Source organism: Niastella caeni, from assembly GCF_004834005.1.
Taxonomy (GTDB): Bacteria; Bacteroidota; Bacteroidia; order Chitinophagales; family Chitinophagaceae; genus Niastella; species Niastella caeni.
The window spans coordinates 1-230,686 of record NZ_STFF01000002.1 but is presented as its reverse complement, the minus strand read 5'-3'; the positions used below and the strand labels follow the sequence as shown (position 1 = coordinate 230,686).

197 protein-coding genes and 1 tRNA gene (1 of these 198 cut by a window edge) are annotated in these 230,686 nt (G+C 43.6%); 63 read left to right on the top strand and 135 right to left on the bottom strand.

What is annotated here, in order from left to right; genetic code table 11:
• On the bottom strand, nucleotides 1–2,884 hold the 5' portion of the coding sequence (locus tag FAM09_RS08790) for a PKD domain-containing protein (RefSeq protein WP_136576732.1). It extends 1,913 nt beyond the left edge of the window; only the first 2,884 of its 4,797 coding nucleotides appear in the window; its start codon is at nucleotides 2,882–2,884; its stop codon lies beyond the left edge, outside the window.
• Between the two features lie 288 nt (nucleotides 2,885–3,172).
• Nucleotides 3,173–5,398, bottom strand: coding sequence for an aconitate hydratase (locus FAM09_RS08785; RefSeq protein ID WP_262711649.1), 2,226 nt, complete (start codon nucleotides 5,396–5,398; stop codon nucleotides 3,173–3,175).
• Between the two features lie 158 nt (nucleotides 5,399–5,556).
• Here FAM09_RS08785 and FAM09_RS08780 point away from each other — a divergent pair, with 158 nt between their 5' ends.
• From FAM09_RS08780 to FAM09_RS08770, 3 genes are all read left to right on the top strand, one after another.
• Nucleotides 5,557–5,778 carry a PspC domain-containing protein gene (locus FAM09_RS08780; RefSeq protein WP_136576730.1) on the top strand — a complete coding sequence of 74 codons (222 nt, stop codon included), beginning with the start codon at nucleotides 5,557–5,559 and terminating at the stop codon, nucleotides 5,776–5,778.
• Between the two features lie 90 nt (nucleotides 5,779–5,868).
• On the top strand, nucleotides 5,869–6,873 hold the full coding sequence (locus tag FAM09_RS08775; RefSeq protein ID WP_136576729.1) for a helix-turn-helix domain-containing protein: 1,005 nt from the start codon (nucleotides 5,869–5,871) through the stop codon (nucleotides 6,871–6,873).
• A 351-nt stretch (nucleotides 6,874–7,224) separates the two neighbouring features.
• Complete coding sequence (locus tag FAM09_RS08770; protein WP_136576728.1) at nucleotides 7,225–8,013, top strand: DUF4382 domain-containing protein; 789 nt, start codon at nucleotides 7,225–7,227, stop codon at nucleotides 8,011–8,013.
• Between the two features lie 240 nt (nucleotides 8,014–8,253).
• On the opposite strand, the gene kdsA is transcribed toward FAM09_RS08770, so the two are convergent.
• Nucleotides 8,254–9,075 (bottom strand): 3-deoxy-8-phosphooctulonate synthase, encoded by an 822-nt coding sequence (gene kdsA / locus FAM09_RS08765; RefSeq protein WP_208025516.1) that lies wholly within the window; start codon nucleotides 9,073–9,075, stop codon nucleotides 8,254–8,256.
• A gap of 346 nt (nucleotides 9,076–9,421) precedes the next feature.
• Between kdsA and FAM09_RS08760 the strand changes: the two genes are divergently transcribed.
• Nucleotides 9,422–10,369, top strand: coding sequence for an NAD-dependent epimerase/dehydratase family protein (locus FAM09_RS08760; RefSeq protein ID WP_136576727.1), 948 nt, complete (start codon nucleotides 9,422–9,424; stop codon nucleotides 10,367–10,369).
• A gap of 287 nt (nucleotides 10,370–10,656) precedes the next feature.
• Nucleotides 10,657–11,895: a peroxiredoxin family protein gene (locus FAM09_RS08755; protein WP_136576726.1), complete on the top strand. Its 1,239-nt coding sequence runs from the start codon at nucleotides 10,657–10,659 to the stop codon at nucleotides 11,893–11,895.
• 100 nt (nucleotides 11,896–11,995) lie between these two features.
• Here FAM09_RS08755 and FAM09_RS08750 read toward each other — a convergent pair whose 3' ends face one another.
• Together FAM09_RS08750 and FAM09_RS08745 are read right to left on the bottom strand one after the other, a co-directional pair.
• Complete coding sequence (locus FAM09_RS08750) at nucleotides 11,996–12,745, bottom strand: 3-keto-disaccharide hydrolase (RefSeq protein ID WP_136576725.1); 750 nt, start codon at nucleotides 12,743–12,745, stop codon at nucleotides 11,996–11,998.
• A gap of 260 nt (nucleotides 12,746–13,005) precedes the next feature.
• On the bottom strand, nucleotides 13,006–13,281 hold the full coding sequence (locus tag FAM09_RS08745; RefSeq protein WP_136576724.1) for an acylphosphatase: 276 nt from the start codon (nucleotides 13,279–13,281) through the stop codon (nucleotides 13,006–13,008).
• A gap of 200 nt (nucleotides 13,282–13,481) precedes the next feature.
• Here FAM09_RS08745 and FAM09_RS08740 point away from each other — a divergent pair, with 200 nt between their 5' ends.
• Nucleotides 13,482–14,129, top strand: coding sequence for a hypothetical protein (locus tag FAM09_RS08740; RefSeq protein ID WP_136576723.1), 648 nt, complete (start codon nucleotides 13,482–13,484; stop codon nucleotides 14,127–14,129).
• A 148-nt stretch (nucleotides 14,130–14,277) separates the two neighbouring features.
• Here FAM09_RS08740 and FAM09_RS08735 read toward each other — a convergent pair whose 3' ends face one another.
• A complete protein-coding gene (locus tag FAM09_RS08735; RefSeq protein WP_136576722.1) occupies nucleotides 14,278–14,754 on the bottom strand; it encodes an OsmC family protein in 477 nt (158 codons plus the stop codon).
• Nucleotides 14,755–15,236: 482 nt separating this feature from the next.
• Here FAM09_RS08735 and hisG point away from each other — a divergent pair, with 482 nt between their 5' ends.
• The 6 genes from hisG (at nucleotide 15,237) to hisB (ending at nucleotide 21,847) form a co-directional block, all read left to right on the top strand.
• Nucleotides 15,237–16,091, top strand: coding sequence for an ATP phosphoribosyltransferase (gene hisG / locus FAM09_RS08730; RefSeq protein ID WP_136576721.1), 855 nt, complete (start codon nucleotides 15,237–15,239; stop codon nucleotides 16,089–16,091).
• Between the two features lie 93 nt (nucleotides 16,092–16,184).
• Nucleotides 16,185–17,462, top strand: coding sequence for a histidinol dehydrogenase (hisD, locus tag FAM09_RS08725; RefSeq protein ID WP_136576720.1), 1,278 nt, complete (start codon nucleotides 16,185–16,187; stop codon nucleotides 17,460–17,462).
• 170 nt (nucleotides 17,463–17,632) lie between these two features.
• Nucleotides 17,633–18,685, top strand: coding sequence for a histidinol-phosphate transaminase (gene hisC, locus FAM09_RS08720; protein ID WP_136576719.1), 1,053 nt, complete (start codon nucleotides 17,633–17,635; stop codon nucleotides 18,683–18,685).
• 144 nt (nucleotides 18,686–18,829) lie between these two features.
• The gene (locus tag FAM09_RS08715) at nucleotides 18,830–20,119 is read left to right on the top strand and encodes a PQQ-dependent sugar dehydrogenase (RefSeq protein WP_243751630.1); all 1,290 of its coding nucleotides are present in this window, start codon (nucleotides 18,830–18,832) and stop codon (nucleotides 20,117–20,119) included.
• Nucleotides 20,120–20,266: 147 nt separating this feature from the next.
• Entirely contained in the window at nucleotides 20,267–20,683 is a 417-nt protein-coding gene (locus FAM09_RS08710) for a c-type cytochrome (protein ID WP_136576718.1), read from the top strand.
• 24 nt (nucleotides 20,684–20,707) lie between these two features.
• The gene (gene hisB / locus FAM09_RS08705; RefSeq protein ID WP_136576717.1) at nucleotides 20,708–21,847 is read left to right on the top strand and encodes a bifunctional histidinol-phosphatase/imidazoleglycerol-phosphate dehydratase HisB; all 1,140 of its coding nucleotides are present in this window, start codon (nucleotides 20,708–20,710) and stop codon (nucleotides 21,845–21,847) included.
• Between the two features lie 100 nt (nucleotides 21,848–21,947).
• On the opposite strand, the gene FAM09_RS08700 is transcribed toward hisB, so the two are convergent.
• From FAM09_RS08700 to FAM09_RS08690, 3 genes are all read right to left on the bottom strand, one after another.
• A complete protein-coding gene (locus FAM09_RS08700; RefSeq protein WP_136576716.1) occupies nucleotides 21,948–22,565 on the bottom strand; it encodes a hypothetical protein in 618 nt (205 codons plus the stop codon).
• Between the two features lie 66 nt (nucleotides 22,566–22,631).
• On the bottom strand, nucleotides 22,632–23,069 hold the full coding sequence (locus FAM09_RS08695) for a septal ring lytic transglycosylase RlpA family protein (protein WP_136576715.1): 438 nt from the start codon (nucleotides 23,067–23,069) through the stop codon (nucleotides 22,632–22,634).
• 13 nt (nucleotides 23,070–23,082) lie between these two features.
• Nucleotides 23,083–24,780, bottom strand: a complete 1,698-nt coding sequence (locus FAM09_RS08690) for a L,D-transpeptidase family protein (RefSeq protein WP_136576714.1) — start codon at nucleotides 24,778–24,780, stop codon at nucleotides 23,083–23,085.
• A gap of 74 nt (nucleotides 24,781–24,854) precedes the next feature.
• Here FAM09_RS08690 and FAM09_RS08685 point away from each other — a divergent pair, with 74 nt between their 5' ends.
• Complete coding sequence (locus tag FAM09_RS08685) at nucleotides 24,855–25,577, top strand: M15 family metallopeptidase (protein ID WP_136576713.1); 723 nt, start codon at nucleotides 24,855–24,857, stop codon at nucleotides 25,575–25,577.
• Nucleotides 25,578–25,646: 69 nt separating this feature from the next.
• Here the strand turns inward: FAM09_RS08685 and FAM09_RS08680 are convergent, their stop codons facing one another.
• The 14 genes from FAM09_RS08680 to FAM09_RS08615 form a co-directional block, all read right to left on the bottom strand.
• The gene (locus FAM09_RS08680) at nucleotides 25,647–25,949 is read right to left on the bottom strand and encodes a thiamine-binding protein (protein WP_136576712.1); all 303 of its coding nucleotides are present in this window, start codon (nucleotides 25,947–25,949) and stop codon (nucleotides 25,647–25,649) included.
• Nucleotides 25,950–26,058: 109 nt separating this feature from the next.
• A complete protein-coding gene (locus FAM09_RS08675; protein ID WP_136576711.1) occupies nucleotides 26,059–27,051 on the bottom strand; it encodes a chorismate synthase in 993 nt (330 codons plus the stop codon).
• An 84-nt stretch (nucleotides 27,052–27,135) separates the two neighbouring features.
• Nucleotides 27,136–28,425, bottom strand: coding sequence for a 3-phosphoshikimate 1-carboxyvinyltransferase (gene aroA, locus FAM09_RS08670; protein WP_136576710.1), 1,290 nt, complete (start codon nucleotides 28,423–28,425; stop codon nucleotides 27,136–27,138).
• Nucleotides 28,426–28,522: 97 nt separating this feature from the next.
• The gene (aroB, locus tag FAM09_RS08665) at nucleotides 28,523–29,542 is read right to left on the bottom strand and encodes a 3-dehydroquinate synthase (protein WP_136576709.1); all 1,020 of its coding nucleotides are present in this window, start codon (nucleotides 29,540–29,542) and stop codon (nucleotides 28,523–28,525) included.
• Nucleotides 29,543–29,551: 9 nt separating this feature from the next.
• On the bottom strand, nucleotides 29,552–29,980 hold the full coding sequence (gene tnpA, locus FAM09_RS08660; RefSeq protein ID WP_136576708.1) for an IS200/IS605 family transposase: 429 nt from the start codon (nucleotides 29,978–29,980) through the stop codon (nucleotides 29,552–29,554).
• 127 nt (nucleotides 29,981–30,107) lie between these two features.
• Entirely contained in the window at nucleotides 30,108–31,196 is a 1,089-nt protein-coding gene (locus FAM09_RS08655) for a chorismate mutase (RefSeq protein ID WP_243751629.1), read from the bottom strand.
• Between the two features lie 101 nt (nucleotides 31,197–31,297).
• A complete protein-coding gene (locus tag FAM09_RS08650) occupies nucleotides 31,298–32,980 on the bottom strand; it encodes a DEAD/DEAH box helicase (protein ID WP_136576707.1) in 1,683 nt (560 codons plus the stop codon).
• 220 nt (nucleotides 32,981–33,200) lie between these two features.
• Nucleotides 33,201–34,049 (bottom strand): prephenate dehydrogenase, encoded by an 849-nt coding sequence (locus FAM09_RS08645; RefSeq protein WP_136576706.1) that lies wholly within the window; start codon nucleotides 34,047–34,049, stop codon nucleotides 33,201–33,203.
• A gap of 3 nt (nucleotides 34,050–34,052) precedes the next feature.
• Nucleotides 34,053–35,276: a pyridoxal phosphate-dependent aminotransferase gene (locus FAM09_RS08640; protein ID WP_136576705.1), complete on the bottom strand. Its 1,224-nt coding sequence runs from the start codon at nucleotides 35,274–35,276 to the stop codon at nucleotides 34,053–34,055.
• 101 nt (nucleotides 35,277–35,377) lie between these two features.
• Nucleotides 35,378–36,277, bottom strand: coding sequence for a prephenate dehydratase (locus tag FAM09_RS08635; protein WP_136576704.1), 900 nt, complete (start codon nucleotides 36,275–36,277; stop codon nucleotides 35,378–35,380).
• Between the two features lie 366 nt (nucleotides 36,278–36,643).
• Nucleotides 36,644–37,207, bottom strand: a complete 564-nt coding sequence (locus FAM09_RS08630; RefSeq protein WP_136576703.1) for a hypothetical protein — start codon at nucleotides 37,205–37,207, stop codon at nucleotides 36,644–36,646.
• A 211-nt stretch (nucleotides 37,208–37,418) separates the two neighbouring features.
• The gene (locus tag FAM09_RS08625) at nucleotides 37,419–38,657 is read right to left on the bottom strand and encodes a T9SS type A sorting domain-containing protein (protein WP_136576702.1); all 1,239 of its coding nucleotides are present in this window, start codon (nucleotides 38,655–38,657) and stop codon (nucleotides 37,419–37,421) included.
• Nucleotides 38,658–38,916: 259 nt separating this feature from the next.
• Nucleotides 38,917–39,735 (bottom strand): N-acetylmuramic acid 6-phosphate etherase, encoded by an 819-nt coding sequence (murQ, locus tag FAM09_RS08620; RefSeq protein ID WP_136576701.1) that lies wholly within the window; start codon nucleotides 39,733–39,735, stop codon nucleotides 38,917–38,919.
• Nucleotides 39,736–39,785: 50 nt separating this feature from the next.
• A complete protein-coding gene (locus FAM09_RS08615; RefSeq protein WP_136576700.1) occupies nucleotides 39,786–40,628 on the bottom strand; it encodes an N-acetylglucosamine kinase in 843 nt (280 codons plus the stop codon).
• A 466-nt stretch (nucleotides 40,629–41,094) separates the two neighbouring features.
• Here FAM09_RS08615 and FAM09_RS08610 point away from each other — a divergent pair, with 466 nt between their 5' ends.
• Nucleotides 41,095–42,681, top strand: a complete 1,587-nt coding sequence (locus FAM09_RS08610; protein ID WP_136576699.1) for a S41 family peptidase — start codon at nucleotides 41,095–41,097, stop codon at nucleotides 42,679–42,681.
• Nucleotides 42,682–42,795: 114 nt separating this feature from the next.
• Here FAM09_RS08610 and FAM09_RS08605 read toward each other — a convergent pair whose 3' ends face one another.
• On the bottom strand, nucleotides 42,796–43,158 hold the full coding sequence (locus FAM09_RS08605) for a DUF6249 domain-containing protein (RefSeq protein ID WP_136576698.1): 363 nt from the start codon (nucleotides 43,156–43,158) through the stop codon (nucleotides 42,796–42,798).
• A gap of 418 nt (nucleotides 43,159–43,576) precedes the next feature.
• On the opposite strand from FAM09_RS08605, the gene FAM09_RS08600 reads away from it, so the two are divergent.
• Entirely contained in the window at nucleotides 43,577–44,161 is a 585-nt protein-coding gene (locus FAM09_RS08600; protein ID WP_136576697.1) for an RNA polymerase sigma factor, read from the top strand.
• Between the two features lie 32 nt (nucleotides 44,162–44,193).
• Nucleotides 44,194–44,721, top strand: coding sequence for an anti-sigma factor family protein (locus tag FAM09_RS08595; protein WP_136576696.1), 528 nt, complete (start codon nucleotides 44,194–44,196; stop codon nucleotides 44,719–44,721).
• Nucleotides 44,722–44,887: 166 nt separating this feature from the next.
• Here FAM09_RS08595 and FAM09_RS08590 read toward each other — a convergent pair whose 3' ends face one another.
• The 3 genes from FAM09_RS08590 to FAM09_RS08585 form a co-directional block, all read right to left on the bottom strand.
• Nucleotides 44,888–47,167, bottom strand: coding sequence for a Tex family protein (locus tag FAM09_RS08590; protein ID WP_136576695.1), 2,280 nt, complete (start codon nucleotides 47,165–47,167; stop codon nucleotides 44,888–44,890).
• A gap of 471 nt (nucleotides 47,168–47,638) precedes the next feature.
• Nucleotides 47,639–47,806 (bottom strand): hypothetical protein, encoded by a 168-nt coding sequence (locus FAM09_RS30655; RefSeq protein WP_153825445.1) that lies wholly within the window; start codon nucleotides 47,804–47,806, stop codon nucleotides 47,639–47,641.
• Between the two features lie 119 nt (nucleotides 47,807–47,925).
• The gene (locus FAM09_RS08585; RefSeq protein ID WP_136576694.1) at nucleotides 47,926–48,585 is read right to left on the bottom strand and encodes an alpha/beta fold hydrolase; all 660 of its coding nucleotides are present in this window, start codon (nucleotides 48,583–48,585) and stop codon (nucleotides 47,926–47,928) included.
• A 196-nt stretch (nucleotides 48,586–48,781) separates the two neighbouring features.
• Between FAM09_RS08585 and FAM09_RS08580 the strand changes: the two genes are divergently transcribed.
• From FAM09_RS08580 to FAM09_RS08560, 5 genes are all read left to right on the top strand, one after another.
• Nucleotides 48,782–50,161, top strand: a complete 1,380-nt coding sequence (locus tag FAM09_RS08580; RefSeq protein WP_136576693.1) for a pyridoxal-phosphate dependent enzyme — start codon at nucleotides 48,782–48,784, stop codon at nucleotides 50,159–50,161.
• Between the two features lie 1,271 nt (nucleotides 50,162–51,432).
• A complete protein-coding gene (locus FAM09_RS08575; protein WP_136576692.1) occupies nucleotides 51,433–52,224 on the top strand; it encodes a helical backbone metal receptor in 792 nt (263 codons plus the stop codon).
• 121 nt (nucleotides 52,225–52,345) lie between these two features.
• Nucleotides 52,346–53,437: a hypothetical protein gene (locus FAM09_RS08570; RefSeq protein ID WP_136576691.1), complete on the top strand. Its 1,092-nt coding sequence runs from the start codon at nucleotides 52,346–52,348 to the stop codon at nucleotides 53,435–53,437.
• A 271-nt stretch (nucleotides 53,438–53,708) separates the two neighbouring features.
• On the top strand, nucleotides 53,709–54,776 hold the full coding sequence (fbaA, locus tag FAM09_RS08565; protein WP_136576690.1) for a class II fructose-bisphosphate aldolase: 1,068 nt from the start codon (nucleotides 53,709–53,711) through the stop codon (nucleotides 54,774–54,776).
• Between the two features lie 250 nt (nucleotides 54,777–55,026).
• Complete coding sequence (locus FAM09_RS08560; RefSeq protein WP_136576689.1) at nucleotides 55,027–56,085, top strand: class I fructose-bisphosphate aldolase; 1,059 nt, start codon at nucleotides 55,027–55,029, stop codon at nucleotides 56,083–56,085.
• A gap of 143 nt (nucleotides 56,086–56,228) precedes the next feature.
• On the opposite strand, the gene FAM09_RS08555 is transcribed toward FAM09_RS08560, so the two are convergent.
• From FAM09_RS08555 to pafA, 4 genes are all read right to left on the bottom strand, one after another.
• Nucleotides 56,229–56,717, bottom strand: a complete 489-nt coding sequence (locus tag FAM09_RS08555; RefSeq protein ID WP_136576688.1) for a hypothetical protein — start codon at nucleotides 56,715–56,717, stop codon at nucleotides 56,229–56,231.
• Nucleotides 56,718–56,919: 202 nt separating this feature from the next.
• Nucleotides 56,920–57,435: a hypothetical protein gene (locus tag FAM09_RS08550; protein ID WP_208025515.1), complete on the bottom strand. Its 516-nt coding sequence runs from the start codon at nucleotides 57,433–57,435 to the stop codon at nucleotides 56,920–56,922.
• Nucleotides 57,436–58,342: 907 nt separating this feature from the next.
• Entirely contained in the window at nucleotides 58,343–61,204 is a 2,862-nt protein-coding gene (locus FAM09_RS08545; protein ID WP_136576687.1) for a M16 family metallopeptidase, read from the bottom strand.
• Nucleotides 61,205–61,446: 242 nt separating this feature from the next.
• Nucleotides 61,447–63,099, bottom strand: coding sequence for an alkaline phosphatase PafA (pafA, locus tag FAM09_RS08540; protein WP_166437070.1), 1,653 nt, complete (start codon nucleotides 63,097–63,099; stop codon nucleotides 61,447–61,449).
• A 309-nt stretch (nucleotides 63,100–63,408) separates the two neighbouring features.
• Between pafA and FAM09_RS08535 the strand changes: the two genes are divergently transcribed.
• Together FAM09_RS08535 and FAM09_RS08530 are read left to right on the top strand one after the other, a co-directional pair.
• Nucleotides 63,409–64,665: an aminotransferase class I/II-fold pyridoxal phosphate-dependent enzyme gene (locus tag FAM09_RS08535; protein ID WP_136576686.1), complete on the top strand. Its 1,257-nt coding sequence runs from the start codon at nucleotides 63,409–63,411 to the stop codon at nucleotides 64,663–64,665.
• A gap of 244 nt (nucleotides 64,666–64,909) precedes the next feature.
• Complete coding sequence (locus FAM09_RS08530; RefSeq protein WP_136576685.1) at nucleotides 64,910–65,356, top strand: hypothetical protein; 447 nt, start codon at nucleotides 64,910–64,912, stop codon at nucleotides 65,354–65,356.
• 697 nt (nucleotides 65,357–66,053) lie between these two features.
• Here the strand turns inward: FAM09_RS08530 and FAM09_RS08525 are convergent.
• The gene (locus FAM09_RS08525; RefSeq protein WP_136576684.1) at nucleotides 66,054–66,620 is read right to left on the bottom strand and encodes a thioredoxin family protein; all 567 of its coding nucleotides are present in this window, start codon (nucleotides 66,618–66,620) and stop codon (nucleotides 66,054–66,056) included.
• A 39-nt stretch (nucleotides 66,621–66,659) separates the two neighbouring features.
• On the opposite strand from FAM09_RS08525, the gene FAM09_RS08520 reads away from it, so the two are divergent.
• Nucleotides 66,660–67,241 carry a UbiX family flavin prenyltransferase gene (locus FAM09_RS08520; RefSeq protein ID WP_136576683.1) on the top strand — a complete coding sequence of 194 codons (582 nt, stop codon included), beginning with the start codon at nucleotides 66,660–66,662 and terminating at the stop codon, nucleotides 67,239–67,241.
• A gap of 135 nt (nucleotides 67,242–67,376) precedes the next feature.
• On the opposite strand, the gene FAM09_RS08515 is transcribed toward FAM09_RS08520, so the two are convergent.
• A complete protein-coding gene (locus FAM09_RS08515; protein WP_136576682.1) occupies nucleotides 67,377–68,030 on the bottom strand; it encodes a LolA family protein in 654 nt (217 codons plus the stop codon).
• A 119-nt stretch (nucleotides 68,031–68,149) separates the two neighbouring features.
• A complete protein-coding gene (locus tag FAM09_RS08510) occupies nucleotides 68,150–70,714 on the bottom strand; it encodes an FtsK/SpoIIIE family DNA translocase (RefSeq protein WP_136576681.1) in 2,565 nt (854 codons plus the stop codon).
• 362 nt (nucleotides 70,715–71,076) lie between these two features.
• On the opposite strand from FAM09_RS08510, the gene FAM09_RS08505 reads away from it, so the two are divergent.
• Entirely contained in the window at nucleotides 71,077–72,921 is a 1,845-nt protein-coding gene (locus FAM09_RS08505) for a sensor histidine kinase (RefSeq protein ID WP_166437069.1), read from the top strand.
• 143 nt (nucleotides 72,922–73,064) lie between these two features.
• On the opposite strand, the gene FAM09_RS08500 is transcribed toward FAM09_RS08505, so the two are convergent.
• The 3 genes from FAM09_RS08500 to FAM09_RS08490 form a co-directional block, all read right to left on the bottom strand.
• The gene (locus FAM09_RS08500; RefSeq protein ID WP_136576679.1) at nucleotides 73,065–73,460 is read right to left on the bottom strand and encodes a DUF423 domain-containing protein; all 396 of its coding nucleotides are present in this window, start codon (nucleotides 73,458–73,460) and stop codon (nucleotides 73,065–73,067) included.
• Nucleotides 73,453–73,962, bottom strand: coding sequence for a shikimate kinase (locus tag FAM09_RS08495; protein ID WP_136576678.1), 510 nt, complete (start codon nucleotides 73,960–73,962; stop codon nucleotides 73,453–73,455). The genes FAM09_RS08500 and FAM09_RS08495 overlap by 8 nt, the downstream gene beginning before the upstream one ends.
• A 138-nt stretch (nucleotides 73,963–74,100) precedes the next feature.
• Nucleotides 74,101–75,285 (bottom strand): acyl-CoA dehydrogenase family protein, encoded by a 1,185-nt coding sequence (locus FAM09_RS08490; RefSeq protein WP_136576677.1) that lies wholly within the window; start codon nucleotides 75,283–75,285, stop codon nucleotides 74,101–74,103.
• A 262-nt stretch (nucleotides 75,286–75,547) separates the two neighbouring features.
• Between FAM09_RS08490 and FAM09_RS08485 the strand changes: the two genes are divergently transcribed.
• From FAM09_RS08485 to FAM09_RS31000, 3 genes are read left to right on the top strand one after another with little or no spacing between them, the layout of a single operon-like run.
• Nucleotides 75,548–76,099 carry an RNA polymerase sigma factor gene (locus tag FAM09_RS08485; RefSeq protein ID WP_136576676.1) on the top strand — a complete coding sequence of 184 codons (552 nt, stop codon included), beginning with the start codon at nucleotides 75,548–75,550 and terminating at the stop codon, nucleotides 76,097–76,099.
• Between the two features lie 2 nt (nucleotides 76,100–76,101).
• The gene (locus FAM09_RS08480; RefSeq protein ID WP_136576675.1) at nucleotides 76,102–76,731 is read left to right on the top strand and encodes a hypothetical protein; all 630 of its coding nucleotides are present in this window, start codon (nucleotides 76,102–76,104) and stop codon (nucleotides 76,729–76,731) included.
• Entirely contained in the window at nucleotides 76,706–77,749 is a 1,044-nt protein-coding gene (locus tag FAM09_RS31000; RefSeq protein ID WP_208025514.1) for a hypothetical protein, read from the top strand. Before FAM09_RS08480 ends, FAM09_RS31000 begins: the two co-directional genes overlap by 26 nt.
• Nucleotides 77,750–78,099: 350 nt before the next feature.
• Here the strand turns inward: FAM09_RS31000 and FAM09_RS08470 are convergent, their stop codons facing one another.
• The 14 genes from FAM09_RS08470 to FAM09_RS08405 form a co-directional block, all read right to left on the bottom strand.
• Entirely contained in the window at nucleotides 78,100–79,413 is a 1,314-nt protein-coding gene (locus FAM09_RS08470; RefSeq protein WP_136576674.1) for a DUF4302 domain-containing protein, read from the bottom strand.
• 23 nt (nucleotides 79,414–79,436) lie between these two features.
• Nucleotides 79,437–80,312: a zinc-binding metallopeptidase gene (locus FAM09_RS08465; RefSeq protein WP_136576673.1), complete on the bottom strand. Its 876-nt coding sequence runs from the start codon at nucleotides 80,310–80,312 to the stop codon at nucleotides 79,437–79,439.
• Between the two features lie 160 nt (nucleotides 80,313–80,472).
• Nucleotides 80,473–81,936, bottom strand: a complete 1,464-nt coding sequence (locus tag FAM09_RS08460; RefSeq protein ID WP_136576672.1) for a RagB/SusD family nutrient uptake outer membrane protein — start codon at nucleotides 81,934–81,936, stop codon at nucleotides 80,473–80,475.
• Between the two features lie 87 nt (nucleotides 81,937–82,023).
• The gene (locus FAM09_RS08455; protein ID WP_136576671.1) at nucleotides 82,024–85,431 is read right to left on the bottom strand and encodes a SusC/RagA family TonB-linked outer membrane protein; all 3,408 of its coding nucleotides are present in this window, start codon (nucleotides 85,429–85,431) and stop codon (nucleotides 82,024–82,026) included.
• Nucleotides 85,432–85,659: 228 nt separating this feature from the next.
• Nucleotides 85,660–86,199 carry a hypothetical protein gene (locus tag FAM09_RS08450; protein ID WP_136576670.1) on the bottom strand — a complete coding sequence of 180 codons (540 nt, stop codon included), beginning with the start codon at nucleotides 86,197–86,199 and terminating at the stop codon, nucleotides 85,660–85,662.
• Between the two features lie 444 nt (nucleotides 86,200–86,643).
• Entirely contained in the window at nucleotides 86,644–88,602 is a 1,959-nt protein-coding gene (locus FAM09_RS08445; RefSeq protein ID WP_136576669.1) for an OmpA family protein, read from the bottom strand.
• 90 nt (nucleotides 88,603–88,692) lie between these two features.
• The gene (locus tag FAM09_RS08440; RefSeq protein ID WP_136576668.1) at nucleotides 88,693–89,688 is read right to left on the bottom strand and encodes a PorP/SprF family type IX secretion system membrane protein; all 996 of its coding nucleotides are present in this window, start codon (nucleotides 89,686–89,688) and stop codon (nucleotides 88,693–88,695) included.
• Between the two features lie 21 nt (nucleotides 89,689–89,709).
• Nucleotides 89,710–93,480: a T9SS type B sorting domain-containing protein gene (locus FAM09_RS08435; protein ID WP_136576667.1), complete on the bottom strand. Its 3,771-nt coding sequence runs from the start codon at nucleotides 93,478–93,480 to the stop codon at nucleotides 89,710–89,712.
• Nucleotides 93,481–94,034: 554 nt separating this feature from the next.
• On the bottom strand, nucleotides 94,035–94,562 hold the full coding sequence (locus FAM09_RS08430; RefSeq protein WP_136576666.1) for a CAP domain-containing protein: 528 nt from the start codon (nucleotides 94,560–94,562) through the stop codon (nucleotides 94,035–94,037).
• Between the two features lie 42 nt (nucleotides 94,563–94,604).
• Nucleotides 94,605–95,405 carry an orotidine-5'-phosphate decarboxylase gene (gene pyrF / locus FAM09_RS08425; RefSeq protein WP_136576665.1) on the bottom strand — a complete coding sequence of 267 codons (801 nt, stop codon included), beginning with the start codon at nucleotides 95,403–95,405 and terminating at the stop codon, nucleotides 94,605–94,607.
• Complete coding sequence (gene kynU / locus FAM09_RS08420; RefSeq protein ID WP_136576664.1) at nucleotides 95,402–96,688, bottom strand: kynureninase; 1,287 nt, start codon at nucleotides 96,686–96,688, stop codon at nucleotides 95,402–95,404. Before kynU ends, pyrF begins: the two co-directional genes overlap by 4 nt.
• Before the next feature lie 211 nt (nucleotides 96,689–96,899).
• Complete coding sequence (locus FAM09_RS08415) at nucleotides 96,900–97,685, bottom strand: SDR family oxidoreductase (RefSeq protein WP_136576663.1); 786 nt, start codon at nucleotides 97,683–97,685, stop codon at nucleotides 96,900–96,902.
• Between the two features lie 115 nt (nucleotides 97,686–97,800).
• Nucleotides 97,801–98,709, bottom strand: a complete 909-nt coding sequence (locus tag FAM09_RS08410; protein WP_136576662.1) for a glycerophosphodiester phosphodiesterase — start codon at nucleotides 98,707–98,709, stop codon at nucleotides 97,801–97,803.
• 155 nt (nucleotides 98,710–98,864) lie between these two features.
• Nucleotides 98,865–99,965 carry an Mrp/NBP35 family ATP-binding protein gene (locus FAM09_RS08405; protein WP_136576661.1) on the bottom strand — a complete coding sequence of 367 codons (1,101 nt, stop codon included), beginning with the start codon at nucleotides 99,963–99,965 and terminating at the stop codon, nucleotides 98,865–98,867.
• Nucleotides 99,966–100,069: 104 nt separating this feature from the next.
• On the opposite strand from FAM09_RS08405, the gene FAM09_RS08400 reads away from it, so the two are divergent.
• Both FAM09_RS08400 and FAM09_RS08395 read left to right on the top strand, forming a co-directional pair.
• Nucleotides 100,070–100,711 (top strand): carboxypeptidase-like regulatory domain-containing protein, encoded by a 642-nt coding sequence (locus FAM09_RS08400; protein WP_166437068.1) that lies wholly within the window; start codon nucleotides 100,070–100,072, stop codon nucleotides 100,709–100,711.
• 255 nt (nucleotides 100,712–100,966) lie between these two features.
• On the top strand, nucleotides 100,967–101,851 hold the full coding sequence (locus FAM09_RS08395; protein ID WP_208025513.1) for a 3-hydroxyacyl-CoA dehydrogenase family protein: 885 nt from the start codon (nucleotides 100,967–100,969) through the stop codon (nucleotides 101,849–101,851).
• Nucleotides 101,852–101,967: 116 nt separating this feature from the next.
• Here FAM09_RS08395 and FAM09_RS08390 read toward each other — a convergent pair whose 3' ends face one another.
• The 4 genes from FAM09_RS08390 to ribD form a co-directional block, all read right to left on the bottom strand.
• Nucleotides 101,968–102,798: an XAC2610-related protein gene (locus FAM09_RS08390; protein WP_136576659.1), complete on the bottom strand. Its 831-nt coding sequence runs from the start codon at nucleotides 102,796–102,798 to the stop codon at nucleotides 101,968–101,970.
• Between the two features lie 30 nt (nucleotides 102,799–102,828).
• A complete protein-coding gene (locus tag FAM09_RS08385; protein WP_136576658.1) occupies nucleotides 102,829–103,440 on the bottom strand; it encodes an IMPACT family protein in 612 nt (203 codons plus the stop codon).
• 127 nt (nucleotides 103,441–103,567) lie between these two features.
• Entirely contained in the window at nucleotides 103,568–104,452 is an 885-nt protein-coding gene (locus FAM09_RS08380) for a DMT family transporter (protein WP_136576657.1), read from the bottom strand.
• A complete protein-coding gene (ribD, locus tag FAM09_RS08375; RefSeq protein ID WP_166437067.1) occupies nucleotides 104,449–105,507 on the bottom strand; it encodes a bifunctional diaminohydroxyphosphoribosylaminopyrimidine deaminase/5-amino-6-(5-phosphoribosylamino)uracil reductase RibD in 1,059 nt (352 codons plus the stop codon). The genes FAM09_RS08380 and ribD overlap by 4 nt, the downstream gene beginning before the upstream one ends.
• 197 nt (nucleotides 105,508–105,704) lie before the next feature.
• Between ribD and prmC the strand changes: the two genes are divergently transcribed.
• Nucleotides 105,705–106,634 (top strand): peptide chain release factor N(5)-glutamine methyltransferase, encoded by a 930-nt coding sequence (gene prmC, locus FAM09_RS08370; protein WP_136576655.1) that lies wholly within the window; start codon nucleotides 105,705–105,707, stop codon nucleotides 106,632–106,634.
• A 131-nt stretch (nucleotides 106,635–106,765) separates the two neighbouring features.
• Here the strand turns inward: prmC and FAM09_RS08365 are convergent, their stop codons facing one another.
• The 3 genes from FAM09_RS08365 to FAM09_RS08355 all read right to left on the bottom strand — a co-directional run bounded on the left by FAM09_RS08365 (nucleotide 106,766) and on the right by FAM09_RS08355 (nucleotide 109,119).
• Nucleotides 106,766–107,167: an ExbD/TolR family protein gene (locus FAM09_RS08365; protein ID WP_136576654.1), complete on the bottom strand. Its 402-nt coding sequence runs from the start codon at nucleotides 107,165–107,167 to the stop codon at nucleotides 106,766–106,768.
• A gap of 72 nt (nucleotides 107,168–107,239) precedes the next feature.
• Nucleotides 107,240–107,953: a MotA/TolQ/ExbB proton channel family protein gene (locus FAM09_RS08360; protein ID WP_136576653.1), complete on the bottom strand. Its 714-nt coding sequence runs from the start codon at nucleotides 107,951–107,953 to the stop codon at nucleotides 107,240–107,242.
• A 224-nt stretch (nucleotides 107,954–108,177) separates the two neighbouring features.
• The gene (locus FAM09_RS08355; RefSeq protein WP_136576652.1) at nucleotides 108,178–109,119 is read right to left on the bottom strand and encodes an SPFH domain-containing protein; all 942 of its coding nucleotides are present in this window, start codon (nucleotides 109,117–109,119) and stop codon (nucleotides 108,178–108,180) included.
• Between the two features lie 254 nt (nucleotides 109,120–109,373).
• Between FAM09_RS08355 and FAM09_RS08350 the strand changes: the two genes are divergently transcribed.
• On the top strand, nucleotides 109,374–110,357 hold the full coding sequence (locus FAM09_RS08350) for a YpdA family putative bacillithiol disulfide reductase (protein ID WP_136576651.1): 984 nt from the start codon (nucleotides 109,374–109,376) through the stop codon (nucleotides 110,355–110,357).
• A 101-nt stretch (nucleotides 110,358–110,458) separates the two neighbouring features.
• On the opposite strand, the gene FAM09_RS08345 is transcribed toward FAM09_RS08350, so the two are convergent.
• Complete coding sequence (locus FAM09_RS08345) at nucleotides 110,459–111,598, bottom strand: OmpA family protein (protein ID WP_136576650.1); 1,140 nt, start codon at nucleotides 111,596–111,598, stop codon at nucleotides 110,459–110,461.
• Between the two features lie 469 nt (nucleotides 111,599–112,067).
• Here FAM09_RS08345 and FAM09_RS08340 point away from each other — a divergent pair, with 469 nt between their 5' ends.
• A complete protein-coding gene (locus FAM09_RS08340; protein WP_136576649.1) occupies nucleotides 112,068–113,393 on the top strand; it encodes a T9SS type A sorting domain-containing protein in 1,326 nt (441 codons plus the stop codon).
• 587 nt (nucleotides 113,394–113,980) lie between these two features.
• Here the strand turns inward: FAM09_RS08340 and FAM09_RS08335 are convergent.
• Complete coding sequence (locus FAM09_RS08335) at nucleotides 113,981–115,120, bottom strand: OmpA family protein (RefSeq protein WP_166437066.1); 1,140 nt, start codon at nucleotides 115,118–115,120, stop codon at nucleotides 113,981–113,983.
• Nucleotides 115,121–115,281: 161 nt separating this feature from the next.
• On the bottom strand, nucleotides 115,282–116,529 hold the full coding sequence (pepT, locus tag FAM09_RS08330) for a peptidase T (protein WP_136576647.1): 1,248 nt from the start codon (nucleotides 116,527–116,529) through the stop codon (nucleotides 115,282–115,284).
• A 52-nt stretch (nucleotides 116,530–116,581) separates the two neighbouring features.
• Between pepT and FAM09_RS08325 the strand changes: the two genes are divergently transcribed.
• Nucleotides 116,582–117,469, top strand: a complete 888-nt coding sequence (locus tag FAM09_RS08325) for a CPBP family intramembrane glutamic endopeptidase (RefSeq protein WP_136576646.1) — start codon at nucleotides 116,582–116,584, stop codon at nucleotides 117,467–117,469.
• Between the two features lie 58 nt (nucleotides 117,470–117,527).
• Entirely contained in the window at nucleotides 117,528–118,079 is a 552-nt protein-coding gene (locus FAM09_RS08320) for a hypothetical protein (protein ID WP_136576645.1), read from the top strand.
• Between the two features lie 179 nt (nucleotides 118,080–118,258).
• Here the strand turns inward: FAM09_RS08320 and FAM09_RS08315 are convergent, their stop codons facing one another.
• Complete coding sequence (locus FAM09_RS08315; RefSeq protein WP_136576644.1) at nucleotides 118,259–118,906, bottom strand: hypothetical protein; 648 nt, start codon at nucleotides 118,904–118,906, stop codon at nucleotides 118,259–118,261.
• Nucleotides 118,907–119,201: 295 nt separating this feature from the next.
• Nucleotides 119,202–119,657, bottom strand: coding sequence for an FKBP-type peptidyl-prolyl cis-trans isomerase (locus tag FAM09_RS08310; protein WP_136576643.1), 456 nt, complete (start codon nucleotides 119,655–119,657; stop codon nucleotides 119,202–119,204).
• A 271-nt stretch (nucleotides 119,658–119,928) separates the two neighbouring features.
• Here FAM09_RS08310 and fmt point away from each other — a divergent pair, with 271 nt between their 5' ends.
• Entirely contained in the window at nucleotides 119,929–120,951 is a 1,023-nt protein-coding gene (fmt, locus tag FAM09_RS08305) for a methionyl-tRNA formyltransferase (protein WP_243751628.1), read from the top strand.
• 119 nt (nucleotides 120,952–121,070) lie between these two features.
• Here the strand turns inward: fmt and FAM09_RS08300 are convergent, their stop codons facing one another.
• The 11 genes from FAM09_RS08300 to FAM09_RS08250 all read right to left on the bottom strand — a co-directional run bounded on the left by FAM09_RS08300 (nucleotide 121,071) and on the right by FAM09_RS08250 (nucleotide 132,747).
• Nucleotides 121,071–122,165, bottom strand: a complete 1,095-nt coding sequence (locus FAM09_RS08300) for a LysM peptidoglycan-binding domain-containing protein (RefSeq protein ID WP_136576642.1) — start codon at nucleotides 122,163–122,165, stop codon at nucleotides 121,071–121,073.
• Nucleotides 122,166–122,249: 84 nt separating this feature from the next.
• Complete coding sequence (locus FAM09_RS08295; protein ID WP_136576641.1) at nucleotides 122,250–123,686, bottom strand: methyltransferase RsmF C-terminal domain-like protein; 1,437 nt, start codon at nucleotides 123,684–123,686, stop codon at nucleotides 122,250–122,252.
• A 161-nt stretch (nucleotides 123,687–123,847) separates the two neighbouring features.
• Nucleotides 123,848–124,459 carry a toxin-antitoxin system YwqK family antitoxin gene (locus FAM09_RS08290; RefSeq protein WP_136576640.1) on the bottom strand — a complete coding sequence of 204 codons (612 nt, stop codon included), beginning with the start codon at nucleotides 124,457–124,459 and terminating at the stop codon, nucleotides 123,848–123,850.
• 177 nt (nucleotides 124,460–124,636) lie between these two features.
• Nucleotides 124,637–126,064 (bottom strand): NAD(P)(+) transhydrogenase (Re/Si-specific) subunit beta, encoded by a 1,428-nt coding sequence (locus FAM09_RS08285; protein WP_136576639.1) that lies wholly within the window; start codon nucleotides 126,062–126,064, stop codon nucleotides 124,637–124,639.
• A 232-nt stretch (nucleotides 126,065–126,296) separates the two neighbouring features.
• Nucleotides 126,297–126,641 carry an NAD(P) transhydrogenase subunit alpha gene (locus FAM09_RS08280; RefSeq protein WP_136576638.1) on the bottom strand — a complete coding sequence of 115 codons (345 nt, stop codon included), beginning with the start codon at nucleotides 126,639–126,641 and terminating at the stop codon, nucleotides 126,297–126,299.
• Between the two features lie 159 nt (nucleotides 126,642–126,800).
• Nucleotides 126,801–127,904 (bottom strand): Re/Si-specific NAD(P)(+) transhydrogenase subunit alpha, encoded by a 1,104-nt coding sequence (locus FAM09_RS08275; RefSeq protein WP_136576637.1) that lies wholly within the window; start codon nucleotides 127,902–127,904, stop codon nucleotides 126,801–126,803.
• Nucleotides 127,905–128,082: 178 nt separating this feature from the next.
• On the bottom strand, nucleotides 128,083–128,880 hold the full coding sequence (locus FAM09_RS08270) for an O-methyltransferase (RefSeq protein WP_136576636.1): 798 nt from the start codon (nucleotides 128,878–128,880) through the stop codon (nucleotides 128,083–128,085).
• Nucleotides 128,881–128,976: 96 nt separating this feature from the next.
• A complete protein-coding gene (locus FAM09_RS08265) occupies nucleotides 128,977–129,471 on the bottom strand; it encodes a dihydrofolate reductase (RefSeq protein WP_136576635.1) in 495 nt (164 codons plus the stop codon).
• A gap of 43 nt (nucleotides 129,472–129,514) precedes the next feature.
• Complete coding sequence (locus FAM09_RS08260) at nucleotides 129,515–129,892, bottom strand: four helix bundle protein (RefSeq protein WP_136576634.1); 378 nt, start codon at nucleotides 129,890–129,892, stop codon at nucleotides 129,515–129,517.
• Nucleotides 129,893–130,018: 126 nt separating this feature from the next.
• Nucleotides 130,019–130,843 carry a thymidylate synthase gene (locus FAM09_RS08255; RefSeq protein WP_136576633.1) on the bottom strand — a complete coding sequence of 275 codons (825 nt, stop codon included), beginning with the start codon at nucleotides 130,841–130,843 and terminating at the stop codon, nucleotides 130,019–130,021.
• Between the two features lie 326 nt (nucleotides 130,844–131,169).
• Complete coding sequence (locus FAM09_RS08250) at nucleotides 131,170–132,747, bottom strand: coiled-coil domain-containing protein (RefSeq protein ID WP_136576632.1); 1,578 nt, start codon at nucleotides 132,745–132,747, stop codon at nucleotides 131,170–131,172.
• Nucleotides 132,748–133,171: 424 nt separating this feature from the next.
• Here FAM09_RS08250 and FAM09_RS08245 point away from each other — a divergent pair, with 424 nt between their 5' ends.
• From FAM09_RS08245 to FAM09_RS08215, 7 genes are all read left to right on the top strand, one after another.
• Entirely contained in the window at nucleotides 133,172–133,792 is a 621-nt protein-coding gene (locus FAM09_RS08245; RefSeq protein WP_208025512.1) for an RNA polymerase sigma-70 factor, read from the top strand.
• Between the two features lie 184 nt (nucleotides 133,793–133,976).
• Complete coding sequence (locus tag FAM09_RS08240) at nucleotides 133,977–134,969, top strand: FecR domain-containing protein (protein WP_136576631.1); 993 nt, start codon at nucleotides 133,977–133,979, stop codon at nucleotides 134,967–134,969.
• Nucleotides 134,970–134,991: 22 nt separating this feature from the next.
• Nucleotides 134,992–136,950 (top strand): hypothetical protein, encoded by a 1,959-nt coding sequence (locus FAM09_RS08235; protein WP_136576630.1) that lies wholly within the window; start codon nucleotides 134,992–134,994, stop codon nucleotides 136,948–136,950.
• A 73-nt stretch (nucleotides 136,951–137,023) separates the two neighbouring features.
• On the top strand, nucleotides 137,024–138,148 hold the full coding sequence (locus FAM09_RS08230) for a hypothetical protein (RefSeq protein WP_136576629.1): 1,125 nt from the start codon (nucleotides 137,024–137,026) through the stop codon (nucleotides 138,146–138,148).
• Between the two features lie 216 nt (nucleotides 138,149–138,364).
• Nucleotides 138,365–140,698 carry a TonB-dependent receptor gene (locus tag FAM09_RS08225; protein ID WP_208025511.1) on the top strand — a complete coding sequence of 778 codons (2,334 nt, stop codon included), beginning with the start codon at nucleotides 138,365–138,367 and terminating at the stop codon, nucleotides 140,696–140,698.
• A 48-nt stretch (nucleotides 140,699–140,746) separates the two neighbouring features.
• Complete coding sequence (locus FAM09_RS08220) at nucleotides 140,747–141,463, top strand: head GIN domain-containing protein (protein ID WP_136576628.1); 717 nt, start codon at nucleotides 140,747–140,749, stop codon at nucleotides 141,461–141,463.
• A 252-nt stretch (nucleotides 141,464–141,715) separates the two neighbouring features.
• A complete protein-coding gene (locus tag FAM09_RS08215; RefSeq protein ID WP_136576627.1) occupies nucleotides 141,716–142,213 on the top strand; it encodes a hypothetical protein in 498 nt (165 codons plus the stop codon).
• A gap of 67 nt (nucleotides 142,214–142,280) precedes the next feature.
• Here the strand turns inward: FAM09_RS08215 and FAM09_RS08210 are convergent, their stop codons facing one another.
• A complete protein-coding gene (locus FAM09_RS08210; RefSeq protein ID WP_136576626.1) occupies nucleotides 142,281–144,725 on the bottom strand; it encodes an InlB B-repeat-containing protein in 2,445 nt (814 codons plus the stop codon).
• An 889-nt stretch (nucleotides 144,726–145,614) separates the two neighbouring features.
• On the opposite strand from FAM09_RS08210, the gene FAM09_RS08205 reads away from it, so the two are divergent.
• Nucleotides 145,615–146,070, top strand: coding sequence for a glycine zipper domain-containing protein (locus tag FAM09_RS08205; protein ID WP_136576625.1), 456 nt, complete (start codon nucleotides 145,615–145,617; stop codon nucleotides 146,068–146,070).
• A gap of 198 nt (nucleotides 146,071–146,268) precedes the next feature.
• Here FAM09_RS08205 and FAM09_RS08200 read toward each other — a convergent pair whose 3' ends face one another.
• The 4 genes from FAM09_RS08200 to FAM09_RS08185 form a co-directional block, all read right to left on the bottom strand.
• Nucleotides 146,269–146,661, bottom strand: coding sequence for a response regulator (locus tag FAM09_RS08200; protein ID WP_136576624.1), 393 nt, complete (start codon nucleotides 146,659–146,661; stop codon nucleotides 146,269–146,271).
• A 219-nt stretch (nucleotides 146,662–146,880) separates the two neighbouring features.
• On the bottom strand, nucleotides 146,881–148,041 hold the full coding sequence (gene dinB, locus FAM09_RS08195) for a DNA polymerase IV (RefSeq protein WP_136576623.1): 1,161 nt from the start codon (nucleotides 148,039–148,041) through the stop codon (nucleotides 146,881–146,883).
• A 10-nt stretch (nucleotides 148,042–148,051) separates the two neighbouring features.
• Nucleotides 148,052–151,003, bottom strand: a complete 2,952-nt coding sequence (locus tag FAM09_RS08190) for a DNA polymerase III subunit alpha (RefSeq protein WP_136576622.1) — start codon at nucleotides 151,001–151,003, stop codon at nucleotides 148,052–148,054.
• Nucleotides 151,004–151,444: 441 nt separating this feature from the next.
• Complete coding sequence (locus tag FAM09_RS08185) at nucleotides 151,445–151,870, bottom strand: SRPBCC family protein (RefSeq protein ID WP_136576621.1); 426 nt, start codon at nucleotides 151,868–151,870, stop codon at nucleotides 151,445–151,447.
• A 215-nt stretch (nucleotides 151,871–152,085) separates the two neighbouring features.
• On the opposite strand from FAM09_RS08185, the gene FAM09_RS08180 reads away from it, so the two are divergent.
• A complete protein-coding gene (locus tag FAM09_RS08180; protein ID WP_136576620.1) occupies nucleotides 152,086–153,900 on the top strand; it encodes a bifunctional metallophosphatase/5'-nucleotidase in 1,815 nt (604 codons plus the stop codon).
• 78 nt (nucleotides 153,901–153,978) lie between these two features.
• Here FAM09_RS08180 and FAM09_RS08175 read toward each other — a convergent pair whose 3' ends face one another.
• From FAM09_RS08175 to FAM09_RS08150, 6 genes are all read right to left on the bottom strand, one after another.
• The gene (locus FAM09_RS08175) at nucleotides 153,979–154,755 is read right to left on the bottom strand and encodes a PI-PLC domain-containing protein (RefSeq protein ID WP_136576619.1); all 777 of its coding nucleotides are present in this window, start codon (nucleotides 154,753–154,755) and stop codon (nucleotides 153,979–153,981) included.
• Nucleotides 154,756–155,209: 454 nt separating this feature from the next.
• Nucleotides 155,210–156,475 (bottom strand): TlpA family protein disulfide reductase, encoded by a 1,266-nt coding sequence (locus FAM09_RS08170; protein ID WP_166437065.1) that lies wholly within the window; start codon nucleotides 156,473–156,475, stop codon nucleotides 155,210–155,212.
• Nucleotides 156,476–156,523: 48 nt separating this feature from the next.
• Entirely contained in the window at nucleotides 156,524–157,996 is a 1,473-nt protein-coding gene (locus FAM09_RS08165) for a RagB/SusD family nutrient uptake outer membrane protein (RefSeq protein ID WP_208025510.1), read from the bottom strand.
• A 24-nt stretch (nucleotides 157,997–158,020) separates the two neighbouring features.
• The gene (locus tag FAM09_RS08160) at nucleotides 158,021–161,716 is read right to left on the bottom strand and encodes a SusC/RagA family TonB-linked outer membrane protein (protein ID WP_136576616.1); all 3,696 of its coding nucleotides are present in this window, start codon (nucleotides 161,714–161,716) and stop codon (nucleotides 158,021–158,023) included.
• Nucleotides 161,717–161,860: 144 nt separating this feature from the next.
• The gene (locus FAM09_RS08155) at nucleotides 161,861–163,096 is read right to left on the bottom strand and encodes a FecR family protein (protein ID WP_136576615.1); all 1,236 of its coding nucleotides are present in this window, start codon (nucleotides 163,094–163,096) and stop codon (nucleotides 161,861–161,863) included.
• A gap of 69 nt (nucleotides 163,097–163,165) precedes the next feature.
• Nucleotides 163,166–163,768, bottom strand: a complete 603-nt coding sequence (locus FAM09_RS08150) for an RNA polymerase sigma factor (RefSeq protein ID WP_136576614.1) — start codon at nucleotides 163,766–163,768, stop codon at nucleotides 163,166–163,168.
• A gap of 169 nt (nucleotides 163,769–163,937) precedes the next feature.
• Between FAM09_RS08150 and FAM09_RS08145 the strand changes: the two genes are divergently transcribed.
• Nucleotides 163,938–164,615, top strand: a complete 678-nt coding sequence (locus FAM09_RS08145; protein WP_136576613.1) for a 3-keto-disaccharide hydrolase — start codon at nucleotides 163,938–163,940, stop codon at nucleotides 164,613–164,615.
• Between the two features lie 409 nt (nucleotides 164,616–165,024).
• Here the strand turns inward: FAM09_RS08145 and FAM09_RS08140 are convergent, their stop codons facing one another.
• Complete coding sequence (locus FAM09_RS08140) at nucleotides 165,025–165,864, bottom strand: hypothetical protein (protein ID WP_136576612.1); 840 nt, start codon at nucleotides 165,862–165,864, stop codon at nucleotides 165,025–165,027.
• Nucleotides 165,865–165,908: 44 nt separating this feature from the next.
• Nucleotides 165,909–166,709: an alpha/beta hydrolase gene (locus tag FAM09_RS08135; RefSeq protein ID WP_136576611.1), complete on the bottom strand. Its 801-nt coding sequence runs from the start codon at nucleotides 166,707–166,709 to the stop codon at nucleotides 165,909–165,911.
• A gap of 321 nt (nucleotides 166,710–167,030) precedes the next feature.
• Between FAM09_RS08135 and FAM09_RS08130 the strand changes: the two genes are divergently transcribed.
• Nucleotides 167,031–168,170, top strand: a complete 1,140-nt coding sequence (locus tag FAM09_RS08130; protein WP_208025509.1) for a hypothetical protein — start codon at nucleotides 167,031–167,033, stop codon at nucleotides 168,168–168,170.
• 592 nt (nucleotides 168,171–168,762) lie between these two features.
• On the top strand, nucleotides 168,763–170,487 hold the full coding sequence (locus tag FAM09_RS08125; protein ID WP_166437063.1) for a T9SS type A sorting domain-containing protein: 1,725 nt from the start codon (nucleotides 168,763–168,765) through the stop codon (nucleotides 170,485–170,487).
• 190 nt (nucleotides 170,488–170,677) lie between these two features.
• Here the strand turns inward: FAM09_RS08125 and FAM09_RS08120 are convergent, their stop codons facing one another.
• Nucleotides 170,678–171,244 carry a dihydrofolate reductase family protein gene (locus tag FAM09_RS08120; RefSeq protein WP_136576608.1) on the bottom strand — a complete coding sequence of 189 codons (567 nt, stop codon included), beginning with the start codon at nucleotides 171,242–171,244 and terminating at the stop codon, nucleotides 170,678–170,680.
• 318 nt (nucleotides 171,245–171,562) lie between these two features.
• Between FAM09_RS08120 and adhP the strand changes: the two genes are divergently transcribed.
• Entirely contained in the window at nucleotides 171,563–172,597 is a 1,035-nt protein-coding gene (gene adhP, locus FAM09_RS08115; protein WP_136576607.1) for an alcohol dehydrogenase AdhP, read from the top strand.
• A 211-nt stretch (nucleotides 172,598–172,808) separates the two neighbouring features.
• Here adhP and FAM09_RS08110 read toward each other — a convergent pair whose 3' ends face one another.
• From FAM09_RS08110 to FAM09_RS08100, 3 genes are all read right to left on the bottom strand, one after another.
• Nucleotides 172,809–173,738: an extracellular catalytic domain type 1 short-chain-length polyhydroxyalkanoate depolymerase gene (locus tag FAM09_RS08110; protein ID WP_136576606.1), complete on the bottom strand. Its 930-nt coding sequence runs from the start codon at nucleotides 173,736–173,738 to the stop codon at nucleotides 172,809–172,811.
• Between the two features lie 184 nt (nucleotides 173,739–173,922).
• The gene (locus FAM09_RS08105) at nucleotides 173,923–174,690 is read right to left on the bottom strand and encodes a LytR/AlgR family response regulator transcription factor (protein WP_136576605.1); all 768 of its coding nucleotides are present in this window, start codon (nucleotides 174,688–174,690) and stop codon (nucleotides 173,923–173,925) included.
• A 60-nt stretch (nucleotides 174,691–174,750) separates the two neighbouring features.
• A complete protein-coding gene (locus tag FAM09_RS08100; RefSeq protein ID WP_166437062.1) occupies nucleotides 174,751–175,560 on the bottom strand; it encodes a sensor histidine kinase in 810 nt (269 codons plus the stop codon).
• 1,235 nt (nucleotides 175,561–176,795) lie between these two features.
• Here FAM09_RS08100 and FAM09_RS08095 point away from each other — a divergent pair.
• From FAM09_RS08095 to FAM09_RS08085, 3 genes are all read left to right on the top strand, one after another.
• Nucleotides 176,796–178,004, top strand: coding sequence for an alginate lyase family protein (locus FAM09_RS08095; protein WP_136576603.1), 1,209 nt, complete (start codon nucleotides 176,796–176,798; stop codon nucleotides 178,002–178,004).
• A gap of 145 nt (nucleotides 178,005–178,149) precedes the next feature.
• Nucleotides 178,150–178,758, top strand: a complete 609-nt coding sequence (locus FAM09_RS08090; RefSeq protein ID WP_136576602.1) for a class I SAM-dependent methyltransferase — start codon at nucleotides 178,150–178,152, stop codon at nucleotides 178,756–178,758.
• A gap of 19 nt (nucleotides 178,759–178,777) precedes the next feature.
• Nucleotides 178,778–179,311 (top strand): class I SAM-dependent methyltransferase, encoded by a 534-nt coding sequence (locus FAM09_RS08085; protein ID WP_136576601.1) that lies wholly within the window; start codon nucleotides 178,778–178,780, stop codon nucleotides 179,309–179,311.
• Between the two features lie 96 nt (nucleotides 179,312–179,407).
• Here the strand turns inward: FAM09_RS08085 and FAM09_RS08080 are convergent, their stop codons facing one another.
• Both FAM09_RS08080 and FAM09_RS08075 read right to left on the bottom strand, forming a co-directional pair.
• Complete coding sequence (locus tag FAM09_RS08080; RefSeq protein WP_136576600.1) at nucleotides 179,408–179,674, bottom strand: hypothetical protein; 267 nt, start codon at nucleotides 179,672–179,674, stop codon at nucleotides 179,408–179,410.
• Between the two features lie 493 nt (nucleotides 179,675–180,167).
• Nucleotides 180,168–180,242: transfer RNA gene (locus FAM09_RS08075), tRNA-Val, on the bottom strand.
• 180 nt (nucleotides 180,243–180,422) lie between these two features.
• On the opposite strand from FAM09_RS08075, the gene FAM09_RS08070 reads away from it, so the two are divergent.
• The gene (locus FAM09_RS08070; RefSeq protein ID WP_136576599.1) at nucleotides 180,423–181,280 is read left to right on the top strand and encodes a dienelactone hydrolase family protein; all 858 of its coding nucleotides are present in this window, start codon (nucleotides 180,423–180,425) and stop codon (nucleotides 181,278–181,280) included.
• A 23-nt stretch (nucleotides 181,281–181,303) separates the two neighbouring features.
• Here FAM09_RS08070 and FAM09_RS08065 read toward each other — a convergent pair whose 3' ends face one another.
• Both FAM09_RS08065 and FAM09_RS08060 read right to left on the bottom strand, forming a co-directional pair.
• Complete coding sequence (locus FAM09_RS08065; RefSeq protein WP_136576598.1) at nucleotides 181,304–182,308, bottom strand: hypothetical protein; 1,005 nt, start codon at nucleotides 182,306–182,308, stop codon at nucleotides 181,304–181,306.
• A 142-nt stretch (nucleotides 182,309–182,450) separates the two neighbouring features.
• A complete protein-coding gene (locus FAM09_RS08060) occupies nucleotides 182,451–183,674 on the bottom strand; it encodes a proline dehydrogenase family protein (protein ID WP_136576597.1) in 1,224 nt (407 codons plus the stop codon).
• Between the two features lie 228 nt (nucleotides 183,675–183,902).
• On the opposite strand from FAM09_RS08060, the gene FAM09_RS08055 reads away from it, so the two are divergent.
• Together FAM09_RS08055 and FAM09_RS08050 are read left to right on the top strand one after the other, a co-directional pair.
• A complete protein-coding gene (locus FAM09_RS08055; protein WP_136576596.1) occupies nucleotides 183,903–185,000 on the top strand; it encodes a mandelate racemase/muconate lactonizing enzyme family protein in 1,098 nt (365 codons plus the stop codon).
• A gap of 156 nt (nucleotides 185,001–185,156) precedes the next feature.
• Entirely contained in the window at nucleotides 185,157–185,675 is a 519-nt protein-coding gene (locus FAM09_RS08050; RefSeq protein WP_136576595.1) for an acyl-CoA thioesterase, read from the top strand.
• A gap of 96 nt (nucleotides 185,676–185,771) precedes the next feature.
• On the opposite strand, the gene FAM09_RS08045 is transcribed toward FAM09_RS08050, so the two are convergent.
• Nucleotides 185,772–186,536: a lysophospholipid acyltransferase family protein gene (locus FAM09_RS08045; protein WP_136576594.1), complete on the bottom strand. Its 765-nt coding sequence runs from the start codon at nucleotides 186,534–186,536 to the stop codon at nucleotides 185,772–185,774.
• Between the two features lie 168 nt (nucleotides 186,537–186,704).
• Here FAM09_RS08045 and hxpB point away from each other — a divergent pair, with 168 nt between their 5' ends.
• Nucleotides 186,705–187,361, top strand: a complete 657-nt coding sequence (gene hxpB, locus FAM09_RS08040) for a hexitol phosphatase HxpB (protein WP_136576593.1) — start codon at nucleotides 186,705–186,707, stop codon at nucleotides 187,359–187,361.
• Nucleotides 187,362–187,540: 179 nt separating this feature from the next.
• Here the strand turns inward: hxpB and FAM09_RS08035 are convergent, their stop codons facing one another.
• Both FAM09_RS08035 and rpsA read right to left on the bottom strand, forming a co-directional pair.
• Nucleotides 187,541–189,463: a T9SS type A sorting domain-containing protein gene (locus FAM09_RS08035; protein WP_136576592.1), complete on the bottom strand. Its 1,923-nt coding sequence runs from the start codon at nucleotides 189,461–189,463 to the stop codon at nucleotides 187,541–187,543.
• A 376-nt stretch (nucleotides 189,464–189,839) separates the two neighbouring features.
• A complete protein-coding gene (rpsA, locus tag FAM09_RS08030; RefSeq protein WP_136576591.1) occupies nucleotides 189,840–191,768 on the bottom strand; it encodes a 30S ribosomal protein S1 in 1,929 nt (642 codons plus the stop codon).
• 404 nt (nucleotides 191,769–192,172) lie between these two features.
• On the opposite strand from rpsA, the gene FAM09_RS08025 reads away from it, so the two are divergent.
• Nucleotides 192,173–192,649, top strand: a complete 477-nt coding sequence (locus FAM09_RS08025; RefSeq protein ID WP_136576590.1) for a DinB family protein — start codon at nucleotides 192,173–192,175, stop codon at nucleotides 192,647–192,649.
• A 117-nt stretch (nucleotides 192,650–192,766) separates the two neighbouring features.
• Here the strand turns inward: FAM09_RS08025 and FAM09_RS08020 are convergent, their stop codons facing one another.
• The 34 genes from FAM09_RS08020 to FAM09_RS07855 form a co-directional block, all read right to left on the bottom strand.
• Nucleotides 192,767–194,062: a BaiN/RdsA family NAD(P)/FAD-dependent oxidoreductase gene (locus FAM09_RS08020; protein WP_136576589.1), complete on the bottom strand. Its 1,296-nt coding sequence runs from the start codon at nucleotides 194,060–194,062 to the stop codon at nucleotides 192,767–192,769.
• A 20-nt stretch (nucleotides 194,063–194,082) separates the two neighbouring features.
• Complete coding sequence (map, locus tag FAM09_RS08015; RefSeq protein WP_136576588.1) at nucleotides 194,083–194,883, bottom strand: type I methionyl aminopeptidase; 801 nt, start codon at nucleotides 194,881–194,883, stop codon at nucleotides 194,083–194,085.
• A gap of 78 nt (nucleotides 194,884–194,961) precedes the next feature.
• Nucleotides 194,962–196,290, bottom strand: a complete 1,329-nt coding sequence (gene secY / locus FAM09_RS08010; protein ID WP_136576587.1) for a preprotein translocase subunit SecY — start codon at nucleotides 196,288–196,290, stop codon at nucleotides 194,962–194,964.
• Nucleotides 196,291–196,367: 77 nt separating this feature from the next.
• Nucleotides 196,368–196,817: a 50S ribosomal protein L15 gene (gene rplO / locus FAM09_RS08005; protein ID WP_136576586.1), complete on the bottom strand. Its 450-nt coding sequence runs from the start codon at nucleotides 196,815–196,817 to the stop codon at nucleotides 196,368–196,370.
• A gap of 163 nt (nucleotides 196,818–196,980) precedes the next feature.
• On the bottom strand, nucleotides 196,981–197,163 hold the full coding sequence (rpmD, locus tag FAM09_RS08000) for a 50S ribosomal protein L30 (RefSeq protein WP_081146055.1): 183 nt from the start codon (nucleotides 197,161–197,163) through the stop codon (nucleotides 196,981–196,983).
• A 49-nt stretch (nucleotides 197,164–197,212) separates the two neighbouring features.
• Nucleotides 197,213–197,731, bottom strand: a complete 519-nt coding sequence (gene rpsE, locus FAM09_RS07995) for a 30S ribosomal protein S5 (RefSeq protein WP_136576585.1) — start codon at nucleotides 197,729–197,731, stop codon at nucleotides 197,213–197,215.
• A gap of 42 nt (nucleotides 197,732–197,773) precedes the next feature.
• Nucleotides 197,774–198,127 (bottom strand): 50S ribosomal protein L18, encoded by a 354-nt coding sequence (rplR, locus tag FAM09_RS07990; RefSeq protein ID WP_136576584.1) that lies wholly within the window; start codon nucleotides 198,125–198,127, stop codon nucleotides 197,774–197,776.
• Nucleotides 198,128–198,247: 120 nt separating this feature from the next.
• Nucleotides 198,248–198,802: a 50S ribosomal protein L6 gene (rplF, locus tag FAM09_RS07985; protein ID WP_136576583.1), complete on the bottom strand. Its 555-nt coding sequence runs from the start codon at nucleotides 198,800–198,802 to the stop codon at nucleotides 198,248–198,250.
• 204 nt (nucleotides 198,803–199,006) lie between these two features.
• A complete protein-coding gene (rpsH, locus tag FAM09_RS07980) occupies nucleotides 199,007–199,405 on the bottom strand; it encodes a 30S ribosomal protein S8 (protein ID WP_081146058.1) in 399 nt (132 codons plus the stop codon).
• Nucleotides 199,406–199,505: 100 nt separating this feature from the next.
• Complete coding sequence (rpsN, locus tag FAM09_RS07975; RefSeq protein WP_136576582.1) at nucleotides 199,506–199,775, bottom strand: 30S ribosomal protein S14; 270 nt, start codon at nucleotides 199,773–199,775, stop codon at nucleotides 199,506–199,508.
• 60 nt (nucleotides 199,776–199,835) lie between these two features.
• A complete protein-coding gene (gene rplE, locus FAM09_RS07970; RefSeq protein WP_136576581.1) occupies nucleotides 199,836–200,405 on the bottom strand; it encodes a 50S ribosomal protein L5 in 570 nt (189 codons plus the stop codon).
• 132 nt (nucleotides 200,406–200,537) lie between these two features.
• Nucleotides 200,538–200,876 carry a 50S ribosomal protein L24 gene (gene rplX / locus FAM09_RS07965; RefSeq protein WP_136576580.1) on the bottom strand — a complete coding sequence of 113 codons (339 nt, stop codon included), beginning with the start codon at nucleotides 200,874–200,876 and terminating at the stop codon, nucleotides 200,538–200,540.
• Between the two features lie 114 nt (nucleotides 200,877–200,990).
• A complete protein-coding gene (gene rplN / locus FAM09_RS07960; RefSeq protein ID WP_014220841.1) occupies nucleotides 200,991–201,359 on the bottom strand; it encodes a 50S ribosomal protein L14 in 369 nt (122 codons plus the stop codon).
• Nucleotides 201,360–201,495: 136 nt separating this feature from the next.
• Complete coding sequence (gene rpsQ, locus FAM09_RS07955; protein ID WP_136576579.1) at nucleotides 201,496–201,753, bottom strand: 30S ribosomal protein S17; 258 nt, start codon at nucleotides 201,751–201,753, stop codon at nucleotides 201,496–201,498.
• 82 nt (nucleotides 201,754–201,835) lie between these two features.
• Entirely contained in the window at nucleotides 201,836–202,042 is a 207-nt protein-coding gene (gene rpmC / locus FAM09_RS07950; RefSeq protein ID WP_136576578.1) for a 50S ribosomal protein L29, read from the bottom strand.
• Between the two features lie 97 nt (nucleotides 202,043–202,139).
• Nucleotides 202,140–202,559: a 50S ribosomal protein L16 gene (rplP, locus tag FAM09_RS07945; protein WP_136576577.1), complete on the bottom strand. Its 420-nt coding sequence runs from the start codon at nucleotides 202,557–202,559 to the stop codon at nucleotides 202,140–202,142.
• Nucleotides 202,560–202,631: 72 nt separating this feature from the next.
• Entirely contained in the window at nucleotides 202,632–203,447 is an 816-nt protein-coding gene (gene rpsC, locus FAM09_RS07940) for a 30S ribosomal protein S3 (protein WP_136576576.1), read from the bottom strand.
• A 25-nt stretch (nucleotides 203,448–203,472) separates the two neighbouring features.
• Nucleotides 203,473–203,814 carry a 50S ribosomal protein L22 gene (gene rplV / locus FAM09_RS07935; protein ID WP_136576575.1) on the bottom strand — a complete coding sequence of 114 codons (342 nt, stop codon included), beginning with the start codon at nucleotides 203,812–203,814 and terminating at the stop codon, nucleotides 203,473–203,475.
• Between the two features lie 57 nt (nucleotides 203,815–203,871).
• On the bottom strand, nucleotides 203,872–204,144 hold the full coding sequence (gene rpsS / locus FAM09_RS07930; RefSeq protein ID WP_136576574.1) for a 30S ribosomal protein S19: 273 nt from the start codon (nucleotides 204,142–204,144) through the stop codon (nucleotides 203,872–203,874).
• A 106-nt stretch (nucleotides 204,145–204,250) separates the two neighbouring features.
• Complete coding sequence (gene rplB, locus FAM09_RS07925) at nucleotides 204,251–205,090, bottom strand: 50S ribosomal protein L2 (RefSeq protein ID WP_136576573.1); 840 nt, start codon at nucleotides 205,088–205,090, stop codon at nucleotides 204,251–204,253.
• 79 nt (nucleotides 205,091–205,169) lie between these two features.
• Entirely contained in the window at nucleotides 205,170–205,469 is a 300-nt protein-coding gene (rplW, locus tag FAM09_RS07920) for a 50S ribosomal protein L23 (protein WP_136576572.1), read from the bottom strand.
• 108 nt (nucleotides 205,470–205,577) lie between these two features.
• The gene (gene rplD / locus FAM09_RS07915; RefSeq protein WP_136576571.1) at nucleotides 205,578–206,210 is read right to left on the bottom strand and encodes a 50S ribosomal protein L4; all 633 of its coding nucleotides are present in this window, start codon (nucleotides 206,208–206,210) and stop codon (nucleotides 205,578–205,580) included.
• Nucleotides 206,211–206,270: 60 nt separating this feature from the next.
• A complete protein-coding gene (gene rplC, locus FAM09_RS07910; RefSeq protein WP_136576570.1) occupies nucleotides 206,271–206,888 on the bottom strand; it encodes a 50S ribosomal protein L3 in 618 nt (205 codons plus the stop codon).
• Nucleotides 206,889–207,369: 481 nt separating this feature from the next.
• Nucleotides 207,370–207,675 (bottom strand): 30S ribosomal protein S10, encoded by a 306-nt coding sequence (rpsJ, locus tag FAM09_RS07905; protein WP_014220852.1) that lies wholly within the window; start codon nucleotides 207,673–207,675, stop codon nucleotides 207,370–207,372.
• 280 nt (nucleotides 207,676–207,955) lie between these two features.
• The gene (locus FAM09_RS07900) at nucleotides 207,956–208,786 is read right to left on the bottom strand and encodes a hypothetical protein (RefSeq protein WP_208025508.1); all 831 of its coding nucleotides are present in this window, start codon (nucleotides 208,784–208,786) and stop codon (nucleotides 207,956–207,958) included.
• Between the two features lie 119 nt (nucleotides 208,787–208,905).
• On the bottom strand, nucleotides 208,906–210,309 hold the full coding sequence (locus FAM09_RS07895; RefSeq protein WP_136576569.1) for a sulfatase-like hydrolase/transferase: 1,404 nt from the start codon (nucleotides 210,307–210,309) through the stop codon (nucleotides 208,906–208,908).
• 12 nt (nucleotides 210,310–210,321) lie between these two features.
• Complete coding sequence (locus FAM09_RS07890) at nucleotides 210,322–210,762, bottom strand: phosphatidylglycerophosphatase A family protein (protein WP_136576568.1); 441 nt, start codon at nucleotides 210,760–210,762, stop codon at nucleotides 210,322–210,324.
• Nucleotides 210,753–211,322 carry a CDP-alcohol phosphatidyltransferase family protein gene (locus FAM09_RS07885; protein WP_136576567.1) on the bottom strand — a complete coding sequence of 190 codons (570 nt, stop codon included), beginning with the start codon at nucleotides 211,320–211,322 and terminating at the stop codon, nucleotides 210,753–210,755. Before FAM09_RS07885 ends, FAM09_RS07890 begins: the two co-directional genes overlap by 10 nt.
• 18 nt (nucleotides 211,323–211,340) lie before the next feature.
• Nucleotides 211,341–213,539: a S9 family peptidase gene (locus FAM09_RS07880; protein ID WP_136576566.1), complete on the bottom strand. Its 2,199-nt coding sequence runs from the start codon at nucleotides 213,537–213,539 to the stop codon at nucleotides 211,341–211,343.
• 138 nt (nucleotides 213,540–213,677) lie between these two features.
• The gene (locus FAM09_RS07875) at nucleotides 213,678–213,974 is read right to left on the bottom strand and encodes a YXWGXW repeat-containing protein (RefSeq protein ID WP_166437061.1); all 297 of its coding nucleotides are present in this window, start codon (nucleotides 213,972–213,974) and stop codon (nucleotides 213,678–213,680) included.
• Nucleotides 213,975–214,160: 186 nt separating this feature from the next.
• Nucleotides 214,161–217,070: a T9SS type A sorting domain-containing protein gene (locus FAM09_RS07870; RefSeq protein WP_136576564.1), complete on the bottom strand. Its 2,910-nt coding sequence runs from the start codon at nucleotides 217,068–217,070 to the stop codon at nucleotides 214,161–214,163.
• A 258-nt stretch (nucleotides 217,071–217,328) separates the two neighbouring features.
• Nucleotides 217,329–219,476: an elongation factor G gene (gene fusA, locus FAM09_RS07865; protein WP_136576563.1), complete on the bottom strand. Its 2,148-nt coding sequence runs from the start codon at nucleotides 219,474–219,476 to the stop codon at nucleotides 217,329–217,331.
• A gap of 191 nt (nucleotides 219,477–219,667) precedes the next feature.
• A complete protein-coding gene (locus FAM09_RS07860; RefSeq protein ID WP_136576562.1) occupies nucleotides 219,668–220,465 on the bottom strand; it encodes a M57 family metalloprotease in 798 nt (265 codons plus the stop codon).
• A 382-nt stretch (nucleotides 220,466–220,847) separates the two neighbouring features.
• Nucleotides 220,848–221,645 (bottom strand): M57 family metalloprotease, encoded by a 798-nt coding sequence (locus FAM09_RS07855; RefSeq protein WP_136576561.1) that lies wholly within the window; start codon nucleotides 221,643–221,645, stop codon nucleotides 220,848–220,850.
• Nucleotides 221,646–221,898: 253 nt separating this feature from the next.
• Between FAM09_RS07855 and FAM09_RS07850 the strand changes: the two genes are divergently transcribed.
• Nucleotides 221,899–224,520: a S8 family peptidase gene (locus FAM09_RS07850; protein ID WP_166437060.1), complete on the top strand. Its 2,622-nt coding sequence runs from the start codon at nucleotides 221,899–221,901 to the stop codon at nucleotides 224,518–224,520.
• Nucleotides 224,521–224,721: 201 nt separating this feature from the next.
• Here the strand turns inward: FAM09_RS07850 and rpsG are convergent, their stop codons facing one another.
• From rpsG to FAM09_RS07835, 3 genes are all read right to left on the bottom strand, one after another.
• Entirely contained in the window at nucleotides 224,722–225,189 is a 468-nt protein-coding gene (gene rpsG, locus FAM09_RS07845; RefSeq protein WP_136576559.1) for a 30S ribosomal protein S7, read from the bottom strand.
• 30 nt (nucleotides 225,190–225,219) lie between these two features.
• A complete protein-coding gene (rpsL, locus tag FAM09_RS07840; protein ID WP_014220863.1) occupies nucleotides 225,220–225,600 on the bottom strand; it encodes a 30S ribosomal protein S12 in 381 nt (126 codons plus the stop codon).
• Nucleotides 225,601–225,828: 228 nt separating this feature from the next.
• The gene (locus FAM09_RS07835; protein WP_136576558.1) at nucleotides 225,829–226,893 is read right to left on the bottom strand and encodes a branched-chain amino acid aminotransferase; all 1,065 of its coding nucleotides are present in this window, start codon (nucleotides 226,891–226,893) and stop codon (nucleotides 225,829–225,831) included.
• A 131-nt stretch (nucleotides 226,894–227,024) separates the two neighbouring features.
• Between FAM09_RS07835 and FAM09_RS07830 the strand changes: the two genes are divergently transcribed.
• From FAM09_RS07830 to FAM09_RS07810, 5 genes are all read left to right on the top strand, one after another.
• Complete coding sequence (locus tag FAM09_RS07830; RefSeq protein WP_136576557.1) at nucleotides 227,025–227,630, top strand: hypothetical protein; 606 nt, start codon at nucleotides 227,025–227,027, stop codon at nucleotides 227,628–227,630.
• Between the two features lie 249 nt (nucleotides 227,631–227,879).
• Nucleotides 227,880–228,470, top strand: coding sequence for an RdgB/HAM1 family non-canonical purine NTP pyrophosphatase (gene rdgB / locus FAM09_RS07825; RefSeq protein WP_136576556.1), 591 nt, complete (start codon nucleotides 227,880–227,882; stop codon nucleotides 228,468–228,470).
• Between the two features lie 29 nt (nucleotides 228,471–228,499).
• A complete protein-coding gene (locus tag FAM09_RS07820) occupies nucleotides 228,500–229,078 on the top strand; it encodes an RNA polymerase sigma factor (protein ID WP_136576555.1) in 579 nt (192 codons plus the stop codon).
• Nucleotide 229,079: 1 nt separating this feature from the next.
• Nucleotides 229,080–230,027 carry a hypothetical protein gene (locus FAM09_RS07815; protein ID WP_136576554.1) on the top strand — a complete coding sequence of 316 codons (948 nt, stop codon included), beginning with the start codon at nucleotides 229,080–229,082 and terminating at the stop codon, nucleotides 230,025–230,027.
• Nucleotides 230,028–230,113: 86 nt separating this feature from the next.
• Nucleotides 230,114–230,554, top strand: coding sequence for an acyl-CoA thioesterase (locus tag FAM09_RS07810; protein WP_136576553.1), 441 nt, complete (start codon nucleotides 230,114–230,116; stop codon nucleotides 230,552–230,554).
• The last annotated feature ends 132 nt before the right edge of the window (nucleotides 230,555–230,686 follow it).

Genomic DNA, 230,686 nt, shown 5'->3' with positions numbered 1-230,686 from the left:
CTTCACTGGTAAATTTCACCTGCAGGGGCGGGCAGCTTCCAATGGAATCTGACATAGTGAACCCGGCTACCGGCGTAACTATCTTAATATAATCAGTGCGTTTAACCGTATCGCGGCAACCAATGGGATCACTGATGAACAGGTTTACAGTATACAAACCATCGTATTGATAATGGTGTACCGGCGCCACTTGTGTAGCCGTATTACCATCACCAAATTCCCATTTGTACTGCAGGTTTTCTCCGGTAGAACCGTTGGAGAAATTAACCGGTTTACCGGGGCAGGAACTGGTATCTACAGTGGAAAACGCTGCCCTGGGGTTTGAAATACTGATAGCAGCCGCACGCGAGTAATTGTCGGTGCAACCTCTGCTGTCTGTAACCCGTAGGGAAACCGTATAGGACCCGCCATTATCGTATTGGTGTGTAAAGGGCGGAGCAGTTAAAGTGTCTTCTTTTCCATCGCCATATACCCACACCCATTTAACAATAGGATGCATACCATCGGCAACAGACAGATCCCTGAATGTTGCCAACTTATCAATACATATCTTTTGTTGAACCGCTTCAAAAGCCGCAGCCGGACCATTTACCCGAATGTATTGCCGCTTTAAGGTTGAGCCAATGCAACCATTAACATCGGTGTATACGAGCGTAACATCGTACCAGCCAGATCGTTTGTAGCTATGGGTAACATTACCGGGAACAACACTGAGGGAGTCATCCCCGAAATACCATAGTATGCTGCTGATATAGGCCGGGTCATACTTTTGTATAGTAAAAGCTATTTCCTCTTCTTTACACACATCTTTCTTATCTGCGTCGAAATCAGGATGCTCATCGGCAATGATAATGTACCGCATCATGCTGTCTACACAACCACCGTTGGTAACAATGAGCCGTACCCGGTATGATCCCCTTGCCGCATACCGGTGCGAAGGTGACTGGCTGATGCTGGTGGTGCCATCGCCAAAATCCCATAGCCAGCTTTGCGCGGCGATAGAATTGTCAACGAAAGTTCGCGCGTATTTATCAGCACAGGTCATCATTGGGGTAAAACGGGCAACCGGTGGATTGATCTTAACAAAATTGTTTTTGGTTATAGTATCGGAGCAACCTTTATTTGTGGCAATCAGGGTCACGCTGAAGTATCCGGTATCACTATATTGATAAACCGGGTTCTCCCGGCCAGACAAGCCGCCATCACCAAAAATCCAAACCCATTGTTCACCGGCAGGCGCACTTTGATTGGTAAACTGAATAGCCTGACTACGGCATACTTCACGTGGGTTAGCCGTAAATTCAGCAACGGGCGGCGGCGCCGCTTCAACGCCATACGGTATTACCATTGAATCGGTACAACCGCCGGCGGTAGTGATCACCAGCTTAACAGTATAGCTTCCTTCGGTAGTATATGTTTTTGTAGGTGCAGCCTGCGTTGAACCGGTACCATCGCCAAAATCCCAACGATAGGTTACTACATTATCCTGTACGGTAATTCTGGCTGAAAAAGGAACTGTAAAGGGCAGGCAACCTTTCAGCGGCAGGTTATTGATCTGTACCTGCGGGCGGTTTACACGTATAAGGTCCTGTTTAATAATTGTATCTGTACAACCATTGCTGCCCGTTACAATCAGTTTAACGGTATAGTTTCCAAAAGCACTATAAACATGCTTTGGATTGGCGTCGGTGCTGGTGTTGCCATCGCCAAAATCCCAATGGTAGCCAACAACGCCTATAGTTGTATTGGTAAACTGAATAGCCGCAGGAACGCTGCAGGAATAGGTACGGTCGGTTGTAAAAGAAGCCGATGGCCTGGGTAGTACTGTAATGGTTTTGCTCACTGAATCAGGACAGGCAGCAAAATGATTTACCAGTTTAATAGTATACGTTGCGGCAGTGGCATAGCTTTTTTGCGGGCTGGCTGCTGTTGACTGACTGCCATCACCAAAATCCCAACGTACTGAACCTGGTACGGGAGTAGAAGTGTTGATGGGAAAAAATGATTGCCCGGCACAAACGCTGCCAGGTATTGTAAACTGGGTAAGGGTATTTCCCAATACTATTAAATTCGTTTTACGCAGCGTATCGCGGCACCCTGAACTGGTTATGGCAATAAGCGTAACCGTGAATGCGCCATTGGCTACATACCTGTGCCGGGGACTTTTATCAGTAGATGTTTGTCCATCGCCAAAATTCCATAAGTAAGAAACTGTACCAGATTCTACAGACTTGTTATTAAAGTCAATATCGAGTGGTGCATTACAACTGTTTTGTACAGGCGTATAATCAAAATTGGCCAGTGCGCCGGAAGTTATTTGTATATACTGCGATTTACTAAAACCTTTGCTGCATCCTTTATCGGTGGTAGCCTTTAATGTTACCGTATAATTTCCTGTACCGGTATATGTATGGGAGGGATGTTGTGCGGTTGAAGTATTACCGTCGCCAAAATCCCATTGCCAGCTATTGATAACACTGTTGCTAACCGAACTTTTATCAGTGAACGTTACGGGAAATGGAAAGCAGCCAATGGAATCAGATGCGGAGAAATTAACTTCGGGATTATCGTTTACAGTAATGTATTGTTGCCTGACAACGGAATCGGCGCCACCTGCATTCTTTACCACCAGCTTTACCGCATAGGTGCCCGGTGCAAAATAAACGGTTGAAGGGTTTTGGAATAAGGAAATGGTGCCATTACCAAGGTCCCAACGCCAACTGGCAGGGTTACCGGTTGACGCATCCTGGAATTGTACTACCAGGGGAGAACATCCTTCCACCGTATTAGCCGAAAAAGCAGCTTTCACCTGCCCTACAGATTGGGTAGATGACATACAAAAGCAGCCCAGGGCAATCAGGTATACTACAAACTGATCTTTCATTGGATTGTTGATTAATGGCTATTAAAGCACACTGTAAAAATCGTGGTTCCGTATAAGATTGGATATCGGAGGCAGGCAGGTAATCAGAACATTAGTCGTTAACTCTTACGCTGTAAAGTTAGTTTTCCATAACCTTTACCCGGCATGTTGATACATGGTTGTTGCAAAAACTACTAAAATGAGGGATATATAACATGAACGCAGAATTGGGCAGGGCATAAAAGAAAAAGGGATAAAAGAGAACGTTACCTCTCTTCTATCCCTTTTAAGTATATAGCTTAGAAGCTGTTAGCTTTTCGCAAACTGTGAACGGATAACGTTCAGTGCGCCACCTGCTTTGAACCACTCGATCTGTTGTTTATTGTAGGTGTGGTTAAGCGTTATTTGATCTTTGCTGCCATCTTTATGGTTTAACACCATAGTCAATGGTTTACCAGGCTCAAATGATCCCAGTCCAACAATATCAATGCTATCGTCTTCCTGTACTTTATCATAATCTTCTTTGTTGGCAAAGGTCAATGCCAGCATACCCTGTTTTTTCAGGTTGGTTTCGTGAATTCGGGCAAAGCTTCTTACCACAATAGCGCGAACGCCTAAGTGACGAGGCTCCATGGCTGCGTGCTCACGGCTCGATCCTTCACCATAGTTTTCATCACCAACAACCACTGAACCAATTCCTTTGGCTTTGTATGCCCGTTGTACGGCAGGTACAGCACCGTATTCGCCGGTCAGTTGGTTCTTTACTTTATCAGTTTCTTCGTTAAAGAAGTTTACGGCGCCGATAAGCATGTTGTTACTGATATTATCGAGGTGGCCACGGAATTTTAACCAGGGACCCGCCATTGAGATATGGTCAGTAGTACATTTACCTTTTGCTTTTATGAGCAATTTCAAACCTTTAATGTCGGTTCCTTCCCATGCAGGAAATGGTTCCAGTAATTGTAAACGTTGTGAATCAGGAGCAACTTTTACCTGTACGCCGCTGCCATCTGCTGCAGGCGCCTGGTAACCGGCATCTTCTACAGAAAAACCTTTAGGAGGTAATTCCATACCGGTAGGTTCATCCAACATTACTTCTTTACCGTCTTCATTCTTCAATTTATCTTTTAACGGGTTGAAGGTTAAATCACCCGCAATAGCGAACGCTGTTACGATCTCAGGAGATGCCACAAACGCGTGGGTAGAAGCCAATCCGTCATTACGTTTCGCAAAGTTGCGGTTGAATGAAGTGATGATCGAGTTCTTGCGTTTAGGATCATCGATGTGGCGTGCCCATTGACCAATGCAAGGTCCGCAGGCATTTGCCAGCACCACGCCACCGATTTGGTAGAACGTATCGAGGAAGCCATCTTTTTCAATGGTATAACGAACCACTTCTGAACCCGGTGTGATAGTGAATTCTGCTTTGGCTTTTAATTTTTTATCAATGGCCTGTTTTGCCAGTGAAGCAGAACGGCTGATATCTTCGTATGAAGAGTTGGTGCAGGAACCGATGAGGGCTACTTCCAGTTTCGCTGGCCATTCGTTCGATTTAACGGCTTCAGCGAATTTAGAAATAGGCCATGCCAGGTCGGGCGTAAACGGACCGTTTACATAAGGCTCCAGTTCATCGAGGTTTATTTCAATTAACTGATCGTAGTATTTGACAGGATCAGCATATACTTCTTCATCAGGCCGAAGATGTTCTTTGATTTGAGTAGCCAGGTAAGCAACTTCTTCACGTCCGGTAGCGCTCAGGTAACCAGCCATTTTCTCATCGTAAGCGAACAGCGAGCAGGTAGCTCCAATTTCCGCCCCCATGTTACAGATGGTAGCTTTACCGGTAGCGCTTAAGCTATCGGCGCCTTCGCCAAAATATTCTACAATTGCACCGGTACCACCTTTTACGGTTAAAATACCGGCCACTTTCAGAATTACGTCTTTAGCAGCAGTCCAGCCGCTCATTTTACCGGTTAATTTCACCCCGATCAATTTGGGCATTTTCAGTTCCCAGGGTAAACCGGCCATTACGTCAACGGCATCAGCACCCCCTACTCCAATGGCAATCATGCCTAAACCACCGGCATTGGGTGTATGGGAGTCGGTACCGATCATCATACCACCGGGGAAAGCGTAATTTTCGAGCACAACCTGGTGAATGATACCAGCGCCGGGTTTCCAGAAACCGATACCATATTTATTGGAAATGGAGGCCAGGAATTCGTATACTTCTTTATTTACTTCATTCGCGGTTTTCAGGTCTTCCAGAGCACCGGACTTGGCCTGAATCAGGTGATCACAATGCACGGTTGAAGGAACGGCTACTTTTGCACGTCCGCAGGTCATAAACTGCAATAATGCCATTTGCGCTGTAGCGTCCTGCATCGCAACGCGGTCGGGAGTAAAATCTACGTAGTCAACGCCGCGACCGTATGCTTTTTCTGCCGGAACGAACAAGTGGGTATATAATATTTTTTCTGCTAATGTCAGTGGACGGCCAACCAGTTTACGCGCCTCGACAACTTTTTCAGGCATTGCTGCATAAACCTTTTTAATTAAGTCCAGATCAAAAACCATGATTTTTCGTTTAAGGAGTGATCAACGTATAAAAAAGCTGTGCCAAAGTTACCTAAAAATGGGTAGGGCGAAATTGAATGCTTGCAGATTTTTGTTGAATGTTTTAATTTAGAGGCATGAACCGGTTCAGACATTTTATAGAATGGCAGGCTTTTGGCGTATGTTCCGCTATTGGCGAGCGATTGGGCATTGCTACATCCCGTATTCGCACCTGGTTTATTTACGTATCCTTTCTTACCATGGGTTCTCCGCTTATTATTTATTTCATTCTGGCGTTTTGGATGAATATTAAACGGTACATTTTGTCACTTCGCCGTAACCCCCTGAAATATCAATAAAAACCTTTGATCCCCGGATCTGTTACCGGAACCAATACTGGTTTTGGGAGCGCATTACCTGATTGAAGAGCGTGTTTTAAACAAGGCTCTGTGTTTGAATTTGATTATACAGATACCAATTATGAACAATTGGTGCATGAAATGTCTTCTGCATTGAAGGTACCGGTGCACAACGATCAATTGTTATTTCCCGAAGCTATCGGAGCGGGCAGCTTTCGTCATATTCATGTGCCTAACGGATTGCATGCCTATATCATCGATTGCACCATGCACCAGGACTGGCATATACATATAAAGAAATCTGCAGAAGAATACTATACCCTGCGTTTTGATGAGTTGACCATTCCCCATTTATTGACCATTGCCATTGGCGAAGAAAAAGTACGGGAGAAAAACCCGAATAAAGCATTGGCATACCTTACCAGTTCATTGTACAACTGGTCGTACGAGGGAACCGAAGGCTGTACCTACAAAGGCGTGAACATAGTATTCAGCAAACAATGGCTCACACAGTATTTTGATGCGGAGCGGGTTGAAGAGGTACTTTCATCCTACATATCACTGAAAGCAGAAAGCATTAACATAGTGCCGTTGGATGCACGGTATCGTCGCTGGATGAAAACCATTTGCCATGTAGAAGAAAGCAACCCGTTGCGAATAACCGTTCTCCAAAATCGCATGATGTTATTGATAGAACGGTTCTTTTCGAGCCTGTTTGAAAAAATGAGCAATCCTGCTTACCGGTTACCGCTTACCCATGAAGACATTGCCCGGGTTATGCATATTGAGCGTTTGTTAACAAGAAATGTTTTGCAAACACCTCCATCTATACAACAACTGGCCAAAATTGCCGCAGTGAGTGAATCGAAGCTGAAAAAAGATTTCAAAACCATGTACAGCTTTCCCATTTATGAATATTTTCAGAAAGCACGAATGCATGCCGCCCAGGATAAATTATTAACCGGCAAATATTCGGTAAAAGAAGTAGCCATGGAACTGGGCTACTCAAACCTTAGCAACTTCACCATCGCCTTCAAGAAAGAGTTTGGCATTTTGCCGAGTCAGTTACTTTCACCCAGGAAGCTATCTGATTAAAGTGTATGTTTTACATTTTTTTCCGCGTTTTGTGTAATGTGTTTATAAAATGTTAAATTCACTATAGAAATAATCAGTATACTTTTTGCGGCTATTGTAATGACTATATTAGATAAAGGATAGTAAATTTCCGGTACGGTTTTACGTATATCTATCACCATATAAATTACTCACCTCCCCGTTTTTTAATCCAATATTAGATGTTGAAAAATGTTTATAAATATTTTTTAGCATAGCAATGCTTTTGAAAAACAATGTATTGCAGCTCCCCATGGGAGCTTTTTTCATATTATAATTTTATGTATGGTATGCTTTTGGCTCTTTAGCGGATATATTAAATCATAACACGCTATGAAGTCCAATTTTCTTTCGTCCCTTTTCGTGTTTTTACTGTTTACCTCTACTACCCTTATTTCCTGTTCAGAGAAAGATTCCAATGAAAAAGCAAAACTGGAGGTCCGTTTGACGGATGACCCTGCAGCTTTCGATGCAGTTTACATTGACCTGAAAGACGTACAGATCAATGTAACCGGCAATGATGACAAAGGCTGGCAATCATTACCGGGGGTTCATGCAGGTATTTACAACTTGCTCGACCTGGTAAACGACAAAGACACCTTACTGGTGAATGCCGATATTCCTTCCGGCAAACTGCACCAGATCCGCCTGGTACTGGGTTCAAACAACTCCATCGTTGCAAATGGTGTTACCATCCCACTTGAAACACCCAGCGCTCAACAAAGCGGTTTAAAGCTGAATGTTCAGCAGACTGTTAATGGCGGCATCCTGTATACGATGGTGCTTGATTTCGATGCCGGCAGATCAGTTGTGCAAACCGGTAATGGCAAATTCATTCTGAAACCCGTTATCCGCACAGTATTAAATGCTGTTGGCGGCAGTATCAAAGGCGCTGTAACACCAGGCACTGTTCTTACCGGTGTGTATGCGATCAATGGTACTGATACCATGAGCACTTTCACTGATCAGAATGGAGCTTACATCATTAAAGGTGTACCGGCCGCTACTTACACCATGCGCTACTGGCCTACAGATACCGCGTATAAATCGCAGGTTAAAACCGGCATAATTGTAACAACCGGTAATGTTACCGTAGTTGATACAGTACGTTTGACAAAATAGCGAGTAGTAAGTGGTGAGTAGCGAGTAGGGCTTTAAAGCAAACCTCACTACTAACCTCTCACCTCACGAATTTTAAATAAAATGCCCTTATAGCGAGAATTTAATCTTCACTATAAGGGCATTTCTATTGCGTAAACGCGAGGCTCAACTTAATTATGAATTTCGAAAATCAAGTCCCACTAGCCACTAGCTTCTTACCACTAGCCTTTCCCCCACTAGCCACTAGCTACTCACCACTGCCTACACCACCGCCTTACGGATCTTCACTAACTTCTGCAACAATCCTTCCAGCAGATCTAACCGAAGCATATTTGCGCCATCGCTTTTTGCTACAGCCGGGTTGGGATGTGTTTCAATGAACAATCCATCGGCGCCTGAGGCAATAGCCGCGCTGGCAATGGTGCCAATCAGTTGCGGATTACCGCCGGTAACACCCGTTGTTTGATTGGGTTGTTGCAAACTGTGCGTGCAATCCATTACAACCGGCACGCCATGTTCTTTCATCCAGGGAATGTTGCGATAATCCACTACCAGGTCCTGGTAACCAAAAGTGTTACCCCGCTCGGTCAATATCACATTCTCATTTCCGGCCCTGACAATCTTTTCTACGGCAAACTTCATTGAAGGACCGCTTACAAACTGACCTTTTTTTACATTCACAATTTTACCGGTTTCCGCAGCAGCAATAAGCAGATCGGTTTGCCTGCACAGGAAAGCGGGTATCTGTAAAATATCAGCAAACTGGGCAGCTACGGCTGCTTCATCGTGGCCGTGAATATCAGTAGTAACCGGTACTTTGAAAGCTGCGCCGGTTTTTTGTAACAATTGTAAACCGGTTTCATCGCCCAGGCCGGTAAACGAAGATGCACTGGTTCGATTGGCTTTACGGTAAGACGCCTTAAATATATAAGGTATGCCCAGGTTACGGCAAATAGTGGATACTTTATCTCCTACTTCCATCAGCAATTCTTCACTTTCCACTACACAGGGACCAGCAATCAAAAAGAAGTTTGTTGAATCGTATTGCTGTCCGGCAAAAAGATCAGTAAGCATTTTTTTCATGCGGCAAAGGTCGGGGTAATTAGCAAATTAGCAAATGCGAAAATTAACAAATGGGGAACCGAAAGTAGGGTTAATTAGCAAGTTAGCAAATCGAAAATCAGCAAATGAGATACCGGGGTTCGAGCTTGTTCATACCGGGCAACTATCTAATAATCAAACTATTCAACCACCAACCTCTTCCTGGGTGGTATCGCATTTTAAGATTTCTTCTTCATTTGCACTTTGGCCAATTTGCACATTTGCGCATTGATATTTGCCCATTTTCCAATTTGCACATTTGCACATTGGTATTTGCCCTTTTTTTCCTTCTTTTGCGACTATTACAAAAACTAACTACCGTTTATTCATGATTAGGGAAAAAATACTTGTAATTGGTGCTTCGGGCCAAATTGGTGTAGAATTAACACTGGCCCTGCGTAAGATCTATGGCAATAATAATGTCGTTGCGTCCGACTTACGGGAAGAGAACGAGTTGCTGAAAGGCACCGGTCCTTATGTTAGTCTGGATGTAATGAATAAGGAAATGCTGCACGTACAGGTGATCAGGCAGAACATTACCCAGATCTACCTACTTGCCGCCATTCTTTCGGCAACCGGTGAAAAAAATCCCAACCTCGCCTGGCATTTGAACATGCAGGGGTTGCTGAACGTACTTGATATTGCCCGGGAAGAAAAAATATACAAAGTATACTGGCCCAGCAGCATTGCCGTGTTTGGCCCTACTTCACCCAAGCAGAATTGCCCCCAACAAACCATCATTGAGCCCATTACAGTTTATGGCATCAGTAAGTACGCCGGTGAGTTCTGGTGCAATTATTATCACCAGCGTTACCAGGTTGATGTGCGCAGCCTCCGTTACCCTGGTTTGATCTCATATAAATCGGCGCCAGGTGGCGGCACTACCGATTACGCAATCGAGATATTCCATGAAGCGTTGGAAGAAAAAAAATACACCTGCTTTTTAAAAGAGGATACCTACCTGCCCATGATGTACATGCCCGATGCCATTAAGGCAACCATTGAACTCATGGAATCGCCGGCTTCAAAGATCTCTGTCCGCACATCGTATAACATATCGGGTATGAGTTTCTCACCAAAAGAAATTTCGGCTGCTATAAAAAATTACATTCCTGAATTCAGCGTCAGTTACGAACCCGACTACCGGCAAACTATCGCCGATAGCTGGCCGCAAAGCATTGATGATTCTGTAGCCCGTAATGACTGGGGCTGGAAGCAGGAATATGATCTGACGAAAATGACAAAGGATATGCTGGAAAACCTTCGTAACAAATAAAACTCTTGCGCGTATGTACGTGTATGCGTACTAGTTGTAAAGTTTATTTGGTATTAAAGGAATAGTAGCTTATATTCAACGACTCATTTACAACCTGATAAGGCTGTAACCAGCAGACATTTCAGATCCTTTTGTTAAAAAGGTGCAAAATAATTCACTATTTTTCTTTGAGCATTAGTGCTATGTGTTGTCACCGGGGCTGTTTCACGAAAATGAAGCAGCCTCAATTCTTTGTACGGTACTAATGCACTAAACTTGCAGTAGTTAAATTTGTTTTGATTAGTAGTATGAAAAAAATTACCTGGATTTTTGTTTTATTGACCTGCCTTTTTATTACTGCCTTCGCCAATCCGCAGTTACCCACCGGGTGGTGGCGTGCTTCCATCATGCGTATGGACGGTCACACAATTGATTTTAATGTTTCAGTACAATACAAAAAAGGAAAGCCGGTTTGGTTTATACGCAATGCAACAGAAAAAATTGAAGTAACCGCTATTGAGCAAAAGCAGGATTCCATTATAGTGCAAATGCCGTTGTTTGAATCAGAATTCAGGTTACAGGCCGTTAACAATAACTCCTTACGCGGCGTATGGATCAAAGGTACCTCCACTTCTATCCAGATCTTACCTGTTGTTTTCACCTATAATCAATCACAACGATATCCGCAGGCGAAAAGTACCAGGCGTAAGGTCACAGGCCGTTGGGGCGCTACTTTTATTGATAATAGCAACACACCCATGCAGGCTGTGGTAGAGTTCAAACAAAACGGCACCGCATTAACAGGTACGGTATTAACACCAACAGGCGATTATCGGTACCTGGAAGGCGCTGTTAACAACGATACGTTGCAACTAAGTACTTTCGATGGCAGCCATGCATATTATTTCAGAGGCACCATTCACAATGATTCCATTATTACCGATGGGTTGTTTTTTTCCGGCGCTACATACAAGGAAAACTGGACTGCCCAAAAAGATGAAAAAGCAAGCATTCCCGATACCCTGGCAGCAGCATACATTAAACCGGGGGAAGAAAGATTGAATTTCCGCTTTCCCGACCTCGACAGTAACCTGGTATCTATTAACGATGATCGTTTTCGCAATAAAGTAGTCATCATTCAGGTAATGGGTTCCTGGTGCCCGAATTGTATGGACGAGACTGCTTTTTTAAGTGAGTATTACAAAGCTAATAAACAACGCGGCGTTGAAATGATTGCATTGGCGTATGAGTATAGCACCGATTTTCAACGGTCGAAAAAAAGCCTGCGCAAGTTTCAACAGCATTTCAATATTACATACCCCATGCTCATTACGGGTGTGCGGGTTGCAGATACCCTGCGTACAGAAAAAACGTTACCTCAAATAACGCGGATAAAAATGTTTCCCACCACTCTGTTCATTGGTCGTGATGGGAAACTAAAAAAGATCCACACCGGCTTTTATGGCCCTGGCGCGGGGGCTCATTATGAAGCGTATAAGAAAGAGTTTTACGCCACGGTGGATGAACTGCTGAAAGGCAGTTTATAGTTTATGGTTTATAGTTTATTGTTCTTTTATGCGAGAAGCTTGTCTTTCTCGCGCTACCCGAATATTACAACCATAAACCAAAAACAATAAACCATAAACATTAAAGTGGTCTTATCCAGATATTCCTGAAACTGGTAGGGTTGTCATGATCCTGTAACACCAGCGGTTCTTTATCTCCATGCTTTTCATACGTAGCAATACCAATGTATTGGGTACTGCCCCACAGGGTGGCATTATTCTGTACCAATACACCGTTATGCAAAACGGTTATACGTGCAGGCGACTTAACAGTTCCATCTTCATTAAAACGCGGAGCGATAAAGACAACGTCATAGGTCTGCCATTCACCAGGACCGCGGCTGACATTCACCAGGGGTGGCAATTGTTTATAAATACTACCGGCTTGTCCATTGCTATAGGTCCTGTTCTTATATGAATCCAATACCTGTAGTTCATAACGCCCCATAAAGAAAATACCGCTGTTTCCTCTACCCTGCCCATCACCTTTTACTTCGGCCGGCGTTCGCCATTCAATATGCAACTGGCAATCGCCAAAACCTTGTTTGGTATGAATTTCACCGGTACGGGGCGTAACAGTTAATATGCCATTCTCTACTTTCCATTTAACTGCTCCATTATCCTTAGCGGCCCATGCATCTGCATTTTGGCCACCAAATAATATGATGGCATCAGAGGAAGGATCGGCACTTGTTTTTCCGGGCGTGATCACTTTTGGTTCGGGCTCCCATACTTCGGTTAGTTTGGGATCGCCTTGCCGCAATGGTTGTTGTGCCTGCAAGGTATATACGCAAAAAAGCAGGACACCTGTAATCAGAAATCGTTGAGTCATCTGATGGGTTTTAAAAATTGAGGCAGTAAGTTAAGGAAAAAGGCAACAAGGCATAGAGGCACAGAGGCAACGAGGTTAGAAAAATGTGAACCGAGTCGTGAATCGGCAGTCGGCAATGGTGAATGGTCAATGGTGAATCGGCAATTCGCCTACGCCAAGGCTACGGCGGACACAGTCGGCAGTTTTAAAATTTCCAAATTTAAAAATCCGTATTCTGTCTTCTACTTCTCATTTCTCTGTTTTTCATTCTTCATTTCTCATTACCCCCGTTGAATAGCAAACCCCATAAACACCTGTTTAGTTGTTTCTTCCACATTTACAGCAGTTACTTTCGCATGGGGGGGGCCTTGTTTGCACCATTGCACCAGTTGTTCCAGTTGATCGGCCGTACCGGTGGCAACAATCTGCACATCCCCATCCGGCAAATTTTTAACAATGCCTGAAACACCCAGTTCCAGCGCTTTTTCTTTGGTGCTTTGCCTGTAGTAAACGCCCTGTACCACACCGCTTACGGTAATTGAAATAGTTTGCTCCATACCGGGAAAGTTAACAAGAAAATGAAAAATACAGCTTACCGGCTGCAATAAATAAGCCACATATTACGATGTATCCTTGTATGAACAAATCTGGTTATCAGCCAGGAAGAATGCCCGGATAGTACAAACCTATAAGAGGGCCTCACAATATTAGAGACACTGATAAATTTTATTATTTTTATAAGGTAATATGGATCCTTATGACCCTCCGTAATGTGATAAAATCCATTACCCTGATTGTGGTTATTTCGTTTATAATGGCCTGGTTGGGACAATACATTCTGTATCACTATAATATAGCTGAAGCAGTTTGTCTTACCAACGACTGCCCCGAAACGACGAAAAATACCATCATAGGATCTTTATTCTTAATGCTTCTCTTCAACTCGGTATACCTGGTATTTATCAATCCCGACCTCGCCAATAGTCCCGGCATGGAGGTAAGCATTTTGCTAAGCTGCCTTATCCTGAATTTTATTTATTTCAATAATACCAATGCTTTCCTTTGCCTGGTCCCTTATAATATTTTAAGCGTCTATTTCTATTACAAGACTAAGAAACAGCTCGGCAAACCGTTTATGCTGTATCCGTTCCTAATGCAGGAACTCTTTTTGTTGTTGCTGCTGGTTTGCACCTATGTATACCTCGATGAGTTGTTTGTAACAAAAGGATTGCCGCGGGATACGGTCATGAACACAGGAGCAGAAAAAATGATGAGCCGCATCTTTGATTTCCTGGTGTGGACGATATTTTCTTTACATGTGTTGTTTATCTTCTTCAAGCTGTTCTTAAAGAAAACCATCTTACGATTCATTTCTTACAATTACCACAAAGGGCCGCTGCCATAATACAGCTTCAAGCTGCACGCTACAAGCTGCAAGCAAATACAGGCTCCTGCCTTTTCCTCGTTGCCTTTATGCCTTGTTGCCTTATTTCCTTGTTGCCTTTATGCCTCGCTACCTTGTTGCCTCGTTGCCTTAATACAGCTAGCGGTTTTCAAACATGTTCGGCAATCTTATAAATAGGTTTATGATGAACCGGGAAATTACAGGAACGGGCAATAAAACATAATTCGTTGGCTTTTTCATGCTGTGCATCTGCCCTGGCAATCATTTCTTCGCTGGCAACGGTAATAACAGGAAATAAAGTTACTTCGGTAAAATGCCCACCGCCATCAGCGGTTTCTTCCATGGTGCCGGCGGCATCATCAAAATATTCCACCACAATTATGCCTGCAGCAGAACATAAATGCAAAAACCACAACATATGGCATGATGATAAGGAAGCTACCAGCAATTCTTCGGGATTGTACCTGGTGGCATCTCCACGGAAAGAAGGATCGGAAGAACCCGGAATAACCGGTTTATTGTTTGTTGAAATAGTGTGGTTTCTATCGTATGCAGTGTAGGAAGCAGTGCCGTTTCCCCGGTTACCCGTCCAGGTAATATTCACTTTATAATGATGTTCTTTCATAGAATAAAATTACGGCTCAATGCCGGTGTTTTATGGCTGGTGGCCCCAATTCCTTTTCTACTACAGTTGAAGGCTTGCACCTGATGAACCAGGCCATAAAAAGCAGCAAAAGCAAAATAACAAATCGTTGGGCGCGCGATCGGTTTGGCATTTTGGAAGGTTTAAATGGGTTCCCTTCCTTCTAAGTTACACATTATTAAACGGATGCGCGCAAAATAAATTAACAGATTGTGAATAATGGCCGCCCCTGCAAAAAAAATTTTGCCGAAAGACGGTAAGTAGTATTTTTGCGGCTCATTTATGACAATATTCACACACATCCATCATCATCATACTTACCCCAGCAGGTAGGCCGATGGTGCTTTGTGTAGTGCCAGATATTTACAAGGGCTTACCGCAAGGTAAGCCCTTATCATTTAAAAAATGGCCTGTAAATACGGAATAACCGCCGCAGCGGGCTTTAAAAAAACAACGACATTCCAATGAAACTTCGGATTGCAATTCAGAAATCGGGTCGCCTGTATGAAGATTCCGTTCAATTATTAAAAGAATGCGGTATCGACCTGCGCAATGTGAAAGACCGCTTGAAAACAGAATCGGATAACTTCCCCCTGGAGGTATTCTTCCTGCGCGACGATGATATTCCGCAATATGTTGAAGATGGCGTTGCCGATATTGGCATTGTTGGTGAAAATGTGTTGTACGAAAAAAATAAGAAAGCTACCATTGTTGAAAAACTGGGCTTTGGCAAATGCCGCCTCTCTGTAGCCATTCCGCGTATTCAACAATACGAAGGCGTACAATCTTTGCAAGGCAAACGCATCGCCACCAGTTATCCTTTCCTCGTTAATGAATTCCTTGCTAAAAATAATATCCAGGCCGAGATCCATGAGATCAGCGGTTCTGTAGAAATTGCGCCCGGCATTGGATTGGCCGATGTAGTGGCCGACCTCGTAAGCAGCGGTTCTACCCTTTTGATGAACGGGTTAAAAGAAGTGGAAGTGTTGTTGCAATCGCAAGCCGTGTTGATCCGCAATAACAGCCTGAATGCAGAACAGCAAAAACTGGTTGAGAAACTGGTGTTCCGTATCAGGGCAGTGAAAAAAGCCAAACACAACAAGTACATTTTGTTGAACGCCCCCAATGATAAAGTGAAAGAGATCATTGCCCTGTTGCCGGGGATGAAAAGCCCGACCGTATTGCCGTTGGCCGAAGAAGGCTGGAGCAGTGTACACAGCGTATTGAGTGAAGATACTTTCTGGGATATCATTGAACAGCTTAAAGCTGCCGGCGCCCAGGGAATATTAGTAGTGCCGATTGAAAAAATGATCATGTAGATACAAGGCATAAAGGCAACGAGGCAACAAGGCACAAAATACAAGCGTATTGCTCCGGCTTTCAGGCCGGATAATCAATAATAATAACACATCATGCAAGTTTATCAATATCCAAAACGGGATGAATGGAAGGCTTTGTTACAACGGCCGGCAATGAATGTACAGGCGTTGGAAGGTTCTGTAAAAGCTATTTTACAGGAAGTAAAACAACAGGGCGACGCTGCTGTAAAGAAATTCACGCAGCAATTTGATAAAGCCACCATCAACAATTTAATGGTAGCTGTTGATGAGTTTACGATTGCCCAGCAAACGCTCGATGCAAAGCTGAAAGCCGCAATCCTTTCTGCCAAAGTAAATATTGAAACTTTTCACAAATCGCAGCTTACAGCACCCGAGGTTATAGAAACAATGCCCGGCGTACAATGCTGGCGTAAAAACGTTGCAATTGAAAAGGTGGGATTATATATTCCTGGTGGCACGGCGCCGCTTTTTTCTACCATTCTCATGTTAGGCATTCCGGCAAAGCTCGCCGGATGCAAAGAGATCATTCTGTGTTCGCCTCCCGATGCGAATGGGCAACTGCATCCTGCCATTTTATTCGCCGCCAAAGCGGTGGGTATTACCAAAGTGTTTAAAGTAGGTGGCGTACAGGCTATCGGGGCGATGGCCTACGGCACAGAAACCATTCCTGCAGTCTCAAAAATATTCGGACCAGGCAATCAATATGTAACCTGCGCCAAACAACTGGTGCAACAGGATGGCCTCGCTATCGATATGCCTGCCGGCCCCAGCGAAGTGGCCGTGTATGCCGATGCATCAGCCAATGCCGCTTTTGTTGCCGCCGATCTGCTGAGCCAGGCTGAACATGGCAGCGATAGCCAGGTGGTACTGGTAAGCTGTGAACAAAGGGTAGTGAACAGCATTGAACAGGAGATCAATAAACAGGTGGAAGAATTACCAAGAAAGGATATTGCCTTAAAAGCATTAACCAACAGCAAGCTCATTCTGGTAAACAACGAAGCAGAGGCCATTGAGCTGCTGAACGAATACGCGCCCGAACATTTGATTGTAAGTTGCAACAACCCTGAGCAGATAGCCGATCAGATCATCAATGCCGGTTCGGTATTCCTTGGTCATTATTCGCCCGAAAGCGTAGGCGATTATGCCAGTGGCACCAACCACACCCTGCCGACAAACGGTTATGCCAAAGCCTACAGCGGGGTAAGCGTTGATAGTTTTGTAAAAAAGATCACCTTCCAACAGCTAAGCCAGGAAGGTTTAAAAAATATCAGCAAAACAGTTATTACCATGGCAGAAGCTGAAGGATTACAGGCGCATGCCAATGCGGTAAAAGTTCGTTTGAGTTCTTAGTTCCCGGGTTATTAAGTTATTAAGTTCTTTAGTTCTGAGTTTGTTGTTTGTAGTATTTGGCTGCAGTTCGTCTAAAAATCATTTGCAACAGTGGCAAATTGCTTAAAGTTGCGGTCTTCGGGAATCGTTTTTGCCGTTTCACGTTTGCCGTTTGCCGATAAAAAAACATTATGACTTTCGATTTAAATAGTTTACTGAGGGAAAATATAAAAAAGCTGGTACCTTATTCATCTGCACGGGATGAGTTCAAAGGCGAGGCCAACACCTTCCTCGATGCCAATGAAAACAGTTTTGGATCACCGCTTACCAGGTGGTACAACCGGTATCCCGATCCTTTGCAGTTGAAAGTAAAAGAAAAATTAACCTCCATTAAAGGAGTTCCGGTTGAAAATATCTTTCTGGGCAATGGAAGCGATGAATGCATCGATGTGCTGATGCGTGCATTTTGCGAACCCGGAAAAGATAATATCCTGATCTGCCCGCCTACGTATGGCATGTATGAAGTAAGCGCGCATATCAATGACGTAGCCATAAAAAAAGTACAACTCACGCCTGCATTCCAGTTAAACATGCCGGCTATTGAAGATGCCATCGACGATCAAACCAAAATAATATTCTTATGCTCGCCCAATAACCCTACCGGCAATTCATTAAACCGGGAAGACATTGAGATGATCCTGAACAATTACAGCGGTATTGTGGTGATCGATGAAGCATACATCAACTTCTCCCGTTTCCGCTCATTTACGCAGGAACTGAACGATTATCCCAACCTTGTTATTTTGCAAACCCTGTCGAAAGCCTGGGGCCTCGCGGCTTTGCGCGTGGGTATGGCATTTGCATCACAGGAGATTATTCATGTCATGAATAAAATCAAACCGCCTTATAACATTAACCAGGCTTCGCAGGAATTGACCCTGCAGGCATTGGAAGAAGTAGGACAGGTAAATGATATGATCCGTGAAATAGTAGCCCAGCGCGATGTGTTGGCAAAGGAACTGTTGTCGATGCCGATTGTTAAAAAGATCTATCCTTCCGATGCTAACTTTTTACTGGTGCAGGTAACCGAGCCTAAAGCATTATACAAGTATTTGCTGGAAAAAGGCATTGTGGTGCGCGACCGGAGCAGTGTAGAGTTATGCGCCGGCTGCTTACGTATCACGGTTGGTACGCCTGCAGAAAATGCCTCCGTAGTTAATGCTATGAAAAACTGGAACGCGTGAATGGTGAATGGTGAGTGGCTCGCGATCTTTGAGATTTTTATACGAACCTTGCGCCGCCAAAAATCGATTGCCGATTGCCGATTGCCGTGCTAAAACAGTACCTTTAAAACCTTCTTTATGAAATTGCATTTTAAAAATTGCCTCATGATGAAAAAAATATTGATCCTTGCATATACGGTGGCTATTGCAGCTACTGCATTTGCCAGTGACACCACCCGGGTGAAATCCTCTTCTACCGGGGTTGCCACAAGAGACGAAGCGCCCATTACCTTGCCGCAGGGTTTTAAATCGGTAGTTGTTACCAGTGGTTTGGGAAAAGCCCGGCATATAGTTGTTGCGGCCAATGGCGATGTGTTTGTTAAGCTGGAAAAACTGAAAGAGGGAAAAGGCATTATGCGTTTACATGATGCCAATGGCGATGGCAAAGCGGATGAAATAACCGGCTTCGGCAACTATGTAGGCACTGGTATTACCATTAAGAATGGATACCTGTATGCTTCCTCCAATGACGATGTGTACCGTTATAAGATCAATGAAAAAACCGGCACCGTAGACATTGCCTCCGAAGAAAAGATCGTCACCGGACTGGTTAACAAAAACCAGCACAACTCAAAATCACTTGCATTGGATAACGAAGGAAACATTTATGTGAACATCGGCGCCCCATCCAACTGTTGCCAGGTGCAGGATCGCGTTAAGGGTTCACCCGGACAAGACCCCTGCCCTATTCTTGAGCAGGCTGGTGGCATCTGGCAATTCAAAGCCGATAAAACCAATCAATCATATGCAGAAGGTGTTCGGTATGCAACAGGTTTGCGTAATGTAGTGGGGCTCGACTGGAACACAGAAGTGAATCAACTGTACGCAATGCAACATGGCCGCGATATGTTATTCCAATTCTATCCTGAACTGTTCAATCAAAAAGAAGGAGCAGAAAACCCTGCGGAAGAATTGTTCCGCTTACCAAAAGGAGCAGATTGCGGCTGGCCGTATTGCTATTACGATAATGACAAGAAACAACAACTGCTAAACCCTGAATATGGCGGCGACCGGCAGAAAGTAGACCGTTGTGCAGACAAAGTAAAATCAATTGCACAGTTCCCTGGTCACCTGGCGCCCAATGCGCTGTTGTTCTATACAGGAAATCAATTCCCTGCCAAATACAAAAATGGCGCATTTATCGCTTTTCATGGTTCATGGAACCGCGCTCCTGAACCACAGGCTGGATTCTTTGTGGTATTCGTTCCATTTAAAGATGGTATGCCCTCTGGCAAATGGGAAGTTTTTGCTGATGGATTTTCAGGATTCACCAGCAGCGCTTCAACCGGAAAAGCAAAATACCGTCCTTGCGGACTTGCCCAGGGCCCCGATGGTTCCCTGTATATTTCTGATGATAATAATGGAACGATCTGGAAAGTGAGCTATAGCAAATAAAGTCAGTTACCAGTTACCCGTACCCGGTTACCAGGTACGAAATTCGGAGATCCCGGCTACAAAGAGAGTGATCCACATTCAAGGCCGGAAACCGGTAACCGCAACTGGTACCAGTAAACTACATCACCCAACACAGTTAAAATTCATATGAAAAAAGTAATTCCAGCTACAATCATCTTCATCATCGCCTCCGCTTTTGCCATGCAACAACCAGCCGGTTTAAAGGCTGCCATTGCAAGAGGTAAAACCGTATATGAAGCAACCTGTTTAGCCTGTCATCAGCCCGATGGCAGCGGTGTACCCAACATGAACCCGCCACTGGTAAAAACCAAATGGGTGCTGGGTGATAAAAAGGCCCTGACAAAAATTATTTTGAAAGGATTACAGGGAGGCGAAATTGAAATTGACGGTGATAAATTCCATAATCCCATGCCACCAATGGAATCTACTTTAACCGACCAGGAAATTGCCGATGTTTTAACCTACGTTCGCAATAGCTTTGGCAATAAAGCCAGCATGGTTACAGTAGCCGAAGTAAAAGCCCTGCGGGCTAAACTGAAATAAAAATTGAACTCTTAAAATAACATTTTGAAACGCATTCTATTCATCGATCGCGACGGAACGTTAATTAACGAAGCCCCTCCCACTTATCAGTTAGATTCTTTTGACAAGCTGACTTTTTATCCGAACATGTTCGAATACATGGGCCGGATCGCCCGCGAGCTCGATTATGAACTTGTAATGGTTACCAACCAGGATGGGCTGGGCACAGCCGCGTTCCCTGAAGATACCTTCTGGCCGCTGCAGAATTTAGTGATGAAGAGCCTCGAAGGCGAAGGCATTCATTTCAGTGCTGTACACATCGACAGAACATTTCCCAAAGACAATGCCCCCACCCGTAAACCCGGCACAGGCATGCTTACGCAATACCTGAACAACCCGGCTTACGACATCGCGAACAGTTATGTAATTGGCGATCGCATCACCGATGTACAGTTGGCCAAAAATTTAGGATGTAAAGCCATCTGGTTAAACAATGATCCTGACCTGGGCGCCGGCGAAATAAAAGATAAAGTAGCAGAGCTGCGTCCCATTATTGCACTGGAAACTACTTTATGGAGTATTATTTATGAATACCTGAAGCTGGGATTGCGCAAAGTGGTTCACGAACGTAATACCAACGAAACGCAAATAAAGATAGAGCTGAATGTAGATGGCAGCGGCAAAGGCGCCATCTATACTGGTCTTGGTTTTTTTGATCATATGCTCGATCAAATTGCGCGGCATGGTAAAATGGACCTGACTGTTCGCGCCAATGGCGATCTGCACATCGATGAACACCACACTATTGAGGATACGGGTATTGCATTGGGAGAAGCGTTTGCGAAAGCGCTTGCTGATAAGCGTGGTATGGAGCGGTACGGTTTTGCCTTACCCATGGACGAAGCAGATGCCAAAGTGCTGATCGATTTCGGCGGCCGTAACTGGATCGTATGGAATGCGGAATTCAAAAGAGAACGTATAGGCGAAATGCCAACTGAAATGTTCTTTCACTTCTTTAAATCGTTTTCAGATGCCGCTCGCTGTAACCTGAACATCGAGTGCCATGGCGATAATGAGCATCATAAAATAGAAGCCATCTTTAAAGCATTTGCAAAAGCTATTCGAATGGCGGTGAAACGCGATCCCTTATCAAATTACTTACCTAGTACTAAAGGAGTTCTTTAAAATTTTGAATAACGAATATCGAATGTTGAAGTGAGCAGCACTTACAGCATTCGATATTTCTTCACTTCTACATTCTACATTCAATATTCGACATTCTTATTTATTCCTGCGGCAACACAGATCGATTACTTTCTTTCTTCCGCCCAATATTCCCTGCAATGCCAATGCTGTATAAGAAGTGATTACTGACTGTACTGGTAACAGCAATACGATACTGTGCATTAAAAATAAAGAAGGCTTCATTGAACAGGTTTACCTGGAAGCCCGTACCTGCAGGAATAAACGCTCCCCAATATTGCCTGAATTTTGAAATGCCGGTCCCAATCTGGAAGAATGGACTTACCCAATACCGGTTCGAGAACAGTTTCCCCTTTAATGACACATCTCCTTCCAGCAACAGATTGTCCTGTCCCAGAAATTCGCCATCCTGATCTATATAATCTAAAAAACTACCGGTTAAAGTACTGGTGAAATCAAAATGCCTGCTCAACCCGTTCATGTAATTCAAGGCCAGCCCGGGCGACATTTCTTTCAGCTTGCCAAATTGTGAAGTGCGTAAAACTTCCTGCAGGGAAGTAGCGCGAATATTCGCAGCGGTTTTAAAATCATTAAAAAAGAAATAGATCCCCAACGTAGGTCGCTGTATATGATCGTCCTGGCTAAAAGCAGGCGCCAAGAATGGCAGGACGGCCAGTAGAAATCCTACATTTTTTTTCATAACCGGTTAGGTTTGGGAACCCGTAACCAGCAAAAATAACCGGTGTCTATAAACTGGAGAAATTAATTATTTCAGGTTGCCGGCTATCATTTGTTCCTCCGGTTTCTTTTTGCCCAGGTATTCAATTTTCACCTTCGTTAAACCATGACCGGTATACCCAAGGGCTACAGCGGCGGATTTGCTCATATCAATAAGCCGTGGATTCGACGGGTGCATCCGGTCGTTGATCCTTACATACACCGATTTATTGTTCCGGAGATTGGTAACTTTTATCCAGCAATTGAGCGGGAGCGTATTACAAGCGGCGGTTAATTTCTTCTGGGTGAATATTTCGTCGGTACAGGTAGGCCGGCCTTCAAATTTATCGGCGTAAAAACTAGCCACACCAAATTGAGTTACAGGCACATTCCTTTTTTTGTTCAATGCTACACTGTCCATTTTTTTCTGCGCCACAGACGCAAAAAAAGCACCTATCAGGACTGATAAAACCAACAACTTTTTCATAGTATAGAATTTATTATAGGGTCTTGTTATCAAAGTACCGTTGACTTAACACCCGGTCTTCCCCGTATACATCATTATAAATCTTAATACTTCCGTTCTTTGCCTCACAGGTAAAATACCGAATGAAAATGGGCACTTTCGGAAACCCCGACACCACATGCTTTTCCCTTCTTGAGATCCAACTCCGCAGGGTATCGGGCGGAAAGCGCAGGGTGTCATTACGCACCAAAAAATCGGCCAATTTCATAAAATCCTTCACCCGAACGCAGCCATGGCTTAATGCCCGGTTCTCCTTTGAAAACAGCCACCGGGCGTTCGTGTCGTGCAAATAAACGCTGTATCTGTTCGCGAAATTGAATTTCAATACCCCCAGCGAATTGTCATCCCCTTGCCTCTGCTTGATCAGGTAGGGGAAATTATCTTTGTTAAATTTTTTCCATTTCAGGCTATCCGGGTTCATTACGCTATCATTCTTGTCTACCACCATCAGGTTCTGCTTCTTCAGATAATCCCTGCTAACTAAAATCTTAGGCATCATTTCACTAAAAATGATACTAAATGGCACCGTCCATTGCGGATACGTAATGAAATTCGACACATTCGATGTCAGCAACGGGGTCCTCGTTTTAGGTTGCCCTACAATAACGTTCGATTCCATGACCACAGTACCTGAATCAACTATCCGCATATTAAAAGCCGGGATGTTAACCCAGATATAAGTAGCTGGCATTGAATCTGGTAAGAGCTTGTAGCGATCAAGCGTAATGGCAATACGTTTGAATTTCTCCCAACCCGTATTGTTCAAACTGTTCACCGTGGTGGCGTTCAGTTTCCCCGTTTCCGGTAGTCCCTTTGTTCTCTGGTACCTGCCGATGGCTAGCTTCATTGCGGTGGTATCCAGGTAATCGAAAGGCGAATTGAGCAGCCCTTCTTCAAACAGCCTTCGCTTCACATTGTTATAGTACTCTGCTGAATTATAGGCAGGATAAGGAATATATGTGTAAGACTTAAGTGGTTCCATTGATTTCAGCAGGGTTTTCAACCCGCTTTTTAACGAGTCATAGGCCGGATGCTTTGGTTCAAGCGCATGCATTAAACCAGCCACATCCCCAGCCTGCTGTAAGGTGTCGAAAAGGTTCAAAAACGAGCGCGTGGTCATGGTGTCTTTCCGCAACGTAACACTATCGTACGGCAGCCGGCCTCTGCGCAGGTCATAGCACATTCTGAAAAAAGCGTCGGTCAGCAACAGTTCCCCACGCGACCATAATGCTGCATCCTTCTGCCCCAGGGTATCTTCCGTTTGGGTGCGGATGTTTTTTAGTATACGATAATGATAATCAGCCGGAAACAGGCCGTATTCCTTGGCATGTCCGAGAAACTCGAACAGGGAATCGCTCAGCGGCAACCATTTTTCCTGGCTGCACCATACCGGTTGATAATCCCTTTTTTTATAGATGTCATTAACGAGGGAGTCTTTGGCCAGATCGATGGAATCGTTCAAAACGCCACCGCTGGCCAGAATAAATTCGAGCGCCGATTGAAGATTTCGCCCGATGCGTACATTCAGCGCCTCCGGCTGTTCTACAATATCTTTTTCTTTAGGTTTCTCAGGTGGCTTAACTGACGGTTTACTGCGTCCGTGGCAGGCGAGACAACTTATTGCTACTATTAGCAGGCTCCAAAAAAGGCCCGAATTAATACATTTTTTCATGTTGATTGCTCCTGGTTATCCGGAATAAAAGTTTGTATCTTTTCACTTACTAACCTGCCTTTAAACCGGTTACAATGTTATACAAAATAGTGCTTCACCGTTGTATTTCCGTAATGGCTATTGTGTTTTTTTTCCACGATAACATGGCTACGGCCCAGGAAACGGTCGTTAGCAAATATGGGGTGCCAGTAATTAACAAATCAGCTGAATATCAGGTATCTATACGCAATGATTCTGCCAAAAAAATGGTAGAATTGCTAAAATTGATACCGGGCCTTGTGTACGATTTGCGATATGGTACAACTAACAATTTTACCCACTCACAAATGTATGTTCCGGCTACCCGCCATACCTTTTTGCGCCTGCCAGCTGCCCGGGCATTGGCCGCCGTTCAAAAAGATCTGAACAACCAGGGATATGGATTAAAGATATTTGATGCGTATCGTCCTTATAGTGTTACCGTAAGCTTTTGGGAACTGATCAAAGATGAAAAATATGTGGCCAATCCTGGTAAAGGATCGGGGCATAATCGCGGATTGGCAGTGGATGTAACTCTAATTGAATTGAAAAACAATCGCGAGCTGGATATGGGAACGGGGTTCGACAATTTCAGCGATACGGCCCATCATGGTTTTACCAATTTACCGCCGGCTGTATTGAAGAACAGGAAACTGTTATTAGAAACAATGGAGAAACATGGTTTTAATAAGTTGGAAACTGAGTGGTGGCATTTTTATTGGACCAATGATAGAAACTATGAAGTATTGGATCTTTCGTTTAAAGAACTAAACCTGTAATTGGCAATTGGCAAATGTTGCCGATTAATGAAACGACCGAACTTATAGACCTTGCTTATTGTATATTGCCTATTGCCTATTGAACTTCTCCGTTTTCACGCTGGCGGTGATGTGGCCCGCACTTCTGATCTGGATCTGACAATTCGTTACCCATTCGGCGCACCCCTTTTCGTATAAAAACTCATTCACCTGGTGAATTACCTGCATCACCTCATTATATGTTCCTTCCAGCACGGTAGCAAACGGACCGACCTCATACTTAACACCCGATTGTTGGATGATGGCAATAGCCTCATCCACCCATTGGTACGGATGTTTATCCAATACGATAGGAATTATTTGGATGGAAGCGTTGATGAGAAATTGATGCATGTATCAGAAGGTTTGATGGCTGACTGGTTTGATGGCCGGGCCCTTGACTCTTCGAACTGATCGATTATTTGTTGAATGTCTTAACATCGGGTATAAAACAATCAAACCATCAAGCAATGCGCTTAATGCGTTGCTCCAGCAACAAAAGGTCGGCCAACACCATGGCGGTTACGGCTTCTAACACAACCGGCACCCTCAGCGCAATGCACAGGTCGTGACGGCCTTTTACTGAGAACGGTTCAATAGCGCCGGTTTCCCAGTTCAACGTTTGTTGTTCTTTGGGGGTAGAAGAAGTGGGTTTTACCGCAATGCGGAAAACAATTTCATTACCATTGGTAATACCGCCAACAATGCCGCCGGCATGGTTCGTGCGTGTTTTACCATTCATATCTTCAATAGCATCGTTGTGGTCTACTCCAAACATGCGGGCAGCGGCAAAGCCGGTACCGAATTCAATACCGCGAATGGCGGGTATTGCAAATACAGCATGGCTGATCAATGATTCGACTGAATCAAAAAAGGGTTCGCCTAAACCGGCTGGTAAACCGGATACCCGGCATTCAACAATACCCCCGATGGAATCTTTTGCATCAATGGCATTTTGCAATCCTTTTTCGAGATCTTTTTCACCGCCAATTTCCAGGATGTTGGCAGTAACGGTAGCATTGCCTAATAACTTTTTGGCAATTACGCCGGCTGCTACGAGGCACACGGTTAACCGGCCGCTGAAATGGCCGCCACCGCGAAAGTCTTCATGACCACCAAATTTTTGATGGGCTACCAGGTCGGCATGGCCCGGACGCGGAACAGCGCGTTGCTTTTCATAATCGCCCGAGCGGGTATTTTTATTTTCGAATAATATAGTCAGTGGAGCGCCGGTTGTTTTGTTATTGAACAACCCGCTTTTAAAAATAGGCAGATCGTCTTCTTTACGCGGCGTGGTACCTTTTTGGGTGCCGCCTTTGCGACGTTCAATATCTACCAGGAAATCTTCTACCGTTAATGGCAAACCGGCCGGGCAACCATCAATATTCAAGCCTACGCTTTCACCATGCGATTCACCAAAAATTGTTATTTTGAATATGCGACCGAAACTGTTCATTGCTGTTGAAGAATTTGAAAATTTGAAAATTAGTTAATTTGAAAATGCTTTTATCAGCCGTTATTGTATTCCATTTTCAAATTTTCAAATTGGCTCATTTTCAAATTGTTTTTGTACTACCGCGCCTAACGACTGAATATGCTCATAAAAATCAGGGTACGATTTATTGATCGCGTGGGCTTCGCTGATCACGGTTTCACCGGTAGCTTTTAATGCTGCAACAGCACAAGCCATGGCAATACGATGATCGTGATGCGAATGTACCGCAGCGCCTTTTAATCCATTACCACCTTTGATCAACATCAGGTCATCCTGCAATTCTATTTCAACGCCCATCTTTCCAAACTCTTCCTGCAGGGTAAGTGCGCGATTGCTTTCTTTATGGGTAAGCCGGCCTGCTCCTTCTATTACAGTAGTGCCTTTGCAATAAGAAGCCAGTGCCACCAGTGGCGGAAAAAGATCAGGACATTCCGTAGCATCAAATTGAAATGCTTTCAATGCTCCTGGTCCAATCTCTATTTGTTCGGCCTGAATAGACAGCCTGGCGCCGCAAGCCTGTAAAGCCTGCAATACAGCGCGGTCGGCCTGGGTCGATTGTACATCCAACCCTTTTACGGTTATATCGCCTGCAATGGCGCCGGTTACCAGTAAGAAGGCCGCTCCGCTCCAGTCGCCTTCAACCGTATAATTTATAGTTTGTGGTTTGTGGTTTGTGGTTCCTGAAAAATGGAACTGCTCATAATTGCGGTTCTCAACCTGCCAGCCAAACTGTTTCATTACGGCTAAAGTAAGATCGATGTATGGCTTGCTTTTCAGGTTATCTACCGTAATGGTTACACCTTTTGCATTCGACGCGGCGTATGCCATTAACAAACCGGTGAGGAATTGTGAGCTCAGCGATCCGTCGATGGTTATATTTTTGGGTTGCAGTGGTCCTTTCACCTGCAAAGGCAGTTTGCCTTCGCGTGAAACGATCTCAACACCCAGTTGAGGTAATACTTCATCAAAGAAATCCATAGGCCGTGTTACCAGGCTGCCCTCGCCATTGATGGTAATGCGCTTGTTGCTCATCGATACAATGGGAGTAAACATGCGGATGCCTAAACCACTTTCGCCGCAGCTTACCGCACCGCTTTCGGGATTAACGCCACCGCCGGTTATTTGTAAAGAACCGTCTGCCAGGGTTTCCACTTTGGCGCCCAGGTCTTTTATAACGCCCAGGGCTGCCTTATCGTCGTTCGAATGGCCGGGATTGCGAATAATGGTAGTTCCCAGGTACAATAAAGCCGCTGCACAACCTCTTTGCATAGAGCTTTTTGATGCTGGCGCCTGTATGGTCCCTTTTATTTCAGATGGTTGAATTGTTACGATCATGATGTTTAATTTGAATATTTGAAAATGTGTCAATTTGAAAATGCTTTCGCTTAGCCAGGATTGTATTCCATTTTCAAATTATCAAATTGATTAATTTTCAAATTTCATTAATAATTTCTTCCAGCTCAGTCATTGGTATTGACCGCACCACGCCCTTCCCAATCTTCTCCAACAATACATAATTCATATCTTTTTGCTCCCGCTTTTTATCCATCTTCAATACTTCAAATGCTTTTTGTTTATCGAAGTTGGCCAGCGTGGGCAATCCATATTGGTCAAGCACTTTTATAACCCGCTCACTGTCTTTAAACCCAGCCAGCTTTTCCGAGATCTGGCAGGCGGCCGTCATACCTATACTGATGGCTTGTCCATGGCTTAGTTCATACATATTTTCAATAGCATGCCCCAGGGTATGGCCGAAGTTCAGTAACCGCCGTTCGCCTTTCTCAAATTCATCGGCCTGCACTACTGTTGATTTTATTTCAGCATTGCGGCGAATGAGTTTGGCTAAAGCCGGTTTATTTTTCTGGTAATGCGTGAGCTTATTTTTCTCGAGCTCTTTGAATAAGGACAGGTCTTTTATACAACTGTGTTTGATGATCTCTGCAAATCCGTTCACCCACTCCTGTTTAGGCAGGGATTTCAAAAGGCTGTAGTCGTATAACAGGAATTGCGGTTGTCTGATGGTACCAACCAGGTTTTTATAAATGCCCACATCGATCCCGTTCTTTCCGCCGATTGAAGCATCAACCATGGCCAGGATGCTGGTAGGCACAAAACCACATTTTATGCCTCGCATATATACTGCGGCCACATAACCGGTAATATCGGTAACAACACCACCGCCAATACCAACGACCCAGGTGCTGCGGTCGGCTTTGAACTCGATCAGTTGTTCAATAATAGAATCAACCGTGGCCTGTATCTTGTATTCTTCGCCCGGCTTCAGGGAAATGCAATTCCATCCTTTCAGCTTTTTCTTGTGGGCCTGAAATATATGTTCATCCGTGATCAATACTGCGTGTTCCTTACCGATCATTTTTTCCAACCTGGAAAAATCAGCATCGAAATAATAATTCACGGTGGCAGATGAAAACCGGTAACTTTTTGTTTGCATACAAGCTAATCAAATCTGAATTTTCTGAAACACTTCCAGCTCACTGTCCAACGACTTCGTTTTATGATGTTCTTCCTGTTTTTCAATATAGTCCAACACCTGTTTTACACTGCTGGGGCTTACACTCAAAGCAGCAAATCCTTCTTCCCACTCAAACAAGTTCTTAATGAACTTGCTTTCGTTGATCCAGGCCGCTGATTCGGTACGAATGCTTTTCATGATCTGCGCCAGGTTCTGCGTTGGCATCATTTGCACTACTACATGCATATGGTCCTCCGTGCCGTTGACCAACAGCACATTGATACCATTATCTGCTGCATTCTTTTTAATGTGTGCAAATAAAACCGTGCGAACAGGTTTCGTCAGCAAGGGTTCTTTGTTCTTTACACAACAAATGACATGAATGAACAAATACACTTTGCTGGTTTGGCTATTCATTTTGGAAAACTTTATGGTGAATGGTCAATCGTCAATGGTCAATGGGGTTCTCAAATTTGAGCTTCCTGCTTAGTTTGCAATCTTGCGATTAGCGAGGTATTCACCATTCACCATTGACCATTCACGCTTACGAATTCATGATCTTATTCTGGTGGTTAATGCTCTCCATGTGCACAGCATCAAAATATTTGGTGATAAACTCTTTGCTCAAGTTGAGTTTCTCACCTTTTTTGAATGCTCTTTCGAGGATCTCATTCCAACGATTGGTTTGCAGAATGGTGATATTGTTGTTCTTTTTGTATTCACCGATCTTTTCTGCGATGCTCATACGCTGACCTAAGATCTGCATCAGTTCATCATCGAGGTGATTGATCTGCTGACGCAATTTTTCAAGAGCGGCATGATATTCTTCGGAGTTGATATCTTCTTTACGCCAGGCGATCTGTCCAAGCATTTCGCCCAGTCTTTCAGGTGTAATCTGTTGTTTGGCATCGCTCCATGCTTTATCAGGATCGATATGGCTTTCGATGATCAAACCATCCATATCCAGGTCAATGGCTTTTTGGGCAACATCGAGCAGGATATCGCGGCGACCACTAATATGTGAAGGATCGTTGATCATTAATAATTCCGGATTGCGGCGTTTCATTTCAATAGCCAGGTGCCACATAGGCGCATTCCGGTATTCGGTATTACCATAAGAGCTGAATCCACGGTGAATTAAACCAACCTGTTTAATACCGGCTTTGGCAACACGCTCAACAGCGCCGATCCACAGCTCCAGGTCGGGATTGATCGGGTTCTTGATCAACACGGGCACATCAACACCACGTAAAGCATCTGCTACATCCTGCACACTGAATGGGTTAACGGTGGTTCGGGCGCCGATCCACAATACGTCTACTTCAAAAGTCAATGCATCTTCTACCTGCTTTGCAGTAGCTACTTCTACTGTTACTGGTAAGCCGGTTATCTTTTTGGCTTGCTGCATCCAGGGTAATCCTTTGGCTCCAATACCTTCAAAACTACCGGGACGGGTACGCGGTTTCCAGATACCGGCACGAAGCATATCTACCTTACCGGTTTTTGCCAGGCGAGTGGCGGTTTCCAGCACCTGCTCTTCTGTTTCGGCGCTGCAAGGTCCACTAATGATCATCGGGCGCTTCTTCCACACCTGTTGCACGGTCTCTCTCATGGTTGTTGATGTTTGTTGCATATAATGTTAATTTGAAAATTTGAATATTGGAACTCCTGTTTTTCGGTGAAGGCCGCACAAAAGCATTTTCAAATTTTCAAATTGTTAATTATCAAATTTGTTTACCTTCTGCTATCCGCTTCATTCATCCGTATCCTTCTACCCTTGTAATTCCTTCCATCAATAGCCTGGATCATTTGCCGTGCTGCTCGTTTGTCAATTTCGATCCAGCTATTCATTTCCTTCATGTCAATGCGACCGAGTACATCCTTTTGCAGTTCGCTCATATCTAAAATGAACTGCAGGAAACTGGCTTTGTAAAAACCATCTTTTGTACCCAGGTTCACAAATAACTTGGTATAGTCGCCGCCGCCGCCGTTACCAAACTTACGGCCTCTTGTATCTGTATAGGGTTTTCTGTCGCCATCTCTGCTATCTCTTCTTACCGTTAATCTGTCTCCGCGTTCGCGACGTTGTTCCCGTAAATTCAGGTCTTCGGCATTCTCGTAATATTTCAAAAAGCGGTCGAACTCCAGGGCTGCTACGCGTTTCAGGATCTCTTCCTTGCTCATGTCGGCAAACTTCTCTTCCAACATGGGCACATATGTTTCATAGTCGCCATGGTTTACCTCCAGTTGCAACAGCTTATCCATAAAGTGGTAGAACTGTTTGCGGCAAACATCCTTCCCTGTTGGGATCTCCAGCTTATGGAAAGGCGCCTGTACAATGGTTTGTATCTGCCGCATTTTTCCCAGCTCCCGCATATGCACGATCGACATACATACCCCGGTTTTTCCGGCGCGGCCGGTTCTACCGCTTCTGTGGGTGTATACTTCCACATCATCGGGCAATTCGTAGTTGATAACGTGGGTGATACCCTGTACATCGATACCGCGGGCGGCCACATCCGTTGCTATTAAGAGCTGCAAGGTCTTATCCCTGAAATCACCCATCACTTTATCGCGTTGCTGCTGCGTAAGATCGCCATGCAACGCATCGATATCGTATCCTTCGCGTGTTAACTTCTCGGCAATATCCTGGGCATCGGCCTTGGTTCGTGTAAAAATGATGCCGTAAATGCCCGGGTTGAAATCGATCAGGCGTTTCAGTGCTTCGTACCGGTGCTGGGCACTGGTAAGGTAGTACTGATGATCGATGTTCTTGTTGGCCGAATTCACTTTACCAACCGTTACCTCTACCGGCTCCTTCATGTAGCGCTTGCTCACGCGGCGTATTTCCGGCGGCATGGTAGCACTGAACAACCAGGTGGCTTCACGTTTGGGCGTGTTCTGTAAAATGAATTCAATATCTTCCTGGAAACCCATGTTCAGCATTTCATCCGCTTCATCCAGAATTACATACTTTATCTGTTCCAGGTCAATCGCCTTGCGTTCTATCAAATCGATCAACCGGCCGGGTGTGGCTACTACAACCTGTACGCCTCTTCTCAATTCACGGATCTGCTGGCCTATTGGTGTGCCACCATATACCGCTACCACAAACATACCGGGCATAAATTTTTTGAACTGCTCTACTTCGTTCACGATCTGCATGCATAGTTCTCTTGTAGGACAAACCACTAATGCCTGGGGATGCTTCGCCTGTTCATTCACCAAATGCAATAAGGGCAGCCCAAATGCAGCCGTTTTACCGGTACCCGTTTGTGCCAGTCCCACCAGATCTTTTGTACCGCTCAACAACACAGGAATGGCTTTTTCCTGTATCGGTGTGGGGTTAACAAATCCTAAAGCATTGGTAGCCTGTATCAGCCGCTCATCTAAACCCAATGCATCAAATGTTATCATAGTCAGAAAATTTGGCGCAAAGGTACTGTTATTATGGCCGTTGACCTAAATTAATCCTATTCAAAGAGCAATTATTTACATATGGAAAAATGGAGCCGTTTCAGGCCATTTTCCGGCTTTTTCGATCCGCTGCAAGCCGAAAGCCAAAGCGGAAAGCCAAAAGCATAAGTTCAGCATTCCCAAATTAAAGAATCACAAACCATAAACCTCAAACCACAAACTACTTAAGAATCCTCCTGATCTTATTCGCCTGCTCTATCAGTTCCTGCAGGTAGGTGTAATTTTCCTTCTCCAAACAGGCTTTGAACTTGCGTAACTGGCTGATGTGCTCATTCAATACATCCAACACGTTTTCGCGGTTCTGTTTGAAAATAGGCACCCACATGGCGGGATTACTTTTTGCCAACCGCACGGTGCTTTCAAAACCACCACCGGCCAGTTCAAAAATGGTGTCTTCCTCCCTCTCCTTTTCCAACACCGTATTGGCCAGCGCGAACGAGGTGATGTGTGAAATATGGCTTATATATGCCGTGTGCATATCATGGCTATCGGCATCCATGTATACCAGGTGCATGCCCAATTGACGATATGCCTCCTCAACCATTTCCACGGCTTTGGCATCACTTTTTTCTTTTTCACAGATCACACAGGATCTACCCACGAATGCATTCCGCACGGCTGCTTCCGGACCGCTGTACTCCGTTCCCCACATAGGATGGGTAGCTACAAAACGTTTACGCATGGGGTGATTATCCAGGGCAGTGCACAACGCATGTTTGGTACTGCCCGCATCGGCCACGATCTGTTTATCGGTTACCATATCCATTACCTGCTGCATAACACCAATGGTGGCGTCAACCGGAATGGCCACGTATATGAGGTCGGCCTGCCTCACTGCTTCTTCCAATGGCAACGCTTCATCTATTAAACCCAGTTCAATTGCTTTTTGAGCGCTGGCTTCGGTACGGCTTACACCGATCACTTTTTTAACCAGAGCCCGCTCTTTTAAAGCCAGGCTAAATGAACCACTGATTAACCCTACTCCAACTATGGTAACGGTATTGAACATGTTTTAATTAACTTTTAATGCTGGTAAAAATGCTTTTATCCGTTTAATGCTTTCTGCAAATTTCTCTTCAGGGCTGCACAGGCTCACCCGTATATAACCGTCGCCGGCCTTGCCAAAGATGCCGCCGGGTGTTATAAATACGCCGGCATTGTACAACACTTCATCACTCACCTCGTAACCGGTTTTATAGTTGGCAGGGATCTTTGCCCATACAAACATGCCAGCCTGGTCCTTATCATACACACATTGCAACAGGTCGAGCAATTCAAAAACTTTTTCCCTACGCTTTTTGTAAATAGCGTTCACTTCATCGTACCAGCTTTTGGGCAATTGTAATGCTTTGGCAGCCGCTAATTGCGCAGGCAGGAACATACCGCTATCCATATTGCTTTTAAACCGCAATACTTCATCAATACGTTCTTTGGCGCCGCTCAATACCCCTACCCGCCAGCCGGCCATATTGTGCGATTTACTGAGCGAGTTCAATTCAATAGCTATGTCCTTTGCTCCCGGTACCCGCAGCAAACTGGCAGGGTTATCGTTAAGGATAAAGCTGTAGGGATTATCGTGACAAATAAGAATGTTATGCTTTTTTCCAAACGCCACTATCTTCTCAAACAGACTGGCAGAGGGCAACTGGCCTGTAGGCATCTGTGGATAGTTGATCCACATCAGCTTGAAGACGCCGGCCCCGGCCCCCTCACGGCCTCCCGCGGTGGGGGAGGTGGAAGTATTGTTAGTAACCAATTTTTCTAACGCATCAAAATCAGGTTCCCAGTTATTGGCTTCTTTCAGATCGTAATCAACACATTCACCGCCGGCCAGTTTTACCGCGCTTCTGTAGGTGGGGTAACCCGGGTTGGGCACCAGCACTTTATCACCTGCGTTCAGGTAGGTCATGCAGATATGCATGATGCCTTCCTTACTGCCTAACAAGGGTAATATTTCCGTATCGGCATTCAGCTCAACATCATACCATTTTTTGTACCAATCGCTGATGGCCTTCCGTAAAACCGGCGACCCTTTATAACTCTGGTAAGCGTGTACATTGGGTTTGGCGCTTTCTTCCTGCAGGGTTTTAACTACATCGGCATGTGGCGGCAGATCGGGACTGCCAATGCCGAGGTTTATTACGTTCTTGCCCTGTTTGTTCAACTCATCAATCTCCCGCAGCTTTTGCGAAAAATAATATTCGCCTATACCTTCTAACCGTTTTGATGTCTGCATTTTTTCAATTTGAAAATTTGTGAATTTGAAGATTTGAAAATGGAAGGCCATGATGGCTGAGCAAAAGAATTTTCAAATTTGCTCATTTTCAAATTTTCAAATTATTCAATGCTCTTACCATTCTTGTATACACCATACACTTTCAGTTCCTCTGTGATGGACCTCATACTTTCAATTACCTGGTTAAACTGGTCTAAAGTGTCAAACTCCATATCAGCATGAAAACTGTATTTCCAGTCGCTGCCGGGAATGGGAAAGCTTTGCAGTTTGCTCAGGTTTATGCCGCCTTCGGCAATACGCGTTAACACCCTGGCCAGGCTGCCGCGTGAATGATCGGTATGAAAATTCACCGATGCTTTATTGGCATCTGTAACCGGTTGCGCTACTTCTTCGGGCTGTAATACCAGGAAGCGCGTATAGTTGTTTTTCATTGTGTGAATGTTGGGAGTGATCACATCCAGGTCGAAAAGGTCGGCGGCCAGTTTGCTGGCAATGGCGGCAATGTGCTTGCTGCGGTGCTGGTGAATGTGTTTGGCGCTTAAGGCAGTGTCTTCGGTCTCTACCAGTTTCCAGTTGTATTTGTCGAGGTATTCAAGGCACTGCTGAATGGCCATGTGGTGGGAATGTACTTCGCGTATATCTTCAAGTTGTACCCCCCGATTAACTAACAGTTGTTGTTTTATAGGCAGGTAAATTTCTCCAATAATCTTCAGGGTACATTTTTGCAACAGGTTGTAGTTGGGTAGAATGCTGCCGGCGATGGAGTTTTCGATGGCCATAACGCCACCATGACTTTCCTTTTTATTACCGGCGATCCTGATCACATCGCGAAAGGTGGCGCAGGGTATTACTTCTACATTTTTTCCGAAGAACTGCCGGGCTGCTACCTGGTGAAAACTACCTTCATATCCCTGGATAGAAACCCGTATGCCGGTACCCTGCATGCCGTTTGATCCTGGCGTTGCGTCGGTGATCTCCTGTTGTTGTTTTCGGTCGACCATAGATTCTTTTTTATGCTTTCCCGACCCGATAGCTATCGGGCGGAGATTTAAAAAAAGCAATAAAAAAAGTCCCGGCTTTTTTGCCGGGACTTCTTATGTTGATCTTTTTGTTTATTCTTATTTTGTTGTCAACAAAAGCATTCCCGGCCTACTGGTAAAGTAGAAGTAAAAATAAAAGTAAAAGAAACCGTATGCTTTTGCTATGTTCATTAGGTCAAAAATAATAACTAATTAGTTATGACCAAACTTTTTTCAAAGAAATCTACTGCCCTCAAACGTCTATTTTACACATAAAACCCGGTCTGGTACTGCATTTCAGCGTTTTAAAAAAACGCTTTCCAAAATGATCGATGGTGTGATTGCTTTTCATTCCAATCTTTTCTGCATTTGCTCGTCTATCTTTTTGAACAAATGGAAGGGTTTGTAGGTCCGCCAGTTGTCGAGGTCTATGAGGTCGATGTAGCGGTTAAGGCGGGCGCGCTTGAAATCGTACTGCGTTTGTTCGGGCATGTTCAGGATCACGATCCAGCCCTCTGCATCGGTCACTTCTTCAAACCATTCCTGGTAATAATCCTTATCGCCGCTATGAAAGTTCAGGACGTTCTCGGCCACGAAGATGAACTTGGTAATGCCTTCATAAAAGAAGTGATCGATGACCTCGCGCTTTAATTCCATGATATCATTTTCGATGGCATCATTCCATTCGCCTATCAATTCTATGATCGCATATTTCTCTTCATAATCGGCCAGCAATATTTTCAGGTACATCGTGCGTGAACCAAAATCGTCCCACTGTGGGTGTATGTAATAGTTGTAAACGGTTTGTGAAAACGTAAATTCAGAGTACACCCTTCCGAAGAACGGTGACTTCTCGTCCTGCTCACTGGTATAAATGTGACGCCAATTATAAAATGGTTCTATTTCATGCATGGTTTAATCAATATGCAATGAGCAATTTGCAATTGGCAAGGTTTCCCGAATCACAAACAGCCTTACAATTTTTATACCTCCCATTGGCGCTGATCGAATTCGAAGGATTGCCTATTGCCCATTGCCTATTGTCTCGGGCACTATAAAATGAAAAAAGGCTGTAAGCAATTTACAGCCTTCGCAATGCGGTTTCCAAATATTTTTTATTGTATTATTCTACTATCAGCTTATCGGTAAAAACAGTTTTTTTACTATTACTTAACACTTTCAGCATATAGGGCCCTTTGGCCAATCCATTTTTAACATTCACCGCAATTACCTGCCCACCGTTACCCACCACTACAATTTTTTCAGAAATTATTTTGCCTGTAAGGTCAACCAACTGAATGGTGTACCGGCCGGATTCCTTACTATTAAAACTTACATATACCAGGTTAGTGGCAACCGGGTTGGGATACAATGCAATTTTTTCGTTACGTATGATGGCCCTGTTTATTAACGGTACCGTATTTTTATTGCTGGCAAAAGCCAGGTTACCATTGGCCAGGTCAGAGGCATTGAACACGGTGCCTTTGATATCGATACGCGTAGCCTGCCATGAATGCATATCTACTTTGTAATATCCTTCAGCAGTATTGGCGCTGCTTACTATTAACTGACCATCGTTATCTACTACCGTACCATTGGTGGTAAAGCCTGCAGGCATGCCTTGTATTTCGGCTATCCAGGTTGCCACTTTGCTTTGAATATTCACTTTGAACACCTGGCGAAATGCCGAGATCACATACAGGTTACCGGCTGCATCGGCGATCATATCACCTCCCCAGGAAGTTGTTTTTTCATGAATTGATTTGCCTTCATTGGCCAGGTCATCCTTTAAAGAACCCAGATCGGTTATAACCGGTTTACGGCCGGTAGTGAAGCGAATGAGGTGGTTGGCATCGTTGCTTAAAGCATAACCATCACCGTCTGCACCAATAACCATACGGGTAATATGATTGGCTTCGTTATTTACGTCTGTAACCGGTATGAACGGTTCGTTATCGAAATAATAGATTTTTGGCGCTGCTTCATCCAGGTCGATATACCGGAGTTGGTTCATGAACAAGGGAGCATAATATAACCGGTTATGCCGCTGATCGTATGCACAGGCGGCAGATAAAGATGCAACCGGAATAGTAACATTGGTAGTTACGCCGTTTTGTGTAGTAACCGGTTTTATTTCTTTGCCGGTTCTTGCATTGTATACTGTGAAATTGGTTTGTTTAGAGTCGAAGATGGAACGGGTAACGGACCCCGTTGTAAAGTCGATCTGTTTTACATCAGTCCAATTGAAATTCCCTTTCTCAGAACTGGTTATGGCATATGCCATACCTTGTTTTTGTTGGGCAGATAACTGCATCGTAACCAGTAGCAAGCCAGTTGCCATAAATGTAGAACTGTACCTCATAAGTAAAAGTTTAATGATATGTACCTAAAAGTTACAGCTTTTTGCGGAGGTTGCCAACGTAAGATGACGGAAGTAATAAAAAACTCACTTCCGTTTTATCAAAATTATCTTGCAGTTTATTGCATCTGTTACAGGTTTCATGGTAACAGGTTACAAGTAGTACCAAACACTGGAACCTGGGCCCTGTAACCTGCAACTGATAGTAAAAAATAATCAGCTCGTTTTATAAGGAATTCAAAACTAATATATCCACTGGAAGTTATTTAAGCGAGTCAACCGCTTTCTTAACACTGCCGTATTTCAACAACAATTCGCGGGCTTTTTCGTAACTGCTGATACCGGTTTTTTCCATCACCATTTTAGTGCCGCGGTCAACCAGTTTACTATTGGTGAGTTGCATGTTCACCATTTTGTTATCCTCTACCCTGCCTATCTGGATCATAACGGCGGTAGAGATCATATTCAGCACCAGCTTTTGCGCCGTACCGCTTTTCATGCGGGTACTGCCGGTAACAAATTCGGGACCTACCACCACTTCTACCGGTAACTCGGCCGCATCGGCCAGTGGCGAACCGGCATTACAGGTAATACAACCGGTGGTGATGCCCTTTTTACGGGCTTCGGTTAATGCGCCGATCACATAGGGCGTTGTACCGCTGGCTGCAATGCCTATTACTACGTCCTTCTCGTCAATGGCATGCTTCATTAAATCGGCCCAGCCCTGCTCCCAGCTATCTTCAGCCTGTTCTACCGGGCGCTGAATGGCAATATCACCACCGGCAATAATACCGATCACCAGCCCTTGCGGTAAACCATAAGTGGGCGGAATTTCGCTGGCATCCAGGATACCTAACCGGCCGCTGGTTCCGGCGCCAATGTAAAAGAGGCGCCCGCCCGCCAGCATATTATCAGTAATAGCAGCCACCAGTTTTTCAATCTGCGGAATGGCCTTCTCCACTGCAACCGGCACCTTCTTATCCTCATTATTCATGTTGGTAAGCAACTCATGAATATTCATTTGATCAAGATGCCTGTAATCGCTCGACTGCTCTGTTATCCTGGTAAAATCTGCTGCCATATTTCAGTTGTTCAATGTTTTATTCGGGTTGGACACAAAATCCTTTTTCATTATACGTGGTATTGCACCAAACCTGCCATGGGGGTCTTTAAAATATTCCCCAGCTCAAACTCGTAGGAATGACATAATTCTTTAATAATATCACTGAAAGCAAAAGATACGCCGCCTACGAAGTGAATAGGTAACCTCCAGCTTTCTGTGAATTTGCATAAATGGGTAAAGAAAAAGTCATTCAAGCCGTCTTCAATGATATTTTCAATCATATAATGCCCCCTGTTCTCCGATAAAAACAGGCAAAAAGAGGCTAAGTATCGGTTTGCCAGGGGTTTGCGGTAAACATTCTCAAAAATGTCTACAGTAGTTGTATTATACCTGTTTTCAAATTTGAATCGCAGTTCTTCATCAAAAGTGTTATATAGGTAGTATTGCAGTACTTTTTTCCCCAGGTAAGCGCCGCTTCCCTCATCGCCCAGAATATAGCCAATTCCAGGCGCCTGTTTACTAACCTGCTCACCATCATAATAAACAACAAAAGACCCGGTGCCCAGGTTACAAGCCAACCCTTCATTACGGCCATTCAGGGCCCTTGCGGCAGACAACATATCGTCGTTCACTTTAACTTCTGCCCCCTTAAAAACACTTTCCAGCGCTTTCTTTACCATGCTCACATTGCCAGGATTGCGCATTCCGGTTCCGTAATAGTGTATTTGTTCAATAACCGTATTCTCCTGTAGATTAGGCAGTAATTCCTGCTGTAATAAGGCGATCGTTTTTTCTTCATTAAAGAAATAAGGACTGATGCCCTGAGTAAAAACCGTTTTGGTGCTTTCTTTCGATCCTGCCAAACACCATTCACATTTTGTTGCCCCACTATCTGCCAGTAGTATAGCCATATTTATAACCGTTTAATCGTATAATTCCAAACCTTCTGTAACAGGCTCATTTATACACATAACCATCCTGCGAAGGTAAGATGCATAGCTGAAAGAACCATGCTGCAGGGGAGGCATATACCTTGCATAAAAACGCAACCAACTGATATTCACAATGCCTTCCCATACCCCTCCTTTGTTTGAAGTGCCGGAATAATGCGGCCTGTAACCATTCAAAACAAAAAAACGCTACTTGCAAATTAATTATGAACTTCGCCCAAAATTTATAGATTTCTATCCCATGAGGTGCAGTTTCTTTGCTGCTCCGGCAAATTCACTGACGGAACGACAAAGGCGGAAGAAGGAACGCAGAAGGCTGAACGCGGAAGCTTTCAGTGTAATTCGGGAAGTTCGTATTTCGGAGGCCAGCGTTCAGCTTTCAGCGTAATTTCACCGGCCCTTATTAAAACAAACTATACAATTTCAGATGAAAAGACTTCAAGTATGGATGCCACTGTTATTTTCCTTAGTATTGATCGCAGGCATGGTCATTGGTTCGGCATTACGGCAAAACGTTCCCAGCTCGCGCGGCATTTTTAACAGTGGCAAACGTTCTGTTTTACAGGAAGTGGTTGACCTGGTTAATTTGAAATATGTTGACAAGGTAAGTACCGATACCCTCACCGAAGACGCCATACAGGCCATGCTGGCCCACCTTGACCCACATTCTGTTTTTATTCCCGCCTCTAACGTAGAAGAAATAAACGAAGACCTGCAGGGAAATTTTGAAGGCATTGGCGTAGAATTCTTCATCATCGACGATACGGTACATGTTACCAATGTGCTTTCCGACGGGCCCAGCGATAAGGCAGGCTTACAGGTAGGCGATAAATTTTTAAAAGTGGGCGACTCCACCGTGGCAGGCCATGCCATCTCGGGCGATAAAATAAAGAATTTGCTGCGGGGCGTTGGCGGCAGCAAAGTACAGGTTACCGTACTGCGCAACGGCAAAAAAATATCAACCGCCATTACCCGTGGCACCATTCCATTGTATTCTGTTGATGCGGCTTATATGATCGATGCTGCTACCGGGTATATACACCTGAACAAATTCTCCGGCACTACATACGAGGAATTTATGAAGGCCATGGAAACCCTGGAGAAGAAAGGCATGAAGAAACTCATATTCGATCTGCGTGGTAACGGCGGCGGAATTCTGACCGAAGCAACCGACATTGTGGACGAATTTTTAGACAATGAAAAACTGATCGTATACACCAAGGGCAATAAGCAGGACAAATATGAATACCATTGCAAACGCCCCGGTTTGTTTGAAAAAGGCAAACTGGTGCTGTTGGTTGATGAAAGCTCTGCTTCGGCCAGCGAAGTAGTGGCCGGCGCCCTGCAGGATTGGGACCGCGCTACCATTATCGGTCGCCGTACCTTTGGCAAAGGCCTGGTACAGGAGCAATACGACCTTACCGACGGCTCGGCACTGCGCTTAACCGTTGCCCGTTATTATACCCCCCTTGGCCGCAACATTCAAAAACCATACAACAAAGGCCGCGATGCCTATAATGAGGAGTTAGCCGAACGTTTTGCGAACGGCGAACTGGTAAACGGCGATACCGTTACCAAGCATAACGGACCAGCCTTTAAAACCAAAAGCGGCAGAACCGTTTATGGCGGCGGCGGCATTACCCCCGATATCTTTATTCCATTCGACACCGCTACTTTCTCAAGCAACGTGTATGTGCTGTTCGATAACCAACTGTTCAGCAAATTCATTTATATCTATTACCAGCAGAATAAAACATACTTCGACCAGTTTAAGACCCCGGCTGATTTTGCCAGTCGCTACAACGACACGCGCACTGCCTGGAACAACCTGATCAATTATGCCGCGAAGAATTCAATAAACGTTCAAAACATACCAGAACGCGATAAGCTGGAAATTGAGAAGCGTATTAAGACCTGGCTGGCCCGCCAGATCTGGCGCATGGAAGGTTATTATGAAGTAAGCAATGCCGATGATGCGGCGATCAGTAAGGCATTGGCTGAAATGAAGAAGTAATGTGATAATTAGCTAATGTGATAATGGTATACAGTAAAAGGCTGAAAGCAATACGCGAAGTGTATTACTTTCAGCCTTTTTGCTTTCGGCTTTCAGCTTTCAACTCACAGCTTATTACGGAGCCAGCGGATTTGGATACCTATCCAACAATTCTTTCTTTTCAACGCGGTAAGAAGCAATTAAACCAGCCCCACCGCCCATGGCGATAAATGCAAACCACAGCGCCGGATTTTCATAATCATGCAATACGTATTGGGTAATTAAATAAGACAATGCCAACCCAACACCTGCGCCAAACAACAACAATCCCCATTTCAAATTGGCATAAGGAGCAGGCCGGTTGACCTTCTCTTTGGGGTTCAGGCCTTTTTCCAGCATTGCCAGGTTTTCGCGCTTTTGCAAATACACAATGCCAAAGATCAACGCAAAAAAGGCAAGGGGGATAATTATAGCTACTAACATTTCAGTTCCGGGCATACTATATAAGTTTATTATTGTTTACGAATTATGAACATGTTTACCGTATCGGACGATCATTGCCTTTCCCGATTACAGCGTTGAACAATTTTACAAAGTACCGGTACATTCAATATGACTACGGCTTCAGCGGACAGGTTACAGCATTCGGGGTCAAATTATTTCATAAATGAACAGGTAAGTATCAAAACCGGACACTCGTGTAATAATTACCTTAATTAAGCAACTGATAATCAGGCGCATTGAATTACGGCACGGGGCTGGAATGGCTAATGCATATTTATTTACAGGTTTATACCTGCAAAAGCAATTTATTAGATAGTCAAAATAAGTATAGCCATGTTTTTACCTTATAACCGGTAAACCTTATTCTTTTTCTGTAACCTGATGCCTTCTACCATCGTCATACCAATATATAATGCAAACCGGACCGGGTGATAATGAGATCATAAACAGGGTGCTGCGCGGCGAACAGGCGCTGTATGCCGAATTGGTAAAACGATACCAGAACTTCGTTTTTACCATAGCACTGCGCTATACCCCCAACCGGGAAGATGCCGAGGAAATTGCCCAGGACGTATTTGTAAAAGTCTATCGCAGCCTGGCCGATTTCAGGGGAGAATCAAAATTCAGCACCTGGCTGTATACCATTGTAACCACTACCTGCATTACCTTTTTACGCAGGAAAAAGCTGACCGTCCATTCGCTGGACAATGAACATATATTTGAAGCGGCAGACAATCAGAATTCGACCTTCAAGGCGAACCAGGTAGAACAGAAATCGAAAGTGCAGGTCATTAATGATGCGATCAAATTATTGAGTGTTGATGATGCCCGGATAATTACCTTATTTTATCAGGCAGAACAAAGCCTGGAAGAAATTGGCCGCATTATCGGGGTTGATCCGAATACCGCAAAAGTGAAACTGCACCGCGCCCGTCAACGGTTGAAAGAGAAAATGGAAAAATATTTTACTGAGGAATTGAAGGATCTGGTTGGTTAGTTGACGAGTTGATAAACTTTAAATTCAAAAAAATGAACAGGCAACAAAATATGGAAGAACGTTTGTGGGAGTACATGGATGGCGTTTGCAGCGCTGAAGACCGCTTGTTTATTGAACAACTGATTGCCACCAACCAGGAATGGAAAACCAAATACCAGGAATTGCTTGAATTGCAAGACCTCATGGCCCATCACCTGGAGCTCGACGAACCTTCTATGCGGTTTACCCAAAACGTAATGGAAGCGATCGGCAAACATCATATTGCCCCTGCTGCCAAATCGTATATCAACAAACGGGTGGTATGGGGTATTGCTGGTTTCTTTATGATCAGCATCGTCTGCTTTTTAATTGTCGGCATTACACAGGTGAACTGGTCAGGTGACGGTACCGGCAGTTCTTTTCTTAATAAGATCAACTTCGATAAAATTGATGTAAGTAAATTCTTCAACAGTACCTATGCCGGCATTTTTATGATGGTGAATGTAGTGCTGGGATTAATGCTGCTTGATATGTACTTGAGAAGACCGGGCCGTAGGCACGAAGTGGGAAGTAAGAAGTAAGAAGAATCCGATAATGTTAATCAATAACAATCGTAACTGGTAATTCAGGAAATAAAAAATGGTGAGTTGCTATTGACAGCTACTCACCATTTCCGTTTTATTGTATTTCTTACTTCTTATCTCTTACTTCATGTTCCTTATTCACGATTTGCCTTACAACACAATCCTAGTCATTAAATTTTTTCTTTAGTTCAGCCAGCTTCGCCTGGAAAGGATTCAATGGTTCCGGTTTCTTTGGCTGCACTTTTCCACCGCCACCACCGGCCGGTTTGCGATCGGTATTGCCACTGCGTTTTTCGCCGCCGCCGCCTTTTTGCTGATCTTTCATCGTCAATGAAATTCGTTTGCGGGGCACATCCACATCCGACACAGTAACCATTACTTTTTGGTTCAGTTTCACAACCTCGTTCGGATCAGAAATAAAGGTGTTGCTCAATTGAGAAATATGCACCAACCCATCCTGCTTAACACCAATGTCTACAAACACCCCGAAGGCGGTGATGTTGGTAATAATGCCCGGTACGGTCATACCCGGTTTTACATCTTCAATGGCTTTGATGGTATCATCAAAGCGGAATTCCTCGATCTGGGCCCGCGGGTCGCGACCCGGTTTTTCCAACTCCTTTAAAATATCGTCAATGGTGAACTCACCAATAGCTTCTGTAATGTATTGCTTCTTGTTGATCTTTTTGCGCAACTCGTTCTTTTTGACCAGGTCTTCCAATGAAGCCTGCAGGTCTTTAGCCATTGATTCAACCACATGATAACTCTCCGGATGCACGGAAGAATTGTCCAGCGGATTTTCAGCACCGGGAATACGTAAGAAACCCGCGCACTGCTCAAATGATTTGGGTCCCATCATCGGCACCTTCTTCAATTCGTCCCTGGTTTTAAAGGGTCCGTTCTTTGCCCGGTATTCAACAATATTTTTTGCCAGGGTATTACTTAAACCCGACACGTATACCAACAGGTGTTTGGAAGCGGTATTCACATCTACGCCTACAAAGTTTACCGCGCTTTCCACTACCCTGTCCAATGCATCTTTTAACCGGGTTTGATTTACATCGTGCTGGTACTGTCCTACTCCAATAGATTTGGGATCGATCTTCACCAGTTCACTCAGCGGATCCAGCAAACGGCGGCCAATGCTTACTGCACCGCGTACCGTTACATCCTGATCGGGAAATTCTTCCCGGGCAACTTCTGAAGCGGAGTATATCGAAGCGCCACTTTCATTCACCTGGAAAACGCTTACCGGTTTACCAAAGTCAATGCTGCGAACCAGTTGCTCTGTTTCGCGGCCGGCGGTACCATTACCTATACCGATGGCTTCAATATCGTATTTGTCAACCAGGAATTTTATTTCAGACACACTTCCCTGCCAATCGTTTTGCGGCGGATGCGGATAGATGGCCGTATTGAATACCAGGTTACCCTGTGCATCAAGGCATACCAGTTTGCAACCGGTACGGAAACCGGGATCAAGCGCCAACACTCTTTTTGATCCTAATGGTGAAGCCAGCAACAATTGACGCAGGTTCTCGGTAAACACATGAATGGCTTCTTCATCAGCCTTATTCTTGCTCGCCAGCCTGAACTCATTTTCAATAGAAGGTTTTAATAAACGATCGAATGAATCATCGATCGCTTTCTTTACTTCACCGGCAAATGGATTGTTGCCTTTTACAAACGTTCTGTTTAGGTCCTCTACGGCAGTCTGTTTGTCAATGTTTATATCCATCACCAGGTAGCCTTCTTTTTCGGCCCGGCGTATAGCCAGTATGCGATGGGAAGGGCTATCGGCCAGATCTGAACTGAATTCAAAATAATCGCGGTATTTCTGAGCTTCCTCTTCGTCTTTTTTACTGCTCAGTACTTTCGAAGACAACTTAGCGGTTTCAGTAAATTGTTGACGTACTTTATTACGAGCCTGCTCATTTTCGCTCACCCATTCTGCAATGATATCGCGGGCGCCCTGCAAGGCCTCTTTGGTATCCTTCACCTGATCATTCAGGAATTTAGCCGCTTCTTCATCCGGATTTTCACCACCCTGTTCAAATACCAGTTTAGCCAATGGCTCCAGTCCTTTTTCAATAGCCTGGGTAGCCCTTGTTTTGCGTTTTGGCTTATAGGGCAAATAAATATCTTCCAGTTCGGTAGCATCAAAACAATTTTCGATCCGATCTTTTAACTCGGGCGTTAATTTGCCTAACCCTTCAATTGTTTTTACAACCGTTTCTTTGCGTTTATCCAGTTCATTAAAATAAGCGATCTGCTCTACCACCTGCGTAATACCCACCTCATCCATATTGTTGGTTGCTTCCTTCCGGTAACGGGCCATAAAAGGAATGGTCGCCCCTTCGCTTTGCAACTGGTGAATATTATTGATCTGCTTTATGCTGAATGATAATTTTTCAGCGATCTTCTGAATGTACTTTACTTCCATTTATTAGAATTTGCAGTTTTTTTAATCTGTCGATCGTTCATTATGGTACCAGATCTGTTTCCCTGTTTCGGATTACAACTTAGGGGCAGCAAATGTAAGGTATGATGCGAAAGAAAAAACTTGTTTTTACTAACAACATTTTTTGTAAAAGGAACATCCAAGATCCCTATATCTAATACCATACCAGTTCAAATTTAGGCTATATCCGGGTTGAATTCAGGAACATTTTTTATTGCATAAAAAAGTTCTATTTCGCAACGGGTTAGAAAACATAAAATTTATCATAATAAAAAAAAGAGGCCGTCTCAAAAATAAAGAGGCGGTCTCTTTTTTATTGTGCCAATTTTTTCTTATTATGGAAAACAGGTATTTACATTCATAGATCCAGACACCTTGCATATTTTTAAATCTCCATATCCTGCTTTATAGTAATAGCGCCATCTCACGATCGCTTAATGTGTTATTGAACGATCAGTCGTTATCTGCCGGGCCATAATGGCCAAAGTCATTTCCACTGGCATCTTTCATCTCAAAACCTTTGATAACAATAGCGTTGCCGTCATCTTTTTTGCAGCCGGCAGCAAACTTTATTAATAAAAGCCCTGAAATTAAAATAACAGGTTTGGTTAACAGTTTCATACAATCAGGTTTAACAAAAAAAATAATAAGCCCGAAAGTATAAAAATGGAGCTGCTAATGCAACTGCAACAACAAGGAACAACTTTGATTTACAACCGAAATAAATTACCAAAAGCTTATCATGCCTGTAACGCAGTTCCCTGCAATGCATTTGCCAGAATCTCATTCACTATGTCGGGACAGGTCATTACCAGCATATGCCCTTCTTTTGGAATGGTGTGTGTGGGATGTGTATATCGAACCGGTAGCACTTCATCTCTTTTACCATGAATATGCCATACCGGTTGTGGAATGATGTCGTTTTTCCAGTTTAAAATAGCATTCATACTCCAGCGAATTAAACCGGTATCGCTTTCATTGATGATCTGCCACAATAATTTTTTATCTTCTGCCAACTCACGGGTGAAAAACCTTTTTGTTGCAGCGGATGATTTCAACAGAGAGATAGGCACTATTTTATGCAATCCCATTTTACCGGCTACCTTAAAATACCCGGGCAACTGGGTTGATACCGGTACGCTTGAAATTAGAATAGTTACGGTGGGCTTATATTGTTTGGCAATCTCTGTAGCGAGCATGCCGCCAAATGATAATCCTACCAGGGCAAAAGGTTCTTCCCTGTTGATTTTTGCAGCCAGTCGCAAGGCGTAAGATGGCAGCGATTCATCCTTTTCAGGCGAGATCCAATCGAGATAAACGGCCTCACAATCTGCAGGCAATTGAATATGTTTGAACACCCGTTTATCGGCAGCAAGCCCACTGATAAAATACACCTTCATAAAACAAAATCCCCCTATACAAATTTAGTCAGTTAACAATTGACTTAAATATAATAGAAACAACCGGGCCATTATAGCCACCCCAAAAAACTTAATAAAACTTTCACTAATTCAATGTTCTACTTCCATTACCTGCGAACAACGCACCCATTCCCTCCCCGATTAATTGTACCTTTGCAACCATAAACTACATGAAATGGATATTAAAAATAATATTCTCGAAACGATTGGAAATACGCCACTTATCAAGCTGAACAAAATCACCAGGCATCTCCCGGCCACGGTTGTTGCCAAAGTAGATTATTTTAATCCGGGTAACTCTATCAAAGACCGCATGGCGGTTAAAATGATTGAAGTAGCTGAAAAAGAAGGTAAACTAAAACCAGGAGGAACCATCATTGAATGTACCAGCGGGAATACCGGAATGGGACTGGCGCTGGCAGCCTGTGTAAAAGGATATAAATGTATTTTCACTACTACCGATAAGCAATCAAAAGAAAAAGTAGATATTTTAAAAGCAGTAGGCGCTGAAGTAATTGTTTGCCCAACGAATGTAGAACCTGATGACCCGCGCAGTTATTATTCAGTAGCCCGCCGCCTGGCAAAAGAAATCCCCAACTCATTCCACTGCAATCAGTACGACAATCTTGCCAACCGGCTGGCCCATTATGAAACTACCGGTCCGGAAATATGGAAACAAACCGATGGTAAAATAACCCACCTGGTTTGCACGGCGGGTACCGGCGGTACCGTAACCGGCACGGCCATGTTCCTGAAAGAAAAAAACCCAAATATCAAGATCTGGGCGATTGACGTATATGGTTCCCTGCTCACCAAATACTTTCGCACAGGCGAAGTAGATATGAATGAAGTGCACCCTTATATTTCCGAGGGTTTTGGGGAAGATTTTGTGCCCGAAAATTACAACATGAGCGTCATTGACCATTTTGAACAGGTTACCGATAGAGATGGCGCCATTATGGCCCGCCGCCTGGCGAAGGACGAAGGGATCTTCTGCGGTTACAGCGCCGGCAGTTGCATACAGGGACTTGTGCAAATTGCAAGCGGCGCCGATCCTAAAAAGCACCTGACAAAAGATGACCTGGTGGTTTGTATATTCCACGATCATGGCAGCCGTTATGTAGCCAAGATCTATAACGACCAGTGGATGATGGAAAGAGGATTCATGGATGTGAAGACCTGTAAAGACATTGTAAACAGCCGCAACGCCAAGCATAAACTGGTTTCCATTGACCCGGGTAATACCGTTGCTGAAACCGTAGCCTTAATGCGCAAGTACGACATTGAACATATACCGGTTATCAATGAAAGCGGACCGGTAGGCGCCATCAGTGAAAGTGGTTTATTTCAGAAAATCTTTTCCAATCCCGATTTTAAAAATGCTCTTATTGAAACCGTGATGGAGCCGGCATTTCCTATTGTTGATTTTAATACGCCCATAGAAAAACTGCGGACCTTAATTAATAAGGATAACGGTGCGGTGCTTAGTAAAGATGAACTGGGCAATCTTCACATTGTAACAAAATATGATATACTGCAGGCGCTGGGGAATTAAAATACAGCTGTAAGCTGCAAGCCTAAAGCCAAATACAACTAAAAGCCAAATGCAGAACGTTCAGCAGTGAACGTTCTGCATTTGGCTTTCTGCTCTCGGCTATATTAAAAAACAAAGCGCCCCGCTTTTAACAGGGCGACTTTGTGAAATCTTTGTTCAGGTACTTTGGACGGTTTAACTAAGGACTGGTTTGCTGATAGAGATTTCTGGCTTTCACGATATTGGATACGGGGTACGGATCAAAACCAAAAACTTATTAAAAAGGGTTTAGGGGCTCTTCTACGGGTTCAGGAATTAACGCTGTTCGTATGGTTCCTGTACTAATCATTTAAATGGTACGTCAACAATCTTTAAAGGGTACGTCAACATCGCGTTGACATTACAAAGATGATAATGTTTTGACCGTGGTTGAAGTTTATTCGATCAATGGCCGCGCTTCATCGTTTAATGCAAAGAAAAGCCGGTTTAATCAGGAAAAATCCGCTGAAACCCTTACTGGAAGGGCGTTTCAAGCATATAATTTTATCAAATGTTTGATCTGGATCAATAAAAATCGCCTTGATTTTTTGCCCCTTTCGTAATACTACCTTACCCTCCAAGCAATACTACGCATATCAGTTGTGGATAGCTACTATTTTTGCAGTAAATACTGAACAAATTAAATCGAGAGTTTCTGCTCTTGTTAACATTTGTATCTGCATTAACTTTGTGCCAGAAGTTGATTGATTACTAATCAATCTATTCCAATGTTCAGGGAAAACCGTCACTGTCCAATATCCAATAAAAGATCAAGAAAATCCGGTACCAGTCAACTTCATTTTGAACAATCCAATATCATTCATAAAATCCATTATCCAGATCCAATGTCCGTGACAAAACGAATATCCGTGAAAACCAACAGAATATCCTAATGATTAACCAGTATTAAAATCCAACGTCCACAAAGACCGAGGTAGTTCCAATTCCTGTGTGTTAAAAACCGTCTGCTTAACTCCAATAACCCCTCCTGCTAAAACCGTACGTTGTTTTTAGCAGGAGGCAGCAGCGGTCCTTCGGGCTGAACGCCAACACAAAACGCCTTCCAATTTTATCTTTTCCTACATCACATTACACTTTTTATCGGTAACCAGGCAAAACATTTAAAGCGCTTTTAAAATAATAAAAGCCTACGATCATTACTTTTGCAGTTTATCGCATTATCAGATTATCACAACTTGTCCCGATGTGTCGGGATTAGCAAATTATCTTATCAGCAAATTAGCACATTAGCTATGCCAGTCTATACCGATCAATTGGGCCGGACTGTTGATCTGCCGGCTACACCCCGCAGCATTGTTTCCCTGGTTCCTTCCATAACAGAATTGCTGTACACCTTACAGCTCGATGAACAGGTAACTGGCATTACCAAATTTTGCATCCATCCCCAAAGCTGGTTCAGGCAAAAAACAAGAGTGGGTGGAACCAAAAACATAAAGGCCAATGTAATTCAGGAGTTACAACCTGATCTCATTATAGCTAACAAAGAAGAAAACGTAAAAGCGCAAATAGATGAACTGGCGCAGCAATATCCTGTATGGATAAGTGACGTTAACAACCTGGCCGATGCGCTGGACATGATAGAACAAATAGGAACAATTACCGGTAAACGGGCTAACGCCTTGCATTTGGTCAGCCAGATCACCTCAGCCTTTACCAAACTACAAACCACGAACTACAAACCACAAACCGGCTATTTAATATGGCGCAATCCGTACATGACCATTGGCAACGACACCTTCATTCACGATATGCTTGCCCGGTGCGGGTTTAAAAACCTCTTTGGTAATTCTACCCGGTACCCGGCAATTGATACCTGGCAACTATCGCAATGCGATCTGTTATTATTGTCTTCAGAGCCCTTCCCATTTCAACAAAAACATATTGATGAACTGCAACCGCATTTGCCCAACACGAAGATCGTTTTGGTTGATGGTGAAATGTTCAGTTGGTATGGCAGCCGGCTGTTGCACGCGCCTGCATACTTCACCAGCTTATTACAAAGCATAGACGTAACTTTGGGTTGAAAAATTGAAAAGCAGGTTACCGATTTCCAGTTACCGGGAAATACAAAATGCAGACAGCTTTTGCAATAAGGCCCTGGTAAACCGGTAACTTTTCACATTGACCATTCACTATTGACCAATTATGCATTTGAATATAGACACCAACGAACCCAATAAGCCATCCCGCAAAAAACCAATGTTCGCGGTGCACGACCGGTTACGTGCCTATTTGAAAAATCATGGCCGTGAAGTAAAGCTGCCAGTGTCGTATAATGATCTGTTACGAATAACCTATTCACTTCCTTTAAAAGATAAAAAGGGCAATGATACGTATTGGGAAACGGTGGTGTATGATATGCGCGATTGGGAATTTATTCGCAACGGCTTGGTGCAAATGTATGCCATCCTGAAAACAGAAGGCGATCTTACATTTACCAGCCACCTCGATGTAGCGCGTATTGATTATTGCAGCTTTGGCAATTCGAACCCATTCCGCATTCGCATCGTGAACAAGTACAACGACAACTACGATCATTACTATATAAAAATTGCCGATGCCTCGCGTATTTACGGACTGGAACTGGAGCATATTCTGTCGCCTAACCGCATCACCTACTTAACAAATCAGAATACACTCGTAGAAGAACACATTCCCGGCATTCCCGGCGACGTATTCATTGCCCAGCACCTCACAGACCCGCACACCAATAAGATCAGGCTGGCCAAGGAATTTGTAAAGTTCAATGAGCGTTGTTTTGTGCGATTGCTGGGTGATATGCGCTCTTACAACTTTGTGGTTGATATTACGCCCGATATTGAAGACTATCAGTACCGCATTCGCGCCATCGACTTTGATCAGCAATCGTACGAAGGCCGCAAGAATTTATACATGCCGCAATTCTTCAAAGAGAATTACACGCTGGTTGATCTTTGCGCCAAACTGCTTAATAAAGAAAGTATTCATCAGTATCAAACCGAAGAGCGCACCATGATGGCCTTCCGGGTAGCCTCCTCCCGATTCCGGTTGATGGAATTATTGAACATCATGGCCAAGGACCACATTTCAGTGCCAGAAAAACTACACCAGTTGAGGACCGAACTGGGTGATTATTTTCACAACCCGCAATTCTATAAATGCTCCTCTATGGGCCAACTGGTAAAGCGTCAGTTGAAACAAACGCTACAGAAGAACCTGAAACTGATCCAGAAGAACCTGGGCAAGTTTGAGGATTAGGGACGGTTCGATGGTTTGATGGCTCAATTGCTCGATGGTTTTACCAATTGAATTTACTGTTCAAATATTTGCGGAGCTCCCGAAGTTCGGGACTCTAACAATCAAGCAATCAAACAATTAAGCAATTCACTAATATCATGTAACAAATACACCAATTTTCATTGCTAAAATAAGTATCTTCGCCGCTTATTAAAAAAAGACATAATTCATTAAATATTTTCCAACGCTTTTGATATTCAATTAACAACAACACGCTTTAACACTGTAAACGATGAAAAAATACAAACCGGGAGTACTCTTTGGTGAAGAACTTGAAGCATTGTATAAAGACGCAAAAGAAAATCAGTTTGCATTACCAGCGGTAAATACAATTGGTACCGATTCAATCAATGCTACCCTTGAGACCGCTGCAAAAGTAAACTCCCCTGTTATTATTCAATTCTCGAATGGCGGCGCCCAATTTATTGCCGGTAAAGGCATGCCTAACGACAAGTTACAGGCTAATATTTCCGGTGCTGTTTCCGGCGCTTTACATATACATAATATTGCAAAATATTACGGCGTACCGGTTGTACTGCACACCGACCACGCTGCTAAAAAATGGTTGCCCTGGATCAGTGGTTTGATCGATGCCGGTGAGCAATTCTATAAAGAGAAAAAACAACCCCTGTTCAGCTCTCACATGCTCGACCTGAGCGAAGAATCTATTGAAGAAAACATTCATACTTCTGTTGACTTCTTCAAACGCATGCAGCCCCTGGGCATGGGTATTGAAATTGAGCTGGGTGTTACCGGCGGTGAAGAAGATGGCGTTGACAACAGCGGTGTTGAAAACGACAAATTATATACACAACCGCAACACGTTGCTTTTGCTTATGAGCAATTAGGCAAAGTGGGTCGCCTGTTCACGGTAGCTGCTGCATTTGGTAATGTGCATGGCGTGTACAGCCCGGGTAACGTAGAGTTGCGTCCTGAAATTTTAAAGAACAGCCAGGACTTCATTCAAAAAGAATTCAAGACCGGCGCCAAACCCGTATACTTCGTATTCCACGGTGGAAGCGGTTCTCCCCAACACCAGATCCGCGAAGCGATCAGCTATGGTGCTATCAAAATGAACATCGATACAGACCTGCAATGGGCGTTCTGGGAAGGCATTCTGGCTTACTACAAAAAGAATGAGGCTTACCTGCAAGATCAGTTGGGTAACCCGGAAGGACCAGACAAACCAAACAAAAAATACTACGATCCGCGTGCGTGGTTGCGCAAAGGCGAAGAAACATTTATTAAACGTTTAGAAATTGCGTTTAATGATTTGAATTGCATCAACAGAAACGCATAAAGTTTAGAATTTAATTTCATAATCCTTTACAAGGTTAAATGATTATGTTGTCAGCCCCGGTCCACTGGCCGGGGCTTTCGTTGCGTCGCACCCTTGTACGGCATATCTTTGCGCAGCAATTAAATACAGCGGAAAGCCTCAAGCCATAAGCTGTAAGCAAATACATTGATTTTTGCCTTTTGCTTATAGCTTACAGCTTTAAGCTTATAGCTCCCATCACCATTGACACTTAACGATTAAAATAACAAGTATGCCGTCAAAAAAAATTATCGATCTGCTTGGTGACAAAGCCTCTTATTTGCTGGAGCATAAAAGCACAGCCATTGACAAAACAACCATCACACTCCCCTCCCGCAACCACATAGAAGATATATGGTTGAACAGTAACCGCAACAACCAGGTATTGCGCAGCATGCAATCACTATTAAGTAATGGCCGGCTGGCCGATACAGGCTTTTGCAGCATATTCCCGGTTGACCAGGGCATTGAACACAGCGGCGGTTCAGCCTTCTCACCCAACCCCATTTATTTTGATCCGGAAAATATTATCAAGCTCGCTATTGAAGGTGGTTGCAATGCGGTAGCCAGCACCTATGGTGTATTGGGCCTCATGAGCCGTAAATATGCACACCGCATTCCATTTGTTGTAAAGATCAATCACAACGAGTTCTTAAGCCTTCCCAACAGATACGATCAAACCATGTTCGGTACTATTAAAAGTGCCTGGAACATGGGCGCAGTTGCTGTTGGCGCTACCATTTACTGGGGTTCTGCAGAAAGCGCCCGCCAGTTGAAAGAAGTAGCACAAGCATTTGAAATTGCTCATGAGCTGGGCATGGCCACCATCTTATGGTGCTACACCCGCAACAATGGTTTTAAAGTAGATGGTGTGGATTATCATACTTCTGCCGACTTAACCGGTCAGGCAAACCATTTAGGCGTTACACTCCAGGCTGATATCATTAAACAAAAACTGCCAACCAATAACGGCGGTTACCTGGCTACCAAACATGGTAAAACCAGTAACCTGGTGTATGATAAACTCACAACCGATCACCCGATCGATCTCTGCCGTTACCAGGTGTTGAATTGTTACAGTGGCCGTGTAGGACTTATCAATAGCGGCGGTGAAAGCAAGGGCGCCAGCGACCTGGCCGATTCAGTGTATACGGCTGTTATTAATAAGCGTGCCGGCGGTATGGGATTGATCTTAGGTCGTAAAGCATTTCAGCGACCGTTTAAGGAGGGTATTGAGTTGCTCCATGCTACACAGGATGTTTATTTGGATAAAGATATTACTGTGGCATAAGAATACGAAGTAAGAAGTAAGAGATAATAAAAAGGTGAGCCCGCTATAAAATGCGAAGCTCACCTTTTTGTTTTTCGAATATATTTCAGAACCTGAAGTATAGTTCTCTTCTTACTCCTACTTCTTAATTCCTGCTTCAAAACCTACCATCTATCATGTCCACGACCATGACCTCGTCCGTGTCCACGTGAATGTCCATGACCATGGCCACGTGGACCATCATCCCGGTAACCGCGATATTCATCCGGGCAATCGCGCCATACGCGTTGATGACCTCTGTAACCTCTGTAGCGCGCATAGGCTACCCGATGATCAGAAAAGTGCATGTAAGGCCTGGGACCATCGCAAACTACTTTATAACCACCATACAGATCATATCCGCGGTAACGTGCAGGTAAGTTATACGAGAACACCCAGTTGGGTCCACTCAGGTAAACGAACTGGCGCCTGGGGACATAATAATAACATTCAATATCAGGCAGGTAATAATAATCTACCGAAGCATAACCAGCAGGCCCCCACATGGGTTGCGCGCCGATATTTACACTAACGCTTACCTGTGCTTTTGAAGAAAAAAACGAAGCTGTTGTTAAGAGCGTAATAATTGGCAAAACTTGTAAAACCCGTTTCATAAATCATCGATTTGGTTATTGTTCAGAATCCAAAATACATGCCCTGGTTTAAATGTAAATGTGCACAACCGGACTATTAACAAATTTTAAGCATATAAGCTGTGTTCCAATGTGTTAATCGTTAATAACAACATAAAAGTGCTTGCCGCAAGTAAGTTTAACAGTTCTTGGTTTTTAGTTTATAATGGCATCTATTAACTGATTAATTCTTCTTCCCCTTACCATGTCCTCCTTTATTGCCACCCTTATTGCCACTACCGCTACTTCCCTGTTGCTTATACTCACCTTTTGCATTACGCGGATGTCCTTTCACTACAAAGTATTTAGGGTCCTTGCTATCGCGGATAACACCCTGCTTTCCTTTGTGCCCTTTGTACTTTGCATACTTTACTTTATGCGTGGCAAAATGCAAATATGGTTTCGGCTCATTGATAACTACCTTATAGCCCGTATACAAATTATAGGAACGATAACTGGCCGGTAAACCGGCTGCAAACAACCAGTTCCCATTGCTCAGGTAAACGAACTGGCGCGATGGTACATAATAATACATCTGCAGATCGGGCAAATAGTAATACTGCACCACGTCGTATCCTACAGGCCCCCATAATGGTTGCGCCCCGATATTGATATTTACATTCACCTGCGCCTTTGAAACGGAGACCGACGAAAGGGTTAATGTACATGCAGCAATCAACATGCTTACTATACGTTTCATAATTGTTGGTTTATAATTCACAGGTATAACTTCAAATTGCATGCCCTGCGAAGTTTATGTATTGCTAAAATTTTCTATAAACCACAATTGACGGATTGCAAGGTGGTTGCCAGGGGGGGAATGGTGAATGGTCAATTTGGTTACTGGAATTTTACGTTGGTTACTGGCATTTGCTTTTTGGAGTTTCCCTTGTGGCCTTCCCCTTTATGCCTTGCTGCCTAGTTGCCTTTTTACTTCGTTTATACACTTACGTAACTACCCCTTTTTGGGGGGTTGGGGGTGGCATAAAAAAAAGACAGCCAACCATGCGGCTGACTGTCGTGATCTAGCAACCCCTAAACCAGCGAAATCGTTAAACGGGTAATTTTACAGAGCTTACCAAAGCTTCTATGAACAAAGCTTTTACCCGCTACTAATTAAAGCCGGTACTAAGACACCTCTCACCTCCGGGATATCTTACAATATTTTATTTTAAGCACTTATATGTACGGCAATATTGCCTGCACAATGGTATCATGCCAACTTATGTTATTTCGTATGTGAAACAGTGCCATGCAAAAATTCTTTCTAAGCACTAATAAACTAATCCAGCGTAAACGCCATCAAAAAAAAGTAGTTCAAGATCTAATAGGGAGGAGTTTTGCTAATCCGTTTGTTCCTGCAAGTTAGTGGTAAAAAGAAAATAAAAAAATTTTTTTAGGGAATTTTAATAATAAAACGAATGAGCAGATATTCAATGGATTGCTTGTTTGACCAGCGTTTGCGCGGAATCACCGTTAGTATTTTCTACCGCTATCACTGCCTTGTTCAATTTTACTGCGTTCCAATAAAATACACATATCCTTCATAGTAAAGCCCTCCCATACATCGGGAGGGCTTTATGTATTGTATGCTAGTTATTTAGCTGCTAAAATCCTTTTTTCGACTCTGCTCCTGTTCCGCCTTTTGCATTTTCGGGCATCTGGATCGCAACAAATTCATTTCCATCGAACATCAGCTTCGCAGCCTGCTGTACGTCCTTAGGCGTTAGCATTTTCACATATTTTTCATAATGAACAAATCTGTCGGGATTGCCACCCTGTAATTTATATTGCAACAGCCGCTCAACCCAAAATCCGTTATCCTTGACATTTAACTTGTGCTGCTCCAACCATTGCTTTTTAACTTTATTCAGGTAGGTGGTATCAGGCCCTTTTGCAACCATATCGCTGAATTCTTTTTTAATGGCTTTTACCAGCGTATCTACTTTCTCGGGACCGCAAGGCAATTGCACTACAAAATTGTAGTTAGGGTATGGGTACTTCCCTACATCGGCACTTGTTCCACCACCATAAATGCCTTGTATCTTTTCCCGTAATTCTTCAATGATGCGAATGTTCAGCACTTCGCTCAAAGCCTGGGCCTTCAGTTCCATGTCTTCATTGTAGGGTGTTTCGCCTGAATAAAATGCCAGGATCAAACTTTTATCTTCTTTGCCTTTATTCACGACGAACGTTTTCTTTCCACTGATGGGTCGTACTTTATTATCGACGATCGTGAACTTTTTACCCGTAGCAGGTAAGCTCGCGATATACTTTTCAATCAACGGCTTTATTTCACTTTCTTTAAAACTTCCTGCAAATACAAAATGCATTCCGCTCACATCGCCATACCGTTCTTTATGTATAGCCAATACCCTGTCATAACTGATCATATCAAAGTAAGCACTGTTAGGTACTATTACCTGGGCCAATGGATTATTACCGAACAATGTTTTGTATAGGGTGTCAACAAAGGCGGCTTGCGGGTTGGCGCTGATCTTGGCAAACTGCAATTTATTTCTTTGTACAAAAGCCCTGAACAAAGCCGTATCGCCGCGCGGCGCCGTACATTGCAGATAGGTTAACTGAAACATCGTCTCCAGGTCTTTTACACTGCTGGTGCCATGGAAGCCGTCTGATATAGTGGTGAATACCGGAGCTACGTTCACTGTTTTACCGGCTAGTGCCTTACTTAAATCTGTAGGCGAAAAACCTCCCACACCCATAGCGCCGGTAACTGCTGTCATGTATTCTGCATTATACTTATCAGCCAGGCCGTAACTATTTTTACCACCGGGGCGGGTAGCCCCCATGATGATCTGATCATTTTTAAAATCGGTGGGCTTCAGTGTTACCGTAACGCCATTGCTTAGTTTATAATCGGTGGTGCCCAATAAAGGATACTTTGTAACAGCGATCACCTTTCCTGCTTTCGGTTCTTTACTTAACAACGTGGTGGCAACAGCTTTTTCTTCATACGGTTTGATATCGGCTTTGGCCCTGGCATCAATAATAGCCAACAGGTCTTTTTCAGAGGGCAATGCCGTAGTATCCATTGACTCAGGACCGCTCATATACACAAACAGGTTCTTCTGATCTTTGAACGCATTCGACACCGCATTCACTTCATCGAGCTTTATCGCCGGCAACAGCGCTTTTGCATATTCAAATTCTTTTTCAATACCGGGTATGGGTTCCTGCACCAGGAAATTGTTCATATACTCTTCTACGTAATCAGCCGATTCTGTTTTACCACGATTGTTAAAGGCAGTTTCATAGTGAGCCAGCATTGTTTTTTTAGCGCGCTGTAACTCATCGGCTGTAAACCCAAATCGTTTTACGCGTTCAATTTCTTCAGCAAGGGCATTCAGTGCTTTTTGTATATCACCGGTTCCTGCGGCCGCCATGGCATTGAACGACTGATACCCGCGGGCATACGAATCAAAATCAGCAGCACCATATATAAACGGCGGATTTTCTTTTTGCGTAAGCTCCTGCAGGCGTTCGTTCAACATCGATACATACATTTGCTCTATCAGGTCTTTACGGTAATCACCGATAGTTACAGCAGGTGATTTTTTAATAGCGGGATAATTAATAGCCACCTGGTAACCGGTTGCTTCTTTATCTGTTACCACCATCGCCTGCGATGAAGTATATGGCGGCACATCGGCGTATTCTCTTTTGCGCGCATTGGCGGGATTGGTCAACCGGGAAAAATGTTTCTTCACCATCGCTTCGGCCTTGGCCAATTCAATATCCCCCACCACTACAACAGCCATCAGATCGGGCCGATACCAGTCTTTATAATATCGGCGAATGTTATTGACCGGGAAGTTTTTGATAATACTATCTACCCCAATCGGCAATCGCTTTGCATATTTTGAGCCCTCAAACAATTGCGGATAGATCTTTCTGAAGATGCGTTCATTGGCGCCTTTGCCCAGCCGGCTCTCTTCCAGAATGATAGCCCGTTCGCCGTTGATATCATCATCGAGGTAGGTTACGTTATGCGCCCAGTCTTCCAGCACCTGGAAGCCTTTATCCAGGTTACCGGGTTTATCAGTTGGTATGGGCAGAATGTATACCGTTTCATCAAAACCCGTATACGCATTCAGGTCATTGCCAAAACCAACACCAATATCCTGTAAAAAGGAAACGATATCATTTTTCTTGAAATGCGTGGTGCCATTAAAGGCCATGTGTTCGGCCATGTGGGCCAGTCCCTGCTGGTCATCATCTTCCAGGATGGAACCGGCATTCAGCACCAGGCGCAGCTCTACTTTTTGTTCCGGCTTTTTATTCTGACGAATGTAATAGGTCAACCCATTTTCCAGTTTACCGATCTTTACTTTTGCATCAACCGGCAGTTTGCTTTCCATATTTAATTGGGCGGTGGCATATTCAATACTCAAAATGCCAACCAGCAGCAATAGCCACCGGGTTCCGACACGCAGGGAGTACATCATGATAGTTATTATTTGGTATGCAAATTTATCGGTGGGGGCCGTATATCTAACGCCCGTTCGTAAAAAAATGAAATAAGAGGTAAGAAGTAGGAGGTATTAAGATAACTATACTACAGGGCTCATAAATAAATTTGCATAAAAGAAAAGGCGAGCTTTGCTTATAATAGCGAGCTCACCTTTTTATTATCTTCTTACGTCCTACTTCCTACTTCACACCCCTACCTATGATAAAATCCAATATATCATTTAATTACCTCTTCAATCACCGTCCCCACACACCCACTCGGCATTTGAATGCGCAGCAGGGCGGCCAGGGTTGGCGCAATATCGGTCATGTAGGTTTCACGGTTCGTTTTGCCGGGCGCTACATGCCAGCCGTAAAACAGCAAAGGAATATGGGCGTCGTAAGGGTTCCAGGCGCTGTGTGTGGTGCCGGTGGCGCTTCCTTCCATATAACCCGATTGCAGCATCACTTCAATATCGCCACTCAAATGCTGGTTATAACCATTGGCTACCATATCCCGTAGTTTAGCCGTTAAAGGCACTTCCATTAATTTATCAAGATCAAACACCTGTCCTACTTCCGGTTGGCGACTCAGGTATTGGATAATTGTTTTCTTGATGGCGGCTTCATCCAGCTTCAGCGAATCTATCAATGGATGGTTGAGGTAAAGCTGGTGATTATAATTTCCAATGATAAGTTTGGGGCTGCCGAATTTATCGTTCAGGATCTTACCCAGGTCTTGCATCCACCTGCCGCTTGGCGCCAGTCCACCAGGCAATTTGTACTCTTTGCTAAAACCGGGCACGTGCGCAACGGCATGGTCGGCTGATAAGAACACCAGGTATTGCCCTTTGCCCACTTTGGCATCGAGGAAATTAAAAAAGCTGCCGAGGTCTTTATCAAGGCGCAGGTAATCATCTTCCTGTTCAACCGAATTGGGGCCAAATGCATGGCCGATATAATCAGGAGAAGAAAAGCTGATGGCCAACATATCGGTAATGTTATCTGCACCCAGTTGCTCGCCAATAAGAGCGGCTTTTGCCATTTCAATCGTCATGGCATTACCATACGGAGTGCTGCATACAGCGCCGTAGTTGGTATTCGCGAATTTCTTAAGGTCATAAGGAAACCCTTTTTGTTCAGATCCCAGGGGCGTGCCTTCATATGATTTTTCGTCGGCTGTACTTTGTACATATGAGTTGATGGGATATAAGGTATTCCAACCCATTCCATAATATTTATCTACCAGCTTCTGGGCATTGAAATCCTGCGCCCACTTCGGCAATTCTTTCATGTAATAGGTAGATGTGATCCAGTTGCCATTGCGCGAGTCGTACCAATAAGCGGCATTGGCACTGTGGCCGGCCGGTAAAATTCCCCCTCTATCTTTTACAGCAATTCCAATTACTTTACTTCTGAAATTGGTAGCCAGGTTCAGTTCATCGCAAATGGTGGTAACCTGCATATTTTTAGGGCTCATGGCGCCGGGTGCGCCGGCTGCCGCGCCTACTGTTGTTACTGAAGTGTCTTCAGTACAATATACGCTGCGCTGCTTTAACGGATCGTACCAGCCATTGCCTACAATACCATGAATGGCGGGCACACTGCCGGTATAAATGCAGGTATGACCACAGGCGGTGACCGTAGGCACATAAGGGATCATGGTGTTTTCGCAGGTGAAACCCTGGTTCAGAAAGCGTTTAAAACCACCATCTGCGGCAAAACGGTCATAATAGCGATAGAGGTAATCCCAACGCATCTGATCTATAACAATACCTACTACTAATTTGGGTCGGCTAACAGTTGAGGACGGGGCTGTACTTGTTTTGGTTTGGGCGGGCGCAACAAAACAAAACAGCAAAAAACAAATCGTTGCTAAAAAAAGGCGCATTAAAATTAGTTTTGGCAAAGATAACCGGCTACTAATACCGGTGCATTAAAATTTCATAAAATCGGAAAAGCAAACGTTTGCTTAATGGTTTGATTGTTATACGGTTGATCGTTGGCTTTTATTCCGGGCTGTTTGGCTGATGTTATAACGACAACTAACAATAAGAATCTGGAAAAAAACTATTAAAATAGAATTGAAACTCAGACGTTAAGGTATTCAACCATCAAACCTTCAACCATAAAACAATCAAAAACGCTACCTTTGCGCCATTCTTAAATAGCAATAACCCTATTAATTAAAATCCATAATATGGCAGATATTTTTGAAAGATTACTTAAGAATCAAGGTCCAATTGGTCAACATCGGGAAAGGGCTCATGGTTATTTTGCATTTCCTAAACTGGAAGGTGAGATCGGAAGCAGAATGAAATTCAGAGGAAAGGATATGATCGTGTGGAGTTTGAATAATTATCTGGGATTGGCAAACCATCCTGAAGTACGGAAAGCCGATACGGAAGGAGCCGCTCAATATGGTTTGGCTTTACCCATGGGCGCCCGTATGATGAGTGGAAACTCCAACAACCACGAGTTGCTGGAAAAAAAGCTGGCCGAATTTGAGAGTAAGGAAGACGCCATTTTGTTGAATTTTGGTTACCAGGGCATGGTGAGCCTAATAGATGTGTTGTGCAGCCGTCACGACATTATTGTATACGATGCAGAAAGCCATGCCTGTATAATAGACGGTGTACGTTTACATCCCGGTCACCGGTATGTTTTCAAGCACAACGACATGGAGGATCTTGAAAAGCAACTGCAACGCGCAACTGCACTGATCGAAAAACAAAAAGCCGGTGGTATTCTGGTTATAACCGAAGGCGTATTCGGCATGGCGGGCGACCAGGGCAAACTGAAAGAAATTGCAGCGTTTAAAAAGAAATATGAATTCCGGTTACTGGTGGATGATGCGCATGGTTTCGGTACCATGGGTAAAACAGGCGCCGGCGCCGGGGAAGAACAGGGCGTACAGGACGAGATCGACCTGTATTTCTCTACATTCGCCAAATCCATGGCCTCTATCGGAGCTTTCATTGCAGGGCCTAAATCAATTATTGATTACATCCGTTATAACATCCGCAGCCAGATCTTCGCTAAAAGCTTACCCATGCCGTTGGTAATTGGTAATCTGAAACGCCTGGAGCTGCTGATGACCCGTCCTGAGTTGAAAAGCAAGTTGTGGGACGTGGCCACCAAACTGCAAAAAGGACTGAAAGAAAGAGGTTTTGATATTGGCAAGACCGATTCAGTGGTTACGCCAATTTATATGAAAGGCGGGGTTGAAGAAGCTACTGCCATGGTAATGGACCTGCGCGAAAACTACGGCATTTTCTGCTCTATCGTAGTTTATCCGGTAATTCCGAAAGGACATATTATTTACCGGCTTATTCCTACCGCGGTTCATACAGATGAGGATATTCAGAAAACACTGACTGCCTTTTCTGAAACCAAGCAAAAACTGGATGCCGGCGCTTATAAAGTGTCTGCAATACCTGATATGGCTGAAGCATAATCTGGATAACTTTTACCCACTGGATAACTTTGGAAGTTTACTTAACATATTGAATAACAACATCCCGGAGCTACACTCCGGGATTTTTTTTGGTAAGGGGGAAAGGACTCGGGGCAACAAATAAGAAAATATGCGAATAAGCGTTATTACTTATTAGAATTCAGTGGTTTCAAATATTAAACCCACGAAGAAAAATTGCATCCTATGAAGAGAATTTTATTCCGGTACCCTAATATCAATATCTATGAAAGCGGTCTGTGTGCTGACCTTGCTGATAATGCTGTTTACGGCTGAATCGGCAACTGCACAAAGAAAAAGACTTCCCGATAGTGTCAACGTACTCATTCGCCTGCAAAGCCGGAATCTCAAAAATCCGCGGGTTGACTCGGTATTGGTTATTTTCGACCGGTATGACCACACCGGTGCCGGTATTGTTAAAAGTATTTACTATCCCACTGATAATCAATTCACCATTCCTGATGTTCCTGAAGGCAGGTATTACATTAGCATTTACTGCCTGGGCTTTTACCGCGATGTATTCAACGATCTGATGTTTATCAATAAAAGGCACAGCAATAACCTTCGATACAAATTGAAGCGATCTGAGGAGTTTGTGCCCGGTACCTTCCTGCCTACCATAGAGATAGATTTTTCCAACCTGGCTATTACGAATATCAAATCATTCAAATAAGACAAAAGCAGGCCTTACTACGTCAAACTTAGGGCAGGTAGGGTTTTACCAGAGTTTATATAGGGTATATAGTAAACCCTAAAAATACCCTAACCTGCGCCTAAGTACAGGCAACTTTAGGTCTACTTGGCTACCAGAATGCTACTTAAATGCCAGGCTTATTGCGATACATCGTGGCGGAAGGTTAATAATTAATTCACCGCCTGTTCATAATGAGGTAATAAATAAAGGGTTGATTTGTATTGCTGTTCCGTATTAATCCTACAGTTCCTAAAAAAAATAGCCTCCCGGAGGGGAGGCTGCACTAATCAAATACCATTAACCATTAAACCTTATCCTATGAAAATTCAAATATAGTATGAATATCTCAAAGTACAGGGCGTATGTTTATTAAATTTTTGCTTTAACTGCATATAATTGACTGAGGTCAATACAAAATTAAACCAAATTAAGTACGTTTTTTACTATCTGGATAACCTACGCAACCGTTTGCATTAATATATTATTTATTTATATTCTTTTTTATTTTAACCCGATTGCGTTCCTCCTTCTGCACAACGCCGCCGTTCAATGCATAAAAAATTATTAATCAATAAATTACACATTCAATTATAATTCTTAAAAATTAAAACAAAACCATAAGTCGCTCTTAATCATCACAAATTCAATTACATTATTCTTTTAGCACATATCAATTCTACCAACTCGATTTAAAACTTTTCTGGTATTCATCAAATGGCACCCTGCCATACTTGCCCTCTCCAAAGTATTTTACAATTAACTCCAGCTCATTGGGCGCCAGGTAACCAGGTATGGCCTGCGGTTCGCCACCAACCGGAATGATCACGGTAGTAGGATACGATAACTGCCCATTGGTAAGGTAAACGGCAAAATCGTGCGTCTTATGCCTGGTATTAAATTCATATGTCTTTCCTTTCCAGGATATGGCTTTTCGGCCTTCGGCATCAAACTTTACGGGGTAGAACTTCTGCTGCACATAACTCGTCACATCTTTATTGGAATAGGTCTTTTTATCCATCGTTTTACACCAGCCACACCAGTCGGTATACAGATCGATCAGCACCGGACGCTTTTCTTTTTCCAGGCCACTGGCCACATCCTCCAGCGTCATCCATTTCAGTTTTTCCACCGTAGCAGCGTTTGTCAGTTTCCATTTCATCTCCTTCGCATGGATGGCCGGTTTTTCAGCACAGGAAAAAACAACTACCCAGCAAAACAAAACCAACATTTTCAATGTTTGCATCTGTATTTTTGTTTATTAACCTAAATGTAAGTCTTTTCCATGCACAAAATAGTGTTGGCCATTACCGGCGCCAGTGGCAGCATTTACGCCCGGTTACTGATAGAAAAGCTGTTGACGATCAAACAACAATGGCAGGATGTGGGCGTAGTAATGACCGATAACGCCAAACAGGTGTGGGAAACCGAACTGGGCAATAACGACTATACCCAATACCCGGTTAGTTTCTATTCTACCAAAGACTTCACCGCGCCTTTTGCGTCAGGTTCAGGCCGGTACAATACCATGATCATTGCCCCCTGCTCTATGGGCACATTGGGCCGCATTGCATCCGGGGTTTCGAGCGACCTCATTTCACGCGCCGCCGATGTGGTGTTGAAAGAACGCCGTAAACTCATATGTGTGGTTAGGGATACGCCGTATAACCTGGTGCATATTCGCAATATGGAAACCGTTACACTGGCCGGTGGCATCATTTGCCCGGCTACCCCCTCTTTTTACAGCCGCCCCGCTACCATTGAAGAAGCGATTGCCACCGTTACTGACCGGGTGCTTGATTTGGCTGGATTAGATATTACTACATACAGGTGGGGAGGAGAAGAAAAAATATCGAATGTCGAATAACGAATGCTGAATGTTGAAGTTAAGGCAGAAATGAAAAGAATACTTCGAAATTGGACATTGGGCATTCAATATTCGACATTAAAAAAGGGATTGCCGTAAAACAATCCCCTTTCAATATCATTAATCAGGAGCAATCTATCGCAGATCAATCACTTCTACCCCGGGATATTTGTTTTTATCAAACACGAAAAGATTATCAGGTAAGTTCACACTGCCGTTCATGGTATTAACGGTATACACCATCACATTGCCTGTTTTATCCAATATGCGCGTGCTATAAATAGTTTTGCTTTGTTTATCGATCAGCAGGTATACTTTGTGAAAAGGTTTTGTTTTATCAACCGGCGTCATCTCAATTTCCTGAACTGCTTTTTTGTTCACGATCTTATCGCCATTCAACTTGTACAGGAAATCTTTATCATAAAAGTTGGAAAACAACTTCTGCATGGTGATGGTATTGGTAGAAGGATCGGGCTTGGTGATGGTCACTTCATTGGCCGATTTATCGTACGTCCAGATGTTGGCGCCATCGCAGAATATTTCCTGTCCGGTACCGGCAACACTAACGCGGTAGCGGGAGCCTTTTAAAGAAGCCGTTCCTTTTTTGCTGCCCAACAAAGTGCCTTTGCTATCCTCATTGCGCAGGGTAAATGTAGCCTGTACCGACTTAAACGTTTTGAACTTGGCGCTGACTGCATCCAATACTTTTTTGGCAGCAGGATCGCTTTGTTGGCAAAAACTTATAGTAGTTATAAAAAAAGTAGAAATTAATACAATTAGGCTTTTCATTATATGAATGCTTTGTGTAAAGGCCGCAAAGATATTGGTTATAACCAATTGCGGCAATAATAAGACGCTAATTGTTAATGGAGGTTGTAAATTAAAATCACATTAACAAAATTCTAACCCTATATTAAATCGGCCAGGTGCCGTTCCAGGTCGGCTTCGGTCTTTATCAGCACGTCGCGGGCTTTGCTACCCTGGCTAGGTCCCACAATACCAGCGGCTTCCAACTGGTCCATAAGACGGCCCGCCCGGTTGTAACCCAGTTTCATCCTCCGTTGCAACAACGAGGTAGATCCCATCTGGCTGGTTACGATCATACGGGCAGCGCTTTCGAACAATGTATCGCGGTCGTCGAGGTCGAGTTCCTTGCCTTCGAATTGCTTTTCATCAACGTATTCAGGCAGGAAGAATGCCTGCGGATATCCTTCCTGGGTGCCGATAAAGTCACAGATGCTGTCTACCTCGGGCGTATCAACAAAGGCGCACTGCAGGCGGGTAATTTCACCGTTGTAAGAGATCAACATGTCGCCCTTACCTATCAATTGCTCCGCTCCGCCGGCATCGAGGATGGTCCTTGAGTCGATTTTTGAAGACACTTTAAAGGCAATACGTACCGGGAAGTTGGCTTTGATGGTACCGGTGATGATATTCACCGACGGACGCTGGGTGGCAATGATCAAATGAATACCTACCGCACGCGCCAATTGCGCCAACCGCGCAATTGGCATTTCCACCTCTTTACCGGCCGTCATGATCAAATCGGCAAACTCATCCACTACCAGTACTATAAACGGTAAGAACTGGTGGCCTTTTTGCGGGTTCAACTTCCGCTTAATAAACTTCTCGTTGTATTCGCGAATATTACGGGCGCCGGCTTCCTTCAACAGGTCGTACCGGTTATCCATTTCAATACACAAAGCGTTCAGGGTATGAATCACCTTCTTGGTATCGGTGATAATGGCTTCTTCTTCGCCGGGTAATTTGGCCAGAAAATGCGTTTCAATATTGCGGTACAGGCTCAACTCTACTTTCTTCGGGTCAACCAGTACCAGCTTTATTTGCGATGGATGTTTTTTATACAACAGCGACACCAGGATGGCGTTCAAACCAACCGATTTACCCTGACCGGTAGCTCCGGCCATGAGCAGGTGTGGCATGGTAGTGAGGTCAACGATAAAGTTCTCGTTATCGATCTTCTTTCCAATGGCTATTGGCAGGCTGAAACTGTTGTGCTGGAATTTTTCCGACGACAACATGCTACGCATACTCACTACTGTCTTCTTCACGTTGGGCACTTCAATACCAACCGTTCCCTTACCCGGAATTGGCGCAATGATACGAATACCCAGGGCCGCCAGGCTCAGGGCAATATCATCTTCCAGGTTCTTGATACGCGAAATACGCACCCCCGCAGCAGGCACAATTTCATACAACGTAACGGTTGGCCCCACGGTAGCGCTGATCTTCTGAATATCGATGTCGTAGTTCTTCAGCGTGTTGATGATCTGGTTCTTGTTGGTCTCCAGCTCAGCGGGGTCCTGAATGATGCGTTCGCTGCCATGCAGTTCAAGCAGATCGAGCCCGGGGAATTTATAATCACGCAGATCGAGCGATGGATCGTACGGTTCCTGCGAAATGGGTTTTTCAACCTTAGGTTCTTCAACTATTTCTTCCGGCTGATCTACTTCGGGATACGATTTAATTTCCAGTTCCAGGTCGGGCCCGGGCTTTTTAGCGCCCTTGCCTTTTGTTACTGATGTTTCGTTTACAGCCAGGGGAATTTCAGGCGTTTCTATTTCTTCTTCTTCAACCGGTTCATCTATTTCTTCCTCTTCTACCCCTGGTACTTCTTCTGCTACCGGTCCTTCTTTTTCAACTAACTGTATATCCAGTTCAGGCTCATCTGTTTTTTGTGTTTTGGGTGTTTTCTTTATAGGCCCAACACCTTCTTTCAGTTTATTACCGGCTGCTTCTTCAATGAAAAGCGCTGCTTTTTCTTCATTGCCTGCTAAAACCGGGGCCACTTCCTTAACAGGTTCAAGGGTTTTTGGTTTAGATAAAGCAGGCGCTTTAAATACGGGGTTAAAACGCCAGATGATATACGCTAACCCGCCAACCAATAATAAAGCGGCCGTACCAACACTGCCTATCATTCGCACCAGCCAGTCGCGGCACATATCCCCTACCGCCCCACCCCAGGCAAATGAACTGCCACTGAAAAGGAATGAGAGGGCAACACTAAAAAATACGAGGCCTATTATAACATAGCGCACATTGCGCCAAAGGGAAAATACTTTTGAAGTGAGTAATGCATTAATGCCTATTACAAAAAACAAGGTGCAGAACATAAAGGAGGCAGCGCCAAATCCTTTGTAGAAAAACAGGTGTGAAATATACGCACCGAGATTGCCCAGCAGGTTGGTGGTCTTTATCTCTTCTCCCGGCAACAAAATGGCGGCGCCTTTGAACACCTTGTCCTGGTCTTCCTTCCAGGTGAAAAGGTAAGAGGCAAAGGCGATAAATAAGAACAGGCTGATCAATAAGGCAAAAGTACCGGCAATTTTATGGGTACGTTCGTCCTTAACCAATTGTTTTACCGTAACCTGAGCTTCTTTTTCAGGTTTAAATTTTTCCGGATTTGCTGGCTTTTTCTTTTCTGCTTTGTCTGCTTTTAAGCGGTTGGCCATGTTCGCAAAGATAAGATGTTTCAGGCACAAGAATCCAATGCACAAGATACAAGGTATGAGATACAAGAACCCAAGATATAAGGCACAGGAATTCGACGCGATCACAGAAAAGTTAAAAATAAAGGCCTTAGCCTTGCGTCCTGAACCTTGAGCCTTTATGCTTTTTTTCGTACATTCACCCTCTGAAACTAACTCCCCCCGGTGCGTAACCGGGGTACTTTATGAGCACTACAAGCCATCCTCGATTTGTATCCACAAACACAACTTGCCGTTATCCTTTCAGTAAGGCCATCAAACATACCTATTTTTTTATCCTGCTTTTTTGTTTTGCAACCAATAGTTATGCACAATGGGCCGACTCAATGATCATAGACGTCGCCACCATTCGTTACCATAAATCACTATATAAACAATCGCTGTTTCTTTCAAGGCCTAAAAACCAGGTACCCGATGCCGGTATTGTTAATTTACCGTTTAAACTAAGTCCGGGTACCTACCTGCCGCACGATTTACCAGGTAATTTGATAGAGCAGGATTGCTTTTTGAAATTTGTTGTAAAGAACACTGCCGATACAGCCATCAGCGTTTGCTTTACCCCCGGCTCCTATATTCGAACTATTACCCTTTTTAAATCACAATTAGATAATATACCAGGCACGTTTGCGCGTTTGCCCGACAGCCTTAGCACCGATAAACGGTTTGCCGGTGTAAAGCAGTTGCAGTTACAACCGCATGAACAGGCCATTTATTATTGCCGGTTTAATTTTGTTCGAACCAATGTAAGTTCACTGGCGCCCCGGCTGGTAATGCACGATTACCTGCAGCAGTGGCGTATTTCACAGCGCGACCGCGACAACCTGCTCGATGTATTTACCTATACAGTTTCGGGCATTTTGCTGTTCATGATCTTTTATTCACTGGCCGTTTATATTCAAAGCAGGAATAAAGAATTTCTCTTTTATGCCTGTTATACCTTTCTCACCTGTTCCCTGCTGTTTTTAAAGTCGTACCTCAACGTAAGCGCTTCGGCCTTCAATTATTTCTATGAGGAGTACCTCGATTTTATGATCTTAACGGCAAGCGTTGTTTCTTACATGGTCTTCATGCGCAAATTCATCAACAGCAAGGAACATTATCCACGGCTCGATAAATACATTCATTTTGCCTGCTTATTGCTGATTGGCTCCAGTATTGTTTTTTCTGTTATTTACTTTTTTACCGACTGGTACATTTTCCTAAACATCCTCGAGAACTTTGTTATTAAGCAGTTTTTCTTTATTACTGGCGTATTCTTTATTATTTATAGCATTAAAAAGAAAAATACCCTGCTCAACTACCTGGCCGCGGGTAACGCTTCGCTGGTAGTATTCTCTGTTATCTCCTACATCATACTTGTAACGGGGTGGAAGTTTGTTAAAGCCGATGTGGCTTCTATTTTTAACCGGGCATTGTTTTATTATGAAATAGGGCTGGTGCTGGAATTAGGGTTCTTTTTGTCGGGTTTGGCGTATAAAAACCGGCGCGATATCATTGAACGGGTAAAAGAACGCGAGCGGTTAAAATTGGAAAATGAAAGAAAAGAATTTGAAAAGCAAATGGCGGTGATGGCAGCCAAACAGGAAGAAAGAAACCGCATTTCGGCCGACATGCATGATGAACTGGGTTCGGGCGTAACGGCCATCCGGCTCATGAGCGAGATCATGAAAAGCCGTTTGAAGGGCGATGTGGTTCCCGAACTGGAAAAGATCTCCAACTCGGCCAATGAATTGCTGGGTAAGATGAATACCATCATCTGGACCATGAAAAGCAGCAACGACACGCTTGAAAGCCTCATCGCTTACATCAGGGCGCATGCCATTGAATATTTCGACAGCACGCCTATTGAATGCAGGGTGCAGTTGCCGGCGTTGATACCCCAGGCAGAAGTAAGCGGCGAAAAAAGAAGGAATATTTTCCTGAGCATCAAAGAAGCATTGAACAATGCCATGAAGCATTCCCAGGCTTCGCAGATCCATATCAGCATTTCAACCAACGATAAATGGCTGATGATAAAAGTAACCGACAATGGTGTGGGAATTGATGCCGATAAACTACGCCGGTTTGGGAACGGCCTCAGCAATATGCGCCGAAGAATGGAAAGTATTGATGGTTCTTTCAAGATTGAATCTGATAAGAACTGTGTTCTTACCTTCGAAGCACCAATTTGAGTTTATGGTTTGTTGTTTGTTGTTCTTTAATTCGGTAAGTCACTATTAAATGGCGTTTCGCTTTCATGCTGCATAAAAAACGATTTTCAAAAACAACAGCGAATCTCAAAGCGCGGCAGCAACCACAAACCATAAACTACAAACTACAAACTGCTCTTTTTCCCAATACCAGCAAACAAACACAACCAACCTACGATAAAGAACAAACCGCCGATGGGCGTAATGGCGCCAATGCCTTTCAACCCTACCGTATCGGTTGCCTGTAATAAGGTAAGTACATATAAAGAACCGGAGAACAAAACAATGCCGGTGATAAAAGAAATGCCGGCATACCGGATGCTACGCTGCGGGAATTTTTCAAACAAAATAGCGATGGCCAATAAAGCCAGTGTATGATAGAAATGATATCGTACGCCTGTTTCAAATGTTGCAACTGCTTCGGCAGGAACAATTTTCCTTAAGCCGTGTGCGCCAAAAGCGCCGAGGGTTACGGCCAGCACGCCCAGTATAGCGGCCGTGCGCAAAAAACCTTTATGCATGTAATACGGTTTGAATAAAGTCATTCATAGAGATGGCATCTTCCTTATCGATAATAACATCCGCCTGCTCATAATACATGCGGCGCTCATTCAGTTTACGAATGATGTAATGTTTAAGGTCTTCGTCCTGGATATCTTTCAGTAATGGCCGTTGTACGCGCTCTTTCATCAGCCGATGCAGCAATACATCAACATGGGTATTGAGCCATACCACGGCGCCATACTTTTTCATGAATTCAATATTGTTAAAGAAGCAGGGCGTGCCGCCGCCACAGGATAATACCATGTTGGTGTTTTCATCAACAATTTTCTCCAGCACTATCTTTTCTTTGTTGCGAAAGTATTCTTCGCCCGATTCGCCAAAGATTTCGGGGATGCTTCTTTTTTCTTCTTCTACGATCACTTCATCGAGATCATAGAACGGTAAACTCAGCCGTTGCGCTACCTGCTTGCCCCAATGTGTTTTTCCGGAACCCATGAAACCGATTAAAAAAATCCTCATTTATAAATTTGAAAATTAAACAATTAGAAAATGGCAAAATGCAAATTTGAAAATTTATGAATTGAAAACAGCATTTGCCATTCGGGCCGGTAATTGTAACTGAGCGACCATTCATTTTCAAATTTCCACATTTTCAAATCACTTAAAAGCATTGAAACCGGTAACATCCATACCAGTTATCAGCAAATGTATGTCATGTGTGCCTTCGTAAGTAATAACACTTTCAATATTCATCATATGACGCATAACAGAATATTCGCCGGTGATGCCGCTGCCACCCAATATCTGCCGTGCTTCGCGGGCAATATTGGCGGCTATTTCGCAACCATTGCGCTTGGCCATGCTAACCTGTTGCGGCGAAGCCTTCTCGTCATTCATCAGCACGCCTAAGCGCCAGTTCAATAACTGGGCCTTGGTAATTTCAGTGATCATTTCGGCCAGTTTCTTTTGCTGCAACTGAAAAGCGCCGATGGGTTTATCAAATTGCTCGCGCTCTTTCGAATAGCGCAGGGCGGTATCATAGCAATCCATAGCCGCGCCTACCGAACCCCAGGCAATGCCATACCGCGCCTTGGTTAAACAGCTCAATGGCCCTTTCAATCCTTTTACATTAGGCAGAATATTTTCCTTAGGCACTTTTACATTATCAAAAACCAGTTCACCGGTTGCAGAAGCCCGCAGGCTCCATTTATTGTGTGTCAGGGGCGCCGTAAACCCCTTCATGCCGCGTTCAACGATCAATCCGTGAATTTCACCTTGCTCGTCCTTAGCCCACACTATAGCTATCTTTGCGTAGGGCGCATTACTGATCCACATTTTGGCGCCATTCAATATTACATGGTCACCGGCATCGGTAAAATGAGTGGTCATGCCGGCAGGATCAGAACCGTGGTCGGGTTCCGTTAAACCAAAACAACCCAACCATTCGCCATTGGCCAGCTTGGGCAGATACTTACGCCGCTGGTCCTCGCTGCCGTATTCATAAATGGGAAACATTACCAGGGAGCCTTGTACGGAAGCAGTTGACCGTACCCCGCTATCGCCCCGTTCCAGTTCCTGCATCATCAATCCGTAACTGATATAATCTAAACCGCCACCGCCGTACTCTACCGGGATGGTGGGACCAAAGCAACCGAGTTCACCCATTTGTTGCACGATCTGCTCGGGAAACTCCGCTTTCTGTGCAAATTCTTCAATGATGGGTGAAATCTCTTTCTTTACGTAATTACGAACAGATTCGCGTACAAGTTTTTGTTCGTCGGTCAATAAATCATCCAGTAAGAAATAATCCGGGCTGGTGAACAAATCGGTTCTGGTACCCATGACTAACTATTTTTCGATATTAAGCTAAAGTAAGAAAGTTTATGGTTTATAGTTTGTGGTTTGTGGTTATTTCATTCAGGACTGCCTTATTTTCCGGAACCACCCTTTAAGGCTGAAAATTAGCGTATTAAATTTAATTGAAACTCCCAAAACGCGGCAGCAACCTCAAACCATAAACCTCAAACCATAAACAAAATGTCGAAACCATGCAACATCATGATTTCCGTCATGTCTCTTTATAAAACAATCTAAACAGATCATTTTGGAGCTGACTGCAAACATTATCCGGGATGAACTGGTAGAACGCTGTAAACAGGGCGACCCCCAAAGTTTTCACACGTTGTACCGGCAATATTCCAAAGCTATGTATAACACCAGTTTACGTATTGTAAACAATTCAGCGGATGCAGAGGATGTGCTGCAGGAGGCATTCCTGGACGCATTTCGCTCCCTGCACGATTTTCATTACCGCAGCACCTTTGGCGCCTGGCTGAAAAAGATCGTCATCAATAAATCGATCAACATCCTTCGCAAGCGAAGGAATGGACTGGTCGACATGGAAAGTACCGAACTGCAGGCGGTGGCAGAAGATGAGCCCATGAACGAGAATGAGGTGCAGTACAAAGTAGAAGAAGTAAAAAGAATGATCACCAAATTGCCCGACGGCTACCGTACCGTGCTGAGTTTATACCTGCTGGAAGGATATGACCATGAAGAGATATCTCAAATTTTGAATATTTCGCATAATACTGTACGTACCCAGTATGTACGCGCCAAACAAAAACTGCTGACTTTAATAAAACAAGGAGTTTGAATATGAGTAAAGGTTTAGAACAATTTATTCGTGATAACCGCAACCAGTTCGATTCGGATGAACCCGGTGAACAGGTTTGGAAAAAACTGGAACAGGAACTAACTGATAAAAACCAGACTGACGAAAAGCAAATAGCTAAAAACCGGCAACCGATACTATTTACCCTGTTTCGCTGGAGTGCGGCGGCCGCCATATTAATACTGGCCGGCATAGGCATTTACTCGCTATTGAATGACCGTAGTATACGCGACAAGGATGTGGTACAGCAACCAAAATCAGCCGACACCCCGGTTTTGAATGATCCGCTCCTGAAGGAGATCAATCCTACGTATGCCCGGGAAGTGGTTCAATTCACCCAGCTCATTGAATTGAAGCAAAACGAACTGAAAGGGATTGAAAAAGAAAACCCCAATTTGTATAAACAGTTTGTTGCAGACATCAATAAACTCGATAGTTCTTACAACGCGTTGCAAAAAGAATTACCGGAAAACCCCAATCGTGAACAATTGCTGGAAGCTATGATTGAGAACTTAAGACTGCAGACTGAGATCCTCAATCAGCAACTCAGCATTATTAATCAAATCAAAGCAGCAAAAAATAACAACCATGAAAGTAGTTTTAAAAAAACATAGTATTCCCTTACTTATAGTTTGCCTGTTATCGTCGATGCATGTATTAGCCGGTGACCCTGCAGTGAAAAAAACAAAGACCTATAACAAATCCTACACCGTAGACAACAACGATAAAATTTCTTTTTATAACAAGTTTGGCGAACTGCAAATAAACACCTGGGACAAGAATGAAGTGAAAGTATCGGTGACCATTACTGCCGAAGCCAGCACCGATGAAAAAGCGCAGGCCATTCTCGATCACATTGAAATAGAAGACAGCAAATCGAATGACGGCGTATCCTTCAAAACAACTCTGCACAAAAAGAAAGAACCCAAATGGGGCAAGGGAGAAAAACAGGGATTTCACATTGATTACGTAGTGTATGTACCTGCACGCAATCCGCTGTCGGCAAGAAATGAATTTGGCCCCATGAGCGTTCCGGATTATAACGGGGAGGTAACACTGGAAAGTAAATTCGGCAGTCTTACCACCGGCAAGCTCAGCAATGTTAAAAAAGTGCAGGTTGAATTTGGAAAAGCTACCATCGGCAGTATCAACAACGGCAGCCTGATCATTAAGTTTTCAAAAGCTGCTATTGATAACCTCGATGGCGCCGTGAATGCCGTTTTTGAATATTGCGATGTTGCGAAACTGAAGGTTGACAACGACTCCAAATCGCTTACGGTAAAGAACAATTTCTCGCACCTGTACCTGGATGTGAATACTAACATTTCGGCCAATTTTGATATCAGCACCCACTTTGGCGACCTGCATAACAAAACCAACTTCGAAATAAAAGAAGAGAAGGATGATAAAGATGGACATGGCCCCCGGTTCAACAAACAATACCTTGGCAAAACGGGCAGCGGGAATATAGCCATGAAAATTAAGTCAGACTTCGGCCAGATTACAATAGGCCATAACCTGAACGTTAACATTAATATCAACAAGGACGAAAAGAAAGATAAGAACAAAGACAAGGATAAAGATAAGAACAAAGATAAAGACAAGGATAAGAAGGAGCAGGTGATAATTTGAAGTTGAAAGTTAACAAGCTGACCAGAAGTTTAAAAGGAGATAAGGTTGATAAAGGAGTTGATGAGTTGACATGTGAAGTAGGTGAATGGTGAGTTGTGAGTGAGTCTCGCTATTGTTCAGAAATTTTTAAAATTCGTGACCCGATTCACCATGGACCATTCAGCATTGACCATTGCCCATTCTCGTTTGCCAATAACTTGCAGTCAGCAGAGTCGAGACTCTCTACAACGGGAACTTCTCCCGGCTCAGCCGGGAGGAACCCGTTTTTAAAATATGAAAGAGTGCCACGGTTATCCTTCGACTTCGCTTAGGACCGTGGCACTCTTCGTTTATGATGTATCATTCAGCCGTCAGAATAACCAGAACCACGTTATCCATACTTTCGCATCGGCAATGCTTACCATATCGTAACTGAATGAACTTGATTGTACAATATAATACCCGCTGCCATTGAACATTTGATTACGGGTAGTTGTGGCCGCCCCTGCCGGCCATGGAGACCGTTCCTGCACTTCACTAAAACGCGCCCGACCCGATGAAGAAGTTACATTCATACTAACCCAGGAACCAGACTCTACATCCAGTGAATTATCCAACGTGTCGCGGTAGATGGTAAAGAAAGCATCAACTCCATTGGTATTGGGCTTATACAGTAAAAAGTAAAATTTAGCCGTGTCGTTTTTAATCGACTTTATATTATAGGCATCATCTACCCCATTCACGTGAAAGCCGTCAAACGAGATCCAGTAAAAATCACTGGCTGCGCCCTGTTGCCACCATCGGTTGGAAGCATTTCTTACATCCGGATTAATGGGTGTGCTGAAGCCGGTAATAGTAGCGGCGGTTCCGTTTACCGTTACATTCATTATTTGCGAACCTGCATTAAAGCTGGTGATACTAAAACCAGGCACCGTTGCAGAACCATTAACAACAGGGTCTGAAAAATAAACGCCGTTTGCCCAGAAGTAATACCCTCTTGTTACCGATTGCGTGTTTGCACCGCTTGTCCAGGAAACAGTTACTTTTTTAACAGTGGTATCAAACTGTAATTCATATTGGGTACCGCTGTACGTTAACCTTCTGAAATAAAGCAGGAACTTCCAGTAATTTTTGAAATTCACTACCCCATTGGTCACCTGCTTGTTGGCCCATATCGAACGGTCGGCCTGAGCTGCTTTTCGCAAACTGAGCTTACTGCCATTAAAGCGACCCGTTAAGCTAATGCTATCGGCCGTAACGGTATCGATCCGAAATTCAAAATCACCCTTCAACCCCTGGCCATATGTACCGCCGTTCACGCCGGCATCGGGATCGCTCAGGATGTGGAGGTAGGAATAGGTATCGAAGATCAGACTGGGCTGTTGCAATGCTTTCAATCGATAGCTGCTTTCTTTGATCACAGTAGCCGTAGTGCTGTCAAAATCGCTGTACATCTGTACCCGGTTACTATCGTTGAAACTGAAATAAAACCGGTAAGAGCCGCCATCACCAGTGATCATGTTGGCATTCCATCCATAGGGTGATCCGGTGATAGCCGCCTGGTAATTTTTCAGCGTTTCATTAAGCCGCTCATCGGGCGATTTATCAAACACATTGTCATCGTCCTTCCGGCACGAAGCAATGAAGGTTATAGCGAGTAAAAAATATATTAGGTTTTTATTCATACCTGTCTCTTTAAGGGTGTGGCTTACTTAATCAGGGCATTTATCGAATTACGGGTGCGGGTTTGTAAACTGTAAAAGTTGATGCCCCACACATCTTTAAAATAATTTACTACGATCACTTCCTTCTGACGCAGTTTGTTTCTTGCCGTTGCATTGGAAATACCGTTTACTATGGCTTCATACCCGGCCTTTCCCTGCGAAAGCATCATAGAGATCATTTCCACAAAATCTTCATCGGGCGAAGATTGGGAATAAGCGGTGATAAACCCTTTTGCATTGGCCTCTGCATCGGTTGTATTGTTCCAGTTAGAAGTATAATCTCCTACAGATATACGTTTGTAGTCTTCGGGATACATCACCGTTTGATGCAGGATGTGCCCAAATTCGTGCTCAATAGTATGGAACATCATGATGACATTGGTAGAATCGGCTGGCACATAACCGGTCATTCCTTTTGTGCGAAAATCATTCAGCACATATAACGCAATGCGCCGTCCGCCTTCTGCAGTTCCCAACGTTATTGTTCCATCGATATTCCAGTTGGCGCTACCCACCAGTACAAAGAACTTGGGAATATATTTTTGCATGAATGTTTTACCGGCTTCCGCCACATAATTATCGATCCATACTTTTTTTATGGAGCTCAGCACCGGGATGATCTTTGCTTCATCGGGCGGGGTAAGTGTTTTATCGAAATCCAGTTCGCCCTGGTCCCATTTGTACTTGGCCGCTACGTTATAAGGAACGGTGAGGGTATCCCTGATCCAGTTGTCAATAGCGGTAGCCGCCCAGGTATCACCACCCAATCCGGGTATCGTGCTTACATCACCCAGGTCGTCTTCCTTTTTACAGGCGACTGTTAGTAAAATAATACATAGATATATGTTGATGCTCCTCATGTCATGTATCAGTTTATTGTTTGTGGTTTATTGTTTGTTGTCATCTCTTTTTCGGGCATTTCTACTATTTCCAACACTACTACACCTGCCTGCCGGCAGGCAGGTTCAATATTCTACATTGGATATTCATCTGTTTCCATTTTCATTTCTCATTCTTCATTTACCTCGGGTTTAACGGCATGCCCGATGTACTTACCGATTCTGGTAACTGAAACACCCGTTGTAAAGAACCTGCCGGTAAAGTGAGCGTTTGTCCATCGGTAGTGGTATGGGTAACCGGTCTGTTATGCCGCAACAGATCGAACCAACGCATCCCTTCTTGTACATATTCGGCCCGTTTAAAATCCATCAAAGCATTTAATAAATTGTTACGCAAATTGGCACTGCCATAATAGCTCTGCAGCTTAGCCGCATTGATGATATGCATCGACGCATCGTAATTATTGATCCGGGTGCTGGCGTACGTATTCAGGTCGGCAAGCGCCGCATTGGTAGCATTCGTATTGTTCATCGCAATATTTGCTTCAATGCGGTTAAACAACACTTCTTCCGTTGTGAACAAAGGAACCATTACATAGGGCAAGCCGATATTGGCGTTTACAGATGAACGAACGAAATATTCATTGATCTTGGGTATAACATAATTATTGGTACCGGCTGTGTACACCTGGTATATGAATGCATATTCGCCACCGGTCACATTATCGCCCAGAATCTCATCGCGTTTGGCAGAATTAAAACTATAGCGAACGGTGTAGTAATTACGGCCCCACACCGAACCGGTCTCACACAACAAAAGGTTAGCCGGTTCTGTTGCTTTTTGGTAAATCGCAAACAGTTCGGCAGGTGTCATGGTTCTATACGTAGTATTCCACGGCCGCAACATAGATGTAATATTGCCGGCAGCGAATACCAGATTCGCATGTGTGACCACCTTGGCATAATCCTGTTTGAACAAATAGAACCGTGCGGCAAATGCATTGGCAGCCGCTTTGGTAAAATGATAGCGTGGGATGGTGTATTTGGTATCGTCAATAAGCGGCAATCCTTGCGTAAGGTCCTGCTCTATCATCTGGTATACAGATGCTACTGTTCTACGATCGTATTTTTTGAACACTACGTTTTCGGGCACTGTTACATAAGGAATGCCCAAATCGGAAGCGGCAGTGCCGGGCGTGTATACTTTCGAGAAGAATGTAACGAGCATAAAATGTGCGTATGCCCGGCACACCAACGCCTCCCCTTTCTGCGCATTGTACTGCGAAGTATCGGGCGCGTTCCTTATTGCCTCCAGCGCCTGGTTGGCTGCAGCAATGGCTGTATAACAGGCATTCCAGTAAAACTCTGGTGAGTCCTGCTGGTTATCGGTTACATCCCGGAAGAAGTAAGGATCTATATTGGTTTTATCAATACCACCTGATCCCTTATCAGTTACATTGTCGGAGATGGATTCGGTAAAGGCCATATAATTTGCCTGCGGATACGCCGTACCCAATAACTGCGATACCTGCTCGGGCGTATTGATAGAAGCCCTGTTGTCAGGATTTTTTTCAAGAAACTTTTTACATCCTGCTGTAGATAACAACAAGGCATAAAAAATGAAATATGTTAATTGTTTATACATCTTAGTTATGTAGTTATTCAGTTATTTAGTTATTCAGTTCGTTAGTTCTTTTCAACTTATTAACTTAGAAACTTATGAACTAATGAACTATAGCCCCAACTTCACAGAGAACGTAAACTGCTTCTGCACGGGTTGTGCAACACCACCGGTATTGAAAAACTCAGGGTCCTGTCCCTTCAGTTTCTTATCAGAATAGATCAACCAGGGATTGTTCGACACCGCTTGCAAAGCCAGGCTGTTAACGCCTATCCTTCTGATCATTTTGGCTGGCACCTGCCAGGTAAACGAAACGTTCTTCAATCTCACCATATCTCCCCGCGCTATCCGTTCAGTTGAATAGTTGTAATTATTGTACGGTGTGCTACCACCTAATTTTGATTGTTCAAAAGAGCCCAGTATGGAGGGTATGGTAGTGAAATTTTCATCGCCGGGCATTGTCCACCGGTCAAAAAACTCTTTGGGCATTGCGTCCAGGTCAGAATAACTGTTCCTGAATGCGGGGTATAACCTGATCTTATTGCCTGCCTGATAGGTGATGAATACGCTCAGGGTAAAGTCTTTATAGCTAAAGCTGTTCAACCAGCCACCGGTCAGTTTGGGATCAACAGGTCCTTCATAAACCAGGAAGCTGGTATTCTGGTCCTGCAGGTATACCGTGTTAGCGGTTTTACCTGTTTCGTCAATAAACTGCGGAACACCGGTAAAATGCTCCAGCCCTTTATACTGAATAGAGAACAAACTGCGTACCGGGTATCCTTGTTTATTACCGCCTTCGGCTGCTACCAGGTCCCAAATAATGGGTTCGTTCCGGGCGTTGGTAATTTTATTGGTGTTGTAACCGGCTGTAACGTTGGTACGCCATTTCCAGGTCTTGTTATTCACTACTACATAGCCTACCAGCACTTCTACACCCTGCGATTCCATATCGGCATAGTTGGCCGCTTTGTAAGGCTCACCACCTACACCGGAGGTTTTTACCAGGCTAATAAGGTCGAAGCTGTTGCGGTGGTAAACGTCTACACTGAAATTGAGGCGCTTGTTTAACATGGTAGCATCTACACCCAGGTTGGCAGTATACAATTTTTCCCAGGTTAGCTCGCTGTTCTCCAGGTTCACCAATTGTATTACCGACTCTCTTTCTGTTAAATAAGTTCTGTTGGTATTAATGTTCTTTAATACAATGTTCGAGTTGGTGGCAGGGCCCATACTGGCGGTAAGTCCATAGCTGGCGCGCACGGTAAGCGCATCAACCCAACCTACATTTTCCATGAATTTTTCCTGTTCTACGTTCCATGAACCGGCCATACTCCAGGTGGGCAGCCAGCGGGCGCGTCTTGATTTACCCAGCCTGTTCGAACCATCGTAACGAACGGTTCCGGTAAGGTTATATCTTGAATTGTAAGTGTAGGTACCTGATCCGTAAAAGGCCACAAAGCGATCATAGTCTTTCGACATTCCATAATAAGGGAAGTTCAGCTCGATGGTTTGCTTTAAAATACGGTAATCAATAAATGGAACGCCACCGTTCTCATACTGGTATCCATAACCTGTATTGGAGAATTGCTGGCGATCGGCATACTTTACCTGCTGACCAGCCAGCAAGCTGATGCTGTGTATATCGTTGAATGTTTTATTGTAGTTAATGCTGTTCCTGAAATCGTAGCTGATCAGTTGATCTTCTGTGCGATTATAAAAACCACCATAGGGCAACACCACTACCGGTTCTGCATCGGGATTTTCAGGATCGCGGTACAGGAATTTGTTATTCGATTTTATGGTAGAAGTGCCCGCTGCGCGATACGCATTGGCCATATTGGAGGATTCAGTGATCTGGTGCTCGCGGCTCGATTTTACAAAGCGCAAAGCGCCTACAAACTCATATCCCAGTTCGGGGGTGATTTTGTATTTAAGGCTTCCCTGCAACCGAAGGTCGATCACTTTCAGGTCGATATAATTATTATCCAGTTCAGTAAGAATGTTGAACGGAGCGTAGTTTCTACGGAAATATTCCCTGTTACCAGCTTCGTCGAATGCCGTTAAAGTTCGGCTTGAATTGAGGGCGTAACTGAAAGGATTGATATCGAAATCGCGATCATAGCTTCCATCTACGGGGTTGCTGTTACGCGACAAAGCGCCGGGCGCTTTTTGTTGTCGTACCGATCCTACCGTGGTAAAGTCGGCCGACAGCTTTTCGTTGAATTTATAGTTGTTGCGGAAGTTGAGTGTGTAGCGGCTTACTTTATCGGCAACAGTCCAGCCGTTATCGCCATAATAACTGGTAGAAAAATAAGACTGGGAGCGGTCGGTTCCCGAAGAAATACTGAGCGAATGCTCCTGCATAAAATTATTGCGGAACAGCAGGTCGAACCAATCGGTATTGGCCCTTGCATACCGCATTAAAAAATTCTTTTTTGCAGCCGTCGTGTTCTGCAGGGCAAAGCTGCCATCAGGATTTACCTGGTTCAGCAGTTCATACATTTTACCATACACCCCGTTATCTGCCCGGTCGAGAATATTGACATTGAGGCTGCCTTTGCGCTCCAGCTCGGCGAGCACCGACATTTGCTGGGCGGAGTTCATGATATTAAAATCCTGGTAGGTGGGTTTCAGGTAAGAACTGAAGTTACCGATATAGTTTATGTTAGGTTTGCCGGCACGTCCTCTTTTAGTAGTGATCACCACTACTCCATTCATAGCGCGGGCGCCATACAGGGCTGCGGCAGATGCATCCTTCAAAATGTCGAAGCTTTCAATATCGTTGGCATTTAAGCCGGCTACGGCAGAACCCAATAAAGTAGTAGGGTCGCCGCTCGACAACTGGTCGTTTGAAATGTTTACGATATCCTCCAGCACCACGCCATCTACTACCCACAATGGTTTGTTATCGCCGTTGATAGAAGTAGCGCCACGCACCCGCACTTTGGGCGCCGTACCAAAAGTTCCCGATACGTTTTGTACCGATACCCCGGCTGCCCGTCCTTCGAGCATGCGGCTGATATCGGTTTGGCCGTTCAACTTGGCTTCATCCATTTTTACGGTTGCGGCAGAACCGGCAAATTTCGCTTTTTCGATGGTTTGGAAACCGGTTACGATCACTTCAGATAACGCTTTGCCACCTTCCGACAAATGTACTTCCAGAAACTTCTCACCGCGGTAAATTATGGTTTGTGGCGCCTTTCCGGCATAGGTAAACCGGATACTATCGCCCCGGCGGGCGCCAATAGCAAATTCGCCCTGGGTATTGGTAAAGGTACCTCTGCGGGAAACCAGGTTCTGAACAGACACCTGCGGCAATACGCCGCCTTCTTCCGATCCGGAAACCTTACCTCTTACCAAAGTAGTATCCTGGAAAAACTTGTGATTATTTGTGTGGTTGGGAAGTTCGAATGCGTGGGTAGTGACAGGCAAACAACCAGCTACAAACACCAACAATAACAGTCTTTTGCAGGTGGTTTGTACTGCTTTTGCCTCAAAAGCGTTTTGCATAAAACGCATAGCAATTAGTTTTTGATTAACAGAAGATAGGTTAACGCGTACGCATCCTTTCAGGAATGCTCATTTAACCAGCCAGGTCTGTGCATTGGCTAATGCACAGACCCAGCAGGTTACTATTTCGGTTCATACCAATGGAAATAAATACGATTATTCTTTACATCCGGTTTCCCGGAAAGAATGGTTTCTTAAGGGTCTACCAGCTTACAGATTATGCTTACCAGTGAATTCTCAGTCAGGAATATTGTAAAAATCCTTTACTGCTTCATAATTATTCCAGTTAACAGCCGATCTTCCGGTATGTACGCCACCTGGAATGATCACGTAGCGGTATTGCCATGATTTAGCGCCGCTGCTGGTGAAGGTGCTTGCATCTTGTGTAGCATACAGATTGATAGTGCCTACTGTGAAATAAAGATTCAGGTTCTCAACGCCTGTCAGTGCGTAATAAAAATCAGCGATAGGTAAAGGGAAAATAGCGGGGCTTGCTGCAGTTCCGGCATTGAGGTACACTTTAACAGTACCGGAATCCAGAATGGTCTTGGTTATTTTCGGTGCAGTAATTTCTGCGGTCCAGGCTACAGTATCTCCAGCCGTGTTCACTGCAGGATCAAAGTTTACATCCAGCCAGCTTGAGTACATAACATTTGCCGTTCCGGTATCACCTTTGGCTCCATCATCGCCCTTTTTACAGCCGGTATTGGTCGTTGATAAGAAAATTGTAAAAAACGCGATGCAGGTAACAGAGAGGACTGAGAAAACGTGTTTCATAAAATGTAAATTTTGATTATGTAGATGATCTAAGCTTTATACGTACAAAAGCCATTAAAGGCTGGGTATTATTGCAATTTAAGGATTTTTATACTCGATAGATTTAATAGGTAGAGCTCAAAAAGGCGATTATTTACTGCAAAAAGCATTAATTATACGCGGTTTGCGCCTGAAACGGCATCCAGCCTGGTTTCCATCACTAATACCAGCCATAAATTAAACCGGAAAAAGGGAAAATCAGGGATAAAAAAAGCTCCCGGACCATTCGCTTGAAGCGAAGCCGGGAGCTTTCTATTATATATAGTACTTTTTTGACTTTAAACTCAAAAACGAGCGGTAAACCAGTGGCCAGCCCACTGCCAGTAACCATTATACCTGTCTGTTCATCGATCGATGATTGTACCTGATCGATTGCAGATCACCGTTTGTCAATTCCGGGGCCGCTTATTGTATCATTTTAAACGCAACACGTCTGTTCTTTTCACGGGCAGCCGGAATATCTTTTCCATCAGGCGTTGTTTCTTTTTCAAGCGGACAACATTCCCCAAAACCTTTCGGCGACAACTGATTGGGCGAAATACCAGCCCTTATCAGGTACTCAGCACAGGCGTTGGCCCGGCCCTGCGACAGGAACTGGTTCGATTTTACCGATCCCAGACCATCCGTATGCACATCTATTTCCAGCACCACCGTCGGGTTTGCCTTCAGGTAGGCAGCAATCAGGTCAAGATAAGGATATGATTCGGGCGCTATCTCTGTTTTCAACTCGAATACGATCTGGTAAACAACTTCGGTTTTGTTTTTAAACGGATCGGGCTTTTTGGTTAAACACAACTCCTGGGCAAACACGGTATCGCCTTTGGAAGGATAAGCCGTCAACAAACCGTTTTGGTAATCTTCCTGTTGGCCGCTGATCTGTAAGGCCAGCCCGGCATCTGTTTGAATGGTGTATTTGCCACCCGCCTGTGTTTTAATTTCAGCAATTTGATTACCACGCGGGTCTTTAGCTGTTACGATCGCGCCTTCCAATGGTTTTTTGGTTTCGCAATCCAGCACCACACCCGTAAATATCTGATGGTAGTTCTTATGTATGGAGAATAATTCAAGGCAGCACAAAGACGACCGGTCGCTGCTTATCAATGCATCCTCCAGCAGGCCCTTGCCTTTGCCAACAAAATAGATGTCGTCTTTTTCAGAGTTCACCGGGTAACCCAGGTTCAGCGCTACCGTCCACGACCCGGTAAAAGCACCGGTAGAAGCAAACAGATCGAAGCCGCCCATACCGGTCCTTCCATTGGAGGCAAATACCAGCGATTGACTTCCGGCATGATAAAAAGGAGATTCTTCGTTACCGGTTGTATTGATGGCCGGTCCCAAATTGGTTATCTGACCGGGCATACCCTTAGCGTCGAGGGTTGCATACCAAACGTCAAAACCGCCAATACCATCTGAACGGTCGCTGGAGAACAGCAGGTATTTACCGTCGGGGGTAACCTGGGGTTGACGTGAATTGAATGATTCTTCTGTGAGTTTACCGTCAATTAAAACCGGCTCGCTCCATCTGTCGCCATTGCGTTCACTCATATATATCGCAGATAGCTTTTTAGTGTTCTTCACGATCCAGCCGGTAAAAAACATTCTTGAACCATCGGGTGTAAATGCCGGTGTTCCCAACTGAATGCTTCTTGACGTTGCTACGTTTATTTTTTCCACCTTTCCAAATCCCCCATCCTGATAGGAGGCGGTGTACAGGGCATTGTTATAACCTTCTGAACGGGTTGATGTAAATGCCAGGGTGTTGCTGTTAAGCCAACTGGCGGCATAGTTAGCGCCTTCTTTATTGATGTTGTTACTTAACCTTTCAATTTTAATTCCCGTAGGGCCGTTGGTCAATTGTTGTTGAATAAATGTACAATTCTCTATTTCCTGTTGCGCCTGCTTGGTGTATTTGTCGCCTTCCGTATTATGCTGAATGAACCTATCCAGTTCCTCTTTGGCAATGTTATAGTTGCCGTTGGCGCGTAAACAAACCCCATAATAATACCGGGCAAGCGGCCAGGTAGCAGAATCTCTTTTCAACAACAATTTATACCACTGCTCGGCATGTATGTAATCATTCAAATTATAATAGCAATCCCCCATTTGGTACAACAGCTTTCCATCAAGACCACCTAAATCGTTGGGATTGATCAATGCTGCACCTTGCTTTTGTACTACGTATGCATTATAGCCGGAGCGGGTGGGCGTTTTTCCACTTAAATATTTTTCAAAGTAATGAGCGGCAGAATAATAATCGCCCTTGGCATAAAACTGTTCGGCCACCCGTTTAAAGTTGGTCACCTGCGCATTTACCGCGGCGGTGGCCATTCCTAAACCGGCAACTATTATTAAATGCTTAATCATGTATAATCAATTTGCTAATGTGATAATTTGCTAATGTGATAATGAATACAAAGCTCTTCCCTTTATGCCTCGTTGCCTTTTTGCCTCTTACTACAATCTCGGACACACAAATGGCACCGCATCAGGTTTAACTGTTTTGCGGCCAATGAGCGTAAGAGAGATTTCGAAGTTATTGGCATTGCCGCCCACTTTTCCGAGGTCAGATGTATTTACATCGTAACTCACACTGATCATATAATTCTTATAATAAACACCGGCATAAGGGCACAATGCGTCTTTAAACCGGTAGTTAGCTCCCAATAAAAAGTCGGTGGTTTCATTAACGCGCATCTGGGCATAGGCGCCAACCATTTTTTCCTGGCTGTTCCCCTGCCGCATGTACAACACGTTGGGCGTAATGCTTACATCTTCATTCACATTATATTTTATACCAGCATGGGCAGTCAACCGCATGGGCATTTTTTCGTGATCACCGGCCAGGAAGGGGTCCTGCGGTTGCGTTAAATGGTAAGCAGAAAGGCCGCCAAAGAAGTTGTATTTTCTCCCCGGCGTACCATCATAATATACAGCGCCAACACCTGCATCAAATGCAATGGCCGATGTTTTATTCAACACTTCAGTGCCGCCGTTCGTTGGGTCGTAACCGGTGTATGGGTTCCATTGGTCGCCCGTTTGGAACTTGGAAGGATCGAACCGGCGATTGATGACACCGAATGCCATACCCATTGATATTTGATGATAGCCAAAGCGAACACCATTATAGGCCATGGAAGCATACCCGGTCAAATAGCTGTAACCAATGGTACCCGCCCGCAGGTTCATGACGTTCATACCAAGGCTTACATTTTTATTCGTAACTATATCTGCCGAAATACCGGGCGTTGCAAATGGGTTGGTAATACCCCCCCACTGGCTACGGTACATTGCCGTAACCCGGTAGTTACCGTCGATGGCGCCTGTTAAAGCAGGGTTCAGCCATAGCGGATATGCATAGTATTGTGAGAAATGTGGATCTGTTTGAGAATGACCTGTAATGCCTGACAAAAGCGTCAACAGTAACAAGCCGGTTTTTATAAGATATCGCATTACAAACAGTTTTAGGATTATTTACCGGATAAGATTAAATGAGCCTTTTTGAGTTACTTTGGTTCCATCTGACAATGTGCCGGATACCACATATACATATACGCCAATCGGTTGCGGTTTGCCTTTATAGTTTCCATCCCACGAGGCCTGCTTGTCGGAAGTTTCAAATACTTTTTCGCCCCATTGGTTGAATACCATCCAACGAACTGTTGACAGTACATTGCTGTACACTTTGAACACATCGTTCTGCCCGTTGCCATTTGGCGTAAAGGTGTTGGGAACAAAGATCTGATCGGTGAGCGCCTGGCCTGTTACCCGTTGAGATAAATATTCCGGGCAATCAACTCTTGATCCCAGCGCTTTCACCATCAATCCAACGGTATCACGGGGACTTAAACCGGTGATGGTATGAGTAGTGCCCATAGCGCCGGAAGAAGGCATTGTCCAGTTGAAGCCATCGCGTGATACGCGATAACCGGAGGTGTTAGGAATGGCCTGCCAGCTAAACCGGATAACATTTACACCTGCCGAGTCTACGGTTAACACCGGATTGGTAAGTGTTCTGCATATAGTGAATTCAAATGCGCCGATATCGGGAGCTGTTGTGCTTCTTGTTGCATCCCAGATGTCTTTGGTGATGCCAACGTTGGTCCCTCTGTTCTCAAACGGGATCTTGGTAGGTGTTAGGTCACCATTGGGCATATCATGATATACAGGATCAACTGAAATGGAAGCAGAATCTTTGCGGGTAGCCAGCCAGTTGGTTAAAGACAGGTATTCTATACCGCCCATATAACCCACATTATTCCTGGTACCGGAAGCAGCATTCATGTAGTAGTTGTTGTTATTGGCCACCAGTCCGCTATCGTTGGTAGACAGGTATATACAATATTTAGGGGCTGTTCCGCCGCGTCTTACTACAAAGTTGTTGTTCTTTACCTCAATACCTGTGGTCCCGGTTCCGAACAGCGCAAAACCTCGGGTGGTAATTAACGCGGTTGATGCAGTATCATCTAACGAAACCGTATTGTGATAGAATTTTATGTAATTGGAGCTGATGGCATATAACCCCTGTTGAATACCATTACCCCTGAAGTAATACAGCGCATTATTGCTAACCATATGCGGTTTGGCGGCTGTGGTTACCACCCTTTCAAATCGTATACCATCGATCGAAACAACAGAAGTTTTATTTCCTTCCAATAAATTATGGATCCTGTTCCTTGTTATGGAGAGGCCGTAGTTTACTCTGTATATAAAAATACTCTGGAAGGGGTTGATGGTAAATATGGAACGGTTGACATGTTTGATCTCATTGCTGTCTACAACCAAATTCTCGGTTCCGGCTATATAAAGACCAAAGTTACAGTTATCGATCAGGGTATTTTTCCTGATAATATTCCCCACTGAATAAGAAGTTAATCCATCAACATCTGATTTAGATACACAAGTAATGCCAACATATGCGCCATTCACGGTATTTCTTTCGATCAGGTTGCTATCGCAAAAACTGTTCGTGATCTCTAATTTTGGATTTATATTGTCACCATTCATTACAATACCTGCATAGTAAGGGCTGGTAGATATTTTGTTCACATTTACCGTACAGCGTCTTATGGTGTTGTGATCGGCATTGTTCATTAACTGGATACCGAAACCAAACCCTTCCAGGGAGCCCAACACATCCACATTCAGGCTATCAAAGGTTATATAGTCGGTACCATCTAATTTTATTACTGCGCTTTGTGCATCGTTCGTTGGTTCATAGGCAATAGTAGCGCCGTTACCATTAAACGTAACTGTTCTGGTAGCGGAAGTATTTACTGCCGGAATGATCAACTGTTCGTTATAAGGACCATTATTACTTGATACATTGAATACGATAGGGCCATTTACACCGCATTGCAATGCCCGTGCCGCATCGCTGAAAGAGTTGAAGTTGATACCGCCGGTAGGCAATGCAGAGTTGATGGTATAGGTACCGCCGTTGAGTGCAGATGTCACTAACACCCTGATCGGATTAGAATATTGCGTAGTGGCGCCGCAGGTAACAGCAACCCGATAGTATAAAGTGGTAGTAGGCGACCCTTCATAAAGCGGGAATGCGAGCGCGCCGGTAAGATTGGTAAAAGTGCCCGTTGCAGTGGTAGATGTTTGCCAGGTATAGGTTTGTCCCCCGCCTGCAGAGTTACCCGATACTCCCAAAGTTATCTTCGGACCTATACACATAATTGAATCAGGCGCTACAAAGGTAGTACCGGCTGTAACAGGCGTAGAGCATGCTGCTGATGTAAACTCATAGCAACCCGGATCGGGGTTGGTAGTATTGCGGGCTGCGCTGGTAATATCGGTAGTGATACTTGCAAAAAGTGCCATGTTATCTATAGGCTGTGCAGTTGGCCTGAAATCTGACCCGGCCAAATTGGTATATAACGGATTTATATCGGTTGAAAAATGATCCAGGTCGGTATCTGCCCGCCATTGAGCTATTGTAGGTATATCGTTACCTACATAATATCCAAAATCACATATAAAAGAAATCCCTGTTTGTACATAAATATCATTATGGTCACTAGTAAATCGTGGGGGGGCCGCCAATACGTAGATGCCATAATTCCAATTAGTGGATGGCCTCGTAATTGTTACAATATTATTCTTTACGTCGATATCGGTTACATTTTCGAAATAAAACCCATAAGTTTCAGTGCCGGGCAGTATTTGATCATCGAGTGATATTGTATTATGGTAGATATTAAAATAAGAACTCAACCCGTTGCGTGCGGCAATCCCAAACTGCAACTCGTTGTTTTGTATATTATAAATAAGGTTATTGGCAATGGTGCTTTCTCTGCCGGCAACACCCTGGGAATTGAGCAAAATACCAGTCACGTCATTGCCGCCCATAAAATCAGGCACTGCAAGATCATGGATACGGTTGTTGGTTACGGAAAGACTTTGATTTAAACCACCAATATAGATCCCGGATGAGATATATAAATTCGGTCCTCCTGATATATCATTTCCATTTATCTGGGTGCCGCTGTTATAAGAAAACTGCATTCCGTAAAATGCGAAATTTGAAATGGTGTTGTTTAGGATCCTATTCCCGTTTATATATATGGGCGGATTACCGGTAACCGGTATCGATGAGAGGGTTATTCCTACGCTGCCACCCGAAATGGTATTCCCCTGGATCAGGTTATCATCACAATTACTATATCCCGGCAACACTGAATTTTCATTATTCCCATTGATCACAATGCCTTCATTGGCTTCGAAATCGAACATGTTATAACCATTATTGATCTGGCAGTTCCTGATCGTATTATTGTCTGCATCATTTAATAAATGGAAACCATAACCATATTCACCGAAATTAACACCCTGCGGCACAACCACGAGATTATCAAAAGTTACATAATCGGCACTGTTCAGTTTTATACCAGCACGTTGGGTGCTGTTGGTAGACATGAACGTAAGGGTTACGCCATTACAGTTAAATAAAATAGTATTGGTAGCTGAAGCACCTGTAATGTTATTAATTATCACCTGCTCGTTGTAAGGGCCGCTGCCTGATTGCACATTGAATATAACCGCGCCATTAACGCCACCCGACAAAGAAGCAACGGCGTCTGTAAATGAATTGAAATTAGAACCGCCGGTAGCTACGGCAGAGTTGATGGTAAATGTACCGGACACCTGTGCATGGGCTTTAAGAAAGAAAGAAAAACCTAAACATAGGGTAAAGAGAAAATGTTTATTAAATACGTGCCCGCGTAAAATTTTTCGCATAGCCGATGATTGGATTTTAAATTTCTATAGGATAATAGATCTTCTTTTTCTGATTATGTTTAAAAACTTAAAAACCAATTATCAGTACTTGTATTGATCATTGGTTAATGGTACCCATTTAACAGCATAACCCATGTAAGAATGGATCATTCATACAAGGGCTCTACAGGGTTCATGGGTGCAAATGGCACGTTTAAATACTTAATGCTTTCCCGGAAATATAGTAATAGCACTATCAATTCTTTAGTACTTATTCGATACCTGGTTAAAATCACCGATAACGTTTCGGGAAAAGGCATTTGGTATCTTTACGTCTTACAACTTCTAAGAACGCTTTTTAGGCACCTGCAATTGTGTGCACCCCTATCTGTTAATGAAAAAATAATTCACATTTCCTAAATCGAACTGCGTGAAAGTAAATATCTTATGAGGTTTAAAATGGAAGGAAAATTTGTAAAACCCACCTCTAATATGTTTCAAATAATAAGTGTTAAGTATTAAATAGTAGGTCCTATGTTCTTGAATCTGTCTTGTACAACCTAATAATTTATTAACTAATTCCTGGCCCCGAAAAGCTGGCTCCAGTAATTACCATCGCGGCCCACGCCCATTTCTTTTACATTGCTGCTCATGATGTTCTTACAGTGGCCTTCGCTTTTCAGCCAGTCAGTCATGACCGCTTGCTCGGAAGTATATTCTTTGGCAATGTTCTCACCATAAGCTATCCAGTTGTAACCAACGCGGGTTAAACGGGTGCCGGGAGATGAACCGTCGAGACCGGTATGGCTGAAGTAATTATTCTTATTCATATCCGCACTATGCAGCAGGGCGGCTTTTTCAAGCAGGTTATTCCAGGTTACGGGTGCAACAGCCGGCATGGCGGTTGAACCACAGGTGCAACCTGTTTTGCGTACATTATTTACCAGTGCTAACAGGGTTGATTCGTTCACTGAACTGTCAGTAGCAGTAGTATCACCATTGCCACCAGGTTTCGGCTGTTCGGTAACGGTATCTTCTTTTCGACAGGAATATAATACCACACCTAATAATAATGCGTACAGGGAGAATCTCATCGTTTTCATAGTAAAGATTTCAATTCCCCTTAAACAACAACCGTTCCACTCTTACAGATAGCCGGCCATTTCCTGCTGGTATTCTTTAGCTATTAGCATTGCTTTAACAGCAAAATCTTCCTGGTCTGATGCATAAATAACGGCCCGGCTGGCGTTTACCAACAAACCCACCTCTTTATTCATGGCTTTTTCTGAAATATCTTTTAAACTGCCGCCCTGCGCCCCTACCCCGGGAACCAGGTAGAAATGATTTGGCGTAATGGCGCGAATATTGGTAAATTCTGAAGCCTGCGTTGCTCCCACCACAAACATCAATTGATCGGCTGTGCCCCATTGCGCAGCCGTACGCAATACTTTTTCATACAACAACTCATCCCCTGCCTTTTGCAACTCAAAATCACGGGCGCCTGTATTGGAAGTTAATCCCAATACGATCGTCCATTTGTCTTTATATTCCAGGAAAGGCAACACACTGTCGGCGCCCATATAGGGGGCTACCGTAATAGCGTCGAACTGCAGGGTTTCGAAAAACGCTTTGGCGTATTGTGAAGAAGTATTACCAATATCGCCCCGTTTGGCATCGGCAATTTTAAAATGGGTGGCTGGAATATACGCTGCTGTTTTTTCCATGGCTTCCCAGCCCGGTATGCCCAATGCTTCATAAAAAGCAGTATTGATCTTGTAACCTACACAATAATCTTTGGTAGCATCAATGATCTGCTTGTTGAATTCAAAAACCGGATCGGTTTTAGACAGTAAATGCTTGGGGATCCTGGTAAGGTCCGTATCAAGTCCTACGATGAGGTATGATTGCCTGGTGCGTATTTGTTCAACGAGTTGCTGCCGTGTCATGCGTGTTGGAGTTGTAAAATTTGCCGCAAGATATTAGTGAATTGCCATACTTCCTCAAAAGTATTGTATAAAGGTACCGGCGCCAGCCTGATCACATTGGGTTCACGCCAATCGACGATTATGCCGGCCCGGGCCAGCTCTTCAAACACCTGTTTACCCTGTTGTAACATCAACATAGATACCTGGCATCCCCTTTCGGCTTCTTCGCGGGGAGTAATAAATTCGATCACCGGTTCCAATTGCTGGCTGTTCAGCTCATCGAGCAGGAACCAGAGCCAACTGTTCAATAATTTCCGCTTCTTCTGTAATCTGTCAATCCCTGCTTCCATGAACAGGTCCAGCGCCGCTTTATGTGCGGCATACAACAATGGTGAAGGCGTACTTAGCTGCCAGCCTTCTGCCGACCGGGTTGGATTAAATCCTTTCTGCATCAAAAAACGGGTGGCTTTATCGTACCCCCACCAACCGGCAAAACGAGGCAATGTTGCATCGTTGTGGTAACGTTCATGAATATAGGCGCCACCAATACCACCAGGGCCCGAATTCATGTATTTGTAACTGCACCATGCCGCAAAATCAACGTTCCAATCGTGCAATTGCAAAGGAATATTACCGGCAGCATGCGCAAGATCGAATCCTACTTTGGCTCCTACCGCTTGTGCTGCTTTGGTAATGGCCGCCATATCGAACAACTGACCGGTATAATAATTCAATCCACCCCACAACACCAGGGCCAGCTCGTCTTTGTGTTGTTGTATTGCCTGCAGAATGTCTTCGTGACGAATGGTGTGCTCACCTTTACGCGGTGCTACCTCTATGATCACTTCATTGGGATCGAAACCGCAATATTTCACGTGCGTTTCCAGCATGTACTGGTCGCTGGGAAATGCCTTGGCCTCACAAATAATCTTGTTGCGTTTTTGATGGGGTTGATAAAAAGACACCAGCAGCAGATGCAGGTTCACCGTTAGTTGGTTCATCACCACTACTTCATGTGGCAATGCGCCTACTATTTGTGAAAGCGGCTGAATGAGCTGATCGTGGTATTGTAACCAGGGCTGTTCGCCCATGAAAAAACCTTCCACGCCGTAGTTGGCCCATTTGTTCAATACCTGTTGCAGGTAGGCTGAAGTTCGTACCGGTTGCAAGCCCAGGGAGTTACCCAAAAAATAAATTTGTTGCCGGCCGTCTATTACAGGCATTATAAACTGGTGCCTGAACGAATGCAGTTCGTCTTCCTGATCGAGCTGGCAGGCAAATGAATGTGAGTTTTCAAATATCATGTAGTTTTTGTTATCGTGAAATAACTGTAAGCAATAAGCTGTAAGCAGAAAGCAAGTACAGAATACAGCTTTTTTCTCTTTGCCTCTTTCCCTCGTTGCCTTAATACAGCTGCAAGCTACAAGCTGCAAGCAAGCCATTTCCTCGTTGTCTTTATGCCTTTATGCCTTTTTGCCTTTAAGCCTTTTTACCTTTTTCTTCCCTTTCTCATTTCTATAAAGCCCCCGTTTTCCCGCCATCGACCGCAATGCTTACTCCGTTTACGTACGAGGCGGCAGGTGATGCCAGGAATGCTGCGACTGCCGCCAGCTCTGCGGCTTCGCCAAATCGTTTCATGGGAATCTCCTGTTTCATTTCCTGTTCAATAACTTCGGTTGATACGCCGCGTTTCTGCGCGTTGTTCTGGATCAAACTTTCCAATCGCTGGGTTTTGGTAAGGCCGGGTAAAATATTGTTGACCGTTATATTGAATTGCCCTACTTCATTAGCCAGGATCTTCGACCACATAGCTACCGCACCCCGCACGGTACCCGATACCGCCAGGTTGGTGATGGGGATGCGAATAGAGGTAGAAATAACATTGATGATGCGCCCGTAACCTGCTTCCTTCATGGACGGAATAACGGCCTGGGCCAGAAGCTGATTAACGATCAGGTGTTGATTGAAGGCAGTTAAAAATGCTTCTTCTGTTGCATCCAGCACAGAGCCCGGCGGCGGCCCACCCGTGTTATTGATCAAAATATGCACGGGGTTTTGTTGTATGTGTTGGGCAATTACCTGCTTTACCTGTTCAGGCTTACTAAAGTTGGCCACCAGGTAGCTGTGCTGCTGCCGTAGTGCGATATCCAGTTTTTTGATAGCTGCCTGCAATGCTGCTGAGTTCCTGGCCAGTAAGGTACAGTTAGCACCCATTAACGCCAATTCTTCGGCAATGGCCAATCCAATACCCTGGGTGCTTCCGCAGATCACGGCGTTTCTTCCTTCGAGAGACAAGTTCATATCGGTAAGTTTCTTTGTTCTTTCCTACTTCTACATTCAACATTCAGCATTCAATATTCAACATTCAATATTCTGCATTCCCCTTCTTCATTCTTAATTCCTCATTCCTCATTTCTCATTTCAACAGATCCGGGTAATCAGTAATGATCCCATCAACACCCAAAGCCTTCAATTTATCTATTCCCGCTTTATCATTTACCGTCCAGGGAATCACCTTTATCAGCCGCTCATGGCATTTTTCTACCAGTTCTTTGGTGACCAGGCTGTATGCCGGACTATAGATCGTAGGCATAAAACCCAGTGCTTTCAGGTGTTCTTCCAATGGTCGTTTATCATAATCTTCAATTAAGGCAGCCGTTTTTATTATGGGATACTTTTTATGTAACGCCTGCAGCGTACGAAAATCGAACGACTGAATAATAACCCGGTTGCTGATCCTGGCCCCATTGACCACCTTCATGAGGGTATTCACAAACTCTTCCGGCGCAGGGTGATAATTGTTATCGGTAGCCGGTTGGCATTTGGTTTCTATATTATAAAAAACAGAACGGCCACCATTTAATTTGTGATAGGCTTCCACATTATCGATCACTTCGCGCAGCAATGGCTTGGTAGCTTTTAGCCGCCGCTGGTTAGGAAAACGCGGATGCGGCTTCAATCCCACATCATAAGCTTGCGTTTGCGCATAGGTCATGTGGTAAATATTCAGCTTGCGCTCATCCTGTTCAGTTATATATTTTCCATCGGGACCGGTAGTGATCTCATGGTTAAAAAAGGGTTCATGAGATAAGATCACCTGTTTGTCTTTGGTGATCACCGCATCCATTTCAAGTGTGGTAACGCCCAGTTCCAGCGCCTTCATCATGGCCGGAATGGTATTTTCGGGCATTAGTCCCCGGCAGCCGCGATGGCCTTCTATATCAAATGCTGGCAACAATGGATCTGAAACTTTTTTTGATGCATGACACGCGAAAATTAATGCAACGAGTAATAGCAGTTCTGTTACTTCCCTAAATTTAATCATATAAGATTTTTACAGAATTGATCCAGGGATATTGGAGAAACAGTTCTAATGTTGATGCTTTGCTCTGGTGTAAATAACCTTTTGTTGCTTTAACAATCATTAGTTGCCAGTTACCAGTTGCCGGATACCGGTAACCGGGATCTGGCAACTGGTAACTACTCAATCACTTCCGCAACTTTGGCGGCATTCATATCGGCATTGCGCATGGCAATACTACGGGTGGCATTGGCGGAAAATTCTTCAAATGCTTTACGCGAGATCATATCATCACTCATCATAATAGGAACTCCCATATCACCGCCTTCGCGGATGCTTTGCACTAAAGGAATTTGTCCGAGGAATGGAAGATCGTATTCTTCGGCCAGGCGTTTGCCGCCTTCCTTGCCAAAGATATAATACTTATTATCAGGCAATTCGGCAGGAGTGAAATAACTCATGTTTTCAACAAGACCTATGATCGGTACTTTAATCTGTGCCTGACTAAACATACCGATGGCTTTTTTAGCATCGGCCAGGGCCACGTCTTGCGGTGTTGTAACAATGACGGCGCCTGTCACAGGAACAGTTTGCACCAGGGTTAAATGAATATCGCCGGTTCCGGGGGGCATATCGATCACCAGGTAATCCAGTTCATCCCACAACACATCGGTTACAAACTGGCGAATAGCGCTGCTGGCCATAGGACCGCGCCAGATCACCGCATTTTTTTCATCAACCAGTAACCCGATGCTCATCAGTTTTATTCCGAACCGTTCCAGCGGAACGATCATACCTTTCTCCCCACTGCCCATACTTTTCATCATGGGCCTTTCACCACGTACGCCAAACATAATAGGAACACTGGGACCATAAATATCTGCATCCATCAACCCTACTTTTGCACCACCCTGGGCCAAAGCGAGTGCCAGATTGGCGGACACCGTACTCTTTCCCACCCCACCTTTACCGCTTATTACAGCAATAATATTTTTTACTTTCGGCAAAACAGCCCCGGTGTCTTTACGATTGGTACTCGTATTAGCAGTGAAATTGACAGTTACAACAGCCTCTTTATTAACCAGTAATTTCACTGCATTCTCACAAGCCCTTCCTATCATATCTTTCATTGGACAAGCGGGTGTAGTAAGTACCACGGTGAAAGACACCGTATTACCGCTAATCACAATATCTTTTACCATATTCAACGTAACTATATCCTTACCCAAATCAGGTTCCTGAACATTCCTCAATGCATCTAAGACTTTCTCAGGGGTCATTCATCTAAGAGTTTTGTTAAAAAGAATTATTTGCCCACAAAATTAACCATTGACAGGAGTATTTTGTTGAAGTATTTTAGGCAATATGTATATATTTGACGGGCATGAAAAGACGTTTACTTTTTCTGGTTTTTCTGGCGATTGCCATCCCCTTTGCCGCTAATGCTCAATTTGAGAAACTGAAAGATTCCGTAATTGAGTTTTATGGTATTGTGATGACCGCCGACAGTTTGAAAGCCATTCCCTCCGTTACTATCATGATCAAAGGCCAGAACCGGGGTACCATGACGAATGAACAGGGGGTTTTCAGCATAGTAGTGATGAAAGGCGATGTAGTTGAGTTTACGTCTATCGGCTACAAACCCAAACTGGCCACCATTCCCCGCGACCTGGAAGGCAACCATTATAGTTTACTGCAATTGTTGGTTACAGACACAGTTTACCTGCCCGCGACCATCATCAGGCCCCGCCCCACCAAAGAACAGTTTGAGCGCGATTTTGTGAATACATCCATTCCCGACGATGATATAGAAATAGCCCGTAAGAATACCGATGAATCGAAACGCCGCGTACTGGCCCGCACTTTACCCCGTGACGGTACAGAAAACTCCAATATAATGTTGCGGAATAATGCACAACGGTATTATTACAACGGGCAGGCGCCACCACAAAACATCTTCAACCCCGCAGCCTGGGCAGAATTTATTAAAGCCTGGAAAAGAGGCGACTTTAAGAATCAGAATTAGATAATGTGCTAATGGCTGGTTCAGCCAGACTATTGTAATGGCAAACCTCACGTATAGCCAGCAGGTACGTATTAGCATTAGCATTAACCCTATAGCTACAACTTGGGCCCACGAGTAGACAAACATTTGTTAGTTTTCATTTTAGTATATTATCTTAGCACCGCTTTTATTAGGCCGGAACATGACGCATTCGCTAAATTTCGAAGAACCTGAATTTAGCGAACTATCATTATCACATTATCGAATTATCACATTATGAATATCTCTGTTATTGGCGCTGGTACCATGGGCAATGGCATTGCGCATGTGTTTGCTCAGAATGGATTTACCGTAAACCTTATTGACGTGAATGCCGGTCAATTGGAAAAAGCCATTCAAACCATTCAAAAAAACTTCGACCGCCAGATTGCCAAAGGCAGTGCCACAGAGGAACAGAAAAAAAACGCGCTCGACCATCTTACCACGTTCACCGATATGGCCCAGGGTGTTAAAGATGCCGAATTGATAGTAGAAGCGGCTACAGAGAACATCGATCTAAAGCTTAATATCTTCAAACAACTCGATAGCCTGGCACCTGCTCATGCGGTGCTGGCAACCAATACTTCTTCTATTTCCATCACCCGTATCGCCGCCGTTACCAAACGCGCCAGCCAGGTGATCGGCATGCATTTCATGAACCCGGTACCAGTTATGAAATTGGTGGAGATCATTAACGGATATGCCACTTCGCAAACCGTTACCGATACCATTGTTGCGTTGAGCAAACAACTGGGCAAAGTGCCTTGTGTGGTGAATGATTATCCTGGTTTTATTGCCAACCGCATTTTAATGCCGATGATCAATGAAGCGGTGTACAGCCTGTACGAAGGCATTGCCGGAGTGAATGAAATTGATACCATCATGAAGCTGGGTATGGCGCACCCCATGGGCCCATTGCAGTTAGCCGATTTTATTGGGCTTGATACCTGTCATGCTATTTTAAATGTACTGTTCGAAGGTTTCGGTAATCCCAAATATGCGCCTTGTCCCCTGCTCACGAACATGGTTACTGCCGGTTATCTGGGAGTAAAAACAGGAGAAGGATTTTATAAGTACTCAAAAGACAGTAAAGATTTGATTGTGAGTGAGAGATTCAGGTAGTTACCAGTTATCAGTTACCGGGTACCAGTTACCAGGACTTGAATTTCGATCATTCTTCAAATAGTCGAGATCTCCGAACTTTTTGCCCGGTGACCGGGAACCGGCAACAACATTACTCACCATCCAAACTCCTTCTGCCATTTTTCCGGCAGCGGCAAGTTGGGTATGGTATACGCCGGTACCTTCTCGCCATCGCAATAAATAAAATGTTCAAGATGCCACCTGGCCGTATCCTTTTCATTCCATTGGTTCGAATTGTACTCTTCCTGAATTTGCAATTTCCCATCCTGCCAGCTATACTTTCCATATATGCCTTTGCAATGCTGGCCCAGGTAAATTGACTTTTCATCTACGGAAAGTCCAAAATCAAAAAACGCTCTTATCTCGGGTAAATGCTGCAGATTGTCTAATTCGCTATTGTATAGATAAATATCCCTGCAGCCGGGCGCAGAACAATCACAGGTACCTGCAGAATAATTCCATATTATTGACACATCTTTAAAGCCATCGAAATTTACATCACTGAATTGAACGGCACTGTCCTTTATTATCCCAAACCCATTCATTACTTGTCGCAGCTTCCAGGTATCGTCTTTAAGGAAAAAGAAAAACAGGTTTTTATTTTCAAAACCTACTACAGCGTGTTGCTTCTGATCTGAACAAATATTGCCCTTGTAGAATTGTATACGGGTGGTATCGCCGTCAAACACGGCCAATGTGTAAAACCGGTCTTCATTTTTATTACTCTCCAACTTTCTGATACAATAGTCCCTGAAAAAAGACATCTGTTCGGCGCTATCCATAGCCTTATCTACCAGCACCTCATAAGGAACGGTATGCACCGATAAGGTGTCTTTAGATTTATTCTTACCCCATGGACTGTTTCCCGATTTACAGGCTGTGAGTAAGGTTACGAGCAGGATTATTGATGTAATAAGCCATTTCATACGCTATCAGACCTCAATTAGAGAACGATACTACAAACTTTTCTTCATTATTTCTACATCTCTCATCTCTTTAAACTTATACAGCGCCTCATCGAGCCTTCCTTTAGGAATACCAATGAGGATGCGGCAGAATAAGTTCAATTCCTTTTCCAGCACCTGACAGTTCAATTGTTTTACCTGCATCATCACTTCGTTCATTTGCGTATAATCGAACTGGAGGGTATAGGCTACTTCAATCGGTTTTTGAATGATCGGGGTAATCTGCAGCGCCAGTGACGCGGCCGATTTGTAGGCATTGATCAGTCCGGGTACGCCCAGCAAGGTGCCGCCAAAATAGCGAACTACCACTACCAAAACGTTCGTAAGCCGTTTACTATCAATCTGTCCCAAAATTGGTTTGCCTGCAGTGCCGGAAGGTTCGCCATCATCGCTAACGCGGTAGGTATTATTATCAAGCCCAATACGATACGCAAAACAATGATGTGTAGCCTTCGGATGTTCTTTCTTAATGGCTTCCAGGTTCTTTTTAAAATCGTCAATCGATTGAACCGGGAAGGTATAGGCAATAAATTTACTGCCACGGTCTTTATATTCTGCGGTTGTGGTTCTATCGATCGTATAAAAAAATTCGGGGTCAGTCATAATTAATAAATTGTTTCATGGTTTGATTGTTCGATGGTTAATGCCCGGAAATCGGGATTCCCGATTTTGTTCGGACTGTCCTTCATAAAAACCAACCATCAGGCCATAAATCAATCAGGCAATCTAATTACCCATAGGCTATTAAAGCAATCGCTCCCAGTGATAATGCAATACCCAACCAGTTGGTAGCCGACAATTTTTCTTTAAAAACTAACCAGGCTACCATTGCCGTAAATAATACAATTCCCATATTGTTGATGGGAATAATGGCCGAACTGTTACCTGCGTATCCTTTTAATGCACCCAGCAAACACCAGATGGAAAAATAATTCGGCACGCCAATGCCTATGCCGGCCAACACCGCTTTACCGGAAAATTTTTGCCGGCCGGTGATGAACAGGAATAATAAGATGATCAGCCCTACAGTAGCCGCCACGCAAAAAGCCGTGATCAGGTAGGCATCCTGGTTACCAGGATTTATAAAAGCCTGTTCAACATATTTGATCATGGTATCGAGCAAGCCACTGCCTATGAACAACAGCAAAGGCATTGCCCACAATAACCTCGAAACCTTTTTACCTTTTTGCTCGTTGCTGCCCGGCCTTGTGGTGAACCATACTGCCACCAATGCCAGGGCAACACCGGCAATCTTCAAAGCCGTGGCATCTTCATTATACAGGTAAATAGAAAACACAAACGGTATAACCAGTGATAACTTGTAAGCAACCGTTGCTACGGCCACCCCGATCTTTTGCACGGTATAAGCGGCCAGGTTAAACAACGCAATAAAACAGGCGCCCATTACCAATGCCCAGCCAAACCAGGGCTGCTTCAACAACGAACTATTTATAGGGAAACTGCCGTTCACTATACTGCCGGTGATCACACAAACGGTGTAATTGTATACAATGGCCTGCAGGTTATTGATACCAAACCGCTCAATGATCTTAAACGAAATGGAAAGCCAGGCAGTGAGTATAATACTGGCGATCAGGAATAATAAACTGCTCAATGTACCAGGGTTTGCGGGTTCACAAAATAATGGAGGGTATCTGAAAACAATGTTTCCTGTTGTTGCAACTGGCCGGTAAGCATACGCGGAGCGGGCAAACCATGCCCTACCACCTGTTCATTATTGGTGATCACGCGCATTTCATCCCACAACCCTTCATCAATAAACGATTGCAGCAGTTGCGCGCCACCTTCTACCAACACACTTTGAATTTTTAACTGATACAAAGCATTCAGAATTTGATGAACAGGATTTACATCATGTGTAACCTGGTAATACAACAGGTTTTCCTGCTCCTCATGTTTCAGGCTGTTAAATACAATGGTTCGAACCTTTTTATTAAACAACTGAAGCGAGGAGGGTAACCGCAGGTTCATATCCACTACCAGCCGCACCGGACCAGGACCATTCCACAAGCGGTTTGTTAACGCCGGATCATCGAAAAGCGCCGTATTGGTGCCCACCAAAATAGCCGCTTCTTCACTACGCCATTTATGCACCAGCCGGTTGGTAAATTCATTGCTGATCAGCAGGCGTTCGCCACCAGGATCACCAGCCATTTTCCCATTGGCCGTTTGCGCCCATTTTAAGATAATATACGGGCGATGGTGTTTATGAAAAGTAATAAAACGTTTGTTCAGGGATCTGCACTCCTGCTGCAGCACGCCTATGGTAACCTGTACACCGGCAGTTTGCAATTTTTCTACGCCCTTGCCATCTACCTGTTTAAAAGGGTCGCGGCAACCGATTACCACCTGCGGGACCTTTTTTTCAATGATGAGATCGGCGCAGGGGGGCGTTTTGCCAAAATGAGCGCAGGGCTCCAGCGACACATACATAACAGATTGGGAGATCAAATGCCGGTCAGCTTCTGATACCGAATTAAGGCAATGCACTTCGGCATGCGGACCGCCATAGGCCTGGTGATACCCCTCCCCTATGATGCGGTTTTCATGCACCAGCACCGCGCCTACCATAGGGTTGGGCGCCACGTAACCGGCCCCGGCCGTTGCGAGCTGGATACAGCGTTGCATGTATGTTTCGTGAATAGTCAATGGACAATATGCAATTGGCAATGGGCAAAGAAGGCATATTGCACATTTAATTTGTCAATTGCTTATTGTCTATTGCCAATTGGTTAATAAAGCCGCAAATATAGTCGATTTGCGCGGGATGGCGAGCCGCCATTACATGGTAGTACGGCCTTTGTGTACCAGGTTCAAATTCAATTTATTTAACCATCTTTGCCGCTATGACGCTACAAGAGGCGCAGCAACAATTGCAGACAAGCCTGCATGAACTGTACGATAACCGCGAGGCCGCCAACATTGCAGACTGGGTTATGGAACATGTTACCGGCATGCGAAAGATCGACCGCATCATGCATAAACAGTCGCTTTTGTCGCCCGACCGCATTGCCCAATTGAAACAATACACGCAGGAATTACTGACGAATAAACCCGTGCAATATGTGTTGCACGAAGCCTGGTTTTGCGGAATGCCGTTTTATGTGGATGAGAGTGTATTGATACCACGCCCTGAGACAGAAGAATTGGTGGAGTGGGTGGTGGCGGAAGTCGGCAATCGGTCCCGCACAAAAGCGGGAGCAATCGGCAATAAAGACTCTTCATACCTCGTACCTCCTACTTCTTACCTCAGCATTTTAGACATAGGCACAGGAAGCGGGTGTATCCCCATCGCCCTTAAAAAGAAATTGCCGGAAGCAACGATCTATGCCTGCGATGTAAGCGAACAGGCGCTGGCGGTAGCTGCTAAAAATGCAGCAGCCCAGCAAACCCCCATTCAATTTTTACCCGTTGACTTTTTAGATGCAGCTGCCTGGTCCAAGCTGCCGGCAGTTGGCATCATCGTGAGCAATCCGCCTTATATTCCACAGCACAATAAAAACAGCATGTTGCAGAATGTGCTGGCATATGAACCACACCTGGCTTTGTTTGTACCTAATGAAGATCCTCTTTTATTTTACGATGCCATTGCCCGCTTCGCGCAACAAAAATTATTACCCGGCGGATCCATCTTTGCAGAGATTCATGAAGATCTTGGCGAACAAACCAAAACACTATTTGAATCGAAAGGGTTTAAAGCAGAAGTGAAGAAAGATTTTCAGGGGAAGGAAAGAATGGTGAAGGCGGAAATAAAGAACGGAAATGATATTTTGTAATCATTACACTAACGGATAATTGAAATTAATATTTCCTTTTCTTTAGCGTTTTTAGATAAAGGTGTAAAAAGAACCGGCCAGCAGAAATCCTGCTGGCCGGCAATAACTTACGAACTCAATAACTTACGAACTTATTTCAACTTCGTATCTACCAACAACGTTGACCTTGCACCAAGGTCTCTCGCAACCCGCATTACCGCCACCACATTTTCGAGCGGAACGGTTTTATCGGCATTGATGGCTATCGTTGCCTGGGTTGAATCTTTCTGCACGTACGGCTGTATAAACGCCGTCATTTCTTCAATAGTAACCTGCTTACCGTTAATAATGTACTCTCCGGTAGGTTTAATATTTACGATAACCGTTTGCTTGGCTTTGGTATCGCTTTTGGCCTTTGGCTGTGATAACTTGATCACATTCGGATTGGCCAGTGTAGATACAATGAGGAAGAAGAACAACAGGATGAACAAAATATCGTTCAACGCGCCTGCGTGTAACTCCTGGTGCCCTTTCAATCTTCTTCGTAGATCCATTTTATTCGTTTAAAGTATAAAGTATAAGGTTTAAGGTAATCTGAAATTCGAAGGACAACCATAAACCATAAACTATCTTGTCGGTTCCTGCAAAATATCAATAAACTCCGCACTGGCAGCTTCCATTCGGTTCACGGTCTTATCGATCTGTGCATTCAGGAAATTATAACCTACATATGCCAGCAAACCAATGATCAATCCCGATGCCGAGGTGATCATTTTCGTGTAAATACCACCTGCTATCTGGGCCGGTGTAAATTCACCTGAAGCATTGATATTATAGAACAATTGCAACATACCGAAGATGGTCCCTAAGAACCCGAACATAGGCGCAATACCATATACCAATGATAAAACCGACAGATTGCGCTCCATTTTATACACTTCGAGTTTGCCTACATTTTCCATGCTTTTCTCAATGGCTTCAATGGGCTTACCAATCCGTTGCAATCCCTTATCGATAATCCGGGCCACGGGGTTGGGTGTATTTTTAGCCATTGACCGGGCTGCAGATACATTCCCACTAAAAATGTTATCCCGTATTATGTACATAAAGTTGGGGTCAATGTTACTGGCCTTGCGAATGGCAATAAGCCGTTCAAAAAAGAAAAATAAAGCCAGTACAAACAACAATCCCAATGGTATCATGAGCGGACCGCCATTAGCCAATAGTTCCATTACATTCATAGTGTGAACGCCCTGGGCGGCAGCAGTGGCTGCGGCTTGTGTGGTGTCGGCGGCGGTTGTGGTTGCAGGATTGGTAACTTGTAAAAAAAACCAATTCATCCAGGTATTGTTTTAATGGTGTAAATGTAGGCAAATGTGTGCCTAAAACGAATCGAACGATTTAATATTTCTTAAAAGTTTGGTAAGATTTAGATTGTTGATTATTGAATTGTTGAATTGTTAAAATTGTATGATGGTTGCCTTTCTGCATTGCACGATGCCCGATAATGCGCGTAAGTACCCGCAAATTAAAAATAACCATCAAGCCATCAGCAATCAAACAATCAATTCTTGTTCTGCCCAGAATTCCCTTTCATCTGCATCATAGCCATGATCTGTTGCATGTTCCGCTGCATGCTTTCACTGCTGCCATCCAGGAAAATGATATTGCCTTTTCCTACTTCGGCAAAGTTCTTAATGGCTTCCGTCCACATGCTGAACAGGATCACGTTTGTATCGAGGTTGGCCTGTTTCATTTGCTCAGCAGCCTGGCTCATACCGCGGGCAACTTCTTCCCTGAACAACGCTACCCCCTGACCGCGCAACTGAGCAGCAGTACGTTCAGCCTCAGCCGCAATTTTAATGGCATTTCCTTCTGCTTCGGCCGATTTTGTTTTAGTGATCAGCAATGCCTGTCCTTCATTTTCGGCTGCTGCTTTCAGGTTATTACTGGCCACTACTTTGCTCATGCTATCCATAATGGCTTTATCGAATGTAATATCGTTGATCTGCAGATCGAGAAGGTGATAGCCCCACGTTTCCAACAAAACGTCGATCTGCTCTTTTACGTATTCTACAATTTCTTTACGTAAGGCCAATATCTCAGCCTGGCGTTTGGTGGCCACAAAGGAGCGAATGGTTCCCTCAATAGTACGGGTGAGCGCTTGCATGAGGTCGCGCTCGCTCAGGAATTTAAACGCTACTTTTTTAATGGTCTCTTCATCGGCATTTTGCACCGCGTACAACAACATGCTTTTAAAATACACATTGGCCTGGTCTGCGGTTACCGCCTGGAACTCCATTTCAACCGAGCGATTTTGAATACTTACCTTACGGCTGATCTGTTCCAGAAAGGGTACTAAAAAATTCAGACCAGGGTTCAGTACCCGCCGGTATTTACCAAACATGGTAACTACTCCAACGAATCCCTGGTTAATGGTTTTTAAACCGGCAAATAAAAAGAGTATGACAACAATGATCCACCAATAAGACGCTAACAAATCCATAAGATTAAATTTTAATGAAAGTACGGAAAGTTAATGTGATAATTTGATAATTAGCTAATGTGTTAATGGCAGGTTACCGGTTACCAGTTTCCGGTAACCGGGACAAAAAATTTGGAGTTCCCGACTACTTATAGAGTGATCGATATTCAGGGCCTGGCAACAGGAAACCGGTAACTGGTACCTTGAACTATAATATCCCATATGTTAGAACTAATAACAAATGAACTAAAAAACAAAAAACTACCTTTGGAATAATGAACTCAACCAATCTATTCGACATCATAATCGTGGGAGGCGGCCCTATCGGTTTGGCCTGTGCCCTGGAAGCTAAAAAAGCAGGTTTACATTATTGCATACTTGAAAAAGGCTGCCTGGTTAACTCCCTGTACAACTATCCCGTGAATATGACCTTTTTTTCTACTTCAGAAAAACTGGAGATTGGCGATATTCCCTTTGTAAGCAACAATATTAAACCCACCCGGCCCGAAGCGCTTGAATATTACCGGCGCGTAGCAACCAGCAATCAACTCAACATTCACCTGCAGGAAGAAGTGAAAGCCATAACACCCCTCAATAGCAAATACGAGGTGGTCTCTACCAAACAAACCTATACCACCACCTTTGTAATTATTGCTACCGGTTTTTACGATATCCCCGTCAACATGAACATTCCCGGGGAGGACCTACCCAAAGTAACCCATTATTACAAAGACCCGCATTTTTATGCCATGCAAAAAGTGGTTGTGGTAGGCGCCAATAATTCGGCCGTTGATGCAGCCCTGGAAACCTGGCGTAAAGGTGCCACCGTAAGTATGGTTATACGTCATGATGGCATTGGAAAACGTGTGAAATACTGGGTGAAACCCGACATGGAAAACCGCATCAAAGAAGGAAGCGTGAAAGCCTGGTTCAATTCAACCTTAATGGCTATTCGCGAAAAGGAAGTAGATATTCAAACACCCGATGGACTGGTAACTATTGAAAATGATTATGTGATTGCGATGACGGGTTATCAACCCAACTGTGATTTTTTACAAAAGGCAGGCATTCATTTATCTGAAGATGAAGTGTTGCAACCTACTTATAACCCCGAAACCATGGAAACCAATTTACCCAACGTTTATCTGGCAGGTGTGGTTTGCGGTGGTATGAATACGCATGTTTGGTTCATAGAAAATAGCCGCGAACATGCAGAGTTGATAATTAAATCTATTCGGAAGAAACTTCTTAATGAATAATGCAGAATACAACTGTAAGCTGTTAGCTATAAGCTGTAAGTCAATACAATTTTAACGCTGCATTTGCTTGAAGCTTACAGCTTAAAGCTTGCAGCTCTTTCTCATTCCCTCCTATATACAAAGATCTCCACCCTCCTGTTCTTTTTGCGACCCGATGAGGTTCTATTACTGGCAATGGGTTGTTGATAACCATAGCCACGCGCAATAAAATTCACCCCCAGCGATGCCATCTTTGTCATCAGGTATTGCTTTACCGATACGGCCCGGTTCTGTGACAACTCTTTATTATAATCAAAATTGCCGATGCTGTCGGTATGCCCCTTTACCACTACCGAATCCATAGGCCCTGTTAACTTGCGGGCAAAACTGTCGAGCAATTCATAACTTTTTTTCGAGAGCTCAAAGCTGGCGGTAACAAAATAAATATCGGGTATTATCAACGTGTCTACATGTTGAACAGAAGGAATACGGGTGGTGTATAATTTCGGTCGTGGCGCCGGCGGGTTCTTTTGATAGTAGCTGATCTTTTCCTCCAGCCGGTTATGCCGGTCATTAGCGTTATAGATATGAACCTTTTCCCGATCAGCTTCTGCACACAGTCTTTCCCGGCTATCTACCGGTGTCAGGGAAACTTTATCGAGAAAGAAGAAATAATCATCCTTGAAATCGGGTTTTATAGAACCGGTATAATCGGTTCGCTTAAATAACCCGATGGTAACAAATGCTTCGTTGCCGGTGGCCGTATATATAAAATGCACCTTTTGCCATTTTTTCGAAGGCTGCGAGGCCGCCGCGCCGCTGCGCACATACCAATAATCGGGTCGAATGTCTTTGAAATTCCTTTGCTCGTACAAAAAATCGTTTGGGGATATATATACCCCGATACTGTCGAGTACTTTATTGGTAGCGCTTACATAGAATTCTACCGAATATTGACCCCCTTTTCGTAAACCACATAATAACTGGGTTCTGATAAAATTGCGAACGCCGCGTTTATTCACATTGCCGGCGGTTAAGCCAACATAATGATACCCATCGTAAGCAATGGCCATGTCGCCAAAATAATAATTGGCCTGTCCGGAAGTAGCCACCCAGGCTTCGGGCGCACAATATTTTTGAAATTCGGTACAAAGATTAGCATCTTCAAAACTGCCATTGGCTATCAGGTTTTGGGAATACCCGGTAATACAGCCCAAAAGCGCCAGGGTTAAGGTGGGAACGAATTGCTTTATTAGTTTCATAGACAGGTAAACAATGGGATGGTTCTAAATTACTCAAAAAAGCTATTCCGTAAGGGTTTTCTTTTACAATGATTATCAACCATTTACAAGCTAACATATTACAATCATTTCTGGTTTGATCATGGGCGCCGGCAACAACCCTTATACCCAAAATACTCAAAAAAAATCCTGGCCATCCTGAACACCATGATTTCCGTCAGTCAAAACAGTCCCCCATGTAGGCCACATTTGACCCATATCAAGAAAGTTTAATACAACTTGCATTTAAAAAAAACTGTATATACTTTTACTTTAGCGCTCAAGTCCCATCCTTCGAAAACTACAACAAACACACCGCCTCCTTAAGATTTTTATTCATCCTTTTGAAGAACTCTGATTAATCTTTTCTACAAACATGTAGCAGAAAAGCAGATCTCCTCCAATACCTCTGGGGCCACCCCTAATTTTTCTTCATCCAAAAACAAAAAGAATGAAAAAGATCTACTCTTTTATCATGGTGTCTGCTATTGCCCTGACCGCAAATGCGCAAATCGCATTCTTCGAAAATTTTTCCGGTTATACAAACGGCGACCTGGGAACTCAGGGCGGCTGGACAACAACTACAGGCTCTCCTGATGTGCAGGTTGCCAACTCATCGCCTCTCATTTACCCCGGGTACACCAGCGGCACCCAATATATAACCGTAAGCTCCGAAAATGGCAAGGATCCCAGAAGAACTTTTACCGGAGTTAGCACAAGCAGCGGCCAACATTTTTATATAAGCTTTGTAGTGCGGGTAACATATGCTGAATTATCGAACGAAGGCCCCAACCATAGCATTGCCTTATTTAATACAGGTGACGCCGACAGGCCATTACGCTTTTTTATAGCAGAAGAAGCAAGCGACAACGGACAGATACGATTTGGTATTGCTACAGGTGATGAAAGCACTCCCAGCTATACTTCAACAGACGCTAACTTTGAACTTAACACAACTTACCTGATAGTAATAAGATACAGCATTTTTTCAAGCGCTGGGGACAATGATGATGCTTACTTATGGGTAAACCCCAGCCTGGCCTCAGAACCTTCAACAACTACAGCTACCGGCACTACCGGAGCTACTATGTTAAATGGTGATGAAACAGGTTTTGGTTCTACCATCAACGCAATGGAAATATCACAAAGCCACAGTGATGATTCTCCTGATGCTGAGTATGATGGATTTAGAGTAGCTTATGGCGCTACTTCTGCTGCCGCCTGGACCAACCTGGCACCCGCCGGCGCTCCATTGCCCGTTCGTCTGACCAGCTTTAATGCTGCTGAAGAAGGACTGAACACCAAACTGGTTTGGAACACAGCAGAAGAAAGCGGCATCACCAGCTATGTAGTTGAAAAAAGTGCTGATGGCAGAACCTTTACCGCTATCGGTTCTGTAAAAGCTGCCAATTCAAAAACTTACAGCTTTACCGATATGCAACCTGCTTCAGAGTTTAGCTACTACAGATTGAAAATGGTTGAAATGGATGGAACTTATAAATACAGCTATATCATAAGTGTAAAGAGCAAATTGAGCATGAATATTAGCCTGTCGCCCAACCCGGTTAAAAATATACTGATGGTTCAGCACCCGAAAGCCGGCGTAGCAGGGCATATTCAAATCATTGGCGCAAACGGACAAACCTTAAAAGATATCCGGTTGTCGGCCAATGCGGTAATTTCTAATATTGACATGAGTGGCTTTACAAGTGGCCTTTACCATATTGTTTTCAAAAATGGTGCTGAGGTGTTTAGCAAAACGGTTTTAAAACAATAGGGCCGTTCCACTATTTGGATATTAAAAAAGCCATCCCCGCTGAACGGGGATGGCTTTTTTAATTTTATATCGTCTGACAACCTTGACGTTTCATTACCTAAATCATAAATCAATACCAATGCCTTTAAGTCAAGTGACATTAGAAGAAAGTTAATTACCGAAACTAGTATGTTGAATTACGAGGCTTATAGTTTGAATTACGATAAGGCTTGTTTGAAATGCAATGAGGCTTGTTCGGATGCAATTATGTTTTGCCACTTACAAAATAGCGTTTGCATTTGATGAAAGGCATCTTGTATTTCGAATGATCTTTCTTGTTATTGAAGTAAACTGCCTGGTTTTCAAAACTACAGGCCTTGTAATGAAAAATATCTCCATTGTAATCAAACAATAGCTATCGCAATTGAACCTTACAGCCCTGCAACTCAACTTACAGCCATTGTATTTCAACTTACAGATCCTGCAACTCGTGAATGGTCAATGGTGAAAGTTCCTTCCGACCTTATTCTTCCACTTCTACATTCAACATTCGATATTCAACATTCAATATTCGTATTATTCCTTTTTCATTTCTCATTCCTGATTCTTTATTCCTCATTTCTATATAAAAGGATCTCTACTCTCCTGTTCATCTGCCTTCCCTTTGGCGTTTTATTACTGGCAATGGGTTGCAGGTAAGCATAACCGCGGGTAGTGACCTTATCTTCCAGCCCCGCTACTTTACCTGATAAATAATTCCCGACCGACACCGCGCGGTTCTTTGATAAAGCTTCATTATAAGCCAGCTTGCCAATGCTATCGGTATGCCCTTCAATGATCATAGAATCGATATTTGCCTGCGATAATTTATTGGCAAAACTGTCGAGCAAATAAAAGCTGGTTGGTGTTAATTCATAACTGGCGGTAGCGAAAAAGATATCGGGTATAACAAGTGTGTCAATATGTTGCACCTTAGGCTGCGAGGTGGAGGGCAAAGGTTGAACAGGTGGTGGGTTGCGCCGATACGCATACACCTTGCGTTCTAAATAAGAATGCCTTTCATTTTCACTGTAAATGGCGTTTCGCACACTATCGGCCTGCGCACATAACTTTTCATTGGGGTTGACCGGCACCAGTGATACATCGTCGAGGAAAAAATAATAATCATGTCGGTATTCTGCCTGGTGAATACCAGTATAATCAACCCGTTTGTAATTACCGATGGTGATATACCCTTCTGTACCATCTGCCGTATACAGCAATGCTACTTTTTGCCAAACGGTCGGGTCCTGAACTGTTTTATCCAGTCCGTTCACCGTCCATAATTGCGGGGTAATCATTTTGAAATATCTCTTTTCGTATAAATAATCCTGCGGCGAGAAGTAAATACCGATACTATCCAGAACGCGATGCGGAGAGCGGATATACATTTCGAATTTATACTGATGTCCTTTTCGCAAACCGCATAACAGCCGGGCACGAATAAAATTCCGGATGCCTTGCATAGACAAGCTGCCGGCAGTCAATCCAACGAAATGGGTTCCCGTATGGGCTTTGGCAGCGCCTTTTTGGGTAGCATCAAAATAATAATTGGCGAATAACGAGGTAGCGATCCACGCTTCGGGTGCACAATTCTTAAAATATTCCGTACAAATATTCTCCTCTTCAAAACCGCCATTCACCAGCAGGTTTTGAGCATGGGTTTTGTACCCAAAGGATAACAGGCAGTATAGCAGGAAAGGTTTCATATGACAAAGGCAACAAGGCATAAAGATAACGAGGAAAGCCGTCAATGAGCCTGTAATTAATAAGTTGACCCGACTCTTGTCTTCCACTTCTACATTGGGCATTCAATATTCGATATTCTTTACTTCTTCATTCCTCATTTTTCATTCTTCATTTCTCATTTTCAACTTTTCTCTTCCCAAATACACGCCAGGTGAACAATCGTTTCCACGCTCTTTTGCATATCCTGCACGCTCACGTATTCATGCTTGCCATGAAAAGCCATTTCGCCGGTAAACAGGTTGGGGCAAGGCAATCCCATAAACGACAAACGCGACCCATCAGTCCCACCACGGGCGCTCATTTCAATCAAAGGTACGCCAGCCCGCGCTATTGCTTCTTTGGCATACGCCGATACCTGCGGGTGTTTGTCCAGCACCTCCTTCATATTGCGGTATTGTTCGCGCACCTCAAAATCAGCTTTGGCGCCGGGAAAACGTTGCAGTGTTTGCGCCAGTTGTTCGCGTAATAAGTTTTCATACTCCAACAGCTTCGCCGTAATAAAATCGCGAATAATAAATTCAAGCGTTACCTTTTCTGCAATGCCATTGATACGAACGGGATGCACAAAACCATTGCGTTTATATGTTGTTTCAGGCGACAAGGTATCTTTTGGTAACGCTTCCAAAAAAGCGGCGGCCACTTTCATGGCGTTTACCAGTTTATCTTTTGCATAACCCGGGTGAGCGCTTACTCCATGAAAGGTAATGGTAACGCCGTCGGCCGAAAAGGTCTCATCTTCATAAGCGCCGCGCTCGCCGGCATCTAACGTATAGGCAAATTGAGCGCCCAGTTTTTTGAGGTCGGCCTTATCTACACCACGACCTATTTCTTCATCGGGCGTGAACAGGATCTTTATGGTGCCATGCGGTATGGCGGCATTTGTCATAAAATAATGGGCCATATCCATGATCACCGCTACCCCGGCTTTATCATCAGCGCCCAGCAACGTGGTGCCGGATGCAGTGATAATATCCTCGCCTTTCTTTTTCTTCAAATACGGATGGTCGGCTGGCGTAATTATCTGGGTAGGATCATCGGGCAATACAATATTGCCGCCATCGTAGTTATGATGCACCAACGGCTTTACGCCCTGGCCGGTACAATCAGGTGCAGTATCAACATGCGAGCAATAACAAATAACAGGTACCTGTTTCGTAGTGGTGGCAGGAATGGTAGCATATACATAACCATTATCATCGAGGTGCGCATCTGCAATGCCCATGTCCTTTAGCTCCTGCACAAGTAACCGACTCAGGTCTTTTTGTTTCTCTGTAGACGGGCAGGTAGTTGACTGCGGATCGCTTTGCGTATCTATTTGCACATATCGCAAAAACCTTTCCTTTACCGTAAAACTATAGTTAGTAAACATGTAAGCTGTATTTTTGGCAAGATAACTCAAATATCGATCAACTTATTTCTGCATGGCTGCTGACACAACGACCCCGTTTTTTAAACAAGGCTGGCTGCGCGCCATTCTTCTCATGTTGGCTTTTATCGGGTGCTCGTTACTGGCCGGCATTATTACCAGCCTCTTTTGGGTTACGTTGAATGAGGTAAAAACAGCAACGGTTCCTCCTGAGCTTCTTCTGCGAATAACCATCATATCATTATTCTTAACATCCATTTTTGCCATCGCACTAACGGTCATATTCCGCCGATTCATTGACCGCCGGTCGGTAAAAAGCCTGGGATTTCACTGGCAGCCGTTTCAACCGGATGCCTACACGGGATTTTGCCTTGGCGTGGCCTTGCTGGGCGCCGGCACCCTGTTGCTGTATGCAACCAGGCACCTCGAATGGACCGATGTGCATTTTAAAGCCCTGGACCTTTTCATAGGGCTGGCCCTGATGGTATTAATTGCTTTTACGGAAGAAATGGTGTTCAGGGGTTATATCCTGAACAACCTGATGGAATCGATGAATAAATGGGCGGCGTTAGGCGTTTCAGCGGTTTTGTTTATGATTGCCCATAGCAGTAACCCGGGTATAAGCTCCGTAGCGGTGGCGAATTTGTTACTGGCGGGCTTCATTTTAGGCATTAACTTCATCTATACGCGCAATATCTGGTTTGCCATTTGTTTTCATTTTAGCTGGAACTTTTTCCAGGGCCCGGTTTTAGGTTTTGGCGTCAGCGGCCTGCCTTTACAAAGCGTATTACAACCGGCATTACAAGGTCCCTGGTGGCTTACCGGCGGTTCGTTTGGGCTAGAAGGTTCGTTCATTGTTACCTGCCTTTTTGCGGGCACGTTACTACTTTTATATACCGTGTATGAAAATAGATATGGCAAAACGGTAAAGGTCAGCCAATAACATATTTGTAAAATCCGATAAATCTTTATACCTTTTTACAAACTAAAGCTGACCTATTATGAAAAAATTACTCATTGGTGCTCTTGTCGGAGGCATCCTTTTATTTATCTGGCAATTTCTTTCATGGACTGTGCTGAACCTTCACGGCAACGCTTACCAATACACGGATAAACAGGATGCTATCATGAGCTTTTTAAGTACGCAGCTCGATAAAGAAGGACAATATCACTTACCCGGGCTTCCGGCAGATGCAAGCCGGGAACAACACGAAGCGCTTATGAAATCGATGGAGGGAAAACCTTGGGCATTGATACAATATCATCAGTCATGGAAAATGAATATGGGCTCGAACATGATCCGCGGGCTCATTGTCGATATGCTGATCGTTGGTTTTTTCTGCGCCCTCATCAGCCGGATGAATTCACTGAATTTTATCGCTATACTTATTTCAGCCCTGTTCGTTGGCATGATCGTTTTCTTCAATGTTCCTTATACCAATCACATCTGGTACCAGGGGTTCGACCTGATGGCTTATTTCATCGATAGCCTGGTAGGATGGGGTTTGGTTGGTATCTGGCTGGGCTGGTTGTACGGGAAGAAGAAGGCCTGATTGTTGGATGGTTGAAAGGTTTGATGGTTATGGTTACCGCATACTGCGATTCACTATTATTTATTGACTTAAAATACAAAAGGCGGAGCTGCCCGGTAACGGTTCCGCCTTTATTTATTAGGTTAAAATCATAGTCATCTTCAAAACTCAGCCCTCCCAACCATCAAGCAATCAAACCATTACTTCAGTTTTTTAACCGCAGGTTTCTTTTTTGCTACCGGTTGCGCTGCCTGAGCAGCTTCCTGTGCTGCCACTTCGTCTACATATACTGTTTTGCCTTCAGGTATGGCCAGGGTGCCAAAAATGGAAGGCATAATGTAAATAACGTTCACCAGCGAATTGTGGCTGGCATCTATAAATTTCCAGGTAAGGCCGTTGTCGGTTGATTCGCCCACCAGGTAGGTATAAGTCTTCACTTTCCCTCGGTTTTCATCAAACCATTCCCGAACTTTTTCAATTACACATTGCCATTTATCAACATCGTTCATTAATGTGATCAATTGAAGCTTTTCCGGTTTTTCCTCTATTTTGGCTTCGCCCCGAAAGCGGATCGTTACCACATGTTCTTTAAAAGCCTCTTTTCCGCCATAATACTTTATAGCACTTGGATTACTTAAATTCAAATAGGTAGGCCATTCTTCATAAAAACTGGCTTTTACCAGGCTATCGGCAAACCGTAATGCCTGACGGATAGCAATGGCCGTATCTGATTCGGGCAAAGATTGATCTGGTGTGGAAATGGTTGCGATCTGGTCCTGGGCGTGAACGATATTAGATAAACAGAAAAATAGTGCGCACGTGACAATGCGTTTCACGGTTTGTATCATAGGGTATAAATTGTAGGGCCAAAATAGAAAAAAAATCCGGGCAGGTCAATATAGGAAAACTACTAAGGAAAGTTGTAATGATGCACTTCTCAAAAAAGCGTATTGTGAGGTCGCAGTTTTGTGAAGCAGGAAGGAAGTTCACAAGTTGACAAGGGAGCGAGTTAAGAAAGAGATCAGAAGTCAGCGGCAAGAAATAAGGAACGGAAGGGTTGATAAATATGAGATAAAAAAGCAAAAGTAGGAGGCAGGAAATTCAAGTCCTTCTTACCTCCTACTTCCTATTTCTTACATCCTTTTACGGCATGATGATCCGCGAAGGAGCGGCGCCAATTTCTACCAGCTCAATATCAAAAGTCAGGTCTTCACCGGCCAAAGGATGATTGGCATCCAGCATAACATTTTCTTCGCCGATCTCGGTAATTACTACCGGAATAACATGTCCTTCTGAATTGGTCATATTTAAACGCATGCCTATTTCCAGTTCCATATCCTGGGGAAATTCACTGGCAGGGAAAGCAACGATCATCTCAGGATTTTTTGGACCATAAGCCTCTGCAACTGGTATTTGAATGGTCTTTTTGTCACCCACCTGCATACCCATCACACCATTGTCGAAACCGGCAATTACCATTCCGCTTCCTACTTCAAACTGCAGTGGTTCACGGCCTGCAGAAGAGTCGAAAGTTGTTCCATCTGTTAAACGGCCACTATAATGAACCTTTACAGTATCGCCGCTTTTTACTTGTTGCATACTAACTTTTTAGTGTTAAAAATTGTCAGGAAAATCAACTCTGTCGTCCCACATCGCCATATTCATATAACATAAGGATGTACAGAAGTGAGAAGCCTGCCTGTCGGCAGGTAGGATAAAAAAGCCCAATTTCCTGGCCTGCAAAGTAACAGGAATAATTTTGGGCGACAAATAAAAGTTTTTTGATGAAATTTGCGGTTAAAATCACAAAATTCAAATCACAAATACCAAAGGGAAAAATACAAAGGCTCAATAAGAAAACGCAAGACGAATGCAAGACACCGAACAACAAACCACAAACAATAAACTACAAACAAATAACAATCCACGCATCATATTCATGGGCACACCCGAGTTTGCCGTTGCATCGCTGAACGCATTGGTACAAGCGGGTTGTAATATCATAGCAGTAATAACCGCCCCCGATAAACCTGCCGGCAGGGGCATGAAGTTAACAGAAAGCGCCGTAAAGAAATATGCGGTTGAAAAACAGTTACCGGTTTTACAACCTGTAAAATTAAAAGACCCGGAATTTTTAGAAACATTGCGGCGCTTACAAGCCGATCTGCAGATAGTGGTTGCTTTTCGCATGTTGCCCGAGGTGGTATGGAACATGCCGCCGATGGGGACCATTAATTTGCATGGTTCATTATTGCCCCAATACCGCGGCGCAGCGCCAATTAACTGGGCCGTGATCAATGGAGAAAAAGAAACAGGTGTTACCACTTTTAAACTGCAACATGAAATTGATACGGGCAATATTCTGTTACAGGAAAGCTTTCCTATAGGCGATGATGAAACCACCGGTGAAGTGCATGACAGGATGAAAGAGATCGGCGCGCAATTGCTGGTAAAAACGGTGGAGGGTTTGACGAGGGGAACGTTGACGGAAATTCCACAACCTGGTGTCGGCAATGAAGGCCACTCACCACTCACCACTCATCACTCACCATTAAAGCACGCTCCTAAAATATTTACTGAAACATGTAAAATAGACTGGAACCAATCGGTTACATCTATTTATAATCTTATACGAGGCCTATCGCCCTACCCTGCTGCCTTTACTTACTTTAATGAAAAAATGCTGAAAATTTATAAGGCGAAAAAGGAAATGTATTCGTCGCCGAAAAACCCGGGCAGCGTTGAAACAGATAACAAAACATATTTAAAATTCGCCGGTAAAGACGGCTACATTCACGTCACCGAGTTGCAACTGGAAGGCAAAAAGCGTATGACGATAGAGGAGTTTTTGAGAGGGTACAGGTTACCCCCCATCCCCCTAAAGGGGGAGTAAGTTCATTAGTATTTTAATGATTACAATTAAACTGATGAACCCACGAACATAGTTATCGAATTACTAACACGGTGCCTTCCCAATCAGCGCATTTGCTTCCTCCCCTTTAGGGGCGGGGGTTAATAAGCCACATCCACATAAAACTTACCCATTTCCGCACCTAATTCGGCGGCGGCAGCATCGCTCAGGCGAACGGTAAGCCCTACGCTTTCGCGCATATCGGGTAACTGGCCCAGTACTTTGGCAAAGACAGATTTATTAGTAGAATTATAGGTGATCTTTACAATGGTACCCACCGGCACATTATTCATGAGGGCATAATATTTCCCATCTTTCCAGCCACTGGTGCTTCTGAAAATGCCGGCATTACCTGCGGTTGATTTTCCAACGCTGCTGTAACCAGAGCGGAAATAACCGCCTTTATACCCGGTATAGCTGGCATCGGTGTTAACCGGCGTAACGGGTGCAGATGCTTTGGATGATTTTTCTTCTGTAGCCGGGGGCGGTGTGCCTATTTCTTTTTTCGCATCTTCTTTCCTGGGTTCTTCTTTCTTCAACTCTTCTTTTTTGACTTCCACCTGTTTAGGCTCTACCGCTTTGGGCTCGGTTGATTTTATTTCAGAGGGTTTTGTTTCAGCCGCCGGCTTTTCATTTTTAACTACCGGAGTTTCGGTGGCTGGTTTGGTAGCCGCAACGGCAGGTGCAGCAGTTGGCGCCACAATTTTTTTAATGCCACCGGCAGCCAGCGGAGAATGCGCGGTTTTTACCTTCAGGTAGCCTACCACCAGCTTCATACCGGCCTGTAACTGGTCGTTGGTAACGCTGTTCCATTTTTCCAGCGTTTCAACGGGTATTTTATTATGATTCTGGCTGATGCGGTACATCCATTCTTTATCCTGCACAATATGAAATACAGGAACGAATACCTCATCGGCCAGTCTTTTACCGTCTTGAGAAAAGTTTTTGACTGTAAGCGGCACTTTTAATTGCTGCCCGATGTTCAGCTTATCCATGGTTACACCGCTCAGGGCGGCAATATCTTTCGATTGCGCATTGTAAATACGGCCTATGGCATACCAGGTTTCTTTGGGTTGCACGGTATGCACTAAGTAAAGGTCAGGAGAAGAACCCTGCACTGTCATGTCTGATTGCGACCACACAAGCTGTGTGAGCAACATAAACGCGATAATTAAAACTCCTTTGATCTTCAGCATAGGTTATGCATTTCGTATTCGGATGCAAAGATGTAGAATATATTTTAATTAGCGTCAACGGGGATAACTATCGGCCCGCACCGGCTAATTGTGTTCATTTGCACTGTCGGTGGTCCTTTTCAGGATCCTCCATCCCTGGGGATAGTAATTATTGATCCTGTTTTGTAATACCTTTATCCAGCCCAGGTTATACTGCTCAAATTGTACCAAAGTCCAACCTTTATGACTTGTTGATACGGAAACTTCTTCTTTTCGCAAATATTGTATGGCGTCTTCCTTTTTTAACGATACTGCAACAATTGATTGATTGATGAGCGTGCTTACCGCCAGCGCATGATCGGGCACCAGGTCATTCCCTGCGATCTTGCCAACGGCGGTTCCCGCCCGGCGCACATATACGTTATCCACTATGGTGAGCAGTTCTTTTTCGAGACTAACCGGGAATGCAAACAGCTCGTCTTTTTGCTTCCATAATTGCACCGGCTGTTTGGGTTGCAACCAGGGTTGAATAATGCCTGCTTCGTTCTTTGACGCCTTCTGCAATAATGATTTTTTAGGCGGTTTTACTGATGAAGCGCCGCCCTCCTGTTTGCGAAAGCTGCTAATAAAAAAACCTTCGCCCTTGATTTTATTTGGGAAAAAACGATACCCGTATGCCTGGTGTTTATCAGATTGCGTTTCAACAATACCCCATGCGGTATCTATCTTCAAAGGCAAACTGTCAACAGTAAACGTATCCATTAACCAGTCGCCTATACCTTCATCTTCCTCTTTTGAATAGGAGCAGGTAGAATAGATCAGCACGCCGCCTTCTTTTAATGCCGGAAAAACATCGGCCAGAATGCGTTGCTGGCGTTGATAGCAAAGCTGCACGTTCTGTTCGCTCCACTCACCGATCGCTTCCCGCTCACGCCTGAATAAACCAGAACCCGAACAGGGCGCATCAACAACAATGACATCGAAAAAGTTTTCCAACCGGGCAAAGGTGATTGGGTCGGCATTGGTGACAATGACATTGGCGCCACCCCATTTTACGCAATTCTCTTCGAGTATAGCTGCCCTTGACTTGATCACTTCATTACTTACCAGTAAACTATCAGCGCTGATGAGCGATTGTAACAAAGTTGATTTTCCGCCAGGCGCTGCACAAAGGTCCAACACGCGCAGTGGCTGGCTCACGTCCATTGTTTGTGTAAGCGCCTGCTCCACGAACATGCTCGACGCCTCCTGTACGTAATACGCACCGGCGTGTATCAAAGGATCGAAAATAAAAGCAGGCCGTTCGGGCAGGTAATAACCGTAGGAGCACCAGGGAATCTTTGATAGTTGAGGGAGATTGAAATGGCCAATCGTGAGGTCGGAACCGTCAATTGCCGATTGCCGATTGCCGATTTCCGATTTGAATGGGTTTACCCGCACTGAAACAACCTGTTCGCCGCTTTCATGCACCTGAACAAACGCCTCTTTATCGAAGCCTGCGATACCGGTTAATGAATCAAGAAGTTGTTGAGGGAGTTGCACCCCGCAAAACTATGAAGATATTTAGGGATTTCGGAATTTTGAGATTTTGGGATTTCATATCACAAAATCCACGAAATCTAAAAATCAGCAATTTCTACAAATACAAAAAGCCGGATTCTTTAAACCCGGCTTTTCGTTTTAGAATATTTTCGTTAGTGTGATTATTTCACGACTTTGTCGGCTTTGAACTTTCTCGACACGATCAATTGACCACGTACATCATAAAACTTGAACACGCCTTCGCGCTTATCATTCACATACGTGCCGGTTTCTTTCACCGTACCATTCGGGTTATATTCGGTCATTAAACCGTTCCGTTTGCCATCTCTATAACTTATGACGATCCTTCTTTTGCCACTCTCAAAATAAGCGCTGTAGCGGTCAACGGCGCCACTGGTATCGCGGTGCTCCATTTCCTTGGGATTTCCATTGGCATAATAGGTAGTGGTTGTTCCTACCAGCTTCTTAAAATCAACGATGGTATCGGTCTTTATTAACCGGCCCGTTTTGGTATCGTATGATTTGGCAGCCTGGAATTTTCCTTTTTCTTTAAAATGGATCTCTGTCTTCAGTTTTCCATTGGAATACGATTTTTCAATACCCTCGGTATGATCGTCATTCAGGTACTGGTACTCATACGTGAGATTGCTTTTTGGCTTCGCCACAGCGGAATCATCTACTTTCTGAAATGAATTACCGCCTTCCTGGCCTTTACTGATCTGACAGGTTAAAAGGAGAACAACAACAGCGAGATAAGCACTTTTTGTGATCATATAGTACGATTAACAATTATTTGCCGCTAATATTGGGGACCCTGCGCTTACGCAACGCACGTAAAGTGTTCTTTTACAACCAACTGAATGGTTCACACAAAAGAATAATTACAATTTTCCCCCATTTGTGCAGTCCATATAACGGCGCAATGGGTATGTTTAGTGTTTGAATGAGGGCTATAGATTCTTGATCTCTCCGATCAGGTCCTGCAACACCTTTTTGGCGTCGCCGAACAACATAGAGGTTTTGGGTTGAAAGAAAAGATCGTTCTCAATTCCGGCGTAACCGGGCTTCATACTGCGTTTGTTAACGATCACGTTCTTTGCCAGTTCCACATCCAGGATGGGCATACCGTATATGGGAGAAGAAGGATCAGTTTTTGCGGCCGGGTTCACCACATCATTCGCACCCAGCACCAGCACCACATCCGTGGTAGAAAACTCGTCATTGGCCTGCTCCATTTCCTGCAACTTATCATAACTCACATCGGCCTCGGCCAGTAATACGTTCATATGCCCGGGCATACGACCCGCCACCGGATGAATGGCATATTTTACAGTTACCCCTTTACTCTCAAGTAATTTTTCCAGTTCATGACAGGCGTGTTGCGCCTGCGCTACGGCCAGTCCGTACCCTGGTACGATCATTACTTTATTGGCATAGCTCATTACTACTGCGGTATCGCTCAGGGTAATTTCTTTATAAGCGCCCTGGTCTTTTTTAGCGCCGGCTGCTGCACCGCCACCGCCAAACGACCCGATCAATACATTTTTCAGCGACCGGTTCATAGCCTTACACATCAAAATGGTAAGCAAAGTACCGGCAGCTCCTACCAGAATACCGCCTGTTAACATCACCTTGTTGTTATACAGGAAGCCGCCACAGGCAGCCGCCACACCGGTAAATGAGTTCAACAGTGAAATAACAACCGGCATATCGGCCCCACCGATCGGCATTACAAACAATACGCCATACACCAGCGATAAGGCAACTGTTGCATAAAAAAGAATATGAGAAAACCCTACGTTGTATTGATAGGTGAACACGGCCGCCGCTAACACCAACAACAACATGATCATGTTCACAATATGCTGACCGCGGAATGACATGTCTTTAATTTTGCCGCTCAGCTTTCCCCAGGCGATCATACTACCGGCAAAGGACACGCTACCGATAATAGCGCCGGCAATAATGGTGAGGTAATGACCAGCGGCTACAAAATCGGCCAGCCAGGCTGTATCAACAGCTTTGTATGTTTGATAGATATGATCAAATTCTACGGCTGAGATCAGTGCCGCACAGGCGCCGCCCATTCCATTGAACATGCTCACCATTTCGGGCATGGCGGTCATTTTTACTTTTTTAGCCGCCAGGGTGCCTATGACACCACCAATGAGGATGCCGCCGAATATCCAGGGATAATTGCCCAGCCTTTTACCATCTTCTTCATATAGAAATATAGTTCCAATGATAGCGATTGTCATGCCTGCTGCCGCCAGCAGGTTGCCATTACGGGCCGTAGACGGGTTCGACAACATTTTTAAACCTATGATAAACGTAACCGAACCTACGAGGTAGCACAGGGTTAGTATACTTAATTCCATAACTTTTATTTAAATCCCGAATAACAAATCTCAAGAACCAAAAGAAATCACAAAAGTCAAATGGCAAGAACCAAAAAAAACCAAAGAAATACAAAAGCCCAAACCCAAGAACCAAAGAAAATCATAAAAGCCAAATAACAAGAACCAAAACAAATCCAAAAGTCAATTCGCGTTTTTTCTGAATTTTTGACTTTTATTCTTCTTTCTTATTTGTGTTTTGAATTTTTGGGGGTTATTTGGTTCCTGGATCTTGTGATTTGACATTTTTCTTCCCTTTTCCCTTAAACATTTCCAACATACGATCGGTTACTACAAAACCACCGACCACGTTCAAGGTACCCAGCACCACTGCCAGAAAGCCGAGGATCAAAGCCACATAATTATGCGCCTCTGCCTTGCCCATAACAATGATAGCTCCAATAATTACCACCCCATGAATGGCATTGGCGCCGCTCATCAGCGGGGTGTGCAACACACTGGGCACATGGCCTATCACTTCAATACCCACGAAGATCATCAATATAACGATGTAGATCATTTGCTGATTATCAGCTATCCAACTCAGGATGGATTCCATATGAATAATTTGAAAGTTATTTGATCGCTCAGTAAAGAACTAACGCACAAGAGTCCGCCAACTGGCGGAACGAAAGCTTATTCAGGGCTCTGCAGCCGGTCACAAAAAATCATCTTATTGTTTTCCATTTACACATTTTCGCATTTGCATATTTGCTAATTATTTCACTCTCTCATTCGTCACTTCCCCATTGAACGTAATACAACCACCCTTTACCAGGTCGTCGTTCCAGTTCAGATTAAGGTTACCTTCTTTATCGATGATCAGTTGTAAAAAGTTCAACAGGTTTTTACCGTACAATTTGCTGGCATCGGAAGGCATGGTGGCCGCCAGGTTGCTATCGCCCACAATATGCACGCCTTTGTACAGCACCGTTTGATTATTTTTTGTAACAGGCGTATTGCCGCCGGTAGCGGCCGCAAGGTCAATGATCACCGATCCTTTGCGCATCGCCTGCATCATTTCTTCTGTAATCAATATCGGCGCTTTTTTGCCGGGTATCTGTGCAGTGGTAATAACAATATCTGCTTTGGCAATGCTTTCTGCAATGCGCTGCTGCTGGCGTTGCTGGTAATCGGCTGATTGTTCAACAGCATAACCACCCGCTTTGGAAGCATCGGCGGCGCCTTCTACTTCAATAAATTTGGCGCCCAAACTCATCACTTCTTCTTTCACGGCAGGGCGGGTATCGAACACTTCTACCACAGCACCCAAACGGCGTGCGGTGGCAATAGCCTGCAATCCCGCCACGCCGGCGCCCAATATCAACACTTTTGCGGGAGCTATGCTTCCGGCAGCAGTCATGAACATAGGGAAATAACGGCTGTACGAATTGGCAGCCAGCAATACCGCCTTATATCCGGCAATATTGGCTTGTGAGCTCAATACGTCCATACTTTGCGCCCGGGTGGTACGGGGCAACATATCCAGGCTAAACGTGGTGAGCCCCTGTTTTGCCCATTGTTGCATCAACGGCACATTAAACAAAGGTTGATATACCCCGATCAATATTTTAGATGTTAGTTTAACCGCATCGGCAAACGGGTGAATAGCTACCAATATGTCTGCTGATTGTAATACTTCCTCCCGGCTTTTAATAGTAGCCCCGGCTTTAACGTAGTCTTCATCGTTATGAAAAGCTTTTTCACCGGCGCCCGATTCAACATATACAGTAATGCCTTTTTTGGTTAAGGCGATTACAGTTTCGGGCAAAAATGATACGCGGGTTTCTTCGGATGGTTCTTTTAAAACTCCAATCGTCATAATCAGGTAGTAATTATATGATTCAAGGTAAGGAAATTTTGAGTTATGTATACCGTTACGTCCAAATTGCCATTTTATTGTGGCAGCATTGAAATATTGATATCCCTGGCAAACGTTATACCAGGGCCCTACCCCGCCATTATTTCCAACAATTGAATCTTTTCGTGTACCTGAACCGTTAAAACCGGATGGTAAAATGCTGTTTCACCTTGAACTGGTCGCTGAAAAAGACCAGTCCAATAAAAAACAGGTCAATGGAAAGATGTACCGCGGAATTTTCCCTGATGGCATTCCACGCCCGTTCCATATCGGCGCTCCAGTGAATATCATCAAAAATGACTACGCTTTTAGCGTGCAGGGAAGGTAATAATTGGTTAAAATACCCCACCGTGGGCTCATACCGGTGGTTGCCGTCAATAAAAGCGAGATCGAGTTTGGGTAAGGTAGTTAAGATACCAGGCAGTGTATCGTCGAAGTTACCGGTGACCTGTTCAATAGTTGACAGTTGAAGTGACTGAAAATTTATTTTCGCCTGCTCCGAAATGGCCGTGCTTCCTTCCGCCGTGATAATGCGCGCCTGCGGATTGGCCATGGCCATGTAGGCGGTGGAAATGCCCAGCGAGGTGCCCAATTCCAGGATGGTTTCAGGCTGGTAATAGTTTACGATGCGAAATAACAACTGCGCCATTTTCTTTGATTTGGCAGCATGTCGCGCAATGGACGCAATTGACCGTTGATTGGTCTTGCTGATGGTGGAGCCTGCACCAAAATCTTCCACCTCGAGCACCGTTTCGTTTTGCAGTAATTTTCTTCGCAATGCTTCTACCTGGCCATAGGCATAAAAGTTACGTTTATCGATCAAAACATGGCGTACAAAATCATACACAAAGGGGGAATGAATACCATGGCCTTTTCCGTTGGAAGCGGTTAGGTAGTAGTCGGCGTATTTTTTTATGAGTTGCCAGGAGGAAAACATGATCAAAAATATTGAATGTCGAATGTTGAATGTTGAATTTCGAAATAAAGACCGAATGTATTATACTTCTACATTCAAAATTGAATATTCATTATTCTACATTTTCCGCTGCCACACCTGAAAGCTATAGGCATAAGCATGCTTTTCGTCAGCATTAAAATCAAGTTGTGAAAGCAATTCCCAGTTGGCTTCGTTGATTTCGGGATAGAATGTGTCTGCTTCCATTGAGGTATGTACACGGGTGAGATAAACACGTTGGGTGATGGGCAGGGTTTGCCGGTAAATTTCACCGCCGCCAATGATAAATGCTTCTTTGGCGTCTGTTTTGGCAGCGGAAGCCATCGCTTCTTTAATATCGTGCACGACAATAACGCCTTCAGATTTCCAATCTTGTTGGTGAGTGACGATGATGTTGGTTCTACCGGTAAGCGGTTTGCCCAATGATTCATAGGTTTTTCGTCCCATGATCACCGGCATGCCCCAGGTGGTATTTTTAAAAAACTTCATATCATTCGGCAACGACCAAAGTAATTGATTGTTCCTTCCTATTGCATTATTATCGGCCGCTGCGACCACCTGGCTTAGAATCATGGAAAATATTAAATATTGAATGTTGAATAATGAATGTCGAAATTTACTTCTTAAGGAGATTATTTGCTTTGGCTGTTTCGATGCTCTTAACAAATATCCTTATTAATTGATCTACTTCATCAAAAGCGTTATCAACCTTTGCGTGTTTGATTAACGGTTTTTCTTTAATTATTCGAAGATTAATCCTTGTTTCACGCAATTCCTTCAATGCCATTTTCATTTTATGACAAAAATCCGTTCTGGATTCTGCCGCCTGAGCTTCTCCATATATTAAAGCTGGTGCGGTGCCGCTTTTTGACAATTGATGTTCGAGATTATTTCCAGCCCTTGTCCCTGGAAGCATTTCACAAACTTCTAATATAAGGCAAGCGAATGCCACCAATCTGTCTTCAAGGTCAAATTTCTGAATATTATTCTCCATATTAATGAGGGTTTAACTATTCTATTTCTCATTCTGCATTCCTCATTAATACTTTTTTCATTTCGACATTCAACATTCTACATTCAACATTCTACATTCATTATTCTACATTCATTATTCGCCATTCTACACCGCCACTGGCGCCTTGATAGCCGGATGGCACTGATAGTTTTGCAGGGTGAAGTCTTCGAATTGGAAATCGAAAATATTTTTAACAGCCGGGTTAAGCTGCATGGCAGGCAACGGAAATGGCGTGCGGCTTAATTGCAGGTTCACCTGTTCCATATGATTACTGTAAATGTGCACGTCGCCAAACGTATGAATGAATTCACCGGGCTCCAGGTCGCACACCTGGGCAATCATCATGGTCAATAAAGCGTAAGATGCAATGTTAAAGGGAACGCCTAAAAATACATCGGCCGAGCGCTGATAAAGTTGGCAGGATAATCGCGCGCGGCCGCCATCAGGGGCCGGACTTACATAAAATTGAAACAGCACATGACAAGGCATAAGCGCCATGTTGGGCAGATCAGCCACATTCCAGGCGCTCACGATCATCCGGCGGCTATCGGGATTGGTCTTGATCTGGCGAATAACATCACTGATCTGGTCAATGGTTTGAGCGCCTTCCGTGCCAGCCCCTGTAGCCCAGCTACGCCACTGCTTGCCGTAAACAGGCCCCAATTCTCCCTGCTCATTAGCCCATTCGTCCCAGATGCTTACCCCGTGATCTTTCAAATATTTAATATTGGTCTCCCCTTTCAGGAACCACAACAGCTCGTAAATAATGCTTTTAAGGTGCAATTTCTTGGTGGTCACCAATGGAAATCCCTTCTGCAGGTCAAAACGCATCTGGTATCCAAAACAACTGGTAGTGCCGGTTCCGGTGCGGTCTGATTTATAAACGCCGGTTTCTTTAATATGCTTTAAAAGTGCCAGGTACTGCTCCATGGCCGCAAGGTACGAAAACGGACAATGGTTACCGGAGGGAGAGAGTGGTGTGGGGAGAGAATGTGGATTCGGAATGTGCTAATTAGCTAATGTGATAATCAAGTACGTGGGCAGTAGCGAAGGTTAATGGTGAGTGGATAATAAAGTCGCAAGCTGCACGCTGCAAGCGAATACAGCCAGATACAGTTGGCCTAAAGCGTTTGGCTTAGGCCTCGTTGCCTTTATGCCTTGCTGCCTAGTTGCCTTTTCACAGGTAACTGGTAACCCCAAAAAAGCAGTTAGTTTCGGCCTTAACCCGGAAACCGGAACCTGGTAACCGGTGACCATTAATGGTTCGAACCAGCCAGGTTAAATCCATTCCCATTTACCACATGGCCATTCGATCCGTTGGTACCATTTAACTTGGTGCCGTTTTGCTGCTGCGCAGCAGGCGGATTGCTCAACGATTTTGACAGATCGCCATAGATCTTCGACAACAATTGGTTATTGGTGATCAGTTTACCTTCGAGGTCTTTTGTTTTTTGTTGTTCGCGGTTCAATGATTCCTGCAGCGAGGTGATCATATTTTGTTTATCATCCAGCACCAGTTGCAATACTGCCTGTTGCTGTTGTACTTCATGCAGGTTGCGCTCCAGGTTCTCAATATGACCTGTTTTAGAACGCAGGTTATCCTGGTGCTGCCTGTTCTCTTCGCGACTGCGTTCAACAGCCGATTGCCAGGCGGCAACTTCTTCACGTTGCTGTTGCAACTCTTCTTTCAACGCATGCATTTCGCGCTCGAAATTATCTTTCTGGGTTTGTGTTTGTTGCACCTGCACGGTTTTATCAGCGGCTTCTTTTTCTATTTCCCTGAAAGTTCTAATGCGTTGCTCTAACTGGTTCTGTAAAAATTCGATCTGTAATTTCTTTTCCTGCAATACATCCTGCAGGTATTGTTGATCGGTGATCTTATTCTTTAATGTTGCTTTTTCCTCTTCAGCTTTTGAAAGTAACAATTGCAATTCCCTGATCTGCTGTTCGTAGTTGCCGTGCTTTTGCTCGCCGCCTGCCTGTACCTTCTGTTGTAATGCCGCCTTTTCATCATTCAACTGTTGAACTGTTTTTTGCAATTGCTGTAATTGCAAAGCCAGGTCACCCTTCTCATTCTTGTATTGCACGCCCAGTTCATCAACCTGTTTGGCAAAATAACGCTGTAATTCCTCCGATTCTGATTGCGCCGATTTTGCTGAATATTCCATGTTCTTCAGCAGGTTTTCGAGGCGGGTAACCTCAGCGGCATGCTTGTCTTTCTGATCCTGTTGGGTGCGAAGCTTTTCCTGTAACTGTTGAATGGTTTCCTGCAGTTGTTGCACCTGTTGCTGGCTTTGCGCCAATGCTTCAGGCACCTTTTGCTCACCCTGCGCCAGCTTGGCGTTAGCCTGTGCTGTTTCTAACGCTTGTTGCAATTGATTAACCTTCAATTTATACCCGTTAATTTCCAATTGCACACGGGCAGAAGTATCATCATTTTGCTTTTCTGTACTATATGCTTTGTTGAGAAGATCGGAGTATTTTCCTTCCAGTTCGCGAAAGTCCTGTTCGAGGGTTGCGTAGTTTTCGCGATAGCGGCGCACTTCCTGCTCATACTTTTTTATGAGGGGTTGATTATCGGGGTTAGTACCACTCGCTAACCAATCAGGAACCTGGGTTGCGTTATTGTCATTGGCTTCAGCGGCCACCACCGTATGAAATCCACCGCCTTCCATGTAAGCAGGTTCACCCCCTTCAGCATTCCTCCTCTTACGTTTGTAATGGAAGAATGTGGTAACGAGGAATGCAATGACAGTACCGGGGATGGCAATCCACAGTACAATCTGCAGAAACTGTTTTAACTCGTACATGGAAACGAGCAGGAATCGCAACATATTAGAAAGTTTTAGGTACACGTTTAGCTTTCAGAAACGAGATGGTTTCAGAGGGACGGTTGGATTAATATGTTGTACTACGGTGTGGGGGGTATGGCAAGGCTGGTTACTTGCATAACTACTTATAAAAAACTGGTATAATACATTCCTTATTGTGCATCGTTGACATTAAAATTCGGAACAGTTTTTTAGAAAGCAGTTGTAGTCACGTAATCAGCAACTGAATCAAGGCTCAATAATAATACCAAAAAAAGGTTAAAACAAGCATTGGGCGCTTGTTTTTTCCACAATATTCAATGAAAAAATACGGTCGTGATTAACACATGCAATCTTTCGCACATATGATTTTAACTGTAGGAATAACAAAAATTTAAAGATTCGTAGGGGTATCATAACTTTCAGTTGTCTCTTTTTATAAAACTTGTTGGAAGCATTTATATTTGAGGCGGATTATCAACGTATTAAAGTGACTATCCCCAATACAATTACTACCATTAAACCGCTGGCGACCAACAGCGAAAAGGAATTTGAACAGCTTTTTAAAGAACACTTTAAAAGCCTGTATGCCTATGCTTTCTCTATTTTGAAGAATGAAGCTATTGCCGAAGAAACAGTTCAGCATGTCTTTTACAAAATATGGGAGAAGAAAGTACCCGATACTATTCAAACATCGCTCAAAGCTTATCTATATAAGGCAGTCTACCATGAAAGCCTGAACTATCTGAAACACCAGAAAATAAAAGCCCGGTACCAGGTTCATGTTATGCATCAGTCAAAAAACCATATCGATCAGGGTGCATCGAGGAAAATTCTGGTGAAAGAACTGGAAGAAAAATTGCGCGATGCGATGAATGCCCTGCCACAGCAATGCCGTACCATTTTTCAGTTAAGCCGCTTTGAGGGATTGAAATACCAGGAAATCGCCGATCAGTTAGGTATATCGGTAAAAACAGTTGAGAACCAGATGGGCAAAGCATTAAAACAATTACGCATAAAGCTGATTGATTATTTACCCATTTTTATGTTAGCACTATTATACATATGACAAAAATCACACATAATAAATATCAAATCCCAAATTCAGACCCGGTTATTTGCATTTACCTGATCATTGAAATTTGTTTTTTGGAGTTTTATTGGTTCCCTGCGGTGGCGGGGAGGATTGAGTTTTGGAATTTTTTCTTTGGATCCTTGAATTTGCCTTTTGGAATTTTTAAAATTTACCCTTATTGAAAAGCTATACTCAACATATGGACGATCTGCTGGTAAAACACCTTACCGGTGAGGCTACGGAAGCAGAAATGCTTCAGGTGGAACGGTGGCTGGCTAACGATGAGGCGAACAAACATTACTTCGAACATTTTAAACTGATCTGGGAAGAGAGCATTCAGTTGGCCAGCACAGCTCAGGTAAACGAACAGGCTGCCTGGGAACGATTTCAAAACCGGGTACAGGAAGGATCATTTACCAAAACCAGGAGCACCATTATATGGTCAATGAACAGCCCCCTCATGCGGGCAGCCGTAATAGCGGGCCTCATCATAGGCATTGCCGTGGTCACTTATTTTCTGTTCAACAACAATCCCGGAACAGTGGTTGCCATGGCTACCATCCAGGCAACAAACACCGTTAAGTCCGACTCACTGCCCGATGGTTCTATCGTAACATTGAACAAACACTCACAGGTATCTTATCCCGAACAGTTTACCAACGATAAAAGAGTATTGCAGTTAAATGGTGAAGCATTCTTTAAAGTGAAACCCGATAAAAAGAAACCATTTGAAGTGCATACCAACAATGTGACCATTACAGTCGTAGGCACTTCTTTCAATGTGAGAAGTCGCGGCGATACCACTGAAATAATCGTAGAAACAGGCATTGTTGAAGTAGCTACAGAAAAGCAAACCGTTGTGTTGAAAGCCGGACAAAAAGCGTTTACCGGGTTAAATGAAACCATACTGCAAAAACAAGCCAATACCGATCTCTTATACAATTACTATCGCAGTAAAAAATTCGTATGCGACGAAACACCATTATGGAAGTTGGCGGAGAAATTAAATGAGGCGTACGACGTGCACATCGTTTTCGAAAACGCAGCATTGCGCAACCAGCAGCTTACCACTATTTTCGATAATGAACCGCTTGACAATATTCTCAATATTATTAAGTCAACTTTCAATATCTCTGTAATCAAAAAAGAAGGACAAATTATTCTACGCTAACTTGCACGCAGAATTAATAACCATGACAAAACTTCGTGGAGCTCTGTCTACGCTTATTGGATTATTTTGTCTCACCATCACTACGCACGTAAATGCACAAAACCTGCTTGATAGAAAGATCTCTATTGAAGTAAGCAATCAACGTTTGTCTGAGGTATTGAAACTGATCAGCAGCAAAGGGAACTTTTACTTTTCCTATAACAGTAGTATTATAGCACGCGATAGCCTTATTTCGTTTTCAGTGGCCAACAGATCTGTAAAACAGATATTGGATCAACTTTGCGGTAACAAATACAAATGGCAACAAAGCAACAATTACATCATATTACGCAAAGCACCCATAACTACCCCTACCCTGGTTACCAGTCAAACACCCACTCCCGAAAAATTATATACGGTTACGGGTTTTATATTGAATGGTGAAACCGGTGAAAAAGTGGGCGACGTGACCGTTTACGAAAAAGAACGACTGGTGTCAACCATGTCGGATGATAAAGGCTATTTCAAAATAAAATTAAAAAGCCGGTATAGTACAGCTTCGCTTACCATTAGCCGGGAAATGTTTGAAGACACCACCGTTGTTATACAACCAAAATATGATCAGCAGGTAACTATTGTAATGACCCCGGTAGTACCCAGTGAACCGGTGGTAACCATAAGTCCTATTGAAAATGAACTGCCTGATACCATTGTTGTAAAACCACCCACCGATATATTGGCAACCATGTCGCTGGCTAAAGAAGAAGTTAACCGGGTAGAAAAAACGCGCTGGGGAAAACGCCTGTTATCAGCCAAACAAAATATACAAAGTATCAACCTGAAAAAATTCTTTGCCGACCGAACCTTTCAGGTATCATTAACACCCGGGTTAAGTACGCATGGCAAATTAAGTGCGCAGGTAGTGAACAACTTCTCCGTTAACATGGTAGGTGGTTACACTGCAGGCGTAAATGGCATTGAATTAGGCGGCGCCTTTAATATCAATAAAAAAGATGTGCGTTACCTGCAGGCGGCCGGGGCGTTGAATATTACCGGCGGTTCTGTTACAGGCGTTCAACTGTCGGGTTTTCACAATAACGTACTGGGAAATGTAGAAGGCTTGCAGGCATCAGGCTTTTCGAATTTTGTAAAAGGCAATGTGACGGGCGTGCAGTTAAGCAGTATTCATAATCACGTATCTGGTTCATTGACCGGTATACAGGCCAGTAATTTTTCCAACTTTATAAAAGGGAAGCTCATCGGTTTGCAGTTGAGCAACATTCATAATGTTTGCTACGATAGCGTATTTGGTATGCAAGCCGCCAGCATAGTGAACTTTGCGCATAAAAAAGTGTCAGGCGTGCAGCTTGCCGGCGTTATCAATTTCGCTAACCGGGAAATGAGCGGTGTGCAGATAGGAAGCATATTCAATTACGCTAAAAAATTGCGCGGCGTACAGATCGGGTTGATAAATGTATCTGATACTTCTGCCGGTTACAGCATCGGATTGATCAACATTGTTTTCAAGGGATACCACAAAATTGTATTATCAACCAATGAGGCATTAAAGTTCAATGCTGCCTTTAAAACAGGCAACAGCAAACTGTACAGCATTTTACTGGCAGGTTATGGAAGAACCGGCCGTGGATGGGAAAGTGATGATACATCCAGAATCATTTCACTTGGTTATGGATTGGGGCATGAATTTTCCGTCGGAAAAAGATTTAGTATAAACCCTGAGTTCACCTCGCAATTCCTGTCCTTTGGTGATAATTATGACGATGTTAATGTAATGAGTAAATTTCACCTACAATTCAACCTTAAATTAGGTAAATATGTATCGTTGTTTGCTGGCCCATCTTTTAGCGTATACTATTCTGAACAAGTAGAAAAGTCAACCGGATTTCAATTACCACTTCCAGCATCCTATCACACTTTCGACCTATGGGAAAAAGATGTAAAGGGCTGGTTTGGCTGGAATGCCGGCATAAGCTTTTTCTAAACTACCTTATTATTTTTCCAATTGAACATAGGGGGATAAACATAGTTGGTTGTCATACTGCAAAGATATTTCTATGATAAATTGGAAAATTGCAGTGTGCCTTGTAGCGTGTTCAGGATGGAAAAATAGTACCTATGCACAATCAACGACCAGTCAACAAAAAAATATACATGCCCCTGTACGCATTGCATTTGTACCAGGTTTAAGCTCGCAAGGAAAAAACGACAAGCACACTATAAGCAATCTTTCGTTGAATGTACTAGGCGGTGCCACCGGTGGCGTAAATGGCGTTGAGCTCGGTACTCTGTTCAACATCAACAAAATGAATATGCAGGGTGTTCAGGCAGCAGGTTATTTTAATATTACCGGCGGTGATGTGAATGGTTTACAAATGGCAAGCTTGTTCAATAGTGCGAAGAATAATCTGACCGGTATTCAATTGAGTGGCAAAATCAACTACGTAAAGAAAAATAGCCGTGGGCTACAGGCAGCCGGATTATACAACCAGGTTTCCGGAAGCATTACCGGAGCACAACTGGCAGGCATCTGCAATTATACCCGCCAATCGGTAACAGGCATGCAACTGGCAGGCATTGCTAACATCAATAATAGCAGCATAAAAGGCATGCAGTTATCAGGCATCCTGAATTATACTAAACACTTAAAAGGTTTACAACTCGGGCTGATCAATATTGCCGATACATCTAATGGCTACAGTATAGGATTAATAAATATTGTGAAGAAAGGCTACCACAAAATAACCCTTAGCTCCAATGAAGTATTGAATACCAATCTCGCCCTTAAATCGGGCAATGCAAAATTGTACAACATTTTATTAGTGGGCGTCAACGCCGGCGGCGATGAAAAAAGCTTTTCTTATGGATACGGCATCGGTCATGAAATAAAAGTCGGAAAGCGGTTTACCATTAACCCCGAGATCACTTCACAATACCTGTATCTCGGCGACTGGGACTATACGAATCTGTTAAACAAATTCCAGGTACTGGCAACCGTTAAACTGGCGCCGGGCATAGCCCTCTTTGCCGGACCTTCCTTTGCTGCGTATTATACCGATCAAACCGATGCGGTGAAGGGATATAAATTCCTGGTCCCCAACGATAACTATAACAACTTTAAGCTCTGGAACGACAACTTTACCGGCTGGATTGGATGGACGGCGGGAATAAGTCTCTTATAATATTGAATATCGAATGTAGCATATTGAATGAAGAAGTGAAAACAAGGCTGAAGGCTTAAAGCAGAAAGCTTAAGGCCAAACGATTAAGGCAAACTGTATTTGCTTTCAGCTTACGGCTTGTAGCTTGCAGCCCACTTAGCCTATTACTTATTACAAATTTTCCATCGACATAGGGGTATACACTAACTTAATTGTCACACTCCAAACGAACAACCCATGAACACCAACAAAGCGATCACCTTGCTTATGGCAGGTATGCTGTACGGCATATCAGCTATTGCACAACTAACACAAAATATCAGAGGTACGGTAATCGACCAGTTACTTCAAACCCCGATAGCTGGCGCAACTGTTGTAATTACCGGCACTGATAAAAAAGTGATCGCCGATTCCACGGGTAATTTCAGAATACCGAATGTGACAGCAGGCACCCACACCCTGTTGATCTCTCATATCAATTATTCAGATGCGCTTGTCAGCAATATAATCGTGAACACCGGCAAGGAAGTGGTACTGACCATTGCCATGGAAACAAAAGTAAAAACCGAAAAGGCCGTAGTAGTGACTGCTGGAAGTAAAAAGAACAGACCACTCAATGACATGAGTGTTGTAAGCGCCCGGGCATTCACCGTAGAAGAAACACAAAAATATGCGGCGGCGGTAAATGACCCTTTGCGGATGGTAACCGGCTTTGCCGGCGTGGCCAGCGCCGATGATGGTGGCAATGATATCGTGATCAGAGGTAATGCGCCTACCGGTTTGTTATGGCGCATGGAAGGCATTGATATTCCTAACCCCAATCACTTTAGCGAAGCAGGCAGCAGCGGGGGCGGTATTTCCATTTTAAGTTCGCAGTTATTAGCCAACAGTGATTTCATAACCGGCGCCTTTGCTTCTGAATATGGCAATGCATTGAGCGGGGTATTTGATCTGAAGCTCAGAAAAGGCAATAATGAAAAAAGGGAGTATGCGCTGCAGGCAGGATTATTGGGTTTGAACGCGGCTGCAGAAGGACCGCTATCTGCATCGCATAAAGGCTCGTGGCTGGTCAACTATCGCTATTCTACTTTATCGCTACTAAACAATATGGGATTAGAGCTGGGAGAAGGCATTACCAATTTCCAAGACCTTTCTTACAACATCTATATCCCCACTAAAAAAGGAATTTTCACCGTGTTCGGTTTTGGCGGACTTAGTTCACAAAACCAACGCGTGGAAACCGATAGTTCTAAATGGGAAATGCAGGATGACCGGTACGCCGGTAAATTTGTTGCGAATACTGGCGCTACCGGCATCACGCATACAATTCCCATCGACAATCAAACTACGCTGAAATCAGCACTTGCCTTTTCTTATACGTCCAATTCTTTTAATGAACAGTTTGTAGAGACCAACAAAGTAGTAACAGATTCATACAAGGATAATTACATAACCAAAAAGATCCTGGTTTCTTCCACGCTCAATCATAAAGTAGATGCCAGCAACGCAGTGCGCGCAGGCGCCTATGTGAATTTCATCTTCTTTAAATATTATAAGCTGTCGAAGGAAAATCCCAATGCGCCTTTGCTTGAAACCATCAATACAACCGGAAATACGCAAACCGTACAGGCCTTTATACAATGGCAATACAAACCCTTTAACAATCTCACGTTTAACATGGGCATGCATTACCTGGCCTTGTTGTACAATAATTCCGGCTCAGCTGAACCAAGAGCATCTGTAAAATGGGACCCGGATACAAAAAGTTCGCTGGCGTTTGGCTATGGTTTACATAGCCAGCTACAGGCATTGGGCGTATACTTTGCAAAAGATGTTAATAGCGGCCTTCCCAATAAATACCTCGACCTTACCAAAGCGCATCATCTTGTTCTATCGTACAGTCGCCTGGTAGGACGAAAGTTGCGGGCAAAAGCCGAAATATATTATCAGCAATTATTCGATGTACCGGTAACAGTTGCCAGCAACAAAACATTTTCAACCCTGAATATTCAAAACGAATTTATAACCGACCCACTCACCAATAATGGAAAAGGAAGGAATTATGGCATTGAGCTAACGCTGGAAAAATACCTCGACAATTATTTTTATTACACGGTGAATGGTTCATTGTATCAATCGAAATATACCGCAGCAGATGGCGTGGAAAGGAATACGCGGTATAACGGCAATTATCTGTTCAACACCGTATTCGGCAAAGAATTTCCACTGGCTGGTCAACGCAGGGTATTGGGCATCAATTTCAAAATTATTTATGCCGGCGGGTACCGCACCACGCCCATCGACCTGAATGCATCACAACAGCAGGGATATACCATTTACAAAGAGAAAGAAGCATTCAGTTTGCAGAACTCAGCCTACTTCCGGCCCGATTGCCGCTTCAGCATTAAATGGAACCGTACCCGATTAACCAGTACGCTCTCGCTCGACATACAGAATGTAATAAACCGGAAAAACATTTCCGACCAGGGATACGACCTGTTGAAGAATACAACAGTCACCAATTATCAAAACGGAATTATTCCCGTATTGAACTATAAAGTTGAATGGTAATCCCCTACCCTTAAGCATACACATTTCTCAAAACCAAATACGTCAAAAATGAAAAATTTCTATTTAGCCCTTTGTGTTGTTTTATTATTTGTTGTTTCTACCTCCTGCGAAAAAGTGGTGGGCAAAGGCCCGGTAGTAACTGAAACCCGCCAAACAGCCTCTTTCGAAGGCCTGGAAGTTGAAATACCGGCTGACATTTATTTTACCGAGGCCCCTGATGCTAAAATTGAATTACATGCCCAGCAAAATATATTAGATGAAATTGAAACCCCCATCATCAACAACACCCTGCAAATTCGTTTCCGACATTCCAATACCCGTATTAAAAGTAATGATGGTATTTCCATATATGTGAGCGGCCCTAATGTACGTTCGCTTACAGTAGACGGCGATGGCTACCTGCAGGTACCTGCTCCTTTTACACCATCCGACCTCCATTTAGAGGTTAATGGCTCAGGCAGCATTCGGGCTAACAACGTAACTACTTCCAGACTTAATGCCAGCATTGACGGTTCAGGAAGTATTAATGTCAATAGCGGTAATGCCAATGCAACCAACCTCAACATCAGAGGAAGCGGATTACTGGATGTATCGGGCGCAATGGCGAAAGATGGAATTGCTAATATAAAAGGATCCGGCAATATAAGATTGTTTGCCACAGCAACGCTGGATGCCCGCATTACAGGCAGCGGCACTATCTCTTATAAAGGTTCACCAGCCGTTACCACCCATGTTACCGGTTCAGGCACTGTAATACATTTCTAAAGCGGCAAGCGTTGTTACACTAATACAACTATTTTTTGAAACAAAACAAGAGGTAACAAAAAGATAATCGAAACTTAATACAGGACAATATCCTACTGATATAAGGGCGATAATTATTAACAAATTTTGCGTTTTTTCCACATTACGTAAATAAAAAATGCACACCGCACTTTCCTATAATGAACAGGTATATTTTTGGCGCAGCAATATGAGATTGCCGTAATAATTTCTTAACCCACTAATTGCCGCATTATGAAATGGGTGTATGTTAACCAGCCTTCTGCTTATATTAAAAAATACCACTTAACAGAAGGCAACGATACTAAACTGGTAATGAAGTACAACCTCGAGCAACAGTCTGTACGAATAAGTAGCGAAGAAAATCACCGGCTCTTTTTTATTAATAAAACAGGTCTATGGCATAATAAAACCATCCTGAAAAATGAGTATGGGGTAGAAATTGGCCGGCTGTTATTTGACAAAGCACATGGGACCGGTATTATTGAAATGGAAAGAAAAAAATATTACTATACGTTCCAAAACAACACAGAACTGGTAATATTTGAACATACCGTTTCTCATCCGTTGGCTGTTTGTGACCTGTCATCAGCACCCTCTTTCACTTCGGTGGCCGCTAACAAATACAGCAGTGAAGAAAGCGCCTGCTTTTTGCTGGGCATATGCTGGTACCTGTTTCCGCTTACGGCTACCGAGCAGCTTGAATATGCCGGCGCTACTACTGTAGCCTAAAGAACAAACATCGCCTCCTTTATATTATAACCGTGCCACGGTTCCAAACCGTGGCACGGTTTGTTTTTTATCGTACAAATAGGTTTTGAAGGATTGTTCGCTTATTGCCGTTATTAATAATTATAAAATAAACGCCCTTCTGCAAACCGGCATAATCTATCGGGAGCGTATAAGTTCCGGGCGCATATGTTTTGTTGGCTATTGCTTTCACCATTCGACCATCGGCCGCATAAAGGTTCACCATTACTTTTTGCCATTCTGCCACTCCGAACCGTAAGGTAGAAGCTCCTGTTGTTGGATTAGGCACCACCATGGGCGCGAATTCCTGAACGTTAATTCCTGTAATGGGCGCCACAGTAGCCATCCTCGTACCGGTAGCAGCGCTGCATAATGCTTCTGTTGGATTGTTGCCGCTTATTTCTATCCAGTCGATCATCGCAAATTCAGAAGAAACAGTTGTTTCAAGCCTGATCTTGTTAGCACCTGCAACCAGAGTAACCGGCACCCAGGCGGTAGTAGTCCAGGTATCCCAGGTAGCTGTTTTGGGGAATGCTACGCTGGCATACACCTGAGTGCCATTCACCAGCACCCTGGCTGTGGTAGCACTTTGTGAGCCGGCATTGGAATACCGCCAGCGAATATTATAGGTACCTGCCGCACCGGCGCTTGTTGCCCAGGTGATACCCTGGCCGCTCGAATTGCTCAGGTTAATATAATAGCCACCATCGGCCCCGGCATACGTACTTTGTCTCGATCCATTGGCGCTGCAATAACCTGTACCCGTACCTGATTTATCATCAATACGCAAGATGGTACCGCTGTTACTGGTGGTAAAGTTGGCGGTAACGCTGGTATTGGCATTCATAGTAACCGAAGTAGTGGTACTGGTGCCGCTGGCGCCACCACTCCAACTGCTGAAGGTATAACCAGATGAAGGCGAAGCAGTCAACGTAACCACGGTTCCGGCAGCATAAGAAGTTGCATTCGGACTACGGGTAATAGTACCACCTGCACCTGGACTAACTGTAGTGGTGAGGGTATAAGTAGTACCTGTGCTGGTAGTAAAGTTGGCGGCAACCGTTCTATTACCGTTCATTGTAACATTTATGGAAGTAGATGTACCACTCACATCACCACTCCAACCAGTGAAGGTATACCCACTGCTGGCTGTTGCAGTAAGCGTAACCACAGTGCCAGCGTTGTAAGAGCTGGCATTAGGGCTGCGGCTAACACTGCCGCCACCGGATGGTGTAACGCTGGTAGTAAGCGAATAGGTAGTGGCTGTACCGCCAGATTCAATAGCACCAAGATCAGGTGAATTACCATTATAAGAAATTCCGGTAGAAGTAACACCGCCATCAACCAGGTCGCTACCTGAGGCCAGGTTTAAAAATCCATTCGTTGTGGGGCTGGCATTGGCGCCTGGTGTTAAAGTAACAAAGTCAGCGGCAGTAACAGTAAAGCCACCAGCAGCACCCTGAAATGAATTAGGCGCTGTTGCTGTACCAATAATGCGATCGTTTGAGCCACTCAAATACGATAGATTATTTTTAAACACACTGGTACCGCCATCGAAATTGAAATTGCGTTCCGCATTGTTGTATCCGGTGTTATTGGTCATTTCAATGGTACCCAGGTTCCTGTTGTAAGTAAAACCATGTTTGCCGTTGCTAAAAGCCACGCACCTTCTTACAATATGATTCACCGAAATATCTTCACCACCCAGTTTAAATCCGTTCTTATCGCCATTACCAGAAGTAGAACCATCCGTTAAAATACCGTTTGAGTGTGCAATACAACCTTCGAGTGTAACTGCACCAATGGGTCCGGTATCAGATTTCGTATACAGGTCCCAGCCATCATCGATGTTATGGTGTGAAACGCAATTGCGGAAAACATTTCCGTTACCGCTGGTAAGCTTGGCAGCAAAACCATCTGCATCTTCATTGTCAGGGTCTTTATTATCGTACGATTCACAATTTAAGATCAGGTTATTACTGGGCCACTGGCTAATGGAGTTATAAGAAGTGTTATACCGGCTTAACTGCAATCCTGAATCTGCATTCCTTCTGAAAATACAGCTCTCAATGGTATTATTATCTCCCGAAAGCAGTATACCGTTATCACCCGCGCTTTCAACAATGATACCTCTAAAATGCCAGTAACTTCCATCCAGCACAATGCCCCGGTTAGAAGTGGAAATAGCCATACCCGCAAAACTGATAACAGGCACTTCACTGGCATAGGCAAATACTTTTTTTGTAGCAGATGCAGTGCCGCTGTTCGATTCTGCAATAACAATGGTAGATGTAAAACTATACGTACCGCCGCGCATATAAATAGTACCACCGGCAGTTACAGTGGCCAGCGCGTTTGCCAAAGTAGTTGGCGCTGAAATGGAGGTCCCGGGACTGGAAGCGCTCCCGGAAGGTGAAACATATAAAACCTGTTGGGCATAGGCCCCAACATAAACAGAAAATAAGGAAAGCAATGATAATAGCATTTTTTTCATGTTACAAGCTTTAGATAAATAATAAAAGACAATCGTTTTAAGCAGAACGAAAACACTAAACGCTAGCCCTCAACAATATGCGTTCGGTATTATGTAAACCCGACCGATCATCGGGGCCAACATTAGGCGTTTCGTGTTAGGCAAGTAAATGCCGAACGACGAGCGCATTGGCTCGCGTTAAGTAAATGCTGAACGCTGCGTTCTGCGTTAAGCGTTAGGAGTTAGGCGTTAAGCATTTAACACCATTTCGAATGAAACAGATAGAGCAGCCAGATAGCAGATATATGCCTATTACAGGGCGAGTGGTTCCACTAAAAATAATAAGCAGGCAATCGCTATTAGCCATAACGGGATCAGGTAAACGGGCCGGATAAATACTAATCTGGGTAATTGTAGAAATGTTGGGGATGGGTATTTAACTAATGGAAAGTTAAAAAAGAAGTCAATTATAACAATTGTATGGAAAGATATTATTTACGCAAACGTTCCCGGACATGTAATAAGCAGACCTAACCATCGCGGAACAGTTCGGGGCCCAGCCGCTTCAAATCAGATATCAATAACCGATAATTAAAAAAGGGCATTTTCCTAACAAAAACAGCAAAAAATATTGATATAGCATTCGCTTTAATGACAAGGGGGATTTTGCTAAAATTGTGACAATAAAATCTAAAAATTATAAGACTTTAGAATTCATTAACAGGCTTGTTGCGCGCTGGGGCTTTAAAACTTTTTTATGTTAATATGAATAGCTCTTATTTCATTGACAATGAACCTATACAACAGGGCGGATTGTTGCCTTTAACATTTGCCAATTTTATGGCACGCTTTTTCAACTATCTATTCTGTGTTGATGATCATAAATTGAAAAACCTAAAACACAGAAATTATGAAAAGTATTTTTTACACAACCACAGCAGTAGTAGTAAGTGCAGCCTTATTGATGTCTTCGTGTAAAGACAATAACAGGCTTGCATCGGAGAGCATACCGGTAACACCGGTTTCTGTTACAGCATCGGAATATGCTGAGTTTAAAGAATGGAAACAACAGCAGCAATTAGAAAATACTACCAAAACCCGTACAACCGCAACTGCCCGGCCAGTTGTTGTACACAAGCATTATACGGTGAACAAAACAACGCCTGCCGTTCAACCTGTTAAAAAGAAAAAAGGCTGGAGTAAAGCGGCCAAAGGAACGGCGATTGGTGCTGGCGCCGGCGCTGCAGCAGGTGCGCTAATTGTTAAGAATAACCGGGCTTTAGGTGCAGTTATCGGCGGTGTTGTTGGTGGCGGCGTAGGTTATGGTGTAGGTCGTTCTATGGATAAAAAAGATGGGAGATATTAAAGAAAGCTGTAAGCCACAAGCTGCAAGCTTTAAGCTGAAAGCAGAAAGTAAATACAGCTTCGCGCTAGCCCAAATGTTGAAAGCGAAAGCACGATTATGACCGACTTTAAATAAACAAGCCCCGACATTGCCGTCGGGGCTGTTTTTTATTGGTTTAATGGAATTGCGTGTTTTGTATACCTGGAACTTATCTGAACTTTAGGCCACTTGCCCCTGATTTATGATCGACAATAACATATTATTTAAATCTGAAAAGGGTGCGTCTTTCGCGACAAATCCGTCTGCCCCCAATTGAATTCCTTTATTTATATATATGCTGCTGTCTTCCATGGAAAAGAAAATGATCTTCATTGCCGGCCACTCTTTCTTCAAATGAACGGTGGTTTCCAAACCATCCATTACCGGCATGTTGATATCTAGCACACATACGTCGGGAGTGCTATTCTCATGTAACTTATCCAGGAATTCCTGCCCATTCTCTGCCTCCATTACTACATTGTAACCCAATGAGTTGAGGCGGAACTTTACACTTTCACGGATTAAGGCGTTGTCATCTACAACTGCGATGGTGATAGGGAGTTCTTTTTTCATAGTTACTTCATTCTTTTTTTCAAAATTTCGCGCTCACGAATCGTTAATCAGGTTTAATTTGGCGTATCACCCCAAAAGGTGAGTATTTGCCTTTATTAGAATACACCGGAGTGAACAGTTCGACAAAAGATTTTTTCAGAAAGGCAAAAAATGAATAGTTTTTCATTTTTTCCTAAGTATTTGCACTTATAAAACAGCCCAGAAATGGCAAAAACCATGCTAACCTCGGCCAATTCCCACCGCTCTTAAGATCTTCTTTTCCCCAAACCGCTTTTTTACACTGTCGATGGCCTGGTACAGGTTTATCATTTCCTGGGTATCGTCGAACAGGCTGATCTGGTAATTGCCGGGAATGAGGTGGGTGAACCTGATACCCAATAACCTCACAAGTAATCGCCGTTCGTATAACTTATTGAATAACTCCTGGGCCGTTTTTAATAATATATGGTCGGCATTGGTGTAGGGAATAGTTATTTGCCTGGTGAAAGTTTCAAAATTCGAATACCGCACCTTAACTGTAACACAACCAGTTAGCTTATTCTGCTGCCGCATCTGGAAAGCTATTTCCTCGGTCATCCGCACCAACTGGCTGTGCAGGAAGCCCGTATCGATGGTGTCTGCCTGAAAGGTTGTTTCTGTTGAAATGGATTTCTGTTCGTGGTACGGAATAACCGGCGTTTCATCAATCCCATTTGCTTTTCGCCACAGGTCAATGCCCGACTTACCCAGTAAATTCTCCATCATTTCAACCGGTATTTCACTAAGCACTTTTACCGTTTCCACGCCCATCTTTAATAACTTATAGCCGGTTTCCTTGCCCACGCCCGGGATCTTTATAACACTGAGCGGCGCCAGAAAATCTTTTTCATTCCCAAAAGGAATTTCCAGTTGCCCGTTTGGCTTTACCTCGTTGGTAGCCACCTTGCTCACCAGTTTATTGGAAGCAAGTCCCCAGGAAATAGGCAGACCGCTTTCTTTATTGATCCTTTTCTTTAATTGATCGGTGAACTGCAGGCACCCGAAAAATTTATCCATTCCGGTTAGATCAATATAGAACTCATCGATACTGGCTTTTTCAAAAACGGGCACTGCATCTTTTATTACCTCGGTAACCAAGCGGGAATATTTGCTGTAAGCCTCAAAATCACTTTTTATGATAATAGCGTCCGGGCATAACCGCCGGGCGATTTTCATAGGCATGGCGCTATGAACCCCATATTTACGCGCTTCGTAACTGCAGGCCGCTACTACTCCCCGATCACTGCCACCGCCTACCAGCAACGGTTTGCCTTTTAATTTTGGATTTCGCAATGTTTCTACCGATACAAAAAAAGCATCCAGGTCAAAATGGGCAATATGTCGGTCTTTTGATAAAAGCATTATGGTTATACTATTTTATAGTATCGTAACTACGTTTTTTAAATCCCACCTTTATCATTTTACGCGCCTCAATGCTATACACACCAAAATCATCTACCACCCTGCCGGTTACTTTATAAAAACCGCCGCTGTGCATAGGATACGTGCGAGCAGCATCGGGAAAGTGTACCGTATCTACCCAGTCAAGGTCTTTATCAATAAAAGTTCCGAAGAACATAACATCATTATTTTTTGTTTGCACATGCTTTTTGGCAATAAAATAAACCAGCACCGTAACTACTTTGTGCAAATGCTTGCCAATGTCTTTTGCGGGTAGGTATTTATCAGGGTCTTCATCAACCATGGCAAAAGGGCTCGATAGCGTAAAACCCAGGATCTCTTTTTGATCATACAGATCATCAATAGCGTTATCGGTCAATGCAGGCAGCGTAAACTCGATCGGTTTTTCTTCAAACAAAGAATCGCTGACCGGTATATGGGTTTTATTTTTTTTCTGCAGAAAATTAGCTTCCCACAACAATTGCTTTTTTGTTTTACCGGTAAACCGGAAGGCGCCAATACTCACCAGTATATTGAGTTGCTCCAGACCTATGTCGGTTCGCTCAATAAAATCCTGTAAATGCAAAAACACGCCGCCTTCTTTGCGCTCTTCAATAATTTGTTGCATTGATCTTTCCTGAAGCGCCTTAATATGTATAAAACCCGTATATACTTCATCGCCTTTTATGGAAGTATAAATATCACTGTTGTTGATACAGGGCGCATTGATAATGCCACCCGCTTTCATCAGTTCAATAAAATATAACTCAGTTGAATAGAAGCCACCGAAATTATTGATCACGGCTACCATAAACTCTTTGGGGAAGAAAGTCTTTAGATACAAACTCATATAACTTTCTACAGCAAAGCTGGCCGAATGCGCTTTGTTGAAGCTATAACCGGCAAAGCTTTCCATCTGCCGCCATACTTCGTGCGCCAATTCATCTGTATGGCCCAGTTCACGGCAATTGGACAGGTATTTTTCTTTAATATGCCTGAACTTATTGTTCGACCGGTATTTACCACTCATGGCCCGGCGCAGGATATCGGCTTCGCCCAAAGACAAGCCGGCAAAATAATGTGCGATCTTTATTACATCTTCCTGAAAGACCATTACGCCGAATGTTTCGCTCAAATGTTCTTCAAAAAGCGGGTGCAGGTAAGTTACTTTATCGCGGTTATGGAACCGGGTAATATACTCCCGCATCATGCCCGACTGCGCTACCCCCGGCCTGATGATAGAGCTCGCCGCTACCAATGTTATATAGTCATCGCACCGGAGTTTCTTTAACAGTTGCCGCATTGCCGGCGATTCTATATAAAAACAACCAATGGTTTCCGCCTCTCTTATCTGCTTTTTAATGGCCGTATTATGCCTGAAGTTTTGGAAATCATGAATATTTACATCTATTCCTTTATTGGCTTTTATCAGGCGCAGGCTTTCCTTTATATGCCCCAAACCACGCTGACTGAGTATATCAAACTTGTTAATGCCGATGTTCTCTGCAACAAACATATCCATCTGGGTAGTGGCAAATCCTTTGGGCGGCATAAACAACGCGGCATATTCAAACATAGGCTTCTCCGTTACCAGCATGCCACAGGGGTGTATAGAAATATTGTTGGGAAAATTCTTCAACAGACTGCCATACTGTAATATGGTCCGTTGAATTTTATCAGTAGGTTGTGTAGCGCGTTGCAGGCTCTTAATTTCTTCCACCGGCAATCCGAATACTTTTCCCAGTTCCATAATAATGGCATCATGCTGAAAAGTAGTATAAGAACCCAGTAAGGCTACATGATTCTTTCCATACCGCTTAAAAATATAATCCATAATGTCGTCGCGGTCGGTCCAACTGAAGTCAATATCAAAATCAGGCGGTGAAGTACGTTCAGGATTCAGGAAGCGTTCAAAATAAAGATTCAACTCAATGGGGTCCACATCGGTGATGCGAAGACAATACGCTACAATAGAGTTGGCGCCACTCCCCCGCCCTACGTAATAAAATCCGCGCGACTGAGCATACCATATCACATCCCAGTTGATGAGGAAATAGGAATTAAAACCCAGGTCGTTAATGATCTTCAATTCTTTTTGCAGCCTTGCCTGGGCCACTTTATTTTTTCTTCCATACCGGGCCATCAATCCTTCAGTAGCCAGCTTCTCCAATAATACCCGGTCGTCTTCGGCAGTTGCGCTAAAGCATTTTTTATTTTTATCTACCTTAAAGTCCATATCAATGCTGCAGGTATCCAGTAACTTGTAGGTATTGGTTACAATAGCGGGAAATTGCCTGAACTGTTCGAGCAATGCAGCCGGAGAAATAAAAGTTTCATCGGGCGAGGCCTGTGCTTCAACAGGCAGTTTTGATAACAGGGTGTTCTTGTCTATAGCACGGAGCAACCGGTGTAAATTGAAATACTGCTTATTTTGAAAAGTTATGGGTTGCCGCACCACCAGCTTATGTTCAAACTTTTTCCAGTCGGTGCCAAACAGTTTATTTAACTCAGCCGCCAGTATGCCGATATATTCACCAGGCAACAGATCACCGGGAGCTTTTCTATCAAAGGGATAAATAATATATACATCATGGCTGTTTTGAAAATAAGCTGTTGCATGGTCAGGAAATTTTATTTTATGTTGTAAATGAGATGATAAAAACTCGTTGATGCACGCAAACCCCCGGTTGTTCCTGGCAATTAAAATATAAAGCAGCTCATCTTCATTTCTGATCTCAACACCTACAACCGGTTTAATGTCTTTTTGCTTACAAAAATTTACAAAGTCCCAGCTATCGCAGGTACAATTAATATTCGTTAAAGCCAATACATGTATGTTATGCTCTGCAGCGGTGTTTACCAGTTCTTCTGTAGAATAAGTCCCGTATCGCAAACTAAAATATGTTCTGCAATTTAAATACATAATGCCGCGTTGCTTTACACCAAAGCTACAGCGATTACTAAGTATTTTAGCATATCAGAAACTAACATTATTAGTGTATAAAAATTAATATGAGCATCACATTATAGTATGTAAGGAGTAATTAAACTGCTAAAAATGAAGCGTGTACTACATTGTAAAGCCGGGAGAATAGTATTTTGAACAGCAGACTTTGTAATTAAAATTGTTACAGGAGTTGTAGAAAAAAGTACAATTTGTATTTTTTGTAAGATGTACTTAAAAACAGGAAGCAGGAAATAAGATATCAATTTCTGATTTTTAGATTTAGAGATTTTATGATTTCCGCTGGTTTAAACTTTCCGAAAATCTCAAATCCCGAAATCTCAAAATCCTTAACATCTTACTTCCTACTTCTTACTTCATACTTCTCAGTGTTAAAACATAAAAGCAACACTCATAAGACTAATTCGCTTCCGTATACTTCTTAAAGTTGTCCAAAATCGCCTGCCATCCGGCCTGTTGCATTTCAACAGAGTTTTGGCTTTCCGCATCAAACGTCTCCACTATTTTGGTCTCATTTCCATTTGAGGTGAAATGAACGATCACTTTTCTACCATCGCCCATTGTATATTCAATCAACTCATTAGTTTTTACATCGTCATAAACGCCGCCGAAGTCAAAACCAAAGCTGCCATCTTTGGCTTCCATTCTTGTAGAAAATTTGCCGCCAACCCGCAGATCATTTTCAGCCCTCGGCGTATGCCATTCTTCAGTAGCGGTGCACCATTTTGTAATGTGCTCGGGCGATGACCATATTGCCCAAACTTTTTCAACGGGAGCGTTAATATTACTTTCTACCGTGATTTTTGTTACATTAGTTGTTTCCATTTTTTTGTTTTTTTATTGTTTTATAAGATTGTTATTCATTGACAAAGCAAACTTACCACCAATTCTCAAAACCCATGCTGTGTAAAAGGGACAAATGAAGGGGTATTTTGCGACTTTTGTGTTTACCTGACACGCATGGCGGTTTTTATCTATAAACCGGTCAATTAAACACCTGTTCGAGCGAACAACTAACCTATACAAAAATAATGATTGCAATGCCAGCAAACCACTCACCCCAATGCAACTGCGCTAATTGTCATGACCATGAAATAAGTCGGGCAGAAAAGAAATTACACATTGAAATTTCTGAAAACAGCCGACGTGATTTTATAAAAAAAGCCGGCTTGTTGGGACTAAGCCTGGGAATAGGTGGCGGATTGGTTACAGCCCCCCTGGCCGCCTCAGCACTGCACGACGAGGAAGCCGCTTACAAAGCAGGCGGCATGCAGCGCAACAAAGCCGTACGTAATGGCAAAGCCTCCCTGCTAACTTTATTACATACGGCCGATATTCACTCGCAACTCATGACACACGATGAGTTCTTTATTGAAAACGGCAAGCCAACTTTCAAAAAGCGGGGTGGTTTGGCTAACCTTAAAACAATGATCAATACTTTGCGCAATCAAAACGCAGCCAATACCCTGGTCATTGATGGTGGCGATTGTTTCCAGGGCAGCGGCATTGCAGCGCTTAGTGAAGGAAAAGCCATTATACCGCTCATGAATAACATCGGGTACGATATTATGCTGCCAGGTAATTGGGAAGTTGTATATGGCAAGGAAATGATGATGAAAGATATGTTTGCTTATCACGGATTGAAAGTGTGCGCCAATATGTATCACGACACACAGGATGAAATGAAAGGCGACCTGATCTTTCCCCCATATTTTGTAAAACATATTGCCGGCATCAAGATCGGGTTTATCGGGTATAACGACCCGCTTACCCCAAAGCGGCAATCACCCGCTTATTGCGACGGTATTAAATTCACCCATCCTGAAACCAACGTTGCCAAATACATTAAGATATTAAAGGAGTATGAACAGTGCCAGATGGTATTTCTTTTAACCCACATGGGACTGGCGCAACAATTTGGGTTATCTAATAAGCTACAGGTAAAAGGAGCAGATTATATTTTAGGCGCCGATACCCATGAACGGTTGCGTAAACCGATACAAGGCGCTTATGCAAAAGTAACAGAACCGGGCGCCTTTGGTTCCTTCATAGCAAAACTGGATATCGTTGTTGAAAATGGCATTATTAAAGACCATACCTATCAATTGCTTGATGTTGATCCGGAAAAGTACAAAGCAGATGAAGAAATGAAACGGTTGATCAATAAAGCCAATGAACCCTATAAAAAAGAACTGAGCCGCGTGATCGGTAAAACAAAAAAACCGTTGATGAGGTACTACGTGATCGAATCGCCCATGGACAATTTTATCACGGATGCTATTATGTGGAAATTCAAACCAGACATCGCATTAAGCAATGGATTCCGGTTTTGTCCGCCCTTGCTTCCCGACCCCGCTACCGGCATGGCCGATATTACCGTTGATTATTTATGGAGTATGCTGCCCGTAGATAGTGAAGCCAAAAAAGGTTCTATAACCGGTCATCAATTGTGGGAATGGATGGAAACAGAACTGGAAAATGCTTTTGCCAAAGACCCTGCCAAACGATTAGGAGGTTGGGTGGTACGGTTCAAAGGCATGGAGGTGAACTTTACCTTAAGCAATGATGCTGGCAAACGAGTAAATTATATTAAGGTGGGAGGAAAGCCAATTGATCTTACCAGGGAATACAGTTTTATTGCCTGTGAACGCGAAGGTGACCCCGACACCACCATTTGTAGAATGCAGGGAGTTAAACAACCCAAATTACTCGGGCATACCATGCACAAGGTCATTGAAGAATACCTCGCACAACACTCACCTATTGCTCCCATTATAGAAGGCAGATGTACCGCAACAGATGCACCTGCCACCTTGCTTACCCAGGTAATGGGATTGGGTTATGAGTTTAGATAAAAGAAAAATGGAGAAATGTAATCAGTTGATACATTTCTCCATTTACTAAATTAAGTATGTTAATTCATGCCGGCTATATTAACCTTTTCCCTGTTGTTTTTTCAGGAAGGCGGCCAGCGCCTTGATACTATCTGAATCAATATAATCAACACCCAGCTCTATCACTTTCTTCCAGGCATCATCAAAATCGGGCACATTCCACAAGCGCACCTCTTTGCCTAAACCATGCGCCTTAACGATTAACTTTTGCAATTTTTCAAAAACATTCTGAGGGATTGGACCGGTACCCTTCCAGCTTGAATAGTTGATAAAGTTATCGCTCAGCATAACCATACGGCTAAGCGCATCTTTGGTATAACGGATACTTAACAAACCATCAAACACCACAAATGAAGGATAAGAGATATACGTAGAGGGATCGGGTTTGTTACCACTGATCAATATCTTGAACTTTGGTGTGCGGGTAAGTTCAGGATACTTCTGTAATATATCTATTATTTTATTCAACGTTGGAACAGCATCAGATTTTATATCCAGCATCAACATCAATTTGTGCGAGGTATCGGCATATGGATATCCTTTATTGGTTTGAATGTAACCCTGAATTGGTTTCAGGTACAACTCTTCCAGTAAACGGTGTTGCGGAACATCTTTTTGCGTATGGGCTACGAGCAATTCATCATTAGCCAATATCACATCCACCTCAATGCAACCAAATCCCAGGTTGTACGCCGAAAATAAGGGCGCAGACTGCTGGTAGTCGTTGTGCGAATGCGCATTGGCTGTTGAATAAGTTTTAGGTTGAGCAAAGGCCGCGGTGTAAGAAAACGCAATGAAAAATAATAACTTTCGCATAATGGATTGGACTTTTTTTGCAGGTTTACGATTAATGATCATCTGGCAATTCGGATACCTCCTGCAATCGACGTGAAATGACTAGGGTGATGCAAATTAAGCGTAATTATCACACCTATTAACAAAAACAATACCTATTTACAGAAACCATCAATTCTATAGGTAAACTTTTGTAAGGGTAATCCATCCGGCGATGTTCCGGAGAGAGCTTGGGAATAAACGAAAACCTGTAAAATATATTGCGGAAAATACGCATAATTACCCGGCGCCATCGAATAAAAATGTTTGAAAACCCGGCAATAAAAAAGATTCCCCAAACTGTGAACCTTTATATAAAAAAAATTGGCGACCTGAACGCATATGCGTGAGGGTCGCCACAGTTTTAAATTGGGTACAAAATTGGCAAGCCTTAACTAATGACTATACTTTCCCGGTGAACTGTTTATGTGGTTTTTCAGTTACCTAATAATTGCTCCAGCCTGGTAGAAAATGCTTCGCCACCATTGCCGTTCCCAACATACCGGCCGATAATGTTACCATCCCTGTCGAGCAAAATTTTTGTAGGGAATGCGGTAACATTGTATTCTTTCACTGCATCAAATTTTAATGCATTCTCATTGTTCAGCACCTGCAACCAGGTAAGCCCATCTTCTGTTATGGCAGTTTTCCATAATCTGATACATTCTTCCTTTGTTTTGGCGTGCTCCGATGCAATACCAACTATTTCAAATCCTTTGTCTTTGTATTTAGCATACAGCTCTTTCAGGTGCGGGTGACTTGCCCGGCAGGGCCGGCACCAGCTTCCCCAAAAATCAAGCAGCACATAACGGCCCTTCAATGCATTTAAATCAACGTTCTTTCCATTTACATCTATTTTATACTTTGCAAAAGAGGTGAGCTTTTCTTTATAGTAATTACGTACAGAATCGGTAAGATGCTGGAAATAAGCAGCGCCACCCGGTATTTTATTACTGGCTTCTTTTATATCAGCAAGTATTTTATCCGATACTTCTTCCCCGGTCAGGTACATGCGCGCCAATACGGCAATGGCCTCTTTGGCCCGGCCGGTTGCCGCAAGGGCTATGCCATAATTATACGACAGGTTATCAGTAAGCTTATACGCTTCCGTCTTGGTGAGAATACGTGTCTTTACATCAGATGGGAATTTTCCGCCGTTTGCTATGTATAATGGCTGCAGGTAATACACTATTTTATCCTGTTTTCCCATCGCCAGCAATGCCCTGATATATACTGGCATCAGGCGACTGTATGCCTCTTTACAACTACTGTCTTTCCTGAATGCATTACTGACACTATCTACCATGGGCCGTATTTTGGCTTCTACCAATGGTGCATTCCCTTTTTCATTCTCTTCCAATAAAAAGCCACCTGCATTAACAGCGGCTCGTAGCCTGCCTTCGGGTGTGCGCAGGCGTTTCAGCCAGTTTGCTGCCTTTGCTTTGTCGCCAGCTTTAAAGTAAGACATGGCAATATCCAAACGTAACCCATCGTATTGCTCACCTATTTTATCCTTACCCCGATCGGGGAACTGTTGTAATAAACTGTCGAGTTTTTCAATCTTTCTTTCAGGCGTAGTAAGAAAGAATTTGGTACCAATAATAGCATGCGCCAATGGCCGGTCTGATGTATCAATTTGCGCCCAACCTGTTCCTTCAAAAACAACAGAAAACAAACAACTAAGCAGCCAGTATTTTTTCATGTTATAATGCTCTTTAAAAATTTTAAACATTCTATTAGCCATCGATCATCAGGGATTATTCTCCATACCGGGGTTCTGCGCTATCACAGCTTGCGGCAATTGCAGCGTGAATCGTTCAGGGCGTAACGTAAACGTTGAACTTAATACACCCGACGTGTTATATAGGCGATGGGTATACGTAGCTGAGGAGAAAAGGGGATCAACAGATAACCTTCTCATATCGAACCAGCGATAGCCCTGTACAGCGAATTCGCGGATACGTTCGTTCAGCACAAACTGGATCAATTGCAACTGCGTTAATCCCACAGGAATGGCGTTTGCATCTGTAGCGTTCATTCTTTTTACCCGAAGCGTTTTCAGGCTGTTGATCGCTGTAGTGGTATCACCAAGGCGGGCTGCCACCTCCGCACGTAGCAGGTAGAGTTCCGGTATTGTCATACCATTCTGAATAGAACTGTGTCCGTTACGGCGAAGGGCGCCTGTCATAGGATAGGATGTGGTCACTAAATATGGTTTGGTAGTAAAAAAGTTTAAACGTTTATCGGAAGAAGTGAACAGTTGTGTGGTCTGCGGGCTCAGGGTATATTCACTGGAAGTGGCTGACCACATATTGGAAGCCTGGCGGCTAACAATATACTCCGTATAATTGGCCTGGGTGGGCATCCCATTGAAAGAAGTGGTAGCCGTAGTGGTGGGATTCCACCCCCAGGTGCCGCCTGATACCATGGTAACGTTCAGATCGTATAATGCCATATTGGTAAGCGCAGTACCGGTGCCGGTACTGGCCAGGTCAGTAAGCGCCGACTCCAACCATGGTTTTGCAGTATCAAACTTACCCATGAATACATATACTTTGCCCAACAATAATTCTGCAGCAGTTTTACCCATCCTCACGCGGGTACGAATGGTAACCGGCAGATCGGGAATTGATTCTGTAAGATCCCTGATTATAAAATCGTACACTTCCTGAACCGGTGCCCGCGTAAATTTTGTCTCCGCTACATCTGCCTTCGTAACGATCGGGTAGCCGGGATCGGTAGCTGCAGTAGCAGCATTGTACGGCTTACCATATAGGTTAATGAGGCTGAAATAGATCCATGCCCGGTTAGCCCTTGCCTCAGCCATGATGGCTTTCTTTTCCGCTTCCGTGCCCGCTGTTGAAGACATTACCTCATTGATGATCTTGTTATAGCTATACAACTGGGTCATTAATGATGACATTTCAAAGGCAAAAATTCCCTCATCGTAAATCACATCGTCATAACGGAACAGGCGCTGGCTGCGCGCTAAAGCGCTGGAAAAATAATTATCGAAGGCAATTATTTCATCGCCCAACGGCACGCTTACATCAAGGTTATTGGTCACAAATCCGCCCGCATTCAACATAAGGTCATAGTCAGCGGTAGTCTCCGCAATAACTTTGCCTTTTGGCTTAATGTCTAAAAAACTCTTGCTGCAGGCTACCACACAGGATACAGCCAGCATACAAAGGCTGGTTTTATATATGTTTAGAAAACTCATTTTCATGTCGTAATTTTTAATTGATTAGAACCGCAGGTTTAACCCGAACGCAATGCTGTGTTGAGCAAAAGGAATAGTTCGTTCAGCCGTTGTAGAATTATGAAACTCCGGATCTATACCATATTGATTGGCCTTCCACAACAAAACGTTTGACAGAGTTGCGCGGAAAGTGATCTCTTCCGCTCTCATACGGCTTACAATTTGCTGCGGCAGGGTGTACGACAAATTAATGTCCCTCATTTTTATATAGGCGCCATCAAAATAGTTGATATCGCCATTGGCATAGTACAACACAGACCGTTGGCTGCTGCTTATACTTGAACTGGGAATATATGCCGGGATGTTAGTGATGGTTTCATCACCCGTTTTTTTCCAACGGCTATTAAAGTCCCGGTACATATTTCCAAAGAAATAACCGGCGCTGGTAGAAGTTCTACCAGCAAGCGCGGAGGTAGTGGTATTTAAACCAAGGGCATCCCTCTTGAGCCTTGAACCGAAATTGTAAACCATATTACAGGAAAGTTGGAAATTCCGGTACCGGAAATTATTACTGAAGCCGCCGGTCAATGTTGGCTGCCAGGTACCCATATAAACCAGGTCACTCGCCAGGGCAACGCCGGGCTTTTTGGTAATAGTGCCATCTGCCAATTCAACCAATGGATCGCCCACATTGTCGAGGCCTTTGAATCTATAACCCCATTGTGCATAGGATGAATAACCCTCTGCATACCGGGTACTCATATATTGAATGGCCGAAGTAGTGGGGTTGGGCGTATAGAGTTTGGTTACCTTATTTACATTATAGGATAAGATCAGGGTGGTAGACCAGATGAAATCCCGTTTTCGGAAGTTCACAGAAGTTAATCTTGTTTCTACACCCGTATTATGCATATCACCCAGGTTGCCAACAAAGGAAGTTACACCTGCAAACGCATTGGCAGGTACATAACCGATCAAATTGGTAGTGCGGCGCATGTACAGATCGGCATTTCCCAATAACCGGCCTTTCAGGAATGAATAATCGAGCCCCACATTATAATTCCTGGTATTTTCCCAGGAGATCCTCTTGTTGCCATACGTACCGATAGAATAAGCTATACCACCTGGCACATTTATATTTGTTCCTCCGCTAAGTATGTCATAGGCGGCCGCAAAATAACCCGATTTCGACGGTTGATTACCCGATAACCCATAAGTGGCCCGCAGGGTCAGGTAATCTACCCACATTACATGTTCCATAAACGATTCCCGGTTTATTTGCCAGCTCAAACCAATAGACCAAAGAGGTTTGTATTGTACAGATCTGTCCTGACCAAATAAATTAGACTTATCGTTCCGCACGCTGGCATTGATCGTATATCTTCTTAAATAAGTATACGCTGCGTTACTATACCAGGAAGTAGTGCGGGCCAAATTTTCTGTCTCACTGTATGCATCATAGCCAAGCGAGCTTCTTGTAAGACCTGATGGGAATACGGTACCTGAAATACCATTAGCCAGGGTAACATAATCTATCGGCAGGGAGGTATTCAGTTCCGGGTCATAACCACGGGCTACCGAAATATTCGTATTGCCAAAGGCACTGGTAGCCTCCTGACCGGCCAGCGTGGTTAGCTGGTGGTCGCCATTACCTGAGGTTATGTCATATACCAATTGATGACGAATGGTGTAATTTCGCCGGGTCACATTGGTTGTGGTCAGTTTTCCACCCGTAGTTGGCAGATAATATGTTGGGGAGCCACCTGGTGTGGTGGCAGGAACTGTAAACGCGGCCAGTTGATTTCTTACCGTGAAACTTTTCTGGCTCTCAAAATCAGTTGTTTTAGAGTTACCGTTCATTACACCGTATACACCTTCAACACGAAGCCCTTTGATCAGTTTTACGGTAATGCCACCCGTTATATTGGCATTAAAATTATTACCTTTTGTATTGCCATAGTTCATTTCATCTATGGGGTTGTAATTCAGGTTTACACCACTTTTAGCCTGATACAGGGTCGTGAGCGAATCGGTGCGATACAACCAGGGCATGGAAATACTGTTCCCATCAACATCTTTAAATAACTGGTAGGGGAAGAACCGGCTTGTAACGCCAAGATTGGGCATGCGGCCGGCAGATGTAATGGTATTCACCAGGTTGGTGATGAGGTATACAGATACCCTTTTACTTACATTCACATCCTGCCTGAGATTTATTTTATAAGCATTGTTCTTTTCACCGGGTGTACTGCTGGTGGTGTTGGTATAGGCCAGCGATCCATACAAACTGTAATTTCCAAATCCGCCTCTTACCGAAACGGTATGGTTACTGAGGGAGGCATTGCGGTACCAGATATCCTTGATCTGGCTCAGGTTATCAAGCGCTGCCAGGCTATCGAGCTGTGCATTGGCAGTAGCTTCGCTGATGAGCCCTCTGTATTGTTTAAACAGGATCGTTTCATGCGGTGCAATGGCAGCGTTGCCACTAATGAGCATGTTGGCAGAAGCATACGTATTGGCTGTAAGGTAAGCAGGATCGGCAAACAACTCTTTCATTGTTTGAATGTATTCGGCACTGCGCATATAGGGCAGGTATTCAACATCAGGCTTGCCCTGAAAATTTACGAATCCATTATATTCTACTTTCAGCTTGTTGGCGCCGAAAGAACCTTTTTTTGTAACAACAACGATAACACCATTGGAAGCTCGGCTACCCCAGATAGAAGCCGCCGTTGCATCTTTCAACAGAGTAACATCCTGTACATCGTTGGGATTTAAATCAGCAAGATCAGTGACCACCACCCCATCTACCACATACAACAGCGATTTATCGGCAAAAATGGTACTATTGCCGCGTACGGTAATTGTGTTGCCATTTTGATTAGGCGAATTATTTATTACCAACCCCGGTAGTTGGCCATCGAGGCGCTGCATGAGGTCCATGCTGGTGCTGCGGTTATAAATAACATCCATTTTAGGTTTACTGAAGCTGCCGGCGCTTCTGTCGCGCGAAAGCGTTTGATAACCATTGTTAAGTACAGTCACTTCCACAAGGTTGGCGCTTTCCAGTTTCAGCACTACCGATACAGGCGCCATGTTCTCTGTTGCATTTACAGGTATGGAGGTTGTTTCGAACCCGACGTAAGATACGCGTAATACATAGCGGCCGGGTGCAATATCATGTAATACGAAAACCCCTTTTTTATCTGTAATGGCCAGGGCATTACCAGGCACCAGCGTCACCGTGGCGCCGCGTAATAAGTTGCCCAGGCTATCGCGCACCTCCCCCTGTACGGTAAGCGGTGGGGCAGCGGGCTTTTTATGTTGGGCGGTATCTGTTTTTGTTACTATGAAAATGGTCTGGTTCTGAACCATGTAGGTTACAGGTTGATCTCTAAACACCTGTTGCAGGAAGGCTTCCAAAGGAAGTTGTTCGGCATTTATGGTAACCGGCTTCGATCCCTTTAATTGACCGGGCCGGTAAAAAAAGTAATAACCGGTTTGGGTGGTCACGTTGTCGAAAAGGTTCTCCAACGAAGCGTTTCTGACCTTTAATGTTACTGTTTGGGAACGCCCGGTTGCACTTACATGCAGTACGGAAACCAGTAAAATGATCGCGGTTAATTTCATCACTCGCAGGGTTTGATTAAATAACCGGAAGTGGCCCTGCCCCAGGCTGGCGGCCGCAAACAGCCGCAGAAGGGCAATACCTTTCCGGTTACAAAGCGCCTTAAAATGCATACTTTTGTAACAGTTTTGGTTAATAATAAAATTGTCTTTGCTGAGACCTTTTTTGCGTTAACCCGAAATTTTGCCGGGCGTGTTCCACCACACCTGGCTTTTTAATTGTGGGTCATCAACTATAGCGAAGCCTTGTCTTCATGGCTACGGCAATACGATCAAATGTTTTCCTTCCTTTTTAACATGAATGCCCATGGCGGCCATTCCCTTCAACACTTGCGATAACTGTAAACTTCTTTGCATGACGCCTTTAAATGGCTCAGAAACAGGTGCGCCCTTTTCAAAGCTGATCTCCACATCGTACCAGCGTTCCAGTTGCCGCATCACGGTTCTTAGATCTGTACCATCGAACCGGAACAACCCGTTCTTCCAGGCCATTATCTGTTTAACATCTGCGTTGTTGATCACGTGTACCAGTTTGGCTTGCGGGTTAAGCTGCGCCTGCTGACCCGGTAAAAGGAAAGCAGGGCTAGCTATTCCCGGACGGTTAATACTTACCTTGCCTTCAAGCAAGGTGGCGGACATAAAAGGTTCGTCTTCATAGGCGTTTATATTGAAGTGGGTACCAAGCACATTTACTTCGGCCAGCGTGCCTGCCGGCGATTGCACCAGCACAATAAAAGGTGTGCGTTCCTTTTTCTTTTTCCGGTAACGCGGTTTCACTTCTAAATACACTTCACCGGTTATGTACACTACCCGGTCAGAATCATCATTAAATGCTGCCGGAAAACGGATAGAAGAAGCCGAGTTCAGCCATACCTGTGTACCTTCGGGCAATGTAAGCTGGTACTGGCCGCCGCGGGGCGTGGTGAGCGTATTGTATATTACCTCACGCGATGGAACATTCGAAGCAGATGATAATTCATAAATGAGTTGACCGTCCTGTTGATTAACAGTTGCATTTCCCTGTTGGCTAAGCATTCCAACCGCTGTACTGTCCAATGCAATGGTTTTGCCATCGGCCAGCGTAAGCACGGCTTTATTGCTGCCCGGAACTACCTCATTTTGTGGTTGCGGAATTGATACTACTGCCGGCTTTTTTTCCTGACCAGTCCAATACCATATACCACCAGCCACAAGGATGAGGACCGCAGCAGCGGCTGCCCACCGCCAGGCCAGGCTCACCCTTTTTGTGCGGGGTTGCTGATCAGCAATTTGTTGTTCAATTAGTTGAAAACGGTTCTCCAGCCGTTGACGCAAAGCATCATCTGTATAGCCTGTAGGCTCCAGGCCGTCCTGAAAATGTGCTTTCAACAGTTCTTTTCCTGCAAGCTCATTCTCCTCATTTTCCAGCATCTCAAATAGCTGATCTACTTCTGCCGGGGTGCAGGTTTGGGTAATATATTTTTGAAAAAGTTCAGTAAACGAAGGTTGTGACACTACAAGGGGTTTATACTATGACGTATGGCAAAAGCCGGTCATCTGCTCCGGTATAAAATATTTTTAAATTTATTTCTGGGCTAACCAGGCAGCGAACAACAGCAGGGCGCCGGTTGAATTGTCGTGGGAATAGAAATACGTGCGGATACTGCGTGTAGCTTTTACTATATGGTCGTTAACGGTAGAAGTGGAAATGCCCAGGAGGTTACTTACCTGTTCATACGTGTGCCCTTTCAATTTACAAAGTTCAAAAACCTGCCGGCGTTGAGGGGGCAGGGAAGCTACAGCCGCGTGCAGCAACTGTTCGTTCTCGCGAAACAACAGACTTTCCTCGATGTGGGTATATTGTTCAGATGCGGCAGCTTTTACATTGGCATACAGCAATTTGTCGCGCCGCACTTTACGGTAAAAATCATACACTTTATTTTCACCGATGCGAAAAAGATAGGCGCGAATGCTGGTATGTATTTCTATGGTGTTCCGCTTTTCCCAAACCTGAATGAAAATATCCTGCAAAATCTCCTCAGCGGTTTCGGGATGCTTTACAAGTTTTAGCAGGTTTACATACAAGCGTTCGCTATATAAATGGTACAACTGGTCAAAACATTCCTTATCGCCTTGCTGTAAGCCGTTCAATAGCTGTTGCTCATTATATGGAAGTACCGTAGCCAATAATTTATTAAAAGAAGGAAGGTCTTATGTAATGGCAGGCAAGACACTTATTCCACGAAAATAAAAAGAAAGTTATTTTTATTTAAATTATTACGAGGGTTTTTGTGGACAGGGTTGGGGAGTATTCCTTACATTTAGTATCGCATCGCTTTATCAGCACGCTTAAAATATGAAAAAAAATCTCCTTTTAACGATTGTTGCTGCTATACTTTATAGCACTACCTGGTCACAGACTTCATATTCACTCTTTAACGGCAAGGACCTTAGCGGTTGGCATGTGGATGTACCTGCGATGGACACCAACTCTTCAGCGAAAAATCCGTTTATCGTACGGGACGGCATGCTGGTAAGCCTGGGAAACCCCAAAGGACATTTGATCACTGATTCGGTATACCAGAATTACCGGTTGCGGGTAGAATATCGTTTTCCCGGCAATCCCGGCAACTGTGGCGTACTGATACATGCATCAACACCCAGAGCGCTTTATAAAATGTTCCCCAAATCAATCGAGGCGCAAATGATGCATGAGAATGCCGGCGATTTCTGGTGCATCCAGGAAGATATAACCGTACCTGATATGGAAACCCGCCGCGGCCCAAAAAATGAATGGGGCGTTTCAGAAGGAAAACAACGTCGCATCAAAAACCTGACAGACAGTTCTGAAAAACCGTTAGGTGAATGGAATACCATGATCATTGAATGCAAAGGCAATACCATAAAAGTGTGGGTGAATAATGACCTGGTGAATGAGGGCTATAATTGTACCGCATCAAAAGGACAGATCGCCTTACAAGCAGAAGGGTCTGAGGTAGAATTCCGAACTGTTGCATTGACGCCGCTGAAATAAATACAGCCAACTTTTAAACCATACTCCTTCGCCTGTGCTTCTGGCTTTCTTCGCTCCAGGTTCGCACCCTATTTTGACCACCGGCCAACCGCCTAACGCAATATTGAGGTTCGCTTTATATGATGCTTTAGCTATTTCCGAAGGCTTCCCGGAGAAGGTACGAAGAAGACCCGAACGACAACCGGCGGATAGTCGTTATAACATCGCTATAAGGTCGCTGTAATGTCGCTGTAAGATCGCTATAAGGGAGCAGTGAGGCAGGAGAAAAACCGGGCGCTCTAATGAAATTTTGTATTTGCCCTGGCAAGGAAATGTGTATGAGCTATCTTAAATAAAGCTATAAAATTTTTCGATCATAGCCAAACTAAATGAGCCAGATTGATGCTCACTCCTACGTTCATTCGTAACACTATTTAAGCTGAACATGAATATGATCGTCGTGGCGAACTGCCTGGCAACCATGAAAGCGAATTTTATTGCTGGTCAGTTGCAAGCGGGATTGCAAATGTGGTTCAATGAATATTTTTCCAATGCGGGCATCACTGGCAAATAACTCAACCAGATATTTTGTCTTTTGCGGGTAAAATACGAAATCGTTCTTTCGATGCTGTGGTAATATGCTTTTCAGAAAACTATATTGCCAGTACCCTTTTTGATCACAAAATTGGGCTGTGTTCTTTTCGGCGCCAACAGGTTCTTCACAAATGCCATAGCCAATAGGCGATGGTGCTTCATTTGTTTCCTGTAACGATTGCCTGCTTTTATAACAGAACGACAGATCCAATTTCTTTCCATCATTATGACTAAGATGCGGAAACAATGGAAAGCCGTTGACAAAAGGGAAATTTGCATCTAAATACTTTACTACCGTTCCCGGATATTTCCTGTTCATTTCACCAGCAATGCTCACTGCCGCATCCCGCAAATCTTTTCTAACATAATTTCTATTTAACAAATAGGTTAAACCCGTTAATGGCCGCAAATTACTTCCTTTTCCTGAAGGAAGTTGTACCCGCCCAAATGGCTTAGCCAATACCGGTACAATTAAAACGGTTGCCAATAAATAGAAGAGAATAAAAGTTGCCAGTCTGCATAGTCTGCGAAGCCATTGATCACTCACTTTCCCATTGATGAACCGGTATGTTGAAAAGTTCAATAAATAAACCATCCCGCCTATTTGGGTTAAAACAGTAAGCACCACGAAGGTTACAACCCGGCTTATATAAGTAATTATTTTTGGGAAAACCATAGTGAGGGAAATAGGGTTTTAAAATCAGGCCGTACAATTATACATTACTCCGCCAATATTCCACGTAATGCCACTTTATAATCGGGATTATCAGTTATACCATTATGCCCCTGCCCTGCCAGCGTTATTAACGTGTCTTGCGGTTTAAAGACGGATTTCAGTTTCAGGGAAGAACCATAATAGATCACTTCATCCTGATCGCCATGAAAAACAACAACAGGCATTTTACAGTTTTTTAGATACTTGTTTGTCGCAAACTTATATTTTAAAATAAAGGTTGGGATAATGGGATATGCGTGCCGCATCATGTCGGTAAGGCTATAGTAGGGCGCCTGCAGGATCAATAGTTTTGGGTTATTCGTTGATGCCACTTTGGATGCAGGCCCGCTGCCAATAGAATAACCCAAAACAATGATCTTATTTTCCGCATACATTTTCTTCAACGAATCATAAACACATTGTATATCCTCAAAAAATGCCTGCTCGCCGCTTATTACCCCTTCGCTTTTTCCATAACCCCTGTAATCCAAAACGAACACATCATAGTTCAGTTGAGTATACGTTTTGGCTACCGTACCCCATGAATCTACTGCGCCTGCATTTCCATGCAAATAAAAAATAACGCCCTTTGAACTATCAGCTTTAAACAACAACCCATGCAATAATAGCTTGTCGTTCGTTGTTATGCTGAGTTCTTCAAATGGCTGGTCAAAAGTAAATTGATATTTCTTATCTAATTTTTGCGGGAAGAAGATCAGCATTTCCTGGAATACATACAACAACCCACATATTAGTATGTAAAGCGCAGCTATTATTATAATAATTTTCAAAACCATTCTCTTCATAATATGGGGTTAAAAGCTATATCGCTGGTGATTTCGTCTGAACGGTTTTCTTTCTTCTACGCCTTTTGAGAGTGAAAATTAGGAAAAATATATTTAAAACTTAATATTATTAATGGCACTGCAGTAACTCCATCTTTGAATTCAAGGTGATTTTTTCTTATGTATTCTTTTGCCTTCCGGTTTACATATATCGGTTTATGATATAAGTTACAGGTTTGTTACATTCCTTATAACAAAAGACAGTCTTGACAATTTGAGTTAAATTTATATCAATAAACTAACTTCAAATCCATGCCAAAGGGAACAAAGACTGCTCATTACATGATCCTAGTTTCGAGCCTGGTACTATTGACTATGGCTTGCAAAAAAAACACCAGCCCGAATACTGGTACCGGTAAGGCATCAAATGTATATGTTCTTGGAACAATTGACGATAATGTTGTATGTTGGAAAAATGGAGTGGCCCGTAATATATATAGTCGGGCAATGATAATAAATGATCTTGGCAGCCCTTCAATATTTGTTTCCGGGAACGATGTGTACATTCCCGGAATTAAACCTAATAATAATCCTACTATTCGTGGCAGTGTGCCGTTATACTGGAAAAATGAAATAGCTACTGTTTTGCCTGATTCATCCGGTGACGCAAGTGCAAATTCCATTTTTATTTCTAACAATGATGTATATGTTGCAGGTACTACCTATTACCGGAATGATACCTCGCGCGTGCCATATACTACTCCCTCAGCAATATATCCAAGATCGGGAAACGTGGCCACCATCTGGAAAAATGGAGTTGCTGCTACCTTACCCGGCTTTAGCTTTATAGGGTTGGTCGGTGGCGGCCAATATGCAGTTCGTGGTTATTCAGATTATGTAAGCTCCCTATTTGTTTCCGGAGATGATGTATATGTTTCCGGAGGTAGCCGTAATATTGCGAGTTACGCAAGGTACTGGAAGAACGGGGTTCCTACAGATCTATCCAGTAGATTAACCTATTATGCTGTAAACGGTAAGGCGTGTTTTCCGGCCACAACTTCTATAACAGCTTCCGGAAATGATGTGTACGTTGCGGGGTATCAATTTACCAGCACCGACAAAACTTTAGCGTTATATTGGAAGAATGGGGCGCCTGCTTATCTCAGTACCGATTCCATAAGTGGTTCGCGAGCACATAGCATATTTGCTACCGGGAAGGATGTATATATTGCAGGGTATCAAAATATAAATAACTATTCCAGGGCCATATATTGGAAAAACGGGGTGCCTGTCACGCTTACGACAGGAGTAATCAGTTCTATTGCCAATTCCATTTTTGTTGCAGGAAATGATGTTTATGTTGCAGGATATCAATGGACCGTTGGAGGCCATTATATTGCAACCATCTGGAAAAACGGAGAAGTTATAAAACTGACCGATGGAACAAGTAATGCCTTTGCAAATTCAATATACATACAATAAAGAATGTGCTACTGACATAATATTTTGTGGAGTCTGCCGGCATATTGTCGAACCAATTAATGAAATTATTCAATCGTATAAGTACTATAAAGCCTATAACAGATAAATTTCAGTGTATATAAGTCATTCTTTATACCGTATAGATTACTGACCGTATTCCATCTGTCCTTTTTTAGGGGTACGCATAGCCCATTGCCTGCACTTAATAATTCCAATAAAACAATCACATTAGCCCGCTAAATTTGTTTACGGATATCCTTTACCTATATGATAGTCTATTTAAATACATTGATACCCTTAATAATTTTCCTATTACCTGGCCCAATAACCATGGCGGAAAATTGGAAGATAGCCCAACTCCGGGATCTTATATTTATAAATGAAAACTCGTATAATATTCATGCGGGATTTGTTTTCCGGGTTAAATCGTAAGTAATGGGCAGATTTATGGAACTGCTTTTCGGTAAAAAAGACGAGAAAGAATTTATCTATTTCAGGTGGATACGAAATCTATACAGTTCTTCTCCCGTTTTGCTCCGATGCTTTATAAGACTTTGATCATTAATAAACACTTATCTTAAAATTCATGAACATGAAACTTAACAACTTCCTATCTGCTCTACTGCTTTTGCTCGTAGTTTCAACTAATGGCTTTACTCAAACCATCAATGTCAATGTGGATTATTCCTCCGTATTACGTGTGAGCAAATTCAGCGCGGGTATGTCGCTCATCGATAAGACTATGTATTACGACTCTCCTAACAGTAATCCCGGTGCTGTAGCCTCAGCCCGCAATCTGATGAAGAATGGCTTAAAGTTCATCAACACGCATATCATGGCCTGGGGCCCGGGAAATCCATGGCCCAACCCTTCTTCTACCGAACCAACCGATTGGACCAGTCTTGATTCGAACATGAGTATCATCAGGTTTAGCGGCAAAACACCTGTTATCACACTTTGCGAAGCTCCATGGTGGATGAAAGGTAGATTAGAAGCCGATGGCACTACTACACTGGTCACAGAAGCCAACGAATGGGAGCCTATAGCATATGAATCACGAGTGCTCGATAATAAAATGACCCAGTGGCTTAAGCTTGTAAGACGGGTAGCGGAGCGATATATGGTTGCCCCTTACAATGTGCGTCATTTTTCAGTATGGAATGAACTGAAAGGATACTACAATCCAATTACCAATTCCTACGATTATAACAACAGTGCAGGTGTGGCATCAGGAAGTAATGCCAAACATGGTTTTACCTACATGTACAATCTGGTATATCAGGAAATACGCCAGGTTGCCACCGAAAAAGGCATTGCGCTTTCTTCCATAAAGATTGGAGGCCCATATCCATCTCTGTCCATTGGCAGCAATGCTAATTCGATGAGTCATCCCTCTACAGTTACAGGTCCATGGGGAGTATTGGACAAACGTGGTCTCGACGCTATAAGTTACTGGCTCAACAATAAATTAGGAGGAGAATTTATTTCACTGGATGGCTACAATACGACTACATTTGGCTCTGACAATGTGGACGCCTTCGGTATGTGTGATATGTTTGCCGCTGCCAATAACTGGATCCGCGCTCAGAATGGTGGATCTACGATCCCGATCTGGTGGACCGAATGGTATGTAAAGAGGACGGGACTGCCTGCCACTAATGCCGCTTTCAACGCCGTCGGCGCTTACGCAGCAATCAAACAAATCACTTCCGATGTTTCTGTGATATTGCTTTGGGGAGGCACAGAAGACCTTTCCGATACAGATCCGTTGCTTCCTCCTATGTGGACAAGCACATCGATTAGCGGAGGTGGACAAGCATTACCCTGGTACAATACTTACAAAAAATTAGGTGAATTATTCAATGCAGGCAAAACCCTTTACACTACTTCATCTTCATCTACCAAGGTAGCAGCGATGGCTACCGCCAATACCGTGCTGCTGGTGAATAAAACCAACAGCAGCAAATCTGTAAAACTAAATGGTGGTACTACTTATACGCTGGCCGCTTATGAGGTAAAGTTCATTACTACTTCACCATTATTTTCAACCAACGATGCGCCGGAATCAAATAGATCAAAACTAAAATTGTATCCTAATCCGGCCATAAATAGGGTGATCTTCGATGCAGGCAGAGAGGTGATCAAAGAGATTAGCATATATAATACACAGGGGGTTCAGGTAACACAACTTCAGGCTGGTTCAAAGTCCAGGACGGAAATACGGACGAATGGATGGGCTGCGGGATCATATACGGCTGTGATCACGACAAATGTGGGAACATATCAGGAGAAATTAATTATTACGCCTTCACGGTGAGAACAAATAAGTAGTAAGTAAAGGCCAACAATTTGATTACTTAAAACTCAAAAACCCGCACCTGTTGCGGGTTTTATAATTTGGATCACTTAATAAAACTTATTTACTTCCACCATCCATTCTTTAGTGTTAAATTCTTTATTGGCTTTCTCATCTTCTGATTTAAAATAAAGTGTTGTGAATTGCCTCACTAACTTTTGTAAAGGTCATGTTTTATGGGTTCATAATAAAGAATGACTGCGCCACCGCTAAATGTTTTTGTCTTTATGTGTTTAAGAATAATTTTTTCACTGATATTTTTAAATAACGGCAAACCACTTCCTGCGATAACAGGGTGAATACAAAGTTGATATTCGTCTATTAAATTAAGTTTCGTCAAAGCTACAATTAAGCTCGGACTGCATACAAAAACGTCTTTACCCGATTGTTGTTTGAGTTCCAAAACTACTGTCTCAAGGTCTTGACCTGCTAATTTCGCACTTTTCCAATCTACATTTTTCAGTGTGCGGGAAAATACAATCTTTGGGGTGTTATCTATTGCCTCAGCAAAGTCGTCCATTGCTTTATCGCCTGTGGGATTTTCCAGCACAGTTCGCCAAAACTCCATAAGCTGGTAGGTTATCCTGCCATATAAAGCGGTATCAGCACTTCTCAACAGATCAGCGTAATGTTGATGTAATTCTTCGTCAGGGACACCTGAGGTATGATCACAAAACCCGTCAAGCGTCATATTGATTGCTGCAATTACTTTTTTCATATTTTCCTTTTTGTCTGTCTAACAACTGAAATTCTTCTGCCAGGAACTGTGTTGCCTTATGGTTCTCTGTTTACGTAATTAAAAATATCTAAAAGCTATTAAATATTTTTCAATTGTTATATCTAGGATCACACAATTATATCGGATCCCCATACTGAAAGCACTGGTTGATCTTTAAGGATAGCTCGCCGACATAAAAACATGCAGTTAGGCAAACAGATAAGCTGATAATAATCAGTATAAGTTTTGATTGGTATCATGTAACAGGAAAAGCAGTGCGGATACATTTGTTAAATACGATCATTTCAACCATGTTTTATGATACCCAAAAAAATGAAAGCAGCCGTGCTGCATGAATTTGGTAAGCCATTACAAATAGAAGATGTACTTGTAAAAGAACCCGGACCTAATGAGGTGCTGGTAAAAGTAATTACCTGTGGTGTTTGCCATACCGATTTGCATGCATGCGAGGGCGACTGGCCTGTTAAGCCTAAACAGCCTTTAATTCCCGGCCATGAAGCGGTTGGTTATGTGGTGGCGCTTGGGCGTGATGTACAGAATGTAAAAGAAGGGGACATTGTAGGCGTACCTTGGTTATACAGTGCCTGTGGTTGTTGCGACTACTGCATTACCGGATGGGAAACCCTTTGCCAAAGTCAGCAAAACGGGGGATACAGTGTTGATGGAGGTTATGCTGAGTATGTAACTGCCGATGCGCGTTATGTGGCACATTTTCCTGCCAATATTAATTTTCTTGAAATTGCTCCAATTACCTGCGCCGGTGTTACGGTATATAAAGGGTTAAAGGAAACAGATACCAAACCCGGTGAATGGGTGGCTATTTCTGGTATTGGCGGTTTGGGGCACCTGGCCGTGCAGTATGCCAAAGCCATGGGTCTGCATGTAGCGGCTATAGATGTTTCGGATGAAAAACTTCAGCTGGCAAAAAGCCTGGGTGCCGAATTAATTGTTAACGCCCGGGAAGCCGATCCCGGTATTTATTTGAAAAAAATGGTTGGAGGGATGCATGGTGTTCTAGTTACTGCTGTTTCACCTATTGCATTTAAACAAGGTTTATCAGCTCTTCGCCGCAAGGGTACCATCTCATTAAATGGATTGCCGCCAGGAAGCTTTGATTTGCCCATATTCGAAACCGTGTTAAATCGCTATACGGTAAGAGGGTCGATTGTGGGTACCCGAAAAGATATGCAGGAAGCCATTTCCTTTGCTGTAGAAGGAAAAGTAAAAGCTACTGTTCGGGCGGCGCGCCTGGAAGATATCAATACGGTTTTCGATGAAATGAAAAAGGGCGAAATTGAAGGCCGGATTGTTTTGGAAATAGCCAGACCGTAATTCAGGTGATTCTTTTCAATCATTATTTTTGACAGGCATACATTGAGGGTGTAGCAAAAGTATACTCCCTCTTTTTATTCGGGTACCTGATGGGAGCTAGGTAGTCGTTTAAGCGATTCTCAAGGCCTTCGTTTTCTTTTAATACATCCTCTTCTGATTACCCTATTTACACAGCCACTAGCCTGAATCAGTTTTTTACACCCAATAATAATTATGGCAGGGAGAACTTATTTAAAAATTCCCAAATCAGGTTTGTTGCATTAACTGCAGTTGATGGATCATCAGCGCCGGCTCTTGCTTTTTTTCCTCCGGGCCAGGCATGTCCACCATCATAAGTAAGATATAATTCCATCACTTTGTTATTAAAATCATTGTGCCAGGTACTATGCTCATAGTTGGTATAATGATGTACCATGGCTACCGGATCGCAACCATTTCTATTTACCCAATAATTTATGCCATCTATTGCCGGTGGAAAGCTGACACCCCCAATGCCCACACCCCCATTATACGGCACTTTGGTATCAATGATTGAGTGAAAATGTATAATAGGCACACTTCCCTGGAGACTTAAATCCTTAACGGCAACCATAGGGCCGCTTACTGATGCGATGGCTGCAATCTTATGCGGCAGTTCAGAGGCAAGTCTGTATGTCATCATTCCACCGTTGGACATGCCGGCAACATATACGCGCTTTTTATCAATGGCAAACCTGCTACAAACAGCATCAATGACAGTGCTGATAAACTTTACATCATTAATATTATTGTACATAGCATAGTCGCAACAACTACCTGCATTCCATGTGCGTATTTCAAAAAAACCCCTCCCATCATCCTTTAATACGCCGTCGGGATATAATGCTACAAATCCTGTAGCGTCAGCCTTATCGTTAAATCCGTAATCGGTTTCAAACTGCGAAGCGCTGCCCCCCGTGCCATGCAGTCCAATTACCAACGGCCTGTCCTTTGTGCTATCGTAATAGTTTTTGGGAAGTTTTACGATGTATGTTCGTGCAATCCCGTCAATTACTATCTGTTCGGAATACCTAAATGGCTGAGGAGCCGGATTGGGGTCTTTGCTACAAGAAAGCAGCATCATACAGATGCATGCGCTGATAAAATTGAAGATCATTTTCATATTTCTTTGTTTGGAATTTTTTATTAAAACAAAGAAAGAAACGCTTCAGGAGTCAGTCAACGGTAAAAACAGGGAAATGGCAGAAATTAGAGCTGAGGCGTTTTATGTTGGCGGCTATGATAATATTATCGGCGCTGGCTATGCCATTATCCGGCAAACAAATACAACCTCACACATTAAATATTTACCCTTTCATCCATTCCTTGAATTGATAAGTCTTTTCCCTGCTGATAACAATGGATTGAGGTGGTGAAGGCAGCAAGACAGCCAGCAGTTTTCCGTTAAAGTATTGTGCTACTTCTTTTACAGCCATTCTGTTGATAAGATATTGCCTGTTAGCCCTGTAAAACTGCTGCGGGTTTATTATTTGGGCAAGTTCTTCCAATGACCTTTCTTCCAGTACCAGGTTTGTCTTATCAAACTTTGTACCTATTACAACGCCATTCTTTATTTCAAACCAGGCAAATTCTTTTACAGAAACCGGTAAAAGTTTGTCTTTAAAAGGTACGAGAAAATTTTCCTTATACACTTTGTTGTTTGAAATCAGGCTATGTAATAGCTTGATATAATCAATGCCCGGTATCGGATGGTTGCTCTGGTATTGTCTTTCAAATTTAGCAAGCGCTGCCTCCACATTTTCTTTACTGACAGGCTTCAGCAAATAGTCAACACTGTTTACTTTAAATGCCCTGATGGCATACTGGTCATAAGCTGTGGTGAAAATTATTGGAACAAAAGTTTGAACAGATTCAAATATTTCAAATGCCTGGCCATCTGCAAGGTGTATATCCATAAATATAAGGTCTATAGCCTGGCCGGAGCGTAGATAATGTACAGCATCCTCTACATTATCTATTTCCGGAACAAAACACACACCGGGTCTGCAAGCCGATACAATCTGTTTCAACTGTTTTGCCGCATAAGGTTCATCTTCTACTATCAAAATATTCATTGTTACCTGGTTGACTGGATTTTTAAACTAAACCGGTTAAATACAGTGACAACTGCCCCGCTATTGTCCCAACAGAGGAAGGGATACAGAAAAATGAGTGCCGCTTCGGTTGATATTAATTTCCTTTTTACAAAGGTAGATGTAGCGTTGGTTAAGGTTGTAAAGACCGGTTCCCGTGGAAGGCGGTTTCACTTTCTTTTCCTGTATACGATTGTTAACGGTTAAATAATTATTCTTTGTTTCAATTATTACCTCCAGCGGCTGCCTGGTCGATACGACATTATGCTTTACAGCATTCTCCAGCAGAATCTGGAGAGACATGGGTGGAAGCAAATGCACCATGTGTTGACTGGAGACATTTACGTATACATGCAAACTTCCGATATGCCGTTCCTGCAGCATATTGGTATAGGCCATTGCAAATTCCATTTCTTCAGCAAGTGTTACCACTGGTTTGTCGACACTATTTAGTACATACCGATAGATATGCGACATATTATTTATAAATGCTTTCGCCGTTTCGCTATTCGTATCTATCATAGCGCTGAGTGTATTAAGCGAGTTGAAAAGGAAATGCGGGTTTATCTGGTTTTTTAATACCTCGAATGTAGTTTCAGCGTTTATCCTTTGCAGCGTCTCGTTTCTCAGCCTGATTTGCTGGTTAGACACAACCAGCATATATATCTCTGCTACCAGGACGCAAATGCTTATTTCCAATCCCAATGTTATATTTAAGAGGAATCTGTAAAAGTTTTTAGAGATAGCCACATTAGGTATATGCAGATCAAGCTTCAGGGTAAGAAACCGGATAGCAAGAAACAGGAAAAGATTAATAATAAGCCGGTGAAAGAATCCTGACATATCCAGCATTCCCACTCTGGTAATAAATTTTCGCCTGCTGACATTTACCCTCAAAAAAATTATTGCAACGACAAAACTGTACAGACATTTCAGCCCGAAATCCCACCATGTAATATTTTCACTGCCGGGATGTTCTTTTGTTTTTAGAAAAACAATAACTGCCAGCCTTGGTAACGCCATAAAAAATGTAATAGCTACGGCGCTTAACAGTAATATCCTTGGAGTTTCTATATTTCGCTCAAGTATGATTTTGGGTTCTTCCATTTTTAAAACAATACTTTTAAAAGTATATTTCTTTTGTCAGATAAGAAATTTAAGGTGACGAAAAAAAGCCTGTAAAACGCCAGCTTCCAATGCCAGCCATGGATTCAGCTTTACGCCTGCCAATACCGCCATGCTAAGGTTATAAATACTGAACCGGAGTTTGCTTTCATCTCTTTCTTTTGCTCTTCTGTATATTACAAAGAACGTAACCTAAATTCCCACTGTGAATAGCAAAAAACAGTGAAGCTGCAAAATTTGAGGGTAAAGCGACAAGAACCGTCTGGTCAGCAGAAATTAAAAAGGACCCATGTCTGACTGACGGGGCGTAAAAGGTAAGATGAGGCGAGTTCATAACGCTGGCGATGGGATAAAAGGTGCCCAACTTAAAATTGCCGGTCATTGCTTTCTATTCCCTAAATCCCCCAAGAATTTGACTCAATATGACGCTGATTAATTGTATAAAAATAAAAAAGGCTCACATACCAGTGAACCCTTTTTCGTGGAGTCCGCCGGCAGATTGTTGAACCAATTAAAGGAATTGTTTAAGCGTATTAGTATTGGAAAAGAACTAATAGGAAAAATATCGACAATGTTGCCTAATTCACTATGAGACTTATTTCCTTTCCATGAGAAGATTACATCATTACTGGCAATCACATTTTCATCTGTGCATATCTTCCAGTATCAATCCAAACTCGGTATTAAAGTAGTCCAGGCGCCATAGCGGTATTATTATAAAATATTAATATTATCCAACACGTGCCTGAAGACATTCCTATGCAATAATACAGCTACCAAACGCCAGCGGGATGAATTACCAGATTATTGAGCCGGGCGGCGGTGCAACCCCCACAATTAGTTCAACTGTAAAATAACCGTCCCTTTTTTTCAAATAGTTCAAAATTTCACCATCTGAAAACTTATCTTGTACTTTATTCTTACTACATATTATAAATTTGCAAATTTATAGAAACGTACCTATGAGAATTACTACTCTATGCACAATGGGTATTACCCTTTTAGTATTGACCAGCGCCTGTAAAAAAGACAAAATTGGCGATTCAGCCCGGATGGCAAAAAATGACCATGACACTGCTTTCGTTCATCCTGGACTGTTGCACAAAGAAACGGATTTTGACAGAATGAGGGCAAGAGTAAATGCTGGTACTGAGCCCTGGTTGTCTGGCTGGAACAAGCTCACCTCCAATTCGCATGCTTCACTTACCTGGACGCCCAGACCTGTAGATACTGTTTACCGGGGAAGTGACGGGGCACATGCAGAAAATTATTCCCTGTTGTACAACGATATGGCTGCCGCCTATGCTACGGCCATACGATGGAAGGTATCTGGCGACAAAGCCTATGCCGAAAAATCCATACAGATCATGAATGCCTGGTCTGCCAAACTGAAAGCGATTGGTGGTAATAATGACCTGCACCTGGCTGCTGGCCTGTATGGATACCAGTTTGCCAACGCTGCCGAGATCATGCGCAATTATACCGGCTGGGCTTCGACAGACTTTACCAGCTTTCAGAAAATGATGTTGAATATTTTTTATCCTATCAACCACAGTTTTCTAACCAGGACGGAAAGATGCATGGAACATTTTTATGCCAACTGGGACCTTTGTAACATGGATGCAATGCTATCTATAGGCGTTCTTTGTGACGACCGGGATATTTACAATGAAGCAATAAACTATTTTAAATACGGAGCTGGCAATGGTTGTATTAAAAGAGCAGTCTGGTATGTGCATCCTGACGGGCTGGGACAATGGCAGGAAAGTGGTCGAGATCAAGGCCATAATACGCTGGGCATTGGCCTGATGGGCGCTTTCTGTGAAATGGCCTGGAATCAGGGTAATGATCTATATGGCTATGACGATAATCGTTTTTTAAAGGGGGCCGAATATGTTGCCAAATACAATTTAGGAAATTCTGTACTGTATAAACCCTATACCAATTGTCTGGGAGTCAACCAACCTGTTATCAGCGAGGCCTCTCGTGGAGCTACCCGCCCCATTTGGGAGATGGTGTATAACCATTATGTAAAGCGCAAAGGCCTGGCAGCCCCTTATTCCAAACTGTTTGCAGAAAAGATAAGACCAGAAGGTGGAGGTGGCAACTATGGCAGTGTCAGTGGTTTTGACCAGCCTGGCTATGGTACGCTCACCTTTACGCTCGACTAGTTATAATAATATCTGCTTGATTATTGCCCGATACATCAAAGGGAGGCGTCAATAAGCTGTTGCCTCCCTTTGATGTAAACACTGATCCCGGGTAATGGGGTTATCCTTTCAAACTAATTTGAGGTAAATGTGTTCTATATATCACATGCAAAACAAACTTCAAGAAGCCTACGGCAATATTGACATCTATCTGTTTGACCAGTTACTGAAAGGGCGTTATGACAACTGTAAAAAGGTATTGGATGTGGGCTGCGGCAATGGAAGAAACCTGATCTACTTTTTACGTAACGGTTACGAGGTTTTTGGTGTTGACCCAAATCCGCACGCTGTTGAAACAGTCAGGAAATTGTCGGCCGCATTGGCTCCTGATAATTCCCTGGAAAATTTCAGGGTTTGCGCAGCAGAAAACCTGCCTTATACCGATGCAGCATTTGACCTTATCATTAGCAGCGCGGTATTGCATTTTGCAACGGATGCTCAACATTTTGACAGCATGCTGCAGAGTATGTTTCGGGTTTTAAAACCAGAGGGGTACTTCTTTGCACGGCTAGCATCGGATATAGGGATAGAGCACCTGGTAAAACCATTAGGCAATAACCGCTATTTACTGCCCGATACCTCGGAACGCTTTTTAGTTAATGAACAGCTGCTGCTAAATTATACCAACAAATTTGGAATATTATATGAACCGATCAAAACCACCAACGTGCAAAATATGAGGTGCATGACTACCTGGTGTGTTCAGAAGCGCTAATTCATAACAACCCAATACCATGCAATTAACCGAAGCGATATCATTGATCCAAAAAGGAATTGTTCCGCATAGCTCACCACAAACCTGGGCCGACCTCGGCGCCGGTAATGGATTATTCTCAGAGGCCTTATTCTCCATTTTACTACCGGGCTCAACTATCCATGCAGTTGATTTGTATACGCAACCTAATCTCCAACATCATCCCTCGATCATTTTTCACCAGGCGGATTTTTTGAAGGATAAACTACCAATTCCTACCCTCGACGGTATATTAATGGCAAATTCTCTTCATTATGTACAAGAACAGGTGGCATGTATCAAAAAATTAAAAACACATTTACGCAATGGCATCGGAGTATTTATTCTGGTCGAATATGACACCGATAGAGGGAATCAATGGGTTCCTTTTCCCGTTTCGTTTGCGCGTGCACAGTCGATATTTGACGACGCAGGCTTTTCCAAAATCGAAAAAATAGGAGAACGCCAATCCATGTACCGCAGGGATTCAATTTATGCAGCTTTAATTAGCTTACCCATTGCTTCTAAGCGATAGTCCATACACCGAATTGTTGACTCATGGATTGTCGAACCACTTAATGGAATTCGAGTCTTAGGCTGTTTGCGATCAATGTCAATACTACTAAAACTATTACCAACAAGTACTTGTCAAAAAATAAAGTATAAGTCCAAACACACTAATAATAGAAGAAACGAAAGCCGTAAAAATGAATTGATTGTTTATCTCCCAGATAGTGCTTTCTGGTATTATTGGGCTTACTAACTGATATCTTGTTTGATAAACAGTAGCTAGCTGCCCGACTACATAGAGTAGCAAAACGGTGAGAGATATTTTTGCTCCTTTTTTTAAATTGTCTTTTCTTTTACTTGCTTTTATTCTTTGTTGTTCTGTTTCCATTTATTGTTTTATTCTTTTCATCATGCCATTCGTTCAAATACATAAAGCGTTGCCGATACCTTTTCTGCAAATTTCTTATCCCTGCTTTCATAGTGAAAAAATCCATTTTCAAGCACCGTTGAATTTTTCTTTATCAAGTCGATTAATTTTTTAATTGTTTCGTCGTCCAACTCCTTGAATTCTTTCCTTTTGCCGGTCAGGTCGTTGTAATAATCATAAACCAATTCAACGAAGTTCTTGAAACTATTATCATCAGACTTAAAATAACAAATCTCTCTTCAAAAAAATCATTGGAGAGATTATAAATACATGCCCCCGGAATTAATTAAAAAATGGGAACTCCAGGAAACCAAAGAACCCATTTAACCAATTAATGATATCCCTTAAACATATGGGCTATGTAAATCAATTGAAATATAAATTATGCTGCAAATGGTTTGACCCGGTAGACATAAAAAAATAAAGCCCTGCAACGCAAGGCTTTACAAAAAAGTGGACTGTACTGGACTCGAACCAGTGACCCCTACTCTGTCAAAGTAATGCTCTAAACCAACTGAGCTAACAGTCCTGAAAATTGAATGCCGAAGGTAAAACAGTCGGCAGCCTTCCCCAAATTTATTACATATTCATTCAGGCCTTAATATTCCATAAACCCGATACGGGTTTAAAAACAGTAACACGAGGCAAACAGTTCCAAAAGTGGAATTCGCTACCTTTAGGAAGGTCGTTCACCATTCAAACCTTTTTTATGAACCAGGATATAATCAACCTTTTCGACGAATACACTCATGCGCCCCTCTCCCGCGATGAATTTATTCGCCGCCTTACCAAACTAACCGGTAGCCTGGCAGCAGCATTGGCCGTATTACCTATGCTGGAAGTGAATTATGCAAAGGCGCAAACAGTGCCTGTGCAGGATGATCGCATAACCACTGAGCTTATTACCTATCCTGGTGACGATTGCACTATGAAAGGCTATGTGGCCAAACCTAAACAAAAAGGGAAATTTGGCACCGTGGTTGTCATTCACGAAAACCGTGGATTAAATCCGCATATTGAAGATGTTACCCGCCGCGTTGCATTGGCTGGCTTCCTGGCGCTGGCGCCGGATGCGTTATCGCCATTGGGTGGCACGCCTGCCAATGAAGATGAAGCGCGCAATATGTTTGGTAAGCTGGATATGCAAAAGAACCTGAACAATTTTATAAAAGCATTCAATTACCTGAAGTCGCAGTCTGAAAGTAATGGCAAGGCCGGCTGCGTGGGATTTTGCTGGGGCGGCGCTATGGCCAACCAGTTAGCCGTTCATGTGCCTGACCTCAAGGCCGCTGTTTCTTTTTATGGCCGCCAACCCGATGCAGCGGATGTACCTAAAATAAAGGCTGCTGTTCAACTGCATTATGGCGGGTTAGATGAGCGTATCAATGCCGGTATTCCCGCTTATGAAGAAGCACTGAAAAAAGCAGGCGCCAAATATGAATTGTACGTTTATGAAGGCGCCAACCATGCTTTTCATAACGATACTGCTCCCACGCGCTACAATGCCGCGGCAGCTAAACTGGCATGGGAAAGAACCTTGAAGATCTTTAATGACAGACTTAAGTAAAAAGCAATGCCCCGTTTGGAAAATCATTTACGGAAGTCTGTTTCGTACTTCCTCACTAAATGTTTTATGTCGGCCATTAACTCAAACGTATACGTGAGGGTGTACCTGTTTGTAAAAGGATCCGTCTTATCTTTTACACTCTTTTTACCACTTACCAATAATGGAACAACCAAACTGACTTCATTATAAAAAAATCGTTCGTTTAATGCCAGTCGATGGAGATAGTCCAACTTCTTTTGAATTTTTTGCAATTCAGGTGAAAGATTTTCCTGTCCATAGGTTTTATTAAAACTATCCACCAATTTCGTTACGGTGGTACCCGTTGACACAACATCATTATTGTATTTGCTTACATAAGCATCAATTTCCTTTAGACGTTCTTTATTTTTATCAATAGTTGTATCAATCAGCGTTCCCAGCGAACTTCTGGTTTTACATTCTTTAAAGATAGAGTCCACCTGCGCATTCCAGGTGGTGATCTCATTTTTTGTCACTACCCTGGCATAGAGAATTTTTCTTTCCGCCCGTTCAATCACAACGTTATTGGTATCATAATAGAGATCCCGAACTATCCAATTATTGAAATGATCGTACATATATTCAATCCTGTATACTTTTACCTCATTGGTATTTTTGCCATTAAAAAATACCTTAATGGGGTCCTGGTTGTTATTTCTTACTACCGAATCGGCATTATACGTTAAAAGTGGCTGTAATAATTCGAACGCCAGCGGGAAGTTCTCCGGCTTTATTAGCTCACCTTTACGGTTTATATAGTTCAATTTTTGATCCTCGTATTGAAACAAATATTCTGTAGTGGGGTTTTCTGTCTTAATGAAAAATACGCTGTTCTCTTTAAATTCAATGTCTATCAGGTTTGGGGATCCATCATTTTTTCTTTCCGTAATGTGCTTAATGTTCCCCTTTAAATTCAATGTTGAGGTATTGTATTTTGTTTCGGGTTGTGTGTTACAGGAATTTAAAACGATTAAATAAACCAATATTGATAGGAGTTCCAGCTTTCTCATTATGAATAGGGGTTTAGGAACAGAATATAAATAAGTGCAATATATGTCTGTTAGACATTATTAGCATATTAACGCAGTAAATTATCATAACTTGTCCCGACGGTGGGGATTATTACAACTTGTTCTGATATGTCGGGGTTAATTACCCTGCTTTACGTCTTTCCATTTCTTTTCTGATCAACCCCAGCTCACGGCCAGTTTGTCCTGATACAGAAGAGTTCTCCTGCGCCCGGCGCATGAGGTAAGGTATTACATCATGGATGGGACCAAATGGCAAATATTTGCTTACCCGGAAGGAATGCTTTGCCAGGTTGAAAGTAATATTATCGCTCATGCCATATAATTGCGAGAAATGTACGTGCGGATGATTATGCGGTAATCCTTTTTTATCGAGCAGTTCGGTAGTATATAAATTGCTATACTCGTTATGCGAAGCAACTATCAGGGCAATATAATTCAGATAATCTACACAAAACTCCAGCGCTGCATTGTAGTCGCGATCTGTTGCTTCTTTATTGGGTTGAATGGGTGAAGGGTATTTCATGGCCGCCGCCCGCTTGCGTTCTTTTTCCATATAGGCGCCACGAACCAGTTTCGCACCCAGGATAAATCCCTTTTGTTGTGCAGATGCAAAACTGTCTTTCAGGAATTGGAGCCGGTCGTGCCGGTATAATTGAATGGTATTATAAATAACAGGTCGTTGCCTGTTAAACCGTTCCATCATTTGCATGGTGAGGGCGTCAACAGGGTCCTGGATCCAGCTTTCTTCTGCGTCGATCAAAACACCGATTCTTTTGTCTGCAGCAGCTTCACAGATCCGAATGATCCGTTGTTCAACCCGCTCCCACTCTTCAATTTCCGAAGGGGTTAATATTTCAGTATGTACTTTTCCTTCAAATCCGCTTTTGGCGGTAACTGCCGCATCCAGTTTTTCAAGCAGGGAAAACCGGGCCAGGCCAGTCACTTTCACACTCATGAACGGAATGTTCGGTTGCGTGGCCGCATAGTTAATAACCTTAATGAATTCCTCGGTGGCATGATCAAAATTTGCTTCCCCTTCCTTCCCTTCTACCCCATAATCGAGGATCACCTGCACATTGAATTGCTTCAATTTGGCAGCCACATGCGCGGTTTCTTCCAGCGTTTCTCCACCAACAAATTGTTCAAAAATGGTATTCCGGATGAGATTTTTTATGGGTAGTCCCACTTTAATAGCCCAGGGAGTAAGTTTTGTACCGAGTTTTACCAGGGGTTGGTAGCCCATGCTCGAAAAAAGGAATCGGGCTTTTTTTAACTCTCGCTCTGATTTATAAGCAAATGCATTTTCCGTATTATCAAAAGATACAGCAACGGCGGTTTTCGACATAGAACTAACGAATGTTAGGCGCGAAGATAATTCTTTAGCTGCTAAGTTCTTAGTTTTAAGTCCTTAGTTTTTAGGTACCGGTACCGGCGCTTGCCGGAATTTTCGTCACGGTTTTCGGTCGTCCCGTTTATCCGTTTGGGTTTACAATCTATTGTCTTTCAATTATCAAATTAGCATATTATCTCATTAGCACATTCGCTTCCCCGAACCTTGTATATTGTGTTCAATATGACAATCCTACAAACCGAGATCTATAAGTTCAGCATCCCCATGCACCCTTTTACTATTGCCACCGGCACCATGCACTTTGCGCAGAATATTTTCATCAGGGTGCATACCGATTCGGGCTTATATGGTGTGGGTGAATGCTCCGCATTTCCAATGATCGCGGGTGAAACCCAGGCCACCTGTTTTGAAATGGCTAAGGATTTTGCCGCCCTCTGGAAAAACAAAAATGCGGCTGCTATTGAAGAACGGTTGCAGGATTTGCACAGTTTCACCGCTTTTAATGCTACCATCAAAAGCGCTTTTGATATGGCCCTGTACGACCTGGCTGCCAAAGCGGCCGGTCAACCGCTGTATCGCTTTTTGGGTGGAAGTAAAAAGGAATTAGAAACCGATCTCACTATTGGCATTGACACGCCTGATAACATGGCCGCCAAAGCCATTGATTTTGTAAAAAGAGGTGTGCGCATCATTAAAATTAAACTGGGTAAAAATGCCAAAGAAGATGTGGAACGCGTTCGCCGGATCCGCGAAGCAGCGGGCTCTTCTATTGGCTTGCGTATTGATGCCAACCAGGGATGGAGTTATGAAGATGCGTTGTTTGCATTGACGGCTATGGCGCCTTTTAACATCCAGTTCTGCGAGCAACCGATGCGTTCCTGGAACGATGATAAATTACCGGCTTTGGTGAAGCAATCGCCCATTAAAATAATGGCCGATGAAAGCGTGTTTAATCATTACGATGCAAAACGGATCATTGCTGCCGGCGCCTGTGACTATGTAAATATCAAGTTTGCTAAATCGGGTGGAATTTCGGAAGCGCAGAAAATTCATGCGGTTTGTAAGCAACATAATATTCCCTGTATGATGGGTGGCATGCTGGAAAGCCGGGTTGCCCTGTCGGCATTTGCGCATTTTGCGCTTTCGCACGACAATGTGATATTTTACGATATGGATACCTGCATGCTGGGCCACAAAACCGATCCGGTTACCGGTGGCGTACAATACAAAGGCTTTTTCCTTGAAGTACCGGAAACACCAGGTATTGGGGCCGATGCGGATGAAGCATTTCTTAATACACTGGAAAAAGTTACAGTATAGATGGTTCTATGGTTTAATGGTTTGATGGCTAAGGCTCTCCGATCTTCTGACTGCCTTCATTATTATTAACCTGCCTATATTTCAGGCCCATCAATCTATCAATCAAACAATCTAACCATCAATGCGTGGTTTATATATCTTTGCGCAAAAAATAGCATGGACCAGTTTTCCAAGACAGCCAAAGAGTCATCAGTAACAATGACCGAATTGGTATTACCCAATGATACCAATATGTTTGGCAACTTAATGGGTGGACGATTAATGTACTGGATGGATATTGCTGCTGCCCTGGCAGCTATGAAGCATTGCGGCACCCCGGTGGTAACTGCGTCTGTAGATAATATTTCATTCGAAAACCCCATTAAACTGGGCAATGTAGTGCACATTCAGGCCAGGGTATCCAGGGCTTTTAATACGTCTATGGAGATCTATATGAGTGTTTGGGGAGAAGATGCCCTGCACCAATACAAATACAAAAGCAACGAAGCCTATTTTACGTTCGTATCGCTCGACCCCAATGGAAAACCCCGCAAAATTCCTGCACTTATTCCTGAAACAGAAGAAGAAAAAAAGCTGTTTGATGGCGCGTTGCGCAGAAGACAGGTACGCCTGATCTTAGGAGGTAAAATGCAACCGAATGACGCTACAGAATTGAAGGCGCTGTTTACGAAGTAATTTTTGATCGTTTCATTGCTTGATTGTTTGATGGTTAGGATTCAACCATCAAACAATCCGACAATAGGAACTTCCCAGCCGAGCGGTATTATCACATTAGCTAATTGTTCTCCTGTGGTGCGCTCCTTTCATCATAAACGATTTGCTTTGCTCAATGGCATCCATTACTTGTTGTAGAATTTCTTCAGCAGGTGCTTCGTAATCTATTTGTAACGGTTCTTTGAACGTTACGGAAAGCAGCGTACCTCTTTTTTTAAGTTTCAATCCTTTCTTATTAAAGGCTCGCCAGAACCCGCTGATCACAACCGGTACTACAATGGGTTTGCACAGCTTAATGATATGCGCTGTACCTTTTCGTCCGGGTGCAAAAGGCGTGGTAGTTCCCTGGGGAAAAGTGATCACCCAATTGTTTTCCAATGCCCGGGTAATTTTACGGGTGTCTGAAGGGTCGAGTCCCTTACGCACTTCAGTACCCGCCGAACGCCAGGTCCTTTTTACGGTAAGCGCACCACCCAGCGTAAACAACCGGCTGATCCAACTGCCTTTCATTGTTTCTTCAGCAGCTACATAGTATACGTTGGTAAACGGGTTTAACAGGTAATACGGTATGCCCAGCTTGTTCTTCTTCCCCCATTTCACGGCGCAGAATATATGTAGAAAGGTTATTACATCGGCAAAATAGGTTTGATGATTGCTTACAAAAAGCACATTCTTCTTTTGTAGCTTGGCAATATGTTCCGTACCTCTGATCTTTAACTTGTTTATAATAACAAGTCCCGGCCATGTTAAAATGCCGATCAAGGGGTATAAGAATTTCCGAAACCATTTTATATGCCGCAACCGTTCACTGAACGAACTCATGCATCAATATTTTGATAGTCAATAGATACCGAAATTAAGAATTCTGTTTATTGTTTATAGTTTTTTGTTTTTGGATTCTTAAAATGAAAGCAGCCAGATTAATATCGAAATTTTCGAAATGGCTAACAATAAACGAAAAACCAGAAACTATAAACTAAATTTGCCCCCATGAAATTTTCTGCGGTAATTTTCGATATGGATGGTCTGTTGATAGATTCCGAACCCTTATGGCAACAGGCAGGCGCCGACATGCTACAACAGTTTGGTGCAACCCTCACCGATGAAGAATATAATCTTACTACAGGCCTCCGTACGCCAGAATGGGTCGATTACTGGTTCTCCCATTTTACGATCGATAAACAACAAGCTAAAGAAGCCGCCAAGCGGGTTGAACAAAGCGCGCTTGATAAGATCAAACAACATGGTGAGGCTATGCCGGGTGTGGAATACATCATGGAATTTTTCAAAGCTAATAATTTCCTGATCGGACTGGCTTCTTCCTCTCCCATGCGATTAATTGAAGCAGTGGTTGAAAAACTGAATATTCAACCCTATCTGAACGCTATCACTTCTGCCGAGCATCTCCCCTATGGCAAACCGCATCCGCAGGTATTTTTGAATTGTGCCGAATTACTGAAAGTACCGCCCACTTCCTGTATTTGTTTTGAAGATTCTTTCAATGGTATGATCGCCGCCAAAGCAGCGCGCATGAAATGTGTGGTCATTCCTGCCCCGCATGTACATCACGAAGGCCGGTGGGATGCTGCGGATAGAAAGTTGTCATCGCTGTCACAGTTCAATAAAGTGGTGCTTGAAACGCTCTAGAAAACGGCTGCAAGCTACAAGCTGCAAGCTGCAAGCAAATACAGTTTAATGCAGTCAACCTGTTATCTCGTTGCCTCTATGCCTTGTTGCCTCATTGCCTTTTTCTAAAAATCAAACGGGACATCCCGAGTCAAGCGGAACATCCCGTTGAGTGTTTACCTACCCAAATGAACCTGTAATTATTTAATAAGTTGTACTTTTTGTATTATGCTATTACCTGCCGAAACAACCCGTAGCAAATACATACCGGCAGGCCAGGTACTATCCATTTGTACCCTGGTAGCTCCTTTCTGTACAGATACGCTTTTATTTTTTACCACTCTTCCATTCATATCAATCAACATTGCATTAATATTTCCCGGCACAGGCGATTCGTATTCAAAAACTATATTTCCCTTAACAGGATTTGAAAGCACGGTGAGTTGTGGCGAAGCGTCTTCGCTCATCACTTTTATTATGTTGGAATAAGTTACCGATTTACCTGTTGTATTTATTTTTAAACGATACAATGCAGTTCCCTGAACGGTAAATTTATCCTTGTAACTAAAACCAGCATTCTTGGTTTCCTGATCAGGAAAAAACAAGGCAACTGTTTTAAACGCCGTTCCATTTTCGCTTCTCTGAATTTCATAATGATCAGTGCCTTTAGGGTTTATATCCGTCCAGTTCAATTGTACAGTGCGGTTTGTTGCATTATAACTACCACGCAAGGTGGCTGAAGATGCAGACAATACAGAAGATATTAATGTTCCCTCGCTTGCAAACGCCTGTCGCCCGCAGCCATCAGTAAGCGTTACCGTAACAATGCAGTTACCGGTAGCGGCAGGCGGTGTAAAGGTTACAGACGGGGCATTGGTACTGGAAAATGTACCGCCACAATTAGAAGTCCACTGAATTATATAATTACTCAGGTCAATTCCGTGGGGTACATTAAATGAAATATCATAGGGTTGATTGGGAAGAGGCAGGTCGGGTAACCCGAGTATCTCCGGTTCAAATTCTGCCAGCCGGTCTACCGCTACAATAAAAGAATAATTAAAAAAAGCCCGTTGAGCGGCTACTTTTTCGGCCTCCGTACCACTTGAGTTATGATCATGCCCCGCTTCATACATTACCCAACCACGGTTGTTATCACCAAAGGCTCGCCCATAAGCAACAATAGCAGCAGGCCCCGGTGAAAGTGAAGGAACTGATGCGCTTGAAGCATCGTACACACCCAGAGTGGTAGTGCTTCGCCATCCTCCGCCTGATTTAGGGATGTAGATCTTTTCTGAACCAATATTGGTAGCCTCATCCATAGTTTGCATGAATTGCATAAAAGGATGGCCATGGTCCTGGTATTGATAAGGAGGGGAAGCATCCTTTTTGTGGTCCTTCCAGTTAACCAACCCCGTTGTACTCAAAAAATTCATCTGAATCGTATTCGACGGATCAGTAAGATTTTCCATTTCACTTACCGCATGACAGGCTGCCCAGATATTCCCTTTATAATCTTTATTCCAGTAGTAAAGATTATTATGCGTGCTCCAGGTGGGATCGGCATGTGGCATAACAAAAATATCATCGCAGGCGCCCAGTTGAGCAGGCGTTTTCCAGTTAGCACTGTCTCCACCGTATGCTGAGGATGGAATACCGGCATTGGCGAAGTAATTGGTAACAAGCGTGCCATTCTGAAAGTCCATCGTCCAGTTTGGCGCATAATAAAAAGTTTTATATGCATTCAACAACATACTACTCACAGAAGTATTTCCTACAACACCCTGCGCCTCCCATGAACTGATAACACTATTTATAGTGGGTGTTCTGAATTCAAAAGGTATTATAAATGTGCCGCCACGGTAACTGATACCATTGTGCGTAAAGTCAATTCCGTCTTTTGTTTTACTGGTATTGATCACCCACTTTACCGGAATTTTATAATTTTTTACCAGGTCGTATACCAGTCCATATGGTTTTAATCCGTTGGCAAATGTTTGGGGAATAACTCCCATGTTTATTATGAATGAACCAGCTTTAATTGTATCCTGCTGGGCTCTGCAATGGAGAACGCCAAAAAACAGAAGAATAAATATGAATATAAAAGAAGAGTAAAGCTTCTTCATACGGTACGAGTTTTAGGGTTTACGATAAGTAAGCGGTTCTCAGTAAGGAGATGGAAACGTAATCATTGGAAATTGGATGTACCGTTAATCCTGGATAAAGAATCTTACGAAGTGTTTCTCAGAATAATGACTAAGGTGTGATCATTAATAATTCGTTATTTAAAACTAGATAAAGATTTTTTCTGTTGCAAGCTTTAACTAACAATTGTTAGAAACAATTGATTTTTATCAAGCACCGGGTAAACAATTGTACTATAAGTTATTTTAAATCAGGATAATGATTAAAGTAAGTAATGAATGATAAATGTGAGCGGTTAACGCATAAAAAAAGCGTTCCGGCTAACCGGAACGCTTATATCATTGAAGCACGCAAGGCTTATTCTTTGGTTTCTGTAGAACCGCCTTGTTGTTCTTCCTGCTTTAATTTTTCTTTGATCTCAGCCAGTGCACCCAGGTCGCCTAAAGTAGCTTTTTCTACTTTACCCTGAATGTTTTTCACTGCTTTCTTGGTTTTGTCAGCTTCTGCACGAGCTTCTTTCTGAGCAGCTTGTTTTTCTTCCTGCTTAGATTGCTCCCAGATACGGGTATGCGATACTACGATGCGTTTTTCATTGCGATCGAATTCGATAACCAGGAACTGGGTTGTTTCATCAGCTCCGATGCTTTTGCCATCTTCGCGCATGAGGTGACGGTTAGGTGCAAATCCTTCCAGGCCGTAAGGCAATTGAACGATACCACCTTTGTCGTCTCTGCGAATAACTGTTCCTTCGTGTACAGAACCAACAGCGAATGTGCCCTGTAATGCATTCCAGGGATCTTCTTCAAGTTGTTTATGTCCGAGTTGCAGTTTGCGGTTGTCTTTATCAATTCCGAGAATTACCACGTCGATGTTCTCACCAACTTTGGTGTACTCAGAAGGATGGTTGAAGCGTTTCAGCCAGCTAAGGTCGCTGATGTGGATCATACCACCGATACCAGGCGCCAGTTCAACAAACACACCGTAAGGCGTAATGTTTTTCACCAGACCGGTATGACGGCTGCTCTCTGGGAATTTGGTTTCGATCGTGCTCCATGGATCTTCGCTCATTTGTTTGATAGACAAGCTCATTTTGCGATTGTCTTTATCCAGCGTCACGATCTTGGCTTCATACTCATCACCCAGCTTGAAGAATTCTTTCGCATTGATCGGTGTGTTAGCCCAGGTAATTTCACTTACGTGTACCAGACCTTCAACACCTGGCATGATCTCCAGGAATGCGCCGTAATCTTCAATGTTCACTACTTTACCTTTCACTACAGAACCTTCGTGAATGTTTTCTGGCAGAATATCCCAAGGATGTGGTGTCAATTGTTTCAGACCCAGGCTGATGCGTTTTTTCTCATCATCGAAATCCAATACAACCACTTTCAGTTTCTGATCCAGTTTCAACACTTCGCCCGGATGGCTGATACGACCCCAGCTGATATCAGTGATATACAACAGACCGTCTAAGCCGCCCAGATCCATGAAGGCACCGAAGTCAGTGATATTCTTGATGGTTCCTTCCAATACCTGGCCTCTTTCGAGTTTGCTCATGATCTCAGCACGTTGTGCTTCGATATCGCTTTCGATAAGGGCTTTATGAGAAACTACAGCGTTCTTGATAGCTTCGTTGATCTTCACTACTTTGAACTCCATGGTTTTTCCTACAAACTGATCGTAATCAGTTACAGGTTTAACGTCGATCTGTGAACCCGGTAAGAAAGTTTCCATACCGAATACATCTACGATCAAACCGCCTTTGGTTTTTGAAGTAACAGTACCAGTGATAACTTCACCAGTTTTATGAACTTCAACAATTTTTTCCCAGGCGCGGGTAATGCGAGCTTGTTTACGGCTGAGATTCAGGTGACCTTCCCGGTCTTCTTTTTCTACAACCATTACTTCCACTTCATCGCCAGTTTTCAGGTTAGGCAGATCACGGAATTCGTTTAATGAAACCAGACCATCACTTTTAAACCCGATGTTGATAACCACATCAGTTTTAGTAAGTGCCACTACCAGACCTTTTACTAATTCACCGTCGGTAACTGCTTTGAAAGTGCCTTCGTAAACAGCATCGTACTTTTCTTTTTGCTCTTTGGTGTAAGTAGCTACGTTGCGTTTGTCGATACTCCAGTCGAAATCGTCGTGTGCACTATTGTCCACAACTTCAGGAGCCTGCGCAGGTTTATTTGGTGTCGCTGTAGCTTCACCAGCCTGAGTGGCTGCAGAAGACTCCTGTGCATCAGCGTTTAATTGTTTAATAATTAATTTCTCAAACATGATAAAAAACCCGATGATTTTAATTCGGGCTGCAAAGATAGGCTAAAATGCTGAATTGTAAAGGGTTTGCGCGTTTTTTTTCATTTAATAAATGATTGATTTGCACCGGATTAAATGCGAACTATTACAGGCATATTTCTGTAGTACCCAATCTTTCGGTTCATTCGTATTAGTACAACTTTTAATCGGAAAAATAATTCGACTTAATAGTATGATTCACATAGCAAAAACGATTAGCCGACCCAACAGTATGTATTGTACGAAATTGTTTACTGTTTTGCCGGGAAAACGTGTATAAATACAATTGTTTTGCATCTATGAAAATTATTTTTTTGTGCAGTTATTCTGATAGGCGTTTTTTCTCATTACATTTATCGAAAATTTTTACAACTGACTAGTTTGTTATGATTACACCAGTTTTGATCACATTATTTGAGCGGGACCTGAACAAGTTGACAGAAGAGATCTCTCAGTATCCTGATGACAGCAGCCTGTGGGTAGTTAAAGAAGGCATCAAGAACAGCGGCGGCAACCTGTGCTTACACCTGACTGGCAACTTACAGCATTTTATTGGTGCTGTATTGGGCGAATCGGGTTATATACGTAATCGCGAAGCAGAGTTTAATCTTAAGAATATCAGCAAGCACAAATTGCTAAATGAAATAGAGAATGCTAAAGTAGCCGTTAAAGATGCATTGGAGCAAACCAGCAAAAAAGAACTGGAAAAAAATTATCCTTTGCCTATTAACGGTGAAACGGTAACAACTGAATTCTTTTTGTTGCATTTGCTGGCGCATTTGAGCTATCATACCGGGCAGATCAACTATCACAGAAGGTTGTTGGGTTTTCCGCAAGAACAGGAACAGGAGAAAAAGAAATAATTGCATAGCTGAATGGTCGGATGGTTTGATTGTTTGGTGGTTATTTGTAACCCGATGATCGAGCCATCTTACCCATTTAATTGTTTTATGGCTCATAGCCATCAAGCCATGCAACCATCAAACAATTGCCGCGATCGCTTTTGCAGCAATATATCCGCTCGTCCAGGCATGCTGAAAATTAAAACCACCGGTAATGCCATCAACATCCAGGATTTCACCTGCGAAATATAAACAGGGAATTACTTTGCTTTGCATAGTATTCACCTCTACTTCCGATAACTGAATTCCCCCCGCTGTTACAAACTCTTCCTTGAACGTAGTTTTTCCCTGCACTTTGAATTCCTGGGCACAGCAATTTGCAATTAGTTTGTTTTGTTCTTTCGCAGGCAGGTCGGCCCATCGTTTTTCTTCATGAATGCCTGATATCTGCAACAGATATTGCCATAATCTTTGAGGCAGGTTGAAAAGGTTGCGGGTTACAATTTTTTGTGCCGCCAGCTCAAATCGTAATTGCTGAAATTTATCGCGCAATGTTTGCTCATTATAATCAGGCAACCAGTTTACAGTAATCCCAAATTGCCAATTGCATGTTGCCAATTCCCTGGCGCCCCAGGCCGATAACCGCAGCACGGCCGGACCGCTCAATCCCCAATGCGTGATCAATAAAGGTCCTTTAGCCGACAAGGAAGAACCCGTGATCTTCACGTGTGCTTCCGGTACAGAAACCCCCATTAATTGCGTTATGGCGTTCCCGGGCATATTAAAAGTGAATAAGGAGGGAACCGGTTCAGCAACGGAATGTCCTAACTGTTGCAGCCAACTGAATTGGGATAGTTTCGAATAGCCGCCACAGGCGATGACCACGAAGTCGGCAGTCAGCTGCCTGAGGTCAGATAATTCAAGCGTAAACTGTTTATGCTCATTAGTTCGTACCTCACCCAACTTCACCCCTCCTACCTCCGACTTCAGATCTCCGACTTCCGACTTCAGACTTTTTACATCTGACATCATTCTAATTTCAACACCATACCTGTTAGCCTCGCGCATTAAACAATCGATAATAGATTGGGAAGAATTGGTAGCCGGGAACATGCGGCCATCCTGCTCGGTTTTCAATGGCACGCCCCTTTCGGTAAACCACTGTATGGTATCGGTAGTAAAAAAATGGTGAAATGCTTTTTTCAGGAAGTTCGTCCCGCGCGGATAATGGCGGATCATATCGGTGATGGAAAAACAGGAATGCGTTACGTTACACCGGCCGCCACCCGACACTTTAACTTTTGAAAGTAGCTTATTCGTTTTTTCGAGAATGATAACTTCCAGCGAAGGATGCAGGCGGGCGGCATTCACAGCACAAAAAAATCCGGCCGCCCCGCCTCCGATAACTACAAGTCTTTTCTTTGTTTCGGCCACTTATAATTGGTTACTTCAGCTTAATACTTGGTGCTCAAATTGGGATTGTTTTTTTCAACGGCTTCTATAATGCTGTAATCAGACAATATATCCGCCTTTCCTTTACGTACGCATACATCATGCTCAAAGTGTACAGAAGGTTTATGATCAACCGTACGCACCGTCCAGCCATCTTCTTCGGTATAAACATCTTTCTTGCCCATGTTGATCATGGGTTCAATAGCCAGTACCAGCCCTTCTTTTAAAACAGGGCCAGTACCCCGCCGGCCATAATTGGGCACCTGCGGATCTTCATGCAACTGTTTACCCAGCCCATGCCCTACCAGTTCACGCACAACCCCGTACCCGTGTTTTTTCTCGGTATGTTCCTGTATGGCATATGCGATATCGCCAATGCGATTGCCTGCTATCGCTTTTTCAATGCCTTTGTACAACGATTCTTTGGTGATACGCACCAGTTTCATCACATCTTCTGTGGGTTCGCCAATAGCAAACGTATAGGCATGATCGCCATGGTAACCATTCTTATACACCCCAACGTCTACAGAAATAATATCACCTTCACGCAGTTCATCTTTACCAGGAAAGCCATGCACAACCACATCGTTCACCGAAATACAGGAATTGAACGGGTAGCCTTTGTAACTATAAAAAGAGGGCACTCCTTTGTGATCGTGTATGAACTCGCCAATAACTTTATCGAGCGAAAGCGTAGTGATGCCAGGTTTTAATAAACTGGCAATGTGGGCCAACGATTTACTAACCAGTAAAGCGCTTTCCCGCATCAACTCAATTTCTGCTTCTGTTTTGTAATAGATCATTACATTAAATTATATTAAAACAAAACCTGACAACTATTACATCAAGCTGTCAGGTTTGGTTTGCTGAAAAATATTTTTTTAGATCGAAGAAGCCGGCGTTACCTGCTGGCGTCCCTGGATCCTACCGCTCTTCATCAAGCCATCGTACTGGCGCATTAGCAACTGGGTTTCTATCTGTTGAAGGGTATCCAGAATTACACCTACCATGATCAGCAGGGATGTACCTCCAAAGAAAGAAGAAAATGATTGCTGTACGCTCATTCTTTGTGCAAAACCTGGTAATATACCTACCAGGGCAAGCAATACCGCACCTGGGAATGTGATCTTATCCATTACAGCACCGATATAATCGGCTGTAGGTTGTCCGGGTTTTACACCGGGAATAAATCCGTTATTACGTTTCAGGTCGTCAGCTATTTGCTTGGGGTTAAATATTAACGCGGTATACAGGAAGGTAAAACCAATTACCATTACTGCATAAATGATCATGTACCAGTAGTTACTGTGATTACCAAACACGGCAGCCAATCCTTTTGTAGAATCGAAGTTGCTCAACAGGGTTGGTAAGAACATAATTGCCTGGGCAAAGATGATAGGCATTACACCGGCGCTGTTCACCTTTAAGGGTAAGAACTGGCGGGCGCCACCAAACTGGCGGTTGCCTACAATTTGTTTTGCATATTGAACAGGCACTTTACGAACACCCTGGATCAGGATGATCAGGCCCATGATGATGGCAACCAGGATGGCGATCTCAATTACAAAGATCAATAAACCACCACCGCCTCTGTTTGAACGGGCAGACCACTCTTGCCACAGTGACTGTGGGAAGCGGGCCAGGATACCCACCATGATGATCACCGAGCTACCATTACCCAAACCCTTGTCGGTGATCTTTTCACCGATCCACATTACGAATAAGGTACCTGCGGTTAGGATGATAGTGGTAGAAAGCCAGAAGTAAGGTTTATAAGATTCTACCATAGCCTGGCCATTCGTAGTATTCAGGAATGCTACATAGGCGCTGGCTTGTAATACGGTTACCAGTACGGTAAGGTAACGGGTGTATTGATTGATCTTTTTACGACCACTGTCGCCTTCCTTTTGCAATTTCTGAAAAGGCGGATACAGGATGGTCATTAACTGAATAAAGATAGAAGCGGAAATGTAAGGCATGATACCCAGGGCTAAGATAGAGGCCTGGTTAAAAGCACCACCGGCAAAAGCATCGATCAATCCAAGGATGCCGCTGGATGCGCCTACTGTGATCTTATCGGGATCAATACCGGGCAATACAATGTGTGTGCCTAAGCGGTAAACGGCTATCAGGGTAATGGTCACCAGAATTTTACTCCTCAGCTCCTCAATACTCCAGATATTTTTGAGTGTTTGTATGAACTTTTTCACGGATTTGCCAAGATTTTTAGAAGTCCCTCAAAATAAAAAAGACGCACTTTTAATGCGTCTATGCAAGTTACACAAAATTACTTTACCAATTCTACTGAACCACCGGCAGCTTCAACCGCCTGTTTTGCTTTCTCACTGATAGCACTTACTTTGAAAGCTACTTTGCTCTTCAGCTCGCCGTTACCTAATATTTTTATTATATCTGTTTGGCTAACCAGACCAACTTCTCTCAGACTTTCATGAGAAAATTCTGAAAGTTCATATTTCTCAACCAGGTGGTCTACCTGACCCAGATTAAATACTTTATATTCAACACGGAAAGGATTTTTAAAGCCACGTTTTGGCAAACGACGTTGAATAGGCATCTGACCACCTTCATGTGCATTTCTGCGTTGATAACCTGCACGGCTCTGGCCCCCTTTGTTACCTTTTGTAGAAGTACCACCTTTACCGGAAGCTTCACCACGACCTAAACGTTTTTCTCTGTGCGTTGCGCCTTTGGCAGGCTTTAACTCATGTAATTTCATTGTTGTTGATTTTTACTTAACGGGGAATCGCCCCTCGCTTTTTGTTAATATGATATTTTGCTAATTAAAAGCCGCGCGAAATTAATGATTTACTAATATCAAAAGCAATCAATCTGGTTAGAATGACTGCTTTTTATTAGAATTTGGCCAATTAGCTAATTGATTAAGCCAGTTCTTCAACTTTCACCAGGTGCGTTACTTTGCGAACCATACCCAGTATTTGAGGAGTAGCTTCAACTTCTTTCGAAGCGTTGGTCTTATTTAAACCCAGCGCCTGCAAAGTTAATTTCTGGCGCTCAGGTCTGTCAATAGGACTTTTTACTAAAGTTATTTTAATCTTTTTCATGATTTTCAACTCAGTTATGATTGCCGATTACCGATTTACCGGTTCGACATTATCCGTTAAATACTTTCTTCAGGTTCAGTTTGCGCTGACGGGCAACAGTAACCGGTTCACGCAACAAAGCCAATGCTTTGAAGGTTGCTTTCACCACGTTGTGGGGGTTAGCAGAACCCAGTGACTTGGCCAGAACGTCAGTAATACCGGCGCTTTCCAGCACAGCACGCATACTGCCTCCGGCGATCACACCAGTACCATGAGCGGCAGGTTTCACCAATACTTTGGCAGCACCTTCTTTAGCCCATTGGTCGTGGGGAATAGTTCCGTGCATGATAGGCACTTTGATCAGGTTCTTTTTGGCGTCTTCAATGCCTTTGGTAATTGCTTCCTGTACTTCTTTTGCTTTTCCAAGACCATGACCTACAACACCATTTCCGTTACCTACTACTACCAGGGCAGAAAAACTAAAAGCGCGACCACCTTTGGTTGTTTTTACAACGCGGTTAATAGCCACCACCTTCTCTTTCAGCTCAATATCGCCGGCTTTAACCCTGTTTAAATTAACTTTTGCCATTATTTCTATTTGAAATTATCGGAATTGTAAAATGTGAACTGTTTAAAATTGAAGACCGCCTTCGCGAGCACCTTCAGCAACACCTTGCACACGGCCATGATACAGGTTACCACCACGGTCAAAAACGATATTGGTAATGCCAACTTCTTTTGCTTTGCGGGCAATAGCCTGGCCAACCAGTTTGCTTTTTTCAACCTTGGTCACTTTTTGTGCACTGATATCCTTATCACGTGAAGAGGCAGCAGCCAATGTAAAACCTTTGTCGTCATCAATTAGCTGAGCATAGATATCGCTATTGCTACGAAATATGGCTAACCGGGGCTTTGTAGCGGTACCGGCAATCTTCTTGCGAATGCGGTAGCGAATCTTCTGCCTTTGTTCTAATTTGGTATTCATTGCTTTTATTTTAATGCCCTCCGATGCTGCCGGAAGGCCAATTTGATAATTTGAAATTGTGATAATCCGATAATGGATAATGTGCCAATTAGCTAATTAGCACATTATCGCATTAGCCAATTACTTACCCGCTGCTTTACCAGCTTTACGACGAATAACTTCGCCAACGTATTTAACACCTTTTCCTTTGTACGGCTCAGGTTTACGTAAGCTGCGTAATTTAGCGGCAACCTGTCCCAGTAATTGTTTGTCAATACCTTCCAGGGTAATTTTGGGGTTCTCCCCTTTTTCCTGAGCGGTAACAACTTTCAATTCTTTTGGAACTTCGAATAAAATATTGTGAGAATAACCCAGTGACAGATCCAGCAGGTTACCCTGATTGCTTGCTTTATAACCTACCCCTACCAGCTCCAGTTTCTTTGTAAATCCTTCAGTAACACCTTTCACCATATTGGCAATCAGCGCGCGGTACAAACCATGCAATGCACGGTGACGGATCTGATCGGTAGGACGAGTAAATAATACTTCGCCGTCTTTTACTTCGGCTTTGATATCCCGGTCGATGACTTGTTTCAATTCACCTTTAGGCCCTTTAACAGTGATCACATTGTCAGCACTTACTGTGATTGTAACACCAGTTGTAACTGGTACCGGTTTTTTACCTATACGAGACATAGTAATTTGAAAATTTAATAATTTGAAAATTTGATAATTGCATCTGGTTAAACGTGTTCAGTTCCGTATAGAAAACTTAATTGTCATTTAACCAACCCGAAATTTATCAATCAGAGAATTTGAAAATTTGAAACTCACCTTCGTGATGTATGATGGAATTTCGTCAATTCCATTTTCAAATTTTCAAATTTGCTAATTAGCTAATTAATAGATGTAGCAAAGAACTTCGCCGCCAACGTTTTGGCTTTTGGCCTGCTTGTCGGTCATTACACCTTGAGATGTGCTAACTATAGCAACACCCAAACCATTTTTCACTCTTTTGAATTCAGCAGGGCTGGCGTACTGACGTAAACCCGGACGGCTAACTCTTTCAAGAGATTTAATAGCAGGCTCTTTACTTTGAGGATCGTACTTCAGGGCTATTTTTATAAGGCCTTGTTTGTTATCATCCTCAAATTTGTATTTCAGAATGTATCCCTGATCATACAGTATTTCAGTAATACGTTTTTTCAGATTAGAAGCCGGGATCTCAACAATCCGGTGGCCAGCCATCTGAGCATTACGAACTCTCGTCAGGAAGTCTGCTATGGGATCAGTAACCATGTCTATTTAAATTAATTCAGTTTTATAATTTTATTCAAGAGTAGTCCCTGATTACAGGCTTGCTCTTTTAGTTTGAGAGGCTTGCACTTTGTGCCTTGCCTTACCAGGAAGCTTTTCTTACGCCTGGAATTTTACCCGCCAACGCCATATCACGGAACGTAACACGACTCACGCCAAAATAACGGATATACCCTTTTGGACGACCGGTTAACTGGCAACGGTTTTTCAGACGAACTTTCGAAGAATTCTTCGGCATTTCATCTAAAGCTTTCCAATCGCCGGCAGCTTTCAGGGCAGCACGTTTTTCAGCATGTTGCGCTACCATACGTTCTCTTTTCCTTTGTCTGGCTTTAACTGACTCTTTAGCCATAATTTATTTTACGTTTTGAGATTTCTGAATGTATAGATTTCGGGATCTGCTCCCGGTTTCTTAGTCTTTCTTCACTCCTTTGAACGGCATGCCCAGTTCTTTCAACAACTCAAAAGCTTCTTCGTTGGTTTGGGCAGTAGTTACAAACGTAATATCCATACCAGTGATCTTGTTCACCTTGTCGATGTCGATCTCAGGGAAGATGATCTGTTCGGTAACGCCTAATGTATAGTTACCACGACCGTCGAACGCTTTATCATTGATCCCTTTGAAGTCACGTACACGAGGCAATGCAGTAGCGATCAGCCTGTCGAGAAACTCGTACATTTTGGTACCACGCAAAGTTACGCGGGCGCCGATAGGCATGTTCTTACGCAATTTAAAGTTCGAAATGTCTTTTTTAGACATTGTAGGAATAGCCTTCTGGCCAGAGATCATTGTCAGCTCATCAATGGCCACATCCACGAGCTTTTTGTCAGAAACGGCTCCGTTCACACCGCGGTTGATGCAAATTTTTTCCAAACGGGGAACCTGCATCACCGTGCCGTAAGAGAAACGTTTCATTAAAGCAGGTACAACTTCTTTTTTGTACTTGTCTGCCAGCCTTGGACTATATTTTGTTGTACTCATTTTATTTAGCTTAGCGCGTTATGTTTAATGCTTATCGCAAACAGCATAACGCAATTGATAATCGATAGTTACTCTTTCTATATTAAACTTAGGGCTTTCAGCAGTTTGCGTTCCGCATTATGCCTTTAGCGTTTATTTTATAGCTTCGCCAGATTTTTTAGACACACGCACCAGCTTACCCTCTTCACGGGTACGCTTTACTTTCACACCTGCTCCGGCCTTGGCATCCCATAACATCACATTAGAAATGTGAATGGCAGCTTCTTTCTTTACAATGCCACCACGCGTGTTACGAGCCGAAGGTTTGGTATGGCGGGTAACAATGTTCACGCCTTCAACCAGCACGCGGGATTTCTCTGGAAACACTTCCAATACCTTGCGGGGCTTTTTAGCGTCTTTATCATCACCGGCAATAACTACTACGGTATCGCCTTTTTTAATATTAAACTTCGGTTTGAATCTGTTGCTCATTTTTTAAAGCTTAACGCGGAACGCACAACGCTTAACGCGGAATGCATAACGCTGTTTACAAGTTTGTATATTTTATCCAAAGGCGTTCAGCGTTGAGCCTTTGGCGTTTTGCTTTTATAATACTTCCGGAGCCAAAGAAATAATCTTCATGTATCCTTTATCACGCAACTCTCTGGCAACGGGTCCGAAAATACGGGTACCGCGAGGCTCATCAGACTGATTCAACAACACTACGGCATTGTCATCAAACCGGATATAAGATCCGTCTTTGCGGCGTAATTTGTTCTTGGTACGAACAATTACGGCTTTGGTAACAGTGCCTTTTTTAATACCGCCGGCAGGAATAGCATCCTTTACGGTTACTACAATTTTATCGCCTATTTTGGCATAATCCTGGCCGCTGTTTCCCAGTACACGGATACACAGTACTTCCTTAGCGCCACTGTTATCAGCTACATTTAATCTGGACTCTTGCTGAATCATTTTTTTAGCTTTTAGCTCTCAGCCTTCAGCCCCGATGCTTCCGATAGTTACCGGGACGGGACTTATAGCGAATGATTAAAAATTTATTTAAAATCGTCGTTAGCTAACAGGCATTGGCTTGCTGCTAACAGCTATATTACTTCGCTTTTTCCACTACTTCTACCAGTCTCCAGCGCTTAGTTTTGCTCAGGGGACGGGTTTCCATAATACGAACAGTGTCGCCTATGGTGCACTCATTTTTTTCATCATGAGCATGGAATTTGGTAGTCTTTTTAACGAACTTACCATAGATAGGGTGTTTTACTTTTCTTTCTACCGCTACAGTTATGGTTTTATCCATTCTGTTGCTGGTAACAACCCCTGTTCTCGTTTTACGCAAATTTCTGTCTAACATTATTGCTATTTGAAAAGTTGAAAATTAGTCTGTGAATGCCCTACCCTGCTTTTTCTTCCTCACTGCCCTTCACATTCGCAGATTAAGCCAGTTCTCTTTTTCTGAGTTCAGTTTTTAAACGGGCTACATCTTTGCGCAGATCCCGAATGCTCATCGGATTTTCAAGCGGAGAGATTGCATGAGCAAACTCCAGCTTTTTCAACCGCAGTTCATCCTCCTGGATCCGGGCTTTCAGATCTGCCTCGCTCATATCCTTCAGGCCTTTATTGAAATCTATTTTCTTTGACATATAATTCAATTTGAAAATTTATCAATTTGAAAATTTGAAAATTATATTTGGTTTGAGCCAACCCATTTTCAAATTGGCTCATTTTCAAATTTTCAAATTATGCGCTATAGTCGCGTCTTACAATGAACTTGGTTTTGATAGGCAGTTTCTGTGCCGCCAGTTCCAGAGCTTCTTTTGCTACCGCTTCTGTTACACCATCGCACTCGAATAAAATGCGACCTGGTTCAACTACTGCAGCCCAGAACTCAGGGTTACCTTTACCTTTACCCATTCTCACCTCAAGTGGCTTACGGGTAATTGGCTTATCGGGAAATATGCGGATCCAAACATTACCTTCACGCTTCATAGCGCGGGTCATAGCCTGACGGGCTGCTTCGATCTGGCGATTTGTTAACCAGATAGCTTCCTGTGCTTTCAAACCGAAAGAACCAAAAGAGATGGTAGTACCACGCTTGGCTACCTCGCGAATGCGACCCTTCTGCGCTTTGCGGTGTTTCGTTCTTTTAGGCTGTAACATTTATAAAACAATTTGATAATTAGAAAAATTAATAACTAACCAGGGGGGCTTCTTACATCAGCACCATTTATTTTAATGCTGACCACCTCCGCCTCTGCGATCGCCGCCGCGATCTCCACCACCTCTTCTTTCGCCACCACCTCTTCTTTCACCACGGTGATGACCACCGCCACCATGACCACCTTCACCTTCTCTTCTGTCTCTTCTGTCATTCACATCGCTCTTGCCACCTACGAGGTTCGGGTTCAGGTCTCTTTTACCCAGTACTTCACCTTTACAGATCCATACTTTGATACCGATCTTACCGTAAACAGTCAACGCAAATACGTTAGCGTAGTCGATATCCATACGCAGGGTATGCAATGGTGTACGACCTTGTTTGATCTCTTCGGTACGGGCGATTTCAGCACCACCCAAACGACCGCTGATCTTAATTTTTATACCTTCAGCACCCATGCGCAGTGCAGAAGCGATTGCCATTTTAATGGCGCGTTTATAGTTGATACGGTTTTCGATCTGACGGGCGATGGTATCCCCTACGATCATGGCATCCAGTTCGGGACGACGAATTTCAAGGATGTTGATCTGCACATCTTCTTTACCTGTCAGTTTTTTCAACTCTTCTTTAATGCGATCTACCTCATTCCCGCCTTTACCTATGATAATACCAGGTTTGGAAGTGTGAATGGTAACAATCAGTTTATTCAGCGTACGCTCAATAACGATTTTAGAGATACCACCTTTATTGATACGGGCATTCAGATAAGTTCTGATCTTGTTATCCTCGATCAACTTGGTAGAATAATCTTTTTTGTTACCATACCAGTTAGATTCCCAACCGCGGATAATCCCTAACCTGGCACCAATAGGATTGCATTTCTGACCCATTTATTATAATTTGAAAATTTGCTAATTATTTAACGTCAACGATTATAGTAACGTGGTTACTGCGCTTGCGAAGGCGGTATGCACGGCCTTGCGGTGCGGGTAACATTCTTTTTAAAGTACGTGCGCCGTCAACAAAGATCGTCTTCACAATTAAACCAGCATCGGCAGCGCTTTGTCCTTCGTTCTTCTGCTCCCAGTTATTAATGGCGCTCTTTAATAATTTAAACAGCGGTGTGGCAGAGTGTTGCGGATGAAATTCCAACAACGCTAATGCTTTTTCCACTTCAACACCACGTATTTCATCAGCCAGCAAACGCATTCTGCGGGGTGATGTGGGATAGTTTCTAAGTTTTGCTACAGCTTCCATTTTTATTATTTCTGATTTCTGATCCCAAGTCCTTCAACCAGGGATATTGAAATTTTATTAACCAACTTTTTTACTAGAGTGTCCTTTGAACTGGCGTGTGGGAGCAAACTCACCCAGCTTATGACCAACCATAAATTCGGTTACATATACTGGTATGAACTTGTTGCCATTGTGCACAGCAAATGTATGACCTACAAAATCTGGAGTAATGGTAGAACGACGGCTCCATGTCTTGATCACACCTTTCTTTACTTTGCCATCGTTAATGCCAAGTACTTTTTTCTCCAGCTTGGCGGCTACATAAGGACCTTTTTTTATTGAACGAGCCATATCTTGAATTTGAAAATTTGTGAATTTGAAAATTTGAAAATTTGATCATGAATCTGAACCCTTATGAGCCATCATTTTCAAATTGGCTCATTTTCAAATTTTCAAATTATTTCGATAATTTTTTACCGTTCTTACGTTGAATGATCAGTTTATCGCTTCCTTTACCTCTTTGACGTGTTTTCAGACCTTTGGCGTATTTACCGGTTCTTGAACGCGGATGACCACCTGAAGCCTTACCTTCACCACCACCCATTGGGTGATCTACAGGGTTCATCGCAACACCACGGTTACGTGGGCGAATACCTCTCCAACGGTTACGACCGGCTTTACCCATCATTTCGAGGTTGTGGTCGCCGTTACTTACTATACCAACAGTAGCATAGCAGTTGATGAGGATCTTTCTCAATTCGCCAGAAGGCATTTTCAATACAGCGTATTTTTCTTCTTTGTTGGCAAGCTGAGCTGAAGTACCAGCGCTGCGAACCAGCTTACCACCCTGGCCAGGTTGCATTTCGATGTTATGCACATTGGTACCCAGCGGCATATTTTTCATTTGCAATGCATTACCAACTTCAGGAGCTACGCTGTCGCCAGATGTAATAGTGGCGCCAACCTGTAAGCCCTGGGGAGCCAGGATATATCTTTTTTCACCGTCTTTGTAATTTATCAATGCGATAAATGCAGTACGGTTTGGATCGTATTCGATAGAGGCTACAGTGCCTGGAATATTTTTCTTATCGCGCTTGAAGTCGATGATACGGAACATCTTCTTGTGTCCGCCACCAATATAACGCATAGACCTTCTACCTTGAGCATTACGGCCACCAGTAGATGTAGTTTTCTCCAGCAGGCTTTTCTCGGGTTGATCGGTAGTGATTTCAGCATACGCATTTCCTATTCTCCAACGCGTACCTGCTGTAATCGGTTTGTATTTCTTAAGTGCCATGTTTTTCTTCTTATACTGTTATAAAATCTTTTGTCAATTCTTTGCGGCGATTGACTCGCCATACTTTTCCGTTGGCGGATTAAATGTTGCCGTACAAATCAATGTTCTCTCCCTCTGCTACCTTTACATACGCTTTTTTGTAGGCCGGTTTTGTTCCGGAAATAAAGCCGGATTTAGTGAACCGGTTTTTTGCTTTACCGGGTACCACTACCGTATTTACTTCTGTAACCGTTACACCGTAAAAGCTCTCAACTGCTTTTTTAATTTCCAGTTTGTTGGCTTTGCGGTTTACGCGAAAAGCAAAAGTTCTTTTAGCATCAGACAGCTTATTGCTTTTTTCGGTAACGATCGGTTTTATCAATACTTCTGCGAGTTTCATAATACTTAATTTGAAAATTTGTGAATTTGAAAATTTGAAAATTTAAAGATGAAATCTAAACCTTTATGAGCCACCATTTTCAAATTGGCTCATTTTCAAATTTTCAAATTATGCGTCTACTCCTTCCTCACTGAACAACTTGGCAGTGGTTTCGGTAAATAACAATACATCGGCATTTACAATATCGTATGTATTGATATCAGCGAACTGAACACCTAAAGCGTTTGGAATATTACGAACACTCAACTGCAGGTTATCGTTATACTCAGGTAATATCACCAATGTCTTTTTATTATCGATCTTCAGGCTGCTCATGATATCAATGAACGTCTTTGTCTTAGGCGCATCCAGGTTGATATCTTCAACAATTACAATAGCGTTCTCTTTTGCTTTATAAGACAGTGCGCTGATCTTAGCCAGGTCTTTCACTTTACGGTTCAGCTTGAAATCGTAATCGCGGGGTTTGGGACCGAAAATGGTACCACCACCTTTAAACAGCGGGTTACGGATGTTACCTTTACGGGAACCACCAGTACCCTTCTGACGGTGCAGTTTTTTGCTGGAACCTTTAACTTCCAAACGGGTTTTCACTTTGTGCGTACCTTGACGTTGTGCAGCCAGATATTGCTTTACAGCCAGGTAAACAACGTGATTGTTCGGCTCTGTACCGAAAATATCATCGGCTAAATCTACAGACCGACCGGTTTTTGCACCCTTTATACTTAAAACATCTACTTGCATCGTACTTTATATTTAAGATTACCTCCCAACTACGTCGGGACTAAATCTGCAATAACAAAATTATTTTTGAATATATACTATCGCGCCATTGTGGCCGGGAACAGATCCATTCACCAGGATGTAATTCTTGTCAGGGAATACTTTCAGGATCTTCAGGCTTTTTACTTTCACGCGATCGTTACCCATGCGGCCGGCCATGCGCATACCTTTAAATACGCGAGAGGCATCAGATGAGTTACCGATTGAACCCGGAGCGCGTTGACGATCGTGCTGACCGTGGCTTTGCTCGCCCACACCACTAAATCCGTGACGTTTTACAACACCCTGAAAACCTTTACCTTTTGTAGTACCAACAACGTCAACTTTTTCACCTTCAGTGAAAATGTCAACAGTGATAGCATCACCTAAATTCTTTGCGGTAAAATAATTGCGGAATTCCTTTACAAATTTCTTTGCGGCTGTATTGGCCTTTGCGAAGTGATTTTTTTCTGCAGCTATTGTGTGCTTTTCGTTCTTATCACCGTAAGCTAATTGGATAGCGTTGTATCCGTCTGTTTCGGTGGTTTTTACCTGGGTCACAATGCAGGGACCTGCTTCAATGATGGTGCAGGCTGTTTGCTTGCCATCTGAGTTGAAGATGCTGGTCATCCCGATCTTTTTACCAATGATTCCTTTCATCGTTGTTCGGTTTGTGCCCTCGTGGTTGAAGAGACATTTGCGAAATGATTGCAGAACTGGGAGTTCTGTGAGGGCTTCCCGATGGGATCGGGAGGCACACAACCATGAGCAACTTCAATCTCCGTTTGCTGTTGACCTTTTCCGTTGGGCGCCGAAGTTTCAGCGTTGGCGGCCTTGTGCCGCTTGCCGGACCTTCGTTATCTTTTTAGAATATCCCGACCCGGGGGTCGGAACGCAGGAAGTACCAACAGTAAACTAACCTCGAAGGGCTAGTTCATATTTTAAAATTTTTAAAACCTGTTTTTGTCGTAAAATGCTTTGGGCATTTTATGATCCCGCTTTCGCGGGCGGTTCAACTAGTTAACCCAGCGCTGTTTTATCTGCCCGGTTAAGGAACAGAGTTTACAGATGGGATTGAAAGAACTTTATGAAAAAACCCTGTCAGGATTTTTAGAACCCTGACAGGGTTCATACAATGCTTTTACGCTTTGATCTCTACTTCAACACCACTGGGTAAGTCCAGCTTGCTCAGCGCATCCACAGTACGGCTGGAAGAAGTATAAATATCCAGTAACCGTTTATGGGTGCACAACTGAAACTGCTCACGACTCTTCTTATTCACGTGGGGTGAACGCAATACGGTAAAAATCTTTTTACGTGTAGGTAAAGGAATTGGACCTGTTACCACAGCGCCGGTACTGCGTACGGTTTTTACGATCTTTTCGGCAGATTTATCTACCAGGTTGTGATCGTAAGACTGTAATTTTATTCTGATTCGCTGAGACATATTACAAAACCCAATTTTTCCATTGGGGATGCAAAGGTAGGGGTTGTTATTTATTAAGCAAAAGTTTTTTGGTTTTTTTTGCCCGAAAGGGCAAAAAAATTGGCAAAATGTCTCATTTCGGGTCATTTCCGGGCTCCAATTGCTGAGTTTGAACCTATTGAGATTGGATCAGTGCTTATTGTTTTATTGCAAATTGCCTGTTGCCAGTTGCTGCTCATTGGCTGCAACCTGTATTAATTAGCACATAATTAGCACATTAGGAAATTAGTACATTGGCCCCCTACCGCCCCACATTATTACCTACCTGGCTCATAGATTCAACCGTGGCCACATAAACCGCCGTACCGGCAATAACCCCAAAACCTGCCATTGCTTTTCCATACCCGGTCGCTTCCTTTATATAATACTGGTTGCCCCGGTGTGCACTGGTTAACCAAATGCTTTGCGGCGGCTCGGTGGTAGTTATAAGCTCAGAGATATAAAAAGAATGTTCATACGCAATAGGTTTGGTAGTGGAATCCCCTACCATCAGGGTAAGATAGCTTCTGAACCGGAGTGGCGTATTGGTTTCATTGAACCTGGCCATTTTAACGGGAATTACAAATCCATCTGCGGCCGCGTATTTTACGCGACGATAAGCGGTATCAGGCACGTTTTCGATAAGCCTGTTGGTAACGGCCATCGGATTTTTAGCAAGGTATGATTGGGGTGGAATAAAATCAACCGATGGCGGCAGACTGGCTGTTGCATGTATGCTTCCTGTTGTAGTTCCATACGTGTTGCTCCGGTTTCCGAAATTATAGGAATTGCTATTAAACCCGCCGCTTATTTTCATTTCTGTAGGTACATAGCTAATGGCTTTATCGTTTACGATCAGGGCCGACCGTTGCCAGTCGATATATACAGGCACCTGTAGTTTATTTTGAATGGTTATATTCACCGGTGCATTGCAGCCATTGAAATTGTATGTTATCAGCAGGCTATCGTTTTCTGAGAAGAACTCCAGTTTATCGTTCATGGTAACACCAGAACTGCTAATGGTGGTATATTGATAGCGGGAGCAGGATATGCAAAGCAGCAATATAACAGATAAGGGTAGAGTCTTTAGCATACACTTTTTTACACAAGTTAGGCAAAATCAAAAATGGCATTTGTTAAGAATCCCTGAAATGAGGAGAAGTTTTAATGAATCTGAATCAGATTCAAATTAACTTATATAAAAAATTAACCCTATAGGTTAGCGGTTAATTCTATATACGGCACCCAATGAGTGCTGAATAATTTACGATCGGTGGGGTCCATAAGCGGTGGTGCGTGATCCCCCACCAACAACACATGCCCTTTTGGAGCGCCTGGTTTACTTAATTTATTGGCTATATCTTTAAAAAATAACCGGTGCTGATAAGCTAACTGCAGGAGATTCTCAGTTATTCCCTGCGTCTTCCATTTTTCAGAAAAAACCCGGTACGCTTCATCATGTATTTCAACAAGCGGAAAATGGGTGTTGAGGGTAACCCAATAATAAAACTCTTTACGATCGGGTTGCCGGTTCATATTATCGAGTAACCAGGTATTGATAGCCGTATCACATATTCCCCTGAAAACACTATTGCCGCATGATGGCATCGACAGCTTTGTGAAATCTTCAGAAAAGAACATTTCCTGTACGCCCAGTACCGGCCAGATAATTTGCCGCCGATAAAACCTGCCAGTATTGCCATGGACCCCTATTACATGATATCCCTGCTGCTGTTTTTTTATCAACAGGGAGTTTTCTTTTACCCATTTGTCTTTAACCTGGTAATAATGGAAAACATAACCGGTCAACTCACGAAATTCGCCGGCTTGCGTTAAATATTTATATGGAGTTGAATCTTCCTTAATCGTATATAGATGTCCTTTAGCAAGATCATATATAGGCTGTAACACCTCGTGCTGCAGTTCTTTATTGTTCAATAAACCCCACGACTCAACCAATATCAATGCTTCTTTTTTTGCAGCTTCACCGGCAGGCGGCTGGTTAAATACTTTTTGAGCAGCAGATCCTAAATATTCTACATTATGTTTTGCCGTGCTTCTTACAATAGCATGTTGCACCGCTTTGATAAATGGCCACGATGGGGCCGAAACAATATCCTTTTTTGAATGATATAATGGAATAGCCCACTTTTTAAATGACCCGCCGCCATTAATAATATTTATTGCCAGGCAAAAAATAATCAGGGGCCACAGGAACCGGAAATGTAAAATCCTGTAAGATGTATTGTACCGGATTAACAGTTTAACCAATCCAAAAATTGCACCTGTAAATAATAGCAACACGCCTGCCCATTTCAGCATATCAATAAATGACATGTTGGGTATTTTAGCCAGCGCATGCGCTATTTCAAAAAAATCCATAAAAAACAGGGTAGTAGTAGCGAAGACCAAATCATAAATAGCGAACAAGATCCAGATCGTTATAAAAAACCGGCGGTTAATAAAAGGGTATAAACAGGCGATCAGCAAATATTCAAAAACAAAAACGCCTCTCACCATACTAACTTTAGGCGCAAGCATCCAAAAGATACAATTTGGCATTAGCAGCACCAGTAACGTACTATAAAACCATTTCCAGATCTTTTGCATTTCCATATTCAGGGATAATTAAATAAGCCAGGTATACAGAAAATACATCCCAAGGGTGCAAATGGCGCCAATTATATCATCCAGCACAATACCTATTCCCTGTTGAATCTGTTCAACCGGCTTAAAGAAGGGCTTGAATATATCGAACAATCGCCATACGATAAAAAAAAGAAAATAATAAACGAGTTCATGAGGAATAAAGCATACAACGATCAGGGACCCGATCACTTCATCCAATGTAAAACAGGAAGGGTCGTGCCCTATACATTTTTCAAACCGGTATCCCAGGTAAAACGACAAAGGCGTCAACACCAGCAAGGCGCCCGGGAGAACAGCATCCGGTTTTACAAACCAGGCAACTAAAAAAACCAGCACACTCGTAACTGTTCCCGGTCCTTTCATTTTATACCCTACATAAAAAAAGGAGCCGGCCACCTTTTCCCAACGTTTCAATTCCATTTTCTTATAAAGGGTTTAATCAAACCTGTATATGATAACAGGATAATGAAAACTTCCAGCACGGTATGTACCAACAGGATTATTGTTGTAGATGGTAAAATATGGTATAGCTGTTCAGCAAATAGCAACAGGCCGTAGCAATAAGACAAAGCAGTTTTTAATTTACTGATAAATAAAGTAGGGGTTTGACTGTTTTTACTATTTGCAAAAGAGGAGATACGAATTATCGTTTGCAGTATTTCCCGCGCGAAGTATAATATGGTAAACCAACCACTAATATCTCCGGATAAAAAGAAGTAAGCGAAGGCCCCCAACAATACTACTTTATCTGCTATCGGGTCAAGTAGCTGTCCCCAGGAAGTTCGGGCATTGAACTTCCTGGCCAGCCACCCGTCTACCCAATCGGTGAGAACGATCATCATAAAAAAGCCCATGCGAATGCCGGTGATCTGCCTGTCATAAAAAATAGCTATAAACAGCGAAACACCTGCCACAATCCGCATAATGGTTACCATATTAGGCAACCAAACAGGCAACCGGAAGTTGGAAGTCCTTGTCATTTAATGACCCAAATATAACTATCTGCCGCCCGGTGCACAATGTTCTTTCAGATAATTGGTGTACAAGGTGCTCAAGTGTTCAAACGTGCCCTGCCCTTCTGAAATACTATGTGTGCGGTTGGGATAACTCATAAACTGGAATTGTTTATTGTATTTGATCAACTCATTCACTAACAACTCTGCATTTTGAAAATGCACGTTGTCGTCGCCGCTGCCATGAATATACAATAAGTTACCCTTCAAATTTTTAGCGTGTGTTACAGGCGAACCTTTCACATAATCTTCGCGGTTCTGCTGGGGTAAGCCCATATACCGTTCCTGGTAAATATTATCATAGGTAAAGATGCTGCCCACCGCTGCTACAGAGATCCCTGTTTTATAAATGTCAGGATACTGGAACATAAGGTTCAGCGTAGCAGACCCACCCCCACTCCATCCCCATACAGCTATGCGGGATGTATCTACAAACGGCCACTTAATAACTTCCTTTGCGGCCAGGGCCTGATCGCGAATGTTCACCTGCCCTATATTGCGGTAGATCACTTTGCGCCAATTGCGTCCTTTCGGCACCGGTGTGCCGCGATTATCGATGGAAATATAAATATAACCGTCGTTGGCCATGTCGCCTCTGTACAGGAAATTGTCAGCTATTCCAAACTGATCTTTTACGTTCTGCCCCCAGGGTTCGGTGTATACATAAAATACAACCGGGTATTTTTTATTGCTGTCGAAGTTTTTCGGCTTCACCATCCAGCCATCCATTTCAACGCCTTCTTCCGTTTTTATTTTGAAGAATTCAAAACCGGCAGGCTTTTCTGCCTGGGCAATCTTATCATTCACTTTATTCTCGCCATTCACGCCTTTATGATCAGGCAACGAGATCCATTCATCGGTATAGGCAGTATAATAGTTCGAAAACATATGGCGGGCATAAGTAGCAGTGGGCGAAACCAGATATTCATGCGTGCCTTCCTGACCAGCAGGTGATATGCGTTCTGCCGCCCCTTTGCCATTCAGTTTTGTCCTGTACAAATACTTTTGTGTGGCATTGGTGGGCGATGCCATAAAATACACGTAACCATTCTTTTCATCGATAGCTATTATTTCCATGACGTCGTAATTACCATTGGTAATGCGAACTTCCTTTTTTCCATCGCGGGTAATGCGGTATAAATGCCGCCAGCCGTCTTTTTCAGAAGCCCAGATGAATTCTTTGCCGCTGCTGATCCAGTCCCAGCCACCCCAGATGTAATCGTTATCCCACAAAGGCAGAATGTCGATCCAGGCAGAATCTTTTTCTGTATAAATAACCTGCGAAGCCCCGGTTTGTGTATTGCATAACAATAAGTCGCTTTGGTTTTGCAGGCGGTTTATGTGCTGAACAATGAGCTCATTGCTGTTACCGGCCCATTCCATCCGCGGCAAATAGCTTTGCAATACGGGATCGGTAGGAATATCCATCCATTGGGTTTTGGTGGTAGCAATATCTACAACACCGATTTTAAAAGGCGAAGGTGGTTCGCCGGCAATGGGATATTCAACCGGTACGGCAAAAGGATAAATGGAGTCGGTATTATTCACCATTAAATAATCCTTGGTTTTGCGGGCATCTATTTGCCAATAGGCGATTTGTTTGCTATCAGGGCTCCAGCGAAATCCATCGCGGCAAAAGAATTCTTCTTCATACACCCAGTCGAATGTGCCATTAATGAATTTACGGTTGCCATCCAGCGTTAGTTGCGTACTATTGCCGCTGGCCAGGTCTTCCACATACAAATTGTATTCGCTCACATAGGCTACTTTTGATCCATCGGGCGAGAATTTGGCAAACATCAGGGAAGCTGCCGGGCGGTTCTTTCCTACCTGCGTTAAAGAACCGGTATTGGTATCAAACACCCAGTAATCGCCACGGGTTTGCAGCCGCCATACTTTTTTGGTATTGGTAAACAGCAGCACCTTTTTTTCATCGGCCGAAAAACTAAAGTTACGACTATTAAGGGGAGTCGTTTTTCCCTGGGGCGTTAACTGCTTTTTAGAAAGAAGAACTGTTTTTGTTTGCTGAGGTAAGGTATATAAATTCAGTTCACCTTCCTCAAAACGATAATAGGCATTACCGCTTTTTGTCCATTTAACTGCCCCCTGTGAAAAGAGGGCAACGGGTACAAATAAAGTAACTATAACAAATAACCATTTCCTGGCTCGTATTGATTGATGCATGCTGATACAATTTGGGGCAGGAAATTAAGACATTGAGCGCAAACAATCGTTACCGCAAATAAAAACCCCGTCCAAATAATTGAACGGGGGGCGTTAAATCTGAACTCCTGATCCGTATACAATGGTTGCGATGAATTCTTATCTGGCCCAATAGCCGGGAACCCAAACATAGCCATGGCGGCGAGGCGCCCAATAACCAGCTACCCAATGACGGCCGCGTTGTGGTACCGCCCAATAGCCATTCGTGTGCACATAGTGCCCATTACGCACTTCCCAACCGCCGTCAATCCATACATGGCGGGGTGAAGGCGCTGCAGGACGTACTGCCACCGGGGCGGCCGGGCGTACTTTCACTATCACTTGTGCTGAAGCCGCAGCAGAAAACCCAACTACCAGGACTGCGGCTAATATCATGCGATTCACATATTTTTTCATACAATACTTTTTAGTTGTTCTACAATACATTTTCCGCTATTTGGAGCACGACTAAAAACAAAGGTTTAAAAGCTCCTGATTTCCGGTTTTCAATTCATTAACTAATGTGAACAGGATGCAGGTCAAGCAATAAAAAGCCCCTCCTGACTAAAGACGGGAAGGGCTTGTATCATCAGTTATTGTTTATTATTGGACCAACATTTTTTGCAAATATGATTTATCATTGACTACTATTCGCAATACATAGCTTCCTTTAGGTAGGTTCCCCAGATCGAGTGGTGTTTTAAATTCACCGGTATGTTGCACCCCAAATTGTTTGGTAGCCACCATTCTACCCTGCTGGTCAAGCACCTGAACCAACACCTTGCCTTCCACCGTACCCTGCAGTTTTAAGATTGCATTTCCGGTAGCCGGGTTGGGATACAGAGAAGAAATAATGCCGGCGCCATTTTCCACATTTACCAATACATAGGTTGAAAAACTGAACGAGCCATCTATATCAACCGATTTCAACCGGTAGTAATTATAGCCTTTGAGCGGTTGCTTGTCTTTAAACAGGTAAGATTTCTGTCCTGGCTGAACAATACCAATCGTTGTAAAATCAATTCCATTGGCGCTGCGCTGTACTTCAAAATGTTTAAGCTGTTCTTCTATGCTGGTTGTCCAGGTAATATTTACTATTTCTCCATCCATTGCCGCCAGGAATGACGATAATGTAACGGGCAACGGTGTTAAGCTCAGTACAACGGTACGCTCAATATTGGTAGCAACGGGTAAATTAAAATCGAAATAAATACCGGCACCATTTTTAATAGTATCTCCAATCTGCACTGTTGAAAGCGGTTTTATGCGATAAAGAATATACCCATGGCTGTTGGGTTCATCAATACCGGAATAAGGCAGTTCTATATTATTGAACTGCCAGGTGAGCTTGTTGCCATCTTCAATGGCCAACTGATATGCATGGCTGGCTGAGATCATTTGCAACGAGTTCCAATCAAGCCGGCTTTCAAGCGTATCCCTTACGGTTATATTGAAAGCGGTATCGGTGCCCAGGTTCTGAAAACGGATCTGGTAATTCAGATATTCGCCATTATTTACCTGTGCGGGTGTAATAACACCGGCATTCGCTTCTGTTTTGTCGTTGGGATCGAAGGAACCGGTGACGATCTGTTTTAATACAGCCGTATCATCGGCCGGGGTTTCATCGCCGGTAACGGGGCCGATCACCGCCACTGAACGAAGTGTATCACCGATGTTGGTAGTGGGAGGCGCCGCCAGGCGTATAGTGAGAAAGATCGAGCCGGCATCTAAACTGTTCAGGTTTGTATAATTCCAGGTTATGGTATTGCCGGTAATCGAGGTTGGCGCGGTTGATGCATTCAGATAGCTGAACTTAGGATCAATGGTCAGTTGCACCGTACCGGTAGGCATGTTCATTGTTCCTACATTTTTATAAAAGAGCTGGTACCGCACATCAAAGCCGGGCCGGGCAGGATCAACGGCCCTCATCATGATGAACAGGTCTTTTTTACCCGGCAGGGGCTGAACGGCAAAACCAATAGAGTCCTGATTATAATAAGTAGAGAAGGTACTGCTTTGTGAAGCAGGAACTACATTATAGTAGGGCGTGAATAACAGTACGGAAGTTGTAAAGGTACCGGTATCAACATCCAAACTAAATGCACCGTTATAGGGCATGGCACTCAGGCTATCACCGGATTTTACTGTTTTAACGATTGCATTATCAAAATTGCCTTCGCCGACATCTTTTATTCCGTTGCTGTTGGCATCATAAAACAATGTTCCTTTAATGGTATTGGCATAGCCGTATTTTATAACCAATCCATCATTGTAATCGGTCCAACCCACCGGCTGCGTTAACGGGTAACCAAAACCGGCAATGGTAAATTCAACATCGCTTTTAGGCATAATGACCATGGCATATTCATCATTCACCGTGCCTGAACTTTTTTGCCATAACAGGTTGCCACTCTCATCAAGCCGAAGTGTCCAGCAATCAGCCCTGCCGGCCGCATCGGTAATTTGGCCATCGGAAGATTCTGTAAACCCGGTTACAAACGAACCGCTGGTGAACCCTGCATGCAGGCCAAAAGCCGCATCATTACGGGAACCACCGTATACCTTTGACCAGATAAGGTTACCAGTGTCATCGATCTTTATTACCCATACATCGGCTTGCCCATGATTGCCCGATACATCACCATCGTTGGAAAAAGTGTAGCCCGACAGGGTATACGTATTATCGTCATTTTTTATAACGCTGTTCAGCACATCCTGTGCACCGCCTCCGAAATTCTTTTTCCACACCAGTGTACCCAACGCATCCAGTTTAAACACCCAGCCATCGCTGCCGCCATTATTGGCCGGCACATCTCCGTTGGCAGATGAAGTAGTTCCACAAACCAGGTAACCCCCATCGGGCATCTGACAAATAGCATAAGCCGTATCTGTGGAAGTGCCACCATAGGTTTTTGTCCAGACTTTATTACCATTGGCGTCGAGCTTTACGATCCAGGCTTCAGCACCGGCATGCAATTGTATAACATCACCATCAGCGGAATTGGAATAGCCGGCCACAATATAACCTCCGTCTATAGTAGGTCTAACAGCATATGGCCTGTCACTACCCGAACCTCCATACGTTTTCTCCCACAGGGAGTTACCCGATACATCGACTTTGCTAATAAGGTAGTTAGCCGGATCAGGATAAATCCGTTCATATCCGGCAGTAATGTATCCGCCGGTGACTTCACGAACAGATAACAATGCAGATTCATGGGGATTGGCACCTATACCCCGCCACCAGGTCCGCGTGCCATTGCTATCGAGTTTTACTACCCATGGACGGCCAGTGTTAGCCTTATTTAAAATGAAATTTTCGTCATTATCATACCACCCGGTATCATACCCAACGAGTATATATCCTTTATCGTTGGTTCGCTGGCCATCATAAATAGCTTCCAGGTCTCCATCCGTTTTTACGTATTTGCTCCATGTAACACCAGGGGTTTGCGCCCAGGCGGTAGAACATAACAATAGCAGAAATAAAATGGGAAGTACAGGTCGGTTCATGCACTAAAAATTAAAAATTGAGGATAACCATTGAAGACAGAACAGGAGTATCGGATGGGTGGTCTTTTAGAAGATATAGGATGGAAAGAAATAATTAAAGTTATTAAAAACGATATATGCTCTTCGTCCAATTTGATAAGTGTGCTGTTTTACCAGATAACTGTGCAGTTTTGGGCGATAACTGTGTAGCAAAGTCAATAAAAAAGCCCCTCCGCGAACAACGGAAGGGCCTATATTAAGAGATATGAGAACGCTGTATTAGTCAGCTTTCACTTTACCTTTCACCTTGGCGATCACTTCTTCAGCGATGTTGGCAGGTGCAGGTGAGTAGTGGCTGAACTCCATGGTGCTGGTAGCGCGGCCAGATGACAAGCTACGCAACTGTGTTACGTAACCGAACATTTCGCTCAGCGGAACCTTGGCTTTAATAACCTGGGCATTACCGCGGGTGTCCATACCTTCCAGCATACCCCTCCTCCGGTTCAGGTCACCGGTAACATCACCCATGTATTGGTCAGGCGTGATAACTTCCACTTTCATGATAGGCTCCAGTAACACAGGTTGTGCTTTACGGCCAGCCTCACGGAAACCAGCTCTTGCACACAACTCGAACGACATACCGTCAGAGTCAACCTGGTGGTAGCTTCCATCGAAGATGCGGACCTTCACGTTCTGTACAGGATAGCTGGCTAATACACCAGTACCCATTGCTGATTCAAAACCTTTTTGAATTGGCTGAATGAACTCACGGGGAATAGATCCACCGAAGATATCATTCACGAACTGGAAGCCTTTATCAGGATTTTCTTTCAGCCACTCTTCATCAGCGGGCCCGATTTCGAACACGATGTCGGCGAATTTACCGCGACCACCGGTTTGTTTTTTCAGGGTTTCGCGATGCTCAACAGTTTTTCTGAAAGCTTCTTTATAAGCAACCTGGGGAGCGCCCTGGTTAACTTCTACTTTGAACTCACGTCTCATACGATCGATGATGATCTCCAGGTGCAACTCACCCATACCACGTAAGATGGTTTGACCGGTATCTTCATCGGTATTTACCCGTAATGTAGGATCTTCTTCAACCAGCTTTGCGATAGCCATACCCATTTTATCAACGTCGGCCTGTGTTTTAGGCTCTACGGCGATAGCGATAACCGGCTCGGGAATGAACATATTCTCCAGAGTGATCGGATGATTTTCATCGCACAGGGTATCACCGGTTTTAATTTCCTTGAAACCTACCGCAGCACCAATATCACCGGCTTCGATGAAATCGATGGGGTTTTGTTTGTTGGCGAACATCTTCATGATACGGCTGATACGCTCGTTCTTGCCACTGCGCATGTTCTTCACATACGAACCGGCATCGAGGTGGCCGCTGTAACAACGGAAGAAGGCCAAACGACCTACGAACGGGTCGGTCATGATCTTGAAGGCCAGGGCTGCAAAAGGCGCTTTAGGATCAGCCTTACGAACTTCTGGTTCTCCGGTTTCAGGATTAGTACCAACTACATCATCGATATCAGCTGGCGAAGGCAGGTAACGGCAAACGGCATCCAGGGCAGTTTGTACGCCTTTATTTTTGAATGAAGAACCGCACATCATTGGAACGATGCTCAGATCGATCGTTGCTTTGCGAATAGCTTCGTGTACTTCATCTTCAGTGATCGAGTCAGGATTTTCGAAGAACTTCTCCATCAGTTTGTCGTCGTATTCGGCAACAGCTTCAATAAGGTTCTGTCTCCACTCGTTCACTTCTTCAACCATATCAGCAGGTACAGGGATCTCGTCGAAGGTCATACCTTCTGTTTCCATGTGCCAGATGATACCTTTCATTTTGATGAGGTCAACCACACCTTTGAAATCATCTTCGGCGCCAATGGGCAATTGCAGGGGAACTGCTTTTGCACCCAGCATTTCTTTAACCTGTTTAACCACCATCAGGAAGTCGGCGCCTGAACGGTCCATTTTGTTTACGAAACCGATCCGGGGAACTTTATACCGGTTAGCCTGACGCCAAACGGTTTCCGACTGAGGCTCAACGCCATCAACGGCAGAGAACAGGGCGATCAAACCATCCAGTACACGCATTGAACGCTCTACCTCAATGGTGAAGTCAACGTGTCCCGGAGTATCGATGATGTTGAAATAGTATTTTTTAGTATTGGCATCTGCCTTACCTTTTATGGTAGGGAAGTTCCACTGGCAGCTAACCGCAGCAGAAGTAATGGTGATACCTCTTTCTTTTTCCTGTTCCATCCAGTCGGTCGTAGCCGCCCCATCATGCACCTCTCCTATTTTATGGATCATACCGGTATAGCGCAAAATACGCTCCGTAGTAGTTGTTTTACCGGCATCAATGTGTGCCGCAATTCCAAAATTTCTTTGTAATCGTAAGTCTGCCATGACTTTTGTGTGTTTTCTTTTTAATTATCCAGGGAAAAATGCCCTGAAAATGAGCGGGCAAAGGTAAGAAAAAAACTATCGATTCCTACGTGAACGGGGGTAAAAATAAATACCCCGCCAGGGGGGTAAAAAGAAAGCCCTGTGTGATTTACAGGGCTTCCCGGTGCAGTAACCAAACTGGTAATAGAAAATTAATACAGATAATTTAAAGCAGTGATATCGGCAGAGTTAAAGGGCCGGTTCTGGCCTGAACCTATACAGGATAACATCCAGCTACCGGAACTGGTACCGGTTGGCGTGCCAGGAATATGAATGGCGCCAACCCCGGCAGAACCTTCATTTACGGCTGAACCGCCACAACTGATCGACCGGTTAAAGTAATCGGTATGCCTGAATCCGATGCAATGGCCCAGTTCATGCGCCAAAATAGTAGCCACGGTGTTTTGCGGCTGGCCGGCAACCGCACTGTTATTCAGTATTACCCGGTTATAAGGAGCACCGCCAGAAGTGGGGAAACCCGCTGAAGCCAGGAAACTGCCCGTACCGTTAACAATTTGAATATTAGCGCCGGATGTAACCCGGGTAAAAGTGATCTGAAGACCCAGCGCATTGTAACGGGACAACGCCGTATTCAGGGCGGTAGACCAGGTACTAAGGGCAGAAGCAAGGCTTACCGTAATAGTTCTCGGCAGGCCTCGTACCAGGTTTGTGGTACGGTACTGCTCTTCGCCACCCACTCTTAAAAGTGTTATATCGCTCTTTGTATTCAGATCAGCCTCGCTAAGAAGAATATCGCCTTCAACAATGTAATTTCCATTTCCATCAGCAATTACATTTTTGTTGCTGAAGCCAAGGTTGTAAATTTTAGCTAATACATCTTCTGAAACGCCGGAAGAGGATGCATCGCTTGTAGCATTTTTGCGGCAGGCAAATAACGTGAGCATGCAGGCTGCCACGACTGCAGTTAGCGTGAATATAGTCTTTCTCATGTGACTGTAGATTTGTGTTTAATGGTTGGTTACTGCACGTAACGTCTATCAATTTAAATAAAATTATCCTGTACGTTGCATAGCAAAAAGGCAACTGTGTTGCAGAACACAGGGCTTTGTACCCAGTTACCGGTATGTATAACCGTTATTGTGGAAAAGTTTTTTCAAAGATTAGTAAAATGCTCTATACAAGCGAGTTAGTATAACGTATTAGCGAAATAATTGCCAGTTGCCAGTTCTCAGGCTTTGAATGTCGATCATTTCCTCTTACAGGTAAGCTCTCCGAATTATTACTGGCAACCGGAAACAGGTAACCGGTAACTAATAAAAAAGCCGACCATTTCTGATCGGCTCCTGTTATTTGAATCTCGATTAATACTACTTAATACAAATACCCTAAAGCAATTTTATCATTGTTATTGAATGGCCGGTTTTGGCCAGAACCAATGCACGATAACATCCATGAATTGGGATCAGGGCCAGTGGGAGTGCCCGGAACATGAACAGCTCCTATCGTTGAAGCGCCTTCATTCACTGCTTGTCCGCCACAACTATACGCACGATTCATATAATCGGTATGCCGGAATCCTATGCAATGCCCTATTTCATGCGCCAGTATGGAAGCTACGGTAGCCTGTGGCTGGTTGCCGATAGCATTTGAATTCACTTTTATCTGGCTATACGGGTTTCCGGTGCTGGTGGGAAAGCCGGCAGAAGCCAGAAAATTCCCATTCCCTTTTACAATGGAAATATCTGCACCGGAAGATACCCGTTGAAAGGTAATTGACAGGTTCTCCGCATTGTAACGCGCAATGGCTTCGTCGAGCGCTGCTGTATACGATGACGGCAGTTTAGATGCAATGCTTATCTTAATTACCCGCGGTACACCGGTAACCAGGTTATTCGTGCGGTACTGTTCTTCACTGCCCACCCGCAAAAACTGCATCTCAGGAACTGCGTCCAAATGCATTTTACTCAACACAATATCCCCTTCCACCACATAATTTCCATCCTCATCTATGGTTACATTCTTATTACTAAAACCGAGGTTATGAATTTTCTCCAGGGCATCTTCAGAAGGAGCAGCAACTTGTACGGGAGCACCATTCTTACGGCAGGCAAACAGCATCATTACACAGGCAGCCAATACAATAGCCATTTTCAGGAGAGCATTTCTCATAAACGTTTTCTTTTAATAGTTTACAAATTGATAGCCATTTCAATTTAACAAAATTCATAAAGTGTTGCCTGTGTAATTTAAGCAACTTTGTTGCAGAAGGAATGCTTTTTACCCAAAAACCGGAGATAATTACGCCTTTGTATTAAGAAATTGTTCAAGGTCAATTTGGGATGCCCGAGAGGGTTAGATGTTTTCGCCGCCAATTCATGGCTATTTATTAATGCCCGAAATGCCAAATTTTGTAGATTGTATTATGAAACAAACCGGGCTTCTGCTGCTTATCCTTTCTTTAACCGTACAGTTGGTACAGGCTCAACCTGTTGTTATACTGCCAGATCGCAAGTTGTCGCCAGTGTTACAAAATAATATAAAGCTGTTAACCAACAAACAGGAACAGGTATTCTGGATAGTGACTTCCAATATCGATTCTGCCAGAAAATATTTTACCCAGCAACGCATTCCTGTTCGCATCCTGGAGGAACGCACGGGTGGTTTATTGGTGGTTTCTGCAAAGGGGGCCATCATTCACTCACAGGTATTGACATTGCCCTTCGTTCGTTTTGTAGATGTTCCGCGCCAGCCGCATGAAGAACTGGCCATCGGTTCGTTCGATAACAGCCTAAATACCATCAACCTGGTCCACAGCCGGTTCCCACAGCTTACCGGTAGCAACCTCGTTGTATCCATAAAAGAAAACAAACCCGATACCACCGACATCGATTTCAGAGGCCGGTATATCTCAACCCCACTCAGTTCCAATTCCATTTCATCGCATGCCTCTTATATGGCTACGATCATTGCGGGCGGAGAAAATTCTTTTTATACCGGCAGTGGTGTTGTACCTGCCGCATCTATCGTTTCTTCCAACTTCACCAATCTGTTGCCCGATACCGATAATGCCTACAAACAGTATGGCATTTCTGCACAAAACCATTCTTACGGTACCGGCCTTGAAAATTATTATGGTGCCGATGCGGCTGCTTATGATGCCAGCATCATCAACAATCCCGGATTGCTGCATGTTTTTTCTTCAGGAAATTCGGGCAACCAAACCGGTACCGGTCTCTATGCAGGCATTAACAACATGGCCAATATTACCGGTAGTTTTAAAATGGCCAAGAATATTCTTACGGTTGGCGCTACCGACTCGTTCGGCAACGTGGCTGTGCTAAGTTCCCGCGGTCCCGCGTATGATGGTCGCATAAAACCTGAATTAATTGCCTTTGGGGAAGATGGCAGCTCCGGCGCTGCTGCGCATACTTCGGGAGCGGTGCTTTTATTACAACAGTTCTACAAAGAAAAAAACAGCGGTTCCCTGCCCCCGGCTTCATTGGTAAAGGCCGCGCTGGTTAATAGCGCTGATGACAGAGGAACTAAGGGCCCTGATTACCTGTCGGGCTATGGTAGCTTAAATTCCTATAAAGCGCTGCAATGCCTGGTGAATGATCAATATTTTTCCGGGTCGGTAGCACAGGGTGGTACGCAAACATTTTCTTTACCGGTTGCGGCAAACATCCGGCAGTTGAAATTAACCTTATGCTGGACGGATCCAGCCGCCATTGCCAATGCGCCCAAAGCCCTGGTGAACGACCTGGATATAGAATTGGTGAATAACGGCAACGGGCAGGTTTGGCAACCCTGGGTGTTAAGTGCGGCGCCTATTATTGATTCGTTGCTGTTGCCGGCCGTTCGAAAAAAAGATACACTTAACAATGTAGAACAGATCACCATTGATAACCCCGCTGTGGGAACATATACCATCAGGGTAAAAGGGTTCGCAGTGCCTACGGGCAGCCAGCTCTTTTTTATAGCCTGGCAGGTAACTGCTGCCGATCAGTTTCAATGGCAGTTCCCGGTTTCGGTAGATTATGTTAAAGGCGGTGAAAATAATTTGGTTCGCTGGTCTTCCAGTTTTAATACAAACACCGGTTTGCTGCAATACAGCGTGAACAAAGGCGTGAGCTGGCAAACGATCAATAACGCCACACCGTTGGCCGCAGGCAGTGCTTACTGGCCGGCGCCCGATACCTTTCAAACCGCCTTATTACGCATGACCATCAACGGCCAAACCTTTACGTCCGACACTTTTACCATCTCTTCCGTACTGCCGCTAATGGTTGGGTTTAATTGCCCGGATTCAGCAATGATCTACTGGGACAAAGTTCCCGGTGTTAATAACTATACAGTATACCGGTTGGGTGAAAAATACCTGCAGCCCCTACTCACTTCTGCCGATACCAGCCTCATCATTCGCCAGCCCGGCAACTTGTTATGGTACACGGTAGCGCCGGTGATCGGCAATCGCCATGGCCTGAAGGCCTACACCATCAATTATCAAACGCAGGGCGTTGACTGCTACCTGAAGAGTTTTCTCGTTGATCTTGAAGATGAAAATACAGGTTTGCTTACGGCAGAGATCGGTACCGCTTATAACGTAAAAAGCATATCGTTTGAAAAGCTGACCGGCAAAGGATACCAGCTGTTGCAGGCTTTTCAACCGGTTACCTCGCTTTCTTTCCAGTTAAATGATAAGAACCTGGCTGATGGCGTGAATACGTATCGCGTAAAGATTGAACTAACCAATGGCAAGATCATTTACAGTGACCCGCAAAGCATCTATTACTTCTTAACTACCCGCTATATTATTTTCCCTAACCCGGTAAAAGCAACCAGCACGTTATGGGTGCTTACCAAAGAAGAGCCGCAAAACACGCATTTGCTTTTGTACAATACCATGGGGCAAAAAGTATTGCAATACCGGCTAACGCAAACAGCCGAATCAATTCCTTTACCTGGCCTCAAAAGCGGTATTTACTTTATACTTATTCAGAAGAATGGGAAGAAGGATTATTCGGGAAAGGTGATGATTCAATAGGCAATTAGCAATTGGCAAGATGGCGCTTTACGCGAATACAGCTGAAAGCTAAAATAAAAGCAAATACAACTGCCGGCTACGGGATTTAAGCAATTTACAAAAACTCTAATTGGCCAATAAATAGGTATACTGTCTTTCGAACAAACTAAAAAACCCACCGGGAAACCGGTGGGTTGTATATGGTAAGATGTACTTAACGTGTTATACGCGGAAGTGTGCAAAAGCCTTGTTAGCTTCAGCCATACGGTGCGTGTCTTCTTTCTTTTTGAAAGCACCACCTTCACCTTTGCTGGCAGCAACGATTTCGTTAGCCAGTTTTTCAGCCATGCTACGACCATTACGATCGCGGCTATAGCGGATCAACCACTTCATGCTCAGAGAAACTTTCCTTTCAGCACGAACTTCAGCAGGGATCTGGAAAGTTGCACCACCAATTCTACGGCTGCGTACTTCTACAGCAGGCGTAACATTGTTCAGCGCTTTTTTCCATATTTCGTACCCATTTTCACCGGTTGTTTTAGCAACCCGATCCAATGCGTCGTAGAATATATTGAAAGCAGTGTTCTTTTTACCTTCCCACATCAGGTTATTGATAAACCTGGTAACCATCACATCATTATACCTTGCATCAGGCGCTAAGGGAATTTTTTTGGCTTTTGTCTTCCTCATTTATAAAGATTTGTAGAACTGTAGTACTAATTATTTTTTAGCCTTTTCCTTTTTAGTTCCGTATTTAGAACGGCTTTGTTTACGGTCTTTAACACCCGCAGTATCCAGGCTACCGCGAACAATGTGGTAACGTACACCTGGTAAATCCTTCACACGACCACCGCGCACCAGCACAATTGAGTGCTCTTGCAGGTTGTGACCTTCACCGGGTATATAGGCAATTACCTCAACTTTGTTTGTTAAACGTACTTTGGCCACTTTACGCAAAGCCGAGTTAGGCTTCTTCGGAGTGGTTGTATATACACGGGTGCACACACCACGACGGAAAGGACAGGAGTCTAAAGCCCTGGATTTACTTTTAGCCTTGATGATTTCTCTTCCTTTTCTTACCAATTGTTGTATAGTAGGCATTCTGAACCTTTTGATTTTGGGACGGCAAAGTTAAGCGGATTAATTTTATAACCAAAAAAATCGGGTTAGATTTTCAGGGATATTGAATTTTATGTGCCGAAGTGTGCAAAATAAGTTGAAAAACAGGTGTTTTACCTCGTAAAACACCCAAAAAACATAAAAAAACAGACCTCCCGAAGGAGGCCTGTCCTATCTTTTTAAATTTATTGAACTTTTGAACCCCGGCGCTTACACCTTGAACATCCAGCCGAACTTATCCGCCGCATGCCCTTCACGGATGGCATCCAGGCGGTTTTTAATTTCAGGAGTAACGGTCCATTTAGCGGTGTCGAAGGTCATCACAAAGTCTTTATACTTCAATTCGCGGATCAGCGATACGGTAGCCGCCGTTCCGGTCCCGAACACCTCACGCAGGGTACCGGCCTTATAAGCTTCCATCAGCATATCAACTGATACCGGTTTTTCTTCCACCTTCAATCCCATTTCTTCCAGTATCGTCATTACGCTATCGCGGGTAACCCCGGCCAGGATCGTTCCTGAGCTCAGGTCGGGCGTAACAGCGGTATCGCCAATCACAAAAAATACATTCATGGTGCCTATCTCCTGCACATATTTGTGCTCATACACATCTGTCCATAATACCTGGTCGTACCCCTGCTTTTTAGCCTGGGCCGTTACATACATGGAAGAGCCATAATTACCGGCGGCTTTAGCCTGCCCTACCCCACCCGGTGCGGCGCGGGTATATTTTTCTTCTACATAAATGCGCATGGGCGCGCTGTAGTATGGGCCCGTTGGCGCCAGTATAATGAGAAACTTATAATTTTCTGAAGGCCGTACGCCGATCATTTCATCGGATGAGAACATGAACGGACGGATATACAGGGAATGGTCGTGCAGAGCCGGGATCCAGTTACTATCCAGCGCTACCAGTTGCCGCATGCCTTCCATGAAAATATCTTCGGGTACCGCAGGCATTTCCATACGGGCGGCCGACAAATTGAATCGTTTATAATTATCATATGGCCTGAAAATAAATGATTCCCCGGCGCTGTTTTTATAAGCTTTAATACCTTCAAATATAGCCTGGCCGTAATGCAGGGCAGCCAGCGACGGACTGATCACCAATGGCTGATACGGTTTGATCTCCACATTCTTCCACTCGCCATTTTCATAATCCGCCTCCAGCATGTGATCTGTAAAAGTTCTTCCAAAAGGAATGTTTTCGAGTTTAACACCCGGCAATCTGCTACGCTCAATTTTTGTAACAGGGATACTATAAGCTTCTACCATAAACCATGTATTTTTGAGCCGCAAATAAACAAATAAAGTTCGTGGCCGTCAAATAAATTACTAACAATCGTTCGTAAAGCAATTCAGGCCCATGAATTGATATTTGTTTGATTAAGAATACCTTGTAGAAAATGAGCTTAACCAATATAAAATTACCCGATTTTGTGATCGCGGACCTGTACCGGCAAACGCTGATTGAGCCGGAAGGTCCCATAAGCAGGTCGGAGCCTCACATAGTGGCTGAACAACAACCTGTTACAAAAACACCTGTTGCAGAATCGGTTGCAGAAACCCCGCCGGTTAAAGAACCGCCGCCGGCAAAAACTGCTGAACAGCCGGTTGCCTATAAAATCTTAGGAAATAATAAAAAGCAGATCACTGTAGTGGTAAATTGCCCGAACGACGTTTTTGTTCCCGAGGCAGATCTGCAATTTCTTACGAAAATGCTGGGCGCCTGTAAACTGAATATGGCCGATGTGGCAATAGTTAACCATGCCACCACAGCTATTGCCATTGAAAGAATAAAAATGCAATTACAGCCAAAATACCTGTTATTATTTGGGGTAGAACCGGGCGTTATTCAATTGCCTATCAGTTTTCCGCCATTTAAAGAGCAGGCATATGCCGGAACCACTTACCTGTACACGCCGTCGCTCGGCCAGCTCAACCTGGAAACAGAAGAAGCGAAAGGGATGAAAAGGAAGTTGTGGGATTGTCTTAAACGGATGTTTCTTTGAAATGAGAAATGAAAAATTAAAAATAAGGAATGAGAAAGGGAAGGCAGAGGTATGTCGAATATCGAATATTGAATATCGAATATCCAATGTCGAATGTTGAAGTGAATACAGAAGTAAGGAGCAGAAAGTGCCAGATTGAACGATTATCATGAGCTGTATCTGCCTGCAGCTTTCGGCTTGAAGCTTGCAGCCTTTTTCATGAGCCACCCTTGCCAATTGTCTATTACAAATTGTTTATTGACCATCATCATGAAACTAATATTCGCAACTAATAATCAGCATAAAGTAGAAGAAATTCAGGCGGCCATTGGCAACGACCTTGAGATCATCAGCCTGAAACAGGCCGGTATCGACATTGACATTCCTGAGCCGCACGATACGCTGGAAGCAAACGCTTCCGAAAAATCGCGCACCATTCACCAGTTAACCGGTCAGCATTGCTTTAGCGAAGACACCGGCCTGGAAGTGGAAGCCCTGAACGGCGAGCCAGGCGTAAAAAGCGCCCGCTATGCCGGGGAAGACAAGACTTTTGATAAGAATATTGATAAATTATTGACCAGGCTGGGTAATGGGGAAAACCGCAAAGCCCGGTTCCGCACGGTCATCTCCCTGATATGGCAGGGGAAAGAATGGCTTTTTGAGGGAATATGCGAAGGAACCATTGCCAAAGAACGCCATGGCGCTGGCGGTTTCGGCTACGATCCGGTGTTTATGCCGGCCGGCAGCAACCGCAGCTTTGCCGAAATGACCATGGCCGAGAAGAATGCGCTCAGCCACCGCAAAAAAGCGGCTGATAAACTTGTATTATTTTTGCAGCAACAGGTAATAGAGACACGATAGCTAAAACCTTAACATTCAGACAAAATTTTTTGGAGCACAAAAGCAACTATATCATTTCTGAATCCGACTTAATAAAAGGATGCATTGCAGGAGACAGGCGTATGCAAGAAGAATTATACCACCGCTTTTCTCCCAAAATGTATGCGGTTTGTTTGCGATATGCCAGCAATGTCGAAGATGCACAGGATCTGCTGCAGGAAGGTTTTATAAAGGTTTATAGAAATTTACACCATTTCAGGGCAGAGGGCTCCTTTGAAGGCTGGATCAGGCGGGTATTTGTTAACACGTCCATCGAGCATTTCCGTAAAAAATCCACCAAACTGGCGATGGTTACGGAAAAAGAGGAAGGCACCATTGAAGATACCGACATAACGGCCCTTGAAAACCTGGCTGAAAAAGACATCATTAAAATTGTTCAGGAATTATCACCCGGCTACCGAACAGTATTTAACCTGTATGTGGTAGAAGGGTATTCGCATAAAGAGATTGGCGATATGCTTGGTATTAGCGAAGGAACCAGTAAATCACAATTGGCGCGCGCCAAAAGCGTTTTACAGAAAAAAGTAGCCCAATATTTAAGCGATACGCAAAAATCCTACACCCGGTAATATGGCAACGAATATTAAACATACACTGTTCAACCTGGAAGTAACCCCTCCACCGGAAGTTTGGCCCGATATTGCGGCGAGACTGAATACTGAATTTGACGCTGAGGAAACCCCGGTTGCTCAAAAGATGTTTGATCTTTCAGTACCTCCGCCTGCCGGCGCCTGGCAAAAAATAGCCGCGCATTTACCCCAACAGGAATCAGCCAAAAAAGAAGGCAAGCTTATTTCGTTGTCCGTTCGCAAAACGGTAGCCGCCGCGGCCATGGTATTACTTACCCTGGGCGCCTGGTACTTTTTAGACAAGACCAATAACGCAGACGAAGGCAGCGTTGCCGGAAAAACAACGAATACTTCAACTGTTCATAATAGTTCACCTGCACAAAGCAGGACCCCGGCAGCCGATACGGAAATCGATGAGCGGCCGGTGGAGTCAATTGATCATAAGCCACTCGCTTCATTATCAACTACAGATGCCGGCATGATAAACGCCCGATTCGGTACCAGGAACCGCACCCGCCGTACTGCTTTTTACGATTATCAACCTATTGCCACCAGCTATGCAGGTGTTGATGAAGACAAGGCCGTTGAATTTACCGAAAACAACAATCCTACCGTTGAAGCGCCGCTCATTCGCGATGCCAACGGGCAGGTGATCCTGGATAAAAAGCTTATCACGTCTCCCGATGATTGTTATATAACCATTACCAGCCCCAATGGGCAACAAACGCGTATCTCTTCCAAGTTCCTGCATATCATCAGCACCTTGAACGATGATGTGGAACCGCAGGATTATTTTGATTTTATGATGCAGGAAAACAGCCTGTGGCGGATCCGTTTCAGCGAATGGAAAGAAAAATTCATGAACCAGGCCTCTTTAATTCCTACTGCCACCAGCTTTACCGACATCCTGGAGCTGAAAGACCTCCTGATGGAAGAGGATGATCAATAGAGAAATGAAGAATCAGAAATGAAGAATGAGGAATGAGAAAGGGGAAGTTGAAGGTAGAATGAGAAATAAAAGGATAATTTCGCAGCATGGCCAGAATTAAAGTAGAACTCCCCGAACATTTTGCTTTCTCTACAACTATCCCGGTGCGCATTACCGACCTCAATTATGGCAATCATGTGGGTAACGATACCATTCTCTCCATGATCCATGAAGTGCGCGTACAATACCTGCAACAATTAGGCTATGGCGAACTGAACCTGGCTGGGGTTGGGCTCATTATGAGCGATGTAGCCATTGAATTCAAAAGTGAATTGTTCTATGGCGATGAAGTTATTGCCTCTGTAGTGGCCGGCGATCTTTCCAAAATATCTTTCGACCTGTATTATAAACTCGAAAAGAGATCAGGCGATGCCACACAACTGGTAGCCGTTGCCAAAACCGGTATGGTTTGTTATGATTACAGTAAAAAGAAAGTTACTGCCATACCAACAGAGGTTGTTGAAAAATTGAAACAAACGGTAAAATAGAATTAAAGCTGTAAGCTGCAAGCTGTAAGCTGCAAGCTGTAAGCTGCAAGCTGTAAGCTGCAAGCTGTAAGCTGCAAGCTGTAAGCTGCAAGCTGTAAGCTGCAAGCTGTAAGCTGCAAGCTGTAAGCTGCA

Coding starts and splice junctions, on each gene's coding strand:
- FAM09_RS08785 (WP_262711649.1), bottom strand. CDS start 5,398: ATGCCTGAAAAAGTTGTCGAGGCGCGTAAACTGGTTGGCCGTCCACTG.
- FAM09_RS08780 (WP_136576730.1), top strand. CDS start 5,557: ATGAACCGGTTCAGACATTTTATAGAATGGCAGGCTTTTGGCGTATGT.
- FAM09_RS08770 (WP_136576728.1), top strand. CDS start 7,225: ATGAAGTCCAATTTTCTTTCGTCCCTTTTCGTGTTTTTACTGTTTACC.
- kdsA (WP_208025516.1), bottom strand. CDS start 9,075: ATGAAAAAAATGCTTACTGATCTTTTTGCCGGACAGCAATACGATTCA.
- FAM09_RS08760 (WP_136576727.1), top strand. CDS start 9,422: ATGATTAGGGAAAAAATACTTGTAATTGGTGCTTCGGGCCAAATTGGT.
- FAM09_RS08755 (WP_136576726.1), top strand. CDS start 10,657: ATGAAAAAAATTACCTGGATTTTTGTTTTATTGACCTGCCTTTTTATT.
- FAM09_RS08750 (WP_136576725.1), bottom strand. CDS start 12,745: ATGACTCAACGATTTCTGATTACAGGTGTCCTGCTTTTTTGCGTATAT.
- FAM09_RS08745 (WP_136576724.1), bottom strand. CDS start 13,281: ATGGAGCAAACTATTTCAATTACCGTAAGCGGTGTGGTACAGGGCGTT.
- FAM09_RS08740 (WP_136576723.1), top strand. CDS start 13,482: ATGACCCTCCGTAATGTGATAAAATCCATTACCCTGATTGTGGTTATT.
- FAM09_RS08735 (WP_136576722.1), bottom strand. CDS start 14,754: ATGAAAGAACATCATTATAAAGTGAATATTACCTGGACGGGTAACCGG.
- hisG (WP_136576721.1), top strand. CDS start 15,237: ATGAAACTTCGGATTGCAATTCAGAAATCGGGTCGCCTGTATGAAGAT.
- hisD (WP_136576720.1), top strand. CDS start 16,185: ATGCAAGTTTATCAATATCCAAAACGGGATGAATGGAAGGCTTTGTTA.
- hisC (WP_136576719.1), top strand. CDS start 17,633: ATGACTTTCGATTTAAATAGTTTACTGAGGGAAAATATAAAAAAGCTG.
- FAM09_RS08715 (WP_243751630.1), top strand. CDS start 18,830: ATGATGAAAAAAATATTGATCCTTGCATATACGGTGGCTATTGCAGCT.
- FAM09_RS08710 (WP_136576718.1), top strand. CDS start 20,267: ATGAAAAAAGTAATTCCAGCTACAATCATCTTCATCATCGCCTCCGCT.
- FAM09_RS08700 (WP_136576716.1), bottom strand. CDS start 22,565: ATGAAAAAAAATGTAGGATTTCTACTGGCCGTCCTGCCATTCTTGGCG.
- FAM09_RS08695 (WP_136576715.1), bottom strand. CDS start 23,069: ATGAAAAAGTTGTTGGTTTTATCAGTCCTGATAGGTGCTTTTTTTGCG.
- FAM09_RS08690 (WP_136576714.1), bottom strand. CDS start 24,780: ATGAAAAAATGTATTAATTCGGGCCTTTTTTGGAGCCTGCTAATAGTA.
- FAM09_RS08685 (WP_136576713.1), top strand. CDS start 24,855: ATGTTATACAAAATAGTGCTTCACCGTTGTATTTCCGTAATGGCTATT.
- FAM09_RS08680 (WP_136576712.1), bottom strand. CDS start 25,949: ATGCATCAATTTCTCATCAACGCTTCCATCCAAATAATTCCTATCGTA.
- FAM09_RS08675 (WP_136576711.1), bottom strand. CDS start 27,051: ATGAACAGTTTCGGTCGCATATTCAAAATAACAATTTTTGGTGAATCG.
- aroA (WP_136576710.1), bottom strand. CDS start 28,425: ATGATCGTAACAATTCAACCATCTGAAATAAAAGGGACCATACAGGCG.
- aroB (WP_136576709.1), bottom strand. CDS start 29,542: ATGCAAACAAAAAGTTACCGGTTTTCATCTGCCACCGTGAATTATTAT.
- tnpA (WP_136576708.1), bottom strand. CDS start 29,980: ATGAATAGCCAAACCAGCAAAGTGTATTTGTTCATTCATGTCATTTGT.
- FAM09_RS08655 (WP_243751629.1), bottom strand. CDS start 31,196: ATGCAACAAACATCAACAACCATGAGAGAGACCGTGCAACAGGTGTGG.
- FAM09_RS08650 (WP_136576707.1), bottom strand. CDS start 32,980: ATGATAACATTTGATGCATTGGGTTTAGATGAGCGGCTGATACAGGCT.
- FAM09_RS08645 (WP_136576706.1), bottom strand. CDS start 34,049: ATGTTCAATACCGTTACCATAGTTGGAGTAGGGTTAATCAGTGGTTCA.
- FAM09_RS08640 (WP_136576705.1), bottom strand. CDS start 35,276: ATGCAGACATCAAAACGGTTAGAAGGTATAGGCGAATATTATTTTTCG.
- FAM09_RS08635 (WP_136576704.1), bottom strand. CDS start 36,277: ATGGTCGACCGAAAACAACAACAGGAGATCACCGACGCAACGCCAGGA.
- FAM09_RS08630 (WP_136576703.1), bottom strand. CDS start 37,207: ATGCATGAAATAGAACCATTTTATAATTGGCGTCACATTTATACCAGT.
- FAM09_RS08625 (WP_136576702.1), bottom strand. CDS start 38,657: ATGAGGTACAGTTCTACATTTATGGCAACTGGCTTGCTACTGGTTACG.
- murQ (WP_136576701.1), bottom strand. CDS start 39,735: ATGGCAGCAGATTTTACCAGGATAACAGAGCAGTCGAGCGATTACAGG.
- FAM09_RS08615 (WP_136576700.1), bottom strand. CDS start 40,628: ATGGCTATACTACTGGCAGATAGTGGGGCAACAAAATGTGAATGGTGT.
- FAM09_RS08610 (WP_136576699.1), top strand. CDS start 41,095: ATGAAAAGACTTCAAGTATGGATGCCACTGTTATTTTCCTTAGTATTG.
- FAM09_RS08605 (WP_136576698.1), bottom strand. CDS start 43,158: ATGCCCGGAACTGAAATGTTAGTAGCTATAATTATCCCCCTTGCCTTT.
- FAM09_RS08600 (WP_136576697.1), top strand. CDS start 43,577: ATGCAAACCGGACCGGGTGATAATGAGATCATAAACAGGGTGCTGCGC.
- FAM09_RS08595 (WP_136576696.1), top strand. CDS start 44,194: ATGAACAGGCAACAAAATATGGAAGAACGTTTGTGGGAGTACATGGAT.
- FAM09_RS08590 (WP_136576695.1), bottom strand. CDS start 47,167: ATGGAAGTAAAGTACATTCAGAAGATCGCTGAAAAATTATCATTCAGC.
- FAM09_RS30655 (WP_153825445.1), bottom strand. CDS start 47,806: ATGAAACTGTTAACCAAACCTGTTATTTTAATTTCAGGGCTTTTATTA.
- FAM09_RS08585 (WP_136576694.1), bottom strand. CDS start 48,585: ATGAAGGTGTATTTTATCAGTGGGCTTGCTGCCGATAAACGGGTGTTC.
- FAM09_RS08580 (WP_136576693.1), top strand. CDS start 48,782: ATGGATATTAAAAATAATATTCTCGAAACGATTGGAAATACGCCACTT.
- FAM09_RS08575 (WP_136576692.1), top strand. CDS start 51,433: ATGCCAGTCTATACCGATCAATTGGGCCGGACTGTTGATCTGCCGGCT.
- FAM09_RS08570 (WP_136576691.1), top strand. CDS start 52,346: ATGCATTTGAATATAGACACCAACGAACCCAATAAGCCATCCCGCAAA.
- fbaA (WP_136576690.1), top strand. CDS start 53,709: ATGAAAAAATACAAACCGGGAGTACTCTTTGGTGAAGAACTTGAAGCA.
- FAM09_RS08560 (WP_136576689.1), top strand. CDS start 55,027: ATGCCGTCAAAAAAAATTATCGATCTGCTTGGTGACAAAGCCTCTTAT.
- FAM09_RS08555 (WP_136576688.1), bottom strand. CDS start 56,717: ATGAAACGGGTTTTACAAGTTTTGCCAATTATTACGCTCTTAACAACA.
- FAM09_RS08550 (WP_208025515.1), bottom strand. CDS start 57,435: ATGAAACGTATAGTAAGCATGTTGATTGCTGCATGTACATTAACCCTT.
- FAM09_RS08545 (WP_136576687.1), bottom strand. CDS start 61,204: ATGATGTACTCCCTGCGTGTCGGAACCCGGTGGCTATTGCTGCTGGTT.
- pafA (WP_166437070.1), bottom strand. CDS start 63,099: ATGCGCCTTTTTTTAGCAACGATTTGTTTTTTGCTGTTTTGTTTTGTT.
- FAM09_RS08535 (WP_136576686.1), top strand. CDS start 63,409: ATGGCAGATATTTTTGAAAGATTACTTAAGAATCAAGGTCCAATTGGT.
- FAM09_RS08530 (WP_136576685.1), top strand. CDS start 64,910: ATGAAAGCGGTCTGTGTGCTGACCTTGCTGATAATGCTGTTTACGGCT.
- FAM09_RS08525 (WP_136576684.1), bottom strand. CDS start 66,620: ATGCAAACATTGAAAATGTTGGTTTTGTTTTGCTGGGTAGTTGTTTTT.
- FAM09_RS08520 (WP_136576683.1), top strand. CDS start 66,660: ATGCACAAAATAGTGTTGGCCATTACCGGCGCCAGTGGCAGCATTTAC.
- FAM09_RS08515 (WP_136576682.1), bottom strand. CDS start 68,030: ATGAAAAGCCTAATTGTATTAATTTCTACTTTTTTTATAACTACTATA.
- FAM09_RS08510 (WP_136576681.1), bottom strand. CDS start 70,714: ATGGCCAACCGCTTAAAAGCAGACAAAGCAGAAAAGAAAAAGCCAGCA.
- FAM09_RS08505 (WP_166437069.1), top strand. CDS start 71,077: ATGATCATAGACGTCGCCACCATTCGTTACCATAAATCACTATATAAA.
- FAM09_RS08500 (WP_136576679.1), bottom strand. CDS start 73,460: ATGCATAAAGGTTTTTTGCGCACGGCCGCTATACTGGGCGTGCTGGCC.
- FAM09_RS08495 (WP_136576678.1), bottom strand. CDS start 73,962: ATGAGGATTTTTTTAATCGGTTTCATGGGTTCCGGAAAAACACATTGG.
- FAM09_RS08490 (WP_136576677.1), bottom strand. CDS start 75,285: ATGGGTACCAGAACCGATTTGTTCACCAGCCCGGATTATTTCTTACTG.
- FAM09_RS08480 (WP_136576675.1), top strand. CDS start 76,102: ATGAGTAAAGGTTTAGAACAATTTATTCGTGATAACCGCAACCAGTTC.
- FAM09_RS31000 (WP_208025514.1), top strand. CDS start 76,706: ATGAAAGTAGTTTTAAAAAAACATAGTATTCCCTTACTTATAGTTTGC.
- FAM09_RS08470 (WP_136576674.1), bottom strand. CDS start 79,413: ATGAATAAAAACCTAATATATTTTTTACTCGCTATAACCTTCATTGCT.
- FAM09_RS08465 (WP_136576673.1), bottom strand. CDS start 80,312: ATGAGGAGCATCAACATATATCTATGTATTATTTTACTAACAGTCGCC.
- FAM09_RS08460 (WP_136576672.1), bottom strand. CDS start 81,936: ATGTATAAACAATTAACATATTTCATTTTTTATGCCTTGTTGTTATCT.
- FAM09_RS08455 (WP_136576671.1), bottom strand. CDS start 85,431: ATGCGTTTTATGCAAAACGCTTTTGAGGCAAAAGCAGTACAAACCACC.
- FAM09_RS08450 (WP_136576670.1), bottom strand. CDS start 86,199: ATGAAACACGTTTTCTCAGTCCTCTCTGTTACCTGCATCGCGTTTTTT.
- FAM09_RS08445 (WP_136576669.1), bottom strand. CDS start 88,602: ATGATTAAGCATTTAATAATAGTTGCCGGTTTAGGAATGGCCACCGCC.
- FAM09_RS08440 (WP_136576668.1), bottom strand. CDS start 89,688: ATGCGATATCTTATAAAAACCGGCTTGTTACTGTTGACGCTTTTGTCA.
- FAM09_RS08435 (WP_136576667.1), bottom strand. CDS start 93,480: ATGCGAAAAATTTTACGCGGGCACGTATTTAATAAACATTTTCTCTTT.
- FAM09_RS08430 (WP_136576666.1), bottom strand. CDS start 94,562: ATGAAAACGATGAGATTCTCCCTGTACGCATTATTATTAGGTGTGGTA.
- pyrF (WP_136576665.1), bottom strand. CDS start 95,405: ATGACACGGCAGCAACTCGTTGAACAAATACGCACCAGGCAATCATAC.
- kynU (WP_136576664.1), bottom strand. CDS start 96,688: ATGATATTTGAAAACTCACATTCATTTGCCTGCCAGCTCGATCAGGAA.
- FAM09_RS08415 (WP_136576663.1), bottom strand. CDS start 97,685: ATGAACTTGTCTCTCGAAGGAAGAAACGCCGTGATCTGCGGAAGCACC.
- FAM09_RS08410 (WP_136576662.1), bottom strand. CDS start 98,709: ATGATTAAATTTAGGGAAGTAACAGAACTGCTATTACTCGTTGCATTA.
- FAM09_RS08405 (WP_136576661.1), bottom strand. CDS start 99,965: ATGACCCCTGAGAAAGTCTTAGATGCATTGAGGAATGTTCAGGAACCT.
- FAM09_RS08400 (WP_166437068.1), top strand. CDS start 100,070: ATGAAAAGACGTTTACTTTTTCTGGTTTTTCTGGCGATTGCCATCCCC.
- FAM09_RS08395 (WP_208025513.1), top strand. CDS start 100,967: ATGAATATCTCTGTTATTGGCGCTGGTACCATGGGCAATGGCATTGCG.
- FAM09_RS08390 (WP_136576659.1), bottom strand. CDS start 102,798: ATGAAATGGCTTATTACATCAATAATCCTGCTCGTAACCTTACTCACA.
- FAM09_RS08385 (WP_136576658.1), bottom strand. CDS start 103,440: ATGACTGACCCCGAATTTTTTTATACGATCGATAGAACCACAACCGCA.
- prmC (WP_136576655.1), top strand. CDS start 105,705: ATGACGCTACAAGAGGCGCAGCAACAATTGCAGACAAGCCTGCATGAA.
- FAM09_RS08365 (WP_136576654.1), bottom strand. CDS start 107,167: ATGGATCTACGAAGAAGATTGAAAGGGCACCAGGAGTTACACGCAGGC.
- FAM09_RS08360 (WP_136576653.1), bottom strand. CDS start 107,953: ATGAATTGGTTTTTTTTACAAGTTACCAATCCTGCAACCACAACCGCC.
- FAM09_RS08355 (WP_136576652.1), bottom strand. CDS start 109,119: ATGGATTTGTTAGCGTCTTATTGGTGGATCATTGTTGTCATACTCTTT.
- FAM09_RS08350 (WP_136576651.1), top strand. CDS start 109,374: ATGAACTCAACCAATCTATTCGACATCATAATCGTGGGAGGCGGCCCT.
- FAM09_RS08345 (WP_136576650.1), bottom strand. CDS start 111,598: ATGAAACTAATAAAGCAATTCGTTCCCACCTTAACCCTGGCGCTTTTG.
- FAM09_RS08340 (WP_136576649.1), top strand. CDS start 112,068: ATGAAAAAGATCTACTCTTTTATCATGGTGTCTGCTATTGCCCTGACC.
- FAM09_RS08335 (WP_166437066.1), bottom strand. CDS start 115,120: ATGAAACCTTTCCTGCTATACTGCCTGTTATCCTTTGGGTACAAAACC.
- pepT (WP_136576647.1), bottom strand. CDS start 116,529: ATGTTTACTAACTATAGTTTTACGGTAAAGGAAAGGTTTTTGCGATAT.
- FAM09_RS08325 (WP_136576646.1), top strand. CDS start 116,582: ATGGCTGCTGACACAACGACCCCGTTTTTTAAACAAGGCTGGCTGCGC.
- FAM09_RS08320 (WP_136576645.1), top strand. CDS start 117,528: ATGAAAAAATTACTCATTGGTGCTCTTGTCGGAGGCATCCTTTTATTT.
- FAM09_RS08315 (WP_136576644.1), bottom strand. CDS start 118,906: ATGATACAAACCGTGAAACGCATTGTCACGTGCGCACTATTTTTCTGT.
- FAM09_RS08310 (WP_136576643.1), bottom strand. CDS start 119,657: ATGCAACAAGTAAAAAGCGGCGATACTGTAAAGGTTCATTATAGTGGC.
- fmt (WP_243751628.1), top strand. CDS start 119,929: ATGCAAGACACCGAACAACAAACCACAAACAATAAACTACAAACAAAT.
- FAM09_RS08300 (WP_136576642.1), bottom strand. CDS start 122,165: ATGCTGAAGATCAAAGGAGTTTTAATTATCGCGTTTATGTTGCTCACA.
- FAM09_RS08290 (WP_136576640.1), bottom strand. CDS start 124,459: ATGATCACAAAAAGTGCTTATCTCGCTGTTGTTGTTCTCCTTTTAACC.
- FAM09_RS08285 (WP_136576639.1), bottom strand. CDS start 126,064: ATGGAATTAAGTATACTAACCCTGTGCTACCTCGTAGGTTCGGTTACG.
- FAM09_RS08280 (WP_136576638.1), bottom strand. CDS start 126,641: ATGGAATCCATCCTGAGTTGGATAGCTGATAATCAGCAAATGATCTAC.
- FAM09_RS08275 (WP_136576637.1), bottom strand. CDS start 127,904: ATGACGATTGGAGTTTTAAAAGAACCATCCGAAGAAACCCGCGTATCA.
- FAM09_RS08270 (WP_136576636.1), bottom strand. CDS start 128,880: ATGTTTTCCTCCTGGCAACTCATAAAAAAATACGCCGACTACTACCTA.
- FAM09_RS08265 (WP_136576635.1), bottom strand. CDS start 129,471: ATGATTCTAAGCCAGGTGGTCGCAGCGGCCGATAATAATGCAATAGGA.
- FAM09_RS08260 (WP_136576634.1), bottom strand. CDS start 129,892: ATGGAGAATAATATTCAGAAATTTGACCTTGAAGACAGATTGGTGGCA.
- FAM09_RS08255 (WP_136576633.1), bottom strand. CDS start 130,843: ATGGAGCAGTACCTGGCACTTTTAAAGCATATTAAAGAAACCGGCGTT.
- FAM09_RS08250 (WP_136576632.1), bottom strand. CDS start 132,747: ATGTTGCGATTCCTGCTCGTTTCCATGTACGAGTTAAAACAGTTTCTG.
- FAM09_RS08235 (WP_136576630.1), top strand. CDS start 134,992: ATGACAAAACTTCGTGGAGCTCTGTCTACGCTTATTGGATTATTTTGT.
- FAM09_RS08230 (WP_136576629.1), top strand. CDS start 137,024: ATGATAAATTGGAAAATTGCAGTGTGCCTTGTAGCGTGTTCAGGATGG.
- FAM09_RS08225 (WP_208025511.1), top strand. CDS start 138,365: ATGAACACCAACAAAGCGATCACCTTGCTTATGGCAGGTATGCTGTAC.
- FAM09_RS08220 (WP_136576628.1), top strand. CDS start 140,747: ATGAAAAATTTCTATTTAGCCCTTTGTGTTGTTTTATTATTTGTTGTT.
- FAM09_RS08215 (WP_136576627.1), top strand. CDS start 141,716: ATGAAATGGGTGTATGTTAACCAGCCTTCTGCTTATATTAAAAAATAC.
- FAM09_RS08210 (WP_136576626.1), bottom strand. CDS start 144,725: ATGAAAAAAATGCTATTATCATTGCTTTCCTTATTTTCTGTTTATGTT.
- FAM09_RS08205 (WP_136576625.1), top strand. CDS start 145,615: ATGAAAAGTATTTTTTACACAACCACAGCAGTAGTAGTAAGTGCAGCC.
- FAM09_RS08200 (WP_136576624.1), bottom strand. CDS start 146,661: ATGAAAAAAGAACTCCCTATCACCATCGCAGTTGTAGATGACAACGCC.
- dinB (WP_136576623.1), bottom strand. CDS start 148,041: ATGCTTTTATCAAAAGACCGACATATTGCCCATTTTGACCTGGATGCT.
- FAM09_RS08190 (WP_136576622.1), bottom strand. CDS start 151,003: ATGTATTTAAATTGCAGAACATATTTTAGTTTGCGATACGGGACTTAT.
- FAM09_RS08185 (WP_136576621.1), bottom strand. CDS start 151,870: ATGGAAACAACTAATGTAACAAAAATCACGGTAGAAAGTAATATTAAC.
- FAM09_RS08180 (WP_136576620.1), top strand. CDS start 152,086: ATGCCAGCAAACCACTCACCCCAATGCAACTGCGCTAATTGTCATGAC.
- FAM09_RS08175 (WP_136576619.1), bottom strand. CDS start 154,755: ATGCGAAAGTTATTATTTTTCATTGCGTTTTCTTACACCGCGGCCTTT.
- FAM09_RS08170 (WP_166437065.1), bottom strand. CDS start 156,475: ATGAAAAAATACTGGCTGCTTAGTTGTTTGTTTTCTGTTGTTTTTGAA.
- FAM09_RS08165 (WP_208025510.1), bottom strand. CDS start 157,996: ATGAGTTTTCTAAACATATATAAAACCAGCCTTTGTATGCTGGCTGTA.
- FAM09_RS08160 (WP_136576616.1), bottom strand. CDS start 161,716: ATGCATTTTAAGGCGCTTTGTAACCGGAAAGGTATTGCCCTTCTGCGG.
- FAM09_RS08145 (WP_136576613.1), top strand. CDS start 163,938: ATGAAAAAAAATCTCCTTTTAACGATTGTTGCTGCTATACTTTATAGC.
- FAM09_RS08140 (WP_136576612.1), bottom strand. CDS start 165,864: ATGGTTTTCCCAAAAATAATTACTTATATAAGCCGGGTTGTAACCTTC.
- FAM09_RS08135 (WP_136576611.1), bottom strand. CDS start 166,709: ATGAAGAGAATGGTTTTGAAAATTATTATAATAATAGCTGCGCTTTAC.
- FAM09_RS08130 (WP_208025509.1), top strand. CDS start 167,031: ATGATCCTAGTTTCGAGCCTGGTACTATTGACTATGGCTTGCAAAAAA.
- FAM09_RS08125 (WP_166437063.1), top strand. CDS start 168,763: ATGAAACTTAACAACTTCCTATCTGCTCTACTGCTTTTGCTCGTAGTT.
- FAM09_RS08120 (WP_136576608.1), bottom strand. CDS start 171,244: ATGAAAAAAGTAATTGCAGCAATCAATATGACGCTTGACGGGTTTTGT.
- adhP (WP_136576607.1), top strand. CDS start 171,563: ATGATACCCAAAAAAATGAAAGCAGCCGTGCTGCATGAATTTGGTAAG.
- FAM09_RS08110 (WP_136576606.1), bottom strand. CDS start 173,738: ATGAAAATGATCTTCAATTTTATCAGCGCATGCATCTGTATGATGCTG.
- FAM09_RS08105 (WP_136576605.1), bottom strand. CDS start 174,690: ATGAATATTTTGATAGTAGAAGATGAACCTTATGCGGCAAAACAGTTG.
- FAM09_RS08100 (WP_166437062.1), bottom strand. CDS start 175,560: ATGCTGGATATGTCAGGATTCTTTCACCGGCTTATTATTAATCTTTTC.
- FAM09_RS08095 (WP_136576603.1), top strand. CDS start 176,796: ATGAGAATTACTACTCTATGCACAATGGGTATTACCCTTTTAGTATTG.
- FAM09_RS08090 (WP_136576602.1), top strand. CDS start 178,150: ATGCAAAACAAACTTCAAGAAGCCTACGGCAATATTGACATCTATCTG.
- FAM09_RS08085 (WP_136576601.1), top strand. CDS start 178,778: ATGCAATTAACCGAAGCGATATCATTGATCCAAAAAGGAATTGTTCCG.
- FAM09_RS08080 (WP_136576600.1), bottom strand. CDS start 179,674: ATGGAAACAGAACAACAAAGAATAAAAGCAAGTAAAAGAAAAGACAAT.
- FAM09_RS08070 (WP_136576599.1), top strand. CDS start 180,423: ATGAACCAGGATATAATCAACCTTTTCGACGAATACACTCATGCGCCC.
- FAM09_RS08065 (WP_136576598.1), bottom strand. CDS start 182,308: ATGAGAAAGCTGGAACTCCTATCAATATTGGTTTATTTAATCGTTTTA.
- FAM09_RS08060 (WP_136576597.1), bottom strand. CDS start 183,674: ATGTCGAAAACCGCCGTTGCTGTATCTTTTGATAATACGGAAAATGCA.
- FAM09_RS08055 (WP_136576596.1), top strand. CDS start 183,903: ATGACAATCCTACAAACCGAGATCTATAAGTTCAGCATCCCCATGCAC.
- FAM09_RS08050 (WP_136576595.1), top strand. CDS start 185,157: ATGGACCAGTTTTCCAAGACAGCCAAAGAGTCATCAGTAACAATGACC.
- FAM09_RS08045 (WP_136576594.1), bottom strand. CDS start 186,536: ATGAGTTCGTTCAGTGAACGGTTGCGGCATATAAAATGGTTTCGGAAA.
- hxpB (WP_136576593.1), top strand. CDS start 186,705: ATGAAATTTTCTGCGGTAATTTTCGATATGGATGGTCTGTTGATAGAT.
- FAM09_RS08035 (WP_136576592.1), bottom strand. CDS start 189,463: ATGAAGAAGCTTTACTCTTCTTTTATATTCATATTTATTCTTCTGTTT.
- rpsA (WP_136576591.1), bottom strand. CDS start 191,768: ATGTTTGAGAAATTAATTATTAAACAATTAAACGCTGATGCACAGGAG.
- FAM09_RS08025 (WP_136576590.1), top strand. CDS start 192,173: ATGATTACACCAGTTTTGATCACATTATTTGAGCGGGACCTGAACAAG.
- map (WP_136576588.1), bottom strand. CDS start 194,883: ATGATCTATTACAAAACAGAAGCAGAAATTGAGTTGATGCGGGAAAGC.
- rplO (WP_136576586.1), bottom strand. CDS start 196,817: ATGAAATTACATGAGTTAAAGCCTGCCAAAGGCGCAACGCACAGAGAA.
- rpmD (WP_081146055.1), bottom strand. CDS start 197,163: ATGAAAAAGATTAAAATAACTTTAGTAAAAAGTCCTATTGACAGACCT.
- rpsE (WP_136576585.1), bottom strand. CDS start 197,731: ATGGCAAAAGTTAATTTAAACAGGGTTAAAGCCGGCGATATTGAGCTG.
- rplR (WP_136576584.1), bottom strand. CDS start 198,127: ATGAATACCAAATTAGAACAAAGGCAGAAGATTCGCTACCGCATTCGC.
- rplF (WP_136576583.1), bottom strand. CDS start 198,802: ATGTCTCGTATAGGTAAAAAACCGGTACCAGTTACAACTGGTGTTACA.
- rpsH (WP_081146058.1), bottom strand. CDS start 199,405: ATGGTTACTGATCCCATAGCAGACTTCCTGACGAGAGTTCGTAATGCT.
- rpsN (WP_136576582.1), bottom strand. CDS start 199,775: ATGGCTAAAGAGTCAGTTAAAGCCAGACAAAGGAAAAGAGAACGTATG.
- rplE (WP_136576581.1), bottom strand. CDS start 200,405: ATGAGTACAACAAAATATAGTCCAAGGCTGGCAGACAAGTACAAAAAA.
- rplX (WP_136576580.1), bottom strand. CDS start 200,876: ATGAGCAACAGATTCAAACCGAAGTTTAATATTAAAAAAGGCGATACC.
- rplN (WP_014220841.1), bottom strand. CDS start 201,359: ATGATTCAGCAAGAGTCCAGATTAAATGTAGCTGATAACAGTGGCGCT.
- rpsQ (WP_136576579.1), bottom strand. CDS start 201,753: ATGTTAGACAGAAATTTGCGTAAAACGAGAACAGGGGTTGTTACCAGC.
- rpmC (WP_136576578.1), bottom strand. CDS start 202,042: ATGTCAAAGAAAATAGATTTCAATAAAGGCCTGAAGGATATGAGCGAG.
- rplP (WP_136576577.1), bottom strand. CDS start 202,559: ATGTTACAGCCTAAAAGAACGAAACACCGCAAAGCGCAGAAGGGTCGC.
- rpsC (WP_136576576.1), bottom strand. CDS start 203,447: ATGGGTCAGAAATGCAATCCTATTGGTGCCAGGTTAGGGATTATCCGC.
- rplV (WP_136576575.1), bottom strand. CDS start 203,814: ATGGAAGCTGTAGCAAAACTTAGAAACTATCCCACATCACCCCGCAGA.
- rpsS (WP_136576574.1), bottom strand. CDS start 204,144: ATGGCTCGTTCAATAAAAAAAGGTCCTTATGTAGCCGCCAAGCTGGAG.
- rplB (WP_136576573.1), bottom strand. CDS start 205,090: ATGGCACTTAAGAAATACAAACCGATTACAGCAGGTACGCGTTGGAGA.
- rplW (WP_136576572.1), bottom strand. CDS start 205,469: ATGAAACTCGCAGAAGTATTGATAAAACCGATCGTTACCGAAAAAAGC.
- rplD (WP_136576571.1), bottom strand. CDS start 206,210: ATGCAAGTAGATGTTTTAAGTATAAAGGGTGCAAAAACCGGTCGGTCT.
- rplC (WP_136576570.1), bottom strand. CDS start 206,888: ATGAAAGGAATCATTGGTAAAAAGATCGGGATGACCAGCATCTTCAAC.
- rpsJ (WP_014220852.1), bottom strand. CDS start 207,675: ATGTCTCAGCGAATCAGAATAAAATTACAGTCTTACGATCACAACCTG.
- FAM09_RS07900 (WP_208025508.1), bottom strand. CDS start 208,786: ATGCTAAAGACTCTACCCTTATCTGTTATATTGCTGCTTTGCATATCC.
- FAM09_RS07895 (WP_136576569.1), bottom strand. CDS start 210,309: ATGGAAATGCAAAAGATCTGGAAATGGTTTTATAGTACGTTACTGGTG.
- FAM09_RS07890 (WP_136576568.1), bottom strand. CDS start 210,762: ATGGAATTGAAACGTTGGGAAAAGGTGGCCGGCTCCTTTTTTTATGTA.
- FAM09_RS07885 (WP_136576567.1), bottom strand. CDS start 211,322: ATGACAAGGACTTCCAACTTCCGGTTGCCTGTTTGGTTGCCTAATATG.
- FAM09_RS07880 (WP_136576566.1), bottom strand. CDS start 213,539: ATGCATCAATCAATACGAGCCAGGAAATGGTTATTTGTTATAGTTACT.
- FAM09_RS07875 (WP_166437061.1), bottom strand. CDS start 213,974: ATGAAAAAATATGTGAATCGCATGATATTAGCCGCAGTCCTGGTAGTT.
- FAM09_RS07870 (WP_136576564.1), bottom strand. CDS start 217,070: ATGAACCGACCTGTACTTCCCATTTTATTTCTGCTATTGTTATGTTCT.
- fusA (WP_136576563.1), bottom strand. CDS start 219,476: ATGGCAGACTTACGATTACAAAGAAATTTTGGAATTGCGGCACACATT.
- FAM09_RS07860 (WP_136576562.1), bottom strand. CDS start 220,465: ATGAGAAAGACTATATTCACGCTAACTGCAGTCGTGGCAGCCTGCATG.
- FAM09_RS07855 (WP_136576561.1), bottom strand. CDS start 221,645: ATGAGAAATGCTCTCCTGAAAATGGCTATTGTATTGGCTGCCTGTGTA.
- FAM09_RS07850 (WP_166437060.1), top strand. CDS start 221,899: ATGAAACAAACCGGGCTTCTGCTGCTTATCCTTTCTTTAACCGTACAG.
- rpsG (WP_136576559.1), bottom strand. CDS start 225,189: ATGAGGAAGACAAAAGCCAAAAAAATTCCCTTAGCGCCTGATGCAAGG.
- rpsL (WP_014220863.1), bottom strand. CDS start 225,600: ATGCCTACTATACAACAATTGGTAAGAAAAGGAAGAGAAATCATCAAG.
- FAM09_RS07835 (WP_136576558.1), bottom strand. CDS start 226,893: ATGGTAGAAGCTTATAGTATCCCTGTTACAAAAATTGAGCGTAGCAGA.
- FAM09_RS07830 (WP_136576557.1), top strand. CDS start 227,025: ATGAGCTTAACCAATATAAAATTACCCGATTTTGTGATCGCGGACCTG.
- rdgB (WP_136576556.1), top strand. CDS start 227,880: ATGAAACTAATATTCGCAACTAATAATCAGCATAAAGTAGAAGAAATT.
- FAM09_RS07815 (WP_136576554.1), top strand. CDS start 229,080: ATGGCAACGAATATTAAACATACACTGTTCAACCTGGAAGTAACCCCT.
- FAM09_RS07810 (WP_136576553.1), top strand. CDS start 230,114: ATGGCCAGAATTAAAGTAGAACTCCCCGAACATTTTGCTTTCTCTACA.